This window comes from Streptomyces sp. NBC_00887 (genome assembly GCF_045207585.1).
In genome coordinates, this window is record NZ_CP108788.1 from 2,916,947 (window position 1) to 3,144,899 (window position 227,953).

Genomic DNA, 227,953 nt, shown 5'->3' on the forward strand with positions numbered 1-227,953 from the left:
CCCTGGTGCTCGGCGCCGGAAACGTCGCCGCGATCACCGCGCTGGACATCCTGCACAAGCTCTACGCCGAGGGCCAGGTCGTCATCGCCAAGATGAACCCGGTCAACGCCTATCTGCGCCCCCACTTCGAGTACGTGTTCGCCGAGTTCGTCGAACGGGGCTGGCTGGCCTTCGTCGACGGCGGCGCGGCCGAGGGCGGCTATCTGTCCCGCCACGAAAGCGTCGACGCCATTCATGTCACCGGCAGCGACCGTACCCACGACGCCATCGTCTGGGGCACCGACGAGGACTCCGGACAACGCCGCCGTGACGACCTCCCGTTGATCACCAAGCCCTTCAGCAGTGAGCTGGGCGGCGTGAGTCCCTGCATCGTGGTGCCGGGGCCATGGAGCGACGCCGACTTCCGCTTCCAGGCCGAACACATCGTCACCAGCAAGATGAACAACTCCGGCCACAACTGCATCGCCAGCCAGATCCTGGTCCTGCCGCGCGACTGGGACGGCACGGAGCGACTGCTCGACGAGGTCCGGCGAATACTGCGCGAACTGCCTCCGCGCACCGACTACTACCCGGGCGCCGCCGACCGTCTCGCCTCCGTACGAGCGGCCCATCCGACGGCGGAGGCACACGGCGACGACTGCCGGCTGCTCGTAACCGACATCACCGACCACGACGACCCCCTCGTCACCGACGAGGTCTTCGGAAGCGCCCTGGGGGTCGTGCGCCTGCCCGGCGCGACTCCGGCCGAATTCCTACGTCACGCCGTCGACTTCGCCAACGCCACCCTCCCCGGCACTCTCGGCGCAACCTTGATCGTCCACCCGAGGACCGAGAAGGCCGAACAGGAGGCCATGCGCACCGCCGTCGTCGAACTGCGCTACGGCACAGTGGGCATCAACTGCTGGTCGGCGGTCGGCTTCCTGCTCGGCTTCACCCCCTGGGGTGCTTTTCCCGGCCACACCCGCCAGAACATCGGCAGCGGCATCGGCTTCGTGCACAACGCGTTCATGCTCGAGGACGTCGAGAAGACCGTGCTGCGCGCCCCGTTCACACCGGCCCCGCGTGGGCTGGTCACGGGCGACCCGTCGCTGTCACCGCGCCCCCCGTACTTCGTCACGCACCGCACGGCGCTGACCACGGTGGAGCGCCTCACCGACTTCACGGCGGCGCCGAGCCTGACGAAACTGCCCGCACTCTTCGCTGCCGCGTTGCGGGGCTGACCCCGGCCATCGGCGGCCCACACACCCGTACCGCCCGCCCGCAGCGACATCCCCTACGGAGACCTCATGCTCAATCTCGCCACCCTGCTGGAGAACAGCGCCCGTACCGTGCCCGACCGTGCGGCGGTCGTGCTGGGCGTGCAGCGACTGACCTACGCGGAGTTGGACGCGGCCGCCCGCCGCGTGGCCAATCTGCTGCACTCGCGCGGTATCGGACCGGGCGACAAGGTCGCCCTGTCCTGCCCCAACCTCCCGTATTTCCCGATCGTCTACTACGGCATCCTCAAGGCCGGAGCGGTGGTCGTCCCGCTCAACGTACTGCTCAAGGGCCGCGAGATCGCCTACCATCTGGCCGATTCCGAAGCCAAGGCCTACTTCTGCTTCGAGGGCAGCGCGGACCTTCCGATGGGCCAGGAGGGCTGGTCCGGTTTCGGTGAAACCCCCGGCTGCGAGAACTTCTTCCTGATGACCGCCGCCCCCACCGAGCACTCCCCCATAGCGGGCACCGAGACCCTCACCGCGGCACTGACCGACCGGAGCACGGACTTCGAGACGGTGGCCACCGAGCCCGGTGACACGGCGGTCATCCTGTACACCTCCGGCACCACGGGCAAGCCCAAGGGCGCCGAGCTCAGCCACTCCAACCTGATGCTCAATGTGCTGACCTGCCACAAGTTGTTCGGCGAGGTGGAACACGACGTGCACTTGATCGCCCTGCCGCTCTTCCACTCCTTCGGCCAAGTCGTGCAGATGAACGCCGGCCTCGCCTCGCAGGCGACGCTGGTACTGCTGCCCCGCTTCGACGCCCAGTCGGCCCTGGCCCTGATGCAGCGTCATGCGGTCACCTTCTTCGCGGGTGTTCCCACGATGTACTGGGCTCTGCTCGAAACGGAGGCGCCCGACGTGGACCTGTCCCGGATCGCCGGGAACCTGCGGATGGCCGGGTCGGGGGGCTCCGCGCTGCCGGTCGAGATCCACCGCCGGTTCAGCGAGCGCTTCGGGGTCACCATCCTGGAGGGCTACGGCCTCTCGGAGACCAGCCCGGTCGCCACCTTCGCCCCGCGCGGCGAGAAAGTTCGCCCGGGCTCCATCGGACGCCCGGTCTGGGGCGTGGAGGTGGACCTGGTCGACAAGGACTGGGCACCGGTACAGGAAGCCGACGCGATCGGCGAGATCGTCATCCGCGGCCACAACGTCATGAAGAGGTACCACAACCGGCCCGAGGCGACCGCCGAGGTGATGCGCAACGGCTGGTTCCGTACCGGCGACCTGGCCCGCCGCGACTCCGACGGATGGTTCTACATCGTGGACCGGGCCAAGGACATGATCCTGCGTGGTGGCTTCAACGTGTACCCGCGGGAGATCGAGGAAGTTCTGCTCACCCACCCGTCCGTGAGCATGGTGGCCGTCATCGGCGTACCGCACGACCGCCACGGCGAGGAGGTCAAGGCATGCGTGGTACGTGCGCCGGGAGCGACGCTCACCGAGGATGAGCTGATCACGTGGTGCAAGGAGCAGATGGCCGGCTACAAGTACCCCCGCATCGTGGAGTTCCGCACGGCCCTGCCCACCAACGCCACCGGCAAGATCCTCAAGCGCGAACTCAGGGACGCGGACCATGCGACCGAAGCAGGTCGATGAGCACGCCGTCCGGCAGCGCCGACTGCATCGACAACGAGCCCGCCATCTGACGGAGGGGCGGGCCGAGGGCCGTTCCGGGGGTACGCAACCCCCGGAACGGCCCTGGCCCACGTCTCCTTCGGCCTCGAAGCACCCGCCGGTGAAGACCACGTGTCAAAGCACCGGAAGCGCGTCCGCGCCGAGTTCGGCATTCCTAATTGTCAGGTGCACGCCATTCATCGGGAGGCTGGGCAACTGGGCCGGAACTCACCGCAGTCAGGCACGCGCGCAGCGATCCTCCCGGCGAGTTCCTGGCGTTCGCCGTCACGTTCACCGGGCCGACAAGTGAGCCTTGCCCGTATACAGGCCGATTTTGTCTGGCAAGTCATTGCCATGGCAACGACTTGCCGCCATCAAGCCTTCACACCGGACGTCGCCGCCGGATAAACCCATGGCATGTCCTCCCCCTCTCAGCCTTCCGCCTTCCGGCGCAGGCGCTGGCAACTGATCTCGGTTGCCACCGCGGTGCCGCTGCTGGCGTCGGGGCTTGCCGTTCTGCAAGCACCCGCACAGGCCGCTCCGAGCAAGCCCTCCGTTCCCGCCAAGCCCTCGGCGACCCACAAGGTCACCCTGGTCACCGGCGACGTCGTCACGGTCACCACGATGGCCGACGGCAAGCAGACCGCAGACGTCGACCGGCCGGACAGCGCCGTCGGCGGCGTGAAGATCCAGAAGATCAAGGGCGACCTGTTCGTCATCCCGGACGAGGCCGCGCCGCTCCTCGGCACGGACAAGCTGGACAGGCGGCTGTTCAACGTCACCGACCTGATCGAGATGGGCTACGACGACGCGAAGTCGGCCGCGGTGCCGCTGATCGCGACGTACGACCGGTCGAAGTCCCGCTCGTCGGTCGAGCCGACCGCTCCCCGGGGCAGCAAGCTGACCCGCAAGCTCAAGGGCATCAGCGGTGCCGTGCTCAGCACCGAGAAGCGGCAGACCCGCACCTTCTGGAGCAACGTCGCGCCGCAGGGCAGTGCGAAGTTGGGCGCCGGTGTGGCGAAGCTGTGGCTCGACGGTCGGGTGAAGGCCAACCTCAAGGAGAGCGTGCCGCTGATCGGCGCGCCCGAGGCCTGGGCCGCCGGGTACAACGGCAAGGGCGTCAAGGTGGCGGTGCTCGACACCGGTATCGACGCCGGCCACCCCGATTTCGCCGGCCAGATCGACGACACGGCCAGCTTCGTGCCGGGTGAGGGCGTCACCGACGTCAACGGGCACGGCACGCATGTGGCCGGCACGATCGTCGGTTCCGGAGCCGCCTCCGGTGGCGACAACAAGGGCGTCGCCCCGGGCGCCGACCTGTACGTCGGCAAGGTGCTCGGCGGCGTGGAGGGCTACGGCCAGGACTCCTGGATCATCGCCGGCATGCAGTGGGCCGCCGAGACCGGTGCGGACGTCGTCAACATGAGCCTCGGCGACTCCTACCCGACGGACGGCAGCGACCCGATGTCGCAGACGGTCGACGCGCTGTCCGCGCAGTACGGCACACTGTTCGTCATAGCCGCCGGCAACTCGGGCCCGGAGAGCATCTCCGCCCCGGGCGCGGCCGCCTCGGCGCTGACCGTGGCCGCCACGGACAAGCAGGACCAGCTCGCGAACTTCTCCAGCACCGGCCCGCTGAGCTACTCCGGCGCCATGAAGCCGGACATCGCGGCACCCGGCGTGGACATCACCGCAGCCCGCTCCCAGGACATGACCGACGGTGGTGAGGGCCTCTACCGCACCATCAGCGGTACCTCGATGGCCACCCCGCACGTGGTCGGTGCGGCGGCGATCCTGGCCCAGCAGCACCCGGACTGGACCGGCGCGCAGCTCAAGGAACACCTGATGAGCACCGCGAAGGGCCTGGACGCCGGGTACTCCCCGTACGAGGTCGGCACCGGCCGCCTCGACGTGGCCGCCGCGGTGCGCACCACGGTCCGTGGCACCGGATCGCTCTTCTTCGGCAACTACACCTGGCCGCACAAGCCGGAGGACGTCGCCGTCACGAAGGACCTGACGTACACCAACACCGGTTCCGCCGAGGTCACACTGGACCTGGCTCTGACCAACGAGGGCGGACCGTTCGCGCTGGGAGCCACCACGGTGACCGTCCCCGCGGGCGGCACCGCCGCCGTCCCGGTGACCGGTGACCCGCAAGCCGCTTCGGCGGGCCGGCACGTCGGCTTTGTGACAGCCACCGACGCGGCCACCGGGAAGCCCGTGACCCGCACGTCCGTCGCGCTGCTCAAGGAGGAGGAGCGCTACGACCTGAACATCGAGCTGGTCGGCCGGGACGGCAAGCCCGCCAGCGGCTGGGTCGGAATCAACCTGGCCGGCGACTCCTGGCCGTGGAACGTGTACGTCGAGGGCTCGACCACGATGCGCATGGCACCCGGCCAGTACACCGTCGCGGGGTACCTCGACGTGGCCGGCGAGAAGGCGGACCGCTCGGGCGTGGCCGTGCTGGTCGACCCGGAGACCGTGCTCAAGGACAGCCCCGCGAATGTGGTGCTGGACGCGAGCAAGGCGAACCTGCTGCAGACCGAGGCGCCGCAGCGCACCGAGGACCGCCAGCGCAAGGTCGACTTCAACGTCCACTACAAGGGCCTCGACCCGTACATGGACTACCGCAGCGCCTACGTGGTGCCGCCGACGTACGACGACGTCTACGTCGCCCCGACGGAGCCCATGAAGCAGGGCGAGTTCATGCTGATCACCCGCTGGCGCAAGGGGGAGCCGCAGCTCGGCCTGAGCACCTTGGGCGGCCGGCTCCGCTTCGACGCCATGGTGCAGGCGGGCAGCTCCCTGGGCACCGCCACGGACACGCTGACCGCCGTCCACGCGGGCAACGGCGCGGCGACCGCGTACGAGAAGGTCGACGCCAAGGGCAAGGTCGTCGTCATCACGCGCAGCGACGAGGTCTCGCCGCAGGAGCGCACCGAGGCAGCGGTCGCGGCCGGTGCGAAGGCACTGATCGTGGTCAACGACGGTGTGGGGGGCCTGACGGAGTACGTCGGCGAGTCGCCGATCCCCGTCGCCACCGTGCACCGCGACGCGGGCAAGGCCCTCATCGCGACGGCCAAGGCCGGCATCTTCAAGCTGACGGTGAAGCAGACCGAGCACACGCCGTTCGTCTACGACCTGACCCGGGACTACCCCGGCCAGGTCCCGGACCGGGATCTCGTCTACAAGCCGTCCCAGCGGGACCTCGCCCGGATCGACGCCCGCTACTACTCAGCCACGAAGGGCAAGTTGTCGGAGGGCTACCGGTCCGACTTCACCCTCAACCCGTCGTTCAACATGCCCGAGCTCGAGTGGCACCCGGGAACCCGCACCGAATGGGTGACCCCGGGCCAGGTCTGGAGGGAGTTCCACGCACAGGGTGTCGACGGCCCTCTGCCGTGGGTGATGGTGTCGGGCGACAACACGTACGCCAAGGGCAGCACCAGCCGTCTGAACTGGTTCGCTCCGTTGACCCGCCCCGCCCAGAGCGAGTCCTTCGGTGTGTACAACTCCCGTTGGCAGAACTACATGACCTGGAACGTGCAGGCATGGGCCTCCGCCAGCGACAACATGCGGCTGGGCGGCTACCTGCCCTGGGGGGAGACGCCGTCCCACCTGCAGGTGTTCCAGGGCGACAAGCTGATCCACGACAACCCGGTCAGCGGGGACATGCAGTGGGTGGAGGTGCCGGCGGGCAACCTTCCCTACCGCACCGTCCTCGACGTGGAGCGTCCCGGTGACGTCTTCCGACTGTCGACGCGCACCCACTCCGAGTGGACGTTCATGTCCGACACCGTCGACTCGGACTACTTCGAGCCGTTCTCGGTGCTGAACCTGGACTACGAGCTGGAGTCGGACCTGCACGGCGACGTCAAGGCCAACTCCACGCAGCGGATCGCGCTCGAGCCGGTGTCGATGAACCTCGACACGGTGCCGGGCAAGGTCACCACGGTGAAGCTGGACGTCTCGTACGACGACGGCGTCACCTGGCAGAAGGTGACACTGTCCAAGGGCTCCGGCGGCTACTGGAACGGTTCGTTCAAGACGGCCAAGAAGCCCGGCGGCTTCGTGTCGGTCCGCGCGAGCGCCGCGACGGACCGCGGCTACAGCGTCAAGAACGAGATCATCCGGGCGTACGGCCTGCGATGAGCCGCACTGTCGGGCCCCGGGGAGGCGACTCCCCGGGGCCCTTCCCCTCGCACCTGCTCCCAGCTGGGACTATTCAGGGACTGCCACCATGGCGCATACTCTCCCCGCTGCGGCAAGCAAGGGAGAGTCGGTCGCCGATGCTGGATGTTCTGGGCCTCGAACCCGATGACGAGCGCGTCTACCGGGCGGTGCTCGGACGGCCGAACTCCACCACGGTGCTGCTGTCGGATGAGCTCGACATGCCGCAGGCCCGCATCGACAAGGCCTTGTGTCATCTGGTCGGGTGGGGACTGGTGATCAGGTCGGCGGACGAGCTGTTCACCGCCGCGCCGCCTGCCATGGCCCTCGGCGCTCTCATCAGCCAGCGCCAGGACGGCCTGCGCATGGCCGAGCAGGCACTGGTGACCTTCGCCGAGGAACACCGGGCGGCGATGACCGGGAACAGCATCAGCGATCTGATCGAGGTCGTCACGGGCGTCGACGCCATCCGGCATCGCTTCCTCCAGGTGCAGCAGGCAGCCCGCACGCAGGTCCGCACCTTCATCACCGCACCGTTCGTGGCCGTGCCGCCCGGCGAGAACTCGGCCGAACCCATGGCCATCGGCCGCGGCGTGCACTTCCGTGCGGTCCTGGACAGGGCCGTGCTGGCCGAACCGGGCATCATCGCCGATGCGGTCGATTCCATGCGCCAGGGCGTGCAACTGCGGGTCGCCGACCAATTGCCGATGAAGCTCGTACTGGCCGACGCCGACCTCGGCCTCGTTCCCCTCGCGGTCACGCCGGCCGGGGAACCCGGCGCCGTGCTGCTGCACCGCAGCGGCCTGCTGGATGCGCTGGACGCGCTGTTCGAGACGGTATGGCGCACCGCGCACCCGCTCGAACTGTCGGGAACCGGCGGAGAATCCGAACCCGCCGTCGGACTCGGGCCGGAAGGCCCGACCGATCTCGACCGGAAGATCCTTGCCCTGCTGCTGGCCGGCCTGACCGATCCGACGGCCGCGACTCAGCTCGGTCTGTCACCACGCACCCTGCACCGCCGCCTGCGCCACCTCATGGACATGGCCGGGGTCCGGACCCGGATGCAGCTCGGCGGCCATGCCGTCCGGCACGGCTGGGTGGAGCCGAACTGAGCGGGCGCTCGGGCCCGGCGTGAGCGGACCCCCACCAGCTATCCACTAGGCCGGGACCGGCCGCCCACGCCCTGGCTGTCGGCCGTCTGTCCAGCGACACGGCGGGCCGCATCGGGGAAGGCCCGTTCCACCGATTCTCGCAGGAGATCCCCCTCCACTCGGACTGCCGGATGGTGGGTGGGCGGCAGGCTGTCGAGCAACCCGTCGAACAGGGCGCGCAGCCTTCGGCAGACCTGCATGGACGTCGCCCCGTAGTCGCGGATCTCGGAAACGGAGAGCTGGAGGTAGTCCTCCCACGTCCTCCCCCGCAGCACGAGTCGCGGCCTGCCGTCGTCACCGGCCAGCACATGCCGGTCGGACAGCGGCGACTGACCGATCCGGGTGAGGAACGACTCGATGTGATTGAGGACCTGTACGGCGGTGGTGGGGTCGTTCACGGCGGGCGACAGGGCGCGGATGGCGATGTCCACGAGCACGCGCACGGCGAAGGCCGGGTCCTGCTCGATCGTCCGCTCGGGACCGAGCGCGATGAGACCGGTCACGCGCTCGTCGTCGGGGGTGGACGTGCCACCGTGGACTTCGACGAGGACGGCGCCCCGGGGGACGTAGTCACCGATCAGGTGGGGCACGGTGAACACGCAGTCGTGGCGCGTGGCGAGTGCCAAGAGGCCGTCGGCGTGGAGGGCCTGGAGGGCCCCGCCGGAAGTTGCGCGGACGGCGGTCATCCGTACGTCCCGCACCGGAGTTTCACCACTGTGCGGGGCTGAGGCCCTGACCGCCTCCGCCCCGTGCTCGAAGACGTCCTCCCCCATGCGGCCGACGAGATCGGCGATGGCGACCGGCCTGAGGTTGTGCGTGAAGCGGTTGAGATAGATGAGCAGCAGCAACAGGCTGACGGCCACGGCCGCGCCGGCGAGGGTGACCCCGAGGTCCGGCACCGAATTCGACTCGATACTGCGCAGCAGGGAGAAGGAGAACGCGAACGTACCGGTGAAGGTGGCCAGCACGGTCTTCTGCAGCCGGTCCCTGTACCAGAGGCGCATGTACCGTGGGGACAACGTTCCGGTGGCCTGCTGAATGACGAGAACACCGATGGTCACGACGAATCCCAGAAGGGCGATCATCGCCCCGACGATGGAGCTCAGTACTCCGCTCGCCGTCGTCGCCGAATAGCGCCAGCCACTCGGTGGCCAGTCCGCACTGTCAGCGGTGACGGCCAGTTCGGCCAGGACAACTCCCAGAACGAGACCGAACATCGGCGCGATCCACAGGTTCGCCTTCACGTATTGCCGCAGCCGGAACGCGGACGCCCAGGACATCACGATGCGCCTCACTTCCCGGTGCCGGAGGTCAGCAGCACAACGCTGTCGCTTTCCCCGGGAGTCACCCGCCGCTTCTCGGTAACGGGTTCCAGCTTCAGGTCCTCACGCACCACGAAGAGGGTTTCGCTCCCGGGCGGCATCGGATCGGAAGCCGGCTGAACCAGGAACCGCGCGCCGGCTTCGTACCGCGCGGCCAGGTTGTGGCGAACGAGCGGTCTGCCGAAGAGGATGTCCCCGCCGGTGTAGGGAGCCACGACTCCGAGGCTGTCGTGAGGAGGCCCGACCCGGTAGACGGGTCCTTCGACGCTGTCCTGCATCACGACCGAAGCGAGCGCGTTGAAGTCGTCGTCGTTCGTCGCCAGGTAGACCGCGGTCACCCCCTCCAGCCGGGCACCCGGGTTGGTGGCCGTTGCGAGCAGGTCACCCTCGGCGAGTTGGATACCGGCGTCCGTGATCACTTGGCGCTCCTGGGCGCGGCCTGCCCACATCAGCAGGTCGAGGCCGGCGGAACGCAGACTCCTCCCGAGGTCCACCACCCACGGCTCACCGCCCACGAGCAGGATCCGTGTCCCGGTGGGTTTGACGATGCCCAGCCTTCTGGCCACCGGTGCCGCACTGAGGGCGTACAGGAGGACCGTGCCGACGATCACGAGGAACGTGACGGGAAGGATTCTGGCTGCCCCGTCCACTCCCCTGTCGACGAGGCTCGCGGAGAACGCCGTGGCTGTGGCTGCCGCGACGATGCCGCGAGGGGCCATCCACCCTACGAAGGCCCGCTCGCCGGCCGTCAGTCCCGAGCCCGCGGTCGAAACGTACGCGACGAGGGGGCGCACCACGAGGACCAGGATGGCGATGAGGGCGAGTGCGGGCAGGAGCACCGGCACCAGGGAGGCAGGCGTGACCGTGGCGGAGATCGAGACGAACAGGAGACCGATGATCAGCTGGACCAGCGTCTCGAAGAAGGGGCGCCGTGCGGGCATGTCGAACCCGTTGATGTTGGTGACGGCGAGCCCGATGACGATGGCGGCGATGAGTCCCGTGTCGTCCCTGATGATGTCGGCGACGGCGGACACCGCGATGACGGTGGCCAGCTGAGCCAGCGTCCCGAGCGTCTCGCCGAGCCGCAAGGTGCGCAGCGTCAGCCAGAGCAGCGCGGTCCCGACCGCCCCGCCGATCAGCCCGACGGCCATGCTGATGGCGAACTGACCGATCTGGTAGCCGCGGCCGATGTCGACCTGGTGGGTGGTGGCGATGGCGTGGAAGACCAGTGCGCCCAGGATGCCGCCGATCGGGTCGGTCAGGGTCCCTTCCCAGATGAGGATGCGGCGCACCTTGTCCGTCGGCCGTACGAAGTCGAGGAGGGGGCCCACGACCGTGGGACCTGAGACGACCAGAATCACGCCGAGCATGCAGGCGACTCGGAGAGGCATGTCGAACATCGCCGGCGCCACGGCGGACGTGACGAGGAACGTGACGAGCACTCCGAGCAGCAGCAGTCGTCCGACGATCCACCGTGTGCGGCCGGTCAGTTTGCGCAGGTTGAGCCCGAGACCGGCGTCGTAGAGGATCACCGCCACCGACATCGACACGAGGACGCCGAAGTTCTGCCCCATCAGCTGGTCGGGGTGGACGACGTCCGTCAGGGCGCCGGCTGCAAACCCTGCCGGCAGCAGGATGATCAGAGCGGGCACGCGCAGTCTGCTCGCCAGGATCTGTGAGCCGGTGGCGAGGACCACGGTCAGTGCGATCCCGAGCAGGATCTCGTCGTCGGTCACAGCAACCCCCTTCGGTGGAGTCCTGACGCAGGAGAAGTTCGGCCGTACCGACGGTCAGGTGGTTCCGGCCCTGCCGCCTTGAGATTCGCCGCCTCTCCGCAGGTCGGCCTCGGACAGTTCTTCCAGATCACCTCTGGTGTCGAGCCAGTACAGGAAGACGACGGCCGGTACCACGATCACCAGCGCGACAAGGGTGACGAACGCCAGCCACGTCAGCGTGGCCGACGCGCCCGCGCCTTCGGCGACGGTCAACGATGTCGGGAGGAGGTAGGGACGCTGAGCCATGCCCCAGGCCAGAACCGCGCACGCGATGGCGCCGACGGCAGAGGCACGGGCCCAGCCGCCCGGTCTCCGCACGAGCAGCCACGCCGTGATGAGAGCAGCCACCGCACCGGCGATACCGAAGGCCAGCCCCACCCCGCGGGTGAGCCCGTGCCACACGTGCGGGGCGTCCTCACGGGTGACGAACAGGGTGATCACCACCAGCACGACGAGCACGGCAAAGCTCACCAGCCCGCGCCGCCGGAAGTAGCCGATCAGGTCGGGTGCGTCGAAGCGGCGGGCGTCCCCCGTCAGGAAGACGGCGCCCAGGAAGGCAGTCGCGGCGACGGCGATGAGGCCGAACATGACCGAGGTGGGGTTGGACCAGGCGTCTGCCGACGCCTCCGTACCCAGTTTCACCCGGCCTGAGGCGACACCGCCCACGGCGGCGCCGAGGAAGAACGGCGTCACGAGCGAGGCGCAGGCGAACACGGCACCGTAGAGACGCCGTTCCGCGAGCCGGCGGGCGACCTTGCGGAAGGCGAAACCGGCGCCGCGCAGGACGAGGCCCACCGCGGCCAGGGCCAGAGGCAGCCACATCGCGGAGAACACGGCCTGGAACAGGGTGGGGAAGCCGGTCCACATGATGACGAAGACGAAGATCAACCAGACGTTGTTGACCTCCCACACGGGTGCCATCGCGTGATCGATGAGCCATCGCGGGCGCTTGCCGCGTTCGGCGTCTCCCGCGGTCAGGTCCCAGAAGCCCGCCCCGTAGTCGGTACCGCCCGCGCAGGTGTACGCGGTGACGGCCAGCAGCAGCACCACTGCCATCAGGTCGGCCATCACCGCCCGTCACCCCGGGACCTGGTGGAGCCACCGGCGGCGCTGTCACCTGCGGGGACAGCCGACCGGGGGCCGTACGGACTGTCTGTCTCCGGCTCGTCCGCCGGATGCCCTGCGGCCTGCTGTGCGTCGGCGAGCCGCCATCGGGTGCGCAGCTTGAGGAGAACGGCCAGGAGCGAGCCGAAGATGAACACGTACACGACGATCACCAGACCGAGCATGATCCACAAAGTGGACGATCGCGTCGCCGTCACTGCCTCGGCCACGCGCATGTTCTGGTAGACGATCCAGGGCTGGCGTCCCACCTCGGTCGCGATCCAGCCGCATTCCACAGCCACCACCGAGGCCACACCCGCGCAGGCCGCGCTGCGGTAGAACCACTTGGACTCGGGAAGCCTGCGGTGCCGCAGCCACACCAGGCCGTACCAGAGCGCGAGGAGGACCAGGGCGGAGCCGATGAGGACCATGATGTCGAAGGCCCAGTGCGCGATCGTCGCCTGAACCACGGTCGGCCGTTCGTCCGGCGGCACGGAGGTCAGCCCGACGACTTTGGTGTCCGGGCTGAATCCGGCCAGAACGGAGTCGAGGAGCGGAACCTTGATGCCGCCCGAGACGGAACCGTCGGAGTGCAGGCGACCGAACAGGTACTCCGGTACGCGGGTGTCGGTCTTCCAGACGATCTCCATGGCCGCGAACTTCACCGGCTGCTTGTGGAACACCGACCGGGCGATCGAGTCGCCGAGGACGAACTGCACCGGGGTCGCCACCGCGGCGATGGTGAAGGGAATGGTGAAGCCGAGCCGGTGGTAGCGGTCACGACGTCCCCTCAGCCGGCCGACCGCGTAGACGCCGGCCACCATGTAGCCCGCGGTCAGCAGCATGGCCACGACGAAGTGCCAGTACTGCGGCCCGAACATAGGCGTGAAGATCGCCTTCCAGATGTTCACGTCCGTCGGCTTGCCTGCGGAGTCGAGGGAGAAGCCCTGCGGTGTGTTCATCCAGGAGTTGGCCGCAAGGATGCCGAATGCCCCGAGCAGCGCGGTGGCCGGGAGCGGCAGCCCGAGCAGGAAGTGTGTCCGGGGCTTCAGCCTCCGCCATCCGTAGAGATAGATGGCGATGAGCACCGCTTCGAGGAAGAACGCCCAGGCCTCGACCCCGAAACCGATTCCGAAGACGTCGCCCCACCGGCCCATCAGCCCCGGCCAGAGCAGACCGAACTCGAAGGAGAGCACGGTGCCGGTGACGACACCGACGGCGAACTGCACCGCCATGACCGCCGACCAGCGTCGCGCCAGCAGGAGCGCTGTCGCGTCCTTGTGGCGCAGCCCGCGGTAGTGCATGACCAGGGTGATCAGGGGAAGGGCCACGCCCAAGGGGACCAGGATGATGTGGGAGGCCAGGGTGAAGGCCATGAGTTCTCTGGCCGGCAGGAGCTGATCCGGTGTGCCGGCCAGCAGGTGGACCGAGGTGTGCATAACCGCCTTCGCTGTTCGGGACCTGCGAAAGAGGTCAGCCGCCGGTTGCGAACCCGGGGAAGAGCGTCATCCCGCCGTCGACGTAGAGGGTCGTCCCCACGACGTAGTCCATGAGGTCCGAGGCGAGAAGGACAGCCGCGTGGGCGATGTCCTCGGGTTCCCCGATGCGGTCGTAGGGGATCAGACGCAGGAGGTCCTCCTGGGCCGCCGGTGTCTCCCAGGCACTGCGATTGATGGGGGTCTTGATCGCTCCGGGGGCGACGGCGTTCACCCGGATCTTCTCCGGTGCGAGCTCCTGGGCCAGGGTCTGCATCATCATCTGCACGCCTCCCTTGGAGGAGGCGTAGTTGACGTGCCCTGCCCAGGGGATGATCTGGTGGACCGAGCTCATGCAGATGATCTTCCCGGCCGCCCGGGAGACCTCCGGCATCACTCCGCGCCGACGGAACTCCTTGGCCGCCTCCCGCGCGCACAGGAACTGGCCCGTGAGGTTGACGTCGAGGACCTTCTGCCACTGGGCGAGCGTCATGTCGGTGAATTTGGCGTCACGCTGCAGACCGGCATTGGCGACCAGGATGTCCAGTGTCCCGAATTCCTGGACCGCCCGGTCCAGCATCGCGGTCACCTGGTTCTCCTGCGACACATCGGCCTCGTGGGCCACCGCGCGGACCCCGAGCGAGGTGATCTCCTCGACCACTTGCTCGGCGGCGTCGCGCCCGCTCACGTAGTTGACCACCACGTTGGCACCGGCCCGGCCGAGTCCGATGGCGGTGGCCTTGCCGATGCCCGAGTTGGCGCCGGTCACCAGTGCCGTCTGGCCGCCGAGCAGGTTGGCCGGCAGAGCACCCCGCGATGTCTGGACGTGGGAATCCATGATGCCCTGTCTCCTCGCTGCGCCGCTCCTGGGTCTGCCGGGCCGCTGCCCGGCAGGCGGGATCAGGCAATCACCGGACGAGCGCGGCGGCAGCCCTGGCGTGCTGCGGTTGGGCCATCGGACGGAGCGGCTTCCCCCGGTCGGCTCAGCCGCGGAGCCCGCACTCGGCTCATGGGCTCAGGAGGGTGGCCGCCGCCAAGCCTCGAGGCCCCATCGGAGCACATGGGTGTCGCCCCGCTGCAGTACGTCGGCGCCGAAGCCGCTTCGAAAGGCATCCGGAGGGCAGGACATGGGCTCCACCGCGACGCCCCGACGGCGTTCGGTCTCCGGCAGCGTGTCGCCCGTGTAGATCTGCACGTACCGAACGCCTTCGCCGAGCCTGACAGCCACTCCGTGATCGCCTGAAGGGTGGGCCAGCCGTACGACGGCCACGTCGCCGTCGACGCGGTCGAGGCCGAAGGCGGTGTCCAGCTGCAGGGAGCCGATGGGGCGAGCCGTACGGAAGTCGAAGTCCGATCCTGCGACAGGCTCCTGGCCGATGGGCAGGCCCCGGTCGTCGGTGAGGATGCGGTCCCGTGCGGGCACGGTCAGCACAACCGTGTCGACCGGGCCTGTGCCGAGTGTCAGATACGGATGCTGGCCCACGCCGTAGGGAGCGGGCCCGTCCTCCACATTGGTCGCGGAGACCACGACATCGAGGCCGGCGGGCCCCAGCCGGTACTCGGCGGTCACGTCCAGCAGAAAGGGATAGCCCGGCTGCGGACGGAGTACGGTACCCAGCCGCAGCGACTCCTCGCTCCGGGCCTGCAACTGCCACGGGACCCAGCGGAGGAGGCCGTGGATCGCGTTTCCCTTTTCGGGCTCGGTGAGCGGGAGTTGCAGGTCAGCGCCTTCGAAGTGGTAGCGGCCGCCGCCGATGCGGTTGGGCCAGGGGACGAGCAGTTGCCCCCTGCCACCGGTGATGGGGGCGTCGGACGCGAAGCCGTCCAGCAGGGCCCGGCCGTCCGCCTCGTAGTGGCGCAGGGCGGCGCCCAGTTGGACCACGACGGCTTTCTGTCCCTTCCACGACAGGGTCCACTGTTCACCTGTCGGGCTGACAGGGGTCCCTGCGGTCGGGGCAACGGGTTCCGCGGCGCCCCCGTGGGGTGCCCCGCCGGGTGCGGGGGCGTGGTGCAGCAGCGAGGTCAGCGCGGCGACGATCTCCGGCGGCGGCTGATCGATCTCCACCACCAGTGGACGCTCGTCCGGTTGCGGTTCTTCGAAGTCGGCGATCTGACTCTCCAGCAGGCTCGCCGGGAAGAAGTGGCCTCGCCTGCCGGACAGCCGGGAGCGGATCAGCTCCGGTGTGCCATGCAGGTACACCAGGCGCACTTCGGGCCTCCCGGACAGAAGCCGGTCGCGGTAGGCACGCTTGAGACCGGAGCAGGTGACGACCGCCGGCTGGTCCGCGGCGATCTCGTGGTCCAGCCATGCGGAGATGGCATCCAGCCAGGGCTCGCGATCGGCGTCCGTGAGCGCCTGACCGGCTGCCATCCGGGCTCGGGCGGTCGCGGAGTGGAAGTCGTCCGCGTCCCGGTAGGACCAGCCGAGCCGCTCGGCGAGCAGCCGGCCCACGGTGCTCTTGCCGGAGCCCGACATGCCGACGACCAGGACCAGGGAGGTCGACGGTCCGCGGTCCTCGTCGTGGGCGGCGGCCGCCGGCGTCTCTCTCGTCATGGAGGATCCTCCGCGTCACGGACGTCCCTCGAGGGGACCTGTGCCTCCAATCTCGGCCACCCGGCCAGGAGGCGCATCTCGGGTGGGAGGAGACGGAATGGCCCCTGGGGGAAGACGTTCCGCTACACCTGGGCAGGTGGTGCCGACGGGGGCATCTCCTGCTCGGTCCAGATCGTCTTGCCCTCGCTCGTGAATCGTGCGCCCCACCGCTGTGCGAGTTCGGCACAGATGAACAGTCCGCGGCCCCCCTCGTCCGTGGCCTGTGCGTGGCGCAGGTGCGGCGCGACGAGGCTTGAGTCGCTCACTTCGCACGTCAGGGTCGGGCCGTTGATGAGGCGCAGTTCGAGCGGGGGCCTGCCGTAGCGGATGGCGTTGGTGGCGAGTTCACTCACGATGAGTTCCGTACCGAAGGTGAGTTCGTCGAGGCTCCAGCCGGCCAGCCGCCGACGGGCCCATTCACGTGCGGTGGCCACGGCAGCGGGATCCGCCGCCAGTTCCCACGTGGCCACCCGGTCGGCCTCGAGGGCCTGAGCGCGGACGAGCAGCAGGATGGCGTCGGTGTCGTACCCCTCGGGAGCGGCTTTCCGGACCATCTCTTCGCACAGCGTGTCCAGTGAGCGGCCGGTGTCGGCGAGGATCTCCTGGAGTTCCTCCCGCCGGGCAACGGCACGGGGATCTTCCTGCGGCAGGAAGGCTTCGGTGTGGAGCCCGATGATGCTCCCCTCGCTCAGGTCGAACGAGGTGGAGGCAAACACCGCGCCGTCCGTGCCTGTGCCGAGAGGCGGAGCTTGGGGAATATCAGGGATGACCGTGTCCTCGGCACCGGGGTGGGCGATCAGCGGGGGCGGGTGACCCGCGAGGGCGATCGTGCATCTGAGAGTCAGTGGGTCGTAGATGCCGTACAGGCACCCAGCGGTCAACTCCTCTTCGCACGAGGCGTGTACGGGGCCGGGGGCGGATCGCTCGGCGGCAAGGCGCGCGACCGTGTCGTTCAGCCGGGCCAGCAACTCGTCGCATTCGAGATCCAGCGAGGACAGGGTCTGGATGGCCGTCCGAATCTGCCCCATGGCTATGGTCGCCTGGATTCCCGCCCCCGAGACACGGCCGACCGTGAAGGCAACACGCGCGCCGGAGAGCGGGATGACGTCGAACCAACCGCCGCCCACCGCTCCCGGCCTGAGGAAGTGGGCCGTTTCCAGGGCGACACGGCCTGGAGGGCCTTGCGGGAGTAGATGACGCTGCAGCGTGAGGGCGATGGTGTGCTCACGGGTGTAGCGCCTGGCGTTGTCGATGTGCAGTGCCATGCGTACGGCCAGGTCCAGAGCCAGGTCGAGATCCTTCTGCTCGAAGACCGAACGCCCTGTGGACCGGTGGAGACTCAGCGTCCCGAGCACTCCACCCCTCAGCGCCAGCGGAGTGATGATGGCGGAATGGGCCTCGGACGGACGGGTGGCAGGGGCCGGGGGGTGGACGATGAGTCGGGGCCGCAGGTCGGTGAGTGACTGCGACCAGGCCGTCGGGAAGCGGAGCGGCTCCAGGTCCGGGTCCTCCGACGAAGGAACGGGCGCCACGGCGGCGAAGGCCATGCGCCGTAGAGGCACCTCAGGGGACACCGGCGCGACCGGTGGCTCGTTCCCGCGGATGACCGGGTCGAGAAGGTGTACCTCGGCGTTGTCCGCGAAGGCGGGTACCAGGACGCGAACGAGTTCCGCACAGGTGGTGTCCATGTCCAGGGTGCGGCCCACGTCTTCGCGTACAGCGTTGAGGATCTGAGTGCGCGACAGGGCCTGTTCACGTTCGGTGACGTCGAGCACGGAGCTCGCGACGCCGAGCACCTGTCCGTCGGGGTCCTGGAGCGGAAACACCGAAACCTCGTACAGATGCTCCCGGTCCGGGTCACTGGGCGGGTTGACTCCCAGGATCCTGTCGATCGCGGGCTCTCCGGTGGTCAGTACGGCTCGCACCATCGCCACCGTCGCTTCCGGGCTCGACAGGCGGAATACCTCGTCCAGCCGACGCCCGACCAGACGGTGGGCGGGGATCCCACTGACACCACTGCCTGCCGTGTTCACCCGGAGAATCCGCAAGTGCGGGTCCGCGATCTGCATCCCTACGGGGGACAAAGTGAACAGCGCCTTCAGCAGAGCCTTTCCGAGCGGGTCTTCGTCCTCTCCGAGCTCTGCCCGGTAGACACCCCAGGCGTGGGAGCCGTCCTCGCGGACCACGGGCCGGATCAGCAGCCCGTCCACCCCCGCACGGCTGACGATCGACCACGGATTCTCGTCGGCCGACCCCGCCGTGGCGGGGAGCAGCTCCCAGACGGGCCGGCCCACCGCTTCCGGCGTCGCACGGCCGAATGCCTCTTCGGCCTCCTGGGTCCACTCGAGTACGGTTCCCGACACGTCCACGACCAGCAGCGCGTCGTCGGATGCCATTGGACGGATCGCCTCCGGTTCTCCCCCGACGGTCCCGCCCGGCCACAGGTCTGTGCCGGCACGCTCACTTTCCCTCCCAGGTTGCGTCCCTCCCAGTAAATCCGCACGTCGGCATGGCATGGGGCCCCGGGCCACGCCGAATACCGCCCCCGTCAGCCCAGCCGGGCGGCGATGTGGTCGCCGACCCGCAGAGCGTTGGCGATGGCGGTCAGTGACGGGTTCACCGCGCCGATGCTGGGGAAGAAGCTGGTGTCCACGACGTAGAGGTTGTCGAGGTCGTGGGCCTTGCAATTGATGTCGAGGGCCGAGCTCCGCGGGTCGTCGCCGAACCGCACGGTGCCGGCCTGGTGCGCGGTGGCGCCGATGGGCATGCCCTTGTGCAGGTAGATGCTGTGGTCCAGCAGATGGTGCTCGTGCATGCCCAGGTGCCCGAGCATGCCCCGCAGCTTGTGCTGGAGGCGCTTCAGCCCGGCGATGTTGTTCTTCTCGTCGAGGGCCAGGTGAATGGCGTCGTCCTTGTCGAGGGTCACCCTGCTCTCGGGCAGGGGGAGGTCCTCCCCGCACAGCCAGAAGTCGACGGCGTGGTGCGCCAGCACCTCGAAGGGCATGTCGGGCATGACCGCGCCGGCCCAGCGCGGTGCCTCGCCGTGGATCTGGTCGGCGTCGGACTTGCCGAGCATCTGGATGCCGCCGAGCGGATACTCCCAGTCGTCCGCGCCCAGGTACCAGTCGTTCAGCGCCAGTGTCTTCTGGAACTTGGTGGGGTTCGGTTCCTTCGACACCGCCATCAGCGCCAGGTTGTTGTGCCGCATGTAGTGGCGCCCGACCACGCCCGAACTGTTGGCCAGGCCCGCAGGGTGCTTGTCGTTGGCCGAACGCAGCAGCAGGACGGCGGAGTTGACCGCGCCCGCGGCGACCACCACGATGTCGGCGCTGAATTCCTCGGTCGTACCGTCCTTGAGTTCGGCGACGACTCCGGTGACCGTGCGTCCGGTCGGGTCGGTCTCCAGGCGCCGGACATCGGCATGGGTCACCATCGTGACGTTGTCGTACGTGAGCGCCGGGTCCACGCAGATCACCTGCGCGTCGGACTTCGCGCCCACCAGGCAGGGGAAGCCGTCGACCCTGTCACAGCGGATGCAGACGCTGTCGTGGGCGGCCCGGCCGTTCTCGTCCTGGGTGAGGTTCACGCCGATGGGCAGGTGGAAGGGGTGCAGGCCGACCCTCTCCAGATCGTCGCTGAGCTGCTGGATGCGGGCCTCGTGCTCCACCGGCGGGTACGCGTACTGGGCACTGGCGGGGCCTGCGGTGGGGTCCTCGCCGTGGCGGCCGTGCACGAGGTAGAGGTGCTCGGCCTCGGTGTAGTACGGCTCCAGGTCCTCGTAACGGATCGGCCAGGCCGGAGAGATGCCGTCGTGGTGACGCAGCTCCCCGAAGTCCTCGGGCCTGAGCCGGAAGAGTGCGGCGCCGTAGAACTTGGTGTTGCCCCCGACGTAGTAGTTGACCTCCGGCGGGAACTGCTTGCCGTGCTTGTCGTACCAGAACTCGGGCGCACGGTACTTGCCCTTGACGAAGACGGCGGTGGAGTCCCAGTTGTCCCGCTCCCGGGGGAGGTAGCCGCCGCGCTCAAGGATCAGGACCCGCTTGCCGGTGGGCGCCAGCCGGTGCGCGAGCGTACCGCCACCCGCTCCCGTACCGATGATGATGACGTCGTAGTGCTGATCGTCGGCCATGAGAGGGTCCCGTTCTAGGAGTCATCGGCTGTCCTGGCCGTAGCGCCGCGCCCGTCCCGGGGTCTCTGGACCATGCCGCACTGGACAGGAATTCCCGCAATGGGGATATTCACCACCACATCAGAAACTATCGGGTGGGTCAGGTGGCGGCGACCCGAGGAGCTTTCAGAGGACTGCGATCGGGTTCACCGGTGAGCCGGTCGCATGCGGCAGCCTCAGCGGGGCGATCACGCAGAGGAACGACCAGCGTCCCTCCGCCTCGCAGACCGGTGCCAGGTCCTCGAACTGCAGGTAGTCCAGCAGATGAATGCCCATGGCGTGGATCGCCAGCACATGCACCGGGAAGTCGACCCCCTCGGTGGAACTCGGGGCGGTGTCGTTGTTCCCGTCACCGCCGAGCACGGCCACCTTGCGGTCCGCAAGGAACTGCATCGCGGTCGGATGGAGGCCGGCGCGTCCATGTGCCGCGTCCCACGGTCCGAGCTCGGCGCGGCGTCGGCGGTGCCCGACCCGGACGAACAGGAGGTCGCCCTCGCCCACGCGGACGTCCTGTGCGGTCTCGGCCGTGGTGAGGTCGTCGGCGGTCACGTGATCACCCGGTTCGAGCCACGGCACGCCGCGCAGACGCGGGATGTCCAGGAGCACGCCGCGACCGACGATCCCGTCGCGGGCCGCCGCGATGGAGAGGGCCGTCGCCCCGCTCGCCGTGACGCTGCTCGCGGCCACGCCGCCGTGCAGTGTGCCGTCGTAGATCACGTGGCAGAGGGCGTCGATGTGGCTGTCGGCGTCGCCGTGCACGTTCATCGCGAAGCTGTCCCTCGCGAAGTGGAGACCGCGCGAAGTGTCTTCCTCCTGCGGCCCGCTCATCCGGTGCTTCGCGGGTTCCGGGTTGTCCGGGCCCGGCAGGGTGTCCACCGGCGCGGCGAGCGTGACCGTTTGGCCGCTCCGTACCTCCCGCGTGGCCGCCACCACCAGGGCAGGAGTCACGGCGTCCAGAGCGCCTCTGCCACCCGCGGCCCAGGAGGCGCGGGAGCGCAGGCGCCGGTACAGCACGCCGAACTCGTCCTCGGTCAGCCGTGGCGGTCCGTCCGGGCGGTCGCCCATCGGGCCGGGGTCGGCGTCGGGAGGACGGCGATTCATGGCTGCTCCGGAGTCTCGGCGGACAGGGCCGTACTCAACTGCGGTACGCCTCCAGCAGGCGCAGCCAGATCTCACTGATCGTCGGGTAGGCGGGGACCGCGTGCCACAGCCGGTCGATGGGAACCTCGCCGGCGACGGCGATCGTCGCGGAGTGCAGGAGCTCACCGATGCCCGGTCCGACGAAGGTGACCCCGAGCAGGATCTCGCGGTCCAGATCGACGACCATCCGCGCGCGGCCCTTGTACCCCGTGGCGTACAGGCCCGAACCGGCGACCGCGGCCAGGTCGTGGTCGACGGCCCGTACCCGGTGGCCGGCCGCTTCCGCCTCCGCGAGGGTGAGGCCGACCGAGGAGGCCTCCGGGTCGGTGAAGACGACCTGGGGGACCGCGGCGTGGTCGGCGGTCGCCGCGTGCGCACCCCACCGGTCCGTCTCCAGCAGCGGTGTCCTCTGTGCGCGGGCCGCGATCGCGGCTCCCGCGATACGGGCCTGGTACTTGCCCTGGTGCGTCAGCAGCGCGCGGTGGTTGACGTCGCCGACCGCGTACAGCCAGTCGCTGCCCTCGACCAGGCAGCTGTCGTCAACGGCGAGCCAGGAGCCGGGCTTCTGACCCACCGTGTCCAGGCCGAGGTCGTCGGTGCGCGGGGCCCGGCCGGTGGCGAACAGGATCTCGTCGGTCTCCAGTTCTTCCCCGTTGTCCAGTTCGACGGTCACGGGGCCGTCCTTGCCCGCCCTCCGCGCGGCGGTGGCCGACACTCCGGTGAGGATCCGGGCGCCTGCTTCGGTCAGCGCCTCGGCGACCAGTTCACCCGCGAACGGCTCCATCTTGGGGAGCAGCCTCCGGCCGCGGATCAGCATCGTCACCTGGGAGCCGAGCCCCTGCCAGACGGTGGCCATCTCGACGCCGACCACTCCGCCTCCGACGACCACGAGGCGGCCGGGCACCTCCTTGGCGCTGGTCGCCTCGCGGCTGGTCCAGGGGCGGACGTCCGCGATGCCGGGCAGCGCGGGAACCACGGCCCTGCTGCCGGTGCACACGGCGACGGCGTGCCGGGCTGTGAGCTGCTTCTGCGTACCGTCGGGGGCGGTCACGGAAACGGTCCGGGTTCCGGTCAGCCGGCCCTTGCCCCGGTAGATGTGCGCGCCGATGCCCTCCAGCCACGCGACCTGGCCGTCGTCCTTCCAGTGGGAGGTCATCCCGTCTCGGTGGGCGAGGACGGCGTCCGCGTCGAGCGGACCCTCCACAGCGGCGCTGAGCCCCGGGACGCGGCGCGCGTCCGCGCGGGCGACGACCGGGCGGAGCAGCGCCTTGCTCGGCATACAGGCCCAGTAGGAACATTCACCGCCGATGAGTTCGGACTCGACAACGGCCGTGCTCAGCCCGGCGGCCCGGGTGCGGTCGGCCACGTTCTCCCCCACGGGACCGGCTCCGATCACCACGACGTCGTACTCGGTGTTCTCCCCAGCATCAGTCATGAGGACAGTCTGGTCGTGGGTGTGCGCCGCTGCCACATGGGCAGGCGGAATAGGGAAAGCGACGTCACCGTTGTGCCGGACAGGTCCGAACGGGCAGAGGAAGAGGTAGCAGAGTATGAGCACCGTAGAGCTCACCAAGGAAAACTTCGATCAGGTCGTGACCGACAACGACTTCCTACTGATCGACTTCTGGGCTTCCTGGTGCGGTCCGTGCAAGCAGTTCGCTCCGGTCTACGACTCGGCGTCCGAGCGCCACCCCGACCTGGTCTTCGCCAAGGTCGACACGGAGGCGCAGCAGGAACTGGCAGCGGCCTTCGAGATCCGGTCCATTCCCACTCTGATGATCGTCCGGGACAACGTGGCGGTCTTCTCCCAGCCCGGAGCACTCCCCGAGGCCGCCCTCGAGGACGTCATCGGGCAGGCGCGGAAGCTGGACATGGACGAGGTACGCAAGTCCGTCGAGGAGCAGAAGCAGGCCCAGCAGGAGCAGCCGTAGTCCCTGCGGCCCTGCGGCGGACGTGATGAGGGCCCGGCCGGTGCGGCCGGGCCCTCACGCATGGGCGGGCCCGCGGGCTCCTAGGGGGACTGCGGGCCGGGCCGTCCTGGGGGCCGCGGCGCGGCGAGCAGCTGCTCAGCGGTCCCCGGTCTCGTCCGTGGGCTCGGCGGTCCCCTCCCCCGTCCCGGCCTCCTCCGTACGTTCGGCGGTCTCCGCCGCCGTCTCCCCCGTCCCCGTTGCGCCCCTCCGTTCCGCGATCCGGACCGTGAGGCCGTAGTCCAGTTCCGCTCCGTCCACCAGCAGGGCCTCCACGGTGCGCGTCGCCGGGTCGATGTCCGCCTCCATGCCGTCCCCCGCGTAGCGCGGATAGCCCGACGCCCCCGTGTCCCCCGTGGCCGCCACGACCGCGGAGCGAATGGCGGCACCGGGCGTGGGGGCGCCGGCGGACTCCTTGAATTCCGGGACCAGCAGGATCTCGTAGCTCTGCGGATGGCTCATGCCGAAGACGCTAGACATCTGCCGTCGGCTGCGCACGTCGTGACACCGCTCACGACCCGTTCAGCTGGAATCACGTGGCACGGAGCGGGCCCGCAGCAGGTCGTGACGCTCGCGCGCACCGCCGGGGTGCTGGACGAGGCGGTCGATCATCTCCGCGAGCGGCTGTGCGGTCGCCAGTTCCATCCTGACGCTGCTGAGACGGGGCCGCAGGAGCCTGCCGAGCATCAGGTCGTCTGCACCGATGACGGCCGTCTCCGAGGGCACCTGGACTCCGGCGTCCTGCAACGCCCTCATCAGGAGCATGGCGTATTCGTCGTTGTACGCGAAGACGGCGTCCAGGCCGAGTGTCCGCCACCGTTCGGCCAGCTCCCCGGCCGACTCCTCCTCGTACCGCAGCGGCAGCGGCTGGATCCGGGCATCGGTCCCGGACTCCTCCACGGCACGGAGCGCGCCGGCCAGCCGTGGTTCGGAGAACACCGCGAGACCGGGGTCCTGGGGCATGACCACCCCGATCCGGCGGCGGCCGCGGGACAGCAGGTGCGTGGCCGCGCAGCCGCCGACCTGGCGCTGGTCCATGACGAGTGCGTGGGCGCCGTCCACGGGCTGCGGTCCGAGCGTGATCACCGCCTTGGCGCCGGAACGGGTGAGCACCCCTATGCCCTGCGGGGTGAGGGTGATGCCGCCCGGCGAGACGACCGCGACGGGGCGGAGCTCCGCCCACGCCCTGACCGCCTCGTCGGCGTCGAGGCCGACGCTGCCGTACTGCACGACGGTGTAGTCGAGGCGGCGCAGATCCGTCTGGAGATCCTGGTAGAAGCGCTGGTGGAGTGGTCCGGCAGGCACGTGCGCGGCGGCCAGCAGGACCATCCTGGTGTGTCCGGCGCGCAGGCTGCGGGCAGCCGCGTGCGGGACGTAGCCGAGGTCTGAGGCCGCTTCCCTGACCCGTCGGCGGGTGGGTTCGCTGATCCGTACGGTCGAGTTGTTGTTCAGTACGTAGGACACGGTGGCCCGGGAGACTCCGGCGAGGCGCGCCACATCGGCGCTGGTCGGTACGGAGGTGTCGGCGGGCGCTTCGGGTAACTGGCTCATGGCGTCGGGCAGTCTTCCAGACCCGCCTGTCCCGCCGGTGGACCGGGGGCACCCGGGCCACCGGCGGGGCGGGGCGGCCGGGTTCACCCGCCGGCGAGTACCGGCCACAGCTCGGGGTCCTCGAAATTGAGTGCCCACAGCACGGTGTTCGTGACGAGGTGCCGCCGCAGCACCGGCAGATGCGTGGCGACGCCGCGGGCGTCCTGGTACCAGACCTCACGGCGCTCCGAGCCGTCCTCGTAGGTGAAGTACGGCGTTCCCGAGACCTCGTCGAGCCGGTAGGGCGCGCCCTGTTGCTTGCGCAGCGCCTCGGCCTCCTTCCAGGTGACGTGCCTCGTCGCGGACGTGCTGTCGCTGTCCGCGGGCCAGTCCCAGCCGTAGGCGGGGAGCCCCATCTCGAGTTTGGCCACCGGGACGAGGGCGGTGGCGCGGGTGAGGATGTCCTCGTACCAGCGTGTGTCGGCGAGCGGGCCGGGGTCGCCGCCCGACCAGTGGAGGTTGTAGCCCATGATCCGGATCCGGTCGGCGACGCGTCCGAGGGCCGCGTAGTCCCAGATGCGGCCGGTGGTCGCGGTCTTGGGGAACACGGTGATCACACATTGCTTGCCGAGGTCCTGGAGCCGCCGGCAGAGATCGGTCGCGAGCGCGGTGAATCCGTCGCGTACGGCGGCGTACGTGGCGTCGCCCGTGGCGGCGATGGATTCGTAGTCCAGGTCGAGGCCGTCGTAGTCGCGGGTGGCGACGGTGCGCATCAGCGCGTCGGCGTGCTCGGTGCGCCGGGCGGGGCTGGTGAGGATCGCCGCGAGGACGCCGGACTCCATCGTCTCCATGACCGTGGGGACGACCTTCGCTCCGGCGCGGTGCAGTCCGTCGATGATCCGCCGTTCGCCCGCGCCGGGGTGCGCGTCGATCCGGCCCGCCGATACGGCCTCGTACCAGAACGGGCTCACCGTGTGCAGTTGGTCGGCGTGGAGGAGGGCGTCCTGGTACGCGCCTTCCTGGTCCCAGTAGGGCAGCCACGCAGAGACCGTGCGGGGAAGCGGTGCCGCGGGGCCGCCTGACAACCCCTCGGCCGCGGTCGGTGGCGGATCGGGGACCGGGGCTGACGCCGTGGCAGAAGTCGTGGGCAGCAGGGTCGCTGCGAGGAGCCCGGCGACCGCGACGGCGCGGGCCAGGCGTGCGGTGAGGACGGAGGCGATCATGAGGTCGAGCCTGAACCCGGTTTCACGGACCCGCTCCACGGATTGGGCCGTTCAGGTTCTACGGTGTTGCGATGACGTTCCAGCACACCAACTACAGCAGTGACAGTTCCTCCGACTTCCCCGGACGCAGTGGCCCGGCCGCCACTGCGGAGGCCGACCCACGCGACGTGGGACCGGTCCGCACCTCCTACGCGCCGAACCGTGACGGCGATCCCGACCCCGGAGAGATCGTCTGGACGTGGGTGCCGTTCGAGGAGAACGACGGGCGGGGCAAGGACCGGCCGGTTCTGGTCGTGGCCCGGGAGCAGGAGGGCACGCTGCTCGCCGTGCAGTTGTCCAGCAAGCAGCACGACAGGGATCACGAGTGGGTCGCCCTGGGCGCCGGCCCGTGGGACAGCTCGGGACGGCCGTCCTGGGTCGATCTGGACCGGGTGCTGAGGGTCGACGAGGACGGCATGCGCCGTGAGGCGTGCGCTCTGGACCGGGCCAGGTTCGACCTGGTCGTGGTGCGGCTGCGGGAGCGCTACGGCTGGAGCTGACCGGCGAACACCCGGGTGAAGGCCGCCCGGATCCGGGATTCGGGACTGCGGTCCAGGATGCCGAAGACGATCTGTTCGAAGTGGCCCGCGAACCGTCCGCCGTCGGCGAGAAGGGCGCGGAAGGCGCCCGCCACCTCGGCCGGGTCGTTCTGGAAGACCCCACACCCCCAGGCCCCGAGGACCAGCCTGCGGTAGCCGCGGACGGCGGCCACTTCGAGCACCCGTTCGGCGCGGCTCGCTAGCGCGGCCGGGATGCGGTGGGCCTCCGCGGGAGTCTGCCTGCGGATCACTCCGGCGTTGGGTGCGGGTGAGGTCAGGAAGCCCACGGTGTAGGGGGTGTCGAGGAGCCTCCCCCGGTCGTCACGGAAGACCGGCACGCCCGGTGAGTGAATGACCCGGTCGGTGTAGAAGGCGCTGCGTTCCTCGCGGTGGTGGGCGTAGTACTCGGGGGCGCGCAGCAGCGTGGCATGGAGCGCGGAGCCACGGCACAGGGCCTCTTCCTGGGCCTGTGCCCCGTTCAGGTAGCCGCCCCCCGGATTGCGGGCGGAGGCGTAGTTCAGGACGGCGACCCTGGCCGTCGATCCGGCGGTCATCCTGTGGGCCGCCTGCAGACTGCTCTCGTCGGTGACCTCGAAGGACGGGGTGCGGTCGGTGTCCAGGACGGCGACCGGCACCGGCTCCGGGCCGTACAGCCTGGTGCCGGACAGTGCGGCCGTCAAGGCACGCTCGATGCTCACCGCGCGCCCGTCGGGCGCGCGGTAGCGCCCGGCCGTGACAATGGCCTCGGTATCTCGCGCGATGCCGCGCAGTCGTGCGCTCATGGGCGCGCCCCCGTGTGGTGCATACGGGGCATGCTGGACGCCCGGGCGGCATGGACGCAACCGGTTTTCCGTCCCACAGGGGCACCCTTGTGCGAACTCTCGGTAAGGGTTTGGGTAGTAGGGAAGCATCCCAGGAGGAGGCCAAGCATGCCCCCGGACACACCCGGCGATCGCAGTTCGCCCGTTGACGCGGAGCTCCTCGGCGAGGACGAGGCCGAGGATCTGCTGCGCGGCATATGTTTCAAGACAGGTCCGCCCCGGACGGTCGGTGTGGAACTCGAATGGCTCATTCACGACCGTGAGCATCCCGAAGTCCCCGTCTCCCACGACCGGCTCGTCGCCGCCGCGGACGCCGTGCGCGGCACTCCGCTCGACGCGGCCCTGACCTTCGAACCCGGCGGTCAGCTGGAGCTCAGCTCGCAGCCCGCCGCCTCCCTCATGGCGTGCATCGACCGGACCGCCGCCGACATGAGGACCGTGCGCGAGACACTCGGCCGGGCCGGTCTCGCACCGGTCGGACTCGGCGTGGATCCGTGGCATCCCCCACGCCGCCTGTTGCAGGAGCCCCGCTACGCGGCCATGGAAACCGCCCTCGACCGGTCCGGGACCGCCGGTCGCGCCATGATGTGCACGTCCGCGTCCATCCAGGTCTGCCTGGACGCCGGTGAGGAGGAGCCGGGGCCCCTGGGCTACGGGCGGCGCTGGCAGCTCGGGCACCTGCTGGGCGCGGTCCTCGTTGCCGCCTTCGCCAATTCGCCCTTCCGGGAAGGGCGGCGTTCGGGCTGGCGCTCGACACGGCAGTCGCTGTGGGCGGACCTCGATCCGGCGCGGACGCTTGCACCGAGCAGCCGTCTCGCGCCCCGCGACGCCTGGGCTGCGCATGCCCTGGACACGCCCGTGATGTGCATCCGCGACGGCGACGCCCCGTGGGCCGTACCGGACGGGCTGACGCTCAGGGACTGGATCCGGGGTGCCGGGCCACGGCCTGCGGTGCGTGCCGACCTCGACTACCACATCACGACGCTCTTCCCACCGGTACGCCCGCGCGGACACCTGGAACTGCGCATGATCGACGCCCAGTCCGGCACCGACGGCTGGCTGGTACCGCTGGCCGTGACGACCGCCATGTTCGACGACCCGGAGGCAGCCGAAACCGTGTACCGCACCGTCAAGCCCCTCGCCGAGACCGCCGGCTCGCTGGCCGCACCCCGCAACCCCCTCTGGACAGCCGCCGCCCGTGACGGGCTGAGAGATCCGGAACTGGCCTCGGCGGCCGCCGCCTGTTTCGCGGCCGCACTGGAGGCGCTGCCCAGGATCGGGGCGAGCGACCACGTGCAGAACACCGTCGCCGCCTTCCACGACCGCTACGTGGCCCGGGGCCGATGTCCGGCCGACGACCTGCTCGCCCCCGCGGCGGCGCGGTCCGGCACCGGGACCGCCCCGCGGCACGGAAGGGGGCCGGCCCGATGACCGACACACCTGCGTCTCCCACCGAACCCGTCCTCGACCCCGAGGCCCTGCGCAAGCGCGCCCTGGCCGCGCTCCTCACCGCCCGCGAGCGCACCGCGCTGCTCACCGACAGCGTCGACGACCACGAACTCACCGCCCAGCACTCGCCGCTGATGTCGCCCCTGGTCTGGGACCTGGCCCACATCGGGAATCAGGAGGAACTGTGGCTGCTGCGCGCCGTGGGCGGCCGTGAGGCGATGCGCCCGGAGATCGACGGCCTGTACGACGCCTTCGAGCACTCCCGCGCGAGCAGGCCCTCACTGCCCCTGCTGGCGCCCGCGGAGGCGAGGACCTATGCCGCCGACGTACGCGGGCGGGCTCTGGACATCCTGGACGGTGCGGCGTTGCACGACGGCGGCCGGCGGCTCGAGCGGGCGGGCTTCGCCTTCGGCATGATCGCCCAGCACGAACAGCAGCATGACGAGACGATGCTGATCACCCATCAGCTGCGGTCGGGGCCGGCGGTGCTCAGCGCGCCGGAGCCGCCCGAGCCCACCGACGCGGTGTCCCGGCCGGCCGAAGTCCTCGTCCCCGGAGGCCCCTTCACCATGGGCACCTCCACCGAGCCCTGGGCACTCGACAACGAACGGCCCGCCCACCGGCGCGAGGTGGCGGCCTTCTTCATCGACACCGCTCCGGTCACCTGCGGCGCCTACCGGCGCTTCATCGACGACGGCGGGTACACGGACGTGCGCTGGTGGGACCCTCGTGGCTGGGCCATGGTCCGGGAACACGGGCTCACCGCACCCCTGTTCTGGCACCGGGACGCCGGGCAGTGGCTGCGCCGGCGCTTCGGGGTGACCGAGCCGGTGGCACCGGACGAGCCGGTTCTCCACGTCAGTTGGTACGAGGCGGACGCGTACGCCCGCTGGGCGGGCCGACGGCTGCCGACGGAGCCCGAGTGGGAGAAGGCGGCCCGTCACGATCCCGTCTCCGGACGTTCGCTGCGCTATCCCTGGGGCGACGAGGACCCGACACCCGAGCGGGCGAATCTGGGCCAGCGCCACCTGCGCCCCGCCGCCGCGGGTGCGTACGCGGCCGGCCGGTCCCCGTCGGGCGCGGGGCAGCTGATGGGCGACGTGTGGGAGTGGACGTCGAGCGACTTCCTGCCCTATCCGGGCTTCGCGCCGTTCCCGTACCGGGAGTACTCGGAGGTGTTCTTCGGCCCCGATCACAAGGTGCTGCGCGGCGGTTCGTTCGCCGTGGACCAGGTGGCCTGCCGCGGTACGTTCCGCAACTGGGACCTCCCGGTGCGACGCCAGATCTTCTCCGGCTTCCGGACCGCGAGGGATGCCTGATGTGCCGTCATATCGCCTGCCTGGGGCCGCCTATGACCCTGGGCGAGGTGCTCGTGTCCCCGGCACACTCGCTCGTGCGCCAGTCCTGGGAGCCGCGCCGCCAGAAGTACGGCACGGTCAACGCCGACGGTTTCGGGGTCGGCTGGTACGCGGACGGCGATCCCGCTCCGGGGCGCTACCGCCGCCGGGGGCCCATCTGGGGCGACGAGACATTCGCCGATCTGGCCCGCGTGGTGCGCAGTACGGCTGTTCTCGCCGCGGTCCGTGACGCGACATGGGCGGGCGCGGACGGCGAGGCGGCCGCCGCACCCTTCGCCGCCGGCCGCCTGCTGTTCAGTCACAACGGGGCGGTGAAGGGCTGGCCGGCCTCCCTGGCACCGCTGGCCGGCGCCCTGCCGCCCGTGGAGCTGCTCGCGCTGGAGGCACGGACGGACTCGGCACTGATCTGGGCGCTGATCCTCCACCGGATAGCCGCGGGCGACGCGATACCGCAGGCGGTCGCCGACACCGTTGTCGACATCGCCTCGGCCGCCCCCGGTTCGCGCCTCAACCTGCTGCTCACCGACGGCTCCACGATCGTGGCGACCGCGTGGGGCGACTCGCTCTGGTATCTCGACCAACCGGGCCGCCGCATGGTGGTGGCCTCGGAGCCGTACGACGACGATCCGTACTGGCGCGAGGTTCCCGACCGCACTCTGCTGGCCGCGACCCGCACCGACGTTCTACTCACCCCGCTCAAGGAGCCCACTGAGTGAGTCCCTTTCTGCTGACCCGCACCCTGCCGCTGGACGCGACGGACGCGGCGCTACGCGCCGACGTGCTGAGCGGCCTGACCCGGCACCCGAAGACGCTGCCACCCAAATGGTTCTACGACGCGCACGGCAGCGACCTGTTCGAGGAGATCACCCGGCTGGCCGAGTACTACCCGACCCGTGCGGAACGGGAGATCCTGATCGCGCACTCCGCGGACATCGCGGCGGCGTCCGGGGCGCGGACCCTGATCGAGCTGGGATCCGGTTCCTCGGAGAAGACCAGGCATCTGCTGGACGCACTGCCCGGGCTGCACACCTACGTACCCGTCGATGTCAGCGAGAGCGCCCTGAAGGGCGCGGCCGAGGCGCTGCTGGCCGAGCGTCCCGGACTCTCCGTGCACGCCCTCATCGCCGACTTCACCCACGCCCTGGACCTGCCCGACAGCCCGGGGCCGCGGCTGGTGGCCTTCCTGGGCGGCACGCTGGGCAATCTGCTGCCCCAGGAGCGCGCGGAGTTCCTGAAGTCCGTACGGGCACGCCTGGTGCCCGGCGACAGCCTGCTGCTCGGCACGGACCTGGTCAAGGACGAGGCGACGCTCGTCGCGGCGTACGACGACGCGGCCGGGGTGACGGCCGCGTTCAACAAGAACGTCCTGACGGTGGTGGACCGCGAGCTGGGAGCGGACTTCCAGCTCGACGACTTCGACCATGTGGCCGTGTGGGACCCGGAGCACGAGTGGATCGAGATGCGGCTGCGCTCCCGGCGGGCCCAGACCGTGAAGATCCGGGAGCTGGATCTGGAGGTGTCGTTCGAGGAGGGTGAGGAGCTGCGCACGGAGGTCTCGGCGAAGTTCCGCAAGGAGGGGGTACGGGACGAACTGGCCGCGGCGGGACTGCGGCTGGCTCAGTGGTGGACGGATTCCGCGGGCCGGTTCGCGCTGTCCCTGGCGACGGCCGACTGAGCGGCCCGCGCGAGTGAACGTCTGTCGGGCTCACTGCCGGCCGGGATCGGTGCGAGGACGCTGATCTCGGCCGTGAGCCCGGCGGCCGTCACCACCCTCCAGAGGGAGGCGGCGAGCGGATCGTCCCCGACGAAGGCCGCGGCACCCGCGGTGCTCAGGTCCGCGGTCCGGTACCGGATGCGCACCGGCCGGACCGCGGCGCCCGCGTCGATCGCCGCCTGGAAAGCGGCGGGCCGGAAGCGGCCGCCGGTGCTGCGGCCGCACCAGGTGCTGCCCTGCGGGAAGACGGCGACCCGCGCTCCTGAGCCCAATGCCTGGGCAACGGTCCGTACCGCGCCCGGCAGGGCCCGCAGCCGGTCCCGTTCGATGAACAGCGTGCCGCCGAGGGCGGCCAGCGGTCCGAGCAGCGGCCAGGTCCGGATCTCGCTCTTGGCGACCATCCGGGCCGGGAAGACGGCGGCGACGAGCGGGATGTCCAGCCAGGAGACGTGGTTGGCGACCACGAGCTCCCCCGCCGGAGCGCGTGGCGCGGTCTCCGGCAGGCCGGTGACGCGTACGCGTACGCCGAAGGCCCGCACCACCGTGTACGCCCACCCGCGCACCAGCCGGTCCCGGCCCGCCCCGCCCAGGAGGAGCACGCCCGGTACGCAGAGCACCCCGAGCAGCGTGAGCGTGCACCCGGCGAACAGCAGGGCGGCGGCGGACAGCGGTGCACGACGCTCGCCCCGGTGTCCCGCGCAGTCGTGCGGGGTGCACGGGGCCATGGGCAGCCAGGCACTCATCGCAGTGGGGCGAGCGAGAGGAAGTGGCGCAGGTAGCGCGGGTCGGTGCGGCGCATGGAGAGCAGGACGTAGAGGTCGGCGACGTCGAAGTCCGGGTCGTGGGCGGGGGCTCCGCAGACCCAGGCGCCGAGGCGCAGATAGCCGCGCAGCAGGGGCGGCAGCGCGGCCCGGCCTCCCGGGCCCCCCGCGGGGTGCCCTGAGGCGTCCCAGAGGCGGTGGGGAGTGACCCAGTACTTCTCGGGGGCCAGGTTGTGGGTGCGTACGGTGTCCCAGCTCCTGGCCGCCAGCGCGCCGCCGTCGGCGAGGGGTACGGAGCAGCAGCCGGCCAGCCAGGTGTGGCCCGTGCGCTCCATGTAGCGGGCGAGGCCGGCCCAGATCAGCGCGATCACCGCGCCGTCGCGGTGGGCCGGGTGGACACACGAACGGCCGACCTCGACCAGGTCGTCGCGTATCGGTCCGAGCCGGCTGAGGTCGAACTCGCCCTCCGCGTACAGCCCGCCGGCCCGCGCGGCCCCTTCGGGCGGCAGGAGCCGGTAGGTGGCGACGACGTCTCCGGTGGCCACTTCGCGTACCAGCAGGTGATCGCAGTGGACGTCGAAGGCGTCGCTGTCCAGGCCCGGTTCGGGGCCGTCGAGCCGGGCGCCGAGTTCACCGGCGAAGACCTGGTGGCGCAGGCGCTGGGCGGCGCGTACGTCCTCCTCGCAGGTGGCGAGCGAGACCCGGTACTCCGAGGGGGCGGTGGGGGCCCCGCCCTGCGGAGGGACCGCCGGGGCAGGGACGGGAACGGGCGAGGTGAGGGGCAGGGGCAGCACGGTCATGGCAGTCTCCGGGGACGGATCAGCAGGGCGGCTGCCGGGCTTCCGCTGGAGTGCGACAGCCCGGCCCCCTACTTCTTCCGTGACCGACTGGACTTGGCATGACCGCTACGGAGAGCGGGGATGTGCGACGGCTGAATCCCGGGGGCCGGATCCGGCCGTCTCTCCGGGCCGTCAGCCCGTGGTGAGCTTCGTGGTGATGCGTTTTGACGCCGCCTCCGCCTCCCTCGCCGGATCGCCGCCCTGCAGCACGGCCGTCATGTACGGCTTGATGGGGTTCTCGGCCTCGACGGCGGCCCAGTGGGGGGAGTTGGGTGTGGCACGGCCCTGGGTGGCCCCCTCGGCCATCGCGGCCGTTCCTTCCTGGCCCTCGATGACTCGGGCGAGAGCGGGCTTGTTGGGCACGTAGCTCATCGTCCTGGCAAGGTCCGTCTGCCACTTCTCGCTCGCCAGGGCCGTGATGACGTCGATGCCCGCGGCCCGCTCGTCGGCCTTGTTCGGCACGATCAGGTCCGACCCGCCGGTGAAGACGGCGCCCGGGTTCTCCGCGGTCTTGCCCGGTATGGGGAAGTAGCCGAGCTTGCCCTTGAGGTCCGGATTCGCCTGCTCGATGAGGGCGGCGCTGCCCGGCACGGAGATGATCTGGGCGACATCACCCTTGGCGAACACGTCCGTCTGCGGGGGTGTCTGCTCGTCCGCGTCCTTGGGGCCGTCGCCGAGCGCCTGGAGCTCCTTGTAGAAGTCCATCCCCCTCAGGGCGGCGGGTGAGCCGAGCGCCCCCTGCCAGTCCCCGCCGTTCTCGTCGGCGAGTTCACCGCCCTCGTCCCAGATGAATCCGGCGAGGACGTACCAGTTCTGGCCCGCGAGGTAGATGCCCTGGCGGCCGTCGCTGTCGAGCTTCTCGCTGGTCTCGATCCACTCCTCACGCGTCCTGGGCAGCGCCGTGACCCCCGCCTGGGCGAAGAGGTCCTTGTTGTAGATGACGACACGGTTGGCCGCGTACCAGGGGATTCCGTACTGCTGACCGCTGATGCTGCCCGGCTGCGCCAGGCCCGGAAGCCAGTCCTCGCTGCCCAGGTCACGCATGGACTCGAGGGTGAGGTCGCGCAGTCCACCGCTCTCCGCGTACTGCGCGACCTGGGTGTTGCCGACCTCGATGACGTCCGGGGCGTCGTCGCTGTCGAGTGCTTCCAGGACCTTGGGGCCGATACCGCCCCATTCCTGGATGACAAACTCCAGTTCGATGTCGGGGTTCTCCTTCTCGTACGACTCCGTGAAGCGGTCCAGGAAGCCCTGGGAAGCGCTGTCCTGCATCAGCCAGACGGTCACCGTGCGGCTGTCGGGACCCCCGCCGGGCAGGTAGCCGCAGCCACCCAGCGCGACGGAGGAAACGAGCGCGACGGCTCCGGCCAGTTTGCGGAATTTCACGAGGGTCACCTTCTGCGGAACGGCACGAGGAACAGGACCCGGGTGGGGGGACTGCGGGCGGCGCTCGCACGGGTTGTGGCTCGGAGTTTGGTATGGACCAATCGGCAGGTCAAGGGCCCTGCCGTCGGGAGTGCGAGAACCGCGATCCCTCGCGCGCCGACGCGGAGTGAGGCACCGTGGAATCAGGAAAGGAGACATTAGATGTCTAATCACACCTATCGGGTCACCGAGATCGTAGGAACCTCCGAGGAGGGCCTCGACGCGGCGATCCGTAACGGCGTCGCAAGAGCTTCCGAAACGTTGCACAATCTCGACTGGTTCGAGATGACACAGGTGCGGGGGCATATCGAGAACGGCCGGATCGCCCACTACCAGGTGGGCCTCAAGGTCGGCTTCCGTCTCGACGGGAAGGCCTGATCAGGTACGGCCCTCGCGCTCCTGCGCGTCCTTGAGCGACGACGACGGCACGGCCCAACGGGCACGTACCACCGCGAATCCCGCCAGTTCGGCCGCATCGCAGACCAGTTCGTCGTCGTCGACGAGGACCCGCACCTCACGCTCCCGGCCCAGCCGCTTCAGGATCTCCACCTTGGTGCGGCGGGCCGGCCGCCTGTCGTCGTTGCGCCGCATGTGCACGTGGCCACGCGGCAGCCCTTGCTGCTCCAGCCACGCCAGGGTGTCCCGGCGGCACCGCTCGGGGCGGCCGGTGAGGTACACGATCTCGCACTCCTCGGCGCTCGACAGGGCCAGGCTCACTCCCTCCTCCAGCGGGGGGTCGTCGACCGCCGCGGCGAAGAACCCTCCCCAGTCGCGCCGGGCGCCTTCGAGGAAGTGCTGTCGGTGGCCGCTGTCCGCGAGCGTCCCGTCCAGGTCGAACACGGCCAGCGGCCGGGCATCGTCATTCACCCGCTCACCCTAGAAGACATGGCGAAAGGACAGGCGTATGACGGGCAATGACCTCAGCGGACGCCGAGTGCTCGTGATCGTGACCAACTACGGCGTCGAACAGGACGAACTCGTGCTGCCCGCGCGGCATCTCCGCGGCCGCGGAGCCGCCGTGGACATCGCCGCCGAGTCCCTGGACGTCGTGCGGACGCTCGTCGGCGACAGGGACCCCGGCGAGAACGTGCGGCCGTCCCTGACGCTGACCGATGCCGGTCCGGCCGGCTACGACCTGCTGCTCGTCCCCGGCGGAACACTCAACGCCGACTCGCTGCGGCTGCAGGAGCCCGCCATGGACCTCGTCCGCTCGTTCACGTCGTCGGGCCGCCCGGTGGCGGCCATCTGTCACGGGCCATGGGTGCTGGTCGAGGCGGGAGTCGTCGAGAACAAGACCCTCACCTCGTACGCCTCACTGCGGACGGACATCCGCAACGCGGGCGGCAACTGGGTCGACGAGCCGGTCGTCAGCGACGACACCGGCGGCTGGCTCCTGGTCACCTCGCGCACACCGGACGACCTTCCGGACTTCCTCCACGAGGTCGACAAGGAACTCGCAGCAGTGGGTTCCTGAGCCGGGACCCGTACGCGGCTGCTCCTCGTTCCTCCAGGAGCAGCCGACGCCGTCGAAGGGAAGCGGGCCCGGTCCCGAGATGCAGGTTCGGCGATGCGCTGATTCGCTGATGCTGTCCGCTCCCCCACCGATTCAGGAGTGATCATGAGCGTTGCAGGTGAACCCGGCGGCCGTGCCCGGCAGCTGCGTGCCAAGGCGCAGGAACTGAAGGAGGCCGCAGAGCGCGCCTCCGACCCCGAGCAGCGCCGGCGGCTCCAGGACAAGGCCCGCCGCCTGCAGGAGCAGAGCGAGCAGGAGAGCAGCATGCGGGACCGCGGAATGGACCCGATGGTGTAGAGCCTCGCTCCACACTGCCGGTGGTCCTCCCCTGTTCGGCATCGACGGGGAGGACCACCGGCAGAGCTGTGTACCGGGGTCAGCGGGGTCAGCGGGGTCAGCGGGGTCAGCGGCGTACCTTGCGGGTGGCCCGCAGCCACTCCTTGTTCATGGCCGCGATCGAGGGCAGCGGGATGCCCTTGGGGCAGGCCGTGGCGCACTCGCCGGTCAGGGTGCAGCCGCCGAAGCCTTCTTCATCCATGGTGGCGACCATGTCGAGCACCCTTGTCTCGCGCTCGGGTGCGCCCTGCGGGAGCACGTTGAGATGGTTGATCTTCGCCGAGGTGAAGAGCATCGCTGATCCGTTGGGGCAGGCCGCGACGCAGGCTCCGCAGCCGATGCACTCGGCGTGCTCGAAGGCGAAATCGGCATCCGGCTTGGGCACGGGGGTGGCGTGCGCGTCGGGCGCCGTGCCGGTCGGGGCGGAGATGTATCCGCCGGACCGGATGATGCGGTCGAAGGCCGAACGGTCCACGACGAGGTCCTTGACGACCGGGAAGGCGGAGGCGCGCCACGGCTCGATGTCGATCGTGTCGCCGTCCTGGAAGGAGCGCATGTGGAGCTGGCAGGTGGTGGTACGTTCCGGGCCGTGGGCATCGCCGTTGATGACGAGGCTGCATGCGCCGCAGATGCCTTCGCGGCAGTCGTGGTCGAAGGCGACGGGCTCGTCCCCGCCGAGGATGAGTTCCTCGTTGAGGGTGTCGAGCATCTCCAGGAACGACATGTCCTGCGAGATGCCGTCGACTTCGTAGGTGGCCATGGCGCCGGGCGCCTCGGCGTTCTGCTGGCGCCAGACGCGCAGGGTGAGCTTCATGCGTAGCTCCGCTGGGTGGGGTGGACGTACTCGAAGACGAGGTCTTCCTTGTGCAGGACGGGGGCGTCGCCGGTGGCGTCGAACTCCCAGGCGGCGGCGTAGGAGAACTCCTCGTCCCGGCGGGCGGCTTCGCCGTCCTGGGTCTGCGACTCCTCGCGGAAGTGGCCGCCGCAGGATTCGGCGCGGTGCAGGGCGTCGAGGCACATGAGCTCGGCGAGCTCCAGGTAGTCGACGATCCGGTTGGCCTTCTCCAGGGACTGGTTGAACTGTTCGCCGGTACCGGGCACCTTGATGCGGCGCCAGAACTCCTCCCGGATCTCCGGGATCCGGTCCAGTGCCTTGCGTAGCCCTTCCTCGGTACGGGCCATGCCGCAGAACTCCCACATGAGTGCGCCGATCTCACGGTGGAAGGAGTCGGGGGTGCGGTCGCCGTCGACGGCGAGGAGCAGATTCAGCCTGTCCTCGGTCTCCGCGAGGGCTTCGGTGACCGCCGGGTGGTCGGCGTCGATCTCCTCGGCGTGCGGGTGGCGGGCCAGGTAGTCGTTGATGGTCGACGGCAGGACGAAGTAGCCGTCGGCGAGGCCCTGCATCAGCGCGGACGCCCCGAGCCGGTTGGCCCCGTGGTCGGAGAAGTTGGCCTCGCCGATCGCGAAGAGGCCGGGGATCGTGGTCTGCAGGTCGTAGTCGACCCAGAGCCCGCCCATCGTGTAGTGCACGGCAGGGTAGATCCGCATCGGGGTCTCGTACGGGTTCTCCGCGGTGATCTGCGCGTACATGTCGAAGAGGTTGCCGTACTTCTCCTCGACCTTGTCCCTGCCGAGCCGCTGGATGGCCTCGGCGAAGTCGAGGTAGACGCCCTGCCCGCCGGGGCCGACTCCGCGGCCCTCGTCGCAGACGTTCTTCGCGGCGCGTGAGGCGATGTCGCGGGGTACGAGGTTACCGAAGGCCGGGTAGATGCGCTCCAGGTAGTAGTCCCGCTCGTCCTCCGGGATCCGGTTGGCGGGGCGGTCGTCGCCCTTGGCCCTGGGGACCCAGATGCGCCCGTCGTTGCGCAGTGACTCGCTCATCAGCGTCAGCTTGGACTGGTGGTCACCGGTGCGCGGGATGCAGGTGGGGTGGATCTGGGTGAAGCACGGGTTGGCGAAGTACGCGCCGCGCCGGTGGGCCCGCCAGACGGCGGTGGCGTTGGAGTTCATGGCGTTCGTCGACAGGTAGAACACGTTGCCGTAGCCGCCGCTGGCCAGGACGACCGCGTCGGCGAAATGCGTGTCGATCCTCCCGGTGACCAGGTCGCGGGCGACGATGCCGCGGGCCTTCCCGTCGACGACGATCAGATCGAGCATCTCGGTACGGGCGTGCAGTTCGACGTTGCCTGCGGCGATCTGGCGGGACAGCGCCTGGTAGGCCCCGAGGAGGAGCTGCTGTCCCGTCTGTCCGCGGGCGTAGAAGGTACGGGAGACCTGGACGCCGCCGAATGAGCGGTTGTCCAGGAGGCCGCCGTACTCGCGCGCGAAGGGAACACCCTGGGCCACGCACTGGTCGATGATCTCGACGGAGATCTGGGCGAGCCGGTGGACGTTGGACTCGCGGGCGCGGAAGTCGCCGCCCTTGACCGTGTCGTAGAAGAGCCGGTGGACGGAGTCGCCGTCGTTGCGGTAGTTTTTCGCGGCGTTGATTCCGCCCTGCGCGGCTACGGAGTGGGCGCGCCGCGGTGAGTCCTGGAAGCAGAACTGGACGACGTGGTAACCCTGTTCGGCGAGGGTCGCACCTGCCGAGCCGCCGGCCAGTCCGGTGCCGACGACGATGACGGTGTGCTTGCGGCGGTTGGCCGGGTTGACCAGTCTCGCCTGGAAGCGGCGGGTGTCCCAGCGCTCGGCGACGGGTCCTTCGGGCGCCTTGGTGTCGACGACGGGTTCGCCGGTCGCGTAGTTCGTGTAGTCCCTCATGTCAGCTCACCACTCCGGTCATGACCGCCAGGGGAACGGAGACGAAGCCCACCGTCAGCACCACGGCGAAGATGTCGGCCAAGGTCTTCAGCACCCTGTCGCGGGTCGCGTTGCCCACGCCGAGGGTTTGCGCCGCGCTCCAGAATCCGTGCTGGACGTGCAGGCCCATGGCGAGCACCGCGACGATGTAGACGGCGTTGCCGTACCAGGTGGAGAAGGTGTCGAGCACGTTCTGGTACGGGTGTCCGGACTGGAATCCGCCGGTGTGCACGGTGCCGGTCGTCAGGTCGAGGATGTGCCAGACGATGAACAGCGCCAGGATGATGCCGCCCCAGCGCATGGTGCGGGTGGCGTAACTCGCGCGCGCCTTCTTGTGGACGTACGCGATCGGGCGCGCCCTGATGTCGCGGCGGCTCAGCTGGTACGCGGACACGGCGTGCAGTACGACGGCCGCGACGAGCACCACGCGGATGATCCACAGGGCCCACTCGTAGTGCAGGAAGGGTTCACCGAGGGTCCGGAGCCAGTGGGCGTAGTGGTCGAACTCGTCGGACCCGAAGAAGATCTTCAGGTTGCCGAGCATGTGGACGCTCAGATATCCGAGCATGATCAGGCCACTCACAGCCATGATCATCTTCTTGCCGACGGACGAGCCCCAGAGCGTACGCGTCATGGACGGCCGTCGGTCCGTCCGCGTTGCCAATGCCATGGACACGACGCTAGGGCCGAAGGGCACCATCGGTCCAAGACATGAAACTACTCATGTCCATAGGCATTCACTATGCAGGCCGCTATCGTCGGTTCCATGCACTTCCAACAGCTCACCTATTTCGTGGCGGTCGCCGAGGCGAAGCACTTCACCCGGGCCGCCGAGGAGGTGCACGTCTCGCAGCCGTCGCTCTCGCAGCAGATCAAGGCGCTGGAGAACGAGCTGGGCGCCGAGCTGTTCAGCCGCGCCCGGGGCAACATCGCGCTCACCGACGCGGGCGAGGCACTGTTGCCACTGGCCCGCCGGATCCTGGCGGACGCCGAGACGGCACGGCACGAGGTGCAGGAACTGGTGCAGCTGCGCCGGGGGCGGATCAGGCTGGGCGCCACCCCGAGCATCTGCACGGGTCTGCTGCCCGACATGCTGCGCGCCTTCCACGATCTGCATCCGGGGGTCCAGCTCCTGATCGAGGAGGGCGGCTCCCACGACCTCGTACGGGGGCTGGCCCGGGGCGCGCTGGATCTCGCGTTCCTCGTGCTGCCGCTGCCCGCCGCGTCGCCCGCGCTGACCACGGTGGAGCTGCTGCAGGAGGACCTGGTGGTGCTGTCGTCGCCCGCCCGGCCGGCTCCCGGCCACGAGGGGCGCGTCCGCATCGCGGATCTCGCGGACGAGCCGATGGTGATGTTCCGGCACGGCTACGACCTGCGGGAGCTGACGGTGGCCGCCTGCCGCGCGGAGGGCTTCGAGCCGTCGTTCACGGTGGAGGGCGGCGAGATGGACGCCGTGCTGGGCTTCGTACGGGCGGGGCTCGGGATCGCCGTTGTCCCCCGCATGGTCGCCGTACGGGCCGGCCACGACCTGCGAACGACACCGCTGGCCCCGCCCGGCCTGCGGCGCACCATCGCGCTCGCGCACCGCAGCGACGTCGCGCCGCCGCGGGCGGCGCGGGAACTGCGGCGGGTACTCCTGGCCATGGGCGCCGACGGGCCCGGAGCCGCGGACGGACCGGACACGGCAGTGCCGCCCACCGCGTCCCCAACCGCCGGCCGGTCCGGCCCGTCCGGCGGCTGAGGACGAAGCGCCTTACCGAGTACGGCGGTTGAGGACGAGTCCCTCAGACCGCGTCCGCCAGGAGCAGGGAATGAATGCGGTCCGGCGCCCCCGGTCGCGCGTAGTACCAGCCCTGAGCCGTGTCGCAGCCCAGCCGGCGCAACTGCTCGGCCTGGGCGCCGGTCTCCACGCCCTCCACGGTGACCGCGAGGTCCAGGCTGTGGGCGAGCGAGACGATCCCCTCGACGATCTTCAGGTCGACCGGGTCGGCCGGATGGTGTTGCATGCCCTGCGTGAAGGAACGATCCAGCTTCAGCACGCTCACGGGCAGACGGCGCAGGTTCGCCAGGTTCGAGTAGCCGGTCCCGAAGTCGTCCAGAGCGATGTCGACGCCCATCTCCGCCAACTGCCGCAGCGGCTTGAGGAGATCGTCGTCGGCACCGATCAGCGCCGACTCGGTCACCTCCAGGCACAGAGCGCCCGGATCCAGTCCGTATCGTTCCAGGACGTCGACGGTCTCGGCGACAAGCCTCGGGTGGTGCAGCTGCGTCGGCGAGAGGTTGACGTTGATCCGGAGCGGACCGCCGTCGGTGTGACGCTCCGTCCAGTACTTGGCCTGGCGGACGGACTCCTCCAGCACCCAGCGGCCGAGCGGCACGATCAGCCCGGTGTGCTCGGCGAGCGCAATGAACCGGTCGGGGCCCAGCACACCGTGCTGCGGGTGACACCAGCGCACGAGCGCCTCCGCACCGTGCACGCTGCCGTCGCCCAGGTGCACCAACGGCTGGTACTCGATGAAGAACTCGCCGCGGTCCAGGGCAGCGGGCAGAGCCGTCGTCAGCCCGTGCCGGGTGATGGCACGGGCGTCGGCCTCGGCGTCGGCGATGGCGAACCGGTTGCCACCCGCCGACTTGGCGCGGTACATGGTGATGTCGGCGCTGCGCAGTACCTCGGCGGCGGTACGTTCGCCCGACGGCCCCTCGACGACGCCGATGGACCCCCGTACCGTCAGTTCCCGGCCGTCGAGCCGGATGGGCGTGGCGAGCGCCGAGAGGATCCGTCCGGCGAGCTCGTCGACCTCGTCCTCGGTACGCGGACCGGTCGTCAGGGCGACGAACTCGTCCCCGCCCAGGCGTGCGACCATCTCGCCCCGGGCCGTCGCGCAGCTCTGCAACCGGTCGGCGACCTCGACCAGGAGCCGGTCGCCCGCCGCGTGGCCGAGGCTGTCGTTGATCGCCTTGAACCCGTCGAGGTCGAGATAGCAGAGGCCGAAGCGCATGCCGTCCTGGGCGGCGAGCGCCTTCTCCAGACGCTCGAAGAACAGGGTCCGGTTGGGCAGCCCCGTGAGCGCGTCGTGCGTGGCCTCGTAGCGCAGCCTCAGGTTGAGCAGCCGCCGCTCGGTGGTGTCCTCCATGAGGGCGAGCTGGTACTCCGGCCTGCCCTCGGTGTCGCGCAGCAGCGAGACCGTGAGGTTGGTCCACAGCACGGTGCCGTCGTTGCGGTAGTAGGCCTTCTCCACGCGGTAGTGCTCACGTTCTCCGCGCACCAGCTCGTTGTAGTACCTCCATACCTGCGGCGAGTCCTCGGGGTGGACCCACTCGTTCACCTTGTGGCTGCGGACGTGGTTCTCCAGGCCCCCGAACATCCGGGTGAGCGTGTCGTTGATCTCCAGGATGTTGCCTTCGAGGTCGGCGATTCCGATCCCGATGGCCGCGTCCTTGAACACGGCACGGAACCGCGCCTCCGTCGCGTGCAGCGCCTGCTCGGCGTGCGAGCGGGCGGTGAGCGCCGAGCGGGCGATGGCTTCCTGCTCGACGAGCGTCCGCTCGCGCAGAGCCTGGGTGAATCCGCCGGCGAGCGCGTGCTGCATCCGCGCACAACGGGCCCGGCCGTCCTCGGTCGACAGCTCCGCTGGGCCGTTGTTGCCGCAGTAGAGCACCAGGTACGAGTCGACGACGCCGAGTGTGGAGCTGAGGGCGTCGGGATCCGTGCAGTGGGCGGCCACCAGTGCGGCCCCCACCCGATGTGCGGAGGCCGCGTCGAAGGGCCGTGCGTGAAGGATCTGGCTGAGCTCCCGGGCGAGCGGCAGCAGATGCTGCTCGAACTCCGGACGGGTCATGGACGTGGCCGTGGACGGAAAGATCGCCCGGCTCCAGATGGTGGCGAATCTCCGGAGCCGGCCCTCGGGGCCGTCCGGTTCCGCGTCCGGTGCGCCGGACGCCTGGGCGGGAATGCTCACGCCTTGCGTCCAACCCCGGCGAAGCCCGAGAAGGCGAACGGGTCTTCCTGCGCCCGCGCCTCGGGGTTCTCGGGACGCCAGTCGGGCATCGAGACGAGGCCGGGCTCGACCATCTCGTATCCGTCGAAGAAGCGGCTGACCTCTTCGCGGGACCGCATGATCAGCGGATTGCGGATGTTGCGGTAGACGCCGACCGTGCCGCCAGCGTCCTCCTGGGAAAGCGGAATCCCCTCGTACGAGGCGTGGGTCAGGACGAGCAGGCTGCCGGGAGCCAGCGACTCGCGCAGCTCGGCGACCGCCTCGTACGGGGAGTCGGCGTCCTCGACGAAGTGGAGCACCGCCACGAGCAGCAGGGCCACCGGCTTGTCGAAGTCGAGCAGTCCGCGGATCTCCGGGCTCTCCAGGATCTCCGCGGGCTTGCGCAGATCCGCCGCGGCGACCACGGTCCGCTCGTTGCCCTCCAGCACCGCCTGGCTGTGTGCGACCGCGACCGGATCGTGGTCGACGTACGCGATCCGGGCCTCCGGGTCGGCCGCCTGGGCGACTTCATGGACGTTCCCGAACGTCGGTATGCCCGATCCGATGTCCAGGAACTGGCTGATACCCGAAGTGGTGGCGTAGTGGACGGCCCGGCGCATAAATGCGCGATTCGCCTGCATGATCTTGGGAAGGCCCGGCATGAACTCCATGGCCTTACGGGCCGCTTCCCGGTCCACCTCGAAATTGTGCGAACCGCCCAGATAGAAGTCGTACATGCGAGACACGCTCGGCACCGAGATGTCAATGCCCTGCGGTGCCCAGGCGGGACGCTCCATCGATGTCTCCAACAAGTCGCCACGGCGATCCGGCCATGTTCATGGTCAGTGTTGACCAGAGGCTACTGATCGACCGCCAAGAGAGCGAGTGGAAACGGAAATTAGAGATCCGTTATTGGTCACACACCGGTGGCATGTGCAACCGGTCCGTCGCTGCGCGTAAACACCCAGCGACGGACCGGCACTGCAAGGCCTCTTCGGTACTACTTGGAAGCGCCGACGAGCTTCGAGTCGGGCGCCACCGCGTACCATGTGCCCCCGACACCTTGGCCGTTGGTGTCTCCGGGCTCGAGGTCACCGGAGAAGGTGTAGATCGGCCAGCAGTCGAGGGTCTGCTGCTTGATGCCGTCGGGACGGTCGAAGGTGGTGAATCCCTTGGTGGTGACGCCCTCGACATCATTCTTCGACACGGGACTGACGACGGGCCACTTCTTGAGGCACTCTCCCGTGCACGCGGTCTTCATCGGCCATGCCGAGTCCTTCTTGAAGCGGTAAACCGTCATGCCTCGCTTGTCGACGACGATCTCTCCGAGTTTCGGGTCCTTACGAACCGAAAGTCCGGCGAGATCGGCGGGTTCCGCACCGGCGGGGCCATCCGCGTTCACCGCGGCCTTCTTCCCGTCCGGAGCCGAGGCGAACCACGTACCTCCGACGCCCTGCCCGTTCGCTTCTCCGGGCCCGGTGTCCTTCGCGTACCGGTACATCGGCCAGCCGTCGACGGTCAGCTGCTTGGTGCCGTCGGCCCGTGCGACCTCACCCATCAGTGCGGCATCGGTCCCCGCCGCGGCCTTGGCGTCACCCGCGAGCACCACCGGCCAGGTCTTCGCACAGTCGCCCTCGCAATTCGACTTCGGTGGGCTCGCGGTGTCCTTGTCGAAGCGGTAGAGCGTGAAGCCCTCGCTGTCGGTCAGCACCTTGCCCAGTTCCTTGCTGTCCCACACCGCGAGCTGCCCGGCCTTCTTCGGTCCCGCCGCGTCAGCACCCGTGTCGGAGCCGTAGCCCCCGTCCGAGCCGTATCCACTGTCGGCCGGCTGCTGCGCGGGGGCCGCGTTGCCCACGGCCTGGCCGTTGGGGGTCGCGGTGCCCTTCTCCTGACCGCACGCCGTCGTCAGCGCCAACAGGGCCACCGTCGTCACCGCGAGCGAGGCGTTCCGCCAGGTATTCATGTCGACTCCCGTTGTCCTTCTGCCGGTTGCGACGCGAGTCCGCGTCGTTCATGGCTCTAGGTACGGGCGAGTGGTCCCCGTCCGTTCAACGGGTCACCGAAAAAGTTTCTCCGGCCGCAAACGCGAATCGACGAATGTCCCCACCATCAGGCGAATCGACTTCCCGCTCCGCGTGCCGCGGGGCAACGGGGAACATGATCCCCGGCGTGTACGGATCACGCATCGTGCGGCTCATAGCCGCCACCTCCCTGCTCTGGCTGTCCGCCGTCCCGGCGCCCGCGGTCGGTGACAACTGCGCGGTGGCCTCCATCGGTCAGGGGGACGGCAGTTCGTCGGTCGCCGTGTCGGGTGACGGGCAGTGCGAGGCGGTCATCGCCGAGCCCGAACCGGCCCCGCCTCCGCCCCCTCCGCCCGCTCCACCACCGCCTCCCCCGCCCCCTCCACCGCCGCCCCCTCCACCACCGCCACCTCCACCCCCTCCGGCCCCCGCGCCGCCCGAACCGGAACCGGAACCCACGCCGCCACCGCCGTCGCCCACGGCACGTCCCGCACCGCCCTCCCCCAGGCCTGTGGCACTCCCCGCCTACCGGAAACCGGCCCGCAAAACGCCCCGGGCCGGCCCTTCGCTGGTCTCGCTCACCCTGGTGATCACAGCTCCCGCCGTCTTCGCGGTGGCCGTACTGCGGCCCCGCTCGTCCCGATGACCGATGACCGATGAAGACCCAGAAGACCGATGAAGGAAGCCCATGTCGGAATGGCTTGTTCTGACCATTGCCATGGCCTCGGCCTGCGCCGTCGTCCTGACCATCGCAGTCCTCAACAACCGCCGTATCGGCGAGGACGACGATCCGTCAGAGACGCCCGACGTCATCGAGTACATGACCATGATGATCGGCGTGGTGTACGCGATCGTGCTCGGCCTGGCCATCGCGGGCGTCTGGGAGGGCCGCAGTGCCGCCCAGGAATCGGTACGCCTGGAGGCCCAGGCGCTGCACGAGGTCAGCGCGCGGGCAGCCGTGTACCCGGTCGAGGTACGCGACCGGATCCGCGGCGATGTCGACGCCTACGTCTCGTACGTCGTCGACGAGGAGTGGAGGGCGATGACGGAGCACAGCAGCCTCACCGAGGAGGGAACACGGCTCCTGGACCGGCTGCGGGCCGACGTCACGGAGTACAGGCCGCGTACGGACCACGAGGGGCAGGCGTACCAACCGCTGGTGGACCAGGTGGCCGCCGTCGACGACGCGCGGGGCTCCCGGGGCCAGAACGCGGGCGCGACCATGCCGGGAGTCGTATGGTTCGGCCTGATCACGGGGGCGCTGGTCACGGTCGGGCTGATCTTCACGCTCCAGATCCGCAGAACGTTCCGCGAACTGCTGCTCGCCGGTCTCTTCAGCGTCTTGATCGCCTTCCTGCTCTTCCTGATCTGGGATTTCGACGCCCCCTTCGGCCGGGGCATCTCCGCCACCCCTGCCCCGTTCACCGATCTGTTCCCGCACGCCACGGGCGGATAGGACGGCCTGCGGGTGCGCCGGCCGAGGGACAAGGCTGCCCCATTTGCCGGACCCCGATCGCGGGTGATATGTACCACTTCTAGCGTTTCGGGCATCGAGGTGCATTTCTCATGCCTTGCGGAAATCCGTTCCGCAGCTGCTCCTCGGGGACCCGGAGGATCCACCATGCGCGCGATACGTGTCGCACCCGCCGCCCTACTGGGCGCGGCCGCCTGCTTCCTGATGGCACCGGCCGCATCGGCCCACGTGCTCACAGGCAGCACGTCCTCGTTCACGCCGACCATCACACCGTCGACGGTCGCGCCGGGGGGCCAGGTCACCCTCGGCGCGATGGGGTGCACCAGTGACGCGACCGCGTTCTCGGGTGTGTTCGACACGACCACCATCCCGCGAGGCAGGTCGGCCACCGTCACGGTGGACTGGGACGCCAGGCGCGGGGCTGTCTACGAGGTGACCTTCCGCTGCGGCAACTCGACGCGGACGGCCGACCTCTCCATCACGAGCGGTGCCACGAGTTCCCCCACGAACACCCCCACCACCGCTCCCACCACCAGCTCCACCGCGTCTCCCAGCGGTGTACTGGGCGGGCTCGGCGGCAGTGTCGACACCATGGACCCCGGCGAGATCGCAGCCGGGGCCGCATTGGTGACGGTCGCCGCAGCCGGGGCCACGTACGTCCTGCGCAAGCGGCGCACCGGCCGTCAGCACTGACGCTTCCACACAATTCCACGGCGCACGACAGTCGCCCCGGGTCCTGGTCCAGGACTCGGGGCGACGGGCGTATCGGGCCGGGCGGGAGGTTCGACGCCTTACATTGCCGCATGGCTCATCCGGCGGCGAACGATGAAGACGGCACCGCCGACAGCCGCCGCGGCGACAAGACCGCCTCCGATCTGCATCTCGATCGAGCTCGGCCCCATGGAGCCACCGAGGCCGCCCTGCGCACCCCGGCTGGGGAGCACGGTGAAGCGGGCGGTCGCGACGGACGCGTCGTTGTCGCCACGGCCACCGCGCTCATCGCCGTTGCCGCCCTGACCGCCCTGGCCGCCGTTGCCGCCCTGACCGCCGTCGCCACCGTTACCGCCGGTGCCGTTGCCGAAGTTGTTGTCGCTCTCGTTGCACTTCACGGACAGGCTGTACTGCCCGGGTGTCGCGTTGTCCCGGATGCGGGGGGTGGCGTAGCCGACGCGCCCGGGCGAGAGGTTCACCGTCGGGAAGGCGTTCGACCACACCTTGCCGCCGGCTCGGCCGCATCCCTCTGCACTGACCTGCAGGGTGGCGCCCTGGTGGACGGAGGACGGGTTGACGGTGACGTTGGTCGGGGCGGTGCTCGGGTTGCCGCCAGGGCCGCCGCCGGCGATCGCCATCGGAGCAGCGAGCCCGACCGCGGCGAATGCGGTCGCGGTCACCGCGAGAGTGCGTGAAGCACGCATCTTTGAACCTCCAGCGGGAAGCGCCCCGGAGTCCTGATCCCCGGGATGAATCGACGAGAACGCGTCCCATGACGAACCCTCACCAGATACCGCAAATGTTGCACTTCGGCGCTGCTCCACATCGGTGATCCGACACGCCGTGCGACTGCCCCGAAATCTGACGGACCCGCAGGTCACGGACCGTCAGAACTTTTATCTGCTGATTACTCCGAAGTAGAGGGCGCCCCCGTGGCCGCCACCCGTTCGCTCTTCCCTGATCGCCGCCGCACCGCCCCGCGCCTAGCGTTTGCGATGTCGCGACGAAGGGAGAACCATGGGCCGGGACCACTGGGGCGCCGAGCGGAGCAGACGCACACCTTGGGGCGCGATCGCCCTGGTGATGCTCACCGGGCTCGCCCTCATGCGTAATGGCGTCGAGACCTCCCCCGGACCACCGCAGCCCGCCGCAGCGGCCTCCGTGGCGGGCCCCCGGGACGTGGCGGCCGCCGCACCGGACGAGGGCGAACCGGTACAACCGCTGCCGTACGCGCCCGCCGCCCGGGTACAGATCCCGTCGATCCAGGTGGACGCCCCCGTGATCGACGTGAACCTGGATCCGGCCGGCTGGATCGAGGCGCCGCCCGCGCAGGACCCGAACCTCGCGGGCTGGTACCAGAACGGCATCGCGCCGGGACAGCGCGGCACGGCCGTCATGGTCGGCCACGTGGACAACCTGTCGGGCCCCGCGGTCTTCTACGGCCTGGGCTCCCTCCAGAAGGGCCTGCGCGTCGAAGTGGCCCGCTACGACGACCGGGTCGCGGTGTTCGAGGTGTACGGGGTCGAGGTGTTCTCCAAGAACGACTTCCCCGGAGCCCGGGTCTACGGCGACACCGGGTACTCCGAGCTCCGGGTCATCACGTGCGGCGGCGGCTATTCGAAGGCCGGCGGGTACGACGGGAACGTGGTGGTCTTCGCCCGGCTGGTCGAGACGCGCTGACCTTCGGGAAGGCGCGCCGCGGCCGTCAGGTGCGGTGCGGGACGGTCAGTCGGTAGCCGTCCTCGATCAGCGCGGGCAGATACCGGCGCAGGGCGGCGACGCTCTGGGACCGGTCGCCGCCCGCGTCGTGCGACAGCACCACGACGCCCGGTGCCGCGCCCTTCCGGATCCGGCGCACGATGGTGGATGTACCCGGTGTGGTCCAGTCCAGCGAGTCGACGGTCCAGGCCATCGGTTCCATGCCCATCGAGGCGCCGATCTCGAAGGAATTACGGTTCCAGGCTCCGTACGGGGCCCGGTACCAGAGCGGCGCTGCCCCCAGGGTCCTCTCGATCACGTCGCTGGTCCTGCCGAGCTCGGCACGGATCGCGCGCCTGGGGAGCGCCGGGATCAGGGGGTGCGACCAGGAATGGTTGCAGACCACGTGCCCGTCCGCCGCCATCTCACGCAGCAGGTCCTGGTTGCCCTCCGCCATCTCCCCGCAGACGAAGAACATCGCCCGGACCCCGTACCTGCGCAGGGTGGCCAGGATGTCCGGTGTGTACGAGGGGTCCGGGCCGTCGTCGAAGCTGAGCACCATGGCGTCGTGCCCCAGGTCCGGCAGCTCCTCGAACGGCCGGGTGCGCACCGGTGGCGCTTCGGGCCGGAACCGGGGCGGGGCGTGGGAGGTCATGGGCCGCAGGCGGTACCCGGCCGGGGGCGTCCGCGCGCCCCCCGGAGAGCCGGCGGCACCCGTGGGCGGCTCTCCCCCCGGACGCGGAGGCGTACCCGCCGGGTCTGCGGCGATCATGTGTACGACGGTGGCGGCCCCGAGCCCGAGGGCGAGGCGCAGGAGCGTGCGGCGTCCTGCCGGGATCTGATCATGTTTCATGGCCAACTGCTCGCACGCTGTACGGCCCTGACCTGTCGGCGACACCAGGTGCGCGGCAATGTGCACCCGATGGGGGGAGTGCGCCGACAGGGGCGGACGGGGACGTCTCGGTCCGCACGCCGGCCGGCTCGGGTTCCCCGCCGGAGTGCGGATAACCTCACTGCCGTGACAGACCAGCGACACGACCGGTTCGAACGCGGCACGGACGGCCCCAAGGTGATCGTCGCGGGCATCGACGGGACCGACTCGTCGATGCGGGCCGCGGCCTACGCCGCCGGCCTTGCACGCCGTCAGAACGCCATGCTCGCCCTCGTCTACGTCCAGCCCGTGATCCCGGCCGGCGCAGCACTGGGCGCACCGGTCTCCGGAGCGACGGAGGAGATCGCCGAGGAGCTGGTGAGCGAGATCAGGACGGCGACCGAGCGGCTCAAGGACATATGGAATGTCCGCTGGGAGTTCCACACCTTCCGCGGCGATCCCTACAACGGGCTCGTGACGGCTGCGGACGAGCTGAAGGCGGACGCCGTGGTGGTGGGTGCGTCGGAGTCCGCCGGGCACCGGTTCGTGGGTTCGGTGGCGGTCCGGCTGGTGAAGGCCGGGCGCTGGCCGGTCACGGTCGTCCCGTGACCCCGCGGTCGTATCGACGTCGTTCCGGACACCCGGACGTCCGGACGCCTCGACCCCGCCGGCAGGCTACTTCCCCATCACGAGTCCGTCCTGGCCGGCTCCACGGCTGAGGACGACGTCGCGAATCCGGTCACGGGCTTCCCTCCGGTGGTCCGCTCCGCCCTCCACGGCCGCGTCGAGGTTCCACGCGCGCCCGGTGACGGGGTCGAACCGGTGGGCAATGAATTCGGCCTTGCTGACCGTCCAGCGCTCCCCGGGTTTCGCCGGCGGCGCGAAGGTGAAGCGGCCCATCGAACTCTCGTTGCCGCGCGGATCCTGGGCGCCGTCGTGATTGACCATCGCACCGGAGACGTGGTCACCCATGCCGTAGACGATCCAGGTGCCGTTGACGTTCTCGTACGCCTGCGGGACATGGGCGTGGGTGCCGAGGATCAGGTCGATGTCGGGGCGGCCACCTGTCACGGAGGCCGTGAGTTCCCGGCCCAGCGCGAGCTGGTCCTCGTCGGGTTCGTCCTGCCACTCCGTACCCCAGTGCAGGGAGAGGACGACGACGTCGGCGCCGGCGCGGCGGGCCGCCCGCGCGTCCGCGACGATGCGGTCCCGGTCGATCAGGTTGACCGCCCAGGGCTGGCCCGCGGGCAGTGGCATGTCGTTGGTTCCGTAGGTGTACGCGAGGTGCGCGACCTTCGGGGCCTGCTTGCCCCGACCGGCCTTGAGCAGGGTGGGGCGGCCCGCCTCGGCCGAGGAGCGGGCGGATCCGGCGTGCGCGATGCCGGCCTTGTCCAGGGCGTCGAGGGTGCGCCCGATTCCCGGCGCCCCGTCGTCCAGGGTGTGGTTGGACGCCGTGGAGCAGGAGTCGTAGCCGGTGGAGCGCAGTGCCTGTGCCACCTCGGGCGGCGACTTGAAGGTGGGGTAGCCCGTGTAGGGGCCGCCGTGCTCCCCGTACACCGTCTCCATGTGACAGATGGCCAGATCCGCACCCGAGACGGCGGGAACGGAGTCCCTGAGCATCGGGCGGAAGTCGTAGCCCCGGCCACCCGCGTCCGCCGCGGCCCGGTCGATGACGGACGAGTGCGGCAGGATGTCGCCCGAGGCCAGGAGCGTGAAGGTGCGCGCGCTGTCCGCTCCTCCGCCGCCCGCCCCGCTGCCGCCCCCGTCCGCGGACAGCTGGCGCCCGGCGAAACCCGGGGGCGTGGACTGCTGGCCGGTACAGGCCGTCGCGGCGGCGAGCATTCCCGCGACGGCGATCACCGCGCCTTGTCGGATGCGCTTCGTCATCGGCACGACTCCCAGTTCGGATGATTTCGGCCCTATGAATACACATATATTCATACTGGCGAGTCAAGAACATAGGTGGCGAAGTACCTGAATCGGCCGTATCGCCCTCTGCCGACCGTTCACCGCACCACTCGCCGCTCCGTGCGACCGCTCGGCGCACATCTCGGTGTGCTGCCTGTTCCCCCGGGCCGCGATGCGTTCGTATACGCCAGGCGGGAGCGAGGCGGCAGGGGCCTCTTCGGGAAAGGACGTCACGATGACCACGGCGACAACCGATGAGCGGACCCTCGCGGAGTTGCAGCGGGAACACGGGCCGGCCCTGTTCCACTTCCTGCTCGGGCTGACGTTCGGCGACCGGCAGCGCGCGGAGGACCTGCTGCAGGAGACGCTGGTCCGCGCCTGGCAGCATCCGGAGGCGTTCGACGCCCCGTACGACTCGATGCGCCCCTGGCTCTTCACCGTCGCCCGGCGTCTGGCCATCGACGCCCGCAGGTCCCGCCAGGCCCGGCCCGCCGAGGTCAGCGACGTGGTCCTGGAGAGCGCCCCCGCCCGGGAGAACACCGCGGACTCGGCGGTCCGCGCGCTCGATGTGCGCGAGGCGGTCAGGACCCTCAGCCCCGAGCACCGCGCCGTGCTGGTACAGATCTACTTCCGCGGGCTGAGCGTGGGCGAGACGGCGCAGGCGCTCGGCATACCGGCGGGCACCGTCAAGTCCCGTTCGTACTACGCGCTGCGGCTGCTGTCCCGCAACCTTCCCGGCTACTCCAGCAGGTCGTCCTCGCTGAGCAGCGCGAGCAGGGACACCGTGTCCGCGACCTCCACGTAGGCCGCGGCGCACGCGTCGCACCGCTGGAGGTGCCAGGCGACCGGACCGCTCTCGTCGGCGGCCAGCGCGTCGAGCACATACGCACCCAGCAGCTCCCGCACATGCGGGTCGTCGCCGCGCTCGGCGGTCATCGCACCTCGTATCTCCCGACGGATCCTGCCCTTCTGCCCACGCGGGGCACGCGCCCCCGGTTCAATGCTGCGTGAAGCCCGGTACCGAGTCGAAGAAAGAGGCGAGACGGGATGCGTCCCGAACGGCACGATGGAACCAGTGGGGGCGGGCTGCTGGTCCCGATGGACTGGATGTACGCCGAGTACATCGCGGACGAACTGCTGCTGACCGGCGACCTGATGGAGCCGACGACTCTGGAGTACCGGGCGGGCCGGGATGCGCTCGCCCTGACGATCTTCCTCTCCGAGGGGGCGGTGGCCGACGCCCTGCCCGCGGCCCGGGTGGACGAACTGCGGCTGCTCACCGCGTACGGAGCGCCCTGGAGACGGTGGGTGTGCGCGCGGCTGGACGCCCAGGACCACCCGGCGGCCGAGGGTGGGCCGGCCGACCCCGACCTCGCGCTGGCGCGCGCGGCCTGGCGCTGGCTGGAGGAGACCGAACTGCTGGCGGCGGACCTCGACGCGATCGGGCCGACCCTCTGGGAGCCGGCGGGGAGCGAGGAGGAGCGGGAGGCGCAGGTGTGGACACCCGCGTGGCAGCTCGGGCTGCCGCTCGGGCATCTGGCGATCCATCTCTACTGAGCGGCCGCACCACGGGTCGTCATGAACCGTGGACTCCCGCACGGTACTTGGGCAGTCGCAGGGTGATCTTCATGCCGGCGCCCGCACCGGTCTCGATGACCAGCCCGTAGTCGTCGCCGTACACCTGCCGCAGCCTCTCGTCGACGTTGAGCAGCCCGATCCCGGTGGACGTGCCGCCCTCGCCGCGCAGGATCTGACGCAGCCGGTCCGGGTCCATGCCGATGCCGTCGTCCTCGATGACCACCTCCGCCTCGGCGCCCGCGTCCAGTGCGCTGATCGTGATGCGGCTCCGGGTGACGGCGCCCTCCAGGCCGTGCTTGACGGCGTTCTCGACCAGCGGCTGGAGACAGAGGAACGGCAGGGCGACGGGCAGCACCTCCGGGGCGACCTGCAGGGTCACCGAGAGCCGCTCCCCGAATCGGGCCCGCACCAGCGCCAAGTACTGGTCGATGGAGTGCAGTTCGTCGGCCAGGGTGGTGAACTCCCCGTGCCTGCGGAAGGAGTATCGGGTGAAGTCGGCGAACTCCAGCAGCAGTTCGCGCGCCTGCTCCGGGTCGGTGCGGACGAACGAGGCGATCGCCGCCAGCGAGTTGAAGATGAAGTGCGGGGAGATCTGCGCCCGCAGCGCCTTGATCTCGGCCTCTATCAACTGCGTGCGGGAGCGGTCGAGCTCGGCGAGTTCCAGCTGTACGCAGACCCAGCGGGCGACCTCTCCCGCGGCCCTCGCCAGGACGGCGGATTCGCGGGGCGCGTAGGCGACGAGCGTGCCGAGCACCCGGTGGTCGACGGTCAGCGGGACGGCGACGGCCCAGCGGAGCGGGCAGTCGAGGTCGCCGCAGTCGCTGTGGAAGGCGGTGTCCCGGCCGCTGGCGAGGAGCCCCTGAACGTGGTGCATCACGTCCTTGCCGTGATGGTCCCCCTCTCCGTCCCACACGAGCACCTGGTCCCGGTCGGTGAGGCAGAGGGCGTCGGTGCCCAGCAGCGAGCGCAGCCGGCGTGCCGATCTGCGGGCGCTCTCCTCGGTGAGTCCGGCGCGCAGGGGCGGCGCGGCGAGGGAAGCGGTGTGCAGGGTCTCGAAGGTGGCGTGCTCGACGGGCGTACCCACGTCACTGGTGCGTACGGGCCGAGCGGTGCGTCCGAGGAGGAAGCCCGTGCCGAACAGCAGCAGGGTGAGCACGGCTATGACGGCGATCCCGGCCCCGGTCACCGGTTCTCCTTGCAGGGGCTCATCGCCCTCTCCCCGAGGTCAGGGCTTCCGGCAGATGGAAGCGGGTCATGGCCGCGTTGGTGCCCGGCGGGATCCGTCCCGGAGTGGCCAGGGACACCAGGATCATCGCGAGGAAGCCGACCGGCACGGACCAGACGGCGGGCCAGGCGAGCAGGGCGTGCGGCCAGCCCGGCGGGCGCACCGCGCCGCTCACGGTGATCGCCACGGACAGGAGCGCGGAGCCGCCGCCGAGCAGCAGTCCGGCGATCGCGCCCGGCGGGGTGAGCCGCCGCCACCAGATGCCGAGGACGAGCAGCGGGCAGAAGGAGGAGGCGGAGACCGCGAAGGCCATGCCCACGGCGTCGGCCACCGGCACCCGGCTGACGAGCAGTGATCCGGCCAGCGGCACGGCGATGGCGAGGACGGTGGCCAGCCGGAAGTGCCGTACGCCGCGCGAGGGCAGGACGTCCTGCGTGATCACCCCCGCGACGGCCATGGTGAGCCCGGACGCCGTGGAGAGGAACGCGGCGAACGCACCTCCCGCGACGAGCGCGCCGAGGAGGTCACCGCCGAGGCCGCCGATCACGCGGGCGGGCAGCAGCAGTACGGCGGCGTCGGCGTCTCCGCCGTGCATGAGCTCGGGTGCGTACAGCCTGCCCAGGGCCCCGTAGACCGGCGGCAGGAGATAGAACATGCCGATGAGGGCGAGGACGGCGACGGTGGTACGGCGGGCGTCGCGGCCGTTGGGGCTGGTGTAGAAGCGGACGACGACGTGGGGCAGGCCCATGGTCCCGAGGAAGGTCGCCACGATCAGCCCGTACGTCGCGTAGAGCGGGTGCTCCGCGCGGAGGACGGAGACCTGCTCGTCGAAGCTGACAGGGGGCCGTCCATCGCCCTGCCAGGCCAGCACCAGGAAGATCGCCGGGACGAGGAGCGCGGTGAGCTTGAGCCAGTACTGGAACACCTGCACGAAGGTGATCGAGCGCATGCCGCCCGCCGCGACGGCGAGCACGACGACGGAGGCCACGAGCACGTCGCCGAGCCAGCCGGGCGCTCCGGTGAGGATCTTCAGCGTGAGCCCGGCGCCCTGCAGCTGCGGTACGAGGTACACCCAGCCCGCGCCGACGACGAACACGCTGACCAGCCTGCGCACCTGGCGGGATTCCAGGCGCCCTTCGGCGAAGTCGGGCAGGGTGTACGCCCCGGAGCGGCGCAGCGGCGCAGCGACGAACACCAGCAGCACGAGGTATCCGGCGGTGTAGCCGACCGGGTACCAGAGCATGTCGGGGCCGTGCACCAGCACCAGGCCCGCGATGCCCAGGAAGGACGCGGCGGAGAGGTACTCGCCGCTGATCGCCGCGGCGTTGAGGCGTGGCCGCACGGTGCGGGAGGCGACGTAGAAGTCGGACGTGGTCCGAGAGATCCGCAGCCCGAAACCGCCGACGAGCACGGTGGCCAGGACGACGAGGGCGACCGCCACCATCGATGCCGGATGGCCGGGGGCGGTCACGGTGCGGGGCGGCCTTCCACGAGTCGGGCGAAGTCGCGCTCGTTGCGCTCGGCCCTGCGTACGTACCACCAGGCGGCCAGGGTGAGCGGCGGATAGGTGGCGAAGCCGAGGACCGCCCAGACGAGGGTGTTGCTGTGGAGGGCCTCGAAGGCCAGCGGCAGGGTGCCGGCGACCAGGGCGAGTACGCCGAAGGCGGTGAGTCCGGCGCGGAGCTGGCTGCGCATCAGCGAGCGGACGTAGGCGCCGCCGAGGGCGGTCTGCTCGTCGATCTCCGACTGGGCACGGTAGCGGGGCAGCGGACGCACCCGCCGCGGCTCGCCCGTGACCACTTCGCGCCGGGGCGTGCTCTCTGCGGACATGGGCCCGGAGTCTAGGCGGCACGGGCCTCGGCTGGGAAGGGGCGAGCCCGGGGTAGGCGCAGGTCAGCGGCCGGTCTGGCGCATCAGGAGATCGCGCAGGGCCCGGGTGTGACGACGGCTGACCGCGAGCTCCGCTTCCCCGATGCGCACGCTCATGCTGCCGGCGTCGAGGCGGAGTTCGTCGATACGGCTCAGCGCGACGAGATGGCGCCGGTGTATGCGCACGAAGCCGCGGGACCGCCAGCGTTCCTCGAGGGTGGTCAGCGGGATCCGGACGAGGTGGCTGCCCGTGGCGGTGTGCAGCCGGGCGTAGTCGCCCTGCGCCTCGGCGTACGCGATGTCCTCGACGGGCACGAACCGGATCACCCCGCCCAGTTCGACCGGGATCTGGTCGGCGGCGGCGTCGTGGACGGGCGCGGAGCGCTCGCCGACCTGTTCGGCGACGCGGCGGACGGCCTCGGCCAGGCGCTCGCGGCGGACGGGCTTGAGCACGTAGTCGACGGCCTTGAGGTCGAAGGCGTGCACGGCGAAGCCCTCGTGGGCGGTGACGAAGACGATGAGGGGGGGCGCGGCGAACCCCGCCAGGAGCTGGGCCACGTCGAGTCCGGTGAGGCCCGCCATGTGGATGTCCAGGAAGACGACGTCGATGGCCGAGGGGTCCTCGGGCCCGGCATCGACGGCACTGCCGATGCGGCGCAGCGCCTCGGTCGCACCCGTGGCACCCTCGGCGCTCCGGATGCGCGGGTCGGCGCGCAGGAGGTAGAGGAGTTCCTCCAGGGCGGGTGCTTCGTCGTCGACGGCGAGTACGCGCAGCATGAGGCCGGAGTTTAGACCGACCGGCACCTGGGGGGCGGCGTCGCGGGGGCTCCTTCTTCCACCCCCCGTGTGCCGGCCGCTCGCGGACCGGTCGGTCGCTGGGTGTGTACCTGCGTTGTGGCATGAGTGATTTACGGGTCCGCTGCGTACGTGTGGGCATGCGCATCCTCGAACCCCATCGCGACGTCGGAGCCTACGTGCTCGGCGTGCTCGGTGCTGCCGATGCCTTCCGTTTCGAGGAGCACCTGACGGAGTGTTCCGCCTGCGGGGTCCAGGTGCGCGAGTTCGGGGAGGTGGCGGCTCAGCTCGCGGTGTACGTGCGCCGGACACCGGCCGGGGTCGCTCCGGTGGCCGATGCCGGCCCGGAACTCCTGCACCGGATCGTCGCCGTGGCGAGGGCCGGACGCCGCACGTCCCGAAGACGGCGCCTCGCCCTCGTGGCGGCGGCCGTGGTCCTCGGCGTCGGCGGGCCGGCAGCCGTGGCGGGCCTGTACGACGGCTCACCGTCCCGTCCTGCGACGGCCGAACGGTGGGCGGGCGGGGACCGGGGCTCCGGTGTGAGCGCGGTGGTGACGACCGGTGAGAGGGAGTGGGGCTCGGACGTCGGACTGGAGGTGGCGCGAGCCCCGGCGGCGGGGTCGTGCGCACTGGTCGCGGTGGGGCGGGACGGCAGCAAACAGACGGTGAGCACCTGGTCGGGTACGGGTACCGGGCCGGGCGAGGAGCCGGCAGTGGTCCGAGGCGGCGCCGCGCTGCGGCCCGCCGAGATCGATCACTTCGAGGTCTGGTCGTCGGACGGGCAGTGGCTGGCGACGGTGACCCGCTGACGTCCCGCTATTTGAGCAGGCGGGACAGGCGCCGGTCGGCGAGGGGCTTGCCGCCGGTCTGACAGGTGGGGCAGTACTGCAGCGAGGAGTCGCTGAACGACACCTCCAGCACGGTGTCACCGCAGACGGGGCACGGCTGACCCGCACGCCCGTGGACGCGCATGTTGCTCTTCTTCTCGGCTTTGAGCCTCCCGGCGGCGACGCCCCGGGAACGTTCGACGGCTTCCTGGAGGGTGGTTCGCATCGCCGTGTACAGATGGCTGATGTCGGCGTCGCCGAGGCTCGTGGTGAGTTTGAACGGGGACATCTTCGCGACGTGCAGGATCTCGTCGCTGTAGGCGTTGCCGATGCCCGCGATCAGGGACTGGTCGCGCAGGGCTCCCTTGATCTGCCGCCGTTCCCCGCCGAGCAGCCGGGCGAACGCGTCCCGGTCGAAGGAGTCGGCCAGCGGATCGGGTCCGAGGCGTGCGACACCCGGCACGTCCGCCGGGTCGCGTACCAGGTGGACCGCGAGGCGCTTGGTCGTCCCCATCTCCGTGAGGTCGAACCCGTCGCCACCGGCGAGGATCAGGCGCAGGGCCAGAGGGCCTTTCCCCGGCCGGGGCGGTGCGGCGGGGAAGCTGTCCTTCCACTGCAGCCAGCCGGCCCGGGCGAGGTGGGTCAGCAGATGGAGCGGTCCTGCCGTGATGTCCAGGAATTTGCCGTGCCTGGCCACGGAGGTGACGGTCGCGCCCTCCAGGGCGGTGATCGGCGGGTCGTACGTCTTGAGAACACTGATCGCGAGAGGCAGGACGCGGGCGATCTCCTTGCCGACCAGGTGGTCGACGAGGAAGTCCCGCAGTGCTTCGACTTCGGGCAGTTCGGGCATGACACCAGCCTGCCGCAGCGGACCGGACGACGCCCGCGCAGTGGCGCGGCGCACCTTCAGCCGGCAGCTTCCGCCAGGCCGTAGACACGGTGTGCGGTGGCGGCGAAGACCGACCGCTGCTCGTCGTCGCCGAGACCGCCGGTCAGTACCCGGGCCGCGTCGACGACATCGGCGTACGACGCGGCGAGCCGGCACACGGGCCAGTCGGATCCGAACATCAGCCGGTCGGGTCCGAACGCGCCGATGACGGTGTCGGCATAGGGGCGCAGGTCCTCGACCGTCCAGGAGCGCGGGTCCGCCTCGGTGACCAGGCCGGAGAGTTTGCACACGGTGTTGGGCAACGCGGCCAGATCCCGGAGCCCGTCGGCCCACGGGTGCGTACGCCCCTGTGCCACGGGCGGTTTGCCTGCGTGGTCGAGTACGAAGGTGAGTCCGGGCAGCAGGGCGGCGGCCCGGACGGCGGCGGGCAGTTGGTGCGGCAGGACGATCAGGTCGTAGACGAGTCCGGCCTCCGCGACGGCCCCGAGTCCGCGAAGGACGTCGGGGCGCAGCAGCCACTCGGGGTCGGGTTCGCCCTGGACCTGGTGGCGGATTCCGACGAGCAGGTCGCCGCCGGGCAGGGCGCGCAGGGCGGCGAGCGTCTCGTCGACGTCCGGTGCGGTGAGGTCGGTCCACCCGACGACGCCCGCGACGAGACCGCTGCCTGCTGCGAGTCCGAGGAACTCGGGGGTCTCCTCCGCGACGGTGACGGTCTGGACGAGGACGGTGGCCCGCACACCCGCGGCGCGTGCCTCCGGCTCCAGGTCGGCGAGGGTGAAAGTGCGGCGGATCGGGGCGAGTTCCTCACCCGTGATCCAGTTCTGGTCCCGTACGGCGAGGTCCCAGACGTGATGGTGGGCGTCGATGATCCCCATGGGCGGTGTCGTGTCCGGTCCGAGCCCGATGCGCCGCATGCCTCTGCCGTCCTCGCCGATGATCGCCGGTGCACTGCACTGCGAATATTCATCGGATCACTTGCATGCGTCAACTCCCGTGACGGCTCCGACGCACTGCTTTCCCTTCAAGTTGTCCGATCTATCCACGGCGAACCGGTTGGCGGTCCTCGGAAGTTCGCCCTAGGACGGGGCAGGCACGACGGGCACGACCAGCGACTGCAGCTCCGCCAGCTCGTCCTGGACGGCCACCGCCAGCCGGTCGAGGTCGGGCAGCGCCTTGCCGTCGGCCACCAGCCCGACCTGCACCCGCCCGCCGTACGTGGACAGGGCGACGGCGAGTGACTGCCCGCGGGCCAGGGGGGCCATCGGGTAGACCGCGCTGAGCGGGCAGCCGCCGAGCGAGAGCGCCGAGCGAGGCAGGGGAACGCTGGTGACCAGGACGTCGAAGAGCATCCGTGCCGCGTTCCCGGCCAGCGGAGCACCGAACCGGTGGGCCAGGGCGGGCAGCTGATCGGCGAGCACGGCCACCGCGCCCGCACCGCGCATCGGGCCCGCGGCCTTGTTCCGGTCCATACCGCTGCGGACCAGACGCAGCCGCTCGCGGCCGCGCGGTTCCCCGACCGGGAGGCCGAGCAGGTAGGCGGAGAGACGGTTGCCGGTGGCCGCACCGTGCGGTCGGCGCCGGGAGACGGGGACCAGCGCGCGCGGGTCGGCGCCGGGGAGCTGCTCGCCGCGTTCGAGCATCCAGCGGCGCAGCGCACCGGCGACCACGGCGAGCAGGACGTCGTTGGCCGTGCCGCCCTCGGCCCTGCGGATCCGCTGGACCGTCTCGGCGTCGAGTTCGGCGGTGGCCAGGCGTCGGGTGCCGCTGGAGCTCGCGGTCAGAACGGTCGAGCCGCGCATGTCGAGTCGGCTGGCCCGGACGACCGAGGCACCGACCCCCAGCGCCCGGCCGACGTCCCCGATGCGGTCCAGTGCCGCGCCCGCCACCTTGTGCGGGCCGGGCAACCAGGAGCGCGGGGGCACCGGTGTCCTGCGCCGCGCGGCGCCGCGCCCCGATCCGGCGGCGGCGATCTGGTCGAAGATCCCGGCCCCGATGGCCACGGCGCGCATCCCGTCGGCGAGCGCGTGGTGCAGCTTCACCAGCACGGCGAACGGGCCGCCGCCGGCACCGCTCAGGAGGTACATCTGCCAGGGCGGCAGGCCGCGTTCGAGCGGCTGCTCCATGAGCTCGCCCGCCAGCCGGGTCGCCTCCGCCATGAAGTCGCCCTCCCCCAGGACCACCCGGCGGACGTGCCGGTGCACATCGAAGTCCTTGTCGGTGAACCAGGCGGCCCCGCCCACGGGCAGCAGGACGTCCCGCACCCTCATGCGGAGCCGCGGAATCGCGGCAGCGCGCTCCCCCAGCAGAGCCAGCAGGTCCTGCGGACCCACTCCGGGCGCCGGGGAGAAGACGGCGAGCGCGCCCAGGTGCATCGGGTGGGCGTCGGATTCGAGGTGCCAGAAAGCCAGATCAAGCGGTGCAAGGAGCTCGGTACTCAACGGGGCCTCGTGTCATCGACAGCAGAACTGCAGGATCGCAGTCAATCGCTGGTGATCGGTTACGGTCAAGCATGGACGTGTTACGTGCTGTTACATCCTCGCGTCGCGGCGGCCCTCCCGCGACCCGCGCTCCGGGATGACGAACTCGCACCACACGCATTTGCCGTTGCCGCGGGACTCCACGCCCCACACGTCGGACAGTCGGTCGACGAGCATCAGCCCACGGCCCGAGACCCCGGACTCCCCCGCGTCCCTGCGCCGCGGCAGTGCGCTGGACCGGTCCTCCACATCGACCCGGAGGCGGCGTTCCGGGCCGGTGAGCACCCGGATGGTGACGATCGCGCCGCCGTCGGTGTGCATCAGCGCGTTGGTGATCAGCTCGTCCGCGGCCAGCTCGACCTCGTCCGCCCGGTCCTTCGCCCCCCAGGCGCGCACCGCAGCCCGGATCATGTGGCGGGAGGAACTCAACGCCTCAGGGTCGTTCTGCGCGACGTGCTGCTGGAGCCTTCCGCCCGGGTGGGGTGCGTGCGCGGCCCTGCGGCGCAGCAGCAGCATCGCCACGTCGTCCTCGCCGCCCCGCTCGTCGACGACGTCGCAGAGCCGGTCGGCCAGCTGCTGGATGTCCTGCGGGCCGTTGTGCACCGTGGAGGTCAGCAGCTGCATGCCCTCGTCGAGGTCGGCCCCGGGCAGCTCGACCAGGCCGTCGGTGTACAGCAGCAGCGTCTGGCCCGGGTCGAGCTCGACGGTGCTGACCGGGTATTCGAGACGTCCGAACTCCGCCGAGAGTCCCAGCGGCAGGCCGCCCTCGACGGGCAGCCTGCGGCAGCTGCCGTCGACGTCGCGTACGAGCGGGTCGACATGGCCCGCCCGGACCAGCTGCACCACCCCGGAGCTCAGGTCGATCTCGGCGTACGTGCACGTCGCGAAGCGGTCGGTGTCGAGCTCGTGGAGGAAGACGGAGGCCCGCGCCATCACCGTGGCGGGGCTGTGCCCCTCGGCCGCGTAGGCGCGCAGCACGATCCGGAGCTGCCCCATGACCGCGGCGGCATGCGTGTCGTGCCCCTGTACGTCTCCGATGACGGCACCGACCCGCCCGCCGGGCAGCGAGATGACGTCGTACCAGTCGCCGCCGATGTCCCGGCCGAGCCGCGCGGAGCGGTAGCGGACGGCGACCTGCGCTCCGGGGACCTCGGGGATTTGACGCGGAAGCATCGCCTGCTGGAGACCCTCGGCGAGATCGTGTTCCTGCTCGTAGAGCATCGCCCGCTGCAGGCTCTGGGCGATCGAGCTGCCGAGCGCCACGAGCAGGTTCCGCTCATCGGCCGTGAAGCCCGCCTTGTTGCCGTAGAGGAGGCCGAGTGCGCCGATCGGGCGGGCCTGGGCGATGAGCGGCAGGTAGGCGGCGGCGGTGATGCCGAGGTGGCTGATGTGGGGCCAGAGGATCGGGTACGTGGTCGCGAAGTCCTCGGCGGACTCGATGAATCGGGGCGCGAGTGTGCGGATCACCTCGCTCATCGGGTAGGGCTCGTCCGTCCGGGTGTAACGGGTTCCCGGCACATAGGCCCCCTCGGGCCCGTCGGCCACGAGGTGGATGCGGCCGGACTCCAGCAGACCCATGACCAGGCTGGTGGCGCCGAGGTTGGCCAGGCCCTGGGAGTTCTTCAGGACGTCGGTGACGTCCTTGACGGTGCGGGCGTGGGCCAGCGCGGCCGTGGTGCCCTCCACCAGACTGGTCCGGCGCCGCCGCTCCTGGTCCACTTCCCGGCGGGCGGTGGAATCGGCCAGCTCCTGGGTGGCGTCGCGCACGATGCCGATGATGCGCCGCGGTCTGCCGGTGCCGTCCCGGCGGATGAAGCCCTGGGTATGGGTCCAGCGCAGCGTGCCGTCGCGCCGCATGACGCGGAAGTAGGCACCGTAGTTGCTGCGCCCGCTCTTGAGAGCCTGCGAGACCATGCCGTCGAGCCTGATCGCCTCGTCGGTGGGAACGCGTTGGCCGAGGGAGGCGGGACGGTCGTCGTACTCGTCGGGGCGCAGGTCGAACACGTCGAGAGCGGGCTGGTCCATGTGCATGAGGCCGCTGTCCAGGTCCCAGTCGAAGCTGCCCATTCGGTTCAGGGCGAGGCTGAGGTCCGGGTGGGCGGGCCAGTCGTCCGGGAGTGACAGGGCACCCGCTACCCGATCATCCATGTGCGCCACTCTGCCATTATTTGTCCGATTCCTCGACCGATCCGTCCACCTTGAACGCGTTCAAGAAAAAGCATATTCTCAGTACGACAGCAATTGAACACGTTCAAGGTGGCGTGAAATCGGGGGTGGGCGCGATGTCCGTGCTGGTCGGTCTCATCGTCATGCTGGGCATGCTGGTCATCGTGCCGACGGGCCTGGGGCTCGTCGGTGACCCGGCATTCGACCGGATACGGCGTCCGTGGCCGCTCTTCGCGGTACCCGGCGCCGTGGCCATGTGGCTGCCGCGCGGAGCCACGGCCACCGTGCTCGCCTGCTGCTACGCCCTGGGGGCGCTTGTCCTCGCGGCACACGCCCCGTGGCGCCTGGCCCGGACCCGCAGCATCCGCCCCGCGGAGATCGCCCTGCTCACCGCTCTGGTCACCCCGTCGGTCGCCGCGCTCGCCCTCGTCGCGGAGCGTGCGGGCCACGAACTGTTCGGCTTCGGGCTCGGCATCCTGGCACTGACCGTGCCGCACTTCCACTTCGCCGGCTTCGCCGCGGCCCTGGTCGCGGGTCTCGTCTGCCGGGGCGCCGACGGGGCGGCCGGCCGCTTCGCCGCCCTGAGCGTGCCCCTGGGCACCCTGCTCGTCCTCGTCGGCTACTTCGTCGGCGACTGGGCGGAGCTGGCCGGTGCCGTGGTGCTGACCGCCGGGATGTGGACGGTCGCCCTTCTGACGTGGCGCACCGCTCGCGGCGGGCGGGACCGTGCGACCCGCGTCCTTCTCGCCACCTCGGCCGCCGTACTCGTGGCGACCATGGTGCTCGCGCTGAGCTGGGCACTCGGCGAGGCAACGGGACTGCCCCACCCCACTCTGACGTGGATGGCCGCCACCCATGGACTGGGCAACGCACTGGGCTTCACCCTCTGCTCGCTGCTCGCCTGGCGCCGCATCCAGGACCGCACCCACCCGGAAGGCAGGACCGCATGACCACTCTGACGTACCCAGAGGTCGGAGCCACCCGCCTGGGGCCGCTCCCGCAGGGCTACCACCACCTGCACCACCGGACCGCCGTGGGCCGCGGCCGCTCCGACTTCGAGGCCGCGGGCGCCGCCGTCACCGAATGGCGGATGCACCGCGGGGCAGGAACCCGGGTGAACGCCTCCGCCGAGCGGGCGGCCGAAGGAGAGTCCGTCGCGATGTCGCTGGGCATGGGGCCGTTCCGTGTGACCGCGCACTGCGAGGTCGTCTGGACCGCGTACGAGCCGGGGCGCATCGGCTTCGGCTACGGCACCACGGCCCGGCACCCGGAACTGGGCGAGGAGTGCTTCGTGGTGGACCTGGCGGACGACGGCACGGTGTGGTTCACCGTCATGGCCTTCTCCCGACCCGCCTCCTGGTACGCCCGGCTCGCCGGCCCCCTCGTGCCGGTGTTCCAGCGGCTGTACGCGCGCCGGCTGGGCAACACGCTGCGCCGGAGCGTGCTCGCGGGCCGATGAGCCGATACTGGAAGCGATGGAGTGGTTCACCGCAGACGGGTACTGGCTCAGCCGGCTGGTCTTCCAGCGGGCTCTCGCCGCCGTGTACCTGGTCGCGTTCCTGTCGGCGGTCCTCCAGTTCCGGGCGCTGATCGGGTCACGGGGCATGCTCCCCGTGCCCGAGCTGCTGCGGCGCACCCCCTGGCGGGCCGCGCCCGGCCTGTTCCGCCTCCACTACTCCGACCGCTTCTTCGCGCTCGTCGCCTGGACGGGCTGCGCGGTCTCGCTCGCCCTCCTCGCGGGCCTGGACGCGTTCCTTCCGCTGTGGGCGGCCATGGTGCTGTGGGCGGTGCCCTGGGTGCTGTACCTGTCGATCGTCCAGGTCGGGCAGGTCTGGTACGGCTTCGGCTGGGAGTCCCTCCTGCTGGAGACGGGCTTCCTCGCCGTGTTCCTCGGGAACGCCGACCATGCGGCCCCGGTCCTGCTGCTGTGGCTGCTGCGCTGGCTGCTCTTCAGGGTCGAATTCGGCGCCGGCCTCATCAAGATCCGGGGCGACTCGTGCTGGAGACGTCTGACCTGTCTGGATTTCCACCACGAGACGCAGCCGATGCCGGGGCCGCTGAGCTGGTTCTTCCACCACTTGCCGAAGCCCGCCCACCGGGTCGAGGTGGCCGCCAACCATGTCACCCAGCTCGTGGTGCCCTTCCTGCTGTTCACCCCGCAGCCCGTGGCGAGCATCGCGGGGAGCCTCATGGTGGTCACCCAGCTGTGGCTGGTGCTGTCGGGGAACTTCGCCTGGCTGAACTGGCTGACCATCACCCTCGCCCTCGCCGCGATCGACTGGTCCCCGCTCGCCGGCCCGCCACCCGAGCAGTCCGCGCCACCCCTCTGGTACGAGGTCGTGGTCATGGCGGTGACGGTCCTCGTGCTGGTGCTCAGCTACCGTCCGGCACGCAATCTCCTCTCCCGCCGCCAGGTCATGAACCGGTCCTTCGACCCGCTCCACCTGGTCAACACCTACGGAGCCTTCGGGAGCATCAGCAGGATGCGGCTCGAGGTCATGGTCGAGGGGACCGACGAGGCGGTGATCCACGAAGGCACTCACTGGCAGGAGTACGGCTTCCGCGGGAAGCCGGGCGACCCGCACCGGATGCCCCGCCAGTTCGCCCCGTACCATCTGCGCCTCGACTGGATGATGTGGTTCGCGGCGCTCTCCCCCGCGTACGCCCGGTCCTGGTTCGGGCCGTTCGTCGAACGGCTGCTGCAGGGCGACCGGGACACCCTGCGGCTGCTGCGGCACAACCCCTTCCCCGGCACCCCGCCCGCCCATGTCCGCGCCCGGGTCTTCTACTACCGGTACACGGACCTGCGGGAGTTGCGCGCCACGGGCTGCTGGTGGGAGCGGACCTACGTACGGGACTTCATGCGCCCGGTGGCCAGGCCCGTTCCGCTGCGGCCCCGGGGGCGGACATGAGAATGCCCCGGCCCCCGCGGGTTCCGATGCGGGGGCCGGGGCTCAGCTCTGTACGACGCTGTGGCGCGAGCGGTCAGTCGATGCCGGGCAGGATGTGCGGCTCGGCGAGATCGTCCTCGTAACCGGCCAGCCTGATCGGCGCCGACCTGGCCCAGACCTCGATGTTCCGGAGCTTCTCGGGCCGATGGGCCCGCGCTCCGGTCCGTTCGGCGGGGCGCTGCTCGCTCTTCGTCATTTCAGGTGTCACCGCGGACTCCTTTGTGTCGCGTAACCCCGGGCGGTGGCGACGCTGCGGTGTGAGAACCGTGTATCGACCGCCCTCTGCGGGGCAGGGGCAGAAACAGTTCGGTCGCGGTGGCGCCGGTACGGGGCGGGACGGCGGCCTGCTTACAGACCTGTCCCAGGACGGCCGAGGAAGTTTTGTGGATCCCTTGGTGGCGTCCGTTCAATTCAGAGTAACCAAATGAGCGAGATCCCGCTCGACAGAACGTGTGGCCTGGGTCACTTTCAGCCAGCGGGGGTCACCACTTGTTCCTCAGGAATCACACAGCGGGACAAAAGCGGCGGCGGCCCATGGGTGTGGGCCGCCGCCGTTCTCGCTCTGTCCTGCCTGATCCGCGCGCGAAGGGTGGGTGCGGTCACCAGCCCGCGGGCGCGTAGTCCTTCAGGAAGCAGCCGTAGAGCTCCTCGCCCTCTTCGCCGCGCACGATCGGGTCGTAGACCCGGGCGGCGCCGTCGATGAGGTCGAGCGGGGCGTGGAAGCCCTCCTCGGCGAGGCGGATCTTGTCGGGGTGCGGGCGCTCGTCGGTGATCCAGCCCGTGTCGACGGCCGTCATGAGGATGCGGTCCTTCTCGAACATCTCCTGGGCGCTGGTGCGCGTGAGCATGTTCAGGGCGGCCTTGGCCATGTTGGTGTGCGGGTGGCCCGCACCCTTGTACCCACGGCTGAAGACGCCCTCCATCGCGGACACGTTCACCACGTAGGCGCGCTTCGTCGCCGCGGCCATCGCCGGGCGGAGCCGGCTGATCAGGATGAACGGCGCCGTCGAGTTGCAGAGCTGGACCTCGAGGAGCTCGATCGGCTCGACCTCCTCGACCGTCTGGATCCAGCTGTTGGTGTCGTGCAGGTCGGGCACGAGACCGCCCGCGTCGATCGCCGTGCCTGCGGCGATGCGGGCAGGAGAGGCGGATCCGGTGACCAGGGCGAGATCGGTGACGTCCTGGGCGCTCAGGCCCTCGGCCTGCTTGCGGGCGGCGGGGAGCGCGGCGACACGGTCGACCGAGCCGCTGCCGAAGGTGCCGATGACCTGCGCCGCGGGAAGCTCGCCCGCGGGCAGCGGAGCGGACTCGGCACTCAGCAGCTCGCTGTAGGCCTGCGGGGAGCGGCGCACCGTCTGCGCGGCGTTGTTGATCAGGATGTCCAGCGGGCCCTCGGCGGCGACGGAGTCGGCGAGCGCGACGACCTGCGCCGGGTCGCGCAGGTCGATCCCGACGATCTTCAGGCGGTGGATCCACTCGTCGCTGTCCGGCATCGCCTTGAAGCGGCGGATCGCGTCGTTGGGGAAGCGGGTGGTGATGGTGGTGTGGGCGCCGTCGCGCAGCAGCCGCAGCGCGATGTACATGCCGATCTTGGCCCGGCCGCCGGTGAGCAGCGCCCGTCGCCCGGTGAGGTCGGTGCGGGCGTCGCGCCGGGCCCGGTTCTCCGCGGCGCACGTCTGGCAGAGCTGGTGGTAGAAGGCGTCCACCTCGACGTAACGGGTCTTGCAGATGTAGCAGGACCGGGGGCGCTGGAGTATGCCCGCGATCTCGGCGGTGGCCGAGGACGACGGGAGCACGCCCTGCGTCTCGTCGTCGATGCGCTCGGCGGAGCCGGTCGCGGTGGCCTCGGTGACGGCCTTGTCGTGCGCGGTCTTGGCGGCCCGGCGCTCCTGGCGGCGGCGCTGCTTCACGGTGCGGTAGACGCCGGCGGTGGCCCGGCGTACGGCGATGGCGTCCGGGTGGTCGACCTCGATGGTGTCCAGCTCGTCGAGCACGCTCAGGCAGACGGCCAGCCGCTCCGGGTCGATACCGGGACCGAACTCGTCGATACCGGGAGCGAACTCCTGGCTGTCCTGTGTCACCGTCATTGCCGTTCCTCTGTTGCTCGTCACTCGTGCCGCTGCCGGGCTTCGGTGGGGAGGAGGTCCGGCCGGGAGCCGGCGGGGGCCGGCGCGCTACGGGCCGAATGCCCCGGTCAAGTCTGCCATGAGTCGGGCGCTGCTCCGTTCGGGTCGCCCCCCCGCCTCTACCTCTCCTCGGCGGAGAGCGGGGTGGCGATGTCCTCGAGGGACTTCTGCGCGGCGGGGACCGCGAAGAAGAGCGCGACCAGGCCGGCGGCCACCATCAGCCCGGCGCCGATGGAGAAGGCCAGGGCCGTGTCGCCGACCACGCCGCTGGACGTGAGGTTCGCGAAGACCAAGGGCCCCGTGATCCCGCCGGCAGCCGTGCCCACGGCGTAGAAGAAGGCGATGGCCATGGCCCTCGTCTCCATCGGGAAGATCTCGCTGACGGTCAGGTAGGCGGAGCTGGCACCCGCGGAGGCGAAGAAGAGGACCAGGCACCAGCAGCCCGTCATGGTGACGGCGTTGAGCGAGCCCGCGTCGAAGAGCCAGGCGGTGGCGAAGAGCAGCAACCCGGAGAGGATGTAGGTCCCTGCGATCATCGGCTTGCGCCCCAACGTGTCGAACAGCCGGCCGAGGAAGAGCGGCCCCAGGAAGTTGCAGAACGCGATGACGGCGAAGAAGTAGCCGGTGGACCCGCTGGAGACGTCGAAGAACGTCACCAGGATCGAGCCGAATCCGAAGGTGATGGCGTTGTAGAGGAATGCCTGCCCGATGAAGAGTGCCAGCCCGAGAACCGCCCGTTGGGGATAGGAGCGGAAGACGGTGCGGGCGATCAGGCCGAAACCGACGCTCTGGTGCCGGCGCACGGTGATGGTCCGGTCGGCGCGCGGCAGAGGGCGTCCGGTCTCCTCCTCGACCTCCCGCTCCACCCCGTCGACGAGCCGTTCCGCCTCCTCGTCGCGCCCGTGGATGAACATCCAGCGCGGGCTCTCCGGTACGTGGCGGCGGACCAGCAGGATGACGAGCCCGAGGACCACGCCCAAGGCGAACGTGAGCCGCCAGCCGATGTCCTGGGGAAAGATGTCGGTGTTCAGCGCGAGGACGGAGAGCAGGGATCCGGCCACGGCCCCGAGCCAGAAGCTGCCGTTGATGATGAGGTCGACACGGCCCCGGTACTTGCTGGGGATCAGCTCGTCGATGGCCGAGTTGATCGCCGCGTACTCCCCGCCGATCCCGAAGCCGGTCAGGAATCGGAAGAGGAAGAACCACCACGCCGAGAAGGAGATCGCGGTGAGCGCGGTGGCGCCCAGGTAGACGGCGAGAGTGATCATGAAGAGCTTCTTGCGCCCGAAGCGGTCGGTCAGCCACCCGAAGACCAGTGCACCGGAGCATGCGCCCGCCACGTACAGCGCGGCGGCGATGCCGGTGACCTGGGCGTCGGTGACGGCCAGTCCGCTGCCGTCCTCGGACAGCCGGCTGGCGATGCTGCCGACCACCGTGACCTCGAGACCGTCGAGGATCCAGACGGTCCCGAGGCCGATCACGATCATCCAGTGCCACCGTGACCAGGGGAGCCGGTCCAGCCTGGCCGGGATCCTGGTCGTGACGGTCGTCCCACCAGCCGCGCCGGTGTCGCTCATGGGCCCCTCCTCTGTTTCCGGAACACCACAGGTGCCCGGAATGAGGCGCGGCTCACACACCGGTTCAGAATGCGCTTGCCAAATCCCCCTGAAACGACACATATCGTTCCATCTGATGGCGTCAAGCACCTCGGCCCGCCGCCGACGAAGAAAAAACTCGGGACCGGGTGGCATCAATTCCGGATACCGGGGCAAGCGCTCGTCACCACACCGGATCCAGGGGAGGGCGACACCATGACGGCCATGTCAGTGCGAAACACCGAGGCAGTCGGCACAGCCACGGCGCAGTACGACGAGGCCGGTTCGGGGTCCGCGGAGTCCTCACTGCCGCAGATCAAGGACACGGGAAAGGTCGCGCCCCAGGACGCGCGGGCCATGTCGAAGATCTTCTTCGACCGGCTCCAGGTCCTCGAGGAAGGCACACACGAGTACCAGTACGCGCGCAACACGCTGATCGAGATGAATCTCTCGCTGGTGCGCTTCGCCGCCTCGCGGTTCCGTAACCGGGGCGGCGACGACACCGAGGACATCGTCCAGGTGGGCACGATCGGCCTGATCAAGGCGATCGACCGGTTCGACCTCTCCCGCGAGGTGGAGTTCGCCACCTTCGCGGTGCCGTACATCGTCGGTGAGATCAAGCGGTTCTTCCGCGACACGACCTGGTCGGTCCACGTCCCGCGCCGGCTCCAGGAACTGCGCGTCGAACTCGCCAAGGCCAAGGAGCACCTGTCCGCCGAGCTCGACCGCGACCCCACGGTGCGGGAGCTCGCCGCTCATCTGGATCTCCCCGAGGAGGAGATCATCGAAGGGCTGGTCGCGGCGAACGGCTACTCGGCCGGCTCGTTGGACACCCCGAGCGCCGACAGCGACTCCGGCAACGACCAGCGTTCGTACGCCGATCTCCTCGGTGAGGACGACCCCGCCATGGAGAGTGTCGAGAACCTGCATACGCTGGCCCCGCTCCTCGAGCAACTGGACGAGCGGGAGCGGAAGATCGTCCAGATGCGCTTCGGCCAGGAAATGACGCAGTCCCAGATCGGTGCGGAGCTCGGCGTCTCCCAGATGCACGTCTCACGCCTGCTCAGCAGGATCGTGCAGCGACTGCGTACGGGTATGTGCATCGAGGCGTGAAAACGAGCACACTCTGTGACCGATGCCCGGCTGACCAGCCGGGCATCGGTCACATATGCTTCCAGGCGTTACGGCACGGGTTGCCCCGTGCCGTCCGTCGAGGGGGTGGAGCGTGGCCGAGATGCCGTTGGGCACCTCTGTACGTGCGATGGAGCCCACCGGGCTCCCCGCGCAGCAGGGCTTTGCCACCGCCGCCGCGTCCGCCTGGGACGTCGGCGCGGCCGCGATTCTTCTGGTCGAGGACGACTCCGGGGACGCTCTGCTCGTCGAGGAACTGCTGGCCGACAGTGAGCTGGACTCCTCGCTCACCTGGTGCAAGTCGCTGGCCGAGGCGCGGCGCTTCCTGCAGTCCTGCCGCACCCCGGTCTGTGTCCTGCTGGATCTGCATCTGCCCGATGTGCACGGCCTCGATGCCGTCAGACAACTCGTCGAGTCCGCACCTGATGCCGCCATCGTCGTCACGACGGGTCTGGCCGAGGCGGAGACCGGGCTGTCCGCCGTGGCGCACGGCGCCCAGGACTACCTCGTCAAGGGCAGGATCGATCCCGAGGCGCTGGGCCGCGCGGTCCGCTACGCACTCCAGCGCAAGCAGGCCGAGCGGTCGGCGTCCGCGATGCGGGCGAGCCAGCTGATAGCGCAAGAGAACGCCCGGCTGGAACGGGCGCTGCTGCCCATCCCCCTGCTGAGCGACGACAGTTTCTGTGTGGCCGCACGCTACGAGGCGGGGCGCGCCCACGGGCTGCTGAGCGGCGACTTCTACGACGTGATTCAGACGGCCGACGGTGCGGTGCACGCCGTGATCGGCGATGTGTCGGGGCACGGTGCCGCGGAGGCCGCGCTGGGTGTCTGTCTGCGGGTGGCCTGGCGCACCGCCGTGCTGACCGGGGTCACCCAGCTCGAGAAGATCGGGCTCCTGGAGCAGATACTGGTCGCCGAGCGGTCCGACCCCCATGTCTTCGCCACCGTCACCGCACTCGTCTTCCCGCCGGGCCGGGACCGGGTGCGGATCGCGCGAGCCGGTCACCCCGGCCTGCTGCTGCGCCGCGGTACGGACGTCAGCTGGGTGGAACCCCAGGCCGGCATGGCGTTGGGACTCCTGCCCGGGGTCGGCCGCTGGACCGTCACGGAGCTGGACCTCTTCCCGGACAGCGAACTCGTCCTGTTCACCGACGGCCTGTTCGAGGGACGCACGGGGCCGCAGTCCCGGCTCGGCGAGGAAGGGCTGCTGGCCATGGCCCGTCGGCACGGGGCGCTGCCGCCCCGGGCCTTCGTCGACGCCCTGGTCGCCGAGGCCACCGAGAGCGCCTCGCCCTACGGGGGGCTGGCCGACGACGTCGCCGTCCTGCATCTGGGCTGGCGAGCGGACTCGTGACGAAGGGCGGCAGCACGGCCGGGACGGACGAGCGGCCGGGTCTGCTCGCACGGCCGTCGGTGCAGCACTGGGTCCATCTGATCCTGGCCGGCTTCGTGCTGATGGTCTGCGGGGGCCTGGTCGTCGGCGGCCTCGTCCTCTCGCGCATATCCGACCGGACCACGGAGCTGGTGGACCGCATCCAGCCCGCCCGCACCTGGTCGTACCAGTTGCAGAACTCCCTTCTGGAACAGGAGACCGGGGTGCGCGGCTTCGCGCTCACCGGAGACGCGTCGTTCCTGGAGCCCTACGAGGCGGGCGTGCGGGCCGAGCGGAACAGGCTGGACCGGCTCCGTGCCCTCGTCGGCGACGAACAGCCCTTCGCCGGGGACCTGGACCGGATCGAGAAGGCGTCCCGGCAGTGGCGCCTGCTCCGGGCCGAGCCGCTGATCGCCCGTGTCCGCGGGGCCGGGCCCGCGGGTGCGTCCTCGGATCCGATCCGGCAGAGCAAGGCGGAGTTCGACACGTTGCGACAGCTGTACACGGCGCAGCAGTCCCATCTGGACGTCGCGCGCGATCAGGCCCGTGCCGATCTCGGTGCGGCGCGCACGACCCGGGACCGGGTGCTCTTCGCGCTGTTGATCAGCTTCGTGCTGGCCGTCGTGTCGTTCAGTCTGCTGCTGCACCGGATGGTGGGCCGGCCTCTCAACGCGCTGACCGCGGCGTCGAACACGGTCCGGTCGGGCACGTTCGCCGGGAGGATCGAGGTCCGCGGTCCGTCCGACGTACGAGCAGTGGCTGCCGCGGTGGAGGACATGCGCCGCCGCCTGGTGACGGAGCTCGCCGAGTCGCGGGAGCGGGAGACCCTGCTGGCCGAACAGGCCGAGGAGCTGCGCCGGTCCAACTCCGAGCTGGAGCAGTTCGCCTACGTCGCCTCGCACGACCTGCAGGAACCCTTGCGCAAGGTGGCCTCCTTCTGCCGGCTGCTGGAGCAGCGGTACGGCACGGAACTGGACGAACGCGGCAAGCAGTACATCGACTTCGCGGTCGACGGCGCCGTGCGGATGCGGGTGCTCATCGAGGATCTGCTCACCTTCTCCCGGGTGGGACGGGTCCACGACGGCTGGGCGCCCGTCGATCTCGACCGCTCCCTGGACCGGGCCCTCGCCAATCTGGCCCTGGCGGTCGAGGAGTCGGGGGCCACCGTCGTGCGCGAGGACCGGCTGCCGGCCCTGCTCGGCGACGCGACGTCGCTGACCATGGTCTGGCAGAACCTCATCGGCAACGCGGTCAAGTTCCGTCGTCCGGACGTGCCGTGCCGGATCACCGTCGGATGTGTGCGGGAGGGCGAGGACTGGCATCTGACGGTCGCGGACACCGGCATCGGGATCGCCCCGGAGTTCTCGGACAAGGTGTTCGTCATCTTCCAGCGCCTGCACGACCGTGACGCGTACGAGGGCACGGGGATCGGGCTCGCCCTCTGCCGCAAGATCGTCGAGTTCCACGGTGGCCGGATCTGGCTGGACCCGGGCCCGGACGAAGGCACGCTCATCCACTTCACGCTGCCGGTCGCCCCCGAAGCGCCCACGCACACCACGGCGGAACTGCTCGCGCCCGCCCTGATCAGCCCGCAGTCGGGAGAAGCACCGTGAATCGTCGGCTCGGCGCGGCAGATCGACAACTTCTCCATGAGCGTGGTACGGACGCCCCGTCGCGCGTAAGATCTGAGAGATCTCCCGGAGTGGGATCTCTCGACGCGGGTAGACGAACGGCGAGAAGAGGTCTTCGACCTCCCCTGCGGCGCCCTGGCTGGAGCACATGAACGAACAGGCCACCTCACGGTCGGACGACCCCGTTCAGGGGGCGCCGGTCACGGAGGTTCTGCTCGCTGCCGAGGTGTTCGACGGCGAACCGGGATGCATCGCGCAGGCCCGAGCCCTGGCCGACCGTTTCCTGGCGCGGCTCGCGGCGGAGTGGCTCGCGGTCCTCGGTGAGCACACCCGCAGCGACCTGATGCTGGCGGTGAGCGAACTCGTCACCAACGCGGACCGCTACAGCCACGGCCCCTACCTGCTGGAGCTCGAGGGGAACGCGGACCGCATCAGCGTCACGGTGTACGACAGCAGTACGGCACTTCCCGTCCTCTACGCCCCCGATCCTGCCCGTCTCGGCGGTCACGGCATGGAGATCGTGGTGGCGCTCTGCGACCGTGTGACGGCCGAGCGGGTCCCTGTGGGCAAGCGCATCCGGGCCGAATTCCAGCTCAGCACCTGAACCTGTCGCGGCGCCCCGCCCCGGACCGTGTGGTCCGGGGCGGGGCGCCGCCTTCGTTCAGCGCAGGGCAGGCGGGGCGTCGGCGGGAGCCGTGCCCCACGCGGAGGGCTCGCTGCCCACCTCGAAGGAGAGCGAGCGTGCCGAGCGGATGTCCTCGGTGGTGAGGTATGTCCTGAACTGCTCCGCCCCGTCGAGCCGGGCCGACTGGATGTAGCGGTCGGTGTCCGAGGCGCAGCGGCATGAAAACACGGCGCCGGGCCGCTGTCCAGGTTCACGGCACACAGAACTCGGCGACAGCGCCTGCCCGAACCTGTTTTCTCCCATTCCTTCGGGTTTCGGGCACTCACCGCATCGGACCGTCAGCGCTCTGTGCGACTCGCGGCCCAACTTCTGAGGCTTGGGGCGAGGAGGACTACCGTCGAGAGGAGGACGTAGGAGTGATGTACGTACTACTGGAGCAGTACGCCGAATCGCCGCCTCAAGGACGACGACTGAGCGACTCCGACAGGACATCGTGGTGTACATGAGTTCCCTTGCGCTGTCCGTGCTGCTGTCACTGATCTCCGCGGTCGCCTATGCGGCCGGGGCGATCGTCCAGGAGCGCGTGGCCGCGGGCGGTGACGACCGCCCGTACGCACCCGTGCGCAACGTCGTCTGGTGGGCGGCCGTGGCGCTCAACGGTGTGGGTGCGGTGCTGCACGTGGTGGCACTGGCCTACGGACCCCTCAGCCTCGTCCAGCCGCTCGGTGCCCTGACCATCGTCTTCGCGCTGCCGATGGCGGCGCTCTTCGTCCGGCGCAGGGCGGGGAAGACTGCCTGGCGCGGTGCGATCATGGCCACGGTGGGTCTGGCCGGCCTGCTGGCCCTCACGGGGAACGCGGGCTCACACTCTCTGGCGGGACCCGAGCAGCTGGTGCTGGCGGCCGGGACGTTCGGTGCGGTGGCCGTCGTGACCGTTCTCGCCAAGGGGCTGCACCGCCCCATGGCGCGCAGCGTGGTGCTGGCCACGGGCGCCGGAGTGGCCTTCGGCATGGCCTCGGTGTTCACCAAGACCGTGGCGATGGAATGGACGTCCGGCTCGGTGGGGTCGGGGCTGCCGACGCTGCTGGTGATCGCGGGCCTGGCCGCCTCGGGGCTGCTCCTCTCCCAGGCCGCGTACCGCGGCGCCGGGCTGGCCGCCCCGCTCGCCACGGTCACCGTGGTCAATCCGGTGGTCGCCGCCGCGGTGGGTCTCACGCTCTTCGGGGAGCAGTTCCGCTACGGCATCACCGGCACGGTACTGGCGCTCGGCTGCGGTGCGGTGGCGGCGGGCGGGCTGGTTCTGCTGACCACCCAGAGGCTGACCGCGGAGCGCACGGGGGCCCCGCATCCGGCGTCGCGGCGGTCCGCATCCGATACGGACTGTGAGGCGCCACAGGCCCATGGGAGCCGGCCCTTGGTGGTCCCCGAGCCGCCGAAGCCGCTGCCCTCCCCCGCCAGGGCGGCACCGGACCCGTTTCCGGCACCGACCGCCCTGCCGCTGAACCACGCGGCGGGGCGTGTGGAGTTCAAGGGGCAGCGGGAACGGCCGTTGGCAGGCCCTGCCCGCCGCGGTGACTTAGCCCGCCCGGAGTCGGGCGCCCCGGGCCGTACAGCGGTGTTCAGATGCTGACGCCGCCTGCCCTGAGATAGGCGAGCGGGTCGACGTCCGAGCCGTAGCCGGGGCCGGTCCGGACCTCGAAGTGCAGATGCGGGCCGGTGCTGTTGCCGGTGGATCCCGAGCGCGCGATCCGCTGGCCGCTGCCCACCTGCTGACCCTCGCGCACGTGGAGCGAGGACAGGTGCGCGTACTGGCTGTACCTGCCGTCGCCGTGGCGGATGACGATCTCGTAGCCGTACGCTCCCGCCCAGCCGGCCGAGACGACCTTCCCGGACGCCACGGCCTTCACCGAGGTACCGGTGGGCACGGGGAAGTCGACACCCGTGTGATAGCCGCTGGACCATGAACCCGCCTGGTGGTACGGGGTTCCGGTCCGGGCCGCCACGGGTGCGGTGAGGCCGGAGTTCTGCTTGGCCGACTGCTTGGGCTTGGCGGCGGGCTTCGCCGCCTGCTCGGGCGCGGCCTTCTGAGTCGCTTTCGGTGCGGCGGCCTTCTGTGTGGCCCGCTGTTTCGGCGTGACCTGCTTCGAGTCGTCCCGCTCCGGGCTCGCCGAACCGGCACGCTCCCGCCAGGACTCGTTCGTCGCCGCGGGCTCGGCGGTCCTGGGTGTCTCCGCCACCTCGAGGCTCAGCCGCTGTCCCGGCAGGATGAGGTCGGGGTCGTCTCCGACGACGGCGCGGTTCGCCGAGTAGAGGCGCTGCCAGCCGCCCTGCACCCGTTCGGCCTCGGCTATGCCGGAGAGGGAGTCGCCACGGGCCACGGTGTACGACTCCCGCTTGCCCGGCACGGCGGTCGGCGATGCGGACGCCTTGTCTGCCCGGGCGTCCGGGACGGCCTTCGCCGAGCCGGACTGCGTCCTGGCCTTCGGTGCGGCCTTCACACCCGCCTTCGCCGCGTCGACGGCTGTGCGTTTCGTCTGCGGGGCGATGTCGGGGGCGTCGCCGCCCCGCGTCAGTCCGGCCCGTACCGAGCAGGTCGGCCAGGCGCCGGGCCCCTGCCCCTCCAGCACCTTCTCGGCGACGGCGATCTGCTGGTCCTTGGTGGCCAGGTCGGCGCGCGCGGCGTAGGCCGTGCCGCCGAAGGCCGCCCAGGTCGATCGGGTGAACTGCAGGCCGCCGTAGTAGCCGTTACCGGTGTTGATGTGCCAGTTGCTCGTCGACTCGCACGCGGCGACCTTCTCCCACACATCGGTCGAGGCGGCTCCTGCCGAAGCGGCCGTGAGGAGCGGTAGCGCGATGCCCGCGCCGCCCGCCGTGACCGTGAGCGAGGCACGGTTGATCCGGCTGGGCTGATATCTGCGGTGCCGTCCGTTCGCGGCCATGACTTGGCTCCCCCACTGGCAGTAGGACACGTCGCAAGCGGCCAACTTAGGTGCAGACAAGGGGTGGTGACAAGTGAGTGGCCATTGTGCCGTCGCCCGCGCCCTCCGCCGCCGGACCCCATTGACAGAGCCGACACCGGCCAGCGACGCTGTGCCGAGCACACGGGGAGAGCGCTCTCCAACGAGGCGCGGGTGAGGGGCAGGGCCGCATGACGGATGAAGAGATCGACCGCCTGCTGGAAAAGCTGGACCTCGGACAGAAGGTGCGCCTGCTGACGGGCGCCACGACCTGGCGGACACACGGGGAACCGGCCGTCGGTCTGCGCCCGTTGACGTTCTCCGACGGCCCCGCAGGGGTGCGGGGCGAGGCCTGGGACGAACGTGAGACCTCGCTCGTCCTGCCCTCGCCGACCGCGCTCGCCGCCGCTTGGGACGAGCGGCTGGTGACCGAGCTGGGTGCGCTGCTCGCGGCCGAGGCCCGCGGGAAGGGCGTCGACGTCCTCCTCGCCCCCACCCTCAACCTGCACCGGTCACCCCTGGGCGGGCGGCACTTCGAGTGCTTCTCGGAGGACCCGCTGCTCACCGGGCGCACGGGGGTCGCACTGATCAGGGGCATCCAGTCGGGCGGCGTGGCCGCCACCGCCAAGCACTTCGTCGGCAACGACTCCGAGACCGACCGGCTGACCGTCGACGTCCGGATCGACGAGCAGACCCTGCGCGAGGTCTACCTCGCCCCGTTTGAGGCGGCCGTCGAGGCAGGCGTCTGGGCGGTCATGTCCGCGTACAACCAGGTCAACGGCTGCACCATGGCCGCGTCGCCGCTGCTGGACCGGCCCCTGAAGAGCGAGTGGGGGTTCGACGGGCCCGTGATCTCCGACTGGGGCGCCGTCCGCACGCTGCTCGACACCGCGGGGTCGGCACAGGACCTGGCCATGCCGGGTCCGCACGGGCCGTGGGCGGCCGGCCTGCTCGCCGCCGTGGAACAAGGGATCGTGGAGCGGCAGTTGCTGGACGACAAGGTCCGGAGGCTGCTGCGGCTGGCCGACCGGGTGGGTGCGCTGGGCCACCCCGAGCTCGTGTGGCGTCCCGCGGTCTCCCCAGTGACCCGTCGCGCTCTGCTGCGCAGGGCCGCCGCGGCAGGGGCCGTCCTGCTGCGCAACGAGGGCGGGCTCCTGCCGCTGGATCCGGCGGGGCTGCGCAGCATCGCCGTGATCGGGGCGCCTGCCCGCGAGGTGCGGATCCAGGGCGGGGGCAGCGCGGAGGTGTTCCCGGCCTCCGTCGTGTCGCCGCTGGAGGGGATCCAACGGGCGGTGGGCGGCGGCACACGGGTGACGTACGCCCCGGGTCAGGCGCCCTCCTCCCTGCCGCGCCCCCTGGACCGGTCCTGGTCCCGTGATCCACGCAGCGGCGAACCCGGGGTGCTCGTCCGGCTGCTGGATGCGGCGGGTGCCGAACTGCACGCGGAGCACCGGCTGTCCGGCCGGATCGTGGAGCCGTCGGTGAGGGTGGACGGGGCCGAGACGGTGGAGATCCGGACGCTGGTCAAGCCGGACACCGGCGGCAGGTGGACCTGGGCGGTCGGCGGCTGGGGGCCCCTGTCGCTGAGCGTCGACGGCCGGGAGGTGCTCGGCGGGACGTTCCCGCTCGACAGCGACGATCCGACGCGTGTCCATGTCGCCCCTCCCTACCGGCTGGCGGAGGCGGTGCTGAGGGCGGACACCGAGGTCGAGGTCGTCGTCCGGCGCGGCCTGGCGCCGGGGACGGGTGTGGCGACGGTTCTGGCGGCGGCTCCCCCGCCGGGTGACGACGCCGCGGCGCTCGCGGCCGCCGTGGCCGCGGCGCGGTCCTCGGATGTCGCGGTGGTGGTCGTGGGCACCACCGAGGAGAGCGAGTCGGAGGGCCACGACCGCGAGGGCCTCAGCCTGCCGGACGGCCGCGACGAGCTCGTCCGGGCGGTCGTGCGGGCCAACCCGCGCACAGTGGTGATCGTGAACTCCGGCGGCCCGGTGGCCCTTCCGTGGCACACCCTGGTCCCCTCCCTGCTGCTGGCCTGGTTCCCCGGCCAGGAAGCCGGCGACGGACTCGCGGACGTCCTGTTCGGCCGTACCGAGCCGGGTGGCCGACTGCCGACCACGTGGGGAGTCGCCCAGGAGGACGTACCGGTGCTCACGACCTGGCCGGACGCGGGGGTGCTGCGCTACGAGGAGGGGCCGGACATCGGCCACCGTGCCTGGCTGCGGTCGGGTACGGCGCCGGCCTACTGGTTCGGGCACGGACTCGGCTACACGCGGTGGGAGTACGAGGAGTTGTCGCCGCCGGAATCGGTGCGGGCAGGGGATGCCTTCGACGTACGGGTACGGCTGCGCAACACGGGAGGGCGGCGCGGGCGTGAGGTCGTTCAGGTCTATCTGTCCCGGCCCGCCTCCGGGACGGAACGGCCGGTGCGCAAGCTGATCGGTTACGCGGCGGTCGAGGCGGACCCGGGGCAGAGCGCCGTCGCGGTGGTCCGGGTCTCGGGCCGGGCGGCGGCCCACTGGTCGACGGTCCGGTCGCGGTGGGAGACGGATCCCGGCGAAGTCCGGCTGCTCGCCGGCCGGTCGGCCGGCGACCTGCCGCTGGAGGCGGGGCTCGCCTTGGGCGAGCCGTCGTCCGGGCGTGAAACCCTCGAGAAGGGAGAGCGCTCTCCTCAGCTGCTCCACTGATGCTATAAATGCGCTCATGACGGATGACCAGCGATCGGCCGGTGCGGCACCCACCCTGGAGGACGTGGCGAGGGCGGCCGGCGTTTCGCGCGCCACCGTCTCGCGGGTCATCAACGGGGTGCGCAATGTCGATCCCGGGATCCAGGAGGCCGTGCGTCAGGCCGTCTCCGTCACCGGATACGCGCCCAACCGCGCGGCACGCTCCCTGGTCACGCGGCGGGCGGACTCCATCGTCCTGGTCGTTTCGGGTGCGGGCGTGGAGACGGACGAAGAGGACGGAGCGGGGGCGGCCGACGGGGGCTCCTTCACCGCCCGCGTCTTCGCCGACCCGTTCTTCGGCCGGGTGGTGACAGGAGTCGTCAACTACCTGCGGCCGCGCGGGATGCACCCGGTCCTGATGTTCGCCGAGACACCGCGGGCCCGGGACGAGGTGGTGTCCTACCTGCGGCAGGGCAGCGCCGACGGGGCGCTGATCGTGTCGACCCACGCCGAGGACCCGTTGCCGGGAATGATCACGGATGCGGGACTGCCAGCGGTCCTGTACGCGCGTCCCGCCCGGCCGGTACGGATCAGCTATGTCGACCTGGCCCACAGGGAGGGGGCCGGACTCGCCGCCGAGCATCTGCTGGCGCGCGGCTGCCGTCGGATCGCCACGATCACCGGCCCGCTGGACGTGCCCGCGGGACAGGAGCGTCTGGCCGGCTTCCGGGAAACGATGGCGCGGCGCGGACACCCGTACATCCCGATCGCCGAGGGGCAGTTCACCCAGGAGAGCGGCGAGGCCGCGATGGAACGACTGCTGACGGAACACCCCGATCTGGACGGGGTGTTCGCGGGGAACGACCTGATGGCCATGGGCGCCTGCCACGTCCTGCGGGAGCACGGCAGGCGGGTGCCCGCGGACGTGGCCGTGATCGGCTTCGACGACAGCAGCGCGGCCTCCGCCTGCCGGCCGCCGCTCACGACGGTGCGACAGCCGGTGGAGGACATGGCGGCGGAGATGGCGCGACTGCTTCTGGACCGCCTCGCGTCACCGGACAGCCCGGCGACATCGGTGATCCACGAACCGGCCCTCGTGGTGCGGGACTCCGCCTGATGCTCCGGCCGGGCTTCCGGGGCGGTCCTGACCGACGGTCCGGCGGTTGCGCGTACGGGATGGTGCGCGGCGTCGCTTCGAAGGGCCTACGATCCTGGCCCTGACCGATCGTCGAATCCTGAGGAGCACCAGCACTCATGCGCATGACCCGTCTCACCACCGCCGTCCTGGCCACCGCGCTCGGCTTCACCGGCGCGCTCGTCACCGGCTCGAGCGCCGGCGCCTCGGCCCAGTTCGGATGCCAGTACAAGGTCGTGTGGCCGACCGCCGGGGTGTACGAGAACCCGAACCCGAACAGTGTGGTCGTCAAGACCAAGCACGCGGGTGACATAGTCGGCGCTTCGACCTGCGAGGGCGCCGCGTACAACGAGTACAGCTACGCGATGGTCACCACCGATGCGGCGGCCGACGGCCGGGGCTGGATGCGCGTGGAGGCGCTCGTCCAGCTCTGACGACCGCTGGCGGACTCCACGCACGTCTGAGTCGCGCCCGGGCGGATCCAGGCCGCCCGGGCGTCTCATCGGCAGCCCTCGGCCCCCTCGCACGACAGGGTCCCGGACCGCTTCGCCCCGCGTCGGTGCTTCCGTGCGCCGCCGTCGGCTCCGGCTCAGCCCGCCGGAGTACGGCTGCGCAGGGCGGTCGAGGCCGGCCGAACCGGACCGGGCGCGTTGGCCGGATCCGGAGCCGTCGAGGGCCGGCTGCCACCGCGGGCCAGGAAGTCGGACAGGGGCAGGGTCGCGGCGCCCACCGTGACCGCGTCCGGACCGAGGTGCCCCATCTCGATCGTGGTGCGGGCCACCGCGTGCCTCAGCGCGTACTCCTGGGCGTACCGCCGGATGTCCGGGAGCAGATGGGGGCCGATCAGCAGCCCGGCCCACCCGCCGAGCAGGATCCGGTCGGGCAGGAACAGGTTGACGAGATCGGCCAGGGCGGCACCCAGGTACTCGGCCGTCTCGTCCAGGATGGCGACCGCCACCGGGTCCGGGGCGGTGCTGCCCGGTCCCGGGTAGGCGGCGGCGAGGAGCGCGGCGAGGGCGGCCTCGTCGTCGGTGTCCGCGGGCAGCGGGCCGCCGGCCTCGTGCCAGCGCTCACGCATGGCCTCCGCACCGGCGTACGCCTCCAGGCAGCCGATCGAACCGCAGCGGCAGCGGCGGCCCCGCACCTGAACGGTGGTGTGGCCCCACTCCAGGGCCGCGTTCGACAGGTCCTCGTCGAGGATCTCTCCTCGGTTCACGCTGGCACCCACGCCTGAGCCGATGAGGGCGATGGCGGCGACTTCGGCGCCCCGGCCGCCGCCGAACCACATCTCTGCCTGCCCCAGCGTCTTGGCTCCGTTCTCGATGAAGAACGGCACCTCCGGCGGTACGTCGACGGCGTCGCGGAGCATCCGCTCGAAGGGGACCGCGCTCCAGCCGATGGTCTGGCCGTGCACGACCGTGCCCCGGCCGTCGGCGGCTCCGGATGCCTCGCGTTCGACGATTCCCGGCACGCCGATGCCGATCCCGAGCAGCCTGCCCGGGTCGGCACCCGCGTCGCGCAGAACATCGGCCACCCCGGTACGGACGTGCCTGACGATGCGGTCGACGTCGTAGCCGTGCTGGGCGAGCAGGCGTTCGGTGCGGGCCAGTTCCGTGAGCGACAGGTCGAAGAGCTCGACGCGGACCCGGGTCTCCCCGATGTCGATGCCCACGAGCAGGCCGCCACCGGGGGCGATCCGCAGCAGGGTACGGGGGCGCCCTCCGTCGGAATCGACGATTCCGGCCTCCTCCAGGAGGCCCTCCGCGGCCAGCTCGGCGACCACGTTGCTGATGGAGCCCGAACTCAGCCCCGTCGCGGGGCCGAGCTCCTGACGGCTCAGCGGGCCGTCGAAATACAACCGTTGCAATACCCTCGCCCGATTGCCCCTTCGCAGGTCACGCACGGTCCGTCTGCTGCGCTCAGCCATGTTGCTCCCTTCGTTCCGGAAACATACCCCGCCCGCACCCCTTGACGCACACTTCCTTCACCTCTTAAATCACGTCATAAATTAAGTGATGGACGGCCGTTCGGGTCCCGAACGATGCCATCCCCGGAAAGGGGCCACCTTTCATGCGTCACCTCAGAGCCGCAGCAGCTGTCACCCTCGCCATGTCCGTCGCGGCCGGAGTCACCGGCTGCGGAGGCGGCACGTCGTCGTCCGGCGGCAGCAACGAGTCACCCAAGACCCTCACGTACTGGGCGTCCAACCAGGGCCCGAGCATCGAGGCCGACAAGAAGATCCTCACTCCCGAGCTGAAGAAGTTCGAGAAGGAGACCGGGATCAAGGTGAAGCTGGAGGTCGTCCCCTGGGCCGACCTGCTGAACCGGATCCTCGCCGCCACCACGTCCGGTCAGGGCCCCGACGTGCTGAACATCGGCAACACCTGGTCGGCCTCGCTCCAGGCCTCCGGAGCGCTGCTCCCGTGGGACGACAAGAACTTCGAGGCGATCGGCGGCCGTGACCGCTTCATCGACTCGGCCGTCGCGTCGGCCGGCAAGGAGGGCGAGCCGCCCGCCGCGGTGCCGCTGTACTCGCTGGCGTACGCGCTCTACTACAACAAGGCGATGTTCGCCGAGGCCGGCATCACCGCGCCGCCGACCACCTGGGACGAACTGGTCGCCACCGGCAAGAAGCTGTCGAAGGACGGCAAGTGGGGGCTGGGCGCCGAGGGTGCGAACCTCTCGAACAACATCCACCAGGCCTTCGTCCTCGGCCAGCAGCACGGAGCCGACTTCTTCGACGCGTCCGGCAAGGCGACCTTCACCTCCGACGGTGCGGTCGCCGCCGTGAAGCAGTACATCGACCTGATGGCCAAGGACAAGATCATCGCCCCGGGCAACGCGGAGTACGCCCAGAACCAGTCACTCACGGACTTCGCCAAGGGCAAGACGGCGATGGTGCTGTGGCAGGCCGCCGCGACCACCTTCGCCGCCCAGGGCATGAAGCCCGAGGACTGGGGTGTCGCCCCCGTCCCCGTGGAGTCGGGCGTCCCCGGCACGGGCAAGAACACCAACTCGATGGTCGCCGGCATCAACATGGCCGTGTTCAAGAACTCCAAGAACATCGACGGTGCCAAGAAGTTCGTGAAGTTCATGACGAGCGACGAGGAGCAGAAGCTCCTCAACAAGACCTACGGCGCGATTCCCCCGGTCAAGGCGGCCCAGGCCGACGCGGCGTTCTCGGCCCCCGACCTGAAGGTCCTGCGCGACACGCTCGCCACCAGCGCCGCCCCGCTCCCCCAGGTCCCCAACGAGTCACAGTTCGAGACCGCCGTGGGTACGGCGATCAAGGAGCTGTGGGCCGAGGCCGCAGCAGGCAAGCCGATCACCACCGAGACCGTCAAGGCGCGCCTGGACAAGGCCCAGCAGACGATGCAGCAGTGAGGCACTCTTCATGACCGCCGTGACCACCGATCCCCAGGTCGACAAGTCGGACAGGGTGACGAGCACGGGCACCGGGGATGCGCGCAGGAGACTGCCGCGCATCCCCGACCGGATCCGCCGCGGCGGACTGCCCTATCTCCTCCTGCTCCCGGCCGTCCTGCTGGAACTCCTGATCCACATCATCCCGATGGCCATCGGGATGATGATGAGCTTCCGCCAGTTCACGCAGTTCTACATCAACAACTGGGCCGGGGCGCCCTGGACCGGACTCGACAACTACAGCATCGCCGTCGACTTCAACGCCCCGATCGGCGAGGCACTGCTCCACTCGTTCCTCGTCACCTGTGTCTTCACCTTCTTCGCCGTCGGTCTGGCCTGGCTGTTCGGAATCGCCGCAGCGATCATGCTGCAGGAGAACTTCCGCGGCCGGGGCTTCCTGCGGGCGGTGTTCCTCGTCCCGTACGCACTGCCGGTCTACGCGGCCGTCATCACGTGGGCCTTCATGTTCCAGCGGGACAACGGGCTGGTGAACCACGTACTCCACGACCAGCTCGGGCTGACGGACGAGCCGTCGTTCTGGCTGATCGGCGACAACAGCATCTACGCGCTGATCATCGTCTCGGTCTGGAAGGGCTGGCCGTTCGCCTTCCTCATGCTCATGGCCGGGCTGCAGAACATCCCGCGCGAGCTGTACGAGGCGGCCTCGATCGACGGCGCCGGCATCTGGCAGCAGATCCGCAAGATTACGCTTCCCTCACTGCGGCCCGTCAACCAGGTCCTGGTGCTCGTCCTGTTCCTGTGGACGTTCAACGACTTCAACACGCCGTACGTGCTGTTCGGGAAATCAGCGCCGGAGAACGCCGACCTGATCTCGATCCACATCTACCAGTCGTCGTTCGTCACCTGGAACTTCGGCAGCGGCTCGGCGATGTCCGTCCTGCTGCTCCTCTTCCTGCTGGTCGTCACGGCCGTCTACCTGTTCTTCACCTCACGCGGAAGGAAGGGCTCCCATGGCTAGCCACGCCCGGTCCCCCATGGCCGCACCGCAGTCCTTCCTCTGGACCCGCCGCATCGTCCTGACCGTCCTCGCGGGCTTCGTCCTGCTGCCCGTGTACGTCATGGTCAGCAGCTCGCTGAAACCGCTCCAGGACGTGTCGGGGAAGTTCCAGTGGATCCCGTCCGAGCTCACCGTCCGGCCGTACTTCGACATCTGGGAGACCGTCCCGCTCGCCAAGTACTTCGTGAACTCGCTGATCGTCGCAGCTTCCGCGACGGTGCTCTCGGTGACGATCGCGGTGTTCTCGGCGTACGCGGTGAGCCGCTACAGCTTCCGCGGCAAGCGGGTGTTCACCGTCACGGTGCTCTCCACGCAGATGTTCCCGGGGATCCTCTTCCTGCTGCCCCTGTTCCTGATCTTCGTCAACATCGGCAACAGCACCGGTCTCGCCCTCTACGGCTCGCGCGGCGGACTGATCCTCACCTACCTGACCTTCTCGCTCCCCTTCTCCATCTGGATGCTGATCGGCTACTTCGACTCCATCCCGAAGGACCTGGACGAGGCGGCCCTGGTGGACGGATGCGGCCCGATCAGGGCCCTGTTCCAGGTCGTCGTGCCGGCCGCGGTGCCCGGGATCGTCGCCGTGTCGGTGTACTCGTTCATGACGGCCTGGGGCGAGGTGCTCTTCGCCTCCGTGATGACCAACGACGAAACCCGCACCCTGGCCGTGGGACTCCAGGGATACGCCACCTTGAACGACGTCTACTGGAACCAGGTCATGGCGGCGTCGCTGGTGGTCAGCGTGCCCGTCGTCGTGGGATTCCTGCTCCTGCAGCGCTACCTCGTCGCCGGACTCACCGCGGGCGCCGTCAAGTGACCGAAACGGAAAGGCAGTCAGTGAACAACCTCAACGCCCTCCCGGCCGACTTCACCTGGGGCGTCGCCACGGCCGCGTACCAGATCGAGGGAGCGGTGGCGGAGGACGGCCGCTCCCCCTCGATCTGGGACACCTTCTCCCACCTCCCCGGCACCATCGACAACGGGGACACCGGCGACGTGGCATGCGACCACTACCACCGTGTCCCCGAGGACATCGGCCTGATCAAGCAGCTCGGGGCGGACGCCTACCGCTTCTCGCTCGCCTGGCCGCGGATCGTGCCGGGCGGCGACGGACCGGTGAACAAGGCGGGTCTCGACTTCTACGACCGGCTGGTCGACGGTCTCCTGGAAGCCGGGATCGCTCCGTTCGCCACGCTCTACCACTGGGACCTGCCGCAGGCACTGCAGGACCGCGGCGGCTGGACCGTCCGGGAGACCTCCGAGCACTTCGCGGCGTACACCTCCGCCGTCGTCGAGCGCCTCGGCGACCGGGTGAAGGACTGGGCGACCCTCAACGAACCGCTCTGCTCCGCGTGGGTCGGCCACCTGGAAGGCCGGATGGCACCCGGTCTGACCGATCTGACGGCCGCCGTCCGCGCCTCGTACCACCTCCACCTCGGCCACGGTCTGGCCGTGCAGGCGATCCGCGCACAGTCCCCGGACGCCCGTGTCGGCATCGTCAACAACCTCAGCCCGATCGAGCCGGCGAGCGGCAGCGAGGCCGACCGCGCCGCCGCCGTCCGTGCCGACGGCCACGTCAACCGCTGGTGGCTCGACCCCATCCACGGCCGCGGCTACCCGCAGGACATGGTCGACCTGTACGGGGTGGAGCTCCCCGTGCGGCCGGGCGATCTGGAGACCATCGCGGCGCCGCTGGACTGGCTGGGCCTGAACTACTACTTCCGCCAGGTCGTCACCGCCGACGAGAACGGACCCGTACCCAACGCCAAACAGATCTACCTGCCCGGCTCTCGGCACACCCATATGGACTGGGAGGTCCACTCCGACGGGCTGGAGCAGCTCCTGCTGCGCCTCACCGAGGAGTACGGCGCACAGCGCATCTACGTCACCGAGAACGGCGCGGCCTATCAGGACGTCGTCCGGGCCGACGGCTCGGTGCACGACCCGGAGCGCACCCAGTATCTGGAGGAACACCTGGAGGCCTGTGCCCGCGCCGTGCGCAAGGGCGCACCGCTGGCGGGCTACTTCGCCTGGTCGCTGCTGGACAACTTCGAATGGGCCTACGGCTACGACAAGCGCTTCGGCCTGGTCCACGTCGACTACGCCACCCAGCGCCGCACGGTCAAGAGCAGCGGCCGGCGCTATGCGGAGCTGATCCGCGAGGCCTCGGGCGGCAGGCCCCGCAAGGCGGCCTGAGCCCGGCGCCCGAGGACGGCCGGAGCCCCCGGACACGGCATCCACGGATGCACGTGTCCGGGGGCTCCGGCCGTTCGGCACACCGTCGGGCGGCAATCATGCGGACGGTCCCCGACGCATATGCTCACCGTATGGAGCAGAGTGAAGTCCTCAAGCGAGTGATCGGCATCCTCACGGAGGCGGGCGAGATGCAGCGCCACGCCGAGGAGGACACGAACGGGCACGACCCGGACGCGGGCGGAAGCATCGTGACGACTCTCCTCAACGAGACGATGCCCCACATCGCCATTCCCGGGGACGCGACCGTCGAGGAGATGGCCCTTCTGGTGGGCAGGGAAGTCGGCGGCGCCGTCGAGCAACTGGTCGGCGCATTCACCCTGGCCTTCATCGCACTCGCCCAGGTCCACGACTCCGGCCAGGGAGAAGTGACGTCCGCCGACGTCCTGCAGGACCTCGCCCTGCGCGCCGAGGAGCTGAGCTCCGACGACGACGGCCCCGAGGATTCCCCCTAGGACTTCTCGTTCGGACCGTACCGGGGCCACAGCGCCCCGCAGTCCGGGCAAGGACCCCGCGAAAACGGCAAGAGTCCGCGGCGGGCCACGGATCTCCGTGGCCCGCCGCGGACTTCCCTGCCGCACCGACAGCGGGGAGAGAGACGGCGCGGCAGGTCCTACGAGCGGTCAGCTCCGGTAGACGCCGAACTCGTAGAGCGAGTAACCCCAAGGGGTGCCGCGTACCGAGGTGTTCACGCGTACGTAGCGCGCGTCGCCCGCGACGTCGATGTCATCGATGCCGCCGTTCCCCTCGGTGACGGTGTGCACGGTGGTCCAGTCCTGGCCGTTGTCCGAGGTCTGCAGCGTGTACCCCTTGGCGTATGCCGCCTCCCAGGCCAGCTGCACGTGGTTGAACGAGGTCTTCGCCCCGAGGTCCACCTGCAGCCACTGCTGGTCGGCCCAGTCGCTCGCCCAGCGGGTGTCGAAGGAACCGTCGACGGCGTTGCCCGCGGGGCAGGGGCACCCGACGCTGTCGGGCTGGAAGGTGGAGGCGGTGGCCGGCTTGCCCGCCGCCACGTTCGTACCGCCGACCTCCGGGGGCACGACCGCGAAGGACTTCGTCTCGATGCCGACGTTGCCCTTGCCGTCCGACGTCTTGATGTAGACCTTCCACACGCCGAGCCGGTCGGGCGCGGTGACCTCGAAGGTGCCGTTGCCCTTGTCCGTGAACCGGGCGTCCGTCAGCTGACCGTTGTCGTCGACGTACTTGCTGCCGAACAGCACCTGGTGCGTGAGCGCGTCACCGTCCGGGTCGGAGACGGACGCCTTCACGGTGAACGGCTTGCCCGCCTGGATCGCCGAGGCGTTGTCGACCGTCATTCCGGTGATCACGGGCGGTGTGTTGTCGCCCGAGGTGTCCGCCCCGTACGCCTCCTTGACCGCGTAGTACGAGAGCCTCTTCTGGCCGGCCGGGAGCAGGTTGAACCAGACGCCGCCGAAGTCGTACTCCGTGCCGTAGTGGAAGAGCGTCGCGCCCAGCGCCACTCCGCCGTGCCCCGTGATGCACTGCCAGGCCCTGCCGTAGCCCTCGGCCTTGGCCACGTCTGTCGGCTCGTCCGGTACGCCGTGGGCGTCGTCCGGTACCTCCCACTCACCGGCAGGACCGCCCTCGGTGACGATGTAGGGCTTGTCGAAGCCCTCGTTCTCCCAGGTCTGGCGGATGTCACAGACGGCGCCGTAGGAGTTCACGGCGTACAGGTCGAGGTCGGGCGCGTTCTTCTTGTAGTACGCCCAGGCGCCGGTCCACGCGTCCGTCGAGGTGACGGGGTGGTCGGGGTCGACTGCGTGGATCTTCTTGGTGATGTCGTTGACGAACGTCGTGTACGCGTCGCGCTGCTGTTCCAGGGCGTCACCGCTGTAGCAGTTCTGCAGACCGAGCACCGACTCGTTGCCGACGTTCCACATCAGGACACCCGCGTGGTCCTTGTAGGTCTCCACCCACTTGGGGAACTCGGCGAGCATGTTGTTCTTGTACGCGGTGTCCGTCAGGTAGTTGACGCACCCACCGCTTCCCGGGCCGCCGCCCGGCTGGAGCCAGAACCCGGCGATGACCTTGATCCCGTTGTCGGCGGCGCTGTCCAGGAGCGGTCTCGTCGTGGCGTCCGTGCCCCAGGTTCGAATGGTGTTGACGCCCATGGACTTGACGTCGGGCATGTACTTTCCGGCGTCGGCGACCGCGGGGCCCCAGGTGAGGCCCTTGACCGTGTACGGCGAGCCGTCGACGGTGAGCCGCCATGCGCCCTGCGATCCCTCGACTTTCACCACGCTTCCGGCCGCCTGCGCTGCGGGCACAGGCATGACGGCCGCTCCGGCGGCGACGAGGACGGCCACGGTGAGGCGGGCCGTCGTACGCCTGCGGCCGTGGGCCGACAGGTTGAGATGTGGCAACTGCATGGGGGGAGACACTTCCTTGCGGGAGTCGTAAGCATTGGAGAGCGCTCTCCCCGATGGGCACACTGCACCCATCGGGGAGAGCGCGGTCGGGTCAGGGCAGTTCGTAGTTCTCGTCCAGGACAGCACCGTCACCGGGGCGGTTCTGGTCGTAGCCCCGGGCGTCGCACTGGAGACCGCCGACGACACAGTGGCTGACCATGGCCTTCAGCGTGGCGTCGTCCCAGGCGTTGAAGAAGTCGTAGTGGAAGGAGTGGCCCGTACCGCTGGCCAGCCTCACCTGCGACATGTCACCGTTGACCGGCCACGCCATCTTGAACTCGATCATCGGCAGAGCGACGGGATGCGAGGTCGGGCAGACGTTCTGGTTGGCACCCTGGGCGCCCGGATAGGCCATGTGGGCCTTGTGGTCCGGGGTGTCGAGGTGCCTCCCGTCCCAGCAACTGGGCGCCTGCATACGGAGGTTCAGCTGCACGTCCGGACGCGACGGGCAGGTGGCCGGGAAGTCGAAGTTGTTGTAGCTCTCCCCGCACTCCCAGCCCTCCACCCTGCCCGGATGATTGCGGAACTCCTGCAGCGTCTGTGTCGGACTGCCGACGACGAACCGCAGCCCCTTCGGGAAGGGCCTGACGCTCCGGTAGTCGGTCACCCCGGACTTGTAGTAGATGGTCTGCGGACCGACCGGGCGCACCTCCTGGTTGCCCTTGTAGAGCGTCGGCATCCAGTACGCGGACAGGTCACCGGGCGCCTTGCAGGCGGTTCCGCCCCCGCCGAGCGAGGCGGTGGTGCTGTTCTCGTCCGTGGTGTCGTTGCCCATGAAGGTGTGGTTGTGGGACTTTCCGGTCTGCCCCGGGTAGACGATCGGGTCCACGGAACCGGTGTGGTTGACCGAACAGTTCGCCTGGAACTCGTGGAAGTACCGGACCGGAGGGATCTCGGCGGACGGCTGCACCCCGGTGACCGGCGGATTCGCCGGAATGTATCCGTCGCCGTCCGGATCGTCGCCCGACGGAACAGGATCGGCTGCCGCCATGACGTGTCCCTGCACGACGTGCGACGCCGCGGCGGGCACGCCGGCCGTCTGCGGGGCCGCACCGGTGGTTCCGGCACCGGCGCTCGTGATCGCGTTGAGCCCCAGGGCCACCAGGGCCAGGGCCGTGGCGACGATGAGTGCGGACACCAGAGTGGTTCTGCTGAATCTTTCGGCCATGCGGACCTCCATGCCGCTCTTCATCCGCGCACATCGGGTGCGCAGTGGGGGGAGAGTGGAGCTGGATCGGGCACCCGGGAGGGGCCCACCCAGTGCGGCTCGAGGCCGGGACCCCTTGCGGAGACCCCTGGGAGAGCGCTCTCCAAAGCGGTGCCAGTGTTACGTCGCCGCTGAGAGCATGTCAATAGTCTGTGAACGATGCGCCATGTAAGGGCAGTTGGCGCGGACCCGGCCGGCAACGGTGTGCGGCAGCGACAAATCCGGCGCCGGGCGAGGGGCGGCAGCGCGCGACAGCGGGCCGGAGGAACGCGTTACCCGGCAGGGTGCCTGACGGGCAGGCCCGGCACACCGGGTGCGGCCCGCGGCCGGGGCGCACGGCGTTCGGGCGAGGCCGGTCGCGCGAGGGAACGAGCGGGCGCACAGAAAACGGGCAGCCGCCCCGGTCAACGCACGAACGGCCCGCTACGACAGGGGGCCACCCTGCTGCCGTAACGGACCGTCGTCTTGCCGCCGGATCGCCGGGAAACCGGCGACGGCGTGGGGCGGGGCCGGGCAGGCCCCGCGGATCGTCAGGCCGTGTGGAGCCTCAGCCCGTACCGGTTGAGGATCTCGTTGATCGGCTGGTGCCAGGTCTCACCGCCGCTGCTGCAGTTGCCCCATCCGCCCGAGGTGACACCCTGCGCCTGGTCGCCGCTGATGAACGAGCCGCCGGAGTCACCCGGTTCGGCGCATACGCTGGTCTTGGTCATCTGACGGACGGCGCCCTGGCTGTAGTTCACCGTCTCGTTCTTGGCCAGGACTCTTCCGCAGTGCCAGTGCGTGGTGGAGCCGGAACGGCAGATCGAGGCGCCTATGGGCGCCTCGTTGGAGCCGCGGACCAGCTGGTCGGAGACGGTGCCCCAGCCGAGGACCACCGGGACGGTCCACCAGCCGCTGCCCACGTTCACCCAGGCGTAGTCGTTCTCCGGGAAGGACGATCCCTGGAAGTTGCCGATGGCCGAGCCGTCCCAGCCCCTGACGGCTCCGCCGACGCCGCCGCAGTGCCCGGCCGTGACGAAGCCGCCGTGCACCGAGAAGCCGATGGAACAGCGGACGTTGCCCGTGTAGTACGGGTCTCCGCCGACCGTTCCCGCGGCGAAGGTCTGCGGGGCCGCGGCGGTCTGCTTCACCGTGACCGGCCCGGCCTTCCGCGCTTTGGCGACAAAGGCGCGGACATCGTTGTCACCCTGGTGGGAGGCGACGACGTTCACCACGACGCTGTTCGCCTCGGGATCGACGTGCCAACTGCTGACCCCGCTGGGCGCGGAGAGTGCGTCCAGCCGGCTCTTGGCAGCGTCCAGCTCCTTCGCGGTGTGGTCGACGAGGCGGACGTCGGCGCCGGTCGCCCGGACGGAGCGGGCCGTCCCGCTGTCGGTGACGGCCACCGTCAGCCTGCCGCTGTCCGCGTCGAACCAGGAACCGCCGAACGACGCTCCCGCTGCGCGCTGCGCAGTGCCCTGCAGGGCCGTTGCCGACTTCTCGGCGGTGAGTCGCGCCTCGGCCTGACTTCTCGTCAGGCCCAGGTCCTTCTGCATGGCCGCCATCAGGGCGGCGCCGGCCCGGGGTTCGGCGGCGGAGGGGGAGTCCGCCGCGCTCGCCTGGGTGAGGCCGGCGGTTGCCCAGGTGCCGATGATGAGCAGCGCGGACAGACCGGTCCGCACCATCGTGGTGTGTCTCAAGGGAGTACCCCTTCGTGTTGTTCCAGCATCGTGGGGGTGGAACAGGAAGCATCCGAGAGTGTTCTGAGAGCGCTCTCAGAAGTGCCGCAACGGACTGTAGTCCAGATCGATAGACAGGTCCATGCCAATGACTGCCCGGTTGAGTCGATGTACTCATCCGGTGAACCCTCGGCAGTCCTGCTGTCACAGGAAACGGACGACCCGGAGACCGCGAGGAGCAGGCAATGGCCGGATCACGTCGCAGGCGGCCGAGAGCCGGAATCACCGGCGCCCCGGCCGTCCCGTTCGCGCTCCTCCTGGACGCCTGCGGCGTTCTCCGGACCGAGGACGCCCGTCACCTCGGGGAGCTGCGGATGGTGCATGGCATCCGCGAAGGCGGAGGAACGCTCAGGCTCCCTCCGCTGCAGCGGAGGCCCGGGGTACCTGTCAGGGCGTAGGCAGCGGGAGTCCGGCTTCGCGCCACCCCGTACGGAACAGCTCCCACGCGCCGCCTGAGTCACCGGCGGCGGTGGCCCAGATCCGCACCGCGTCCGTGGAACCGCCGACCGGCGGCCAGCCCGGATCGCCGGACGCGGCGAAGCCGGCCCACGCGCGCATCATGCGCACCGAAAGGTCGTGATCGGCGGGGTCCGGAGGGCCGCCCACGAGGAAGTGGACGCTCTCCTCGTCGAGGTTGCCGAAGGCGAACGGGATGTCCGCGCAGTGCCAGGCCCGGACGGGTTCGCCCGGGCGGCCCCGCTGCCGGGCGAAGCGGGACAGGAAGGCCCGGCCGCCTGCCCGCGCATGGGATTCGGCGAGTCTGCTGCTGTACTCGCCGAACAGCATGTCTCCGTACACGGCGAGGAAGACATCGAGTACGGGAGCACCGGGCATGAGTGCGCGGTAGCGGTCCAGCAGCGCTGCGGGCAGCTGGAAGTCTTCGGCGAATGCGGCGAGTTGTCTCTCTGTGGTGATCTTCGCGCTGCTGCCGACGGCGTCCAGCAGCCAGTACTCCTCGGTCGTGTGGCAGACCAGCAGGTCGACATCGGACGCGCCGCCGGCGGCGAACGCCGCCAAGGGCTCCAGCGGAAGCGTGTCGCCGCCCGCCACCGGCCCGTAGATGGCGGGGTCGTAGTGGCGCTGCCCTGATGCCGGGTCGAGGCGGTAGCCGTCGGCCACCGCGTCCGAGGCGTCGACGAGGGCGGCCGGGGAAGTGGATACGAGGCCGTCGTACGTGGCCGGCACGCCTGCCGCGGCGGCCACCTCCTGTGTGGTGCGGGCAGCGGATTCCGGGGAGGCGCAGGAGTTCACGGCGCTGTGCGCGACGGCACGGCGGAACAGTCCGCGCGCCCGGACCATCGCCATCAGGCAGGCCACGGATGTCGCTCCGGAGGACTGTCCTGCCACGGTGACGTTGTCGGCGGCGCCGCCGAACGCGGCGATGTGGTCCCGCACCCATTCCAGGGCGGCGACCTGGTCGAGCAGACCCCGGTTGTCCGGGCAGGACTCCCCGCCGGCGACGGGCGGGACGTGACCGAACCCCTCGAAGCCGAGACGGTAGTTGAGCGTGACCACGACGAGTCCGTGTCCGGCGAGGGGCGTGCCGTCGAAGTCGGGCTGCGCTGAGGAGCCGAAGACGTAGGCGCCGCCGTGGATCCAGACGAGCACCGGAAGCGCGTCGCCGACGCCGCCCGGGGTCCAGATGTTGAGGCTGAGGACGTCCTCGTCGCCGGGTGACCAGCCGGGCGCTCCGGGCAGTCGTGCGGACTGCGGGGCGACGGGTCCGAACGCCGCGCAGTCCCTGATGCCGTCCCAGGCGGCGGCGGGGCGCGGGGCCCGGAACCGGTCGACGCCGAACGGCGGTGCGGCGTAAGGGATTCCGCGCAGTACGACGACTCCGGGGTCGCGCGCGGTCCGCCGACCGCGGACCGCTCCCGACCTCGTCCTGAACACCGTCATCCGCGCTCCCCCGTCGTGTCTTCCGCCTCCCGCAGACGGCACGGTGCCAGCCTTTCATCAGGCGGGCGGTGCGGGCCAACGCCGAGATCGCGTCCGCCGACGCACTTCCGATGTGCATCGGGGCTCGGTCCGGTGGAGCCGGGCGGGCGCATCCCGCCGGACCCTGCCGACGGACGTGGGCGGACCTACAGCGGGGCCTGCTGCAGGACGATTTCGCGCACGGTGGCCATGTCGCTGAACGGGATCAGTTCGTCGCCGACGGTCTGGTGGGGCTCGCTCCCCTTGCCGGCGATCAGCACGATGTCGTCCGGGCCCGCGGCGGACAGGGCGAACTCGATGGCGCCACGGCGGTCGGCGCGGCGTTCGAACGGGGTGCCGGTGGCCTCGATGCCGGGTGCGACCTGGTCGAGGATCGCCTCGGGGTCCTCGTGGCGCGGGTTGTCCGAGGTGAGGACGCACAGGTCGGAGTGGGTACCGGCGATCGTTCCCATCTCGGCCCGCTTGGTGGTGTCCCTGTCGCCGCCGCAGCCGAAGACGGTGATGACCTTGGCCCGGGCGAAGCCGCGGATGGTGCCGAGGACCTTGTTCAGCGAGTCCGGCGAGTGCGCGTAGTCCACGATCACCGAGGTTCCCCGGGGTGTCGTGAAGCGCTCGAACCGGCCCGGGATCTGCGGCATCCGTTCGAGTGCGGCGACCAGGCCGGCGAGGTCGTGTCCCAGGAGGTGGCAGGCGGCCACCGTGGCCAGCGCGTTCGCCACCGAGAACCGGCCGGGTGAGGGGATCGCCGCCGGGTACTTGCGGCCGTCGTGGTGCAGCGTGAACCGGGTGCCCGAGGCGTCCACGGAGAGGTCGGTCGCCCGGTAGTCCGCGTCGGTGTCGAGGGCGTACGTGGTGACGGCGCCGGGCATCATCGCCTGGATGCCTGCTCCCACCGGGTCGTCCGCGTTCACCACGGCACGCCGGCACAGCCCCTGGAAGAGGCGCAGCTTCGCGTCCCGGTAGTTCTCCATCGTTCCGTGGTCGTCCAGGTGGTCCTGGCTCAGATTGGTGAAGACACCCACGTCGATGAAGGTGCGGTCCACCCGGTGCGTGAGCAGGCCCATCGACGTGGCCTCCAGCACCACGCTGCCCACTCCCCTGTCGCGCATGCAGCCCAGCAGGTACTGCAGGTCGGGTGATTCCGGAGTGGTCAGCACGGAGTGCGGCATCGGGATCAGCTCGTCGCCGATACGGCTGCCGGCGGTGCCGATGACGCCGCTCCGCACGCCCTCGGAGATCCGCAGCACGGACTCGACCATGTACGAGACGGAGGTCTTCCCGTTGGTGCCTGTGATCGCCACCAGGTCCATCTGCTTCCCCGGCTCGCCGAAGTAGCGCGACGCGACGACCGCGGCCGCGACACGGGTGTCCGGCACCCGTACGACGCAGACGTCGGCCGCTGCGGCGGGCAGCACGCAGCTGTCGTCCACGATGACCGCCACCGCGCCCCGGGCGAGGGCGGGGGCCACGGATTCCGGGCCGCCCTCCACGTGTCCGGGCACCGCGATGAACAGGGATCCCGGTGCCACCCGGTCCGCGTCGAGGGCCGTTCCCGCGGTGATCCAGGTCTCCTCCGGGTCACCCTGGAGTAGGTCGTGGTCCTGCCCGGCGAGCAGCGCGCTCAGCTTCAAGATGTTCCCTTCGAGGGTGGCTGTGGCCGTGGTGGGGCCGTCGCCGGGGCGCAGCGACGGCGGTGCGCCGATGCTGCGGTGGTGAAGTGGGGCTCGTACGCCGTGCGGGGAGCACTGTGCGTCGAGCGGTGTGCGATGAGCGAGGTGCGACGGGTGATAGGCGCGGTGGAGCAGCGGGACGGGGCAGAGACCCGGTCAGGAACCGCTGAAGATCGCTAGCCGTGTCCGTGCAGGACGGTGCGGCAGCTCGCGGACGCGTCGAGGGCGGCCTGGTGCAGGCACTTCCCCATGACACTGATGCGACCCATGAGCCGAGTGTACGTCCGGACAGGTGATCCGGATTCCGCTTCGCCGCCGTGAGGCGGCCCTACGGCGTGGACAGGGGCGTACGGCCCGGTCAGGGGCGTACGGCCGCCCCCCGGCGCGTTGACGCACCGAGGAGCGCCACGGTGAACGGGTGGCTCGGTGCGGTCAGGATCTGTTCCCCGGTGCCCTCCTCGACCACCTGGCCGCCGTCCAGTACGGCGAGGCGCGCCGCCTGGGCCGCTGTGTCCAGGTCGTGGGTGATGAGGACGACGCCGAGGCCGTCCCCCCGCCGGACCAGTGCGGCGAGCAGGTCCAGCAGGGAGCGCCGGGCGACCGGGTCGAGGCCCGAGGTGATCTCGTCGCACACCAGTACGCGGGGCCGCGCGAGCAGTGCCCTGGCGAGCGCCACGCGCTGGAGTTCGCCGCCGGACAGCCGCCCCGGAAGCCTTCGTACGAGGTCGTCGCCCAGCCCCAGGTCCGCGAGGGTCTGCCGGGCCTGCCGCGCCGCCTCCTCTCGGCCGGCTCCCCGCAGCCGTACCGCCGTGCGTGCGACCTGGTCCAGAACGGGCCGGTGTTCGTCGAAAGCCGCCCGCGCGTCCTGGAAGACGTACTGGACGGCGGCGAGCTGCTCACGGCTCCGGGCCCGCAGGCTCCGGGGCAGGGCCTCCCCGTCGAGGGACACGACCCCTTCGTGGTCGCGGTGCAGACCGGCGAGACAACGCGCAAGAGTGGTCTTGCCGCTGCCCGAGCGGCCCACGACGGCGAGGAGTTCACCGGTGCTGAGGGCCATTCCGGCCACACTCAGCACCCGGACGGGGGAACCCCCGGCGCGGTGGTGGGCGACGAGACGGTCGACCCGCAACACCTCCGCACCGGAGGCGACGGGGGTACCGGGGATCCCTGCTTCCGTGCGACCCCTGGTCCCCGGTCCGGCCAGGAGCTCCCGCGTCCACGGATGCGCGGGGGCCGAGAGCACGCGGTGCGCCGGTCCGTGTTCCACCACGCGTCCTCCCCGCATCACCAGCACCTCGTCCGCGAGTTCGCGTACGACGTCCATGTCGTGGCTGAGCAGCACGACGGCGATACCCCGGCGGGCCACCGCTGCCAGCCGGCCGACGATGCGGCGCCTGGTCAGGGCGTCCTGCCCGGTGGTGGGCTCGTCCGCGACGACGACACGGGCGCCGAGCAGCAGTGCCTGGGCGATGACGACACGCTGCTGCTGTCCGCCGGACAGCTGGTGCGGATAGCGGCGCAAGAGCGCTTCGGCGTCGGTGAGGTGGGCGTGACCGAGCGCCTCGATCACGCGCTGAGCCGCTGCCGTACGACGCCGGGCCCGGGGCAGGTCGCGCACCTGCTGCCGGGCCATGTCGTGCAGCAGGGCACCGATGCGGCGGGCCGGGTTGAGGACGGCCGCGGGATGCTGGGGGACGTAGCCGACCCGGGTGTCGTGCACGCGTACCTCGCCCGTCACACGGGCGCCCCCGGGGTACGCGCCGAGGAGGGCGAGGCCGGTCGTCGTCTTTCCGCTGCCGGACGCGCCGACCAGAGCGGTGACCTTACCGGCCCGGACCTGGAGGCTGACGCGGTCGACGAGGGCGCGTCCGTCGACCTCGACACTCAGGCGGCTGATCTCGGCGAGCACAGGGTGCTGGTTCATGGGCGTCGGCCCTTCCGGGGCGTGGTGCGGTTCTCCATGGCCGCGTCGACGAGCAGGTTGCCGCCCATGGTCAGCGCGACGATGAGCAGGGCGGGTACGACGACCGCCCACGGCTGGACGAGCAGTCCGGTCCGGTTGCGGTCCACCATCACGGCCCAGTCCGTAGTGTCCGGGGCGACCCCGATGCCCAGGAAGGCAGCTGTGGCGACGAGGTAGAGCACTCCCGTCAGCCGGATCCCGGCGTCGGCTGCCAGGGTCCGCAGGATGGACCGTCCGACGTAGCCGACGGCGATGCGCCACCAGCGCTCGCCCTGCATCCGCAGCGCCTCCACGGCAGGCCGGGAGGCGGCTTCCGCGGCGGCCGCGCGCACGATGCGGGCGGCGTCCGGGACGGAGACGAAGGCGACCAGCAGGGCGAGTCCGGCGGCACCTGGCGGAAAGGCGGCCGCCACCAGCAGGATCATGAGGAGCGAGGGCACGGCGAGCAGTACGTCCAGCGGACGCATCAGCAGTTCCTCCAGCCAACCGCGGTGGGTGAGGGCGCTGATCAGCCCGAGGGGCAGGGCGACCAGGTAGGCGAGGGCCGTCGCGACGAGCGCGACCAGGACCACGGACCGTCCGCCGAGCAGCACCTGGTCCAGGACGTCACGGCCGACGAAGTCGGTGCCGAGCCAGTGGCCACCGCCGAGTGTGAAGGAGGCTGCTCGGGCCGGGGGTTCGCCCGCGAGGAGCGGTCCGAGGACGGCGAGGCCGAGCGGAACTCCGGCGACGGCGGCGCCGGGCCCGTACCTCCCGAGCCGCGTCACGCCGCCACCCCCGACCGTGGCGCGAAACGGTGGGTGACGAGGTCGGCGCCGAGGTTGATGACGACCGTGGCGAGGCCGAAGACCACGGCGAGCCCCTGCACCACGGGGATGTCGCGGTCGGCCACCGCGTTCATGAGTACGGTGCCGAGTCCGGGGATCACGAACAGCGCCTCCACGACGACGACGCCGCACAGCAGCCAGTCGACGGTGCGGGCGAGCTGCTGGGTGGCGGGAGCGAGGGCGTTGGGCAGGGCGTGCCCGTACCGGATGCGTGCGCCGGAGATTCCGTAGCGGCGCGCCTGGACGGCGTACGGGGCGGCGAGCGCCTCGATCATTCCTGCCCGGACCAGCCGGGACAGCGAGCAGACGGGCCGCGCGAGCAGCACCAGGACGGGCAGGACGAGGGCGGCCGGATGCGTGAGCAGTTCGGTGCCGTAGCCCACGGCGGTCGGCGGGAACCAGCCGAGCCGGAGGGCGAACACGCTCACCAGCAGGACTCCCAGGGCGAATTCGGGGACGGCGTAGACGCCGAGGGTCGCCGAGCTGATGAGCCGGTCCGTGAGCCGGCCCTCGCGGCGGGCGGCAAGCACACCGAGGCCGACTCCGACGGGGACCAGGAGGAGCAGGGTGAGGGCCGCGAGGAGCAGGGTCGGTCCGAAGCCGTCCGCGAGGAAGGCTGCCACGGGCCGGCCGGAGGTGAGCGAGGTCCCGAAGTCGCCGTGCAGCAGGCCCGTAGCCCAGTCGGCCAGCCGGATGTGCGCGGGTTTGTCGAGCTCCATCGCCTCGCGCACGGCCGCGATGCGTGCCGGGTCGGGCTGGTCACCGGCGAAGGCCACGGCGGCGTCACCCGGCATCGCCTCGGTGAGTGCGAAGACCAGCAGCACGACGGCCCCGGTCTGGGCCACGCCGAGGAGCAGCCGCCGTGCGATCCAGGAACGCGGTCCGTTCACGCCAGCGAGACCTTGTCGAAGCGCGCCCAGTCCAGGGTGTTGGCGGGTGCCTCGCGCGCGACGCCCCGTACGGAGCGTGCGGTGCCGATGATCCAGTCCCCGAATCCCCAGACGAGGAACCCGCCCCGGGTGTGCAGTTGTCGCTGCATGCGGCCGTAGAGGGCATCGCGTCCTGCCTCGTCCTTGGTGGACTGGGCCTGCTGGTAGAGCGTGTCGAAGCTCTTGTCCTGCCACTTGGTCGCGTTGGTGGTGGAGCCGGTGAGCAGCCGCTGGGAGATGTGCGACTCGATGGGCATGGCCCCGGACCGGTAGCAGCACAGGGTGCCGGAGTCGAGGATGTCCTTCCAGTAGGAGTCCTTGCTGCCCATCCGGACGGAGACGGTGACCCCGGCGCGGGCCGCCTGGTCGCGGAAGATTCCGGCGGCTTCGGTGAACCCCGCGGCGACGGCCGATGTGTCGAGGGTGACCTTCAGGTTCTCCGCGCCTGCCTTCTTGAGGAGGTGGCGGGCGCGGTCGATGTCCTGTACGCGTTGCGGGAGTTCGTCCGCGTAGTACTCGTACCCCTTGCCGAAGAGGTCGTTGCCGATCTCGCCCGCGCCGGAGAGCGCACCGTCCACGAGTTCCTTGCGGCCTGCGATGTGGAAGAACGCCTCGCGGACGCGGGGGTCGTCGAAGGGCGGCCGGTCGGTCTTCATGGCGAAGGCCTGCATGGCGCTGTTCCGCAGGCGGACGATCTCGATGCTGCCGGCCTTCTCGTGTGCGCGGCCGGTGGCCGGGTTGAGCTCGTGCGCGTACTCGACCTGGCCGCCGAGGAGCGCGTTGACGCGGGCGGACTCCTCGTTGGCGACGACGAATTCGAGCTCGTCGAGGTACGGGGCACCGTCCCAGTAGTCGTCGTTGCGGCGCAGGACGGTGGAGCGCCCTGGTGCGAAGGAGACGAACCGGAAGGGGCCCGAGCCGACCGGCTTCCGGTCGAATCCGGTGGCGCCGTCCGGGACGATGTACGTGCCGAACGCGGCGAGCACGTTGGGGAATTCGGCCGTCGGCCGTTTGAGTACGAACTCGACGGTCCGCTCCCCCGTGGCGCGGCTCGCCTCCAGGTCGATGGGCTCCAGGGAGGCCCGTGCCCGGTACGCCTTCTCCGGGTCGGCGATGCGGCGGTAGCTGTACAGGACGTCGGCGGCGGTCACCGGCTTCCCGTTGTGGAAGTCGGCCTGCCGCAGGGTGACGGTCCAGCGGTCGAGCCCTTCGTTCGGCTCCCACTTCTCGGCGAGTCGCGGCTGGGCGGACAGGTCCGCGCCGTAGTCGGCGAGCTTGTCGAAGAGTGCCTTCGCGCGGGCCGCGTCGGCGAAGAGGTTACCCAGGTGGGGATCGAGCGTCTCGCTCGCACCGCCGCCGGCGAATGCGGCGCGCAGCCGTCCGCCGCGTCGTGGGGCGCCCGCTCCCCCGGCGGCGGCGCTGTCGGTGGTGCCGCTGCCGGAGCATCCGGCGAGAGCGAGTGCGCCGAGGCCGGCCGCTCCCCCGGCTGCGGCCAGGAAGCCGCGCCTGCGCAGGCGGGGGTAATTTTCGTGCGTACTGGGCGAATTGGGCATGGCTGATCTCCTGTTGTCGAGGGTTGCGGGGTGGTTATCGGGCGGTGCGGCGGGCCACGACGTGGAGGCGGTCACCGTCGGCGGTGCGGCCTGGGCCGTCGCCCGGCCGCCAGGCCGGTTCGGTGCGCGGCCCAGGGCCGTCGTGCAGCGCGAGGACCTCGAAGCCGTGGGCGGTGAGGAGGTGGCGCAGTTCCTGGGGGAACAGCAGCCGCCAGGCGGAGCGCTCCTCGACGGGCGGTGTGCCGTCGTCCGTGCTCCAGGTGCGGGTACGCCGCAGGAGTTGGGCCGTACGGTCCACGTCCAGGACGGTGGTCGAGCGGTAGGTGGTGCCGTGCCAGGTGAATTGCGCGACGGCGGGACCGGCGGGTGGTTCGTTCCGGCCGAGGAAGTACGCACCGTTGCGCATCTCCGCGACCAGCAGGCCGCCTTGGGCCAGGGCGCGGCGGCAGGAGGCCAGGAAGCCGTCGAGCTGTTCGTTCGTGTGGCAGTACAGCAGCGAACTGTCCAGGCACACCGCGGCGTCGAAGGCCCGCCGGCCGAGAGCGAATCCGCTCAGGTCCGCGCGTGTGTACACCGGTCCGGGGTGGTGGACACGGGCGTGGTCGAGCATCGAGGCGGAGAGGTCGACCGCAGTGACGCGGCGTCCTGCACGGTGGAGGTGGGCGGCGTCGCGTCCGGTGCCGCAGCCCAGGTCCAGGACCGTCGGGCCCGCCCCGTACCGTCGCAGGCAGTCCTCGGCCCATCGGCCGGCGAGCCGGCCGGGGTCCGGGAACCGGGCCTCGTACAGCGCGGGCCGGTCGGTGAGCAGGTTCCGCGTCCCCTCGGTTCCCGTGTGCTTCATGCCGTCACCGGCACGGGTGACGGGTGCGCCGCGGGAAGGGCGCCCATGCGGTGGAGCCACGCCACGCCACCTGCGGATACGAGGCCGAGCACGAGACAGCAGACCCAGGGCAGCAGGCCGGCGGCGCTGCCCGTCCCACCGCGCCCGGCCGCGTCCATCGCCCAGCCGACGGCGGTGTTGCCCACCGCCGCGGCGATGCCGGAGACCGCGTAGAAGATCCCGAAGTACGTTCCCGTCAGTTCGGGCCGCCCGAAGCCGGGGATGAGTTCCATGACGAACGGCTGCGCGGTCATGATCCCGAGATGGAGCAGGAAGGCTCCGGCCAGTACGGGCAGGGCGCGCAGGACGGTGTCCGCGGGACCGCCGGGCGGTGCGCCGGTCCCGGCCAGTGTCATGGGCGGTATGAAGGCGAGCGCCATGAGGGCGAGACCGGTGGCTATCCAGCGGCCCCTGCTGCCGCGTCGCTTCAGTACACGGGTGATCCGGAGCTGCAGGGCGAGGCCGGCGAGCGTACCGACGAGGAAGACGAGTCCGGCCGCACCGTCCCAGCCGGTGGCCCGGCGGGCACTGTCGGGCAGCAGCAGGTAGAGCTGGTTCTCCAGGGTGAACATGCCGACCATGACCAGTGCGAAGGCAAGGAAGGCGCGGTTGCCGACGGCTTCCCGCCAGTCGGCGGTGACGCTGTTCGTGGCCGGTGGCACGTCGCGGGCGGGGAGGACCACGGCCTGGGCGACCGTGAGCAGGGCGAAGATCGCGGCGGCGGTGAGCGCGGAGGCCCGGAAGTCGACGAGGAGCAGGGCGCTGCCCAGGAGCGGGCCGATGAGGGCGCCGGTGGTCGCGAAGACGTTGAAGAGCGCGAAGGCCTCGGCCCTGCGCTCTCCCACCTCCTGGGCGAGACAGGCACGGACGGCCGGGTTGAACAGGGCCCCTGCCACTCCGCTGAGCACCGAGGCGGCGAGCAGGACGGGCAGTCCGTCGCCGAGGGCGAACAGGGCGAAGCCGACGGTGCGTATCGCGCAGCCGGCGATGATGACGCCGCGCGCGCCCAGCCGGTCGGCGGCCGATCCGCCGATGAGGAAGAGGCCCTGCTGGCTGAGGTTGCGGACTCCGAGGACGATGCCGACGACGGCTGCGGACATCCCCAGGTTGTCGCCGAGGTGGACGGCCAGGAAGGGGATGAGCAGGTAGAAGCCCGTGTTGACCCCGAGTTGGTTGACCAGGAGGAGCCTGATGGCGAGCGGGAGACCGCGGATCTCGTGCAAGGTCCTCATGACGCCGCCTCCTCCGACGTCCCGTGCTCCACCGCAGTGCGCTGACGCACGCCGAGTCCCGGCCGCCCGGTCGTTCCCACGAAGCCGTCGGCGCCGCCGATGCCGGTCCAGGGGTCGTGGGCGAGCAGCAGGTGCCCGTCGAGGTCGATCCAGCGGGCACGGTCGGCGATGTGGACCGCCGGGGCGATACCTAGGGTGCTGGCGGTCAGACAGCCGAGCATCAGGTCCGTCCCGCTGCCCTCGATGAGGGCGGCGATCCGCAGTGCGGCGTGGACTCCGCCGCACTTGGCGAGTTTGACGTTGATTCCGTGGACGCGTCCGGCGAGCCGCCGGGCGTCCTCGTAGGTGACCGCGTCCTCGTCCGCGATGACGGGCAGCGGGGACCGGGCCGCGAGTCGTGCCAGGGCCTCCGGGTCGCCGGGGGCGAGCGGCTGTTCCACGGCCTCGACGCCGAGTTCGGCGAACCGGGGCAGGAGCCTGCGGGCCCGGCCCGCGGACCAGGCCCCGTTCGGGTCGAGGAGGAGCCGGGCGCCGGGGGCTGCCGCGCGGACGGCCCGTACGCGGTCCAGATCGGTTTCCTGGTCCCGGTCGCCCGCCTTGATCTTGATGACGGAGAACCCGGCGTCGGCGAGCAGGCGCGCCCTGGCTGCCGCCCGGCCCGGAGAGGTGAGGGAGATCGTACGGGCGGTGGCGGCCCTCGGTGCTTCGGGGGAACCGAGGAACGCGTGTACGGAGGTGGCGGTGCGTTTGCCGACCAGGTCGAGGAGCGCCGCTTCCGTGGCGGCGGTCACGGCGGCGGGGGTGTCCGGGGCGGTGAGCTCGCCGACGCGCAGTGCGTGCAGTGCACTCTCCGGCCCGGCGAAGCGGGTGAGCCGCCCTGCGACGTCGGCCAACAGCCTCTGCAGTGCCGAGGTGCCGAGGCCGTAGAAGACGCTCGTGACGGCCTCGCCGTGACCGCGCAGCCCTTCGTGTTCGACGGTCAGCCGTACGGCGTCGCGCGCGGACATGGTCGAGCGCGAGATGCGCAACGGTTCCGCGAGGACGAGCCGGCCGGTGTGCTGGGTGACGTTCACCGTTGCCTCTCCAGGTGTTCGGCGAGCGGGTCGGTGACGGTGGTGCACCTGGCCCATCCGGCGTTCTGGGCGGCGCGCGGGTGCGGGATCTCGACGGGTTCGGTGGCCGCGCGGTCCGGGGCGATTCCGTGGGCGGTCGTGAAGTCGTCGTCGTAGACGCTTCCGAGGTAGCGGTGCGGTCCGTCGGGGAAGACGGTGGCGACGGCCGCGCCCGGCCGGGTGCGGGCGGCCCACGCGGCGACGCGTGCGACGGCACCGGTGCTCCAGCCGCCGCTGACGAAGTTGCCCCGGGCGAGGCGCCGGCAGGCGTCGGCGGCCTCGGCCGGACCGACCCAGTGGACCTCGTCGAAGACGTCGTACGCCACGTTGCGCGGATGGATGCTGCTGCCGAGCCCGCGCATCAGGCGTGGTGCCGCGGACTGCCCGAAGATGGTGGATCCGGTGGAGTCGACGGCGATCATGCGCAGCGCGGGCCAGTGCCTGCGCAGCGGTCCGGCGATCCCGGCACTGTGCCCGCCGGTGCCGACGCTGCACACGAGGATGTCCAAGTGGTCGAGCTGAGTAGCCAGTTCGGCGGCGAGCGAGGCGTAACCGGCTGTGTTGTCGGGGTTGTTGTACTGGTCGGGCCAGTACGCGCCGGGCAGCCGGCCGAGCAGGTCGTGCAGCCGTTCCAGGCGGGCGCCCTGCCAGCCGCCCCGTGCGGCCGGGCGGTCGACGAGCTCGAGCCTGGCTCCGTAGGCGCGCAGCAACTGCCGCATGGACGGTTCGAGTTCACTGTCGCCGACGAGGACGACGGGGTGGCCGAGCGCCTGTCCCGCGAAGGCCAGACCTATGCCGAGGGTGCCGGAGGTGGACTCCACCACGGGTGCTCCGGGGCGCAGTTCGCCGCGTTCCTCGGCTCCGAGGAGCATCGACACCGCGGCCCGTGCCTTCATTCCGCCGACGGCGTGCCCTTCGAGCTTGGCCCAGAAGCCGGGGTGGGGTGCCGGGAGCCCTGTCGTGATCCTGGCCAGCGGGGTGCGGCCGATCAGTGCGAGGAGTTCGCGGTGGGGTGCGAGGGTCTGTGGTGCTGCCGCTGTGGTCACAGGGTGCCTCCGTCGTCCGCCGGGTGGTCGTGTTCGGTACCGGGTCCGCCGTCGCCCGCCCGGTAGCGGTGGACGGTGCCGGGTCCGCCGTCGAGCCAGAAGAAGGGGTACGGCTCCGCGCAGACCGCGGTCACTCCGGCGCCGAGGAAGCGGGGCAGCACCGCGCTCCCTGTCTGGGCGAACATGACGAGGGGCTTGCCGTGGTCCAGGGCGCGACGGCGCAGCGGATCGAAGGTTCCGTTGCCGAGCGTCATGCCGGAGGCGAGCACGGCGTCGCAGTGCGCGACGGCGTCCAGGGCGTCGGTGGCGATGGGTTCGCCCCATTCGGTGGTGCCGCCCTTCAGGTCGCACGGCAGGCCGGTGATGCCCCGTGTGCGCAGTTCGGCGAGCAGGGAGTTGACGACTCCGACGACCAGGACCGTGCCGCCTGGTGCGACGGCCAGCAGATCGACGACGGCCTTCGCCCGCGCACGGGAGCGCTCGATCGACGTCCCGGCGGGTACGGACACGGCTTGCGCCCGGTCCGCCCGGCCGTGTGGCAGGACGTCCATCAGGTAGGCGTCCAGCGCCGCGACCCGTACCGGCAGCAGCGGATGGGCGAGGAGGCCGGCCACGTCCGCACCGGCGCAGTCGTCGACCGTCCCGGCAGGGAGGGCGCCTGGTTCGACGGAGCACGAGCCGACGGCCCGGCCGAGGCGGAGGCTCAGCACCTCGTTGCGGTACCCGCCGCGCCGCCCGTCGTGCCGTACGGCCTGGGACGTCGTGAAGGCCACGGCGATCCGGCGGGCACGGGGATCCGGACCCAGCTCCCCGGCCAGTGCGCGGCGCAGGAGCACGTCGAGGGTGAGGGTCCCGGCGTCGGTGGGAGTGGTCGTCGTCATGACCGCACCAGCCGGGGGCGCAGGCCTGCGAGCAGCGACTCGACGCGGTCACGGGCACCGAGCCCCGCGGCGTCGCCCGCCATGACGTGGCCCAGGTAGGCGTTGTTGCTGTCGGCCGCCACGACCGTACGTCCCGGTTCGGCGAGCTGGATGTCGAGCACTCCGTCGGCGTCGCGCAACCCGGCGGAGCCCTCGACGGAGGCCAGCGTGCCCGTGGTGTCCGGGACCAGGAATCCGATGGCTGCACTGCGCAGTCCGGTGTCGCGCCGCCGGAGATCCGGCCGGCGGCCGAGCGCCACGTCGACACACGCGGCAGCGAGGTCGATGCCGGTGACGTGCCGTACGAGTTCGGTGATGCGGTTTCCCGCGGGGCGCGGGTTGACCTCCACGACGCGGGGTCCCTCGGCGGTCAGCTTGATCTCGGTGTGCGCCACGACGTCGTCGAGTCCGAGTGCGGTTCCGGCGCGTACGGCGGTGTCCGCGGCGGCGGCGATCCCGTCGGGCGTGAGGTCGGCGGGGAACATGTGACCGGTCTCGACGAAGGCCGGCGCACCGCCGACGCTCTTGTCGGTCACCCCGACGACGTGGACGGTGCCTTCGTACGTCACGGTCTCGACGCTGACCTCGGGGCCCCGCAGGAACTCCTCGAGGAGGATGTGGGCCGTGCGGCGCTGTCCACGGGCGTTGACGGGGAACGCCTCCAGGGCACGGCAGGCCGCGGCCAGTTGTGCCGCGTCGTCGACACGCCGGACGAGCATGCCCGCGCACAGGTCCACCGGCTTGACCACCAGCGGATAGCCGATGTCCTGCGCGGCCTCCGCCGCGGCGACCGCGTCCTCGCAGACCGCGAACCGAGGGCCCGGGAGGCCCGCGGCGGCCAGGATCCGGCGGGTGGCGTCCTTGCGGCAGGCGTTCTCCATCGCGTCGGGTGCCGGGCCCCGCAGACCGAGCCGGGCGGCGATACGGGCGGCCGCGGGCAGGTAGTAGTCGCAGGAGGTGATCACCCCGTCGAAGGGAAGGGCTCCGTGCAGCCGCTCGGTCAGCGGAAGCAGCGCTTCGAGGTCATTGGTCGGTGCCGTGACGACGTTCCGTGCGGTGAGCAGCGGATGGGCCGTGCCCTCCGGTGCGGTGCGGAGGTAGTGCTGCAGGTCGCGGGTGAGGAAGGTGAAGTGATGCCCGCCCTCACCCAGTGCCCGCGGCAGCAGTCTGCTCATCGATCCGACCCAGCTCTCGACGACCAACAGGTGAGCCACGAGCTCCCCCTTCTCACAGTGCCGTTGGGAATGGCGGGCAGGCAGAGCTCACCCCTGTACGGGGGCTGTCCTGCCCGACGGCTCACACGCTATCGATAATCGTTTTCATTGTCATCTAAAGCTTCGTCATGCCCTTTCGTGCACCGCTTCCGTTGCGGTGCCCGCTGGACCGGAGTGGAATTGCGTACAGGGACCCGGAACGGGCGCGACGATCCCCGGCGCCCCGCGGACGCGGCGGCAGCCCCACCCACCCCCGGATCGAAAGGAAGACACCATGAGCGACACCGACCGGGGGGACGACGTCTACCAGCCCCAGGAACCGGAAGCCTCCGACCCCGACGACCTGCTCGATGTGGAGGACACCCTGGACACCACAGGGGTCACCGACGTCCTCGACGAGGGGTACTCACCGCCCGATCGGCCGTGGGCGGTGAACGACGAAGGCACCACCGCGACGGAAGGACACACGGGCCAGTCCCTCGACACCCGTCTGACCAGGGAGATTCCCGAAGTCTCGGAAGACGGCGACGGGCCGGGAGATCTGGCCGACGGTGACGGCGAGCTCTACGACACGGAAGTGGGCACCGACCGCGCCGGACGCCTCACCCAGGGTGGCGACGGCCACGTTCCGGCCACACTCACCGCCCAGGACGTCGGCATCGACGGTGCGGCGGCATCGGCCGAGGAAGCGGCGATGCACCTGATTCCCGAGGAGGAGGACCTCCTGGGCGAGGAGACCGCCCGCTGAACGCCCACTCGTCGAAACCCGTACCCCTGACCGGCATCCCCGAACAGATTGCAGGAGCACCCATATGAGCGGCACTGCGCAGATCGGCGTCACAGGACTCGCGGTGATGGGCCGCAACCTCGCCCGGAACTTCGCCCGGAACGGCTTCACCGTAGCCGTGCACAACCGCACCACCGCGAGGACCGACGCCCTCGTCGAGGAGTTCGGCCAGGAGGGCACATTCGTCGCCGCGCACACCCCGCAGGAGTTCGTCGCCGCTCTGGAGCGCCCCCGCCGTCTGGTGATCATGGTCAAGGCGGGTGAGCCGACGGACGCCGTGATCAAGGAGTTCGCACCGCTCCTGGAGGACGGCGACGTCATCATCGACGGCGGCAACGCCCACTTCGAGGACACCCGTCGCCGCGAGAAGGAGTTGCGTGAACGCGGGATCCACTTCGTCGGCGTGGGCATTTCCGGCGGCGAGGAGGGCGCGCTGAACGGGCCGAGCATCATGCCGGGCGGTTCCGAGGAGTCCTACGCGTCGCTGGGGCCGATGCTGGAGAAGATCGCCGCCAGGGCGAAGGACGGCTCACCGTGCACCACCCACATCGGGCCGGACGCCGCCGGGCACTTCGTGAAAATGGTCCACAACGGCATCGAGTACGCGGACATGCAGCTCATCGCGGAGGCGTACGACCTGCTGCGGGCCGTCGCGGGCTACTCCCCCGCCCGGATCGCCGAGACCTTCCGCAGCTGGAACACCGGGCGCCTCGACTCCTACCTGATCGAGATCACGGCCGAGGTGCTCGCCCACACGGACGAGGCGACGGGCAGGCCGTTCGTCGACATCGTGCAGGACCGGGCGGAACAGAAGGGCACCGGCCGCTGGACCGTGCAGATCGCGCTCGACCTGGGTGTGCCGGTGTCCGGGATCGCTGAGGCCGTCTTCGCCCGCTCCCTGTCGGGACACGCCGATCTGCGCGAGGCTGCCCGTGACCTGCCGGGGCCTTCCGCCTCCGCACCGGACGAGGCGGACGCGGCTGCCTTCGCCGACCGGGTCGAGCAGGCGCTGTACGCATCGAAGATCGTCTCGTACACCCAGGGGTTCCACCAGATCAGGGCAGGTAGCGACGCCTACGGCTGGGACATCGATCTCGGGGCGGTGTCGGCGATCTGGCGGGCCGGCTGCATCATCCGCGCCGCGTTCCTGGACCGGATCCGGGCGGCGTACGACACCCGCCCCGACCTGCTGAGCCTGCTCTCCGACAAGCAGTTCGCCGAGGAGATCGGCGCGGCGCAGGACGACTGGCGCTCGGTGATCGGCGAGGCCGTGCGCCAGGGTGTGCCGACTCCCGGTTTCGCAGCGGCGCTCTCGTACTACGACGGGCTGCGCGCCGACCGGCTGCCGGCGGCGCTCACACAGGGCCAGCGGGACTTCTTCGGGGCGCACACCTACCGGCGCACGGACCGTGAGGGCTCGTTCCACACGCTCTGGGGCGGCGACAGGTCGGAGACCGCCACCGGCTGACAGCGGCGGCTCCTTCGCCCGGCCGGACCGCCCGGAGTGCGGCCGGGACGGGGCTGTGGATTAGTGGCAGGGAGCCCTGCCACCACCCACGGAGTGCGCGCATGCCCGAGGCCGTCCCGGATCCCGTCGTCGTCCAGCCCGTTGTCACGCCGCTGACCGGCGCCGCGTTGGTCCTGGTCGCCACGATCGAGCCGGGGGGCGAATCCGCGGTCCGCGAGGTGCTGCCCGATCTCGCCGCGTTCGCCCGCTCGATCGGCTTCCGGGTGCCTGACGCCGGACTGGCGTGCGTGACGGGTTTCGGCTCGGACGCCTGGGACCGGCTGTTCTCGGGTCCCAGGCCGGCCGCTCTGCATCCGTTCCAGGAGTTGCGAGGTCCTCTGCATCATGCTCCCGCCACCCCGGGCGATCTGCTGTTCCATGTCCGGGCGGAACAGATGGACGTCTGCTACGAGTGGGCGTCCCAGCTGCTCAGCAGGCTGGTCGGCGCGGTGAACGTCGTCGACGAGGTCCACGGATTCCGCTATTTCGACCACCGGGACCTGCTCGGCTTCGTCGACGGTACGGAGAACCCCGTGGGCGAGGACGCCCTGGCGGCGGCCCTGGTCGGCGAGGACGATCCCGCCTTCGCGGGCGGAAGCTACGTCATCGTGCAGAAGTACCTCCACGACCTGACCGGCTGGAACGCTCTCAGCACCGAGCAGCAGGAACGGATCATCGGCCGCACCAAGTTCAGCGACGTCGAACTCGCCGACGACGTCAAGCCCGCCGATTCCCATCTCGCACTGAACACCGTCACCGGCCCGGACGGCACCGAACAGGACATCCTGCGCGCCAACATGCCGTTCGGAAGCTTCGAACGGGGCGAGTTCGGCACGTACTTCATCGGATACGCCGCTGACCCCGGAGTGACCGAGCAGATGCTGCGCAACATGTTCCTCGGCAGCCCGCCCGGCTCTCACGACCGCATTCTCGACTTCTCCACGGCGGTCACCGGCACCCTCTTCCACGCCCCCAGCGCCGATTTCCTCGACGCCCCTCCGCCGTTGCCCGCTCCCGCCGGTTCCGGGGCCCTGCCGGAGCCGGTGTCCGCGCCTGTGCCGCAGTCCCCGTCCGCCGCCGCGGTCCGTGACGGTTCGCTGCGCATCGGCAGCCTGCAAGAAAGCGCCCAATGATGAACAACCTCCACCGCGAACTGGCCCCCGTCACCGGCGCCGCCTGGGAACAGATCGAAGAGGAAGCCCGGCGCACCTTCAGCCGCCACGTGGCCGGCCGACGTGTGGTGGACGTCCATGACCCGGAAGGTCCGGGCCTGGCCGCCATCGGCGACGGGCACCTGCGCGACATCGACCCGCCCACCCCCGACGTGATCGCCCGCGCCCGCACGTCCACGCCCGTCATCGAGTGGCGGGTGCCGTTCACGGTGACACGGGCGGCCGTCGACGACGTGGAACGCGGCTCCGAGGACAGCGACTGGCAGCCCGTCAAGGACGCGGCCCGCACCTGTGCGTTCGCCGAGGACATGGCCGTCATCGACGGGTACGCGGCGGCCGGCATCACGGGCCTGCGGGACGGTTCCTCACACACCCCTCTCGCGCTTCCCGCCGACGCCCGGGACTATCCGGCCGCCGTGAGCCAGGCGCTGACCCGGCTGCGGCTGGCCGGTGTCGACGGACCGTACCGGCTGCTCCTCGGTGCCGACGCGTTCACCGAGGCCACCGAGACCTCCGACCACGGCTATCCGGTGGCCACCCATCTGGCACGGGTGCTCGACGAACCGATCCTGTGGGCGCCCGCCGTCAAGGGCGGTGTGCTGCTGTCCACCCGCGGCGGCGACTTCGAACTGTGTCTGGGCCAGGACCTGTCCATCGGCTACCTCGACCACGACGCCACGGACATCCGGCTCTACTTCCATCAGGCCTTCACCTTCCGGATGCTGACGCCCGAGGCCGTGATCGGGCTCATCGCCTGACCTCGCGTGCCCGTACGTAGCCGGCGGTCAGGAGCAATCGCGCGCCCCGGGCCTGCGCAGGACCGACACTGGCCGTATGACGTCGACAACTCCCGTGAGCGAAACGGATCCCCTGCGCACCCCGTCCTCCACCAGGTTCACCGAGACGATCCGCCGGGCGGTCGCGGACGGTCTGCTCAGCGAGGAACAGCCCGTCGCCGGCTTCCTCGACGCGGACGGCGTGCGCGACTCCGTCGCCGCGCTGCACGACGCGTTCGCCGCCGTCCCCGGGGCGCCCGTGCTGCACACCTTCGCGGCCAAGGCCGCGTCCCTGGTCCCCGTACTGCGGTTGCTCGCCGACTGCGGCATGGGGTGCGAGGTGGCGAGCCCCGGCGAACTGCGGCTCGCCGTCGAGGCGGGATTCGCCCCGGCGAAGATCGTCCTCGACTCGCCCGCCAAGACCCGCGACGAGCTCCGGCTGGCCCTGTACCTCGGCGTCGCCGTGAACGCCGACAGCTTCTCCGAGCTCCGCCGTATCGGGGAACTGCGTTCGACCGGATCGGTGTCCGTGATCGGACTGCGGATCAACCCGCAGGTGGGAGGCGGTTCCATCGGGGCGATGAGCACGGCCACGGCCACATCGAAGTTCGGTGTCGCCCTGGGTGATCCCGGCGTCCGCAAGCAGGTCGTACAGGCCTTTGTCGAGCGCCCCTGGCTGACCCGCCTGCATGCCCATGTCGGCTCGCAGGGCTGTCCGCTCGAACTGATCGCGGAGGGCATCGCCGAGACCTACCGGCTGGCCGAGGAGATCAACGAGTCGGTGGGAACCCAGCAGATCACCGGCATCGACATCGGCGGCGGGCTGCCCGTCAACTTCGACGACGACACGGTCCGCCCGTCCTTCGCCGACTACGTCGCGGTGCTCCGTGCGGAGGTTCCGGGCCTGTTCGACGGCCGGTACGCACTGGTCACCGAGTTCGGCCGGTCCCTGCTCGCCAAGAACGGTTTCATCGGGGCGCGCGTCGAGTACACGAAGGACGCGGGCGGACGCCGTATCGCGCTCACCCACGCGGGGGCGCAGATCGCCACGCGCACGGTCTTCATGCCTGAGGCCTGGCCCCTTCGGGTCGGCGCCTTCGACGCCGAGGGCCTCCCCCGGACCGGGCCGCCGATGGTCCAGGACGTCGCGGGGCCCTGCTGCTTCGCCGGAGACGTCGTGGCTCACGCCCGGGAGTTGCCCGAACTGCGGGAAGGCGACTTCGTGGTCCTCTACGACACCGGGGCGTACTACTTCTCGACCCCCTGGGCCTACAACAGCCTGCCCCGTCCCGCCGTGTACGGCTTCGTCGACGACCCCGGCGGAGGCGGTGTGCGCTTCGCTCCGGTCCGGGACGCACAGTCACTGGACTCGGTGGCGGCGGAGAGCGGGCTGGGCCACGCCGCCGCACTGGTGGGCCTGAGTACCGGTGCCCGCGAAAAATAGTAGCCATGTACATAATATCCATGTACCTTATTTCTCATGAGCAGCACTCCCCCGAGCAGCACACCCTCCAGCGAATCTCCCTCCAGCAGCGCCCCCGAAGGGCCGACACCCGGGTTCCTCGTCTGGCGTCTCTCCATGAAGTGGCGCGTCGCCGTCGACAGGGCGCTGGTTCCCCTGGGTCTCACGCACGCGCAGTACTCGCTGATGGGGTCGCTCCACGGCATGCAGCGCTCCGGTGAACGCCCCAGCCAGCGCCGCCTCGCGGACCACACGGGCCTCGAACCCCTGTACGTGTCCAAACTGGCCCGCTCCCTGGAGACGGCCGGCCTGGTGGAGCGGACGCCCGACCCGGCCGACACCCGGGCGGTCCAGCTGGCTCTCACGGACGAGGGCAGAGCGGTCGCCACGCGAGCGGTCGAGGTCGTCCAGGAGCTCATGGACCGGCTGCTGGCACCGCTGGGCGGACTGGGCGGGCCGGAGGCCGAGGCGTTCACCCGGACGCTGACAGTGCTGCTGAACGAGCCATCCACTCCCAAGGAGCAGTCATGACCAGCACCATCACCGTCAACGGCCAGATCATCGGCAGGGCCCACTACGCCACGCGAGCCGTGCTCGAGAATGTGCTGGCCCGGTCCGGAATCACGTTCCACCAGGCGGTGGCCCTCAACGCGACCGCCGACGAGGGCGGCGCGACGGAGCGGGACCGGCTCACCGACCGCATGACGAGCACCCTCAAGGTCGACGCGGACACGGCCACGGCCACGATCGACACGCTCATCGCGTCCGGACTCCTCGGGGACAGCGGATCCCGCCTGGCACTCACGACGAGCGGCAGCGCCCTCCAGCACGACATCCGGACCGGGACCGCCGAGATCACCGCCGGTCTCTACGCGGATCTGCCCGCCGAGGACCTGGCCACGGCCGGACGCGTCCTGGCCACGGTCACGGAGCGGGCGAACGCGGTACTGGCCGCCGGGTGACGCGGCGCCCGCGGCTCATCCCGCGGGCTGCGGCGAGGGTTCCGGCTCGGGTACGGGCTCCGGGTTCGGGCTCGGCGGCGTCGGAATCGGGTCCGGGGCCGGACCGGGCGGCACGGGACCCGGCGGCACGGGCGGCGGTGACGGCACAGGCGTCGGCGGTCCCGGCACGGGCGGCGGCGTCGGCGCGGGCGGTACGGGGTCGGGGTACGGGTGGGTCATCTCGTGCCTCCAAACAGCAGCGAAAGGCGGAGTGGATCTCATCTCCACCGTCTCCCCGTGCGGCTGCCCGCGCCCGCCGAGTCCATACGTACGAACCGTGCGACCCGTGGGTCACAGGGCTCAGAGCAGCTCGGGATGCGACTCGAGCTGCCTCCGCGCCCCTTGCACCAGCTCTTCGGGGGCCTCGGGCGCCTGCTCGGGATGGCGCTGGGCCCACTTGGCGACATACGGACAGAGCGGAACGACGGGAACACCCTGGCGCGCCGCCATGGCGTAGAACTCGGTGGCCAGGGCGCCCGCGACGCCCTTGCCCGCGTGTTCCGGCTCCACGACGGTGTGCACGGCGACGAGGGCCCCGGGCTCGGGATACATCACGAAGTAGGCGATGACCCCGGCGGCCTTTCCGTCCTCGTACGCCACCAGCTTGCCGTGGTCCCGGTCGTCCCGGATCTCGACTGCGGTGTCTCCTGCTGCCATGGCGGGTACTCCCTCGAACCGGTACGACGCGGCGGGGCGGGCGGCGTCAGCCGCGCGCGGGAACCGCGTGCGGGCTGCGCTCGGTGCGGGTGCCCGGCACCGGTGCCGAGGCGTCCGTGCCCAGAGCGACCACGCGGTTGTCCGCGTCGACGTGCACGATGCTCGGCGTGAGCGCACGGGCTTCGGCGTCGTCGACCTGGGCGTAGCTGATGAGAATGACCAGATCGCCGGGGTGCACGAGGTGGGCGGCCGCACCGTTGATCCCGATGACGCCGGAACCGCGTTCACCCTCGATGACGTACGTCTCCAGCCTGGCACCGTTGTCGATATCCACAATATGAACAAGTTCGCCGGGAAGCAGATCTGCGGCGTCCATCAGATCGGCGTCAACCGTCACTGATCCGACGTAGTGCAGGTCAGCCTGGGTCACCGTGGCCCTGTGGATCTTCGACTTGAACATGGTACGGAACATGGAAAAACTCCCGGATTGTCTGCTCCCTGCCTGCTTCCCGCAGGTCAAGGGCTATCTCCGGAGCGTACAACGATTCGCGTGTTCGGTCAGCTGTCCCCAGGTGTTGCAGGGCTCACGCTGACCCATTGCTGACTTTGATGACGCGTTATCAGGCGGGCCGCGTCGGCTGCGGGTGGACCACGGCCGCAAGGGCCGGCCTCGACCTGGCCCTCGGCGACGACAACGCCCCAGCCACGGTGCCCGTGTTCGATGCCTTCATCCGCTCCGAACCGCCTTGCAGACCACGGCCCCAGCACCGGGGTCCTGAAGCCCTCACGTCCCATGCCGGGCTGCCGGCCTCCCCGACGGCGATCCGTCCATGCCGCAGACCGGCACGAGATCGGGACTGCGTCGCCGAGGAGTCGGTAGCACGGGTGTCGCGGTCCGACGGAAGGCCCTGCACGCGCCGAGCGCGGTATGACGGGAAGCGGACTGCGACTGGGGCCGTTGATGCAAGCCAACACCTCCGCCGAAGCAACGCCCGAAACCGACCCCCGCACGTCGGCAAGCCGCATCCGGTCATGGTCTGCGGGACCATGGGTGACGCCGCCCCTTCGAGTATCGCGACCGCCTGCTTCTCCTGTGCCCGGACTGCGTCTGCCGAGGCCGCAGGAGCAGGTCGGTAGACGCATCTGGCATGAGTGTGACCTCTGTTGATGGCGGCTCCGGGATTCTGCTTCGAAAGCAGCCCGGCGTCGGCCGGCTGAGGCGCGGGCTCCCTTGCGCTTTGGGCCCGATGCTCCCCGAGCGCTTCGTCACGACGCCTGTTCGGGGATCCCCCGAAGAACCCTCTCGGCAATACCGAGGAGGGCGCTGTCGTCCGGGAGTGCTCCGGACGTGCTCCACACGGTGATGTCGTAGTAGCCGCCCCGGTCTTTCCCGTCGAGGGCCACGGACAGCGTTCTGGCCAGGGGGCCTTGCTCGACGGGTGCACCGGATCCACCGCTCCCGAGATCAATCTCGATCTTCATGGTGTGGTCCGAGGAGAGGACCGCGGGCCGGCCGAGGACCGAGAGCGTCTTGACGTCCGTCTCCTCCCCGAACTCCATCAGTTTCACGTACTGGGCGATCGACAGCTTGTTGTACGTGGCCGAGACGTTCACGGTGTAGGTGTCGAACTGGACCTCAGCCTCCGGTCGGGCGACCTTCCCGTCGGTCAGCGGAGCGGTGTTGCTGGTGCCGGATGCCACGGTCGCGGTCTCCGCGGGCGTTCCGAGGAGCTGAGCCAGGTCGGACCTGTTGAGCGCCTTGCACAGCTCCTCGCCGGTGACGGCCTGGGACGACTTCTTGTAAGCGCTCGGCAACTCTTCGCCCTCCCCGCTCGAACACGAGGCGGCGTGCGGCGTGCTGTCGTTGTCGGAGGGCAGCAGAAGCGGGCCCAGCCACACCGCGGCCCCGAGTGCCGCGAACACGGCCACGGCCGCGACGGCCTGGCCCCACGCGTTGGGTTCCCTCTCCGGAGCAGCCGGGCCGGGACGCTGCCCCACTGGGCTCTGCAGCTGCGGCTGGACCGCAGCGTCGGACACCGCCCCGTCCGAGGAGGCCGCCGGGCTCGGGTTCCGGCGTGCGCGCAGGGCCCGGACCACCGTGAGGACGCTCACCCCGGTACCCACCAGAAACGCCACGCCGATCCCGGCCGCCACCCATTCGCCGTCGCGGAGGGCGAGATACATGATGCGTACGCCGAAAACGGACCCGACCACGATGAACAGGGGCTCACGGACCCAGAAGGGCAGGAGACGGAAGAGGAAACCGAGCATCCGGCGATCCCACCAGGACAAGATCGCGTTGGCTGTGACGGAAGCCACAATTCCGCTCAGGGCTCAACCGTGACGGAACGGGGGCGTGCGGTGCCCTCGAGCCTCGTGAGCCGGAGACTTCCCACCGCCGCAACCGCCACCGCAGTGTCCTGACGAGACGGAACAACGAGACGCTTGCCCGGTCAGCTCCCCCAAGTGTTCCGTGACTCACGGCAATGGAACCGCAGCCGTCCTGACGCCTCGTCAGGCACGTTCCGGCTCCTCGTCACGCGCGGTCTGCCGGACGCACGAGACGACCACCACCAGGGGCCAGAACGACTGCGCGAACGTCAGGACGCGTTCAGCGGCTCCAGCGGTGTCGTGCACGAACAGCGCCATCAAGAACCAGCCACCGCCGAGCCACATCAGCCCGCTCGCCATCAGCGACGGTCCGGGACGCAGACCCCACGGCGCGCTCCGGTCCAGTGGCACGGCCTCCGGACGCTGCTCGCTCACGCCGCCCCGGCCTGAGGCCCTGCGCCGCACGGCCAGAACCGGCCACATCGCGAGAAGCGAGAAGCCGACCGTCACCACGGCGCCATGATCCAGCGAGCCCCCGCTGCTCGGCGCCGGGAACAGCACCAGCATCATCGCGGCCGCTCCGCCGCCGCCCAGCGCCACACGTCCGGGGAACGCTGCGGAACGCAGGCCACAGGCAGTGATCACATGGCAGGCACCCAAGGCGATCAGGGCCGAGGTCATCACCCAGTACCCGTCGGCGCCCTTGGTACCGAGGATGCTGATCGTTCGCGAGGCGGGATCGTATTCGGGGCCCTGGAGCACTGCGGAGATCGCCCAGCCGCCGACCAGCACAATCGGAGCGCAAACGGAGGAGAACAGGACCCACCGAGGGACAGACCGGCGCATCAGATCACCGTAGAACATCCGGTCCGTCGGTTCTCGGCGCACACGCGGCCCCACGGATCGTTCAGCAATGTGGCCTCGTAGCGCCCGCCCGCCTCACCGACCGAGGAGTCGCGTGCCTGGGCAGGAACGAGACGTACCGCCGACGGCCCGCGCCGTCACGCCGCGGCCTCGCACGCGGCGACCCGGGCGAGGAGTTCGTCCCGGCCGATGGGGTCGGCCCGCGTCGCCGGAACGGTACACGCGTGGGCTCCGGCGACCGCGCCGTAGAGGGCGCACCGCCGGGGCGGCTCGCCGGTCAGATGACCGAGGAGGTAGCCGGCCGCGAAGGCGTCGCCGGCGCCGTTGGAGTCCACCACCGGCCCGGGGGGTGTGACGGTCGGAATGTGACTCAGTTCCCCGTCGACGAGCAGGTACGCGCCCTCGGCCGCGGCGGTCGCGACGACCGCGCCGGCCCGGCCGCGCTCCGATATCCGGCGCATGGTCCGTTCCGTGTCCGTCAGGGCGGTGGTGGACAGGAAGACGATGTCCGCCTCGTACGCGAAGGCCTCGTGGTAGGCGTTGGCACCGTCCCAGTTGTGCAGGTCGGTCGAGATGGTCACGCCGGCCTTCCTCAGCTCGGGGAGGGCGAAGGCGCACGGGTAGGTGAGGGAGACGTGGGCGTGGCGGCTCGTCGCGGCCAGGGCCCGGACCGTCGCCGGCGGCAGTCGGTCCTCCTCCCGTGAGCGGCTGTCGTCGTAGAGGGACAGACGCCGCCCGTCGGGGCCGACGAGGTTGACCGCCCGCTTGGTGCCGCCGGGCAGGGGTACTTCGGTCAGTGCGATGCCGCGGTCCCGGTGCAGGGCGCGTACCAGGTCGCCCGCGTGGTCGTCGCCGATCATGTCGAGGTGATGGGTGCGCAGACCGAGCGCGCTCACCCCCAGGGCGACGAAGTCCCCGGTCTGTCCCGCCCGCGTCTCGATCCCCGGCCGCACCATGTAGCTGTCGGCGTAGGGCAGCGGCAGCTCGGGGACGTACACGATCGTGTCCACGCCCGCGCCTCCCAGGACGAGCACGTCGGTCTCCGTGTTCATGGCGTTCCTCTCGAACCTGACGCGGCGCGAGGGTGAGGCGTCGACGTCCCTCACGGTCGACCGGACGCGCCGTCAACTGCGGTCACCGACGGGTGAGTCAAGCAGGCCGCGACAGTTCGAGCAAGAACTTGCAGAGAATTTCCGCAACTTGTTGCAGGAGTGCGGGATCAGTCCCGGTCCTCCCTGATCATGTCCGCGCACTTCTCCCCGATCATCATCGTCGTGATGCACGGGTTGACCGCGGGCAGGAACGGCATCACGGATGCGTCGGCCACCCGCAGACCCCGCACACCCTTCACACGCAGCCGCGGATCGAGGACGGCCCGAGGGTCGCCGGTGGCACCCATCCGTACCGTGCCCGCCGGGTGGTAGACCGTGTTGTGGGTCCGGCGAATGTAGTCGAGCAGCTCCTCGTCGGTCCGGGCGTCGGCCCCGGGCGCCAGTTCCGTGCCTGCCCAGGAGGCCATCGGCGCCCGGGAGACGATGTCCCGGGCGAGCCGCAGCCCATGCGTCATCACCCGTACGTCGTGCTCGTCGGTGAAGTAGCGCGGGTCGACCCGCGGCTTGTCCCGGAAGTCGCGGGTGCGCAGCCGGACCGTGCCCATGGAACGGGCGCGGGTGACGTTGGGCGTGAGACAGAAGGCGTTCTCGGAGGTCGGGTAGCCGCGCCGGTAGGTGTTCATGTCGAAGGGCACGGAGCCGTAGTGGAACATCAGGTCCGGGCGGTCGAGGCCGGATTCGGTGTCGGCGAAGATGCCGATCTCCCACCACTGGGTGGACGTGGTGACCATGGGCTGCAGCGCCTCCCACATGATCACGCCCTCGGGGTGGTCCTGGAGGTGTGCGCCGACCGCGGGCGAGTCGACGCGTACCTCCACCCCGGTCTCGCGCAGGTGCTCGGCCGGGCCGATCCCGGACAGCATCAGCAGCTTCGGCGCGTCGATGGAGCCGCAGCACACGACGACTTCACGCCGGGCGCCGACGGTACGTGTGTGGATGAGGTCGGGCGCCAGGTACTCGACGCCGGTGCAACGCTGTTCGGCGTCCAGAATCAGGCGCTTGGCCTGCAGTCCGGTGCGTACTTCCAGGTTGGGACGCCGGCCGAGAATCGGGTGCAGGTAGGAGACGGAGGCGGACGAACGCGTCCCGTCGGGGCGGGCGTTGATCTGGAACCAGTGCGCCCCGCGGACGACCGTCGTACCGGTGTTGAACGGCGTGGTGGGGATTCCGGCCGCGGCGCAGGCCTCCAACAGGGCCGTTCCGCAAGGGTCGTTCGGCTGGATCGTGCGGATGGTCACCGGGCCGTTGCGCCCGTGGTGGTCGCCGGGCGCGTCGTTGGTCTCCAGCCGCTGATAGAGCGGGAAGCAGTCCGCGGCGCTCCAGCCCGTGCACCCGAGGGCGGCCCATTCGTCGAGGTCCTCGGCCGGCGCCCAGAAGGCGATGCAGGAGTTGTGGGACGAGCAGCCGCCGAGGACCTTGGCGCGGGCGTGCCGCATGAAGCTGTTGCCGTTGTCCTGCGGCTCCACCGGGTAGTCCCAGTCGTAGCCGGATTCCAGCAGCCCCATCCACCGGTCGAGCCGCAGGATGTTGTCGTCACCGACGTCGGAGGGACCGGCCTCCAGTACGCAGACGGTGACGGACGGGTCCTCGGACAGCCGGGCCGCGACCACCGCACCGGCCGTGCCCCCGCCGACCACCACGTAGTCGAACTCGTCCTGCGGTCGGCTCTCAGCCGGCATCTGTGTCTCCAGAGGTCGTGGGGCGCGGGCTAACCGCGCGGGGGTTCGGGCGCCGTCGGGTCCTGCACCTCGGTGCGGTGGCCCTCGAGTACGCCCGTCTTGTGCCGCTGCACGAACCAGTAGTAGGCGAAGCCGCCGAGCGCGACGACGCCGATGAAGAGGAACGCGCCCCAGCGCAGGTACCAGTGCTGCGCCCCCGTCGCGTTGTAGACCTCCGCGCGCGGCCAGGCGAGGTTGAGCGACATGGCCGCGCCCCACAGGACGGCGACGATGTTGATCGGCAGCCCGAATCTGCCGAGCGAGAAGTGGCCTTCGACGGGCTTCCAGGTGCCCCGCAGCCGGCGGATCAGCATGGGGGTCGTGACCATCAGATAGGCCAGATAGATCATGATGATCGCGATGCTCGTGATCACCGAGAAGATCTGCGGCTGGTTGACGTTGATCACCAGGATGACGACACCCACCACGCCGATGACGACGGCAGGCACCACCGGGGTCTGGAAGCGCGGGCTGACCCGGGCGAGGACCGAACCTGCGGGAAGGTTGTTGTCGCGTGCCATGGCGAACATCAGCCGGATGCCGGCGGCCTGCACGGCCAGCACGCAGACCGTGATCGCGACGACCACGCACCACAGGAAGATCTCGCCGATGGTCGAACCGAGCGTCTCCAGTACCACGTACTGCAGGCCGCCCGTCGACAGCTCCTTCGCGGCCAGGTCCGGTACCGACAGCAGCGCGAAGAGCAGGATCAGACCGCCGATGATGAACGACGCGATGAGCGCACGCAGGATGGCGCGGGGCGCGTTGTGGGTCGGGTTGTGCGACTCCTCGCCGAGCGACGACGCCGTGTCGAAGCCGTACATGACGTACGCGGACGCGAGCGAAGCGGTGAGGAACGCGCCGAAGTAGCCGAGGGTCTGTCCCTCGCCGAGCCCGTACGTGTCCGTCAGGGCCGTGCTGGGGCCGCGGGTGATGTGGGCCGCCAGGAAGATGATCAGGGCGACTGCGGCGATCAGCTCGATGAACACGCCCGCGGAGTTGATCCGGGCCATCAACTGGACGCCGAAGGCGTTGACCAGGGTGGAGAAGAGGATCAGTACCGTGCCGAGGAGAACGGCGTTGGCCGCCGCGTCGTTCTTGCCGCTGCCGTCGCCCACGAACTGGAACCCGCTGTCGATCTGCGGCAGCGTGATCTGGTAGGCGAGCGCCACAGCCGAGAGCGTGACCATCGTGGCGGTCATCATCATCCAGCCGCCGAGCCAGCCGATGTGCGGGCCGCCCATGCTCTTGGCCCAGTTGTAGACCGAGCCGGCCACCGGGTAGCGGGCGGCGAGCTCGCAGAAGCACAGGGCGACCATCAGCTGGCCGGCGAAGACCATGGGCCAGGACCACCAGTAGGCCGGGCCGCCGAAGCTGACGCCGAAGTAGAACAGCTGGAAGGTGCCGGTCAGGATCGAGATGTAGCTGATGCCCGCGGCGAAGGTGTGGAAGTTGCCGAGGGTTCGCTTGAGTTCGGGCTTGTAGCCGAGTTCGTGGATCGAGTCGTCGTCGTGGGTGCCGTCGGCCCGGGTGCCGGGGGGCGGCGTGCTGGTCGCGCCGGGACCTGTCGGGTCGGGGCCTGTCGGACTGGAATGACTCACTCGAACCACCTCTGCGGCCGGGCTGCGGTGTTGCGCCAGATGTGCTTGGCCTCCTGGTACTCCGCGAGACCGGCGGGGCCCAGCTCTCGGCCGACGCCGGACTGCTTCATTCCGCCCCACTCGGCCTGCGGTACGTACGGATGGAAGTCGTTGATCCAGACGGTCCCCGCGCGCAGACCTGCGGCCACCCGGTGGGCGCGCTCGCCGTCCTGCGTCCAGACGGCCCCGGCCAGTCCGTAGACGGTGTCGTTGGCCAGGGCGACGGCCTCGCTCTCGTCCCGGAACCGCTCCACGGTCAGGACCGGGCCGAACGACTCGTCCCGTACCACCGTCATGTCCGGCGTGCACTCGTCGAGCACGGTCGGCAGGTAGTAGAAGCCGCTCTGCAGCGACGGGTCGTCCGGGCGGGCGCCTCCGCAGCGCAGTACGGCGCCCTCCGCCAGCCCCGCGGCCACGTACGCCTCCACCTTGTCGCGATGCGCGGCCGAGATCAGCGGCCCGCTGCGGGCGTCCTCGTCGAACGGTCCGCCGAGCCGGATGGCCCTGGCGCGCCGTACCAGCTCGTCGACGAACGTGTCGTGCAGCTCGTCCTGTACGAGCAGCCGCGCACCGGCCGAGCAGACCTGCCCGGCGTGCAGGAACACCGCCATCAGCGCGTAGTCGACCGCGGTGTCGAACTCGGCGTCGGCGAACACGATGTTGGGGTTCTTGCCGCCCAGTTCGAGCGCGATCTTCTTCACGGTGGGCGCGGCCGCCGCCATGATGAGCCGGCCGGTGACCAGACCGCCGGTGAAGGAGACCATGTCCACGCGCGGGTCCTCGCTCAGCGGCGCGCCCGCGGAGGCCCCGGCGCCGAGCACCAGGTTCGCGACACCGGGCGGCAGTCCGGCCTCGGTGAGCGCCTTCATCAGGAGGATCGCGGTGTGCGGCGTCAGTTCGCTGGGCTTGAGTACGAAGGTGTTGCCCGCGGCGAGCGCGGGGGCCACCTTCCAGGCCGTTTGCAGCAACGGATAGTTCCACGGCGTGATCAGTGAGCAGACGCCCACCGGTTCGTGGACCACCCTGCTGTCGATCCCCCGGTCACCGGTGTCGACGACGCGGTCGGTGCCGCCGGAAGCGGCCAGGTTTCCGAAGTAGCGGAAACAGTTCGCGATGTCGTCCATGTCGTACTCGCTCTCCACGAGCCGCTTCCCGGTGTCCAGGGTCTCGGCTCTGGCGAAGGCGTCCTTGTCCCGTTCCACCAGATCGGCGACGCGGAGCAGCAGTCGGCCGCGCTCGGCGGCCGGCGTACTCGGCCACGGCCCCCGGTCGAACGCCTCGCGCGCCGCGGCCACCGCCGCGGCGGCGTCCTGCGGCCCCGCCTCGTCGACGGTGGCGACCGACGTGCCGTCGGCAGGGCAGCGGATCTCACGCGTTCCGCCCTCGATCGCGGCGCTCCATCGTCCACCGATGAACAGATCGGGCATGCGTCCCTCCGGGCCCGCACGAGGAAGGGGAAGGAGGTGTAGCCGACCGTGCTGAGCCAGACACCCAAAGTAGGTCCTGCCCGGCGTACTCGCGCGCCGAGCGACGCCGTACCGGGGGCAGGACACCCGGCCCTGTTCCGCACCGGCTCGTCCTGATCAATGATGAAGGGCCGACTGCCGTCCTCGGTACGGCACCGGCTCACCCAGGAAGGGGTTCCGCGTGCGGGAAACGAAGCCGGACCGATCGGGCGATCGCGCCGTCCACGGCTCGGGCGAAGAAGCCGACGTGATCGTGGTGGGGGCCGGCCCGGCGGGCTCGTCCGCAGCCTTCCACCTCGCCCGGGCGGGCGTCGACGTCCTGCTCCTGGAGAAGGCCGACTTCCCCCGGGAGAAGGTGTGCGGGGACGGCCTGACCCCGCGGGCGGTGCACCAGCTCATCCGCATGGGCGTCGACATCAGGGCTCCGGGATGGACGCGCTCACGCGGTATGCGCTGGGTGGCCGGGGACCATCAGGTGCACATCGACTGGCCCGCCCTGGGGCGCTATCCGGACTTCGGCCTCTCGCGCAGTCGTCATGACTTCGACGACATACTGGCCCGGCATGCCGTTGCCGCCGGTGCACGGCTGCGCAACGGGGTGAAGGTGACGCGGCCCGTGACCGACAGGGCCGGCCGCACCACCGGCGTCGGCGCCACGGCCCGGGACGAGCAGCCGGTGGTCTTCCGCGCGCCGATCGTCATCGCCGCCGACGGCGCCTCCGCCCGCCTCGCTCTCGGTATGGGCCTGCAGCGGGACATGAACAGGCAGATCGCGACAGCTGCCCGCCGCTACTACCGCAGCCCTGAACGGTCCCAGGAGCAGTACCTGGAACTGTGGGCGGATCTCCGCTTCCCGGGCAGCCGTCACTACCTGCCCGGGTACGGCTGGATCTTTCCCATGGGCGACGGCCGGGTGAACGTCGGGCTGGGTGCGCTGCCCCACCGACGGCACGGGACCGCGGACCTGCGGGCCACGCTGGACGAATGGCTGGCCCGCACTCCGCCCGACTGGGGGCTGAGTGAGGAGAACGCCGAGGGCCCGGTCCGGAGCGCCGCGCTGCCCCTGGGGTTCAACCGCCACCCCCTGTACACCCGCGGCCTCCTCCTCGTCGGCGACTCCGGAGGCATGATCAGCCCTTGGAACGGGGAGGGCATCGGCCAGGCCATGGAGGCCGGCGAAGTCGCGGCCGAGAGCGCCGCGCTGGCCCTCGCCCGCCCCCCGGGCCCGGGGCGGGAACGGGTGCTGCACGGCTACCCGGTCGAGATGAACCGCCGCTGGGGTCGCTCCTACCGTCTCGGCAACGCGGCCGCCGACATCGTCTTCAGCCGTTCGGGCTTCCAGCCGATCCTCAACCGCTACGTCATGGGATCACCGTTCCTGCTCAACACCCTGGCCCGGATGCTCACCAACCTCACGGACAAGCCCTCGCACGACGTGATCGACCATGTGCTCAACACCGTCGTCCGCCTGGTCCCGGCACCAAGGGTGCGCAGACGCTGACCTCGCGCCCCGCGCTGCCGACGGTCGCCGGCGGCCGATCAGGCCGGGCCGGCGAAGGCCGCGCGCAGACGGAGCGCAGTGCGTACGTCATCGCCGCCGTGCGGAGGCGGTCGACGTGCGGGTCGCGTCGTACGGATGCCTGGGCGGCCCTCAGTGTGCCGCCGCAGGAAGGGGCCGCGCGCGCTGCCGCGGAGCCGGCGATCGCGCGGACCAGGCCGACGTCGACGCGGTTGATCTCCTCGCGCACCTCTGCGAGGTCCGGGCGGTCCGTCGGTGCGTCGGCCGGGTTCTCGTCCCAACTGCGGTGCAGAGCGCGTTGCACGAGCTTGTTCGCCTCGATCTGGTCCCGGAAGATCCGTACCGTCGCACCGGGATCGGCTCCCGCTTCGCGGGCCTGCCCCGCGGCCGTGTCGAGGACCTGTCCCTCGCGGACCGGGTCGTCGACGGGTCTGCCCGTCCCCCATTTGGCGGCGGCGACGAGCCCGGCCGTGGCCAGACGCCGGGCCGAGAGGTCGACGAGCGGGCGGAGCCGGGCGAGGGCGTCCCCGCCGTGGCGCGCGTCGGCTCCGGGAGCGGCCGGGGCAGCGGCGGCCGGGCCGGCGCAGACGGCGGCCGCGACCGCCCCGGCGAACAGTAAGCGCCTCGCGTACGCGGTCGGTTGCATGCGCGGATCGTACGGTCCCGCCCCGGCCCGCCCGGCGTCACACGCCGGGCGGGCCGGGCTCGCGGGGCGGACGCCCCCACGCCGAGCGGACGGCTGACACGTCGTCGGTGTCCTGGGCGGAGCCGGTCGCCCGTCACTCCCACGCCGGTCTCAGGGCGCGCTGCGGTCGGCCTTCTCCTCCGGTTCCCGGCTCAGTGCGCCCGGCCACCACGCCACGCGTCCGATGTCCCTGACCAGGGCGGGCACCAGGAGCGAGCGGACGACCAGGGTGTCGAGCAGCACGCCGAAGGCGACGATGAACGCGATCTGGACCAGGAACGCGAGTGGGATCACGCCAAGGGCGGCGAAGGTGGCCGCCAGGACGACGCCGGCCGAGGTGATGACCCCGCCGGTGGTCGTCAGCCCGCGCAGCACGCCCTGCCGCGTGCCGTGGATCAGGGACTCCTCGCGGACCCGGGACATCAGGAAGATGTTGTAGTCGACCCCGAGGGCGACCAGGAAGACGAATCCGTACAGCGGTACGGAGGAGTCCGTGCCGCTGAATCCGAACACGTGCTGGAAGACCAGTGACGAGATCCCGAGGGTGGCCAGGAAGTTGAGTGCCACCGTCGCGACGAGGAGGAGCGGCATGAGCAGGGAGCGGAGGAGCCCGATCAGGATCACGAGGATGATCACGAGTACGACCGGCACGATGAGGGCGCGGTCCTGCTCGGCGGTCTTCTGGGTGTCGTACTGCTGCGCGGTGTAGCCGCCGACCAGCGCATCCGCGCCGGGCACCGCGTGCACCGCGTCGCGCAGGCGCGTCACGGTCTCCTTGGCGGCGTCGCTGTCGGCCGCGCTCTTCAGAGTGGCGTCGATACGGACCCGGCCGTCCACGACGAGCGGCTCACCCACTCCCGGGCGCCCGGAGACGGTCATCACGGAGACGTCCGCGACACCGGCGACCTGATCGGCGGCCTCGGTGACCTCCGCCGCCCTGTCGGCCTCCGCGATCACCACCGCGGGATTGCCCGATCCACCGGGGAAGTGCTTGCTCAGCGTCTGCTGGGCGGCGACGGAAGGTGCGTCGTTGACGAAGATCTCCTCGAGGGGCACCCCCTTCGAGTTGAGCGTCGGCATGAAGGCGGCGCAGGCGAGAAGGACGACCAGGGTGACGCCCCACACCTTGCGCGGGGCCCGGTCGACCAGGGCCGCGATCCGCGACCAGATGCCCGCCGAACCCGACTCGGTGTCGCCCTTCTTGGGCCGGGCGGGCCAGTACGCGGTCCTGCCGAGCAGCACCAGGACTGCGGGCAGGAAGGTGAGCGTGCTCAGGACGGCGCAGACGATGCCGATGGCACCCACCGGCCCGAGCGCGCGGTTGTTGGTCAGGTCGCTGAGCAGGAGGGCGAGCAGCCCCAGGGCGACGGTGGCGGCGCTGGCGACGATCGGTCCGGCGGACTCGCGCAGGGCGGCGCGCATCGCGGTCCACCGGTCCGAGTGGCGGCCCAGTTCCTCCCGGAACCGTGCGGTGAGGAGGAGGGCGTAGTCGGTGGCGGCGCCGATGACGAGGATCGAGAGGATCCCCTGGACCTGGCCGTCGACCCGTACGAGGTCGTGGTCGGCGAGTACGTACACGATCGCGCAGGCCACACCGAGCGAGAAGACGGCTCCGATGATGATGACCAGCGGCAGCAGGACGCTCCGGTAGACCAGCAGCAGGATGACCAGCACGGTCACGAGGGCGACACCGAGCAGCAGTCCGTCGATTCCGGCGAAGGCTTCGGAGAGGTCCGCCTGGCTGGCCGCGGGGCCGGCGACCTGCGCACGTGTTCCGGGTACCCCGTCGGCCGCCTTCTGGATCTGCTCGACCGTGTCGGGGAGCTCGTCCCCCAGGCCGGAATCCAGTTGGACGATGCCTCGGAGCGCCTGGCCGTCCTCGGACGGCAGCGCCGGGGTCACCTCACCCGCCACCCCCGGAACGCCGTTGAGCGAGTCCAGGGCGGCCGTTGCCGCCTGCCGCTTCTCCGGGCCGAGGTCCGCGCCGTCCTTCTCCGACGTCCACACGACGATGGCCGGGACGGTCTCCTGCCGGCTGAACGCCTTCTGCTCCTCGACCACCCGGGTGGACTCGGCGCTCTGCGGGAGGAACGAGGCCTGGTCGTTCGTGGCCACCTCGCCGAGCTTTCCGGCGTACGAGCCGAACGCGCCGCCGACGGCGAGCCAGACGACGACGAGGAATACGGGGATAAGCCAGCGAACCGGCCTCGATGCGACGGACATGGTGCTCCCGGGTCGGGGGAAACTCTTTCAATCATCGAGTATCTCAATTATTGAAACATATGGTTGCCCCGCTCCTGCCCGACGGTCGAAGGCAGTCCGGCGGACACCTGGCCGGGTGGCTCAGCGCTGGGGGGCCTGCATACGGGCGAGTTCCGCGTTCATGCGGGCGAGGAAGCGGAGTGTGGCCGCCAGTTCCTCCGGATCGGACGAACTGCGTGCCCCGGACGCCGCTTCGGCGAGCGGCATGAAGAACGAGCGAGCGGCCGCCTTGGCCGTGGGCTCGTAGTGCAGGTGCACGACGCGCCGGTCGGTGGTGTCCCGCGAGCGCCGGATGTGACCGACGCGCTCCAGGCGGTCCAGGCACGCCGTCACCGCACCGGAGGTCAGACCGAGATGATCGCGCAGCCGGCCGGGAGTCAGCGGAACATCCGCGTCCAGGATCGCCGCGAGTGCCTGGACATCCGTGGCGTGCAGGCCCTGGGTGTGCGCGAAGGCGTGCACCAGACGGTTGATCTCGCCGTTCATACGGCGCAACTGCATCGCGAGAGCCTGCAGCTCCGGGACGGCCGACGCTCCCGTGCGTGGTCCCTCGCGAGCGTCGTCTGCACTGTCCACCGCACCATACTAGGGCGCTCCGGACCCGTACCCCTTCGCCGCTTCCCCCCGTTGTGCAGGCACGGGACCGGACACGTCGGCCCGACGGCGCCCCGGTGCTACCGGCCGGCCACCGACAAGCGGAACGGGCTGTGGGGGGACACCGTGGAAGAAGTACATCCGAGCCGGATCGGAGAGGTCATGGAGAGCAGGGACGACGACGGACTGCGGTGCCTGGTGACCGGCGCGACGGGGTACATCGGGGGCCGCCTCGTGCCCGAGCTCCTGGACGCGGGCCACACGGTCCGCTGCCTCGCGCGAAGCCCGGAGAAGCTGCGGGACTACCCGTGGGCGGGTGACGTGGAGGTGTCCAAGGGCGATGTGACCGACGCGGAGTCCGTGGCCGCCGCCATGGAGGGCATGGAGGTCGCCTACTACCTGGTGCACGCCCTGAGCAGCGGGGCGGATTTCGAGGAGACGGACAGGAAGGCCGCGCGGATCTTCGGTGAGCAGGCGCGCGCCGCGGGCATCCGGCGCATCGTGTACCTGGGCGGGCTCACCCCGGCCGACGTCCCCGAGCCGGAGCTGTCGCCGCATCTGCGCTCGCGTGCCGAGGTCGGCCGCATCCTGCTCGACTCCGGTGTGCCGACGGCCGCGCTGCGCGCCGCGGTCATCATCGGCGCCGGTTCCGCCTCCTTCGAGATGCTGCGCTACCTGACCGAGCGACTGCCCGTGATGGTCACACCGAGCTGGGTGTCGACCCGGATCCAGCCGATCGGGGTCCGGGACGTGCTGCGCTATCTCGTCGGCAGTGCGCGCATGCCCTCCGAAGTCAACCGCACCTTCGACATCTGCGGGCCCGACGTCATGACGTACCGGGCGATGATGGAGAAGTACGCCGAGGTGGCCGGCCTGCCGCACCGGCTGATCCTTCCCGTCCCGATGCTGACGCCGCGACTGTCCAGTCACTGGATCGGACTCGTCACCCCGGTCCCCGCCTCCATCGCCCGCCCGCTCGCGGAGTCCCTGCGGTACGAGGTCGTGTGCCACGAGCACGACATCGCAGACCATGTGCCGGACGGCGCCGGGCAGCCCTTCTCCTTCGCCACGGCTCTCGGCCTGGCCCTGCAGAGGGTTCGCGAGGCCAGGGTGACGACCCGGTGGTCCTCCGCGTCCACCCCGGGCATCCCCAGCGACCCGCTGCCCACCGACCCCGACTGGGCCGGCGGCAGTCTGTACACGGATGTGCGGGAACACGATGTGGACGCCTCGCCCGAGGCGCTCTGGCGGGTCGTCGAGGGCATCGGCGGTGACAACGGCTGGTACTCCTTCCCCCTGGCCTGGGCCGTGCGGGGCTGGATGGACCGGCTGACGGGCGGTGTGGGACTGCGCCGGGGCCGACGCGACGCCCAACGGCTCCGCGTCGGGGACTCGCTGGACTTCTGGCGGGTGGAGGAGATCGAGCCCGGCCGGCTGCTCCGGCTGCGCGCCGAGATGCGGCTGCCCGGTCTGGCCTGGCTGGAGATGCACGTGGAGGAGGGCGAGGGCGGCCGGTCCCACTACCGGCAGCGAGCCATCTTCCACCCGTCCGGACTGCTGGGACACGCGTACTGGTGGAGCGTCTCGCCGTTCCACGCGATCGTCTTCGGCGGGATGTCGCGCAATATCGCGCGGGCGGCGGGCAAGGGCACGGGCGGTGGGCCGCGTTGAGCGTGTCGGTGGTCCTGTTCACCTCGGATCTGCGTCTCCACGACCATCCGCCCCTGCAAGCGGCCCTCGCGTCGGCCGACGAGGTGCTTCCGCTGTTCGTCCTGGACGACGGCATCGAGGAGGCGGGGTTCGGTGTCCCGAACCGGCGTGCGTTCCTCGCCGACTGTCTCCGGGACCTGGACTCGGGGCTCCGCGCCCGGGGCGGACGGCTGGTGATCCGGTCGGGCGAGCCGGCCGAGGAGGTCTGCCGGATCGTCACGGAGACGGGTGCGCGCGACGTTCACGTCGCGGCGGGCGTCAGCGCCTTCGCGCAGCGTCGCGAGGAGCGGCTGCGGACGGCTCTCGGATCCCAGGGCTGCCGGCTGCACGTCCATGACGCGGTGATCACGGCGGTGGCGCCGGGCGCGGTGGTTCCCTCCGGTGGGGGCAGGGACCACTTCGCGGTCTTCACGCCGTACTTCCGCCGCTGGTCCGGGGCGCAGGTGCGGTCCCCCTTCGGGGCACCGCGCACCGTTCGCGTACCGGAGGCTCCCGCGTCCGGAGCGGTGCCCTCACGTGCCGGTCTCACTGGGGTCTCGGCCGGACTGGCGGAGGGCGGGGAGACCGAGGGCCGCAAGCGCTTCGCCGGGTGGCGCCGCCACGGACTCGAACGGTACGAGACGCGCCACGACGATCTCGCGGGCGACGGCACCTCACGGCTCTCCCCGCACCTGCACTTCGGCACCCTGTCCCCCACCGAGCTGGCCCACCGGGCCCGCTCGGCGGGCGGTCCGGGTGCGGACGCCTTCGTACGGCAGGTGTGCTGGCGGGACTTCCACCACCAGGTCCTGGCCGCCCGGCCCTCCGCGGCCCGCTCCGACTACCGTTCGCAGCACGACCGTTGGCGCACCGAGCGGTCTGCCGCGGACGAGATCGCCGCCTGGCAGGAGGGCCGCACCGGCTATCCGGTGGTCGATGCCGCGATGCGCCAGCTGCGCCACGAGGGCTGGATGCACAACCGTGGGCGGCTGCTGACCGCGAGTTTCCTCGTCAAGACTCTGTACGTGGACTGGCGGATCGGCGCGCGCCACTTCCTGGACCTGCTGGTGGACGGGGACATCGCCAACAATCAGCTCAACTGGCAGTGGATGGCGGGCACGGGCACGGACAGCCGGCCCAACCGGGTGCTGAACCCGGTGCTGCAGGCCAAACGGTACGACCCGGACGGCGCCTACGTCCGCCGCTGGCTGCCCGAGCTGGCGGGGATCGACGGCGGTGCCGTCCACGAGCCGTGGAAGCTGCGGGCTGCGGAGCGCGCCCGGTACGACTACCCGGAGCCGGTCGTCGGCCTGGCCGATGGACTGGCCCGGTTCAGGGAGGCCAGGGGACTCGGCTGAGGGCCGTTCCACCAGGGATCATGGACGGCCCTCAGGGCGTTTCACACCTTGCGCCAGCGGGCGTTGGCCCAGGAGAAGGCGCCGAAGGCGGCCAGGCCGAGCGCGACCAGTGCGAGCAGCCAGGGGCCTGCCGGGGTTTCGGTGAAGGACCGCAGGGTGTCGTCCATGCCCTTGGCCCGGCCGGGCTCGTGGCGGACCGCGGCGGCCACGGCGAACCCGCCGGCCGTCGCGAAGACGATGCCGCGGACCGCGCCGCCGAACATGCCGGAGAAGTCGACGGCCCGGCGGACCTTCTGCGTCATCTCGGACATCTTCAGGTGCTTGCGATACTTGCGGGTCACGGCCCGGAAGGCGATCCAGAGCCCCGTTCCGACGACGGCGGCACCCGCGATCCCGACGATCCACTGGCCGCCCGTCCATTCCAGGGCCTTCGCCGTGATGTCGTCGGTCTGCCGGTCGCTCGATCCGCTGCCGCTGCCCTGGTCGCCGGCGGCGTAGGAGAGCACGGAGTACGACAGGAAGCCGTAGAAGAGGAAGCGGACGGCGGCCATGGCCCGCTTGCCCGGCTTGTCGCCGTCGGGGCCCGCCTGCCCGAAGAGCGCCTCGGACAGGCGCCACAGGGCCATTCCGGCCAGCGCCACGCCGAGCACCCAGAGCAGGACGTTCCCGAAGGGCTTCTCCGCTATCTCGGCGATGGCGCCGCCGCGGTCGGCCTGCTTCCCGCCGCTGTCGGAGAAGGCGATGCGCAGCGCGAGCAGTCCGACCAGGAGGTAGATCACCCCGCGCGCGGCGAACCCCGCCCGGGCGCCCGCGGCCACGGCCTTGCTGTTCGCGGCTCTTCTGGCAGTACGACGTCCGTCCGCCGACAACGCGTTTGTATTCATGAACTGCCGGTTGCCCCCGAAGCGCCGATCAATGCCCGTCCGTCGCTGCGGACACGCCCCTATTCCTCCTCCGCGGGCGCCGCCACCTGCCCCTTCGCGCGTCGGCCCACGACGGCGGCTGCGCCCAGGGCGCTGCCGGCGAAGGCGAGGGCGAGCGTCCAGGGCCGGTCGAGCACATGGTCGGTGGCGTGGTCCAGGGAGTAGCGTCCGGCACCCGTCAGGCCGATCGCGGCGGCGGTGAAGCCGAGGAACGCCGGGTACTCGTAGCCGCCGCCCATCGCGAAGAAGCCCGCGGGGGCGTGGACGGCGACCGCACCGGCCATCGTGCCGGCCGCGGCGGCTCCGGCCGCCGGGGTGGCGAGGCCGAGGGCCAGCAGGACCCCTCCCCCGGCCTCGCCGAGGCCGGCGGCCACGGCGCTGTACTTGGGCGGGTGGAAGCCCATGGCCTCCATTCCCGCGGTGGTGCCCTCGATTCCGCCGCCGCCGAACCAGCCGGCGAGCTTCTGGCTGCCGTGGGCGGCCAGCACGGCGCCCGTGCCGACCCTGAGTATGAGAAGTCCTAGGTCACGCCGGTTGATGCAGGTCATGGGGGTCTCCCGTCGACACGGAACGAGCGGACGTACGAAACCGTACGAATCCACTGTCGTCGGGCCCGGGTGGCGAGGTGCGGCAGTGCTGGGCCGTTCGGGGTCCGCCTGTGCGGGGACTGCGCCCCGGGAGTCACCGAGTGCGACGTACGTCATTGTGCAACTAGTTGCACAATGACGTTCCCCTCGTCTACAACTGGCACGACGACACTGTGCGAGGAGACCCGGATGAGCCCGTACCCCCACCTGCTGAGCCCGCTCGACCTCGGATTCACCACCCTGCCCAACCGGGTGCTGATGGGATCGATGCACATCGGCCTGGAGGAGGTCGAGCGCGGTTTCGAGCGGATGGCGGCCTTCTACGCGGCCCGTGCGCGCGGCGGAGTGGGCCTCATGGTCACCGGCGGTATCGCGCCCAGCGCCCGCGCCTGCTCCTTCCCCGGGGGCGCCAAGATGACGAACGAGGCGGAGGCGGCGCAGCACGCGGAGGTCACCGCGGCGGTGCACGCGGCGGGCGGCCGGATCGCGATGCAGATCCTGCACTTCGGGCGTTACGCACACCACCCGGACCTGGTCGCACCGAGCGCTCTCAAGGCTCCGATCAGCGGTTTCACCCCGCACGCGCTGACCGACGACGAGGTCGAGGAGACCATCGAGGACTTCGTGCGGGCCGCGGAACTGGCACAGCGCGCTGGTTACGACGGTGTCGAGATCATGGGCTCCGAGGGCTATCTGATCAACGAGTTCATCGTGGCCGCCACCAATCACCGCGAGGACCGCTGGGGCGGCAGCTACGAGAACCGCATCCGGTTCCCCGTCGAGATCGTGCGCCGGGTACGCGAGCGGGTCGGCACCGACTTCATCCTCATCTACCGGCTCTCCATGCTGGACCTGGTGCCCGGCGGCTCCACCCTGGAGGAAGTCGTCCAGCTCGCCCGGGAGATCGAAGCGGCCGGTGCGACGATCATCAACACCGGCATCGGCTGGCACGAGGCACGCATTCCCACCATCGCGACGTCCGTGCCGCGCGGCGCCTTCACCTGGGTGACCGAGAAGGTGCGCGGTGCCGTCTCCGTACCGCTGGTGACCAGCAACCGCATCAACACCCCCGAGCTGGCCGAGGAGATCCTCGCCTCGGGACGTGCGGACATGGTGTCGATGGCGCGGCCGTTCCTCGCCGACCCGGACTTCGTCGCCAAGGCGGCCGAGGGGCGTGCCGACGCCATCAACACCTGCATCGGCTGCAACCAGGCCTGCCTGGACCACATCTTCAGCCTCCAGATCACCTCCTGCCTGGTCAATCCGCGTGCCTGCCACGAGACCGAGCTGGTGCTCTCACCCACCCGTACCCGCAAGCGCGTCGCCGTGGTCGGCGCGGGTCCCGCCGGTCTGGCGTGTGCGGTCACGTCCGCCGAGCGCGGGCACGCGGTGACGCTGTTCGACGCGGCCGACGAGATAGGCGGCCAGCTCAACGTGGCCCGCCGGGTGCCCGGCAAGGAGGAGTTCAACGAGACGCTGCGCTACTTCCGTACCCGGCTGGCCGAGGAGGGCGTCGAGCTCCGGCTCGGCACGCGTGCCACGTCCGCCGAGCTCGACGGCTACGACGAGATCGTCCTGGCGACCGGGGTCGAGCCCCGCTCCCCCGCGATCCCGGGCGTCGAGCACCCGAGTGTCGTCAGCTACCTGGACGTCCTGCGCGACGGGGCGCCGGTCGGCGACCGGGTCGCGGTCGTCGGGGCCGGCGGCATCGGCTTCGACGTCGCCGAGTTCCTCACGGACGGCGGTGACGCGGCAAGCCTGGACCCGGAGGTGTTCTTCCGGCAGTGGGGCGTGGACACCGACTACGCGGACCGCGGCGGACTGCGTGCCCCCGAGCGTCCGAAGTCGCCCCGCACGGTGCATCTGATCCAGCGCAAGGCGAGCAAGGTCGGGGCCGGACTCGGCAAGACGACCGGCTGGATCCACCGCACCGAACTGCGCCACCGCGGCGTCACGATGATCGCGGGCGCCTCGTACGACCTCATCGACGACGAGGGCCTGCACCTCACCGTCGACGGCGAGCAGCACCTGCTCCCGGTCGACACCGTGGTCCTGTGCGCGGGCCAGGAACCGCGCCGCGAGCTGTACGAGGAGCTGCGTGCCGCAGGCCGTCCGGTGCATCTGATCGGCGGCGCCGACGTGGCCGCCGAACTGGACGCCAAGCGCGCGATCCGTCAGGGCACGGAGCTCGCCGCAGCGCTGTGACGGCTCCGCTCCGCCCCTCCCTAGGATGCACTCCATGTCCCTCCCGCACGCGATCCTCACCGCCCTGCTCGAGAAGCCGTCGTCGGGGCTGGAGCTGACCCGCAGGTTCGACCGGTCGATCGGGTACTTCTGGCCGTCGACGCATCAGCAGATCTATCGCGAGCTGGGGAAACTGGAGCAGGCGGGCCACATCCGGGTCCTGCCGTCGCCGCAGCCGGCCCGCGGGCAGAAGAAGGAGTACGAGGTCCTGCCCGCGGGCCGCGACGAGCTCACGGCCTGGGTGGCGGTGTCCGAGGACCCGCGCCCGGTCCGCGATCCGCTGCTGCTGAGGATGCGGGCGGCGGCGGTGGTCGGGGCCCCTGGACTGGCCGGCGAGCTGCGCCGGCATCTCGCCCTGCACGAGCGGCAGCTGCGGGAGTACCTGGACATCGAGGAGCGGGACTTCCCGCCGGAGCGGACCGCCGGCGAGGACACCCTGCGGCATCTGGTGCTGCGCGGGGGCATCGATCTGGAGACCTTCTGGACCGGGTGGCTTACCAGGGCCATCGGCGATCTGGACGCGCTCGGGCCGGACGAGCACCCGGCTGCCTGAAGCCGGGTCCTACGGGCCGCAGACCGATGTCCTGACCGGTTCGGGCCTCAGCCCGAGCGGTTCGGCGGCCCGGGGAGTGCCGATGACCTGACCGCCCACGCCGACCGGGCTGCTGCCGCCGGGGCTGCTCGTCACCGGACTGCTGTTCGCCGGGCTCGTGCCGACCGGGCTCGTCACGGGCCGACGGCTCGCGAGCGACGCGCTGCTGACGACGACCCGCGACGGCGCGTCCGCGGCCGGGCCGGTCGCGGTCCGCTGCTGGGCGCGGCTGAGCAGAATCACGCCCCGTACCGCGGCGGCCGCGCCGAGGAGCGCCGGGAGCAGACCGGTCACGCCGCCCTGCAGGCGTTCGCCCAGCAGAGCCAGACCGATCACGGCGGCGGCGATCGGGTTGGCGAGGGTGACCACGGCGAGCGGGGCACCGAGTCCGCCCCGGTAAGCGGTCTGGGACAACAGTAGGCCGCCCATGGCGAACACCGAGACGAGCAGGGCCACCGTCACCAGCCGCCAGCTGAGCAGCGGACCGGTGTGGTCGGTGGCCGCGACCGTGAGCGTCTGGGTGAGCGCGGAGGCCACGCCCGAGGTGATGCCGGAAGCCGCGGCGTGCCGGAGGCCCGGGCGGGCGCCCGGACGGCTGAGACCGGCGACCAGCGCCATCGTCACGGCTGAGACACCGAGGGCCTCGGGCAGGCTGAGCGTGTCGTGCGGGCCGGCGCCTCCCGCGGCCATCAGCAGGGCGCCGAGACCGAGCAGGGTGAGGAGCGTGCCGCGCCACTCCGTGCGGCTGACCTTGCGACCGGCGGCACGGGCTCCGAGTGGAACGGCCGCGACGAGGGTGAGCGCGCCGAGCGGCTGGACGAGGGTGAGGGGGCCGTACTTGAGCGCGGCGACATGCAGCAGGGCCCCTCCGGCGTTGAGGCCGACCGCCGACCACCAGGCACCCCGGCCCATCAGGCGCAGCACTCCGGCAGACGGTTCGGCACGGCCGGCGAGCCGTGCCTGAGCCACCGCGGCCGCGGCGTAGGCGGCTGCGGAGACGAGCGACAGGGCGACAGCGACGAGTGTGGCGTTCATCGCGGTGCTCCGGATCGTGCGTACGGCCCGGACGCGGATGCGTACGCGGAGCTCGGGACGGGTGAGGGCAGGTACGGCCCCTCCGCCGGGATCCCGGCGGACTGCCACGGCAGATGCGCGTGAAGGGGTCCGGGGCGGGGCAGCCGGATCGCCGCGAGGACCACGGCCAGCAGCGCCGAGACCACGATCGCGTCGAGCCAGTAGTGGTTGGCCGTGCCCACGATGACGAGCAGGGTGACGAGCGGGTGGAGCAGCCACAGCAAGCGCCACCGGGAGCGGGTGGCGACGATCAGTCCGACGGCGACCGTCAGCGCCCAGCCGAAGTGCAGGGAGGGCATCGCGGCGAACTGGTTGGCCATCGAGTCGGTCGAGGGCGTGGCCCCGTACACCGTCGGGCCGTACACCTGTCCGGTGTCGACGAGAGCGGCGGCTCCCAGCATCCGCGGCGGCGCGAGCGGGAAGAACACGTGCAGGACGAGCGCGGCACCGGTGAGTACGGCGAGTATGCGGCGGGACCACACGTAGTGGCGCGGCCGCCGCCAGTACAGCCAGACCAGGAACAGCAGCGTGACGGGGAAGTGCACGGTCACGTAATAGGTGTTCGCCGCCTGCACGAGCGTCTGGCTGTGGAGCAGAACGCCCTGCACGGCCCCTTCACCGGGGAGGTGCAGTGCTCGCTCCAGGTCCCAGACGTTCCCGGCGTTTCGGTAGGCCTCCTCGACATGTCCGTTCGCGGCCTGCCGGCCGAGTTTGTAGACGAGGAAGAGTCCCGCGACCAGAAGGAGCTCGCGGACGAGGGGCGGTCGGGCAGAGGTGTCCGGCTCCCGGTCCGCAGGCTCGCTGCGGGTGTGCATCACCCGTGCCCCCTTGCTGACGAAGCGCTGTTACGGCGGCGTGGTCGAGTCCATGCCGTATCGATACGCCAGTGTACCGATACGTTCGCGTATCGGTACACTGGCGTATCGATACACTGGAGTGCAGAGGGTCCTCGTCGCAGAGCCGCAGAGAAGGAAAAGCGCATGTCGTCGCCCGGTTCCACACAGCCGGCCGGTTCCGCACAGGAGTCGGCCCCCACGTCGCGCCGGTCGAAGATCACACCGGAACGGGCGCACGAGCTCTACACGGCCGTACTGGACCTGCTCCGGGAGAGCGGCTACGAGTCACTGACCATGGAGGGGGTCGCCTCGCGCACACGGTGCGGCAAGTCGACCCTGTACCGGCAGTGGGGATCCAAGCCGGAGCTGGTCGTCGCAGCGCTGCACAGCACCCGCAGGCCGGTGCTCGCGGACATCGACACCGGCACCCTGAGCGGCGACCTGCACGCGGCCGCCGAGGCCGTCTGCACGGCGTCCGACCGCGACTCCACCCTCGTCCACGCACTCGGCCACGCCGCACTCCAGAGCCCCGACCTGCTGCTGGCCCTGCGTGAGGCACTGATCGCACCGTCGATCGCCGCGATCGACGGCATGGTCCGGCGCGCCGTCGACCGCGGCGAGATCGAGGCGGACAATCCCGCGGCCGAGTACGTCGCCGCACAGATCCTGGGGATCATGCGCGCCCGGCCACTGCTGGAGGGGCGGTACGCGGACGACTCGTTCGTCACCCGCTTCATCGAGTGCGCCGTCCTTCCCGCACTCAGGCCCCGGGCGACCCCGCCCGGGGCCTGATGAACGTGGGCCGTCGTCCGAGCGGATGACGACGGCCCGCCCGCGCCGCACCGTGGGGACGGGGGTGGCGCGCAAACCGGCCGGTCGGCGGCTTCCACGGAAGCCGCCGACCGGCCGCTTCGTTCCCCGCCCGCACCTGGCCGCCCGCTGACGCCTCCTCAGTTCTCGTCTTCTTGACGATATGACGCCGCTCCATTAGCGTCGCCATGACGAGAAAGAGGGGGTCCACCATGGCCGACATCACCCGGCGCTTCGGCTGGCGGCACCTGCGCTCCGCGCCCACCGCCCACATCCGCCACCACAAGCGGGGCGAGCTCTGCCACGACGGTCCCGGGCTGAGCTTCTGGTACCGGTCGCTCTCCGCCGCGCTCTCCGAAGTCCCGGTGAACGACCGGGAGCTGGCGATGGCCTTCCACGCGCGTACGGCCGACTTCCAGGACGTCACCGTGCAGGCGACCGTCACCTACCGCATCAGCGACCCGGCCGAGGCCGCCGCCCGCCTCGACTTCTCCGTGGACCCCGACACCGGAGTCTGGCGGAGCGCACCGCTGGAGCAGATCGCCACCCTTCTCACCGAGACCGCACAGCAGCACACCCTGGACGTCCTGGCCCGGACACCTCTCGCCACCGCGCTGGTGGACGGGGTCGCATCGGTACGCGAACGGGTCGCCTCCGGTCTCGCCGCCGAACCGAGGCTGCCCGCCACCGGCATCGACGTGGTGGCTGTGCGTGTCGTCGCCATCCGCCCGGAGGCGGAGGTAGAGCGCGCCCTGCGCACGCCGGCCAGGGAGCAGATCCAGCAGGAGGCGGACCGGGCCACCTACGAACGCCGGGCCGTCGCGGTCGAGCGGGAACGCACCATCGCCGAGAACGAACTCGCCAGCCAGATCGAGCTGGCGCGCCGCGAGGAGCAGTTGGTGGACCAGCGAGGCATCAACGCCCGACGCGAGGCCGAGGAGAAGTCCGCGGCCGACGGCGTGCGCACGGAGGCCGAGGCCGACCGCAAGGTGCGTCTCGCCCGCGCGGAGGCCGAGGCCGCCCGCGAAATCGGCTCCGCCCGCGCCGAGGCCCAGGCGGCCTGGCTCCGGGCGCACGCGGAAGTGGACGCCGGCACCCTGCACGCACTGGCCGCGACCCGGCTGGCGGAGAACCTGCCCCGGATCGACAGCCTCACCCTCTCCCCCGACGTGCTCACGGGCCTGCTCGCCCGCCTCGGCAGGACGGACCCGGAGGCGCGGGCGTGAGCCTGGCCCCGCGTGCGGTCCTCGTGCACCGCACCACCGAGTACGAGGAACTGCTCGCCCGGCACGGGACCCACGGCCAGGCGGCGTTCTTCCTCTCGACCCGCGGCCGGTCCATCGACGAGGTGGCCGGGCGGCATCACCGTACGCAGCAGGCCCTCACCGAGGTGGCTGCCGCCGTGCCCCTGCAGTGGCGCCGTTCGCGGGTGGAGCGTGCGGACCTCGACCGCTTCCTCTTCGGCCCCGAGGACGTGGTCCTCGTGGTCGGGCAGGACGGGCTGGTCGCCAATGCGGCCAAGTACCTGTCCGGCCAGCCGGTCCTGGGCATCGACACCGATCCGGGCCGCAACCCGGGCGTCCTCGTACGCCATCGCGTGCAGGACGCGGCGGCGCTGTGCCGGGCCGCCGTCGCACCGGGTGACCGGGTGGAGTCGCTCACCATGGTCGAGGCCGTCGCCGACGACACCCAGCGGCTGCTCGCCCTGAACGAGGTCTTCTGCGGACCGCCCGGCCACCAGACGGCGCGCTACCGCATCGGCCCGGACGGCGTCCCGGCCGCCGGGGAGTCCCAGGCGTCCTCGGGCGTCCTGGTCGGTACCGGTACGGGCGCGACGGGCTGGCTGCGCTCCCTCTGGGGCGAACGCGGCAGCGCGCTGCGACTGCCGGGCCCGTCCGATCCGCGGCTGCTCTGGTTCGTGCGCGAGGCATGGCCCTCGCCAGCGACCGGTACGTCGCTGGTCTCGGGCGAACTGGGCCGGGGCGAGGGGCTGGCCCTCACCGTCGAGTCGGACCGCATCGTGGTGTTCGGTGACGGAATGGAGGCCGACGCGCTGGAGCTGACCTGGGGTCAGTCAGTCCGGCTCGGGATCTCCGCCACCTCGTTGAATCTGGTGGTGTGACCCCTCGGAAGAGCCCTCGCACCGTGGCCGGATTTGTAACTGATATCTACATGTATCTTCCGTGTGTCCGACGGGCTTGATACTGATCGAACACCGCACACCGAGCCGTCGTGCTCGTGACGCCTTCCACGGCTGAGCGGAACGCTCGACCCGAGAGGACCACTGTGCTGGGTGCGATAGGCCTCGATGCCGTCCAGGAGATCACCTACCGCGAACTGGTCGGGCACGGGGCGGCGGACGCGGCACACTTGGCGGGCCGTCTCGCCCTGCCGGAGAAGGATGTCCTCCAGGCGCTGTACGGGCTGGAGCACCAGGGGCTGATCACCCGGTCCGCCGAACGGCCCGACTGCTGGGTGAGTGCTCCCCCGGCAGTGGCCCTGGCACCCCTGCTCTCCCAGCAGCGCCATGAGCTGGAGTGCGCGGAGCTGGCCGCGGCGAGACTGGCCGACGAGTACCGGCCCGAGGCCGTCGCGCCCGGCGTGCGCGACCTGATCGAGGTCGTGACCGGCGCCCAGGCGGTCTCCCAGCGCTTCTCCCAACTCCAACTGGGGGCCGAGCGGGAACTCTGCCTGCTCATCCGCAGCCAGCCGCTCGCGGTCTCGGCCGAGGAGAACACGGCCGAGGTACTGGCCATGGCGCGGGGCGTGAAGTACCGGGTCGTCATCGGCCGGGAGATGTTTCCCGGACACGAGGGCGGGACCGTCGATCTGGCCGGCCTCGCCGAGTCGCTGGGCCGGGGCATGGAAGTGCGCGTGGTCGACGAGGTTCCGACCAAGCTGGTCATCGCCGACGGCTCGCTCGGCATGCTTCCGCTGAGCGACCCCGCCACGGAACCGGCGGCCCTGGTGGCCCGGTCGAGCGGTCTGCTGGTGTCGCTGGTGGCGCTCTTCGAGCAGGTGTGGAGCCAGGGCCTGCCCCTGACGCTCGGTGGGGGCGACGAGATCGAGGAGGCGCCGCTGCCCGGGCCCGAGCCCATCGATCTCCAGATCCTCTCCCTGCTGCTGGCCGGTCTCACGGATGTGGGCGTCGCCAAGGAACTCGACCTGGGCGCACGGACCGTACAGCGACGGATCAAGCGGCTGATGGACCTCAGCGGGGCGTCGAGCCGGCTGCGTCTGGGCTGGTACGCGAGCGAGCACGGCTGGATCACGCGTACGCACGGCTGAGAGGCTGCCCTGTGAACCCCAGGGCTAAAGGGAGCAGAGAACATGACAGCCGACTCCGGGAACAGTCCCACGCGCAACACGCGTCCGCCCAAGGCGCAGGCGGGATTCGGCGTGGGCGTCGTCGTTCAGGACGAGCAGGGCAGGATCCTGCTCGGCAGGCACCGCGAGGGCACCTGGGAACTGCCCGGCGGCAAAGTCGATCCGACCCATGAGTCGGTCGCCGCAGCGGCGGTGCGTGAGCTGCGCGAGGAGACGGGGCTGATGGTCGCCGAAGAAGCGGTGACGGTCTTCGCGATGCTTCACGACGTGGTGGCCGGGACCATCAGGATCACCATGGCGGCCACGGTGTCCGTCGAGGCAGCGGTCGCCGATGTGACCGAGCCGCATCTGATCAGCGCCTGGCGGTGGACGCGCCCCGATGAGCTGCCGGACCTGCTGTTCGACCCGTCGGCCCAGATCCTGGCGACCTGGCGGCCGGATCTCGCCGTCACGCACCCCCCGGTGCACCGTCTGCGGATCGCCGCGGACGGGCCGCGGCAAGGACCGTGAACCTATAGCAAATATCGATTTACCTAAGGGTCATAGGCACGCTTAGCGTCGTCGCCATGAGAGCCGTCAGTGAGCAGGACATCCGGACATCGTTCGTCAACTGCTCCAAGGGCGAGGCGAAGCGGCTGCCGCTGCCCCGCGACCTCGACGACCGCCCCTGGGACGATCTGGACTTCCTGGGGTGGCGTGATCTGTCCGCACCGGACCGGAGCTACCTCGTCACCGACGTGGACGGCGAGCTCACGGGCATCACGCTCCGCTTCCCGTCCCAGCAGCGCGGCTTCCTGCACCGCAGCATGTGTTCGGTCTGTCTGACCACGCACCCGGGCAGCGGCGTCTCCCTGATGACCGCGCGCAAGACGGGGCAGGCGGGCAGGGACGGGAACTCGGTGGGCATCTACCTCTGCACCGACCTCGACTGCTCCCTGTACGTGCGGGGCAAGAAGCTCCCGGCGCCCGGCGGGCGCTTCGAGGAGTCACTGACCGTGGACCAGCAGATCGAGCGGACCAGGGCGAAGCTCTTCGCCTTCATGGGCACGCTCTCCGCCTGAACTTCCAGGCGCGTCCGGGTGCCTGCGGATGCGGTTCAGTGGGAGCGGATGTACGAATAAGTAACCATTCGTGCGATCGGAGAAGACCCGTGGACGACTATCCGCTCCTCAATCTCTTCCTGACCATGATGTTCATCTTCCTCTGGGTCCTGTGGTTCTTCCTGCTCTTCAAGGTGATCACGGACGTCTTCCGTGACCAGTCACTGAACGGCTGGGCCAAGGCCGCCTGGTTGATCTTCGTCATCGTCCTGCCCTACATCGGCGTCCTCATCTACCTGATCGTCCGCGGCCGGAGCATGGGCCAGCGGGACGTGAAGCAGGCGAAGGACCAGGATGCGGCCTTCCGGAAGTACGTACAGGAGGCCGCCGGGACCGAGGGCGGCTCCGGAACCGGCAAGAGCCATGTCACCGAACTCGCCAAGCTCGCCGAGCTCAAGGACAGCGGTCACATCGATCAGCAGGAGTACGAGAAGGCCAAGGCGAAGCTGCTCGCCTGATCCGCCCAGTGCCGTCCATGTCTTCCCGCCCGGTCCTCTCACGGTCGGGAAGACATGGACGTCGGCATGTCCGCGCGGCACCACCACCGGTGAGGCTGCTGCGGCCGGGGCGACGGCCGGTGTCGGCGCGGCAGTTGCGCCTGACGGCCGACCGCCGGGGTGAGCGGCCCCACGAACACCGGAACGGGTTCCGGGAGTTGCCGCCGCTCCGTCACGCCCGCACGCGGGGGCGGCAGTCCGCCGCACCTGGAATGGTCAGCCACCCCACCAGGTACGTGTCGAACGGCTAGCTGGGTGACCGGGAGGTCCCGACATGGCCAGTAAGTTCACCGAGCTGGCGATCGACTGCGCCGATCCCGGCGGTCTCGCCCGGTTCTGGTGCTCGGTCCTCGACTACGAGGTGCAGGACGAGGACGACGACATCGTCACCATCGGCTCTCCCGGGGTTCCCGAGGGCAGGAACCGTCCCGGCCCGGCACCCCCGACGCTGACCTTCGCGCGCGTGCCCGAGGGGAAGACCATCAAGAACAGGCTTCACCTCGACGTCAACGCGACGGACAGGGAGCAGGACGAAGAGGTCCGCCGCCTGCTCGGCCTGGGCGCCCGGCACGCGGATGTGGGCCGGACCGGCGATGAGAGCTGGGTCACACTCGCCGACCCGGAGGGGAACGAGTTCTGCGTGCTGGCGGGCCGTTACCCCTGATCTGAGGCCGCGCACCGCGCGGGGCCAACGAGTCAGGGCCCTGCCTCACCGAAGTGAGGCAGGGCCCTGACCTGGGCTCGAAGCCCTCCTGCACCGTCGGGACGACAGGATTTGAACCTGCGACCCCTTGACCCCCAGTCAAGTGCGCTACCAAGCTGCGCCACGTCCCGGTGCGTTTCCTCCCGGTTGTTCCGGGTGGCCGCGCAGGGCAAACATTACCTCACTCCGAGGACCGGATCGACGTCCGCGCCTGCTGGGCGCGGGTTGCCAGGGCTTCGGCGCCGCACGTGACAGCCAGCTTCTGCGCCCGGGCGAGCTCCCGCGGGGAGCGGATCGCGATTCCGTACTCGAGACGGGCCAGCGCGTGCTCGTACGCGGACGACGATGCCTCGAGACGGTGTACGGCCTCGGCCAGCAGGTGCTCGGCCTCCTCCGCGGGTGCGAAGAGCGCGACGCATCGCAGCGCTTCCCCGATCGCGGTGTCCGTGCCGAAGCGCTCGGCGTGGACGCGGGCACGGGTGGCGAGCTGGGCGGCGCGGGCCGGGTCGTCGTCGGCCAGGGCGCGGGCGAGGTCGCCTGCCCACGGTGCCCAGATGCCGTTGAAACGACCGCGGGGCTCCAGGGCGGCGCCGGCCGCCTCGAGTTCGGCGACGGCGTCCTTCGTACGGCCTTCGGCCAGCAGCAGCCGGCCGCGGACGCACGGGGCGTCCGGCAGGACCATGGCGCTGGGGTAGGGCGGCCCGAAGTCGTACCGGTCGGCGACCAGACGCGCCTCCGCCGTGCGGCCGCGTGCGAGAAGGGTGTCTATGAGCAGGCAGGCTGCGTCCCAGTGGACCGGAAGCCCGCTGCCGACACGGTCGGCGAGACGCAGTCCCTCACGCAGGAAGCCCTCGGCCTCGGCGAGCCTGCCGCGCCGGCGGTGGACGAGACCCAGCAGGGTGTGGGCGAACGCGAGGTGCGCCCCGCTCCAGCCGGAGATCTCGAAGGCGCGCACGGCTTCGCCGAAGAGTTCCTCCGCCCGGTCGAGCCGGTCGGTGAAGGCGTAGGTGATGCCGACCATCGTGGGGAGTTCGAAGCCCCATTCGGAGTCGGTCCAGCCGAGACCGCGGGCCGGCCTCCCGTCGACGAGCGCGCGTTCGCAGAGGTCGACGACCAGTTGGGCGTTCTCGCCGCGGAGCATGGCGTCGAAGGCACGCAGCGTGAGAAGAACGCGCTCGGCGTTGTCGCGGCCCTTGAGGTGGTCGGCGTTGCGGGCGAGGCGTGCCGACCGGGCGGGCCCGTCGTTCTCGGTGGCCTGCATGCCCTCCCACAGGAAGTGCGCGGCCTGGAGCCGCATCAGGCCGGGGCCCGGGGCCGTACGGGACGCCTCGGCGGCGAGGGAGAGCGCCGCGTCCTTGAGCTGGTTGTTGTGGGCCAGAGCGGCGGCGAGCCGGAACGTGGCGTCGACCCGCAGTGTCTCGTCGAGGCCCGGCGTATCGAGGGCTGCCCGCAGTTGCTGGACCGTGGTGGCAGGGGAACTGAGGAGTGTGGCGCAGCCCAGTTCGTACAGCAGGGCGGCCCGGTCGTGGGGCCGCGGCGGCTCCTGGAGGGCCCGTTCGAGGCAGCGCCTGGCCGCTTGCGGGGCGCCGACGGCCAGGTGCTGGCCGGCTGCTTCGCGGAGCTGGGCGACCAGCTCCTGGTCGTCGTCCGGGTGGACCTCGAGGAGATGGCGCGATGCCGCCGCGGCACCGAGCCCGGCCTGGGTGATGGCCCAGGCCGCCCGTCCGTGCATGGCGGTGCGGGTGGCCGGCGGGATGGACCGGTAGACCGCGGTGGCGATGAGGGGATGGACGAACTCCAGCGGGTCGAAGCCGCTGACGATACGGGCGTCGCGCAGCCGCGCCGTGCAGTCGGCGGCCTCGGCCGAGCTCATGCCGGCGAGGGTCGCCGCGAGTTCCTGGGAGATGTCGGTGCCCAGCACGGCGGCGGCCCAGGCGAAGCGGTTGGCGTTGGTGCCCAGGCGTTCCAGGCGGGCGACGAGACCGCTGCCGCGGGCCGACGCACCGAGCTCGCGCAGCAACCCGGCGGACTCCTCCACCGGTGGCAGGTCACGGTCCTGCGCCTTGGCGACGAGCTCGACCGCCTCGTACGGGTTGCCACCGGTGACGGCCCACACCTCGCGGCAGAAGGGGTCGTCGGCATGGTCGCCCAGCCCTGCCCTGACAAGCTCCGCCGTGGCGTCGGGGGTGAGTGCTCGAAGGGCCACGCGGATCAGTGCCGTAGGGCCCTCGCGGCGACTGCCGTCGGGTGTACGGGCCATGGCCCAGTCGGAGTTGCGGTCGGCGAGCTCCTGCGGGCGGTGGGCCTGGACGACCAGCACCGGCAGTTCGGTCAGCCTGGCGGTGAAGCCGGAGAGCCACGCGAGGGATTCACCGTCGGCCCAGTGCGCGTCGTCCACTATCAGGAGCAGCGGCCGGTGGCTGAGCCTGGAGGCGAGCCGGGCGACGACGAAGTCGAGGCCGTCCCTGACACCTTGCGGGTCGGGCTGCGGGCCGGTCGGTTCCGCGAGGCCCAGCGCGGGCGCCGCGATCTCGAACCAGTCGCCGAACAGGGCCCTGGTCTCGTCGGCGGGCAACTGGTCGAGCGCGGGCTGCAGGAGCTGGCGTACGACGTGGAACGGCACCGACGTCACGGTCTCACCGCCGCGTGCCTGCCAGACGGTGCAGCGGTCTTGCGCCATCACACGGATCTCGCCGAGCAGCGCGGTCTTGCCGATGCCGGCTTCACCGCTGAAGACGAGCAGACCGCCGGCTGACTGCGCGCCACAGAGTGCGTCCACCGCCTGTGCGGCGGCGGCGAGTTCCGGTTCGCGCTCGTACAACGGCCGGGACGGCTTCATGCCTCCCCTTCCCAAGGTGGTTGCGGAGGTTGTGAGCCTAGTCGTGCGCGGGTGCCCACGGACAGGGTTCCCACGGTCGACCGCAGGTGCGGGGCACAATCAGGACATGGACGAACCTCGCAGGGACCGTGACGCCGAAGGCCGGGCGCGCAATGCGCGCCCCCGGGACGGGCTGGGGCGCCCCCTGCCGTACGGCACTCCGGGGGTGGAGCGACAGCCGGAGGGGGTGGTCCGCTCCCCCGACGAGACCGTGCGGGAGGCGCAGCGGCTCCTGGACGCGGGGATGCCGTTCCATGCGCACGAGGTGTTCGAGGACGCGTGGAAGTCGGGTCCCGAGGCGGAGCGGGAGCTGTGGCGCGGACTTGCCCAGATGGCCGTGGGTCTGACGCATTCCGCCCGGGGCAACGCCGCGGGCGGAGCACGGCTGTTGAGGCGGGGCGCCGCCGCGGTCGCGGGTTTCCGGGACGCGGAGCCGTACGGGATCGGCGTGGACGGACTGGTCGTCTGGGCGCTGGAGCTGGCCGGTCGGGTGGATCCGCCCGGCCCGGAGTCGGGGTCGGCGGACACAGGAGCGGGGGACGCCGGGACCGGGGGCGTGCCAGTGGTGGACGCGGCGGCGGAGACGCCTCGGCTGCGGTCGGGGGGCCGGGCCGGTGGGTGACAACCCGTGCGATAGGTTTTGCTCTTTCTTGACGGCGTGTTGATCACTCGGACAACACGGACGCCCTTCGACCGCTTGCTCAGGAGACGGACGCCCCGATGACCGACATCATCAACGGCCTCGGCCGTGCCACTGCTTACGGCGCCCTCGGCGTCGTACTGCTCGTTCTCGGCATATTCCTCATCGACGCCCTGACGCCCGGAAAGCTGGGTCGCCAGATTTGGGAGGAGCGCAACCGCAACGCGGCATTGCTCCTCAGCTCGGCTCTGCTGGGCATCGGCGGCATCGTGTTCACGTCGATCTGGACGACGTACGACGACTTCGGCAAGGGTCTGGCGTCGACGGCCGCGTTCGGGCTGCTCGGCCTGATCATGATGGCCGCCGCGTTCCTCGTGGTCGACCTGGTCACGCCCGGGAAGCTGGGGGCCACACTGGTCGAGCGGGAGCCGCACCCGGCGGTCTGGGTGACGGCGTCCTGCAACCTGGCGGTGTCGGCCATCGTGTCGGCTTCCATTGCCTGATCGCGCCGGTGTTGCCCCGGTCCCGCGAACACAGCCCTGCTCAGCCATTACGATCCGGCGTCATGAGCACTTCTGACCAGGACCAGCAACAGGCCCCGCAGCCCGATGAGCGGCAGGACGAGCACACCGACGGAGGCGACGGGCACGACGGGAGCACGGACGAGGGCATAGCCGCGTCCGCTCCCGGTGAGCGGAGACTGACACCACGTCAGGCACGACAGCTGCGCATCGTTGTCTCCTCGGTCGGCATGGCCGCGATGGCCGTCGTCCTCGCCCTGCGCATCGCGAGCCGCTCCTCCGTCCTGGTGGTCGGGGTGTACGGGCTGGCGCTCATCCTGTGCGGCGTGGTGATCGAGCTCAGCAGGAACGGACGCACCCGTCTCGGCAGCTGGCTGCTGGGCATCGGCCTGGCAGCGGCGATCGGCGCGGACTGGTTGCTCATTCCCTGACGCCGGGCCCGTGCCTCACAGCGCGGTGATCCGTACCGGCGAACCGTGCGGGTCGACCCGTTCCAGCCAGTCGGCGGCCAGATGGAACGGCCGCCCGGGGACTGCGGGCAACAGCAGCCGCTGCCGGTGGAGTTCGCGCCCGTCCTGGCTGACGGCCAGCAGCGGCCGGGACAGCCGTCGTGCCGTGCGCAGGACGAACCGGTCCTTGAGCGGGCGCACCCCGCCGGGGCCTGTCAGGTTGGGTGCGACCCATCGCAGCGGCGCGTCCACCACCAGGGGGCGCCGCCCGCCCCCGGAGGGCTCATCGGTACCGGACAGACGGTGCAGGACGGACACGGCAACGGCCCTGCCCTCGTCCGCCGCGACTCCCGCGCGCTCCACCGCGTGCAGGAGGTTCCCGACGGCGAACACGCCCGGCCGCGAGGTACGGTACGCCGCGTCGTACGCAGGTCCGCGCGTGCCGGGGTCGAGGGTGATCCCGCCGCGCCGGGCGAGCTCGTGGTCCGGGACGAAGTCACCGGTGAACACGACGGTGTCGCAGCGCAGGATCGTGGTGCGGCCGTCGTCGTGACGCAGTGACACCCCGGACAGCCTGGTCCTGCCCGTGAGGCCGGTGACGGTGGCCCCGGTGAGAAGCGGCGTGCGCTGCCGGAAACGGAGGGGTGCGGCGGGCCGGTCCGTGACCACGGCGACGACATGGACCCCGGCCGCACGCAGGGTGTCGACAGCAGCGTGCGCGACGGGCTCGTCGCCGATGACGACCGCCCGTGTGCCGATCCGCTGCCCGTACAGGTGGACCGCCTGCTGGAGTTCGCCGGTGGTGTGGACGCCGGGAGGGCGGCTGCCGGGGACGAGGCGCGCGGACCGGGGACGTTCGCGGGCGCCGGTGGCGAGGACGACGGCCCCGGCGGTGATCCGTTCGAGCCCGCCGGGTCCGGTGGTCTCGACGGTACGTGGTCCCGCCCAGCCCGTGACGGTCACTCCGGTGCGCAGGCCCGCACCCGCGCTCACCGCCGCGGCCACGCTCTGCCGGGCGTACGCGGGTCCGTTCACTCCTCCCCGGGTGAGGCGCCCGCCGAATCCCCCGTGGTGGCAGTGTCGGGGGATCCCGCCCGCTTCCTGCTCACGCTCCAGGATCTCGATCCGGCCCGCGCCGGCTGCGGCCAGTTCGGCCCCGGCTGCCAGACCGGCGGGGCCCGCCCCCACGATCAGGACGTCAACGGCCCGTTCGCTCCGGGTCACGCCTGTGCCTCCTCGAACAGAGCGCGGACGGCTGCGCCGCAGTAGAAGCCCTGGCACCGGCCGCCACGTGCCCGGGTGCGGCGCCGCAGACCGTCCAGGGACCGCGGTGGGACGGTGGAGGACAGCGCGTCGCGGATCTCACCGAGGGTGACGTGCTCGCAGTGGCAGACGAGTGTGCCGTACGCCGGGTCCTTCGCGATCAGGTCTGCCCGGCGGTAGGGGCGGGGGAAGGCCTCGCCGAGGTTGGGCACGGTGACCGGCGGGAGCCGGCGCATTGCGCCGAGTCCGAGTCCGGTCCGGGCGAGGAGCCCGGTGACATGGGCGGCGATCGCCATGGACGCGGTGAGTCCGGTGGACCGGATGCCGCCGACCGCGACGTACCGCTGAGTGGGGTACTCCTGGATCCGGTAGTCCTCCTGTCCGGTGGCCGCCCGCAGTCCCGCGTAGACGACGGTGATCTCCTCGTCGATGAGCTCGGGCAGGATCCGGCGGCCCTTCTCGCGCAGGAGGTGCAGGCCGTCCGCGGTGGATCCGGTGGCCGTCTTGTCGTCGAGCTCCTCGGAGGTGGGGCCCAGGAGCACGTTGCCGAACACCGTCGGTGCCACCAGTACGCCCTTTCCGGCCGCGGTCGGCACGGGCAGGAGGATGTGGCCGACGAGGTCGCGGGCGAGCTTGTCGAAGACGATGAGCTGGCCGCGGCGCGGGGTCACGGTGAAGACCTCGTGCCCGAGGAGCCGGTCGATCTCGTCGGCGTACAGCCCGGCGGCGTTGACCAGGTACCGGGTGCGCAGCGTTCCGCGCGAGGTGGTGAGGGCGTGGGCGCCCGGCTCGACGGCGATGTCCAGCACCCGGCAGTTCAGATGCAGGTGGACCCCTGCCCGGACGGCCTGGGTGGCGAAGGCGAGCGGTGTCGTCCAGGGGCAGATGATGCTCTCGTCGGGGACGTCGAGCGCGCCGAGCGCGCCCGGCCCCAGATGTGGTTCGCGATCCCTGAGTTCCTCCGCGCCGATGATGCGTGCCGCGTGGTAGCCGTTGCGGCCGGCCTTGGCCAGCAGTCGGGGCAGCAGGGCGAGTTGCTCCTTGTCCCAGGCGACGAGCAGGGCGCCGACGCGCTCGACGGGAATGCCCGTCTCCGCCGCGTACGCGGTGAGCCGGTGACGGCCCTCCCGTACGAGGCGGGCTTCCAGCGAGTCGGGCACGGCGTCGAAACCGGTGTGCAGGATTGCCGTGTTGGCCTTCGAGGTGCCGTTGCCGATGTCGTCGGAGGCGTCCACCAGGGCGGTGCGCAGGTGATATCCGGCCAGCTCGCGTGCGATGGCCGTGCCGACGACACCGGCTCCGACGACGGTGACGTCGTACGTCCCGTCCCCGCCACCGGCCGGGGCCGGCTCCCCCTCCGTCGTGATCGTGACCGTCATGGGCGCTCCAGCAGGGTGTCCACCGCCGCACGGAATCCGTCGAGGCGTGCGGCCGCCTCGTCCGGGCCGATGCGCGGTTCGTACACGGCGGACGGCTTCCACTCCGGGACCGCCTCCCGCAGCGGCAGGCGCGGGTCGAGTCCGAGCCGGGCCACCGCACCCGCACCGAGCGCGGTGAGGTCGGGCAGCGCCGAGACCTCGACGGGCCGTTGCAGGAGGTCCGCCTGGGTCTGCATGAGCAGGGTGGAGCGGGTCAGACCGCCGTCGACCCGCAGGGCGGTCAGCGGTGCGCCCAGATCGGCTGCCGCGGCATCGGCCAGGGCGACGACCTGGGCCGCGATGCCTTCGCACAGGGCACGCACCAGGTGGCCCGCCGTGGTGTCGAGGCCGAGTCCCGTCACGGAGCCGCGCAGGTCACCGCGCCACCACGGGGCGGCGAGGCCGGCGAGCGCGGGCACGAAGGTGACACCGCCGGTACCGGGTACGGAGGACCCCACCGGGTCGAGGTCCGCGGCGCCCGAGATCACGCCCAGGTCGGTGAGCCAGCGCACGGCGGACGCGGCCGTGTAGACCTGCCCGTCGAGGCAGTAGTCCGTACGCCCCCCGAGGCGCCAGGCCACACAGCTGACCAGGCCGCTGGAGCTGGTGCGCGGCCTGGAGCCGGTCTGCGCGAGGAGGAAAGCCCCCGTGCCGTAGGTGCACTTGGCGTTGCCCGGCTCCAGGGCGTTCTGGGCCAGCAGGGCCGCCTGCTGGTCGACGACGAGTCCGGTCAGGGGGATATCGCCGCCGAAGCGGGTGGTCGTACCGACCGGCCCCGCACAGTCGACGACGGTGGGGAGCCGCTCGTCGGACAGGCCGAAGATCTCCAGGGCGGCGGGTGACCAGCCGACGTCGTGGAGGTCGAGCAGCTGGGTGCGTCCGGCGGTGGCGGCGTCCGTCACGAAGGCCCCCGTCAGCCGGTGGACGAGCCAGGAGTCACTGGTGGTGACGACCCCTTCGCAGGTCAGCTCACGGCGTATCCAGGCCATCTTGGGCGCGGCGAAGTACGGGTCGAGGGGCAGGCCGGTGAGCTGCCTCAACTCCTCGTCGTGCGCGGCGAGTCCGGCGCACAGGTCCGCCGCGCGCCGGTCCTGCCACACGACGGCGTCGGTGAGCGGCCGGCCGGTGCCGGGGTCCCAGGCGAGGACCGTCTCGCCCTGGTTCGCCAGGCCCACGGCTGCCACGGGTTCGCCGGCCTCGTCCACCGCCTGCCTGCCCGCGTCGAGGACCGACCCGAGCAGTTCGGCGGGATCGGCCTCGACGGCTCCGCCTGCCCCGTACCGCGGCCGGACCGGGGCGGAACCGGAACCGATCACGCCCCGCTCGGGGCAGATCACCAGCGCCTTCGTTCCGGAGGTTCCCTGGTCGATGGCGAGTACCGGACCTGTCATCGACACTCCAGTCGTGCGGGCCGCCCGGAACCGGGCGGGAGCGTGATCATCCGTTCGTTCCGCCCACAGTTGTGCAGACCACGGCGCGCGTCAAGCGCGTCAGAACATCCCGTCCGCACAAGCCGATTGCGATCAACGTCCTGTGCCGAGGCGCTACTTGCGTAAGATCCGCAGAGTCGCCGGAAGATCGGTACGGCGCACTCTAAACTCACCGCCGAGCACCCGACCGGACGCTTCGCGGCAGTTCATGACCAGAGCTGCCCAACCCCCCACGTCCTTGAGGATTCATGACGAGCAGACCATGCCCCGTGCCGATGTGCCCGGCACCCCGCCTCGCTCCCACAGGCCGTACCGGGGCGGGGCGAGCAGATGGGACCCAGTGAGTTCCGGCCCGTTTACCACCCCGCGGGACATGACCACGAACTGCGCGCGGCGTTACAGGACCTGCGTACGGGACGCTGGCTGTCCATGCGCAATCTGCTGGAGAGCACGCCGGACTGGGCGTTGTGGACCCAGCGCACCCAGGTTCTCGCGACCGTTGCAGCAGGCTCCGACGCTGTCGACGCCTGGCTGACCGAGGAGCCGCGGAGTGTGGCGGCGACCGTGATGCACGCCCGGGTGATCGTGGAACGTGCGGTGCGCGCGCACCGGGATAAGCACCCGCGCGCACAGGAGTTGTGGCAGGAGGCCTGGGAGGGCTGCCGCTCGGCGGCGCGCGCCTCACCGGCGGACCCGGTGCCATGGGTCTGCCTGCTGGCGCTGTCCCAGCTCGACGAACGCCAGCGCCTCGACGAGCACCGGATGCCTCCGCCGGGGCCCATGCTGTTCCCGGGGCCCTGGGGCATGCTCGCCGAGGCGGACAAGCGGGACCCGTTCAATCGCGAGGCATATCACCGGATGCTCCAGTTCGTATACGCCCGGCAGTCCGGCGGCACACTCTCGGAGGCCGTCAACTTCGTTCAGTGGGCCGCGTCTTCGGCGCCGGACGGCTCACCTCTCCATGCCCTCCCGCTGTACGTGCGGGTGGAGCGCTACCGGCGCGAGCACGGCAACGAGAAGGCCCTGGACCTGCACTGGGTCACCGAGGACGGCGAACGCGACGCACGCCGCGCGCTGCAGATCTGGTTCGCACGGACCGACCCGGCCGTGCAGTCCCTGCTCGACCTGAACCATCTGGCCCACGCACTGTGGGGTTCGCTCCAGTTCGCCGACGCGGCACCGGTGTTCCGCGCGCTGGGGCCGTACTACACGTCGACCCCGTGGGCGTACCGCACCCGGACGCCCGACGGTCCGGCCGGGGCGCAGGACGTGTTCCTGCGGGCCCGTGGCCGGTGTCTCGCCGCCGAGGGCGAGCCCGGACGAAGACCGCACAGCTGACCGCGGCCACCCGGTCCCCTCCCCCTTCTCTCCTCTCCCGTCACCCACCGTCCCCTCACGGAGGTTCTTTCCCATGTCCATATCCGCGTCCGCCCCCTCGACCCCGGAGGCTCCGCAGAAGGACGAGGAGCAGCGGCTCCGCGAGCTCGGCTATCAACCGGTCCTGGCCCGCCGCATGGGCGGCTTCGGCAACTTCGCCATCAGCTTCTCCGTCATCTCGATCCTGTCCGGCTGCATGACCCTGTACGGCTTCGGCATGTCGACGGGCGGCCCGTCGGTGATGCTCTGGGGCTGGGCCGGTGTCGGCCTGTTCGTCCTCTGCGTGGGCATGGCCCTGGCCGAGGTCACCAGCGCGTATCCGACGTCGGGAGCGCTGTACTACATGGCCGACCGGCTCGGTGGCCGCAAGTGGGGCTGGTACACCGGCTGGCTGAATCTTCTCGGTCTGCTGGGGGCGATCGCCGGCATCGACTACGGCGCCGCGCTGTTCACGGGGGCGCTGTTCCATCTGCAGTGGGGATTCGATCCCACTCCCGGATCCACGATGGTGATCTTCCTCTGCATCCTGCTGCTGCACGCCGTACTGAACCTCTTCGGTGTCCGCCTGGTCAGTGTGCTCAACTCGATCAGCGTGTGGTGGCACCTGGGCGGTGTGGCCGTCATCGTGACGGTGCTGGCGATCGTGCCCTCCCACCACCAGTCGCCGTCGTTCGTCTTCACCGAGTTCGTCAATGACACCGGCTGGGAGAACCCGCTCTACGTCGCGGCGATCGGTCTGCTTCTGGCCCAGTACACCTTCTGCGGCTACGACGCCTCCGCCCATCTCTCCGAGGAGACGTCCAACGCGTCCGTGACGGCGGCCAGGGGCATCGTCCGGGCGATCTGGGTCTCCTGGGTCGCCGGTTTCGTGCTGCTGGCCGGTCTGACCTTCGCCATCCAGGACTACGCGGGCACCCGGAACAGTGCCACCGGGGTGCCGCCCGCGCAGATCCTGATCGACGCGCTGGGTACCGCGGGCGCCACCGCCATGCTGCTGATCGTGATCGCGGCGCAGCTGTTCTGCGGCAACGCCGAGGTCGCCGCCGCGAGCCGGATGGTCTTCGCGTTCAGCCGGGACAACGCGCTGCCGGGCTCGGCCCTGTGGCGCAAGGTGAGCTCCCGCACCCAGACGCCGGTGCCCGCGGTGTGGCTGTCGGTGTGCGTCGCCGCTCTTCTCGCGGTGCCCTCGCTGTACTCGACGACCGCGTACGGTGCGGTGACCGCCATCAACGTCATCGGCATCACTCCCGCGTACGCCATCCCGATCTACCTCAAGCTGCGCGCCGGCGACAGGTTCGAGCGCGGACCGTGGCATCTGGGCCGCTGGTCGAAGCCGATCGGCTGGATCGCCGTGGTGTGGGTCGCCATCGTGAGCGTGCTGTTCCTGTTGCCGCAGTCCTCGCCGGTGACCGTCGACTCGATGAACTACGCGTCGATCGCCCTCGTCGCCGTGCTGGTGCTGGCGACCGTGTGGTGGTTCGTCGCGCGCCGCTCGTACAGCACCCCCGCCGCGTACGGAAACGCCCGCGAGCAGGCGGAGATCGCCGAGAGCATCGTCTGACCGCGTCGTCCACCGCCGGGCGGCCTTCAGCGCAGCAGCAACTGGAGGCCGCCCAGCACGGTGGCGCCGATCACGATCTGCTCGAAGAGCTTCTGGTTGATCCGGCCCACGCATGCCCGGCCGAGGTACGCGCCGGGGATGACGAACAGGACCAGGGCGGCGTCGAGCAGCAGGGACTGCGCGTCGATGAGTCCGAGCCCCACGCTGAACGGCACCTTGGACGTGTTGACGATCAGGAAGAACGACGCCGAGGTTCCCAGGAAGCCGAGCTTCCGGAAACCGGCGGACAGCAGGTAGAGCGACATCACGGGGCCGCCCGCATTGGCGACCATGGTCGTGAAGCCGCCGAGCACCCCGTAGGACCGGGCCTTGGCCCGCCCGGCAAGCGACGGCTTCTCCTCGTCCGGCTGTTCTGTGGCCAGCCGTTCCGTTGCCCGCCGTTCCGTGGCCTGCTGTTCCGTGGCCTGCTGTTCGGGCGCCTCTTCGGACCGGGCCGCGGTGTGCCTGCGCCAGAGGGTGACACCGGCCATGAAGAGCAGGATCGCGCCGATCGATCTGGCCACGGCGTCGTCATCGGCCCACAGCATGAAGACGGTGCCTGCCACCACGCCCACGGCGACGGCCGGGAAGAGCCGCAGCAGCGTGGGCCAGTGTGCGTGCCGACGGTAGATCACCACGGCGAGGATGTCGCCCGCGATGAGGATCGGGAGCAGCACTCCGGTCGATTCGCGGGCCGGGAGTACGGCCGCGAAGACCGCGAGGCTGATCGTGTTGGCACCGCTGACGGCTGTCTTGGAGAAGCCGACGAGCATGGATGCCGCCGCGAGCACGGCCAGTTGCCACAGAGTGATGGTGTCCATTCCGGATCAGATGATAGATACACCCGGCTTTCATTCGGATCATCGGTCCATCCCGTGAACCACCGGGACGGCGGATCCCTCGCTATGCTGCCAGCGAAGTGCTCACGGAAACGCTCAAACGAACAACGCGCAGCAGTACGACAAGGGGGCCAGCAGCATGCGGGAGCCGGTTGAACTGAGGCGGAAGCGCATACTCGCGGTGGTGCACGCACGGGGTGCCGTCAAGGTGACCACGCTCGCCGCCGAGTTGGACGTCTCGGTGGTCACGCTCCGGCGGGACGTGGAGGAGCTGGCCCGGGCGGGCAGGCTGCGGCGCGGCCACGGGGTGGCCCGCCCGGTGGGGGACGCCGCCGAGACGACGGCGCTCCCGGTCGCACGGACCGGTGAGCCTGCCGCGGAGGGCGGTCCGATCGCCCTGGTGGTGCCCGAGCGGCATTCGTACCTGTACGAGACCCTGCACGGTGCCCGCACCGCCCTGGAGGCGGCGGGGATGCGGATCGCCCTGCATATCGCGCCGCAGTCGGCCGGGGCCGAACGGCCGCAGGTGGAACGGGCCCTGGCGGGCGGGGCGCGCGGGCTGCTGATCGCCCCTCGGTGGCGCAGCGCCGTCGGTGAGGAGGCGGACTACGGCTGGCTTGCCGACGTGGGCGTGCCGACCGTTCTGATGGAGCGGCGGCCGCGGCCGGGCAGCGCGTTGCACGCCCTGGACTCGGTCTGTTCCGATCACTGGTACGGGGTGCATCTCGCCATCGACCACCTGGTCTCGCTGGGCCATCGCCGGATCGTCCTGGCCGCCCGGAACGACAGCCCCACCGCTCGCTCGATCCGGGCGGCGTTCGCCGAGATCGCGGCCGCCCGCCCGGAGGTGGACGACTGGTCGGTGGTGCTCAGTTCCTCGAACGCGGGTCCTGGCCCCGGGATTCGGACCGACTCCCCGTCCCCCGCCGCGCCGGAGGAGCCGGCTCCGGACCTGGCCGCGCTGCTGCGGGAGCGCGGGGTCACGGGCGCCGTCCTGCACGGCGACGAGGACGCGCTGATGCTGGTGCAGCGGCTGGCGGAGAGCGGCGTACGGGTGCCGCAGGACTGTTCGGTCGTGGCGTACGACGATGTGGTCTCCTCACTGGGCAGCACGCCGCTGACCGCGGTGGCCCCGCCCAGGGCCGACATCGGACGGGCGGCGGCCGAACTGCTGCTGCACCGGCTGGCGCACCCGGAGGGTACGACGGGTCCGGTGCGCAGGGTGGAGCTGCTCCCCGCACTCAAAGTACGCGGATCGGCACAAGCGCTCCCCGCCTCGAAGCAGTGAGCGTTTGACCGCTTCAAGCTCCTTCTGATCGATCTATTGACCGCTAATGATCAGGCGATCAGTATTCCCCGTGTCTTGAATCAGGAGCCGCGGGAGGCACCCATGCCTGATCGACAGAGCCGTCGATCCGTACTCGCCACGATCGCCGCGCTGCCCCTGACAGGTGCGCTCAGCGCCTGCAGCGGCGGCGAGGAGCCACGATCGGGCGGCACGAACAGTACCGGCAGGACCGTAAGCAGCAGGACCGGCAGGAAGAAGCGGATCACCTTCTGGTCCGCGCTGCGGGGCAGTCAGGAGGTCGTGGACGCGTTCAACCGCGGGCACGACACCCTTCAGGTCGATTTCCAGCAGGTCCCCTCGGGGGCCCAGGGCGGTTACGCCAAGCTCAGCAACGCGGCCCGGGCCGGCAACGCCCCGGACGTCGCCACCATCGAATACCCCCAGGTCCCCGGCTTCGCCATCGACGGTGTCTGCCGCGACATCACGGACCTGGTGAGCGACGGGCTGCGCGCCGAACTGCTGCCGCAGGCGCTGGGGCTGACCACCTTCGAGAAGCGGGTCTTCAGCGTTCCGCTCGACATAGAGCCGATGGTGCTGCATTACCGCACCGACCTCTTCGAGCGGTACGGGCTGACCGCCCCGCGCACCTGGGAGGACTTCGAGGACGCGGCAAGGACCGTACGCCGCAAGGGCGGTGACCGCAGGATGGCGCTCTTCCCGACCGACGGTGACACCCATCTCGCCGCCTTCGCGTGGCAGGCGGGCGCCCAGTGGTTCGACACGGCGGGCGGCGCCTGGAACGTCTCACTGGCCGACGCACCCACTCGTCGCGTGGCCGCCTTCTGGCAGCGGCTGACCGACCAGGACCTGGTCTTCATGAACGCGGTGGAGAGCCGGCACAGCGACGTCCAGATCGCCAACGGCCTGGTGCTCAGCCGACTGAGCGGTGCGTGGGACGCCGGTGCCCAGATGAAGGCCCGCCCTGGCCAGAAGGGCCGGTGGACGCTGGCGCCGATCCCCCAGTGGGATCCGGCCGACCCCGGTGTCGGGACCCATGGCGGCTCGACCTTCGCGATCACCAAGGACAGCGCGGACCCCGAGGCCGCGATGGAGTTCATCGAGTGGCAGGTCTCGCACCCGGACGCCCTGCGTGCCCGGCTCTCCAGCGGGGCCAGCAGCCAGTACCCCGCCGCGCCCGGCCTGGTCGAGGTGGGCCGCAAGGCCTTCGACCGCACCTACTACGGCGGCCAGGACATCTACACCCTCTTCGAGCAGGAGGCCCACAAGATTCGCGGGGGCTGGGTCTGGGGCCCCCGGATGACAGCCACCGGCAAGATCATGAAGGACGGGCTGGCGCGGGCGAGCGGAGGCCAGGGCTCCATCCTCGGAGCGGTCAGGGCGGCACAGGAGGGCACCATGCCGGACCTGAAGGCACTCGGCCTCTCCACCACCCTGCACTCCACCTGACCGGCGATCCGCAACCCCCGTTCCCAGCAGCAGAGAGGCAGGTGACACCCATGGCCAGCACCACCCCCGTATCCGTCCCGGCGGACACCACCGCCCGGCCCTCACCGAAGAGCCCCGCCGCCGCCCCGGCGCCCATGGCCCGCAGGTCCGCCCGACGGCGTGAACTCGGTGCCTGCGGAGCCCTGATGGCGCCGTTCTTCGTCCTTCTGGTGACCGTCTTCCTGATCCCGGTCGCCACGGCCCTGTATCTGAGCTTCTTCAGCGACGACCAGCCCGGACTCGGCTTCGGCCCGGAACGCACGGTCTTCGCCGGGCTCCGCAACTACATGGCCGTCATCACCGACCCGACGTTCCTCGGCGGTCTCGGCATCGTCGCCCTGTACTGCCTGGTCTACATCCCGCTCATGGTGATCGGGGCCCTCGCCCTGGCACTGCTGCTGGACTCCGGCGTGGTGCGCCTGCGGGGCACGGCCCAGCTCGCGCTGTTCCTGCCGCACGCAGTGCCCGGCATCATCGCCGCGCTGATCTGGCTGTACCTGTACACCCCCGGCATCAGTCCGGTGATCGAACTCCTCGGCAAGGCCGACATCACCGTCGACTTCCTCGGGGTGCACACCGTGCTCCCGTCCATCGTGAACATCGCGCTGTGGAGCAACCTCGGCTACAACATGGTCGTGTTCTACGCGGCGCTGCAGGCCGTCCCCCGCGAGGTGATCGAGGCGTCGGTCGTCGACGGCGCGGGCCCGGTCCGCACGGCTCTCCAGGTCAAGGCTCCGCTGGTGCGTTCGTCGGTCGTGATGGTGGCGATGTTCACCCTCATCTTCGCGCTGCAGCTCTTCACCGAGCCGATGCTGCTCAGCCAGTCGACACCGATGATCAACTCACGCTTCTCGCCCAGCATGTACATCTACGACGCCGCCTTCACCCGCAACAACTACGGGCTCGCGGCAGCCGCCTCCGTCGTCCTGCTCGTGTGCACGATCGCCCTCTCCTACGGCGTCACCCGCTGGACCAACCGCTCCGACGCCGCAGAGGAGAACACCCGATGAGCGCGTCCACCGCACCTCGCACTGCCGCACCCCTGCGGCCCAGGCTCCTCGGGCGTTCCGTCGTCAACCTCGTGGTCGGCATCTCGGTGGCGTACACCCTGCTGCCGGTGCTGTGGCTGGTGCTCGCGTCGACCAAGGACCGCAACGCGCTGTTCAGCAGCAACATCCTTTCGCTGGGCAACTTCTCCTTCGTGCAGAACGTCAAGGACCTGTTCGCCATGGACGGCGGGCTGTACGGGCGCTGGTACGGCAACAGCCTGCTCTACGCGGTCCTGGGCGCGGCCCTCGGCGCACTCGTGAGCGTCGCCTGCGGGTACGCCTTCGACAAGTACCGCTTCGCGCACAAGGAGAAGCTGTTCGGGCTCGTGCTCGCCGCGGTGATGGTGCCTCAGACCGTGCTCGCCCTGCCGCTCTACCTGATGGCGTCCGGCACGGGGCTGGTCAACACGTACTGGGCGGTCTTCATCCCGGTCCTCTTCAACCCGTTCGGTGTCTACCTCGGCCGGATCTTCAGCCAGGGGTACGTGCCCGACGAGGTGCTGGAAGCGGCGCGGATGGACGGCGCCGGCGAACTGACCGCGTACGTCCGGGTGGCGCTGCGCATGCTGGGGCCTGGGCTGGTGACCGTCTTCCTCTTCCAGCTCACGGCGATCTGGAACAACTTCTTCCTGCCCATGGTGATGCTCTCCGACCAGGATCTGTATCCGGTCAGTCTCGGCCTGTACACCTGGAACAGTTCCGCGTCCGTCTCCCCCGAGTACTACCCGGTCGTCATCATGGGTTCGCTGCTCGCGGTGCTGCCGCTGATCCTCGCCTTCGCCCTGCTCCAGCGCTTCTGGCGGTCCGGTCTGACGGCGGGCGCCGTCAAGTAGCCGTGCCGCCCCGACCGGACCACCGCACAGGAGAACCATGCCCAGCACCTCCCCCGCCCACCGCCGGCCGCGCGCCGCGCTCGCCATGAGTCCGTCGGCCGCGGCCGCCGTGCTCTCCCCGAGCTCCATGGCGGCGCTCTCCGCGGTGAGCACGCTCGCCCCGCTGCCCGTCATCGACGACTTCGCCACCGCCCCGGCGCGCGCCGCGCTCGCGGATGCGGAGATCCTGGTCACCGGCTGGGGCTGCCCGCCCATCGACGCGGACGTCCTGGCGGCGGCGCCCGCACTCCGGGCCGTCGTGCACACGGCGGGCACCGTCCGGGGTCATGTCACCGAGGCCTGCTGGGACCGGGGCATCGAGGTGTCGTCGGCCGCGGCGGCCAACGCGCTGCCGGTCGCGGAGTACACCCTCGCGATGATCCTGCTCTCCGGGAAGCGGGTGCTGGAGCGGGCCCGGGACTTCCGGGCCTCCCGTCGCCGCGACGCATGGCTCGCCACCCCGCCCGACGTGGGCAACTACGGCCGTACGGTGGGCATCCTGTCCGCCTCCCTGATCGGCCGCCGGGTGATCGAACTGCTGCGCCCCTACGACCTGCGGGTGCTGCTCCACGATCCGTACGTCTCCGGCGGCGAGGCGGCCGAGCTCGGGGTCCGCCCCGTCACGCTCGCCGGACTCTTCGCCGAGAGCGACGTGGTCAGCGTCCACACCCCGCTGCTGCCCGCGACCACCGGGCTCGTCAGCCGCGAACTCCTCACCTCGATGCGGCCCGACGGCGTCCTGATCAACACCTCCCGGGGTGCGGTCGTCGACCAGGACGCGCTCGTCGACGTACTGGGTACGGGCCGGATCCGCGCGGTGCTCGACGTCACCGATCCCGACCCGCTGCCGGCCGGTCATCCGCTGTGGGACCTCGGCAACGCGACCATCACCCCTCATCTCGCCGGTTCCCAGGGCAACGAGCTGCGCCGACTAGCGGATCTGGCCGTCGGTGAGGTCGCGCGCTGGGCCGCGGGCGACGGATTCGCCCATCCCGTACGACGCGAAAGGCTGGCCTTCCTCGCATGACCTCCACCTCGTCCCCGTACCCCTTCGAACTCCCCGCCGAGGACCGCGGGTCGAGCCCGTACACCGGCTACACCCGGGCGCACTGGGAAGCGGCGGCCGACGGCCTGCTGCACGCCGCCTGGAAGTGGGCCACCCCCGGCCGGGCCCTGCTCGACCTGCCGGGGCGCCCGTCCCGCTCCGGTGTGCGCTCCGACGGCCTGGAGGGCTATGCCCGTACGTTCCTGGCCGCCGCGTTCCGGGTCGCCGGGGCGGAAGGCAAGGATCCGCACCACTGGCTGGAGCGGTACGCCGACGGCCTCGGTGCCGGTACGCGTACGGCGGGGCGCGACGACGCCGAGTCCTGGCCGCTGATTCTCGACCACACGGTCTTCGGCCAGCCGATGGTCGAGTCCGCGTCCGTGGCGATCGGGCTGCGGCTGACCCGGCCGTGGCTGTGGGACCGGCTCGACCCGGGAACCCAGGACCGGACGGAGGAGTGGCTGCGCGGCGCCCTGCGCCACACACCCGCCCCCAACAACTGGTACCTGTTCCCCTACTCCGTCGCCGGTTTCCTGGAGTCCGTCGGCCGGGGCGACGCCGAAACGGCACGGGCACGGCAGCGTGCCCTGGACCTGCTGGAGGTCTGGTACCGCGGCGAGGGCTGGTACGCCGACGGGGACGGGCGGGCCTTCGACCACTACAACGGCTGGGCGCTGCACCTGTATCCGGTACTGGACGCGTATCTGTCGGGCGACACGGAGCTCGCCACGCGCTACGGCGCACGGCTGAGCGAGCATCTGGAGAGCTTCTCACTGATGTTCGGCGCGGACGGTGCGCCGCTGCACTTCGGACGCTCCCTCACCTACCGCTTCGCGGCGGGTGCGGCCGTCGGGATGGGCGCGGTGTCCGGGCACACCCCCCTGGCTCCGGGCGTCTCGCGGCGGCTGATCAGCGGCTCGCTGCGGTACTTCCTGGAGCGGGGCGCGGCGGCGGACGACGGTCTGCTGAGCCTGGGCTGGCACGGTCCGCACGACGCGACGCTCCAGGTGTACTCGGGTCCCGCGTCGCCTTACTGGGCGTCGAAGGCGTTCGTCGCGCTGCTCGCCCCGGCGGAGCATCCGCTGTGGGCGGCGACCGAGGAGCCCGCCCCGAGCGAGGGCGTCGACCGGGTGCTGTCGTTGCCGTCGCCGGGGCTGCTGGTCCAGTCGACGCAGGCGGACGGCATCGTCCGGCTGCACAACCACGGCAGCGACCATGTCCGGCCGCACGAGGGCGAGACGGCGGATCTGTCGGACCCGCTCTACGCGCGCCTCGCGTATTCGACGGCCACCGGTCCCACCGCGTCCGCGAACACCGCGGACAATCATCTGTCGGTACGGGTCGAGGGCTCCCGCAGCAGCCGGGTAAGGATCCACCCGCTGGGCGCGGGTCACGGCGACGGCTGGGGCTGGGCCGCGTCCTGGCACTGCCCGGTCTTCCCGGAGGGCGCGCCGACGATGCCGGGGCTGCGGGTGGAGAGCGTCACGGTCGTGAAGGGCCGGTACGAACTACGGGTGCACCGAATCCTGGGGGCACCCGCCGGGTCGCGGGCCGAGCAGACGGGCTGGGCGACGGATCCCGAGGAAGCGGTGCGTTCCGCGTTGCACGGGTTGCACGGCTGGGCGGAGCAGGAGGAGGTACGTGCTCCGCAGGGCACGGCGTTCACCCGGTGGGCCGTACTGCCCAGGCTCGGTGCCGATGTGGAGGGGACAGAGGTGCTGGTGGCGCTCGCCTCGCTCACCGCGGGGCCGGACGGCAGTCCTCTCGCCTCGGCGGTGAACGGGGTGGACGTGAACGAGGAGACGGTCGCTGTGCGCTGGGCCGACGACGGTACGACGACCCGTATCGGCTTCGCGCCGCTGGAGGTCACCCACGGTCTCTGATGTCCGCCACGACCGGGCACGTCCGGCCTCCGACGCGCGAGGGTCACGCGCGGAGGGCCCGTCGTGTCCGGTTCAGTGGCGACAGGCGGGTGAACCCGGCGCGCTCGACGCGAGATTCAGCTGGTTCACGCACAAGAGCCCGTTGAGCAGTAGTTCGTCCTCGATGACCTGGGCGCCTGACGTACGGCCGACACCCTGGTGTCCGCGAGGGACGCGGGCACCAGGACGGGAGCCCCGACACGGTGCGTGCGGGTGCTCGCTCGTGGTTCCAGGGCGATCTGGACCCGAACCCCGTTGACGGGAAACGCAGATGGTGGCCGAAACCTCAACCAGCCACAACTGAAACGCAGTTGTCGTCGATCTTCCTTGTTGCCAGACTCTTCCCGCAGCTGACGGAACACCTCGTCGGCGTAGCGGAAATCGTCTTCCCAGGGGGGAACACACACATGAGACTCACCATGCCCGGACGCGCTCTGGCCAGAAGTGCGGCCGTGCTCGCGCTGGCCCTCACCATGGCGACCGGTACGACCGGCCTGCTGTCCGGACCTCAGGCCCATGCCCAGCCGGTCACCGACGGATCCCTGGCCTTCAGCGGGGACGAGGGCGACTGGATCAGCGGTGGCGGGTCCTACGCCTACTCGACGGATTCCCAGGACAAGGTGTCGGTGACCGGGTCGAGCGACAACCGGGTGATCTCGCTGTCCGTGGACGGCGCCAACGGGGACTGGTGGTACCTGGACCTCGCAGCGCCGGAGGGCACCACCCTGGCACCCGGTACCTATGCCGGGGCCACCCGGTACCCGTTCAACGAGGCGACCGAACCGGGGCTGTCCCTCGGCGGGAACGGGCGCGGCTGCAACACGCTCACCGGCAGCTTCACGATCACGGCCGTGGAGTTCGGCCCGCAGGGGTACGTGAAGGAGCTCGTCGCCTCCTTCGAGCAGCACTGCGAGGGGGGCGACCCCGCCGCGCGCGGCGAGGTGGACATCGACAACCCGGCCCCGCCCGCCGAGCTCGGTCTCGGTCTCGCCGTGGCGCTCGACGGCACGGCGAGCACCCTGAACGGCAAGGCCACCCTGCACGGCACGGTGAGCTGCAACAAGCCGGTGGAGGTGGCGGTGGCGGGCGACGTCACGCAGGTGAAGCGGCGGCAGCTCATCCGGGGTTCCTACTCCGCGTCGGTGAAGTGTGTCCCGGGCGCGCCGGTCGCCTGGACCGCGACGGCCGTTCCCACCGGGTCGGTGCCGTTCCAGCGTGGTGACGTCGAGGTCGAGGCGCGGGCTACGGCGACGGACCCGGACTTCGAGCGGCCGGTGACTGTCAGCGAGACGGTGGCCGTTCACCTGAGCCGGGGCTGAGACCCACTCGGTGCCCCGTCCGTCGGCCCGGCCTCCGCGAGGGCGCCGGGCCGACGGGCGGGGCGCCGTCCTGTGCTCCCGGTCAGGAATGCAAGGTGGGCCGGGCTTGAGCCGCACCTGCCGACGGCAGGGAACAGGGTGGACCCTCGGCCGGACACGTCCTAGACGTCGGTGCGGATCACCACCGCGAGGGTGCGGGGGCCGTGGACGCCCTCCACCCGCTCCAGCTCGATGTCGGAGGTGGCCGACGGACCGCTGATCAGGGTCGTCGGCCGCTCCGGCACCAGCCGGGCCACCGCCTCGGGGACGCCCACGACGACCGAGGACAGGTCGACGACGCACACATGCAGATCGGGGACCAGGGACAGGGCGCGCCGGCCCTGGTCGGCCGAACCGTCCAGGAAGATGGTGCCCGTCTCCGCGCAGGTGACGGCCGAGGCGGTCACCACACCGTCCAGTGCGTCGAGGCTCGGCGCCGGGATGTCGGCGGAGTCCTGCCGCACCTCGCCGTCGTAGGCGGTGAGCCACTGCTCGTCGAGCCCGGCCGGCACTCCGATCCGCCGGGCTCCGCGCTCCCGCAGCACTTCGGCGATCACTTCGGCGGTGCGGTCGCCGGTACTGGGGTACACCTTCGCCTTGTAGTCGACGAGCCGGTGGGTCAGCAGGGCGAGGCGTTCCTCGTCCGGGAGGGTGCGGCCGGTGCGGTAGCCGCGGGGAACCGTGGTGTCGGGCACGGGTGCGAGGGCCAGTGCGTCCCTGATCCGGCCGAGCACCGTGTCGCGGGCGGTCGTCGTCACCGGTCCTCCTCGTGGTCGTGGGCGGTGTGCCGGGCGCCCTCTTCGGCGGCGGCGCCCATCGTTGCCGCGCCCTCGGCCGATGCCATCCAGGAGCGGAAGGTCTGCTTGGGCGGTGCCGGGGTGTCGCGGCTGTCGCTCCAGCCGCTGAGCGGGGCGGGCAGGTGCGAGATCGTGCCGTCGCGTCCGCCGGCGATCCGGCCGAGAGCGGCGGCCTTCTGCGCGGCGGTGAAGAGCATCGGCCGTTTCATCACGCCGGCGGCGGCCTTCATGGCCAGCTTCTCCGCGGTGGTGCCGGACTGTTCGGTGTGCTGGTGGCGCAGCTCGACGAGCATCGACGGGATGTCGATCTTGACGGGGCAGGCGTCGAAGCAGGCGCCGCAGAGGCTGGAGGCGTACGGCAGCGAGCTGTTGGGGTCGCCCTTGGCCGCGTCCATCCCGGCGAGCTGCGGGGTGAGGACCGCGCCGATCGGTCCGGGGTACGTCGATCCGTAGGCATGGCCGCCGGTGCGCTCGTACACGGGACAGACGTTGAGACAGGCCGAGCAGCGGATGCAGTTGAGGGCCTCGCGGCCGATCCTGTCGGCGAGCGCGGCGGTGCGGCCGTTGTCGAGGAGGACCAGGTGGAAGTCCTGCGGCCCGTCGCCGGGTGTGACGCCGGTCCACATCGACGTGTACGGGTTCATGCGCTCGCCCGTCGAGGAGCGCGGCAGCAACTGCAGGAAGACTTCCAGGTCCTGGTAGCGCGGCAGGACCTTCTCGATGCCCATCACGGTGATGAGGGTGTCGGGCAGCGTCAGGCACATCCGGCCGTTGCCCTCCGACTCGACGACGGACAGGGTGCCGGTCTCGGCGATGCCGAAGTTGGCTCCGGAGACGGCCACCTTGGTCGTCATGAACTTCTCGCGCAGATAGGCGCGGGCTGCGGCGGCGAGATGCGCGGGGACGTTGTCGAGGTCCGGGTCGACTCCGGGGATCTCGTCGAGGAAGATCTGCCGGATCTCGTCGCGGTTGCGGTGGATCGCGGGCACCAGGATGTGCGAGGGCTTGTCGTCGGCGAGCTGCACGATGAGCTCGGCCAGGTCGGTCTCGTACGGGGTGATGCCGATGGATTCGAGGTGCTCGTTGAGGCCGATCTCCTGGGTGGCCATCGACTTGACCTTGATGACGTCGCTGCTGCCCGTCGCCCGGACCAGCCGGGCGACGATCTCGTTGGCCTCGGCTCCGTCGCGCGCCCAGTGGACGGTTCCGCCGTGCTCGGTGACCTTCTGCTCCAGCTGCTCCAGGAGTTCGGGGAGCCGGTTCATCGTGTCGGTCTTGATGGCGGATCCGGCGTCGCGCAACTGCTCCCAGTCGGGGAGTTCAGCGGTGACGCCGAGCCGCTTCGTACGGATGGTGCGGGTTGCCTTGCCGAGATTGCGGCGCAGCTGTTCGTCGAGGAGCTCGTCGTGGGCGGCCTCGGGGAACGTGCGGTCGCCGCGCAGGTTTCCCGTTCCGTACGGGGACCGGGGCGGCGTGGCGGGCATGCCGAGGAACGTGCTCATCGGGCGGCCTCCGTCAGGGCGTACGGCGCGGTACGGGTGGATCCGAGGATCTGGGCGAGATGCAGGGTGCGCGTACCGGACCGGATGCGGGAGAGTCCGCCGCCGATGTGCATCAGGCAGGAGGAGTCTCCGGCGGTGCACACGGCGGCGTCCGTGGTGGCGATGTTGCGCATCTTGTCCCGGAGCATCGCGGTGGACGTCTCGGCGTTCTTGACGGCGAAGGTGCCGCCGAAGCCGCAGCAGGAGTCGGCTTCGGGGAGTTCGACCAGATCGATCCCCTCGACGGCGCGCAGGAGCTTCAGCGGCTTGTCGCCGACCCGGAGCATCCGAAGGGAGTGGCAGGTGGGGTGGTACGTCACGCGGTGCGGGAAGTACGCGCCTACCCCGGAGAGGTCGAGGACGTCGACGAGGAACTCCGACAGCTCGTACGTCTTGGACGTGACGGTGCCGACTCCGGCGCGCAGCGAGGCGTCCCCGTACCGCTCGGCGATGATCTCGTGCTGGTGCCTTACGGAACCGGCGCACGATCCGGACGGCATGACGACCGCGTCGATGGACGGGTCCCCGAACTGCTCGGCGAATCTGCGCACCAGCGGGACGGGTTCGCGCTGGTAGCCGGTGTTGACGTGCATCTGGCCGCAGCACGTCTGGCCCGGCGGGAACACCACGTCGTGGCCCAGTCGGGCGAGCAGTACCGCGGTGGATTTCACCGCCTCGGGGAAGAGCGTGTCTCCCAGACAGGTGGCGAAGAGTCCGATGCGCATGGGGCCTCCCCGGTCGTTTATGGTCCGACCATACTAGCCTCGGTCCAAGTGGGGAACCTGGGGCGCGTGGGATACAACGAGCGGGAGAGCCCTCGGGCGGGAGGGCGCGCCGGGAAGGGGCCAGGGCCCGTTTGACGCGTCCACGACCCACTGAACGGACCTGGCCGTCCGTCCTGACCAGGCAAAACGGGCTCAGGAGGTGAGGTTGCGGGGATGTGGGGCAGGAGGTTCGGCAGCCGAATTGGGAGGTTGCTGTGGAGGGCACAGATCTGGAACTGGGCGAACTGCTGGCCGCTGCCGAGGCCGCGCCGCCCGGTGAGTCCGTCGAGGTGGTGGCGCTCGACCTGCAGAAGCGGTTCGGCGCGGAGTGCGTGTCCTTCCTGTTCGTCGACCTCATCGGCGAGCGGCTGGTACGACTGGCCGCGGCCGGCGATGCCGCCGAGGGCCCCGGCGAGCCGGTCAAGTTGCAGGGAAGCGTCTACGACCGTGTCCTGCGGAGCCAGCGCCAGCACGTGGAAACGGACGGGCAGGGCGGCCGGCGCGTCATCACGCCTGTCACCAACCGGGGCGACCGCATCGGCGTCCTGGAGGTGACGTTGCAGGCCGGCGACGACACCGTGCTCCGGCAGGTCCACGACGCGGCCCACGCGCTGGCCTACATCATCGTCACGGACCGCCGTTTCACCGATCTGTACCACCTGGGCCGGCGCACCACCCGGACCAGTCTGGCAGCGGAGATCCAGCATCAGCTGCTTCCCTCCGCCCCCTGCTGCGAGGCGGCAGAGTTCACGCTCGCCGCCGGACTGGTACCGGCCGACGACATCGGTGGCGACACCTACGACTACACCCTCGACCGCGACACCCTGCACCTGTCCATCACCGACGCGATGGGCCACGACACCAATTCCGCCCTGCTGGCCACCTTGCTGGTCGGAGCGCTGCGACAGGCGCGCCGCAGCGGCTGTGACGCCCTCAAGCAGGCCCATCACGCCCACCAGGCCCTGCTCAGTCACAGCAGGGGCCTGGCCACCGGGCAGTTGCTCTGCGTCGATCTCGAAACGGGCCTGTGCGAACTGGTCAACGCCGGCCATCCCCGCCCCCTGCGGATGCGCGACGGCACCGTCGAAGAGGTCGAACTCGCCGTCGACATGCCCTTCGGCGTGGCGGCCCCCACCGGGTATCGCCTCCAGCAGTTCCCTCTGCGTCCAGGAGACCGCCTGGTCCTGCTCACCGACGGCATGCAGGACCGCAGTGCGGCCGCCGTCGACCTGCCCTCGGTCGTCCACGACACCGGCGCGCTGCACCCGCGAGAGGTCGTCCGGAGCCTGACCTGCGCGGTGCTGGACGCCTGCTACGGCAACCTCAAGGACGACGCCACGGTCCTGGTACTGGACTGGCACGGCAATCGCCGCCGAACGGACCGGACCAGACCGGCCCCGCACCGCTGACCCGCAACGGCCCGCTCATCAGGCAGACATCACACAGGAGCGGGGACGGTGCTCGTGCGCACCGTCCCCGCTCCCCCGCTCCCCGTGTCGGGCTATGTCTCGTCCACCAGCGTCCCGTGCAGGCCACGGATGTGTTCCTCGACCAGGTCCGCCGCCTCGCTGCCCCGCCCCTCGCGCACCAGCGCGAGCAGCCGCGTGTGCTGGGCGTTGAGTGCGCCGGCGGTGGCCGGCCAGTCCTCGGTCTCCTCCAGCGCCCGCAGGATCAGCGGACGCACGGACTCGCGCACCGCGGAGGTGAGCGTCGAGGTCAGCGCGTTGCCCGAACTCCCGGCGATCAGCACATGGAAGCGGGTGTCGAGGTCGTTGAACTCGGACACACCCACGTCCGGATCGCCCATGCGTACGAGGAGCTGCTCGACCTCGTCGAGATCCTCGGCCGGCGCGTACCGTGCGGCGGCTTCCCAGCTGGAGCGCTCCAGTACGACGCGCGCCTCGAGCACGTCGTGCAGGCTGTAGCTGCCGAGGGCGAAGTGCAGGCGCAGCAGACGCCCCAGGGCGTCGTCCGGGTTCCGCACGATCCGGGCCCCCGAATCCGGACCCCGGCCCGGCTGCGCGACCAGTACGCCGATGGTCTCCAGCACCCGGAGCGCCTCACGCAGAGCGGAACGGCTGACTCCGAGCACCGGTGCCAGCTCCCGCTCGGGCGGGAGACGGTCGCCCGCCTTGAGCTCTCCGGCGAAGACACGCTCCTCGATGCTCTGGAGCACGAGTTCGTGGGTGCGGGACTGCCGTACGGGTTGCCACTCGACGGGCATCCGCTACTCCCTGCTCCGGTCGATACGCATGATCCGACTATGTCACACAGGGCGTGTGGTCGGACCAAAGACCGAGCGTCGGCGGGAACGCCTCACGCGGCTCCAACGACCTGTTGCGGCAGTGCGTCCGTACCCCGGGCGGGGGTAGGGCGCACTGCCGTCACGTACGTCCGTGAACGGTCAGGCCGTCGCGGGACGCAGCACCACGGGAAGCTCCCGGTAGCCGTTGGCGATGAACGACGCCTGGGGGGCGAGCTGGTCCTCGGGCACGGCGAGCGCGATGTCCGGGAACGCGGCGAACAGCGCCCGGAGCGCGATGTCCGCCTCCATCCGGCCGAGCGGGGCTCCCAGGCAGTAGTGGACACCGTGGCCGAAGGCGAGGTGGTCGGAGGACTCCCGCGCGGCGTCGAACTCGCAGGCGCTGTCTCCGTGGAGAGCGGGGTCACGGCCCGCGGCGCCGAAAGCCAGCAGGATCGCGTCGCCCTTGGCGATCCGGACGTCCCCGAGGTCGATGTCCTCGACGGCGTACCGCAACGGCATGTGCATGATCGGCGATTCGAGGCGGAGGGTCTCCTCCACCACGTCCTCCCAGCCGACCGCGCCGGACCGCAGCAGAGCGAGCTGCTCCGGGTGCGCCACCAGGGCGATGGTGGCCTTGGATATGAGGTTGACCGCCGTCTCCGAGCCGGCGCCGATCATGAGGATCAGGGTGGAGACGAGCTGTTCCTCGTCGAGCTTCGCCTCTCCGTCGCGGGCAGCGATCAGGTCGCTCGTCATGTCCTCGCCCGGCTCGGCGCGCTTGGCCGCGATCAGGGCAGCCATGCAGCCGAACAGGTCACCGTAGTCCGCAGCCGCCTGCTCGGGCGTCGCGGCCGTGTTGAGTGCCGCGTCGATGACCCGGCGCATCCAGGGCCGCATGTCGGCCGGGACGCCGAACAGGTCACAGATGACCTCGGTGGGGATGACGTAGGCGAACCGGGCGCGGAGGTCGACGGTCTCCCCCGGGGCCGTTTCGCTCAGGTCCTTGACCAGCCGGTCGACGAGGTCCTGCACCCGGGGGCGGAGTGCCTCGGTACGGCGCGGGGTGAACGCCGTGGCGATGAGGTTGCGCAGCCGGCGGTGGTCGGAGCCGTAGGAGGTGAAGGCGCTCACCACCCGTACCCAGACGTTCAGGGCCCAGTCCTGGGGTACGCCGTCGAGGGCGGGCCAGTGCAGGCGGGGGTCGCGCGAGACCCTGCGGTCGGCGGCCAGTTCCTTGATGGTGTCGTGCCGCGTCACCGACCAGGCCGTGACCCCACCAGGGAGTTCCACCAGCGTCGCAGACCCCTGGGTGCGGAGACGGGCGGCTTCCGCGTGGAGGTCCGATCCGGTCGGGTCGAGGACGGGGCAGGTTCGGGATTCCATGTCGGTTCTCCTACTGCAGCGACGGGCGGTTGGGGGGAGGTCGCACGGACGGCGTCGAAGCGCACCGGCAGAGCGGTCAGCGAGCGGTGGAACGGGCCGGGACGCCAGGTGAGTTCGCCGGAGCCCACTTCGAGGACCATGTCGGGAAGCCGGTCCAGAAGCATCTCCACGGCGACTTCGGCGATGACACCGGCCGTGTCCCTGGCGGGACAGGCGTGCGGTCCGGCGCCGAAGGCGAGGTGCGAGGTGTTGGCAGCCCGCTGCCCCTCCTCGATGTCCAGCACCGGGTCGGTGTTCGCGGCGGCGTGGCTGATCAGTACGGGGACCCCGGCCCGGATCGCGGTCTCGGCACCGGTGCTCCGGTCGCGGAGCGTGTGGTCGTGGACCGCGTAGACGAAGGAGAAGTTGGACAGCGGCGAGTGGAGCCACAGCACTTCGTTGAGCGCGTCGGCGACGGTGAGGCTGCCGCCCGTCAGGTCGCTGGCGAAGCGGTCGTCGGCGAGCAGCATCATCGTGCCCGTCGCGATCCACGCGGACTGGGGCACCGTTCCCGCCCCGATCAGGACGACGAGCTGGTGGATCATCTCCTCGTCCGAGAGGGCGGAGGGGTGGTCCAGCAGCCAGGTGGTCACGTCCGCACCCGGGCTGGCTCGCTTCATCGCGATCAACTCGCCCAGACACATCGCGAGTTCGCCGCCGCCTGCCTGGGCGACGGCGGGTTCCGCGTCCATCATCCGCACGCAGGCCGCCGCCATCCTGCTGGTGAGCTCGTCGGGGCAGCCGAACAGCTGGGCGAAGACGAGTGCGGGGATCGGATCGGCGTACTGGGAGACGAGGTCGGCCCTGCCCTCGTGCTCGAACCGGTCGATGAGCTGTCCGGCGCTGCGCTGCACGTAGGCCCGCAGCTGATGGGGGTTGACCCTGCCCAGTGCGTCGTCGACCGAGGCCCGCAACCGCAGATGGCGCTCCCCGTCGGCGAACCAGAGGCTGGGCCGCCAGCCCATCATCGGTACGACCTGGTTGTCGGCCGGGACCTTTCCCTCGGCGAGCGCGGTCCAGCGGCGGGCGTCCTTGCTGAAGTACGGGCTGCGCAGCACCTCGAGTGCGGTCTCGTAGCCGGTGATGAGAACGGCTTCGACGCCGGGGGCCAGCTCGACCGGGTGCGCGACGCCTTCCTTCCTCAGCCTTTCGTACGTGGCGTGCGGATCGGCGGCGAACTCCGCCCCGTGGAGGACGGGCAGTCCGGACGCGGGGTCCTGACCGGGTACGGCCTGGTGGGCAGGACAGCCCGGCGGCGGTGATCCCGGGCCGGTGGGCAGCGTTGTCACGACATCTCCTGGTGGCGGGCGAACAGGTACCGGACGAGCTCGATGAGCGCGTTCTTCGCGGATTCGCGGTCTCGGGCGTCGCACATGATGAGGGGCGTCCCGGGATCCAGGTCGAGGGCTTCGCGCAGCTCCTCCTCCGGATACGCCGGGGTGTCGGGGAACCGGTTGAGCGCGACAACGTACGGCAGCCGGTAGCTCTCCACCAGGGCCAGCGCCTCGAAGGACTGGTCGAGGTACCGGGAGTCCCCGAGGACGAGCGCGCCGTAGGCGCCGCGGGCGAGGTCCTGCCAGATCTGGGCGAAGCGCTGCTGCCCCGGCGTGCCGAAGAGGTACAGGGCGAGATCGTCCGCGAGCGTCACCCTGCCGAAGTCCAGGGCGACGGTGGTGGTGGTCTTCTGCGGGACACCGCTGTTGTCGTCGACCGTCGCACCGGCCTGCGTCATGAGTTCCTCGGTGCGCAACGGCTCGATCTCGCTGACGGCACCGATCAGGGTGGTCTTGCCCACGCCGAAGGGGCCGACGACCATGAGTTTGGCCGTCAGCTGCACCGTGTCGCGGACGTAGATGCCGTCAAAGAGCCTGGAGGCCATGCAGCAACTTCTCCAAGATGTGTGCGGTGGTGGGAGCCGCCGCTTCGCCGGATTCCGGGGACTGCGCGTCGGCGGTCTGGGCGGTACGGGTGACGACGTGCCCGGAGTCGAGCAGGTCGCCGAGGACGATGCGGGTGATGGTGAGCGGCTGGCCCAGATGGCCGGCGACCTCGATGACGGACAGGTAGCCGCCGCGACACAGCTCGACCACTGCCAGCTGTTCCGGCAGCAGGCCTGCGACCGACCTGCCCGGGACGGTGGTCACCATCGTGATCACGTCCAGGACATGGGTGTTGCGGGTGGGGCGCGCCCGTCCCTGGGTGAGGACGAACGAGCGCACCAGATCGCGCCTGCGCCGCGGGGTCACGTCGGGCTGCCGACGTCCTGGCGCGGTGAACTGCCCATCTCACGGCCGAGCTGGTCGACCACCTCGTGCATCCGGTAGGCGACCTGTCCGACGTCGGCGGCGCCCGAGGTCGCCACCGACAGATAGGTCGAGTCCCCCGCGTGGATGGTGATGACGAAGCCCCCGTCGAACTCGACGAGGCTCTGCCGCCAGGAGTCGGCGGGGGCGCGGCAGAACATCGCGGTGGCGCTGCTGGTGGCCTGCACACCGGAGAGCGCGGCGGCTATGCGGTCGGCCTGGTCCCGGCCGAGTCCCGGTGAGAAGGCCATCACGAGGCCGTCGGCGGCGACCAGGATCGCGTCGTACACCTCGGGCTGGTCGAGTACTTGCTTGAGCATCCAGGCATCGCGGTTCTGGGTCATGCCTCGGGGGTCCCCTCGCTGGTCGGGCGGTGGTCGTGGGCTGCGGCGTGGCTGCCGCGGAGGAAGGCGTCGAGCGGGGCGGCGGCCTCGCGCGGGCTGCGGCGGGCGGTCGCCCGGGCTGGATCGGCGGGCGCCGGCGCCGGAGTTGCCGCCTGGGCTGCGGGCTGCCTGGTCCGTTTGGGCAGGCCACCGGCCGTGGTCGCCCTCATGGGCGCCGCCACCGCCGGCTCACCGGCCTGCCGGGGCAGGACCGGCGCAGGGACGGGCCGGGCCGGAGCGGGCCTCGATGCGGACGGGGCGTCGGTGAGCAGCGCGGACGGGATGTTGACGACGGCCCGTACCCCGCCGAAGGCCGACGCGGAGTCCACGGACACCGCGAAGCCGTAGCGCCGCGCCAGGGAGCCGCAGGCGGCCAGACCGAAACGCGGCGGGCTGCCGAGACCGGCGACGCCGAGCGCGTCGTCGTGCAGCAGACGGGACGCCTTCTCACGTTCGGCCGCGTTCAGTCCGACACCGGCGTCCTCGATCACGACGGCGACTCCGCCGTGGGTGAGCTGGACGTGGACCTGGACGGGGGTGCTCGGGTTCGACGAACGCGTCGCGTTCTCCAACAGTTCGGCGAGCGTCACGACGAGCGCCTCGACGGCTCGGCCCGACACGGCACGGGAGTCCTCGATCCGCACGATGTGCACACGCCGGTAGTCCAGGATCCGCCCGACGGCTCCGCGTACGACGTCGTGCAGCGGTGTCGCGTTGTGCTGGCGTCCCGGCCAGGCCTTGCAGATCACGGCCATGCCCACGGCGCGGCGCAGGATCTGGGCGTTGGTGTGGTCGATGTCCATCAGATCCTGGAGGAACTCCGGCGCGTCGTGGCGCTGGTTCATCTCAGTGATCTTCATCTGCTGGTTGTTGGCCAGCCCCTGGAGCTTGCGGGCCACCGCCAGCAGGAGTCCCTGGGAGGACTGCTCGGCGTCGGCCGCCACGTCGCGGTAGACGGCGAGCACCCCGTCGTGGGCGCGGGCGAACGGCGAACCGGCCAGTTCGGGGTGCAGGAGCCCGGGTATCTCCCCCGGCCTGCCCTGCGACAGAACGTCCTTCAGAGCGGGCAGTCGCCGTTCGAGCAGATGCCGGGTCTCTTCCTCATGGGCACGCAGGGTGCGTTCGAGGAAGGCGATGCGCTCGGCGCGAAGGGCGGCGGAGTTGCGGTAACGCAGCGCCAGGATCCCGGTGGCCATCATGGCCGCGGCCAGAAGCCAGGCGGTCACGGCAGGCAGAGACAGTGTCATCAGTTCCTCGGGCGGAGGCGGGTGGATGGGGTAAGAGGCCGTCTCCCGCGCCCTGCGCGATGGCGAATACTGCGGCGCTGCAGGGCAGTTCTCGGGCGTCGGCACCAACGGCGCAGGGGCCGGGGAGAGATCCCGCCGGGTCGTTCCGGCGATGCCCGTGCGGGGGCAAGCGGAATACCTCGGGGCGGGCCATCACGGCATCTTCCTGGGCGGCGTGTCCAACGGGCGGTGGGTGCGACGCAGGGTCGCCAGCCACTCGGAGCAACGCGTCCGGAACGCTTCGTGACTACGTCCAAGGATGCTCACCCCACGGCATCGACCGCAACACGACTGGGCAAAAACATCAAAGAAATGATCACAGTAGGGGTTCAACTCGCCACACTGCGCCACATGTCGGACGGGTCGATGAGACGCCGTTCCGCTCGCAGCCGAAGCCGCCCGGCGGTGAGCGGTGCCGCGGGCGCGCTCATCGGACACGTCGGCCGCGAGAAGTGACCACGGCCACCCTGTGGGTTTCATACGATTCTCACCCGGTGCGCCTACGGTGCTCCTCGTGACCCAGACGACCCCGCCCGGCTGGCATCCAGACCCCGGGTACTCAGGAATCGGCCCCCGCCAGGAACGCTGGTGGGACGGAAGCCGGTGGACCGACCAGCTCCGCATACCGCCCGCGGCCGTCCGGCGCCGCCGGATACGCATCGGCGCCGGCATCGCCGCCGGTGTCGTCGTGCTCGCCGCTGTCGGCGGCGGCGCCTATCTGCTGGGGGACGACTCCGGCGACCGGTCCGACAGCTCCGCCGCGTCCCCCGCGCCCGCACCGTCGGACAGCCCCGACCGTCCTGGCGCACCCGGTGGCGGCGAGGACGGCGGCAGCGGGCAGAACCCCGGCGAGCAGGTCCCGACCGAGGAGGGCTACGCGACCGACCTGGCCAGCGGAATCAGCATCCCCGTGCCCGACGGCTGGACCGGCCAGTCCGGTCCGGTCGGTGCCGGAGTGACCACCGGGGCGTACACCTGCCCCGGCGACGAGAGCCAGAAGTGCGTGCGCGGCGGCGTGTTCTCCGCCCCCGCACAGGCCCTGAAGAACGAGGCGACGACGGCGAAGGCCGCAGCGGAGAAGGACATCACGGCCAACTCCGAGGAGTCGTACGGCGAGGAGATCTACGGAGGGATCACCTCGCACCAGCAGCTCAGGTCCGAGGCGGTCACGGTGGCCGGCCAGAAGGGCTACCTGGTGCGCTGGAAGGTGGTGACGAAGAACGGCGACGACGGGTACGTCCAGTCCCTCGCGTTCCCCTCCCCCAACATCAAGGACATGATCGTCCTGGTCCGCTCCGGTTTCGACGTCAACGCCAAGGCGCCGAAGCTCTCCGTCATGGACGACATCTCCAAGGGCATCAAGGCCGCGACGGGAACGGGTTCCGGCTCCGGTCAGGGGGCCTGAGACCGGTCCCGAACAGCGCGGAGGCCGTACCGGTAGGCCCCGGTACGGCCTCCGCGCTCCTGTGCGCGCCCCGGGCCGTACGGCTCCGTCCGCCCGCCCGGGTTCACCGGATCCACCAGATGACCGTGCCGCCGACGACGAGGGCGAGACAGATGCCGAGGTTGGTGCGCCGGTAGGCGAGAAAGATCGCGACGAACTCACGGATCATCGCGCTGGGCCAGAAGTACGAGGCTGTCGGAGAGCCCACCACGTGGCCTCTCACACCGACCTGCCGCGATGTCATCGCCGCACGGAACACGTGGTAGTTGTTCGTGACGATCACGCAGCGGTAGTCCGGATTCGCCTTCTCCATGATCGATTTGCTGAACCTGAGGTTCTCCTCGGTCGATGCCGAGCGGTCCTCACGTTCGATCAGTTCCGCCGGAAACCCGCGCTCCACAAGGTAGTCGCCCATCGCGTGCGCCTCCGGCAGTTCCTCGTCCGGCCCCTGACCGCCCGAGGTGAGAAGCACCGGCCGCCTCCCTCGCACGGAGAGCCTGGCGTGGACGTCACGGGCCCGTTCGAGACGGCTTGCCAGGAGCGGGGGCACCGAGGAGCCGCCCACGAGTCCCGAGCCGAGGACCACCACGTAGTCGGCCTTGCGGCGAACGTGCAGACGCCCGTACAGGAACGCGTAGGAGATGAAGCAGAGGAAGAGGAACGCGACGTATCCCGCCAGGGCGACGGCCGTCCCCGCCACGGCCAGCAAGGTGCGGGTGCGGAGGACCCACGCGACAACCAGTAGCGCGAGCAGCCCCACCAGCGCGACCCCTCCCATCAGCGACAGGAGGTTCGCCGGGCTTCGCCCTTCCTTGCGGATCATGGTCACACCGTTGGACACCAGGAATCCGGCCAGGACGATGATGCCCAACACCGCGAGGACCAGGAGCCCGACGATGACCGATCTACCCAACCGGGCATCGTCCCGGGTGAGTTCGACCAGCCAGGCGGCCAGCGCGAACACGCCTGCGAGGCCCAGGAACACGGCGTTGCTGAACCGGCGGCGATCCCGCAACACGCCGACGCAGAAAGCAAGGAAGAACAGGACAGCGGGAGCGTAGACCACCATGCGCACATGGTAAGCCGGGGGGAAGGCGTCAACGGGGTCGGCCGGCCCGCAAAGGTGCTGGTCCGCGCGGGTGGGAACGGTATCTGCGGTGAGGGGCGGCCGAGTTGGCCCGGCAGGTGGAAACGATGCCGGCGCAGGTGATCACGGCAGGGGCCGACGTGGCCGGGCCGGCACTGCGGGGCCGGCGGACGGACATCTCCGCCGGCCCCGGTCCGGGCATGAGGTGGCTCTTAGAAGTAGTGCTTACGCCTGCCGACCGAGCGTCCGCTCGCGCCGAGGATCCACAGGACCGCACCGACCACCACGAGGATGCCACCGACCGTCGTCAGCAACGAGACACCGACCAGCATGCCGATGAGGAGCAATATGACGCCAAGTATGATCATTTCGATTCCGATCTTCATGTCTGCTTCGGTGCGTACGGGCTCCGTGCTCGACAGGCCCGCAGCACCCTGTTCTTGTCAGCCGCACAACCGGCGCCACGTGGCATCTCGGCCGTCGCGCGATCGGCGGTTGCAGGACGTTTGTCGTGCTCCCCCCGTGTGCCCTGCTCCCCGCCTCCCATGCACGCACAGTTCGCCGGCCCGGTGCGGTACCGTCCCGGGCCTGTTTCCGGGTGGGCGTCCCGCACCACTCGGCCGGGAGCCGACCGGGCACCCGCCGGGGAGGGGTGCGGAGGAGTAGGGGCACGTCGCTCCAGCGGGGAGGGGTGCGGAGGAGTAGGGGCACGTCGCTCCAGCGGGGAGGGGTGCGGAGGAGCAGGGGCACGTCGCTCCAGCGGGGAGGGGTGCGGAGGAGCAGGGGTACGTCGCTCTAGCGGTGAGGAAGCTCGGCGGAGTGGGGCCCCGCCTCGGCCACTGCTTCGCAGAACGCGGCCAGCCCCGTGGCCAGGGCGTCGCGCGTGTCGGGTGTCATGCGGCTCATCGTCAGGCGCAGGGCCCGCTCGCGGCGGCGCCGGATCTCGCGCAGGTGCGCGGTGCCGGCGTCGGTGAGCTCCAACCCCGTCTCACGGCGGTCGTCGGGGCGAGGGGTCCTGCGCAGGAACCCGGCGGCCTGCAGCCGGTCGCAGAGGCGGGTGGCCGAGGGAGCGCCCACGGCGAGATGACGCCGGAGCGTGCTCAGGTTGATCCCGGGCTCACGCTCGATGATGTACATCACCCGGATCTGCGCAGTGGATACGGGTGCGGTGCTCAGGATGTCGCGGCTCTGCTCCCAGGCGCTTTCGAGGAGTTCCAGTACGTGGCTGATCTCAGGCACGCCCATGGGCGTCTGCGGCTGGAGGCGAACGGGGTCCTCGCGCATGTGACACTCCCGGTGGAGCACCGTGTGCTCGTTGCGGCTGGTCGTTGTGGGCAGGCGCACGAAGAAGACTAGGTCAAGGAAAGCAGGTCCGGAACCGGTGGAGAGACCCTGGGCGGTCGAGCGCGTCCTGCGTGAGGCCGCGCCGCACGAGATCTTCGACGCACTCCGCGCTCTCATCGAACGTCGGCACCGTGCGGTGTCGGTGGAACTCCTGATGGCCGACTACGCCATGACCGAGCTGCAGCTGGTGCGTGTCCTGCCTCACACCGCTCCTCCGATCCCGCTGCGCGGCACGGCTGCGGGCCACGCTTTCACGGCCCAGGAGCCTCACTGTGCCATTGGCCCCTCGTCCACGGTAACGGTCTTCGTGCCCGTCAGCGTTCGCGGTGACCGGCTCGGGGTGCTGAGCGTCTGCCTGCCGGCCGATGACGCACGCATCCGCGAAGACGTACGGCAAGAGCTGCAGGAGAGCGCCGACGCCCTCGCACACGAGATCGTGGTCGCCGAGCGCGACACGGATCTTTTCCTCCGGGCCCGCCGGACCGAACGTCTGACCCTGGCCGCGGAGATGCAGTGGCAACTGCTCCCGGGACGCTCGTGCTCCCGGCCGGAGTACAGCATCGGCGCCCAGCTCGAGCCCGCCTACGCCATCTTCGGCGACAGCTTCGACTGGTCGACCTCCGCCGACGACCTCGTCCTCACCGTCAGCAACGGCATGGGCGAGGGGATCGACGCCGCCCTGCTCACCAATCTCGCGGTGAACGCGCTGCGCAACGCCCGACGGGCGGGCCTGGACCTGGTCGGCCAAGCCCTTCTCGCCGACCAGGCGGTCTACGGCCGGCACCAGGGGCACCAGTACCTTTCCACCCTGCTGCTCCGCTTCCACCTCCCGACCGGGAACGTGGAGATCATCGACGCCGGATCGCCGCGCATCTGGCGGCTTCGCGCAGGCGTGGTCGAGCCGGTCGAGTTGGACCCGCAGATCCCCCTGGGGATGTTCGAGGACTCCGTCTACGCCCCTGAGCACTTCGCCGTCGAGCCCGGCGACCGGCTGCTGTTCATCAGCGACGGGGTCTACGACGCCCTGTCCCCCGCAGGTGAGAAATACAGCCTCCACGCCCTGGCGAGGGCGATCACTCGCACGGGTCGACTGCCCGCTTCACAAGTCCCCCGGGCGATGTTGGAGGAGTTGCTCGGACACCGGGGGCCCGGCCCGGTAGCGGACGACTCCCTTGTGGTGTGTCTGGATTGGCACGGTCGACCGGAAGCTGTCTGACGGACGCCGGCTTGAGCTGCTTCCCCATGAAGGACAGATGACACTCCCTCCGTGGCCCTCCTGTGAAGGTTCGGGCACCGTGGCGTGAATTGCGTGCGCGACATGGCACTTTCGGGCGATGACGGGCGGAGGTCAGGTTGCCATGCGGGAGAGGCGTGCGAGATGGTTGCCGTAAGGTAATTGTTTTTTCGTCCAGTTGGAAGGTGGTGCGGCCCACCGTAGGCGGGCTCCCCTTCATGGCTTCTACCGAGGGAAACTCCGTTACGAAAGCTGAGCAGCGCCCCTTGTCCGGAATCTGGGACCTGGCCCCCTACCCCGTGATCGTGGCCGACCAGGTCGGCGCCGTCGCCATGGTGAATCCGGCCGCGGTCGGCCTCCTGGGCGACGTGCTGCCGGGGACACGCATGGAGGAGGCAGTTCCGGACTGGCTGGCGCGGGCCCATCATGAGGCCGTGGTGCGCGCTCGGTTGCCTGCGCAGAGCTCTCAGGGAGCAGTGGCTCCTCCCCCGGTTTCCGGACGGATCGCGGCGCAGAGCTTCGAGGCCCGTCCCGCTTGGGGCCAGGACGGGAACGTGGTGTGGTGGCTGGTCGACGACACCGACCGGCGGCTCGCCGAGGAAGCGCTCACCGCTGAGCGGGAGCGCACCGCGTTCCTCGCGGAGGCTTCCAATGTGCTGCTGGCTTCGCTGAACACGGACCGGTGCATGCGCGCCACCGCTCGACTCGCCGCGGAGTATCTGGCCGACGTCGCGGTGGTCGTGGCCCCCGCATCCGGGCAGAAGCTGCCCGTCGCGCACGCCGTCCCGGGCCACGAGGTCACCCGCGCCCTCATCGCCGCGGACGCTGCGCAGGTGCCGGGTCTCAGCGAAGCGCTGCAAGGGTTTCCGCCCGTACCGTCCCGGTGGATCGACCCCGCCACTCTGCCCGACTGGGTGCTTCCCGCGGACTTCACCGGGACGATCGGGTCGGTCGTGGTCACTCCGCTGCCCGGCCACGGTGTGCCCGCCGGGGCCCTGATCCTGCTGCGCGGCACGGCGCAGAGCGGATTCACGGAGACGGAGGAGGTCTTCGCCCGGCTCTTCGCCGCCCGGGCCGGCGCCGCTCTCTCGGCGGCCCGGCTCTATGCCGAGCAGAACGACATCACGCAGACGCTCATGCGGGACCTGCTGCCGCCCCAGCTCCACCGCATGAACGGCGTCGAGTTCGCCGGCGCCTACCAGCCCGCCGGCGACAGGGAACGGGTGGGCGGCGACTTCTACGACGTCCACCCCGGCAGCAGCCACTCCGAAGCCTCCCTCGTCATTCTCGGCGACGTCTGCGGCAAGGGCCTGGACGCGGCCGTCCTGACCGGCAAGATCCGCAACACCATGCAGGCGCTCATGCCGATGGCGGAGGATCACGAACGGATGCTGCAGCTCCTCAACGGCGCACTCCTCAACTCCCACCACACGCGCTTCGCGACCATGGTCATGGCCTCCGTCCAGCGCACGGACAACCAGGTCCGGCTGCGTCTCACGTCGGCCGGCCATCCTGCCCCGCTGCTGGTGCGGACCGACGGCAGCGTCGAGGAGATCCAGACCCGCGGCACCCTGATCGGCGCCCTCCCGCACATCGAGGCCGAATCCGTCGAGGCGGTCCTCCTCCCCGGGGAGACGTGCCTGCTCTACACCGACGGCATCACCGAGGCCCGGGGCGGACCGCTCGGCGACGAGATGTTCGGCGAAGCGCGCCTGAAGCGGGCGCTGTCGCAGTGCGCCGACATGCCCGGCGAGGCCGTCGTCGAGCACATTCAGATGCTGGCCGCACAGTGGCTGCGCAGCGGCCGCCACGACGACATGGCGGTCGTGGCGATCACCGCACCCCGCACCACGCACCTGAGCGCGGTGAACGGCCACACTCGGGGCAGGTACACCGCATGAACGTGATGACCGAGCAGAGCCGCGAACTCCGGACGATACGGGACGAACTGTGGGCGGCCGTGACCCGCCGCGACGAGCACAGGGCCGTGGAGATCGTGTTCGCCGCCCTGGACAACGGGTGGGAGACCGAGAAGGCCCTGCTGGACCTCATCGCACCGGTGCAGGCAAAGGTCGGCTCCGAGTGGGCGGCCAACCGGCTCACCGTCGCGCAGGAACACGCCGCGAGCGCCATCACCGAGCGCGTCATCGCCGCCCTCGCCCACCGCCCCGCGGCCCGGACCTCGCCCGGACTCGGCCGTGTCACGGTCGCTTGCGTGGACCAGGAATGGCACGTCCTCCCCGCCCGCCTCCTCGCCGAGGTCCTCACTCTCCGGGGCTGGCAGGTCGACTTCCTCGGCGCCCAGGTGCCCACCCCGCACCTCATCGCCCACCTGCACAGCAGCGGAGCCGACGCCGTGGCCCTCTCCTCCACCCTGCCCACCCGGTTGCCCGCGGCTCACGCCGCGATCAGCGCGTGCAAGGCGGTCGGCGTACCTGTCCTGGCCGGCGGTGCCGCCTTCGGACCCGACGGCCGCTACGCCCGCAGACTGGGCGCCAACGCCTGGGCCGCCGACGCGCGGGGCGGAGCGCAGCAGCTCGCGGACGGGATCCCCATGCACAGCCTCACCGAGGGCCGCCAGCAGTTCGACGACCTTCCGCACCTCGCCGACCAGGAGTACACCATGGTCGCCCGCGCGCAGGGCCGGCTCGTCAAGCAGGTGCTGGCGCACCTGGAGGAGCGCGTTCCCGCCATGGTGACCTACACCGATCAGCAACGTGAACGAACCGCCGAGGACGTCGCCCACATCGTCGAGTTCCTGGCCGGGTCCCTCTACGTCGACGACGACGACCTGTTCACCACCTTCATGACCTGGACCGCGGGCATCCTCTCCGCCCGCAAGGTCCCCGCCCGGTCCCTGGGTCCCGCCCTGGACGCCCTTGCCGCCGAGCTCAAGGACTTCCCCCGTGCCACGCGGCTGCTGAACCAGGCACAACTCGCCCTCGACGGCGCCGTCACCACCACCGGCCGACATTCCGGAGCCCTCGCATGACCGCACAGCCCAGCCGGCCCTTCACCCTCATCGTTGAAGCAGGGACGGGCACCGCACGGCTCCATCTCGTCGGCGACCTCGACTACGACACCAGTGGCGAGCTCACCCGTCAGGCCGACGCCTGCCTGACCGAGTTCCCCGACCTGCGCGAACTGCACCTCGACTGCGCAGGGCTCCGGCTGTGCGACTCCATGGGCGTCTCCGCTCTCCTGATGGTCCACCGCCGAACCAGCGCCCGGAATGTAGCCCTCCATCTTCACAACCCGCCGCCCTTCCTGGAACGCGTCCTCGACCTCACGGGCATCCGAAAGCTCTTCGTGCAGGCGCCCCCGTCCCAGCAGGACGAGCAGACACACACGAACGAAGCCGCGCCCACCTCACGTCCGCCAACCTCTCCCTCGCACAGACCCACTGTCTGACCGGACATCGTCCTGCCGGCTGCCGCCTGCGCTCCTCCCGGGACGGCACCGGATGAGTTAGCCACCGCCCTATCAGGGCAGGAGCAGTTCACCGGAGCAAAGCTTCACGGCGAAGGGGATTCAGAACATGAGTCAGCCGCACACCACGAGGGAACGGCGGACCGGGCACGCCCGGCGCACCACATGTCCGGCCACGGCTGCGCAGGCACGCGACGACCTGCGCGAGTTCTTCTCGGAGCTGTCGCCCGCCCCCACCGGGGAGTGCGTCGACAACGCGGTTCTGGTGACCTCCGAGCTGGTCACGAACGCGCTGCGGCACGCGGGGGGTCTCACCGCGATGAGCCTGGCCGCAGACCGGATGACGCTGGAGATCGTCGTGCGGGACCCCAGCGAGGAACCACCGCGCGAGCGCCCGCCGGACCTGAGCGGGGGCGGGGGCGGGTTCGGCTGGCCCTTGGTCCGCCTTCTCGCCCGCACGGTCACGGTCAACCCCTCCGGGCAAGGCGGCAAGTGTGTACGCGCCGTCCTCAGTCGTTGACGCGACCCGCCAAGCGTTGCGGGGCGCGGGACAGCGAACCCGACGAGGTGCGTAACCGAGGTACGGTCCGCCAACGGCCCCCAGGAAATCAAAAGACCGCACCGGAGTCACTCCGATACGGCCTCTGACCTGCGACTCTTACGAGTCGGGACGACAGGATTTGAACCTGCGACCCCTTGACCCCCAGTCAAGTGCGCTACCAAGCTGCGCCACGTCCCGTTGCCCGTCTGACCTGGTCTTTTCCCCTGGCCGAACGCGCATGAGAACAATACCGCACTTGGAAGGGTGGTCACGAACCCGTTTCCGGTCCTTGACCTCAACCATGCTTGATGTTCAACGCGGGGCGGTATGACGAACACGACTCCGCCGCGCCGGTCCACGGGTACGGCGACCTGAACCGGTTGATGGGCCTGATGACGGGCGACGAGAAGAACGGGCCCGCCGCGACCTCCACCCTGGACGCCCTCCGGGTGCTGTACGACCGGGTGCTGCGGGTCTCGCCCGCCCGCCACCGTCGACGCCCCCGACCGCGACCGGCTCCTGCTCTCGAAGGGCCAGGGGCCGATGGCGTACTACGCCGTGCTGGCCGCACGCGGCTTCTTCGGCGAGGAGCTCCTGCCCGGCTTCGGGTCGTACGACTCACCGCTCGGGCACCACCCCGACCGGCTGCTGGTACCGGGGGCCGAGATCGGCAGCGGGTCCCTCAGGCACGGGCTCCCCCTGGCCGTGGGCAGCGTGCTGGGCCTCCGCGCGCAAGGGCTGACCGACCGGCGCGTATGGGTCCTGACCGGGGATGCAGAGCTGGACGAGGGCAGCGATCACGAGGCGATCGCCTACGTGGGCCCCGCCGGCCTGGAGCAGCTCCCCACCCTGGTGATCGACAACGCCTCCGCGTCCCACGCCAGACCTGGGGGCATCGCCGCACGGTTCGAGGCCACCGGCTGGTCGGTCCTGGCCCTGGACGGCCGGGACCACGAGGCGCTGTACGACGCCTTCACCGCGCCGCACCCCGGCAGGCCCCACTCCGCGATCGCCCGTGCGGCACCCAAGCGCTGAACGGCGGCCTTCGAAGCAGGGCGACCGAAACAGGACAACGGAGACCTATCCCATGGACACCATGGGTGACCGGTTCATCGCCACCACCTCGCGGCTGCTGGACGAGGACCCCCGCCTCGCCCTGGTACTCGCCGAAATCAGCCGGGACGGCTTCGACCGGGCCGAGCGGACGCACCCGGACCGGGTGGTCAACGTGGGGATCAGGGAACAGCTCCTCATCGGGGCGGGAGCCGGAATGGCCCTGACCGGGATGCGGCCGCTCATGCGCACCTTCGCCGGCTTTCTGGTGGAGCGACCCTTCGAGCAGGTGAAGCCGGACCTGGGGCACCGGGGGGTCGGTGGTGTGCTGATCAGCGCCGGGGCCGCGTACGACTGGCCGGCCGGGGGCTTCACCCACATGTCGCCGGGCGACGTCGCCCTCCTGGACACGCTCGACGGCTGGACGGTGCACGTGCCGGGCCACCCGGACGAGGCCGAGGTGCTCGTGCGGCAGGCAGTCGCGGCGGACGGCCGCGTGTACGTACACCTCTCCCTCCAGTCCGACGGGAAGGGCCGCCCCGTCGGCGGGACCGGCTTCGGCACGGTCCGGGAGGAACGGGCGGCGTGATGATCGCCGTGGGACCGTTGCTCGACAACGTGCCGGCGGCGACGCAGGACCTGGATGTGACCGTGCTGTACGCGACCACGGTGCGGCCCTTCGACGCGGCGGGACTGCCCCGGGCGGCAGGCGCGGGCCCCGCCGCCGGTGTCGTGGTCGTCGAGCCCTACCTGGCGGGTACGTCCGTCCACGGCTGCGGCGGGCGACGCACTCCTCGACCTGCTCCACCGCGTCCTCGGGCTCGGGGTGGGCCGGGCCGAGCTGCGCACATACGGACAGCCGGCGGAACACCTGGTGTCGCACGGCCTGGATCCTCGCGGCCTGCGGCAGCGGATCACGGCGTTCCTGAGGCCCTGAGTGACCCTCAGCCGCCGGGAACGGGCGGCACGCTCAGCTCCGGGTGGGCGTCGAGCAGCTTGCGCGGGGCGGCCTGCCGCCAGGAGTCGGTGAGGACGGCGGTCAGCTCGGCCGCGTCCTCCAGCGCGGCGAGGCGCACCCGCAGCCAGGCGTAGTTGTCGTCGTGGCCCTCGCGGACGAAGAACTTCTCCGGCTCGGAGGCGATCAGCTCGGCCCGGTCCTCGACCGGGCACTTCACACCCATGGTCGTGTCGTCGTCGCCCAGCGCGGCGAAGATCTTGCCCGCCACTCTGAAGGTGGGCTGGCCCCAGGCGAGCTTCTCGGCCGTGTCGGGCAGGGTCAGTGCGATGGTGCGTACATCGTCGGCGGTGGTGGTCATCGACGGTCCCCGTTCCGGTGAGCTCCAGCGGCTGCGGTCCGTCCGACCGTAGCGCCCGGCACCGACAACCACGGGACGTCCCACCGGGCGCTGTCGACCCATTGACCCCGCCGAAGACGTGAACCTAATCTGAACAACGCACTCCAGAAAGCGCTTTCTACACCCCACAGTCGGCTTCAACCGCACAGGGAGCGCCCAATGAGCAGCCGCCCGTTATTACGGAGCAGTCCCGCGTCCCGCGCCCTCCCCCCGCCCGTCATCGCCCTCACCGCGCTTCTGACGCTGATCCTCGGTCTGCTCGTGGCCTCGCCGCCAAGAGCCCAGGCAGCGCCGTTCCGCGTGCTGGTGTACTCCGAGGTCACGAACATCACCCACGACTCGATTCCCGCCGGGATCGAAGCGGTGAGGAGACTCGGCGCCGAGAACGGATTCGAGGTCGAGGCGACGGGTGACTCGGCCGTCTTCAACGACACCGATCTGGGCCGCTTCGAGGCGGTCGTGTTCAACAACACCAACTCCACACCGGAGAAAGGTGACTTGCTGACCGCCGATGAGCGCGCCGCACTGCAGAAGTACATCCGGGCGGGTGGCGGCTGGGTCGGTCTGCACGCCGCGTCCGCCAGTGAGCGCGACTGGGACTGGTACGAGGGTCTCGTCGGCGCCGTCTTCGACCGGCACCCGGCGGTGCAGACCGGCCGCGTCAAGGTCCTCGACCACGCGCACCCCTCCACCCAGGACCTTCCCGACCTCTGGGAACGTACCGAGGAGTGGTACAACTGGCGCACCAATCCGACCTCGAAGGTGCACACACTCGCGCAGATCAAGGTGCGCGACGGCATCGACGGCCTCGACGAGGGTGTGGACCATCCGTGGTCCTGGTGCCAGAACTACGACGGCGGCCGTTCCTGGTTCACCGCGGGCGGCCATGCGGCCTCGGCCTTCCAGGAGGAGGGCTTCGTCAAGCACCTGCTGGGCGGCATCGAATGGGCCGCGGGCGCCAAGGAGGGTGACTGCACGGCCACCCGGACGGGCTCGTTCCAGCGCACTTCGCTGGCCACCGGCGATCTCGCCGACCCCTTCGAACTGGCCGTGGCCCCCGACCGACGGGTGTTCTTCGCCCAGCGCACCGGAAAGCTCAAGGTCATCGACCAGGAGACCATGAAGGTGTCCACGGCGCTGGACTTCGCGTACACACCGGAGATGACCAGTCAGTCGGACGGACTCATCGGCCTCACGCTCGACCCCGGGTTCGCCGAGAACGACTGGCTCTACCTGCTGCATTCCGACAGGACGGAGAAGCGGCTGAACCTCTCCCGCTTCACCGTCTCGGGGAACACCGTCGATCCGTCGTCCGAGAAGCGTCTGCTGACCATTCCGACCTTGCGGGGCGAAGGCAGGGCCAACTCCCACCTGGCCGGTTCGCTGACCTTCGACAAGGCCGGCAATCTTTACGCGGCGACGGGCGACAACACCGACCCGTTCGCTTCCGACGGCTTCGCGCCCATCGACGAGGGCCAAGGCCGCCGCGCCTGGGACGCACAGGGCACCTCCGGCAACACGAACGACCTGCGGGGCAAGGTTCTCCGGATCACCCCCCAGGACGACGGCACGTACACCGTGCCCGAGGGCAATCTCTTCGCACCGGGCACGGAGAGGACCCGCCCGGAGATCTACGCGATGGGCATGCGCAATCCGTTCCGGATCACGACGGACCCGCTGAGCGGCGCGCTGATGGTTGCGGACCACGGTCCCGACGCCCGGCAGGCCGTCGCGGGACGCGGGCCCGAGGGGACGGTCGAGTACACCCGGATCACCGAGGCGGGGAACTTCGGCTGGCCGTACTGCACGGGCGACAACGCCCCTTTCAATGACTACGACTTCACGACGAAGACCTCGGGTCCGGCCTTCGACTGCGACGCGCTCGTCAACGACTCGCCGAACAACACGGGTCTGCGCGAACTGCCGCCCGCCCAGCCGGCCACCGTCTCGTACGGCTACTCCGCCTCCCCCGAGTTCCCGGATCTCGGCACCGGCGGCGGAGGCCCGATGAGCGGTCCCGTCTACGACTTCGACCCGAAGAACACCTACCGCACCAAGTTCCCCACGTACTTCGAGGGGAAGTGGCTCACCTACGAGCTGACCCGCCGCTGGTTCAAGACGTTCTCCTTCCAGCGGGAGGGGCAGACCTTCTCGGATCCGAGGTTCGCTCCCGTCGCGGCCGGCGATCTCCAGTCCATCAACGGTGTCTTCGCGGACATGGAGTGGAACCAGCCGTTCGACGCCGACTTCGGCCCCGACGGGGCGCTGTACGTCATCGACTTCGGGCGCGGCAGCGGTACGGGCCGTGGGGGCAGCAACGAGGGTGCGGGCATCTACCGCATCGACTATGTCGGTGACGGCCGGCTGCCCGAAGCGAAGGTCACCACCGACCGTGACAACGGCTCCGCGCCCCTGACCGTCGCGTTCTCCAGCGCCGGATCCGGACTCCCGGGGGAGCAACCGGTCACGTACGCCTGGGACTTCGACGGCAACGGCAGCACCGACTCGACGGAAGCGAACCCCTCGTACACCTACCGGACCAAGGGCCTGTTCACGGCGCGCCTCACGGTCACCGGCCCGGGCGGTCTGACGGCGCTCGTGGTCCAGGACATCACCGTAGGCAACAGCAGACCGCAGGTGACGATCCAACAGCCGCCGGACGGGGGGATGTTCACCTTCGGCGACACCATTCCCTTCACCGTGAAGGTGAAGGACGAGGAGGACGACCGGGACGCGCCGATCGACTGCTCACGGGTCGTGGTGCGGTCCCAGCTCGGCCACGACACGCATCTGCACCCTCTCGACAACTACACGGGGTGCACGGGTGAGATCGTCACGGATGCCGGTGACAGCCACGGTCCGGGACGGAACCTCTACTACGGGATCACCGCGCAGTACACGGACAAGGGTGCCGCGGACTCCCCCGCGCTCACCGGCTCGACATCACTGACGCTGCGCACCGCGTTCCGGGAGGCCGAGCACGTCACCTCGACCGGAGGCACGCACGACGGTGCGGTCGTCGCCGACCGGACGGACGCCTCGGGCGGCAAGCGGCTGACGGAGATCGAGGACGGCGACTGGGTCGCCTTCGATCCGGTGAACCTCAGGAACATCACGTCGGTGACGGTCGGTGCGGCTTCCGGCGGCCTCGGCGGGACGGTCGAATTCCGGGCCGGTTCACCGGACGGCCGGATGCTCGGCTCCGTGACCGTCCCGAACACCGGCGGCTGGGGCACGGTCGTGTCGCCGACGACCGCCCTCGAGAACCCCGGCAGCAGCACGAAGCTGTACGCCGTGTTCACCAACTCCGGGTGGAGCAGTGAGAAGGCCGATCTGTTCGCGGTCGACTGGCTGCATTTCAACGGCTCCGGCGTGGAGAAGAGGCCCGGTACGAAGGTCGGCGTGAAGGCTGCCCCGGCCGACGGTGGCGCGCCCCTCGCGGTGTCGCTGAGCAGTGTGGTCCAGCCGGTGAGCGGGCGCACGATCGCCTCGTACCACTGGCACTTCGGTGACAACACGGATCCGGCAGCCCCGGAGGGCGCGACCGCCACGCACACCTATGCCCGGGCGGGTGAATACACCGCGCACCTGACGGTGACCGACGACAAGGGCGACGCCAGCACCGGATCGGTCCGGATCGACGTGAGTGGAGGGGAGTGACGGCATGAACGGCACACGAAGAGCGTTTCTCGGTCCGTCCCCGGGCGTCGCCGCGGCCGCAGCAGTGGGTACGGGAACGGCGTCGGCCGCTCCGGCCGGCTGCCGCAGGCGCCTCCCCCCGTCCGGCATCGGCATGCACCTGTACACGATGCGCACGCCGCCGGCCACGGACTTCGGGGGCACCCTGGAACAGCTCGCTCGCCGAGATCGGCTACGCCACGGTCGGGGTGAGCGGTCGTCACGGGAACCGTTCGCGTGCGGTCCGCGTCGAGGGCGAGGTCGTCCTGCGCGCCGGTACGGGCAGGCCGCCGGCGGGATGACCGGCAGGTTCAGCCGCGGGGCCCGTCCCGGCGGTCGATCTGCCCGACGAGTTCGCGCGCCAGGAGCTTGATGGTGTCCAGCCCCGCCCGGCCCCAGGGGCGCGGCACGGTGTCGACGGCGCAGACCGTACCGAGCGCTACACCCGTGCTGTCGATCAGCGGAGCTCCGAGGTAGGAGCGGATTCCCATGTCGTCGACGACCGGATTGCCCGCGAAGCGCGGGTAGTCGCAGACGTCCTCCAGCACAAGGGCCTTGCGCCGCACGAGGACATGCGGGCAGTAGCCGTGGTCTCTGGCGAGATGACGGATCCCGCGGCCGCTGCCCGCTGCGACCGCGCCGAGGCCGGACCCCTTCCGGGTGCCGGCCGGGGTGTGCAGCCCGGCGAAGAACTGCCGGTTCTCATCGATGAAGTTGACCATCGAGAACGGCGTCGCGGTCACTTCGGCCACCTTGTCGGCGAAGGCGTCGAAGCTGTCGAACGACGTGTCGGTGCGCTCTCCCAGCCCGAGTCTGCGCAGCCGCGCGCCCCTGGCGGGCCCGTCCCGGTCGACAGGTGTGAGCAGGGGCCGTTCCGTCCCGTAAGGGATCACGAACGGGCCCCGAAGCCGGAGAGCGGTGCCGGGGCGGTCGCGTTGATGAGGTGCTGGACCAGGGTGACGAGCGCCCCGGTGCCCGAACTGGCGATCCTGGCGTCGCAGAGCACGACCGGTACCTCGGGTCCGAGGTCGAGGGCGGCCCGCACCTCGTCGGATTCGTAGCGGTAGGCGCCGTCGAACTCGTTGACCGCGACGACGAATCCGATGCCCCGCCGCTCGAAGAAGTCGACGGCCGCGAAGCACTCCGCGAGCCGGCGTGTGTCGGCCAGCACGACAGCTCCCAGCGCACCCTTGGAGAGTTCGTCCCACATGAACCAGAACCGCTCCTGCCCGGGCGTGCCGAAGAGGTAGAGCACATGCTGGTCGGAAAGCGTGATCCGGCCGAAGTCCATGGCCACGGTGGTGGCCGTCTTGGACTCGATGCCCTCGAGGTTGTCGGTCCCCACGCTGACCTGGGTCAGCAACTCCTCGGTGCTCAGCGGCGCGATCTCGCTGACGGCGCCCACGAACGTGGTTTTGCCGACGCCGAATCCCCCCGCGACCAGGACCTTGAGGGCCACGGGAAAGTATTCGGAGCCTCGGGTGCTGTCAGAGCTGTCGTCGTAGACCATCGAGCACTGCCTCCAGCAGAGATCGGTCGGTGGGCATGTCATGGAATGCGGGGGCGTGCGCAGTGACCGCGCCGCAGTCGACCAGGTCGGACAGGAGCACCTTGGTGATGACAGCGGGCAACCGGAGATGCGCGGCGATCTCGGCCACGGAGGTCGGGCAGCCGCACAGCTCCAGCGCCACCGTGTGCTCGGGGCCGAGGTGTACCTGTGGCTCGCTCCCCGTCGCCATCACCAGCGACAGCAGATCGAGCACGGTGGTCGGCCGGGTGCGGCCGTTGCTCACGGTGTACGGGCGGATGAGCCGGCCGGCCGCGTCGTCGAGCAACGGCCCGTCCTGCGGGGCCGGCACTCTCACAGCCCCGTATTGAACGGTGCTCCGGCGGCTTGCCGGAGCGGGGTAGTCAGGTACGGGCGGACGCTCTTGACCAGCATGGCCATCTCGTAGCCGAGCACTGCTGCATCCGCCTCACGGCCGGACAGGACGGCGAGACAGGTACCGGATCCGGCGGTCGAGACGAACAGGAGCGTCGAGTCGAGCTCCACCACTACCTGCCGCACGTCGCCGTTGTCTCCGAACCGGGCGCCGGCGCTGCGGCCGAGGGAGTACAGACCCGCGGCCAGGGCCGCCATGTGGTCGGCGCTGTCGGCGTCCATGCCGTGGACGGATTTCACCAGGCCGTCGGCCGAGAGCAGGACCGCGCTGCGCGTGTACGGCACGCGCTGGACCAGCCCGCTCAGCAGCCAGTCGAGGTCCGAGACCTGACCGGACGGCATATCGCTCGTCATGGTGACTCCTTGAAGGTGTTCTCGGTTCGTGGATCCGATTCGGGCAGCCGGTGGCCCGGGAAGTCCTCCTCGGGCGGCTCCGCACCGGCCTGCGCCGCCGTGAGGCCGCGGACGGGCAACGGGGCCGGGGCGTGGGTCCGCTGCGCACCGACGGAGGGGAAGTGACCTGGCGTCGCCACGGGCCGGGCGTCCGGCATCGCACGCTGCGGAGAGCCGTCGGCGGGGTCGTAGGAGGGTGAGGGCTCCGGGTCCTCGGCCGACTGGGCCTCTGCGAGGTCGACCCCGCGCCGGAAGGCGGCCATCAGGCCCGGGTCGTGCAGGGCGTCCTCGTCCTCCGTACGGGGGACGGGGGCTTCCCTCAGTTGCGGAACCAGGTGCTCCTGGTTGCTGCGCCTGGGGAGCTGGGGACGGCCCGGGGCATCTGCGACGGCACCGGGGGCACTCGTGGCCGCCACCGCGCCGTCCAGGGGCGGGGCAGCCCGTCCGGTACGGGCATCGCTGTCCCGGAAGGAGCTCGCGCCGGGCGGGGACGCGGCAGGGTTCGGGCCGTCGACCCGCTCGGCACGGAGCGGCAGCGGGGGCCCCTCTCCCGTACGCCGTGTCTGCCTGGGAGGCTGGTCCAACCGGGGTGGTCCCTGAGCCGCCTGCGGAAGTGGGGTCGCGGCGGCCTGCGGCAGTGGGGGCGGGGCGGCCTGCGGCAGTGGGGGCTGGGCCGCCGCCGGAGGCAGGGGGGCCGCGTCCTGGGCGGGGGGCCGGTGGACGGCTCCGAGCGGCGGAACCGGCGCGGCGCCTGCCCGCGCCGCGGTCTCGTCGTCGATGCCCAGGAGTCCCTGCGGCAACACGAGTACCGCCTGCGTGCCGCCGTAGATGTTGCTCTGCAGCCGTACGGCGATTCCGTGTCTGCGTGCCAGGGACGCGACGACGAACAGCCCGATCCGGCCGTCCTGGAGCAGGTGGGCGACATTGACCTGGTCGGGGTCGGCGAGCAGTGCGTTCATCCGCTTCTGCTCGGGGCCCGGCATGCCCAGCCCACGGTCCTCGACCTCCAGGGCGAGTCCGGCGGTGACGCGCTGGGCGCGGAGCAGGACCTGGGTGTGCGGGGCGGAGAACACCGTGGCGTTCTCCACGAGTTCGGCCAGCAGGTGGATCACGTCGGCTACGGCGTGCCCACGCAGGGTGCCGTCGATCGGCGGCACCAGCTTGACCCGTGGGTACTGCTCGACCTCCGCGATCGCCGAGCGCAGTACCTCGGTCATGGTCACCGGGTTGCTCCACTGCCGCCGCGAAACGGCGCCGCCGAGCACCGCGAGGTTCTCGGCGTGCCTGCGGATCCGTGTGGCGAGGTGGTCGACGTGGAAGAGGCCCTTGAGAAGGTCGGGGTCCTCGACCTCGTGCTCCAGCTCGTCGAGGATCTGGATCTCGCGGTGCACGAGGGACTGCAACCGTCTGGCCAGGTTGACGAAGACCTCTACCTTCTGTTCGTCCCCGGTGCTGTTGAAGAGCTGGGACGCCTGGACGACGGCCGCGACGGCCCCCTCCTGCGAGCGGCCCAGTTCCTGGGCGAGCAGGTCGAAGGCGTCGGCATCGGGGGCAGCGGGCGTCGGGGTCCGCCGGGCGGGCACGGGTTCGCCGTTGCGGAGCTGCTCCACCAGCCGCTGCAGATCGGCGTCGCTCTGCGCGCTGGCGCGCCGGAGTGCGATGCAGCGGTCGAGGACCCCGGTGACGACGCGGTTCGCGCCGAGGAAGGCCGCCGCCACGGCGGCGACGGCCAGCGCCCCGGATCCGCCGAGAGCCGCCAGGAGACTGCCGGACGGGCGCACACCGGAGGACCGGACGGTGAAGATGACGGCCGCGGCCCCGCTCAGCACTGCGGCGACGGCCGGCAGGACGGCCGTCCGCAGCAGCTGTGGTCGCATTCGGGCGTCGGGGGCGGGCTGCGCGGCGCGCGGCCTGCTCGCGGCCGGGTGCGATCGGCTACCCGAACGGCCACCCGGACGGCCGTGCCGTCCGCCCTCGCGGCGTTCCGGTCGCGCGGTGGGTGCGCGAAGTTGAGACATCATCGTCCTCGGTACGTGGGGCACCAGGAATCGGCATTCGTGTGGTGACACCTACGGTGGTCGGTCAGGCCCGGGTCAACGGCTGGACAGGCCCGACCGATATGAGCCCACCGTTGATCACCGGCAACACACGGTAGTCGTGTATCGCCCATGCCTGCCGCGCAGTTGTCGAACTTGCCCACCTGGCGTCCCGCTCTGGTATGAGGGTTCGCATGGGCGGCCGAATATGTCCGGCGCCGTAACCGACCGGTCATGCCGCAGTCGAACTGACACGCCATGGAGGGAATGGCGCCCTAACCGTCCGCCTGCCACCCTTCGAATTCCGTGGGCCCTCAGGGGACGATCCGGCCGTGGGCCCGCCCCCCTTCGGCGTCCGAAGGCGCCGATGCTGTGACGGCAGGAAAGCCGAAGAGGACCGCCTTGCAAAAGGCGGTCCTCCGGGGTCGTGTTCGGTGGATCAGGTCAGTCCGGTCTTCTCGCTCGCGCAGCGAAGTGGACCGGTTCGAGGGAGAATCCGGCTTGCCCGTCGACGAATTCGGACACTCCGACCGCCACCTTCGAGCAGACGACCCAGCTCACGGCGTCCTCACTGCGCAGCGCGAGCGCCAGCAGCGGATTCGGTCGCGGCAGGAGGTAGCCCGTGGCCGCGATCTCCTCCAGAAGGGCGTCGTCGGCCGACTGCAGGCTGAGACCACGAAACGTGCGGCCGATGTTCATCCGCTCCACCGCCTCGAACCGGATACCGATCGGCTCCGCGTCCTGACCCTGGCCCGACAGGCTACGGATGAGCAGTTGGGAGTGCCCGATGCCGTAGAGCCACAGCTGGAATGTCAGCGGACTCGACCAGAGGACGTTCTTCCCGGAATCCTGTGCCTCACTCAAACGGGTTCCCCACCATTTTCCCTTGCGGTACCAGGTCACCCTGCTCCGTGCGCCGGACGATGGCGCGGACGACTGGCTGAGCTGGTACCTCTCCGACCGTGTCGTCCCCTGCATCTCGGGCGCCGGCTTGAGCGAACTGCCCGGTTCGGCATGCATGACGGGATCCTCGACCCCGTCGAGGAGGACGTGGAAGTTCGTCTTGCCGACCTTCAGGAACTTCATCACTTGCTCGTACCGCCAGGAACTGTCGTCCCATTCCTTGTTGGTGGTGGCCCCGCTCCATGGCGAAGATGTCCGGAGCCATTTCGTCACCGTCGACGGTCTGCTGGCCCAGCGCGCTTTCGTCGCAGTTGCGCACGAGGACGGAAGTCGTACCCGCGCCGCGTAGGAGGCGTGCCCACCGGCGATGGTGAGGTCGTGGGTGCGCTGCCGCTCGTCGAAGAAGCGCCGCCCCGTCAGCTGGACTCTGTCACCCGCGGGAATGAGCAGCTCCGAAGCTCGCTCTCAGCACGCCTCACGACATCGTCCGGGCCCGATGTCACCGCTCGCCGGCCAGGTCGACCGCACCCTGCTGCACGGGTGCGGTGCTGGTCTCTCCGATGACGCGCCACGGGTGCGCGACGGGGGCGGACACCGAGCGCCACCAGCGGTCCGCGGGAAGCTTCCCCGCCGGCTCGAAGGGTTCGCCGGGCCGTGGGAAGGCGACCGCCTGCCCCAGCTCCTCCGCGGCGTCCTTCGTCCACTCGGCGGGCTCGGACCACGGGTGCGGGGCGAGGTTGAAGGTGGCCCAGTGGATCGGCAGCAGGGTGCCTGCCGGCCCGCCGCCCTGGAGGTCCAGATGGGCCTGCACGGCCTCGGCGGGTGTCATGTGGATGTCCGGCCAGTACTCCGAGTAGGCACCGAGCTGGATCATGGTCGCGTCGAAGGGTCCGTGCTCGGCGCCGATGTCCCGGAAGCCGGAGAAATAGCCGGTGTCACCGCTGTGGTAGATCCGGTGCTCCGGTCCCGCGACGACCCACGACGCCCACAGCGTGTGCTGCTGGTTGCGCAGCCCGCGCCCGCAGAAGTGACGCGCGGGTGTGGCGGTCAGGCTGATCCCGGCGATCCGTACGGTCTCGTTCCAGTCGAGCTCGTGAATCCGGTCGAGGGGCACACCCCAGCGCTCCAGATGGGCGCCGACGCCGAGAGGGACCGCGAAGACCGTGTCGGTCCCGGCCAGGGTCCGGATGGTGGGCAGGTCGAGGTGGTCGTAGTGGTCGTGCGAGATCACCACGACGTCCACGGGGCCGAGCGCGGCGAGCGGGAGAGGCACGGGGTGCAGCCGCTTCGGCCCCGCGAAGGCGAACGGAGAACAGCGCTCGCCCCAGACCGGGTCGAAGAGCACGCGCCGCCCGTCGATCTCGGCGAGAACACTGGAGTGGCCCATCCAGGTCAGCCGCAGTCCCGTGGCCGGCGGCCCGGCCAGATCGGCGAGCGTGGTCGCGTGGACGGGCACGGTGCCGTTCGGTGACCTGCGGACCCGCTCCTCCTTGCGGAAGTAGACCTTGGCGAATTCGAGCATGGAACCCGACGGCCGGGTCCGTGCCCCCTCCGGGTTCTGGAAGACTCCGTCGGCGAAATTGGGCGAGCGCGTGATGCGCTCCATACGGGCTCCGGCCGGGTCCGCTCCGAAGGCGTCGGGCCGCAGCGAGCGGAGTCTCATGCGGAGCGAAGGCTGATTGTCGGCGCCGGTCACAACATCTCCTGAGGGAGTCGGTGTCGTCCCATTATCGTCGGGGGGTACGACGGGGCAAGAAAGAGGCGGTGAACGGAGCAACACCAACGGCATCGCCGCCGGACAAGGCAGCGTCAGGCACGCGGCTGCCCGTACGCATGCCCGATCCTCAGCGTCAGGACGACCCTGCGGTCCCGGACCATCGCCTGCCGGTAGTCGTCCCAGTCCGGGTGCTCGCCCCGGACGTCCCGGTAGAGCGTGATCAGCTGCTCCACGGTCGCGTCGTGCGGATCGGCGGCGAACGGGGTCAGCTCGGCGGTGGCGTCGACGACGGTCCACGCCCAGCGGTCCTCGCTGGTCACGTGGTAGCTCGCACGCGGATCCCGGCGGAGGTTCCGGGTCTTCGCACGGCCCTCGGTGATGGAGACCCGGATCACGCCCTCGTCGGGGTAGTAGGCGTGGTTCACATTGGACAGCTGGGGCCTGCCGTCCTGCTTGAGGGTGACCAGCACCCCGCCGTCGTGCTCGCCGACGAGTCGGAGCAGCGCTTCGCGCCCGGGTTCGATGTCCGTCATGCAGGCTCCAACGTCCGCATCCGCCCCAGGATTCCGCAATTCGGTGCCTGCGATCTCACATCCGGCGCCCCGCCGCGACGAGAGCATCGTGACAGCCCGGGTCGGATCCTCTTTGACAGGGTCGCCGCCGCGTCCCAATACTGAATGACCATTCAGTACGACCAACCTACGACCGACCGAGGAGCCGCCGGATGACACCCCACTCCCCCGCCCCGCTCATCTCCCTGACCTGGACGGATCACGTGACGGGCCGCAAGGGGTACCTGGTCGTCGACCGGCTGGTGCGCGGAGTCTCCAGCGGTGGGCTGCGGATGCGGAAGGGGTGCACCCTCGACGAGGTGGCAGGCCTCGCCCGTGGCATGACCATGAAGGAAGCGCTGCACTTCGACGCCGACGACGGACAGGCGCGCTACGTCCCCCTGGGCGGCGCCAAGGGCGGCATCGACTGCGATCCGCGCGAGCCCGAGGCGTACGGCGTGCTGGTCCGCTATATGCGGGCGCTGCGCCCCTACGTCGAGAGTGTCTGGACGACCGGCGAGGATCTCGGACTCACCCAGGACCTCGTGGACCGGGCCGCGGCCGAGGCAGGGCTCGTCTCCTCGGTCCAGGCGGTCTTCCCACTGCTCGACGACGAGGCTGCGGCCCGCAGGCGGCTGGCGGACGCGTTCGCCGTCACGGTGGACGGGATCGGGCTGGACGAGCTGGTGGGCGGGTGCGGGGTGGCCGAGTCCGCGCTCGCCGCGCTGGACCGTGCGGGCATGGCCCACCGCGATGCCCGGGTGTCCGTGCAGGGGCTCGGCACCATGGGCGGCGCGACGGCACGCTTCCTCTCCCGGGCCGGACTCAGGGTCGTGGCGGTCGCCGACGTCAAGGGCACGATCGCCAATCCGGCGGGCCTGGACGTCGAAGCCCTGCTGACCGCCCGGGACGCCTACGGGACGGTGAACCGGAGCGCCCTGCGGGAGGAGGACCACGAACTGCCTGCCGACGCCTGGCTGACCACCGACGCGGAGGTTCTGGTCCCGGCGGCCGTCTCGTACGCCGTGGACGGGGTGAACCAGGCCTCGATCCGGGCCCGTTGGGTGGTCGAGGCGGCGAACATGCCGGTACTGCCGGAGGCGGAGGCGCTGCTCGCCGCGCGCGGGATCACGGTCCTGCCCGACGTGGTCGTCAACTCCGGTACGAACGCCTGGTGGTGGTGGACCCTGTTCGGCGACATCGGGGCCGACGCGGAGGAGGCGTTCGCGCACACCCGCCGCTCGATGCGCGCCCTGATCGACCTGATGCTGGCCCGCGCCGAGGCCGACGGCTGCACCCCGCGCGAGGCCGCCCACGCGATCGTCGCGGACCGGCTCCCGGTCATGGCCGAGCGGTTCGGCTGGTACGCGCGGTTGGGGTTGTGAGGCGCGCCCCTCCGGGCCCGCCGTCGGCGGCCGCGGCGATTTGACACCATGGCAGCTACCCGCCACCTCCGACCCCTTCCACTTGCCAATATCCTGCCCCTCTCAGCTCACCGCCCCCTGAGAACACACGAGTTCACGAGGTGGCCGCCGGACCGGAAACCGGCTGAAGCCCATCCGCTCCCTTCAACCCCGCCCTCGGGGAGAGGGCCGGCTCCCCGCAGATCACCAGGACCGGCGACCAGCTGAATGTGGGCCTGCCCATGTTCTCCGACGCCGCAGGCCACCGCGGGGCGACAGCACCAGGCGCGGACAGCGGCAGCACCGTGCTCGCCGCCGACGACGGCACCGTCCTGGCGAGCAACTCGGCGCCCGGCCAAGCCGTCTTCGATCCGGACCGGCGCGACCGCTGGTACCGGCTCACCGTGGACGTCACCCGTACCTCGCCGGATCCGGTGACCTGGATGCTCGGTTCGCGGGTCACCAGCGAGTGGCGGTTCCGTCCCGGCCACGAGTCCAGGAAGACCGCGGCAGCCGCCCGGCTGCTCGATCCGGACTACCGGCTGTCGCTCACCGGGGTCAACGCCACCGAGGCCGACAAGCCCCTCGGCTGCACGGTCGGTCTCACCGCGCAAGGCAGCCGGAGCACGGTTCCGGTCGCCTCGTCGAAAGTCTGGTACGCCACTGACGGCACCGACGGGAAGCCGGCCGCGGCGTCCCGTGGAGCGGATGGCAGGCGGAAGGTGACCGTACCGGCCGTCGGCACCGCCAAGGTCGACCTCCGGACGACGGTGACGGACACGTGGGGTGCGTCCCTGACGGAGACACTGACCGACGCGTACCGCTCGGGCTGCGCCGACATCTGGAGCTGGCCGGCGCCGGCTGACCGCGCATCGGCCGCACTGCGGCCGCACTGCGGCCGCACTGCGAGAAAGGGGGACGTGCCCGTGCGGGGCCCGCCCCATCCCCGTCATGATCAGGGCGTTGGTTAGGGTGACGGTGTGGCAAGAGTGCGGCTGAGCGTGTCGGAGCGACGTGAGGACCTCCTGCGCGCTGCCGTGGAGCAGATCGAGGTCCGGGGCGTGTCCGCGGTGCGGATCGCCGATGTGGCGTCGGTCCTCGGAGTGAGCAACGCGCTCGTGCTGTACCACTTCTCGTCCAAGGAGAAGCTCGTGGCGGCCGCGTTCGCGTACGCGGCAGAAGCCGATCTCGCCCATCTGCGCGGGCTGCTGTCACGCCGCACCACCGCGGTCCGGCGCCTGCGGGCCGCGGTTCGCTGGTACGCGCCGACCGGTCAGGCCAAGGGCTGGCGCCTGTGGATCGAGGGCTGGGCCGCCTCCCTGCGCGATCCGGTGCTGCGCGAGGTGGCCGGCGATCTCGACCAGCAGTGGAAGGCGGAGCTGGCCGAGGTCATCGAGGAGGGCGCCGCAGCCGGCGAGTTCGACTGCGACGATCCGATGTCGGTGGCCTGGCGGCTGACCGCGCTCCTGGACGGGCTGGCCGTCCAGATGACGTCGTACGCGGGTCCGCTCTCCCGGACCACCATGCTGCGGTGGACCGAGGAGGCGCTCGCCCGTGAACTCGGCATCGACCACGAGCTCCTGACGGCCTGACCCCTCTCCTGACAGGCCGACCCCCTCTCCGGACCGGCTCCCGAGCCCGGTCGGGTCAGGTCTGGCGCAGCGGGGCGTAGTCGTCGCCGTCGAGCCCGAACGTCCAGGCGACGCCCTCCTTCGCGGTCCTGGTCCGGGGCGGCACCCGCAGCCAGTACGTGCGGTGGCTCCCGTCCGGTTCGGGCGTGGAGTTGACGACTTCGACCATCACGACGTTCTCGTCGCCCTCCAGCGCGATCTGCCAGAGGATGCCGGTCTCGTCGCGGTGCACGGGCTCGGCCCCCGACTCGGTGAGGTAGCGGTCGTAGCCGTAGTACTCGAGCATCACGCGCCGCAGTTCCGCGTTCTCCTCGCTCCGGATCCGATCGGGGGTCAGGGCGGCCAGTCCGTCCAGGAATTCGGCCGGCACCGGCATGCCGCGCCAGGCATGGAGTGCGAAGCCGTCGCGATAGGCGAGCGCCGGACCGTCGCCGCGGTCGAGCCGGCCCGCCTCGTCGCGGTGGAGCGCTACCGGCCGCTCGCTGATCACCACGGCACGCTCGTAGGGCCACCACCAGCCGGCGTGCCTCGCGACCTCCGCCAGTCCTGTCAGGCGCTCCCCCCGGCCGTCGAAGGCGGCGAGCCAGGCGGCGTCGTGCTGGCCGAGCACCGCGTCGAGCAGTACCAGGCGTACGGCGGACTCGTCCTCGGGCCGCGTGGCAAGGTCCGTGACGATCCCGGTCCGTATCCGCTCGGCCAACGCGGCCGTGGTCTCCCAGAGCTGAGCCCCGGTGGCGGACCACAGGGCGGACCAGCCGGCCGGGCCCAGCTCGTCGTACATCCGGCGCCGTTCGTCCGCCCAGGGGCGGGTGCGGACCTCTTCGCGCACCGAACGCCCCGCGTCCACGAGCTTCTCGACCGCCTCGACGGCCGCCCTGGGCGATGCCACCCAGATGATGTGCTCGGGTTCGGCAAGTCCCGCGCTGCGGTAGGCGAGCCGCACACCGTCCTCGGCGGCGCCGCGGTCCGCCCCGCCCGTCGCCGCTGCCACGGCCCGCCAAGAATTCACGTAACTCATCGGTCTTCCCCGTCCCCTGTCCCTGTTTCCCGGCTGTCCCATGTCACCCGTCACCCCCGTGCACCGCCGCGCGGCTCAGTCCGCGACGACTCGGACGGCACCCGGTGCGTACTCGCGCTGACGCACGACGCGGAACCAGCCCTTCGGCAGCGCGATCACGGCGTGCTCCTCGTGCACCACGCGTCCCCCGTCGGGGAGATGGAGCAGCATCGGGCCGAAGGGTCCCGCCTCCCGGATGAGCCGGCCGGGTCCCTGCACCGCGTGCGCGTGACCGGTGACTTCACCCAGCGCGAGGACCAGCCGCCCCCGCCCGTCGCGCAGTTCACCCGGTGCGTCGACGAAGCGTGCGGGCACCGCGGACTCGTCCAGTGCCACGATCAGTACATCGCCCTGCCGGTACACAGAAGTCTCCCCTCCGTGACGGCACCCGCTGTGCCGGCCACGGTGAAAACGCTACGGCGGGGGTCTGACATTGATACTCGTAGCGGGTTCCGGTGATGGCTCAGGGTTTGACTGACGTCCTGCTGGGCCGTCCTGCGACTGTTCTGTCCGACCGCCGTTTCCATGGCTCCGGCCGGAAACGGGCCGATGCAAGCCGCCACACGCCCCCATCCTGCGTAGGCAACACCTACCGTCCCAGCCCTCACACCCCAGACTGCGCCCACATGGCAGCCGAACGCCTCCGCCAGGACAAACGGTCTGTGAGCTTGCCGTTCAACGTCCGGCGGCCGGCACCAGCAGCCTGGGAATCCGTGCAACCGTCACTGTGGCTCGGCAGCGAGCGTCAGGTCATGGATGATGAAGTGGAGTTGCACGTCGTCCATCGACTCCGCCCACAGTCCCTCGGCGTCGAGCACGGAGGCCGCGACCATCCGAGCCTCAGCAACGAGTTCGGGGTCGTACGTGAAGCCTGGCCAGGGAAGGACGGGGTAGTCGTTCTCCTCGCCGAACTGCCGCACCCTCTCCATGTCGCCCAGAGCGGCGTGCGGGAGTGACTCGTTCGCCCAGGACCACAGCCAGGTCTCCTGTGCAAGGCTGACGCTGCCGATCACTGTGAGTCGGCCTGTGAGGAACACCTTGCCGTCGCGCGACCACGTGATCTGGGCGTCGTCCATCGACCAGTCGTATTGCACGTCTCCTGACAGGCCGAAGCGCTCGACCATGAGTGCCTGTCGCGAGCGCGCACGCTCCCGAGCCGCGAGCACGACCGCCTCCCAGCCGGAGTGGTCATGCTTCGAGCGGTCGTCCACGTTGTCTCCTCGTGCAGAACTGTCGGCAAGATCCTGCCACCCCGGCCTGTGGTCAGGATGACCGGGCCTGGGCTTGCCGGTGTCCGGATGGACCACATGTCTCTCATCCTGTCCGTCGGGGCTCGGTTCCCTTCTGGTGATGCGCGGGCGGGCGTATGCCTCAGAGGAGCTTCAGTCGACTGCCGCCCGAGAGCGCGGCGGGCCCGCTCGCGCCGCTGTCAGTGGGGCTTGATACACCTTGGCGGACATCAACCGTCCGTCCTCAGTTTCAGGAGCTCAGCACCATGTCCCAGGTGAGCTATCTGCCCGAACTGCTCGGCCTACCGGCCGTCGATTTCCAGCACGAGAACGACGCCGCCGTGCTGCCGGCGGCCGATGAGGCGGCCTGGCGCATCAGCGTCAACCCGTTCGACCCGGACGAGACCCACACCTGGGAGCAGGAGTTCACGGCGTTCCTCGACGCCGTCGATCCGGCCGGGGTCAAGGCACTGATCATCGGACAGTGGGGCGAGACGTACGAGGAGGACTCCTCCTACCCCGTCGGACTCGTCGTCGCCGCGGCCGACCGGCTGACGTCGCTCGAAGCCGTCTTCGTCGGTGACCTGGAGATGGAGGACGCCGAGATCTCCTGGATCGAGCAGTCGGACGTCACCGCTCTCCTCACGGCCTTTCCCGCCCTGACCGGGCTGGGTGTGCGCGGTGGCACCGGCCTGGTGTTCCCGCCGGTCAAGCACGAGTGCCTGCGGGCGCTCACCATCGAGACTGGCGGCCTGCCCGCGGATGCGCTCCGCGGTGTGCTGGACAGCGAACTGCCCGCGCTGGAGCGCCTCGACCTGTGGCTGGGTGTCTCCGCGTACGGGGGTGACGCGGACGTGGCGGATCTGGCGCCGCTGCTCACCGGCACCCGTTTCCCCCGGATGCACCACCTCGGCCTGCGCAACAGCGAGCTGCAGAACGAGATCGCGGCCGCGGTCGCCTCGGCCCCGGTCGTGGCCCGGCTGCGCACGCTCGACCTGTCCTGCGGCACACTCGGGGACGAGGGCGCGGCCGCGCTGCTCGAAGGGCAGCCGCTCACCCATCTCACCGCCCTCGATCTGCACCATCACTTCCTGACGGAGCCGATGGAGCGCCGCGTCGCCGAAGCCCTCGAACCGCACGGTGTGCGGGTCGATCTGACGGAGCGCAACGAGCCGTGGGGCGACCGGGGCGCCGCGGGCCGCTATACCGCGGTCGCGGAGTGATGGCGCGATGAGCGATATCGAGCACCCCGACGCCTTCCACGGCCTCCCCGTCCTCACCCTGCCCCGTCCCGACGAGCCGCGTGCGGAGGTGCTGCCGCCGGCGGACTCCGTGGCCTGGCGGCTGGACTGCGGCTGGGAGGGACTGACGTTCCCGGAGCTCTGGAAGCACTTCCTCGACACGGTGGACACGTCCCGGATCCGGGCGCTGGTCATCGGCCCCTGGTGGCCGGACGAATACATCTCCCTCGCCCCGGTGGTGGAGCGGATCACCGCGGACGCGGGTCGTTTCACGGCCCTGCGCGCGGTGTTCCTCGCCGATGTCGTCGGCGAGGAGTGCGAGGTGTCCTGGCTGGAGATGTCCGACATCACGCCGCTGATCGATGCTTTCCCCCTCCTGGAGGAGCTGACCGTCCGCGGCGGTGGCGATTCCGTCCCCGAGCAGGAGAAGCTGCGGCTGCGGCCGGTTCGGCACCAGGCCCTCAAGTCGCTGAGGTTCGAGTCGGGCGGCCTGCCCGGCCACGTCGTGCGAGCGGTCGGCGCCTCCGAACTGCCCGCCCTGGAGCGGCTGGAGTTCTGGTTCGGCGCCGCCTGGTACGGCGGCGACGCCACGGTCGAGGACATGCGGCCCGTGCTGTCCGGCGGCGCGTACCCCCGGTTGCGCCATCTGGGCCTGCAGAACAGCGAGATCCAGGACGAGATCGCCGCGGCGGTCGCCTCCGCTCCGGTCGTCGCCCAGCTGGAGTCGCTCTCGCTCGCGATGGGCACCCTCAGTGACGTGGGAGCGCAGGCCCTCCTCGACGGTCAGCCGCTGACCCATCTGTCCTCGATCGACCTGCACCACCACTACCTCACCGAGCCGATGGTCTCCCGCATCCGCGAACTGTGCGCCCGCTCCGGCGTCCAGGTCCATCTCGACGAGGCGGAGGAATGGGATCCGGAGGACGAGGACGAGCCCCGCTATGTCGCGGTCAGTGAATAGCGTGCCGCCGCGCCTCGCGGTCGTCGGCAATCCGGGCAACCGCAGGGTCGGCCTCTTCCAGGACGCCGTGCGCGCCGCCGGACTGCCCCGAGCGCGCACGGTGTCCTGGCTGGAGGTGCTGGGGAAGGATGCGGTCTTCCTGCCCGGCGAGACCGTGCGCATCGATTCGCCCGGTGAGGACACCGAGGTCGAGCGGTTGCTGCGTGGGGTCGACGACCCGACGAGGGTCGAGGGTTCGGCCCGCTGGTACGCCGGGTTCACCTCCGCCGTACGGGACGTGGCCCGCGCGGCGACAGGGGCGGGCGCCGTTCTGCTGGACGATCCCGAGGACATCGCGGTGATGTTCGACAAGCGCCTCTGTCACGGTGTGCTGGAGGCTGCCGGGGTGCCGGTGCCGGATTCGCCGACGTCCGGGCACGCGGCACCTGCCGTGCGCGGCTGGGCGGATGTACGTGACCTGATGGCCGGGCACCGTATGCCGCGCGTCTTCGTGAAGCCCGCGCACGGGTCCTCCGCGTCGGGGGTACTGGCCCTGGAGACGGCGGGCCCCGGCCGGGTGCGGGCGACGACCTCCGTCGAGCGGGACGAGGAGGGACGGCTCTTCAACTCGCTGCGGGTGCGGCGTTTCACGACGGAGCGCGAGGTGGCGGCGATCATCGACACGCTCGCGCCCGACGGGCTGCACATCGAGCGCTGGCTGCCCAAGGCGTCTTTGCGGGGGCGGGTGGCCGATCTCCGGGTCGTGGTCGTGGCCGGCCGGGCGACGCACGCCGTCGTACGGACCAGCCGCTCCCCGATGACCAATCTGCATCTGGGCGGCGCACGCGGCGATCTCGACGAGGCGCGGGCCGCGACGGAAGCGGCCGGCGCCGACTGGGGCGAGGCCCTCGCGGTGTGCGAGCGCGCCGCAGCCTGCTTCCCGGACACGCTGTGCGTGGGCGTCGATCTGCTGCCCGCCACCGGCTGGCGGCGCTTCGCCGTCGGCGAGGTCAACGCCTTCGGGGATCTCCTGCCACGCCTCACCGGTCTGCCGGGAAGCGGCGCCGAAGGCCTGGACACCTATGCGGCGCAGGTCGCCGCCGTACTGGACCGAGCAAGGAACGACCGTGCCCTCACCACCCCCTGAACCCGCCTTCGCCGTCGACATGAACGAGATCGTGGGCAGCCACGATCTGCTGCTCGTCACCCTGGACACCCTGAGGTACGACGTCGCCGAGGAGCTCGCAGCCGCCGGCCGCATCCCGAATCTGGTCCGGCACCTGCCCGGGGGCGCATGGGAGAAGAGGCACGCACCGGGCAGCTTCACCTACGCCTCCCACCAGGCGATCTTCGCCGGTTTCCTGCCGACGCCCGCATCCCCGGGCCCGCACCCCCGGCTGTTCGCGGCGCGTTTCGCCGGCAGCGAGTCCACGGCGGACGGCACGTTCGTCCATGACACCCCCGACCTGCTCTCCGGCCTCACCGCCGTCGGCTACCGCACGGTGTGCATCGGCGGAGTCGGCTTCTTCAACCGCCGTCCGCCCCTCGGGTCGGTGCTGCCCGGGATGTTCCGGGAGAGCCACTGGGAGCCGGAGTTCGGTGTCGCCTCACCCACCTCCTTCGAGGCCCAGGTGGCACGCGCCGAACAGGTCGTCGCTGAACTCCCCGAGGACCAGCGGCTGTTCCTCTTCGTCAATGTGTCGGCCCTGCACCAGCCGAACTGGTTCCACCTCCCCGGGGCGACCGCCGACGCCGGTGACTCCCGGGCCACCCATGCTGCGGCACTGGAGTACGTGGACCGGCACATCGGGCGTCTCTTCGCCGCCGCGAGCAGCCGCCGCCGGTGTTTCGCGATCGTCTGTTCCGACCACGGCACGGCCTACGGCGACGACGGGTACACCGGTCACCGGCTCGGTCACGAAGCGGTCTGGACCGTGCCGTACGCCCACTTCTTCCTCGATCCGGGGGCATCTCGATGACCGTCACAGCCAGCACCGGGCCCTACCGGAGCTACGTCTACGCCTACCCGCACAAGACGGCATACCGCCCGCTCGCCGGCCATCCCGCCGGGCGGCCCCTGCTGCGCGAGCTGTGGGCGGCCGAGCCGAAGGACGCGCTCTCCCTCTATGTGCACATACCGTTCTGCGAGGTCCGCTGCGGCTTCTGCAACCTGTTCACCCGGATCGGCGCCCCCGATGAGCTGACGACGCGCTACCTCGACGCCCTGGACCGGCAGGCCACCGCGGTCCGGGACGCGCTGGGCGACGAGGAGCGGGTACGTTTCGCCGCCGCCGCGTTCGGCGGTGGCACCCCCACCTTCCTCACCGCGGGCGAGCTGGAGCGGCTCTGCGACATCGCGGAGAAGCGGATGGGCGCCGACCTGCGGTCCGTACCGTTGGCGGTCGAGACCTCGCCGGCGACGGCGACGGCGGACCGCCTCGGCGTCCTCGCCGACCGCGGGACCACCCGGATCAGCATCGGTGTGCAGAGCTTCGTCGACGCGGAGGCCCGCGCCGCGGTCCGCCCGCAGCACAGGTCGGACGTGGAGGCCGCCCTCGGCCGGATCCGCGACGCCGGCATCCCGGTCCTCAACATCGATCTCATCTACGGCATCGACGGGCAGACCGAGGAGAGCTGGCGCACCTCGCTGGACGCAGCCCTGGCCTGGCGTCCCGAGGAGCTCTACCTCTACCCGCTGTACGTGCGCGCGCTCACCGGCCTCGGGCGGCAGGGGGCTGCCGGGGCAGTGGACGGGGCGGACCCCGCCTGGGACGAGCAGCGGCTGCGCCTCTACCGCGCCGGCCGCGACCACCTCCTGGCCCACGGCTACGAGCAGGTGTCGATGAGGATGTTCCGTCGCACGGGCGCGCACCGGGCGGGCCCGGACGACTACGCCTGCCAGACCGACGGCATGATCGGGCTCGGCTGCGGCGCACGCTCCTACACCTCCTCGCTGCACTACTCCTTCGACTACGCGGTGGAGATGCGCGAGATCCGGGGCATCATCGACGGGTTCACGGCCACCGAGGACTTCTCGCGGGCCGAGGTCGGACGGTACGTCGACGGTGACGAGGCCCGCAGGCGCCACCTCCTGCAGTCGTTGCTCCAGGCCGAGGGCATGCCCCACGACGGGTACCGCGAGCGCTTCGGCACCGATCCCTTCGGGGACTTCCCGGGCGAACTGGGCGCCTTCGAGGAGCGCGGCTGGCTGGACGGGACCGCCGGCCCCGGCCTGCTGCGGCTCTCCCCCGAGGGCCTCGCCCACTCCGACGCGCTCGGCCCGGAACTGTTCTCCCCCGCCGTACGGGCCGCGATGGCCGCGTACGAGGTGAAGTGAGCACCGTGACGCCGACGCCTGCGGACCTGACGATTCTCTACCGGGGCCCGCTGGCGTCGTGCGACTACGACTGCCCCTACTGCCCGTTCGCCAAGCGGCGGGACAGCGGGGAGCAGCTGCGGGCCGACCGTGCGGCTCTGGAGCGGTTCACGGCGTGGGCCGCCGCGCAGACCGGCGAGCGGTTGTCGGTGCTCTTCACACCGTGGGGCGAGGGGCTGGTCCGGTCCTGGTACCGGCACGCTCTCGTCGAGCTGTCCCGGCTCCCGCACATCGGCCGGGTCGCCATCCAGACCAATCTCAGCGGGCGCACCGGCTGGCTGGCCGACGCGGCGCGGGACAAGGTCGCCCTGTGGTGCACGTACCACCCCGGCCAGACGCCGTACGAGCGGTTCCTCGGCAGGTGCCGGGAGCTGACCGCTCTGGGGGTCCGCCACAGCGTCGGAGTCGTGGGGCTGGACGCCCATCTCGACGAGGCGCGGAGGCTGCGCGAGGCGCTGCCCGCTGAGGTGTACCTCTGGGTCAACGCCGCCGAGGGGCACACGTATACGGACGAGGAGGCGGACCGTTGGACGGCCCTGGACCCTCTGTTCCCGTACAGCCGGCATCCGCACCGCTCGGCCGGGATGCCCTGTCGGACGGGTGAGTCGGTCGTCTCGGTGGACGGCGACGGCACGGTGCGCCGCTGTCACTTCGTCCCCGCCGAACTCGGCAACCTCTACGACGGCAGCTTCCGGCGCTCGTCGGGTCCGCGAGGCTGTCCGCTCGACGTGTGCGACTGCCACATCGGCTATGTGCACCTGGAGACGCTGCCGTTGTACGACGTCTTCGCCGGCGGCGTGCTGGAGCGGATACCCGCCGGCCCGGTACGGGTGCCGACCGCGGACGCGCCGCGTGGAGCGGTGCCGCGGCGCTCCCTCCCCGTCATCACTCGCTGAGCGCACTGACCGCACTGATCACCCGCGTCGGGTACGCGTGTGATCAGTGCGCTCGGAGGTGCTCAGAGCGGGAGCAGGTCGGGGCGTTTGGCCTCGACGTGGTCGCCGGAGGACTCGCCGCGCAGGCGCCGGCCGATCCACGGGACGAGGTACTCGCGGGCCCAGGCCATGTCGTCGCGGCGCACCTCGAGTGCCCCGCGCTGTACCTGCGGAGGCCACACCTGGTCGGGGTCGGCCGGCACGTCGAGGCCGAGGACCTGGGCGGCGCGCAGCGCGACCCGGGTGTGTCCCTCCGCCGAGAGGTGCAGCCGGTCGTTGTCCCAGGCGCGCCTGTCCTGCACGGACCGCAGCGACCACAGGTCCAGGACCGGGCAGTCGTAGCGGTCGGCGATGGACCGCACATGGGCGGTGTACGTGGCGATCTTGCCCCGCAGGTGCCGGAGCACCGGAACGCCTCGGGTGTCGAAGCCGGTGGTGATCATGACGGTGCCGACCGAACGGGTCAGGTCGGCGACCGCGCGCTCGAAGCGTTCGGCCACGTCGTCCGGGTCGGAGCCGGGCCGGATGATGTCGTTGCCGCCCGCGCAGAAGCTCACCAGATCCGGTGCGAGCTCCTTGGCGCGGGGGACCTGCTCCTCGACTATCTGGTCGAGGAGGCGTCCGCGTACGGCGAGATTGGCGTACCGGAAGTTCCCGTGCGGGCCGTCCGCGGGGCCGGCCGCTGCAGCGGGGAGTGGGAGCTGGTCCGCCAGGATGACCGCGAAACGGTCCGCCCAGCCGATGAGCGTCCCGTCGGGGCCGGGGTCTCCGACGCCCTCGGTGAAGCTGTCGCCAATCGCTGCGTACGACCCGATGGTGCCTCGTTGTTTGTTTCTCGAATCGTCTGCCACAAGCGCATATCCTGCACCTTCGAATGTGACCTACGCGACCGTAATAAGGGGTTGACGGGTGGTGAGATAGACCACCCGGTCAGGTTTTGGTAAAGCCGGAATAAGCAGAGGGGCGGTGCGCCGCCGCGCACCGCCCCTCTTGGGCTCACCGAGCCGCCCGATTGCGTCAGATGGAGACGCCGTGCGAGCGCAGGTAGGCGATCGGGTCGACGTCCGAGCCGTAGCTCGGGCCGGTGCGGACCTCGAAGTGGAGGTGCGGGCCGGTGGAGTTGCCGGTGGAACCGGAGAGGCCGATCTGCTGGCCGCCGGTGACGGTCTGGCCGGCCGAGACGCCGAGCGACGACAGGTGGGCGTACTGGGAGTACATGCCGTCGTCGTGCTTGATGACGACCTCGTTGCCGTACGCACCGCTCCAGCCCGCGGAGACCACGGTGCCCGGGCCGATGGACCGGACGCTGGTGCCGGAGGCGGCCTGGAAGTCGGCGCCGGTGTGGTAACCGCTGGACCAGCTGGCACCGGCGACGCGGTACTGGGTGGAGACGCCACCGTCGGCCACCGGGGTGGTGTAGCCGGAGCTGTCGCTCTCCGAAGCACCGGTGGTGTCGGCGGCGTTGGTGGCCGTCGACGCCTTCTCGGCCGGCGCGGCGGCCTTCGGGGCCGACTCCGCCTTCGAGGGGGCAGCCTTCGACGGGGCGGCCTTCGACGGGGCGGCCTTCGACGGGGCGGCCTTGGAGGGCGCGGACTCCGTGGTGGAACCGGATGCCTTGACGCCGAGGGTCAGCTTCATGCCCGGGAAGATCAGGCTCGGGTTGTCGCCGACGACCTCACGGTTGTCCTTGTACAGCTTCTCCCAGCCGCCCTTGACCTTCTTGTCGGCCGCGATCTTCGCCAGATAGTCACCGGCGACCACGGAGTAGGTCCTGGGGGCGCCCTGCTTCTTCGCCACGGAGGCGGCCGGCGCGTGGTGCGCCGCACTGGCGGCCGCGGGCTTGGCTGCGGGCGCGGACTGCTCGGCGGCGAACGCGCCGGTGGCGCCGATCAGCGGAAGGGCGAGGACGGCGCCGCCGGTCCCTGCGGCGAGGACGCCGCGGGAGATCGGGCTGGCCTTCGTACGACGGTGCTTACCCTTTGCGGGCATGGGGAATTCCTCTCCGGCGCCTGCGAGGTGAGCTGTCGGGTTCGGACTGGAGATGCCCGGCCGCGCTGAGCGCGTCTTGACCCCAAGCCGTTCCGGATCACTCCGGTCGGCGGCTTACCTGGTTCCCCCGCTCCTGCCACACGTGAGTCGGTGCGGATTCCGGGCGGCGGCAGGATGAGGCGTTCCGTCCGGATTGACGGTGACCGTAAGCGAGTCAGGACGCCGGGAACAAGCCACCGGTTGCGTACCGGAATGAGCGGTTCAATTCCGTTACGGAATTCCGGTCACACTCCGTGGATTACGGATCTTGGCTTTCCGCGCGGCGTAAGGATTACCTCTCGGCAGTTTCGCCACACACCGTCACGGATATGATCCCGCTCACCTGCCGAGCCCCATCTCCCATGCAAGCGGGGCATGTTCTGCTAAATACACCAATACGGACATGTCATGCTCGCGGGCCGCCGGTCACCCCGGCAGGAAAGGCGCCGAAGGGCGAAACGATTGCCCGATGAATCCATGTCGTATCGTCGCGGGCGTGCCCCCGTCGGCGAGCGGCGCCGACGCCAGACACTCCAGGAGTCCTTGTGACGCAGCAGCTGCCAGAGGTTCCGTCGACAGACGCCGAGCTGACCGGGGTCCGCAACTTCCGCGACGTGGGCGGCCTGCCGACCACGGACGGCGGCAGGGTGCGCTACCGGCGCCTCTACCGCAGCGGCCACCTGGCGCACGCCACCGAGACGGACACGGCATTCCTGGCCGGACTCGGCCTGCACACCGTCTTCGACTTCCGCAACGCCGCCGACCACAAGCTCGACGGCCTCGATGTGGAACTGCCAGGCGTCCGGAATGTCAGCATTCCGCTCTCCGACCCGGCCGACGGCGCCGAGTTCTGGCGACTGGTGCGCGACGGCGACATCCAGCAGCTGCGCTCGATCCTCGCCGACGGCAAGGGGACGGCCCGCATGATCGCGTCGTACCGGTCGATCATCACGGACCGCACCGCGGAGCACAGCAGGGTGCTGCACGCGCTGGCCGAGGACAGCGTGCCGGCGCTGATGCACTGCGCGGCGGGCAAGGACCGGGCCGGCCTGTCGATCGCGATCTCGCTGCTGGCCGTCGGCGTCGAGAAGGAGGCCGTCGAGGCCGACTACCTCAAGTCCAACGACGCGCACCGCCGCTACAAGGTGCGGCGCAGCGACACGTCGTCGGCAGGGATGTCGGACGAGGTGATGGAGCTACTCAACCCGCTCTTCGGTGCGCATTCCGACTACCTCGCCGCCGCCTTCGCCGCGATCGAGGAGACCTGGGGCGGCACGGACCGCTACCTCAGCGAGGGGCTGAAGCTCGCGCCCGAAACCCGCGAGAGGCTGCGCGAGCGTCTCGTCGAGGAGGCGTAGCGCAGGCGGTCAGCCTTTGCCCGCCACGGTGAACAGGAGAAAGAGGAAGGCCGCGACGACGTGGCCGGCCACCAGGTAGGCGACGAGCCGGATGACCACGCCGCGGGGCATCTTCCGCTCCTGCGTGTCCTTGCTCCCCCGCGGGCGCGGGGTGAGCGGGTCGTAGTGCTCCGAATCGGACATGGCAGTCCTCTCTTTCGGGTCTCGGGCCGAGTTGACCGGTGTGCGGCAGGGGCGGTGGGGCGTGCGAGGTCAGCGAAGGTGCGTCCCACTGCCCAGGCACAGCTCCGCCGAGGGGCTCTGCAGCAGGGTGTGGACGAAGAGCAGCTCGGCGCCCCCGCGGTCGAGCGCCGCGATCCGGTGCGGGGTGAGCGAGTCGAAGTGCGCGCTGTCCCCCGGCCCGAGGTCGTGCACGGTCTCCCCCAGACTCACCCGCAGCCGCCCGTCGAGGACGTACAGCCATTCCTCGCCCGGGTGGACGCGTACGAGATCGCTCTGGGCCCCGTAGGGGACCCGGACCCGCAACGCCTGCATCGCCCGGCCCGAGCCACCGGCCTGCTGGTAGATCCAGCCGTCGGCTTCGGCACCACCCGAGGCACCACCCGAAGCGCCACCCGGGCCGGCGCCCGGAGCGCTGCCCGCGGTCCCGCCGAGCGCGCCGCCCGGAGCGCCCGCGAACGGGCCGCCGCGGACGATCGCGTCACGCTCGGGCGGCATCTCGCCGAGGAGCTCGGAGACCGTCGTACCGTAGATGCGGGCGAGCCCGAGCAGCATCGGCAGTGACGGCTGCCTGCGGCCCGTCTCGAGCCGGGAGAGGTGTGCCGGGGAGAGATCGGCCCGCCGGGCGGCGGCCTCCAGGGTGAGCCCCCGGTGGAGGCGCAGGTCGCGCAGGCGCGGAGCGATTCCGGGCAGCTCGTCGGCCACCCCTCCGTCAGGAGGATTCATGGCTCCATTGGGCCAGGAGCTTTCCTCGGAGGCAAATTTCTTGCCTCCGAGGCAAAGTGTCAGCGGTTGGCGACGGCCTGCTTGACCAGCGTCCTGCCGAAGTCCCACATCAGCCCGCCCCCGCTGTGCGCGTCGTCCATGACGGCCGTGAAGGCGGCCACGAAGCGGTCCACCTCGCGCTCACCGATGACCAGTGGGGGGATCAGCTTGATCACTTCCAGGTGGTCGCCGGAGACCTGGGTGAGGATCCGGTGCTTCTGCAGCAGGGGCACGACCACCATCTGGGCGAAGAGGCCCTTCCTGGCCGCCTGCAGCATGGTCCAGCGGCTGCGGAGTTTCAGCGAGGAGGGCCGGCCGAACTCGATCCCGATCATCAGCCCGCGTCCGCGCACCTCGTGCAGCAGCTCGTAGCGGCCGACGAGCGCGGCGAGCCGCTCCCGCAGCAGGTCACCCGTGCGACGGGCGTGCGCGACCGTCTCCTCGTCCTCCATCACCGCGAGGACCGCGAGCCCGGCCGCCATGGCCTGGGCGTTCGAGCCGAAGCTCGCCGAGTGCACGAGCACCCGGTCCATGGAGGAGTAGACGCGTTTGAAGATCCAGTCCTTGCCGAGCGTCGCGCCGACGGGCACGTATCCGCCGGAGAGCGCCTTCGCCACACAGACGAGATCGGGTTCGACACCCTCCTCGTGCTGGTACGCGTAGAAGTCGCCGGTCCTGCCCAGACCGGTCTGCACCTCGTCGACGATGAGCACCGCCTTGTGCCGGTGCAGCAGCTCCTGCGCGGACCGCAGGAACCCCGGCGGCGAGGCGTGCACCCCCTTGCCCTGGATCGGCTCCACCACCAGGCCGGCCACGTCTCCGCGCGTGAGCTCGCGGCGCAGGGCATCCAGATCACCGAGGGCGATCGCCGTGTCGGGAAGCAGGGGCGCGAAGCCGTCCCGGAACCCCGCTTCGCCGTTGACCGAGAGCGAGCCGGTCGTCAGGCCGTGGAAGGCATGGCTGCAGTAGAGGATCCGGGGCTTTCCGGTGGCGTACCGGGCGAATTTCAGTGCGGTCTCGACGGCCTCGGTGCCGCTGTTGCCGAAGAACACCCGGTCCAGATGGGGGCTGTGCGCCAGCAGCCGCTCGGCCAGGAGTCCGGGCAGCGGCTGGCAGTCGAAACGGGTGAGGTCGGCGAGCGAGGCGTCGAGGACGTCGTGCAGGGCCTTGCGTACGACGGGATGGTGCCGGCCGAGCCCCATCACGCCGAAGCCGGCGAGCATGTCGAGGTAGTCGTTGCCTTCCGCGTCCCAGAAGTACGCGCCCTCGGCCCGCTCGTAGACCTTGTCGAAGCCGATGGTGCGGAGCATGCGCGGCAGCTGGTGGTTCAGATGCCTGCCATGCAGCTCGTAGCGCTCGGCGCCGCGTTCCGCGAGGAGCCGCGCCAGATCGAAGCCCTTGGGCCCGTCGTCCTTCATGGCCTGTTCTCCCTCGGCACCACGTGCTCCGACCCTGGTTTCCGGCCGGCGAGCGCCGCACCGATCCGTCCGGCGATCTCCACGGGAGTGAGCCCGACATCGGCCAGCACCTCACCGCGCTTGGCGTGCGCCAGGAACTGCTCGGGGATGCCGAACGTCCGCAGCGGTACGTCGATTCCCGCATCACGGAATGCCTGCCCGACGGCAGAACCGACGCCGCCCGCCCGGCTGTTGTCCTCCACCACGGCCACCAGCCGGTGCTGCGCGGCCAGCGCGGGCAGCTGTGCGTCGACCGGTTTGACCCAGCGCGGATCGACGACCGTGCAGCGGATTCCGGCTCCCGCGAGCAGGTCGGCCGCGCGCAGACAGACCTGGGCGAGCACACCGACCGCCACCAGCAGGACGTCGGGGTTCTCGGCCCGGTGCAGGACGTCCATGCCGCCGATCCGGCCGATGGCCACGACCGGCTCCCCCACCGACTCCTTCGGGAAGCGGATCACGGTCGGCGCGTCATCCACGTCGAGGGCCTCGCGCAGTTCCTCGCGCAGCCGGTCCGCATCGCGCGGTGCCGCGATCCGCAGGCCGGGAACCACCTGCAGCAGGGACATGTCCCACATGCCGTTGTGCGAGGGTCCGTCGACGCCGGTCACACCCGCCCGGTCGAGCACGAAGGTGACCCCGCACCTGTGCAGGGCCACATCCATCAGCAACTGGTCGAAGGCCCTGTTGAGGAAGGTGGCGTAGACGGCGACGACCGGGTGCAGGCCGCCGGTGGCCAGTCCCGCGGCGGAAACGGCCGCGTGCTGCTCGGCGATCCCGACGTCCCACACCCGGTCGGGGAACTTCTGGGCGAAGCGGGTCAGGCCGACGGGGTCCAGCATCGCCGCGGTGATCGCGACGACGTCCGGGCGTTCGGCCCCGATCCGTGCGATCTCCTCACCGAACACCGAGGTCCAGGAAGGCGCAGCGGGCACCACGAGCGGCTCGCAGGTCGGCGGGGCCATCGCGCCGACGGTATGGAAGCGGTCGGCGTCGTCGGCCAGCGCGGGCGGGTAGCCGCGGCCCTTCTCGGTGATGCAGTGCACCAGGACCGGCCCGTGGAAGCGCTTCGCCCGGTTCAACGCGGACTCGACCGCCGCGGTGTCGTGTCCGTCGACCGGGCCCACGTACTTGAGCCCCAGGTCCTCGAACATGCCCTGCGGGGCGAAGGTGTCCTTGAACCCCTTCTTCGCACCGTGCAGCGACCCGTACAGCGGCTGCCCGATGACCGGTGTCTGCTGGAGCACTCCCTTGCCCCAGCTCAGGAAACGCTCGTACCCGTCGGTCGTACGGAGGACGGCGAGGTGATTGGCGAGGCCGCCGATGGTCGGGGCGTACGAGCGTTCGTTGTCGTTCACCACGATGATCAGCGGACGGTCCTTGGCCGCGGCGATGTTGTTGAGCGCCTCCCAGGCCATGCCGCCGGTGAGTGCGCCGTCGCCGATGACCGCGACCACGTGGCCGTGGCTGCCGCGTACCTCGTTGGCCTTGGCCAGTCCGTCGGCCCAGCCCAGCACGGTGGAGGCGTGGGAGTTCTCGATGACGTCGTGCTCGGACTCCTCCCGGGAGGGATAGCCGGACAGGCCGCCCTTGCTCCGCAGCGTGGAGAAGTCCTGACGCCCCGTCAGGAGCTTGTGCACATAACTCTGGTGCCCGGTGTCCCACAGGATGCGGTCGACAGGTGAGTCGAAGGCCCGGTGCAGGGCGATGGTGAGCTCGACCACCCCCAGGTTGGGCCCCAGATGGCCGCCCGTCCTCGTGACGGACCGGATCAGGAACGCCCTGATGTCACCGGCGAGTTCGTCGAGTTCCGGTCCGCTCAAGTCCTTGAGATCCTGCGGCCCCTTGATGGATTCCAGCATCGTCACGCTCGGGCCCCCTCTCTGGTCCTGTTTCAGCTCACGGTCACGGCCGGAGCCCCTGAGGGGACTCCCGCCTCCTCCATACCGTGGGCGATCTTCATGGCTTCCTCGATGAGGGTCTCCACGATCTTCGACTCCGGGACGGTCTTGATGACCTCGCCCTTCACGAAGATCTGCCCCTTGCCGTTGCCGGACGCCACACCCAGATCCGCCTCACGCGCCTCACCAGGACCGTTCACCACACAGCCCATCACCGCGACACGCAGCGGAACCTCCATACCCTCCAGCCCCGCACTCACCTGGTCCGCCAGCTTGTACACATCCACCTGCGCACGCCCGCACGACGGACACGACACGATCTCCAGCCGCCGCTGCTTCAGATTCAGCGCCTCGAGAATCTGCAGACCGACCTTGACCTCCTCCGCCGGCGGAGCCGACAGAGAAACCCGGATCGTGTCCCCGATCCCCTCCGACAACAGCGCACCGAACGCCACCGCCGACTTGATCGTCCCCTGGAACGCCGGACCCGCCTCCGTCACACCCAGATGCAACGGATAGTCCGACCGCGCCGCCAGCAGACGATAGGCATTCACCATCACGACCGGGTCGTTGTGCTTCACCGAGATCTTGATGTCCCGGAACCCGTGCTCCTCGAACAGCGACGCCTCCCACAGCGCCGACTCCACCAGAGCCTCCGGCGTCGCCTTCCCGTACTTCTTCAGCAGCCGCGCGTCCAGCGAACCCGCGTTGACACCGATCCGGATCGGCGTACCGGCATCACCGGCCGCCTTCGCGATCTCCTTGACCTTGTCGTCGAACTGCTTGATGTTCCCCGGATTCACCCGCACCGCCGCACAACCCGCGTCGATCGCCGCGAACACGTACTTCGGCTGGAAATGAATATCCGCGATCACCGGAATCTGCGACTTCCGCGCGATCGTCGACAGCGCGTCCGCGTCATCCTGCGTCGGACACGCCACCCGCACGATCTGACAACCCGACGCCGTCAGCTCCGCGATCTGCTGCAACGTCGCACCGATGTCCGACGTACGCGTCGTCGTCATCGACTGCACCGACACCGGTGCGTCCCCACCGACCGCCACCGACCCGACCTGGATGCGCCGCGAAGGGCGGCGCACCGCGAGCGGCCGGGCCGGCAGCTCGGGGAGACCCAGTGCGACTGGCTCTCCATTGGTCATGACGTCACCGGTTCCCGCCGACGGTCTCCCGCATCGCTCGCAGGGATTCCTTCAAGGACCCCATCGTGGCGAGGACGGCGGTGGGCTCGTAGCCGCAGTGCGCCATGCAGTTGGCGCAGCGCGGGTCCTTGCCCCGGCCGTACTTGTCCCAGTCGGTGTCCTCGATGAGCTCGCGGTACGTCGGGACGTACCCGTCGCTCATCAGATAGCAGGGCCGCTGCCACCCGAAGAGCGAGTAGTTGGGAATGGCCCAGGCCGTGCACGGGAAGTCCGCCTTGCCCTCCAGGAAGTCGAGGAAGAGCGGCGAGTGGTTCAGCCTCCAGCGGTTCCGGTTGCCGCCGGCGAAGGCCTTCTTGAAGAGCTGGCGGGTCTGCTCGACGCCCAGGAAGTGCTCCTGGTCGGGCGCCTTCTCATAGGCGTAGGCGGGCGAGATCATCATCTCGTCGACCTTCAGCTCGTCATTGAGGTAGTTGAGGACCTCGATGACGGTCTGCGGGGTGTCGGTGTTGAAGAAGGTGGAGTTGGTGGTGACCCGGAAGCCGAGCCGCTTGGCCTCCTTCATCGCCTCCACCGCCTCGTCGAACACGCCTTCCTTGGCGACCGACTCGTCGTGCCGCTCACGCAGTCCGTCGATGTGCACGGCGAAGGCGAAGTACGGCGACGGCGTGAACTTCTCGAGCTTCTTGCGCATCAGCAGGGCGTTGGTGCAGAGGAACACGTACTTCTTCTTCGCCACCAACTGGCGCACGATCTCGTCGATCTGCGGGTGCATCAGCGGCTCGCCGCCGGCGATGGACACCATCGGGGCACCTGATTCGAGCACTGCCCCGACCGCCTGGGCGACGGGCATGCGCTGCTTGAGCACCCCGGCCGGGTGCTGGATCTTGCCACATCCCTCGCATGCCAGATTGCAGGCGAACAAGGGTTCCAGCTCGACAATCAGCGGGAATTTGTCCCGCTTGCGGATCTTCTGTTCGATGAGATACGTCGCAACCTTGATGGACTGACGGAGCGGCATGGCCATCTGGGCTCACCTCCTGGGGAGCAGCAAAGATCGGTGCCATTCATGGAAAGCCGGAAGGACAGCACGAAGAACGCGGAAAGCCGATATTCCACCGCGCACTGTGCCGATGCGGACGAGCTCATGCTCCGGAGCGTCCACGACCACCCGTACGGCCGCAACCGGGCGTGGCCCGCTCCGTACAGCCGTGCGGAGCGTGGCGGCGGATTCCATGTCCACCGCGATGGCGCCGGTGGCCCGGAGCGCGGCGCGCTCCGGGCCCCGGACCACATGGTCGGAGCCGGTCAGCGGGCCCGTGTGAACCTTGCGTCCCGGCACGGCCTTGGCCAGGGCATCGACCAGCAGACCGACGCCCGTGCAGGCAGTGGTACCGCCGGGGTCCCGGGTCTCCTCGGCCACCACGAGGTCCCCGGGGTGCATTCCGGGGGCCAGGCCGGCACAGAAGCCGGAGGCGATGACCGCGGCGCCCCCGGCTCCGTCCCGGCCCAGCGCACGCAGGACGGCGCTCTCGGCGGCCTTGGGGCCCATTCCCGTCCTGATGACGGTCACGGGCCCGGCGCCGCCGCCCCTGCCGCTGCGCAGGGCGAGGTGCTCGATGCCCAGTGCGCAGGCGATCAGCAGCGGCGTGACGGGGCCGGGCGACCCCTGGGCGTCGCCCATCAGGCCCCCTTGCCCGTATCGGCGCCGCCGATGGTGCCGTTCGCGAACGGGTCTCCGTACACGTACCGCCCGAGTGCGGTGAGGGGGAAGACCTGCCGGTAGAGGTGGTAGTTGATGGAGAAGTCCCAGGGGAAGCCGGTCCCGGTGAAGTACGGCTCGTCCCACGAACCGTCCGCCTGCTGGGTCTCGGCCAGCCAGGCGATGCCGCGCTCCACGGACCTGCTGTCACGCTCCCCGGCGGCGAGGAGCGCCAGGAGTGCCCAGGCCGTCTGGGAGGCGGTCGAGGTGCCGTGGCCGATCCACTTCTCCTCCTGGTAGGAGCGCAGGTCCTCGCCCCAGCCGCCGTCGTCGTTCTGGACCGACTCCAGCCACCCGACCGCCCTGCGGACCGAGGGGTGGGCGGCCGGCAGCCCCGCCGCGACGAGGGCGGGCACCACGGACCCGGTGCCGTAGATGTAGTTGACGCCCCACCGGCCGAACCACGCACCGCTCGCCTCCTGTTCGGCGAGGAGCCACTCGATGCCGCGCCGGGTGCGGGGGTGGTCGGAGCGGCCCTCGACGGCGAGCATCTCCACGACGTGCCCGGTGACGTCGGCGGACGGGGGGTCGATGACCTCACCGAAGTCGCAGAACGGAAGCCGGTTCGGGAAGGGGCTGGTGTTGTCCGCGTCGAAGGCGCCCCAGGCTCCGTTGCGGGACTGCATGCCGAGGCTCCAGCGCACCCCGCGTTCGATGGCGCCTTCGAGCCTGGCGGGGTCCGGGTGCCTGACGCGGCGCAGCGCCAGCACGACCTCGGCGGTGTCGTCGATGTCGGGGTAGTTGTCGTTGTGGAACTCGAACGCCCAGCCCCCGGGAGCGAGTTCGGGCTTGCGTACGGACCAGTCGCCGGGTCGTACGATCTCCTCGCCGAGCATCCAGTCGGCCGCCCTCACGAGCGCCGGATGGTCGGCGGGCAACCCGGCGTCGGCGAGCGCGATGGTGGCGAGGCAGGTGTCCCAGACCGGCGACTGGCAGGCCTCGATCATGCGGGCGCCGTCCTCGCGCCACACGGTGAACCGGTCGAGCGAGGCGAGTCCCGCCTTCATCACCGGGTGGTCGAGGTCGTAGCCCAGCAGATGCAGGGCGATGACGGAGTACACGGCGGGCGGCTGGATGCCACCCCAGCAGCCGTCGTTCTCCTGGCGCTCGATGATCCAGCGGGCCGCGGCGTTCATGGCGACGCGGCGCAGCCTGCGCGGGGCGACCCGGTGATAGGCGTGCAGCGCCTTGTCGAGCCGCTGGAAGACACCGTCCCAGCTGGCCACCGGCGCCATGCGCCCCGGCGGATTCGGGTGCTCCGGGTCGGTGTGCAGCTCGTCGAGGGTGAACGGGGCGGGACGTACCGGCCGTTTCGCGGAGACGATGGTGAGCGGGACGATGGTCTGGCGGGCCCAGCAGCCGAAGTCGTAGATGTTGAGCGGGACCCACTTCGGGAAGAACATCAGCTCGGGCGGAAGCTCCGGCAGGTCGTCCCACTTCCACCAGCCGAAGAGGGCGAGCCAGATGCGCGTGAAGACCCGGGCCGCCGCGATGCCGCCCTGTTCCCGGACGAAGCGTGCCGCCCGGACCATGTGCGGGTCGTCGGTCCGGTCTCCGGCCAGCCTGAGTGCGACGTACCCCTCGATGGTGGCCGAGAGGTCGCCGGGGCCGCCGTGGAAAGTGGCCCAGGTTCCGTCGCCGAGCTGTTCGCCGCGGATGAAGCGGGCTGCCGCCTGCACCGTGGCCGGGTCCTGGATACCCAGGAACTGACGGAGCAGCAGGTCCTCGGCGTCCATCGTGACGTTGGTGGCGAGGTCCCCCTTCCACCAGCCCTGCTCGTCCTGCCTGCCGAGGAGGTGCTCCACCGAGCGTTCCGCGGCCCGCCGCGCGGCGGCCAGACCGTCGTCCGCGCCAGTGGTTGTGTCGGTCGGATCGCTGGCCGAGGCTGCGCGGAGGTTCGCGGCCCCGGTGCTTCCGTCGGTCGTCGCTGTCATGGCTTCCCCTTCGTGCAGTTGGTCCTCTGCTGTGCTGGGGTCTCCGTCGGCGGGCGTCCCGTTCGGGCGCCCGCCGGCGACTGCGATTCATATGAGGATGGTGATCATCTCTTTCGGACGACAACGAAGTCGGCGAGCGCGGTGAGCTGCGCCCGCACACGTTCCGGCATGTCGACACCATGCAGTGCCTCGATGGCTACCGCATGCTGACGTCGGGCTTCCTGAGCGGTCCATTCGCGACCGCCCGCCTCCTCGATGAGTGCCGCTCGCGCGGCGAACTCCTCTTCGGAGAAGCTGTCGAAGTCGCTGCTCTTGGCGTCGGCGGCGAGGAGGTCGCCCAGCCGGGCGGACGCGGGTCCGCCCGCGGCGAGCGCGGCGACGACGGGCAGGGACTTCTTGCGCTGGCGCAGATCGCTCCACGTCTGCTTTCCGGTGGCCTCCGGGTCGCCCCAGATCCCGAGCAGGTCGTCGACCGCCTGGAAGGCGAGGCCGAGGTGGTAGCCGTACGCCTCCAGGGTGTCGGCGGTGCGGTCGTCCGCGCCGCCGAGCACGGCGCCGATGGAGACGGCGCAGGCGAGCAGGGCGCCCGTCTTGTTGCCCTCCATCTCCAGGCACTCCTCGACGGTGACCCGTTCGCGGTGCTCGTAGGAGATGTCCTGGGCCTGCCCGTCGATGAGCTTGCGGGAGGCGGTGGTCAGGCGGCGGGCAGCGCGGCCCGCCTCGACGGTACCGAGCTCCAGCAGGACCTCGTTGGCCAGGGCGAAGAGCGCGTCGCCGACGAGGATCGCCTGGGCCGGGCCGTACACCTTCCAGACGGTGTCCCGGTGGCGGCGCTGCTCGTCGCCGTCCATCAGGTCGTCGTGCAGCAGCGAGAAGTTGTGCACGAGTTCGACGGCGACCGCGCCGGGGATCCCGGCTTCGGCCGGGGCGCCGGCCGCTTCGGCGGACAGCAGGGCGAGCGCGGGGCGCACGGCCTTCCCGCCGTCACCGTCGGCGGGCAGGCCGTGGGCGTCGATCCAGCCGAAGTGGTAGGCCGCGACGGTGTCCATGGGCGGCGCCAGCCGGTCCACGGCAGCTCGCAGCACCGGCGCTGACAGGGCCCTTCCGCGCTCCAGAAGCGCGGTGACGTCCGTGGTTTCCGCCACGGTGTCGTAAGCCGGATTCGCCGGGGTCACAGACTCTCCTCTTGTTCCGGTGGTACTGCTCATGCCGCCTCCTGCAGCGGATGTTCGTGGGGCCGCCCGAGAGCCTGGAGTACGCCGTCCGCGGC

The 227,953-nt window shown here is 70.6% G+C and carries 201 protein-coding genes, 2 tRNA genes, 4 pseudogenes and 1 riboswitch (2 of these 208 cut by a window edge); of the genes and pseudogenes, 90 read left to right on the top strand and 117 right to left on the bottom strand.

Annotation, left to right across the window (positions count from 1 at the left end):
• The 4 genes from OG844_RS13310 to OG844_RS13325 all read left to right on the top strand — a co-directional run.
• Positions 1-1,220: the 3' portion of an aldehyde dehydrogenase family protein gene (locus OG844_RS13310; RefSeq protein WP_406390137.1), read on the top strand. The gene continues 487 nt to the left of window position 1, outside the view; only the last 1,220 of its 1,707 coding nucleotides appear in the window; the start codon falls outside the window, past its left edge; the stop codon is at positions 1,218-1,220.
• 66 nt (positions 1,221-1,286) lie between these two features.
• On the top strand, positions 1,287-2,861 hold the full coding sequence (locus tag OG844_RS13315; RefSeq protein ID WP_406390139.1) for a long-chain-fatty-acid--CoA ligase: 1,575 nt from the start codon (positions 1,287-1,289) through the stop codon (positions 2,859-2,861).
• A gap of 435 nt (positions 2,862-3,296) precedes the next feature.
• Positions 3,297-7,031 (top strand): S8 family serine peptidase, encoded by a 3,735-nt coding sequence (locus OG844_RS13320; protein ID WP_406390141.1) that lies wholly within the window; start codon positions 3,297-3,299, stop codon positions 7,029-7,031.
• A 137-nt stretch (positions 7,032-7,168) separates the two neighbouring features.
• Positions 7,169-8,161, top strand: coding sequence for a helix-turn-helix domain-containing protein (locus OG844_RS13325; RefSeq protein ID WP_406390143.1), 993 nt, complete (start codon positions 7,169-7,171; stop codon positions 8,159-8,161).
• Positions 8,162-8,199: 38 nt separating this feature from the next.
• On the opposite strand, the gene OG844_RS13330 is transcribed toward OG844_RS13325, so the two are convergent.
• The 10 genes from OG844_RS13330 to OG844_RS13375 form a co-directional block, all read right to left on the bottom strand.
• The gene (locus tag OG844_RS13330; RefSeq protein ID WP_406390145.1) at positions 8,200-9,480 is read right to left on the bottom strand and encodes a DUF2254 domain-containing protein; all 1,281 of its coding nucleotides are present in this window, start codon (positions 9,478-9,480) and stop codon (positions 8,200-8,202) included.
• Positions 9,481-9,491: 11 nt separating this feature from the next.
• A complete protein-coding gene (locus tag OG844_RS13335; protein ID WP_406390147.1) occupies positions 9,492-11,258 on the bottom strand; it encodes a cation:proton antiporter in 1,767 nt (588 codons plus the stop codon).
• 54 nt (positions 11,259-11,312) lie between these two features.
• Positions 11,313-12,365, bottom strand: coding sequence for a cytochrome d ubiquinol oxidase subunit II (locus OG844_RS13340; protein ID WP_406390149.1), 1,053 nt, complete (start codon positions 12,363-12,365; stop codon positions 11,313-11,315).
• Entirely contained in the window at positions 12,365-13,840 is a 1,476-nt protein-coding gene (locus OG844_RS13345) for a cytochrome ubiquinol oxidase subunit I (RefSeq protein ID WP_406390151.1), read from the bottom strand. Before OG844_RS13345 ends, OG844_RS13340 begins: the two co-directional genes overlap by 1 nt.
• 34 nt (positions 13,841-13,874) lie before the next feature.
• Positions 13,875-14,714, bottom strand: a complete 840-nt coding sequence (locus OG844_RS13350) for an SDR family oxidoreductase (protein ID WP_406390153.1) — start codon at positions 14,712-14,714, stop codon at positions 13,875-13,877.
• A 177-nt stretch (positions 14,715-14,891) separates the two neighbouring features.
• On the bottom strand, positions 14,892-16,430 hold the full coding sequence (locus tag OG844_RS13355; protein WP_406390155.1) for a gluconokinase, GntK/IdnK-type: 1,539 nt from the start codon (positions 16,428-16,430) through the stop codon (positions 14,892-14,894).
• Between the two features lie 122 nt (positions 16,431-16,552).
• Positions 16,553-18,865 (bottom strand): SpoIIE family protein phosphatase, encoded by a 2,313-nt coding sequence (locus OG844_RS13360; RefSeq protein WP_406390157.1) that lies wholly within the window; start codon positions 18,863-18,865, stop codon positions 16,553-16,555.
• 152 nt (positions 18,866-19,017) lie between these two features.
• Positions 19,018-20,598, bottom strand: coding sequence for a GMC oxidoreductase (locus tag OG844_RS13365; RefSeq protein WP_406390159.1), 1,581 nt, complete (start codon positions 20,596-20,598; stop codon positions 19,018-19,020).
• A 165-nt stretch (positions 20,599-20,763) separates the two neighbouring features.
• Positions 20,764-21,702: a cyclase family protein gene (locus OG844_RS13370; protein WP_406396110.1), complete on the bottom strand. Its 939-nt coding sequence runs from the start codon at positions 21,700-21,702 to the stop codon at positions 20,764-20,766.
• A 70-nt stretch (positions 21,703-21,772) separates the two neighbouring features.
• Positions 21,773-23,212: a dihydrolipoyl dehydrogenase family protein gene (locus OG844_RS13375; protein ID WP_406390161.1), complete on the bottom strand. Its 1,440-nt coding sequence runs from the start codon at positions 23,210-23,212 to the stop codon at positions 21,773-21,775.
• 115 nt (positions 23,213-23,327) lie between these two features.
• On the opposite strand from OG844_RS13375, the gene trxA reads away from it, so the two are divergent.
• Positions 23,328-23,708, top strand: coding sequence for a thioredoxin (trxA, locus tag OG844_RS13380; protein ID WP_329204989.1), 381 nt, complete (start codon positions 23,328-23,330; stop codon positions 23,706-23,708).
• A 135-nt stretch (positions 23,709-23,843) separates the two neighbouring features.
• Here the strand turns inward: trxA and OG844_RS13385 are convergent, their stop codons facing one another.
• From OG844_RS13385 to OG844_RS13395, 3 genes are all read right to left on the bottom strand, one after another.
• Entirely contained in the window at positions 23,844-24,206 is a 363-nt protein-coding gene (locus tag OG844_RS13385) for a hypothetical protein (protein ID WP_406390163.1), read from the bottom strand.
• A 60-nt stretch (positions 24,207-24,266) separates the two neighbouring features.
• Complete coding sequence (locus OG844_RS13390; RefSeq protein ID WP_406390165.1) at positions 24,267-25,295, bottom strand: LacI family DNA-binding transcriptional regulator; 1,029 nt, start codon at positions 25,293-25,295, stop codon at positions 24,267-24,269.
• 83 nt (positions 25,296-25,378) lie between these two features.
• Positions 25,379-26,497 (bottom strand): glycosyl hydrolase family 18 protein, encoded by a 1,119-nt coding sequence (locus OG844_RS13395; protein ID WP_406390167.1) that lies wholly within the window; start codon positions 26,495-26,497, stop codon positions 25,379-25,381.
• Between the two features lie 71 nt (positions 26,498-26,568).
• Here OG844_RS13395 and OG844_RS13400 point away from each other — a divergent pair, with 71 nt between their 5' ends.
• The gene (locus OG844_RS13400; protein WP_406390170.1) at positions 26,569-27,036 is read left to right on the top strand and encodes a type II toxin-antitoxin system PemK/MazF family toxin; all 468 of its coding nucleotides are present in this window, start codon (positions 26,569-26,571) and stop codon (positions 27,034-27,036) included.
• On the opposite strand, the gene OG844_RS13405 is transcribed toward OG844_RS13400, so the two are convergent.
• Entirely contained in the window at positions 27,021-27,857 is an 837-nt protein-coding gene (locus OG844_RS13405) for a TIGR02452 family protein (RefSeq protein WP_406390172.1), read from the bottom strand. The two genes, OG844_RS13400 and OG844_RS13405, sit on opposite strands and share 16 nt — an antisense overlap.
• 147 nt (positions 27,858-28,004) lie before the next feature.
• Here OG844_RS13405 and egtA point away from each other — a divergent pair, with 147 nt between their 5' ends.
• From egtA to egtD, 4 genes are read left to right on the top strand one after another with little or no spacing between them, the layout of a single operon-like run.
• The gene (egtA, locus tag OG844_RS13410) at positions 28,005-29,327 is read left to right on the top strand and encodes an ergothioneine biosynthesis glutamate--cysteine ligase EgtA (protein ID WP_406390174.1); all 1,323 of its coding nucleotides are present in this window, start codon (positions 28,005-28,007) and stop codon (positions 29,325-29,327) included.
• Positions 29,324-30,664, top strand: a complete 1,341-nt coding sequence (gene egtB, locus OG844_RS13415; RefSeq protein WP_406390176.1) for an ergothioneine biosynthesis protein EgtB — start codon at positions 29,324-29,326, stop codon at positions 30,662-30,664. The genes egtA and egtB overlap by 4 nt, the downstream gene beginning before the upstream one ends.
• Complete coding sequence (gene egtC / locus OG844_RS13420; protein WP_406390178.1) at positions 30,664-31,419, top strand: ergothioneine biosynthesis protein EgtC; 756 nt, start codon at positions 30,664-30,666, stop codon at positions 31,417-31,419. The genes egtB and egtC overlap by 1 nt, the downstream gene beginning before the upstream one ends.
• Positions 31,416-32,378 (top strand): L-histidine N(alpha)-methyltransferase, encoded by a 963-nt coding sequence (egtD, locus tag OG844_RS13425; RefSeq protein ID WP_406390180.1) that lies wholly within the window; start codon positions 31,416-31,418, stop codon positions 32,376-32,378. The genes egtC and egtD overlap by 4 nt, the downstream gene beginning before the upstream one ends.
• On the opposite strand, the gene OG844_RS13430 is transcribed toward egtD, so the two are convergent.
• The 3 genes from OG844_RS13430 to OG844_RS13440 all read right to left on the bottom strand — a co-directional run bounded on the left by OG844_RS13430 (position 32,321) and on the right by OG844_RS13440 (position 35,403).
• Entirely contained in the window at positions 32,321-33,160 is an 840-nt protein-coding gene (locus OG844_RS13430) for a lysophospholipid acyltransferase family protein (protein WP_406390182.1), read from the bottom strand. The genes egtD and OG844_RS13430 overlap by 58 nt on opposite strands.
• Entirely contained in the window at positions 33,157-33,978 is an 822-nt protein-coding gene (locus tag OG844_RS13435) for a GNAT family N-acetyltransferase (RefSeq protein WP_406390184.1), read from the bottom strand. The genes OG844_RS13430 and OG844_RS13435 overlap by 4 nt, the downstream gene beginning before the upstream one ends.
• 171 nt (positions 33,979-34,149) lie before the next feature.
• On the bottom strand, positions 34,150-35,403 hold the full coding sequence (locus tag OG844_RS13440) for an extracellular solute-binding protein (protein WP_406390186.1): 1,254 nt from the start codon (positions 35,401-35,403) through the stop codon (positions 34,150-34,152).
• A gap of 201 nt (positions 35,404-35,604) precedes the next feature.
• Here OG844_RS13440 and OG844_RS13445 point away from each other — a divergent pair, with 201 nt between their 5' ends.
• Positions 35,605-35,820 carry a dodecin gene (locus OG844_RS13445; RefSeq protein ID WP_356421674.1) on the top strand — a complete coding sequence of 72 codons (216 nt, stop codon included), beginning with the start codon at positions 35,605-35,607 and terminating at the stop codon, positions 35,818-35,820.
• Here OG844_RS13445 and OG844_RS13450 read toward each other — a convergent pair whose 3' ends face one another.
• Complete coding sequence (locus OG844_RS13450; RefSeq protein WP_406390189.1) at positions 35,821-36,309, bottom strand: hypothetical protein; 489 nt, start codon at positions 36,307-36,309, stop codon at positions 35,821-35,823.
• Positions 36,310-36,346: 37 nt separating this feature from the next.
• Between OG844_RS13450 and OG844_RS13455 the strand changes: the two genes are divergently transcribed.
• Together OG844_RS13455 and OG844_RS13460 are read left to right on the top strand one after the other, a co-directional pair.
• Positions 36,347-36,916, top strand: coding sequence for a type 1 glutamine amidotransferase domain-containing protein (locus OG844_RS13455; protein ID WP_406390191.1), 570 nt, complete (start codon positions 36,347-36,349; stop codon positions 36,914-36,916).
• A 144-nt stretch (positions 36,917-37,060) separates the two neighbouring features.
• On the top strand, positions 37,061-37,252 hold the full coding sequence (locus OG844_RS13460) for a DUF6381 family protein (protein WP_406390193.1): 192 nt from the start codon (positions 37,061-37,063) through the stop codon (positions 37,250-37,252).
• 106 nt (positions 37,253-37,358) lie between these two features.
• Here the strand turns inward: OG844_RS13460 and OG844_RS13465 are convergent, their stop codons facing one another.
• The 3 genes from OG844_RS13465 to OG844_RS13475 are packed head-to-tail and all read right to left on the bottom strand — an operon-like array spanning position 37,359 to position 40,760.
• Entirely contained in the window at positions 37,359-38,105 is a 747-nt protein-coding gene (locus tag OG844_RS13465; RefSeq protein WP_406390195.1) for a succinate dehydrogenase/fumarate reductase iron-sulfur subunit, read from the bottom strand.
• Positions 38,102-40,051: a fumarate reductase/succinate dehydrogenase flavoprotein subunit gene (locus OG844_RS13470; protein ID WP_406390197.1), complete on the bottom strand. Its 1,950-nt coding sequence runs from the start codon at positions 40,049-40,051 to the stop codon at positions 38,102-38,104. Before OG844_RS13470 ends, OG844_RS13465 begins: the two co-directional genes overlap by 4 nt.
• A 1-nt stretch (position 40,052) precedes the next feature.
• Positions 40,053-40,760 (bottom strand): succinate dehydrogenase, encoded by a 708-nt coding sequence (locus OG844_RS13475; protein WP_406390199.1) that lies wholly within the window; start codon positions 40,758-40,760, stop codon positions 40,053-40,055.
• A gap of 96 nt (positions 40,761-40,856) precedes the next feature.
• On the opposite strand from OG844_RS13475, the gene OG844_RS13480 reads away from it, so the two are divergent.
• The gene (locus OG844_RS13480) at positions 40,857-41,831 is read left to right on the top strand and encodes a LysR family transcriptional regulator (protein ID WP_406390201.1); all 975 of its coding nucleotides are present in this window, start codon (positions 40,857-40,859) and stop codon (positions 41,829-41,831) included.
• Between the two features lie 43 nt (positions 41,832-41,874).
• Here the strand turns inward: OG844_RS13480 and OG844_RS13485 are convergent, their stop codons facing one another.
• The 3 genes from OG844_RS13485 to OG844_RS13495 all read right to left on the bottom strand — a co-directional run bounded on the left by OG844_RS13485 (position 41,875) and on the right by OG844_RS13495 (position 46,030).
• Positions 41,875-44,049 (bottom strand): putative bifunctional diguanylate cyclase/phosphodiesterase, encoded by a 2,175-nt coding sequence (locus tag OG844_RS13485; protein WP_406390203.1) that lies wholly within the window; start codon positions 44,047-44,049, stop codon positions 41,875-41,877.
• Positions 44,046-44,864 carry an SAM-dependent methyltransferase gene (locus OG844_RS13490; protein WP_406390206.1) on the bottom strand — a complete coding sequence of 273 codons (819 nt, stop codon included), beginning with the start codon at positions 44,862-44,864 and terminating at the stop codon, positions 44,046-44,048. Before OG844_RS13490 ends, OG844_RS13485 begins: the two co-directional genes overlap by 4 nt.
• Before the next feature lie 203 nt (positions 44,865-45,067).
• Entirely contained in the window at positions 45,068-46,030 is a 963-nt protein-coding gene (locus tag OG844_RS13495; protein ID WP_406390208.1) for an SCO0930 family lipoprotein, read from the bottom strand.
• A gap of 746 nt (positions 46,031-46,776) precedes the next feature.
• Here OG844_RS13495 and OG844_RS13500 point away from each other — a divergent pair.
• Both OG844_RS13500 and OG844_RS13505 read left to right on the top strand, forming a co-directional pair.
• Positions 46,777-47,544, top strand: coding sequence for a hypothetical protein (locus tag OG844_RS13500; protein ID WP_406390210.1), 768 nt, complete (start codon positions 46,777-46,779; stop codon positions 47,542-47,544).
• 165 nt (positions 47,545-47,709) lie between these two features.
• The gene (locus OG844_RS13505; RefSeq protein ID WP_406390212.1) at positions 47,710-48,255 is read left to right on the top strand and encodes a hypothetical protein; all 546 of its coding nucleotides are present in this window, start codon (positions 47,710-47,712) and stop codon (positions 48,253-48,255) included.
• A 98-nt stretch (positions 48,256-48,353) separates the two neighbouring features.
• Here OG844_RS13505 and OG844_RS13510 read toward each other — a convergent pair whose 3' ends face one another.
• Positions 48,354-48,977, bottom strand: coding sequence for a hypothetical protein (locus OG844_RS13510; RefSeq protein ID WP_406390214.1), 624 nt, complete (start codon positions 48,975-48,977; stop codon positions 48,354-48,356).
• Between the two features lie 313 nt (positions 48,978-49,290).
• Between OG844_RS13510 and OG844_RS13515 the strand changes: the two genes are divergently transcribed.
• On the top strand, positions 49,291-49,953 hold the full coding sequence (locus tag OG844_RS13515) for a class F sortase (RefSeq protein WP_406390216.1): 663 nt from the start codon (positions 49,291-49,293) through the stop codon (positions 49,951-49,953).
• A 25-nt stretch (positions 49,954-49,978) separates the two neighbouring features.
• Here the strand turns inward: OG844_RS13515 and OG844_RS13520 are convergent, their stop codons facing one another.
• The gene (locus OG844_RS13520) at positions 49,979-50,824 is read right to left on the bottom strand and encodes a polysaccharide deacetylase family protein (RefSeq protein ID WP_406390218.1); all 846 of its coding nucleotides are present in this window, start codon (positions 50,822-50,824) and stop codon (positions 49,979-49,981) included.
• A gap of 165 nt (positions 50,825-50,989) precedes the next feature.
• Between OG844_RS13520 and OG844_RS13525 the strand changes: the two genes are divergently transcribed.
• A complete protein-coding gene (locus tag OG844_RS13525) occupies positions 50,990-51,451 on the top strand; it encodes a universal stress protein (RefSeq protein ID WP_406390219.1) in 462 nt (153 codons plus the stop codon).
• A gap of 66 nt (positions 51,452-51,517) precedes the next feature.
• Here the strand turns inward: OG844_RS13525 and OG844_RS13530 are convergent, their stop codons facing one another.
• Positions 51,518-52,729 carry a CapA family protein gene (locus tag OG844_RS13530; RefSeq protein ID WP_406390220.1) on the bottom strand — a complete coding sequence of 404 codons (1,212 nt, stop codon included), beginning with the start codon at positions 52,727-52,729 and terminating at the stop codon, positions 51,518-51,520.
• A 256-nt stretch (positions 52,730-52,985) separates the two neighbouring features.
• Here OG844_RS13530 and OG844_RS13535 point away from each other — a divergent pair, with 256 nt between their 5' ends.
• Entirely contained in the window at positions 52,986-53,555 is a 570-nt protein-coding gene (locus OG844_RS13535; RefSeq protein ID WP_329205034.1) for a sigma-70 family RNA polymerase sigma factor, read from the top strand.
• Here the strand turns inward: OG844_RS13535 and OG844_RS13540 are convergent.
• On the bottom strand, positions 53,489-53,686 hold the full coding sequence (locus OG844_RS13540; protein WP_406390221.1) for a zf-HC2 domain-containing protein: 198 nt from the start codon (positions 53,684-53,686) through the stop codon (positions 53,489-53,491). The genes OG844_RS13535 and OG844_RS13540 overlap by 67 nt on opposite strands.
• 111 nt (positions 53,687-53,797) lie before the next feature.
• Between OG844_RS13540 and OG844_RS13545 the strand changes: the two genes are divergently transcribed.
• Positions 53,798-54,307, top strand: coding sequence for a hypothetical protein (locus OG844_RS13545; protein WP_406390223.1), 510 nt, complete (start codon positions 53,798-53,800; stop codon positions 54,305-54,307).
• A 19-nt stretch (positions 54,308-54,326) separates the two neighbouring features.
• Here OG844_RS13545 and OG844_RS13550 read toward each other — a convergent pair whose 3' ends face one another.
• The 4 genes from OG844_RS13550 to OG844_RS13565 form a co-directional block, all read right to left on the bottom strand.
• A complete protein-coding gene (locus OG844_RS13550) occupies positions 54,327-55,514 on the bottom strand; it encodes a histidine kinase (RefSeq protein WP_351176809.1) in 1,188 nt (395 codons plus the stop codon).
• Positions 55,515-55,533: 19 nt separating this feature from the next.
• Positions 55,534-56,997: a cation acetate symporter gene (locus OG844_RS13555; protein WP_406396112.1), complete on the bottom strand. Its 1,464-nt coding sequence runs from the start codon at positions 56,995-56,997 to the stop codon at positions 55,534-55,536.
• A 23-nt stretch (positions 56,998-57,020) separates the two neighbouring features.
• Complete coding sequence (locus OG844_RS13560) at positions 57,021-57,383, bottom strand: hypothetical protein (protein WP_406390225.1); 363 nt, start codon at positions 57,381-57,383, stop codon at positions 57,021-57,023.
• Between the two features lie 63 nt (positions 57,384-57,446).
• Positions 57,447-58,199, bottom strand: a complete 753-nt coding sequence (locus OG844_RS13565) for a LytR/AlgR family response regulator transcription factor (protein ID WP_406390226.1) — start codon at positions 58,197-58,199, stop codon at positions 57,447-57,449.
• Between the two features lie 158 nt (positions 58,200-58,357).
• Here OG844_RS13565 and OG844_RS13570 point away from each other — a divergent pair, with 158 nt between their 5' ends.
• Positions 58,358-59,026 carry a zf-HC2 domain-containing protein gene (locus OG844_RS13570; protein ID WP_406396113.1) on the top strand — a complete coding sequence of 223 codons (669 nt, stop codon included), beginning with the start codon at positions 58,358-58,360 and terminating at the stop codon, positions 59,024-59,026.
• Positions 59,027-59,033: 7 nt separating this feature from the next.
• On the opposite strand, the gene OG844_RS13575 is transcribed toward OG844_RS13570, so the two are convergent.
• From OG844_RS13575 to OG844_RS13590, 4 genes are all read right to left on the bottom strand, one after another.
• Positions 59,034-59,894, bottom strand: coding sequence for an Fpg/Nei family DNA glycosylase (locus OG844_RS13575; RefSeq protein ID WP_406390227.1), 861 nt, complete (start codon positions 59,892-59,894; stop codon positions 59,034-59,036).
• A gap of 56 nt (positions 59,895-59,950) precedes the next feature.
• On the bottom strand, positions 59,951-60,847 hold the full coding sequence (locus OG844_RS13580) for an amidohydrolase family protein (RefSeq protein ID WP_406390229.1): 897 nt from the start codon (positions 60,845-60,847) through the stop codon (positions 59,951-59,953).
• A gap of 162 nt (positions 60,848-61,009) precedes the next feature.
• Positions 61,010-62,371 (bottom strand): wax ester/triacylglycerol synthase family O-acyltransferase, encoded by a 1,362-nt coding sequence (locus OG844_RS13585; protein ID WP_406390230.1) that lies wholly within the window; start codon positions 62,369-62,371, stop codon positions 61,010-61,012.
• Between the two features lie 90 nt (positions 62,372-62,461).
• The gene (locus OG844_RS13590) at positions 62,462-64,558 is read right to left on the bottom strand and encodes a SpoIIE family protein phosphatase (protein ID WP_406390232.1); all 2,097 of its coding nucleotides are present in this window, start codon (positions 64,556-64,558) and stop codon (positions 62,462-62,464) included.
• Between the two features lie 134 nt (positions 64,559-64,692).
• Here OG844_RS13590 and OG844_RS13595 point away from each other — a divergent pair, with 134 nt between their 5' ends.
• Genes OG844_RS13595 through OG844_RS13605 form a run of 3 tightly spaced genes read left to right on the top strand, consistent with a single transcriptional unit; the run spans position 64,693 to position 67,488 of the window.
• Positions 64,693-65,526, top strand: coding sequence for a YndJ family protein (locus OG844_RS13595; protein ID WP_406396114.1), 834 nt, complete (start codon positions 64,693-64,695; stop codon positions 65,524-65,526).
• Positions 65,523-66,035, top strand: a complete 513-nt coding sequence (locus OG844_RS13600) for a DUF1990 family protein (protein ID WP_406390233.1) — start codon at positions 65,523-65,525, stop codon at positions 66,033-66,035. The genes OG844_RS13595 and OG844_RS13600 overlap by 4 nt, the downstream gene beginning before the upstream one ends.
• A gap of 16 nt (positions 66,036-66,051) precedes the next feature.
• On the top strand, positions 66,052-67,488 hold the full coding sequence (locus tag OG844_RS13605; protein ID WP_406390234.1) for a lipase maturation factor family protein: 1,437 nt from the start codon (positions 66,052-66,054) through the stop codon (positions 67,486-67,488).
• 73 nt (positions 67,489-67,561) lie between these two features.
• Here OG844_RS13605 and OG844_RS13610 read toward each other — a convergent pair whose 3' ends face one another.
• The 3 genes from OG844_RS13610 to OG844_RS13620 all read right to left on the bottom strand — a co-directional run bounded on the left by OG844_RS13610 (position 67,562) and on the right by OG844_RS13620 (position 71,230).
• Positions 67,562-67,735, bottom strand: a complete 174-nt coding sequence (locus OG844_RS13610; protein WP_329215559.1) for a hypothetical protein — start codon at positions 67,733-67,735, stop codon at positions 67,562-67,564.
• Positions 67,736-68,126: 391 nt separating this feature from the next.
• On the bottom strand, positions 68,127-69,614 hold the full coding sequence (locus OG844_RS13615; RefSeq protein ID WP_406390235.1) for an SDR family NAD(P)-dependent oxidoreductase: 1,488 nt from the start codon (positions 69,612-69,614) through the stop codon (positions 68,127-68,129).
• 158 nt (positions 69,615-69,772) lie between these two features.
• Positions 69,773-71,230 (bottom strand): MFS transporter, encoded by a 1,458-nt coding sequence (locus tag OG844_RS13620; protein WP_406390237.1) that lies wholly within the window; start codon positions 71,228-71,230, stop codon positions 69,773-69,775.
• Between the two features lie 234 nt (positions 71,231-71,464).
• Between OG844_RS13620 and OG844_RS13625 the strand changes: the two genes are divergently transcribed.
• The 4 genes from OG844_RS13625 (at position 71,465) to OG844_RS13640 (ending at position 75,986) form a co-directional block, all read left to right on the top strand.
• On the top strand, positions 71,465-72,361 hold the full coding sequence (locus tag OG844_RS13625; RefSeq protein ID WP_406390238.1) for an RNA polymerase sigma factor SigF: 897 nt from the start codon (positions 71,465-71,467) through the stop codon (positions 72,359-72,361).
• Between the two features lie 148 nt (positions 72,362-72,509).
• Positions 72,510-73,733 carry a PP2C family protein-serine/threonine phosphatase gene (locus OG844_RS13630; RefSeq protein WP_406396116.1) on the top strand — a complete coding sequence of 408 codons (1,224 nt, stop codon included), beginning with the start codon at positions 72,510-72,512 and terminating at the stop codon, positions 73,731-73,733.
• 59 nt (positions 73,734-73,792) lie between these two features.
• Positions 73,793-75,364 (top strand): CHASE3 domain-containing protein, encoded by a 1,572-nt coding sequence (locus tag OG844_RS13635; protein WP_406396118.1) that lies wholly within the window; start codon positions 73,793-73,795, stop codon positions 75,362-75,364.
• A gap of 166 nt (positions 75,365-75,530) precedes the next feature.
• Positions 75,531-75,986 carry an ATP-binding protein gene (locus OG844_RS13640; RefSeq protein ID WP_406390240.1) on the top strand — a complete coding sequence of 152 codons (456 nt, stop codon included), beginning with the start codon at positions 75,531-75,533 and terminating at the stop codon, positions 75,984-75,986.
• 57 nt (positions 75,987-76,043) lie between these two features.
• On the opposite strand, the gene OG844_RS13645 is transcribed toward OG844_RS13640, so the two are convergent.
• Positions 76,044-76,235 carry a hypothetical protein gene (locus OG844_RS13645; RefSeq protein ID WP_406396402.1) on the bottom strand — a complete coding sequence of 64 codons (192 nt, stop codon included), beginning with the start codon at positions 76,233-76,235 and terminating at the stop codon, positions 76,044-76,046.
• Between the two features lie 265 nt (positions 76,236-76,500).
• Between OG844_RS13645 and OG844_RS13650 the strand changes: the two are divergent.
• Positions 76,501-77,657: pseudogene (locus OG844_RS13650) on the top strand (DMT family transporter).
• On the opposite strand, the gene OG844_RS13655 reads toward OG844_RS13650, so the two are convergent.
• On the bottom strand, positions 77,627-78,946 hold the full coding sequence (locus tag OG844_RS13655; protein WP_406390241.1) for a peptidoglycan DD-metalloendopeptidase family protein: 1,320 nt from the start codon (positions 78,944-78,946) through the stop codon (positions 77,627-77,629). The pseudogene OG844_RS13650 and the gene OG844_RS13655 sit on opposite strands and share 31 nt — an antisense overlap.
• A gap of 209 nt (positions 78,947-79,155) precedes the next feature.
• Here OG844_RS13655 and OG844_RS13660 point away from each other — a divergent pair, with 209 nt between their 5' ends.
• The 3 genes from OG844_RS13660 (at position 79,156) to OG844_RS13670 (ending at position 83,196) form a co-directional block, all read left to right on the top strand.
• Positions 79,156-81,648 carry a glycoside hydrolase family 3 C-terminal domain-containing protein gene (locus OG844_RS13660; protein WP_406390243.1) on the top strand — a complete coding sequence of 831 codons (2,493 nt, stop codon included), beginning with the start codon at positions 79,156-79,158 and terminating at the stop codon, positions 81,646-81,648.
• Positions 81,649-81,664: 16 nt separating this feature from the next.
• On the top strand, positions 81,665-82,744 hold the full coding sequence (locus OG844_RS13665) for a LacI family DNA-binding transcriptional regulator (RefSeq protein WP_406390245.1): 1,080 nt from the start codon (positions 81,665-81,667) through the stop codon (positions 82,742-82,744).
• A 137-nt stretch (positions 82,745-82,881) separates the two neighbouring features.
• Positions 82,882-83,196 carry a glycosyltransferase gene (locus tag OG844_RS13670; protein WP_406390246.1) on the top strand — a complete coding sequence of 105 codons (315 nt, stop codon included), beginning with the start codon at positions 82,882-82,884 and terminating at the stop codon, positions 83,194-83,196.
• A 155-nt stretch (positions 83,197-83,351) separates the two neighbouring features.
• Here OG844_RS13670 and OG844_RS13675 read toward each other — a convergent pair whose 3' ends face one another.
• Entirely contained in the window at positions 83,352-84,689 is a 1,338-nt protein-coding gene (locus OG844_RS13675; protein WP_406390248.1) for an ROK family protein, read from the bottom strand.
• A gap of 143 nt (positions 84,690-84,832) precedes the next feature.
• Between OG844_RS13675 and OG844_RS13680 the strand changes: the two genes are divergently transcribed.
• The 5 genes from OG844_RS13680 to OG844_RS13700 all read left to right on the top strand — a co-directional run bounded on the left by OG844_RS13680 (position 84,833) and on the right by OG844_RS13700 (position 89,911).
• Positions 84,833-86,146 (top strand): ABC transporter substrate-binding protein, encoded by a 1,314-nt coding sequence (locus OG844_RS13680; RefSeq protein WP_406390249.1) that lies wholly within the window; start codon positions 84,833-84,835, stop codon positions 86,144-86,146.
• A gap of 10 nt (positions 86,147-86,156) precedes the next feature.
• The gene (locus tag OG844_RS13685; protein WP_406390250.1) at positions 86,157-87,164 is read left to right on the top strand and encodes a carbohydrate ABC transporter permease; all 1,008 of its coding nucleotides are present in this window, start codon (positions 86,157-86,159) and stop codon (positions 87,162-87,164) included.
• Positions 87,157-88,020: a carbohydrate ABC transporter permease gene (locus tag OG844_RS13690; RefSeq protein ID WP_384613622.1), complete on the top strand. Its 864-nt coding sequence runs from the start codon at positions 87,157-87,159 to the stop codon at positions 88,018-88,020. The genes OG844_RS13685 and OG844_RS13690 overlap by 8 nt, the downstream gene beginning before the upstream one ends.
• 20 nt (positions 88,021-88,040) lie before the next feature.
• The gene (locus OG844_RS13695) at positions 88,041-89,399 is read left to right on the top strand and encodes a GH1 family beta-glucosidase (protein WP_406390252.1); all 1,359 of its coding nucleotides are present in this window, start codon (positions 88,041-88,043) and stop codon (positions 89,397-89,399) included.
• A gap of 131 nt (positions 89,400-89,530) precedes the next feature.
• Positions 89,531-89,911, top strand: coding sequence for a hypothetical protein (locus OG844_RS13700; protein ID WP_406390254.1), 381 nt, complete (start codon positions 89,531-89,533; stop codon positions 89,909-89,911).
• A gap of 168 nt (positions 89,912-90,079) precedes the next feature.
• Here the strand turns inward: OG844_RS13700 and OG844_RS13705 are convergent, their stop codons facing one another.
• From OG844_RS13705 to OG844_RS13780, 16 genes are all read right to left on the bottom strand, one after another.
• Positions 90,080-91,846 carry a discoidin domain-containing protein gene (locus tag OG844_RS13705; RefSeq protein WP_406390256.1) on the bottom strand — a complete coding sequence of 589 codons (1,767 nt, stop codon included), beginning with the start codon at positions 91,844-91,846 and terminating at the stop codon, positions 90,080-90,082.
• A gap of 91 nt (positions 91,847-91,937) precedes the next feature.
• Positions 91,938-93,053 carry a DUF1996 domain-containing protein gene (locus OG844_RS13710; protein WP_406390258.1) on the bottom strand — a complete coding sequence of 372 codons (1,116 nt, stop codon included), beginning with the start codon at positions 93,051-93,053 and terminating at the stop codon, positions 91,938-91,940.
• A 569-nt stretch (positions 93,054-93,622) separates the two neighbouring features.
• Entirely contained in the window at positions 93,623-94,756 is a 1,134-nt protein-coding gene (locus OG844_RS13715) for a S1 family peptidase (protein WP_406396119.1), read from the bottom strand.
• Positions 94,757-95,004: 248 nt separating this feature from the next.
• A complete protein-coding gene (locus OG844_RS13720; protein WP_406390259.1) occupies positions 95,005-95,133 on the bottom strand; it encodes a hypothetical protein in 129 nt (42 codons plus the stop codon).
• 64 nt (positions 95,134-95,197) lie between these two features.
• On the bottom strand, positions 95,198-96,709 hold the full coding sequence (locus tag OG844_RS13725) for a carboxylesterase/lipase family protein (protein WP_406390260.1): 1,512 nt from the start codon (positions 96,707-96,709) through the stop codon (positions 95,198-95,200).
• A gap of 185 nt (positions 96,710-96,894) precedes the next feature.
• On the bottom strand, positions 96,895-98,379 hold the full coding sequence (locus tag OG844_RS13730) for a UDP-N-acetylmuramoyl-L-alanyl-D-glutamate--2,6-diaminopimelate ligase (protein WP_406390262.1): 1,485 nt from the start codon (positions 98,377-98,379) through the stop codon (positions 96,895-96,897).
• Between the two features lie 397 nt (positions 98,380-98,776).
• Positions 98,777-100,342 carry an ABC transporter ATP-binding protein gene (locus OG844_RS13735; RefSeq protein WP_406390264.1) on the bottom strand — a complete coding sequence of 522 codons (1,566 nt, stop codon included), beginning with the start codon at positions 100,340-100,342 and terminating at the stop codon, positions 98,777-98,779.
• Positions 100,339-101,148, bottom strand: a complete 810-nt coding sequence (locus tag OG844_RS13740; protein WP_406390266.1) for an ABC transporter permease — start codon at positions 101,146-101,148, stop codon at positions 100,339-100,341. The genes OG844_RS13735 and OG844_RS13740 overlap by 4 nt, the downstream gene beginning before the upstream one ends.
• A complete protein-coding gene (locus OG844_RS13745) occupies positions 101,145-102,098 on the bottom strand; it encodes an ABC transporter permease (RefSeq protein WP_406390268.1) in 954 nt (317 codons plus the stop codon). The genes OG844_RS13740 and OG844_RS13745 overlap by 4 nt, the downstream gene beginning before the upstream one ends.
• On the bottom strand, positions 102,095-103,690 hold the full coding sequence (locus OG844_RS13750; RefSeq protein WP_406390270.1) for an ABC transporter substrate-binding protein: 1,596 nt from the start codon (positions 103,688-103,690) through the stop codon (positions 102,095-102,097). The genes OG844_RS13745 and OG844_RS13750 overlap by 4 nt, the downstream gene beginning before the upstream one ends.
• A gap of 34 nt (positions 103,691-103,724) precedes the next feature.
• Positions 103,725-104,531, bottom strand: a complete 807-nt coding sequence (locus tag OG844_RS13755; protein ID WP_406390271.1) for a class I SAM-dependent DNA methyltransferase — start codon at positions 104,529-104,531, stop codon at positions 103,725-103,727.
• Entirely contained in the window at positions 104,528-105,802 is a 1,275-nt protein-coding gene (locus OG844_RS13760) for an MFS transporter (RefSeq protein ID WP_406390273.1), read from the bottom strand. The genes OG844_RS13755 and OG844_RS13760 overlap by 4 nt, the downstream gene beginning before the upstream one ends.
• Positions 105,799-106,875, bottom strand: coding sequence for an enolase C-terminal domain-like protein (locus OG844_RS13765; RefSeq protein ID WP_406390274.1), 1,077 nt, complete (start codon positions 106,873-106,875; stop codon positions 105,799-105,801). Before OG844_RS13765 ends, OG844_RS13760 begins: the two co-directional genes overlap by 4 nt.
• On the bottom strand, positions 106,872-107,960 hold the full coding sequence (locus OG844_RS13770) for a PLP-dependent cysteine synthase family protein (protein ID WP_406390275.1): 1,089 nt from the start codon (positions 107,958-107,960) through the stop codon (positions 106,872-106,874). The genes OG844_RS13765 and OG844_RS13770 overlap by 4 nt, the downstream gene beginning before the upstream one ends.
• Positions 107,957-108,841 carry a Rossmann-like domain-containing protein gene (locus OG844_RS13775; protein ID WP_406390276.1) on the bottom strand — a complete coding sequence of 295 codons (885 nt, stop codon included), beginning with the start codon at positions 108,839-108,841 and terminating at the stop codon, positions 107,957-107,959. The genes OG844_RS13770 and OG844_RS13775 overlap by 4 nt, the downstream gene beginning before the upstream one ends.
• On the bottom strand, positions 108,838-110,094 hold the full coding sequence (locus OG844_RS13780) for an ATP-grasp domain-containing protein (RefSeq protein WP_406390278.1): 1,257 nt from the start codon (positions 110,092-110,094) through the stop codon (positions 108,838-108,840). The genes OG844_RS13775 and OG844_RS13780 overlap by 4 nt, the downstream gene beginning before the upstream one ends.
• Positions 110,095-110,368: 274 nt before the next feature.
• Between OG844_RS13780 and OG844_RS13785 the strand changes: the two genes are divergently transcribed.
• The 7 genes from OG844_RS13785 to OG844_RS13815 all read left to right on the top strand — a co-directional run bounded on the left by OG844_RS13785 (position 110,369) and on the right by OG844_RS13815 (position 116,760).
• A complete protein-coding gene (locus tag OG844_RS13785; protein WP_406390279.1) occupies positions 110,369-110,842 on the top strand; it encodes a DUF5709 domain-containing protein in 474 nt (157 codons plus the stop codon).
• Between the two features lie 64 nt (positions 110,843-110,906).
• Positions 110,907-112,349, top strand: a complete 1,443-nt coding sequence (gndA, locus tag OG844_RS13790) for an NADP-dependent phosphogluconate dehydrogenase (protein WP_406390280.1) — start codon at positions 110,907-110,909, stop codon at positions 112,347-112,349.
• A 101-nt stretch (positions 112,350-112,450) separates the two neighbouring features.
• A complete protein-coding gene (locus OG844_RS13795; RefSeq protein WP_406390281.1) occupies positions 112,451-113,521 on the top strand; it encodes a Dyp-type peroxidase in 1,071 nt (356 codons plus the stop codon).
• On the top strand, positions 113,521-114,318 hold the full coding sequence (locus tag OG844_RS13800; protein WP_406396121.1) for a family 1 encapsulin nanocompartment shell protein: 798 nt from the start codon (positions 113,521-113,523) through the stop codon (positions 114,316-114,318). Before OG844_RS13795 ends, OG844_RS13800 begins: the two co-directional genes overlap by 1 nt.
• A gap of 76 nt (positions 114,319-114,394) precedes the next feature.
• Entirely contained in the window at positions 114,395-115,780 is a 1,386-nt protein-coding gene (locus OG844_RS13805; protein ID WP_406390282.1) for a diaminopimelate decarboxylase, read from the top strand.
• Between the two features lie 36 nt (positions 115,781-115,816).
• On the top strand, positions 115,817-116,329 hold the full coding sequence (locus OG844_RS13810; protein WP_406390283.1) for a MarR family winged helix-turn-helix transcriptional regulator: 513 nt from the start codon (positions 115,817-115,819) through the stop codon (positions 116,327-116,329).
• Complete coding sequence (locus OG844_RS13815) at positions 116,326-116,760, top strand: hypothetical protein (RefSeq protein WP_406390285.1); 435 nt, start codon at positions 116,326-116,328, stop codon at positions 116,758-116,760. The genes OG844_RS13810 and OG844_RS13815 overlap by 4 nt, the downstream gene beginning before the upstream one ends.
• A 339-nt stretch (positions 116,761-117,099) precedes the next feature.
• Here OG844_RS13815 and OG844_RS13820 read toward each other — a convergent pair whose 3' ends face one another.
• The 8 genes from OG844_RS13820 to OG844_RS13855 all read right to left on the bottom strand — a co-directional run bounded on the left by OG844_RS13820 (position 117,100) and on the right by OG844_RS13855 (position 126,548).
• Entirely contained in the window at positions 117,100-117,456 is a 357-nt protein-coding gene (locus OG844_RS13820; RefSeq protein ID WP_406390287.1) for a GNAT family N-acetyltransferase, read from the bottom strand.
• Between the two features lie 46 nt (positions 117,457-117,502).
• Positions 117,503-117,928 (bottom strand): aspartate 1-decarboxylase, encoded by a 426-nt coding sequence (gene panD, locus OG844_RS13825; RefSeq protein WP_406390288.1) that lies wholly within the window; start codon positions 117,926-117,928, stop codon positions 117,503-117,505.
• Positions 117,929-118,722: 794 nt separating this feature from the next.
• Entirely contained in the window at positions 118,723-119,727 is a 1,005-nt protein-coding gene (locus tag OG844_RS13830) for a DUF6215 domain-containing protein (RefSeq protein WP_406390290.1), read from the bottom strand.
• Between the two features lie 243 nt (positions 119,728-119,970).
• Positions 119,971-120,633, bottom strand: coding sequence for a DUF998 domain-containing protein (locus tag OG844_RS13835; protein WP_406390291.1), 663 nt, complete (start codon positions 120,631-120,633; stop codon positions 119,971-119,973).
• A 155-nt stretch (positions 120,634-120,788) separates the two neighbouring features.
• On the bottom strand, positions 120,789-121,703 hold the full coding sequence (locus tag OG844_RS13840) for an adenosine kinase (protein WP_406390293.1): 915 nt from the start codon (positions 121,701-121,703) through the stop codon (positions 120,789-120,791).
• A gap of 167 nt (positions 121,704-121,870) precedes the next feature.
• Positions 121,871-123,442 carry a GMC family oxidoreductase gene (locus OG844_RS13845; protein ID WP_406390295.1) on the bottom strand — a complete coding sequence of 524 codons (1,572 nt, stop codon included), beginning with the start codon at positions 123,440-123,442 and terminating at the stop codon, positions 121,871-121,873.
• A 29-nt stretch (positions 123,443-123,471) separates the two neighbouring features.
• On the bottom strand, positions 123,472-125,082 hold the full coding sequence (locus OG844_RS13850) for an APC family permease (RefSeq protein WP_406390297.1): 1,611 nt from the start codon (positions 125,080-125,082) through the stop codon (positions 123,472-123,474).
• Complete coding sequence (locus tag OG844_RS13855) at positions 125,079-126,548, bottom strand: aldehyde dehydrogenase family protein (RefSeq protein ID WP_406390298.1); 1,470 nt, start codon at positions 126,546-126,548, stop codon at positions 125,079-125,081. The genes OG844_RS13850 and OG844_RS13855 overlap by 4 nt, the downstream gene beginning before the upstream one ends.
• Positions 126,549-126,768: 220 nt before the next feature.
• Between OG844_RS13855 and OG844_RS13860 the strand changes: the two genes are divergently transcribed.
• A complete protein-coding gene (locus tag OG844_RS13860) occupies positions 126,769-128,088 on the top strand; it encodes a geranylgeranyl reductase family protein (RefSeq protein ID WP_406390300.1) in 1,320 nt (439 codons plus the stop codon).
• Here OG844_RS13860 and aroQ read toward each other — a convergent pair.
• The 3 genes from aroQ to OG844_RS13875 all read right to left on the bottom strand — a co-directional run bounded on the left by aroQ (position 128,039) and on the right by OG844_RS13875 (position 131,629).
• Positions 128,039-128,752, bottom strand: coding sequence for a gamma subclass chorismate mutase AroQ (aroQ, locus tag OG844_RS13865; RefSeq protein WP_406390302.1), 714 nt, complete (start codon positions 128,750-128,752; stop codon positions 128,039-128,041). The two genes, OG844_RS13860 and aroQ, sit on opposite strands and share 50 nt — an antisense overlap.
• A gap of 150 nt (positions 128,753-128,902) precedes the next feature.
• On the bottom strand, positions 128,903-131,014 hold the full coding sequence (locus OG844_RS13870) for an MMPL family transporter (protein ID WP_406390304.1): 2,112 nt from the start codon (positions 131,012-131,014) through the stop codon (positions 128,903-128,905).
• A gap of 120 nt (positions 131,015-131,134) precedes the next feature.
• Positions 131,135-131,629, bottom strand: coding sequence for a MarR family winged helix-turn-helix transcriptional regulator (locus tag OG844_RS13875; RefSeq protein WP_406390306.1), 495 nt, complete (start codon positions 131,627-131,629; stop codon positions 131,135-131,137).
• Positions 131,630-131,809: 180 nt separating this feature from the next.
• Between OG844_RS13875 and OG844_RS13880 the strand changes: the two genes are divergently transcribed.
• Together OG844_RS13880 and OG844_RS13885 are read left to right on the top strand one after the other, a co-directional pair.
• On the top strand, positions 131,810-133,318 hold the full coding sequence (locus OG844_RS13880; RefSeq protein WP_406390307.1) for an SDR family oxidoreductase: 1,509 nt from the start codon (positions 131,810-131,812) through the stop codon (positions 133,316-133,318).
• Positions 133,315-134,694: a cryptochrome/photolyase family protein gene (locus OG844_RS13885; RefSeq protein WP_406390309.1), complete on the top strand. Its 1,380-nt coding sequence runs from the start codon at positions 133,315-133,317 to the stop codon at positions 134,692-134,694. The genes OG844_RS13880 and OG844_RS13885 overlap by 4 nt, the downstream gene beginning before the upstream one ends.
• Before the next feature lie 41 nt (positions 134,695-134,735).
• Here the strand turns inward: OG844_RS13885 and OG844_RS13890 are convergent, their stop codons facing one another.
• Entirely contained in the window at positions 134,736-135,578 is an 843-nt protein-coding gene (locus tag OG844_RS13890; RefSeq protein ID WP_406390311.1) for a DUF1206 domain-containing protein, read from the bottom strand.
• A 59-nt stretch (positions 135,579-135,637) separates the two neighbouring features.
• A complete protein-coding gene (locus OG844_RS13895; RefSeq protein ID WP_406390313.1) occupies positions 135,638-136,165 on the bottom strand; it encodes a DoxX family protein in 528 nt (175 codons plus the stop codon).
• Between the two features lie 228 nt (positions 136,166-136,393).
• On the opposite strand from OG844_RS13895, the gene OG844_RS13900 reads away from it, so the two are divergent.
• Together OG844_RS13900 and OG844_RS13905 are read left to right on the top strand one after the other, a co-directional pair.
• Positions 136,394-138,409, top strand: a complete 2,016-nt coding sequence (locus tag OG844_RS13900; RefSeq protein WP_406390314.1) for an FAD-dependent oxidoreductase — start codon at positions 136,394-136,396, stop codon at positions 138,407-138,409.
• A gap of 34 nt (positions 138,410-138,443) precedes the next feature.
• Positions 138,444-139,001, top strand: coding sequence for a PadR family transcriptional regulator (locus tag OG844_RS13905; RefSeq protein ID WP_406390315.1), 558 nt, complete (start codon positions 138,444-138,446; stop codon positions 138,999-139,001).
• Between the two features lie 9 nt (positions 139,002-139,010).
• Here the strand turns inward: OG844_RS13905 and OG844_RS13910 are convergent, their stop codons facing one another.
• Positions 139,011-140,075 (bottom strand): hypothetical protein, encoded by a 1,065-nt coding sequence (locus OG844_RS13910; protein ID WP_406390318.1) that lies wholly within the window; start codon positions 140,073-140,075, stop codon positions 139,011-139,013.
• Entirely contained in the window at positions 140,072-140,929 is an 858-nt protein-coding gene (locus OG844_RS13915) for a phosphatase PAP2 family protein (protein WP_406390320.1), read from the bottom strand. The genes OG844_RS13910 and OG844_RS13915 overlap by 4 nt, the downstream gene beginning before the upstream one ends.
• Positions 140,930-141,094: 165 nt before the next feature.
• Between OG844_RS13915 and OG844_RS13920 the strand changes: the two genes are divergently transcribed.
• From OG844_RS13920 to OG844_RS13955, 8 genes are all read left to right on the top strand, one after another.
• Positions 141,095-141,742 (top strand): TetR/AcrR family transcriptional regulator, encoded by a 648-nt coding sequence (locus OG844_RS13920; protein WP_406390322.1) that lies wholly within the window; start codon positions 141,095-141,097, stop codon positions 141,740-141,742.
• A gap of 230 nt (positions 141,743-141,972) precedes the next feature.
• Positions 141,973-142,986 carry an SPFH domain-containing protein gene (locus OG844_RS13925; RefSeq protein ID WP_406390324.1) on the top strand — a complete coding sequence of 338 codons (1,014 nt, stop codon included), beginning with the start codon at positions 141,973-141,975 and terminating at the stop codon, positions 142,984-142,986.
• The gene (locus tag OG844_RS13930; RefSeq protein WP_406390326.1) at positions 142,983-143,882 is read left to right on the top strand and encodes a hypothetical protein; all 900 of its coding nucleotides are present in this window, start codon (positions 142,983-142,985) and stop codon (positions 143,880-143,882) included. The genes OG844_RS13925 and OG844_RS13930 overlap by 4 nt, the downstream gene beginning before the upstream one ends.
• Before the next feature lie 164 nt (positions 143,883-144,046).
• The gene (locus tag OG844_RS13935) at positions 144,047-145,048 is read left to right on the top strand and encodes a helix-turn-helix transcriptional regulator (protein WP_406390328.1); all 1,002 of its coding nucleotides are present in this window, start codon (positions 144,047-144,049) and stop codon (positions 145,046-145,048) included.
• 42 nt (positions 145,049-145,090) lie between these two features.
• Positions 145,091-145,597: an NUDIX hydrolase gene (locus tag OG844_RS13940; RefSeq protein WP_406390330.1), complete on the top strand. Its 507-nt coding sequence runs from the start codon at positions 145,091-145,093 to the stop codon at positions 145,595-145,597.
• A gap of 56 nt (positions 145,598-145,653) precedes the next feature.
• Complete coding sequence (locus tag OG844_RS13945) at positions 145,654-146,148, top strand: FBP domain-containing protein (RefSeq protein ID WP_406390331.1); 495 nt, start codon at positions 145,654-145,656, stop codon at positions 146,146-146,148.
• Between the two features lie 89 nt (positions 146,149-146,237).
• Entirely contained in the window at positions 146,238-146,645 is a 408-nt protein-coding gene (locus tag OG844_RS13950) for an SHOCT domain-containing protein (RefSeq protein ID WP_406390332.1), read from the top strand.
• Positions 146,646-146,958: 313 nt separating this feature from the next.
• Positions 146,959-147,348, top strand: a complete 390-nt coding sequence (locus tag OG844_RS13955; RefSeq protein ID WP_406390333.1) for a VOC family protein — start codon at positions 146,959-146,961, stop codon at positions 147,346-147,348.
• Positions 147,349-147,444: 96 nt separating this feature from the next.
• On the opposite strand, the gene OG844_RS13960 is transcribed toward OG844_RS13955, so the two are convergent.
• A tRNA-Pro gene (locus OG844_RS13960) sits at positions 147,445-147,518 on the bottom strand.
• Positions 147,519-147,568: 50 nt separating this feature from the next.
• Entirely contained in the window at positions 147,569-150,226 is a 2,658-nt protein-coding gene (locus OG844_RS13965; RefSeq protein ID WP_406390335.1) for an ATP-binding protein, read from the bottom strand.
• A gap of 106 nt (positions 150,227-150,332) precedes the next feature.
• Between OG844_RS13965 and OG844_RS13970 the strand changes: the two genes are divergently transcribed.
• From OG844_RS13970 to OG844_RS13980, 3 genes are all read left to right on the top strand, one after another.
• The gene (locus OG844_RS13970) at positions 150,333-150,887 is read left to right on the top strand and encodes a DUF309 domain-containing protein (protein WP_406390337.1); all 555 of its coding nucleotides are present in this window, start codon (positions 150,333-150,335) and stop codon (positions 150,885-150,887) included.
• A 98-nt stretch (positions 150,888-150,985) separates the two neighbouring features.
• Positions 150,986-151,408: a DUF350 domain-containing protein gene (locus tag OG844_RS13975; protein ID WP_329205196.1), complete on the top strand. Its 423-nt coding sequence runs from the start codon at positions 150,986-150,988 to the stop codon at positions 151,406-151,408.
• Positions 151,409-151,470: 62 nt separating this feature from the next.
• On the top strand, positions 151,471-151,857 hold the full coding sequence (locus OG844_RS13980) for a hypothetical protein (RefSeq protein WP_406390339.1): 387 nt from the start codon (positions 151,471-151,473) through the stop codon (positions 151,855-151,857).
• Positions 151,858-151,872: 15 nt separating this feature from the next.
• On the opposite strand, the gene OG844_RS13985 is transcribed toward OG844_RS13980, so the two are convergent.
• The 3 genes from OG844_RS13985 to OG844_RS13995 are packed head-to-tail and all read right to left on the bottom strand — an operon-like array spanning position 151,873 to position 155,947.
• Positions 151,873-153,099 carry an FAD-dependent oxidoreductase gene (locus tag OG844_RS13985; RefSeq protein ID WP_406390341.1) on the bottom strand — a complete coding sequence of 409 codons (1,227 nt, stop codon included), beginning with the start codon at positions 153,097-153,099 and terminating at the stop codon, positions 151,873-151,875.
• Positions 153,096-154,517, bottom strand: a complete 1,422-nt coding sequence (locus OG844_RS13990; RefSeq protein ID WP_406390342.1) for an FAD-dependent oxidoreductase — start codon at positions 154,515-154,517, stop codon at positions 153,096-153,098. The genes OG844_RS13985 and OG844_RS13990 overlap by 4 nt, the downstream gene beginning before the upstream one ends.
• Positions 154,514-155,947 carry an FGGY family carbohydrate kinase gene (locus OG844_RS13995; protein ID WP_406390343.1) on the bottom strand — a complete coding sequence of 478 codons (1,434 nt, stop codon included), beginning with the start codon at positions 155,945-155,947 and terminating at the stop codon, positions 154,514-154,516. Before OG844_RS13995 ends, OG844_RS13990 begins: the two co-directional genes overlap by 4 nt.
• Positions 155,948-156,316: 369 nt before the next feature.
• On the opposite strand from OG844_RS13995, the gene OG844_RS14000 reads away from it, so the two are divergent.
• Both OG844_RS14000 and OG844_RS14005 read left to right on the top strand, forming a co-directional pair.
• Complete coding sequence (locus OG844_RS14000; protein WP_406390344.1) at positions 156,317-157,324, top strand: hypothetical protein; 1,008 nt, start codon at positions 156,317-156,319, stop codon at positions 157,322-157,324.
• Between the two features lie 73 nt (positions 157,325-157,397).
• Positions 157,398-158,924 (top strand): amino acid permease, encoded by a 1,527-nt coding sequence (locus OG844_RS14005; RefSeq protein WP_406390345.1) that lies wholly within the window; start codon positions 157,398-157,400, stop codon positions 158,922-158,924.
• Positions 158,925-158,950: 26 nt separating this feature from the next.
• Here the strand turns inward: OG844_RS14005 and OG844_RS14010 are convergent, their stop codons facing one another.
• Positions 158,951-159,784, bottom strand: coding sequence for a sulfite exporter TauE/SafE family protein (locus OG844_RS14010; protein WP_406390347.1), 834 nt, complete (start codon positions 159,782-159,784; stop codon positions 158,951-158,953).
• 157 nt (positions 159,785-159,941) lie between these two features.
• Here OG844_RS14010 and OG844_RS14015 point away from each other — a divergent pair, with 157 nt between their 5' ends.
• The 7 genes from OG844_RS14015 (at position 159,942) to OG844_RS14045 (ending at position 168,803) form a co-directional block, all read left to right on the top strand.
• Positions 159,942-161,090, top strand: a complete 1,149-nt coding sequence (locus OG844_RS14015; RefSeq protein ID WP_406390348.1) for a substrate-binding domain-containing protein — start codon at positions 159,942-159,944, stop codon at positions 161,088-161,090.
• 102 nt (positions 161,091-161,192) lie between these two features.
• Positions 161,193-162,557, top strand: coding sequence for an ABC transporter substrate-binding protein (locus OG844_RS14020; RefSeq protein ID WP_406390350.1), 1,365 nt, complete (start codon positions 161,193-161,195; stop codon positions 162,555-162,557).
• A 50-nt stretch (positions 162,558-162,607) separates the two neighbouring features.
• Positions 162,608-163,606, top strand: coding sequence for a carbohydrate ABC transporter permease (locus OG844_RS14025; protein WP_406390351.1), 999 nt, complete (start codon positions 162,608-162,610; stop codon positions 163,604-163,606).
• Positions 163,603-164,478 carry a carbohydrate ABC transporter permease gene (locus tag OG844_RS14030; RefSeq protein WP_406390352.1) on the top strand — a complete coding sequence of 292 codons (876 nt, stop codon included), beginning with the start codon at positions 163,603-163,605 and terminating at the stop codon, positions 164,476-164,478. The genes OG844_RS14025 and OG844_RS14030 overlap by 4 nt, the downstream gene beginning before the upstream one ends.
• Positions 164,479-164,515: 37 nt before the next feature.
• Positions 164,516-165,544: a hydroxyacid dehydrogenase gene (locus tag OG844_RS14035; protein WP_406390354.1), complete on the top strand. Its 1,029-nt coding sequence runs from the start codon at positions 164,516-164,518 to the stop codon at positions 165,542-165,544.
• Positions 165,541-167,445: a DUF2264 domain-containing protein gene (locus OG844_RS14040; RefSeq protein WP_406390355.1), complete on the top strand. Its 1,905-nt coding sequence runs from the start codon at positions 165,541-165,543 to the stop codon at positions 167,443-167,445. The genes OG844_RS14035 and OG844_RS14040 overlap by 4 nt, the downstream gene beginning before the upstream one ends.
• Before the next feature lie 446 nt (positions 167,446-167,891).
• Positions 167,892-168,803: a hypothetical protein gene (locus OG844_RS14045; protein WP_406390356.1), complete on the top strand. Its 912-nt coding sequence runs from the start codon at positions 167,892-167,894 to the stop codon at positions 168,801-168,803.
• Positions 168,804-168,964: 161 nt separating this feature from the next.
• On the opposite strand, the gene OG844_RS14050 is transcribed toward OG844_RS14045, so the two are convergent.
• From OG844_RS14050 to OG844_RS14060, 3 genes are read right to left on the bottom strand one after another with little or no spacing between them, the layout of a single operon-like run.
• A complete protein-coding gene (locus OG844_RS14050; protein ID WP_406390357.1) occupies positions 168,965-169,600 on the bottom strand; it encodes a lactate utilization protein C in 636 nt (211 codons plus the stop codon).
• Entirely contained in the window at positions 169,597-171,141 is a 1,545-nt protein-coding gene (locus OG844_RS14055) for a lactate utilization protein B (protein WP_406390359.1), read from the bottom strand. Before OG844_RS14055 ends, OG844_RS14050 begins: the two co-directional genes overlap by 4 nt.
• Positions 171,138-171,905, bottom strand: a complete 768-nt coding sequence (locus tag OG844_RS14060) for a (Fe-S)-binding protein (protein ID WP_406390360.1) — start codon at positions 171,903-171,905, stop codon at positions 171,138-171,140. The genes OG844_RS14055 and OG844_RS14060 overlap by 4 nt, the downstream gene beginning before the upstream one ends.
• A 254-nt stretch (positions 171,906-172,159) precedes the next feature.
• Here OG844_RS14060 and OG844_RS14065 point away from each other — a divergent pair, with 254 nt between their 5' ends.
• Positions 172,160-173,353: a PP2C family protein-serine/threonine phosphatase gene (locus OG844_RS14065; protein WP_406390362.1), complete on the top strand. Its 1,194-nt coding sequence runs from the start codon at positions 172,160-172,162 to the stop codon at positions 173,351-173,353.
• A gap of 92 nt (positions 173,354-173,445) precedes the next feature.
• Here OG844_RS14065 and OG844_RS14070 read toward each other — a convergent pair whose 3' ends face one another.
• The 7 genes from OG844_RS14070 to OG844_RS14100 all read right to left on the bottom strand — a co-directional run bounded on the left by OG844_RS14070 (position 173,446) and on the right by OG844_RS14100 (position 179,544).
• Positions 173,446-174,168, bottom strand: a complete 723-nt coding sequence (locus OG844_RS14070) for a FadR/GntR family transcriptional regulator (protein WP_406390364.1) — start codon at positions 174,166-174,168, stop codon at positions 173,446-173,448.
• 180 nt (positions 174,169-174,348) lie between these two features.
• Positions 174,349-175,446 carry a cytochrome P450 gene (locus tag OG844_RS14075; RefSeq protein ID WP_406390366.1) on the bottom strand — a complete coding sequence of 366 codons (1,098 nt, stop codon included), beginning with the start codon at positions 175,444-175,446 and terminating at the stop codon, positions 174,349-174,351.
• Positions 175,443-176,900: a cytochrome P450 gene (locus OG844_RS14080; RefSeq protein ID WP_406390367.1), complete on the bottom strand. Its 1,458-nt coding sequence runs from the start codon at positions 176,898-176,900 to the stop codon at positions 175,443-175,445. The genes OG844_RS14075 and OG844_RS14080 overlap by 4 nt, the downstream gene beginning before the upstream one ends.
• On the bottom strand, positions 176,897-177,490 hold the full coding sequence (locus tag OG844_RS14085) for a GTP-binding protein (protein WP_406390368.1): 594 nt from the start codon (positions 177,488-177,490) through the stop codon (positions 176,897-176,899). The genes OG844_RS14080 and OG844_RS14085 overlap by 4 nt, the downstream gene beginning before the upstream one ends.
• Positions 177,471-177,857 carry a DUF742 domain-containing protein gene (locus tag OG844_RS14090; protein ID WP_406390369.1) on the bottom strand — a complete coding sequence of 129 codons (387 nt, stop codon included), beginning with the start codon at positions 177,855-177,857 and terminating at the stop codon, positions 177,471-177,473. Before OG844_RS14090 ends, OG844_RS14085 begins: the two co-directional genes overlap by 20 nt.
• Positions 177,854-178,258 (bottom strand): roadblock/LC7 domain-containing protein, encoded by a 405-nt coding sequence (locus OG844_RS14095; protein WP_351181611.1) that lies wholly within the window; start codon positions 178,256-178,258, stop codon positions 177,854-177,856. The genes OG844_RS14090 and OG844_RS14095 overlap by 4 nt, the downstream gene beginning before the upstream one ends.
• Positions 178,255-179,544, bottom strand: a complete 1,290-nt coding sequence (locus OG844_RS14100; RefSeq protein ID WP_406390371.1) for an ATP-binding protein — start codon at positions 179,542-179,544, stop codon at positions 178,255-178,257. Before OG844_RS14100 ends, OG844_RS14095 begins: the two co-directional genes overlap by 4 nt.
• A 553-nt stretch (positions 179,545-180,097) precedes the next feature.
• Between OG844_RS14100 and OG844_RS14105 the strand changes: the two genes are divergently transcribed.
• A complete protein-coding gene (locus OG844_RS14105; protein ID WP_406390372.1) occupies positions 180,098-180,988 on the top strand; it encodes a DUF2510 domain-containing protein in 891 nt (296 codons plus the stop codon).
• Positions 180,989-181,091: 103 nt separating this feature from the next.
• On the opposite strand, the gene OG844_RS14110 is transcribed toward OG844_RS14105, so the two are convergent.
• The 3 genes from OG844_RS14110 to OG844_RS14120 all read right to left on the bottom strand — a co-directional run bounded on the left by OG844_RS14110 (position 181,092) and on the right by OG844_RS14120 (position 183,398).
• Entirely contained in the window at positions 181,092-182,096 is a 1,005-nt protein-coding gene (locus OG844_RS14110) for a YdcF family protein (RefSeq protein ID WP_406390374.1), read from the bottom strand.
• Between the two features lie 230 nt (positions 182,097-182,326).
• Positions 182,327-182,482: a hypothetical protein gene (locus OG844_RS14115; protein ID WP_406390376.1), complete on the bottom strand. Its 156-nt coding sequence runs from the start codon at positions 182,480-182,482 to the stop codon at positions 182,327-182,329.
• 427 nt (positions 182,483-182,909) lie between these two features.
• The gene (locus OG844_RS14120) at positions 182,910-183,398 is read right to left on the bottom strand and encodes a MarR family winged helix-turn-helix transcriptional regulator (RefSeq protein ID WP_406390377.1); all 489 of its coding nucleotides are present in this window, start codon (positions 183,396-183,398) and stop codon (positions 182,910-182,912) included.
• A 97-nt stretch (positions 183,399-183,495) separates the two neighbouring features.
• Here OG844_RS14120 and OG844_RS14125 point away from each other — a divergent pair, with 97 nt between their 5' ends.
• From OG844_RS14125 to OG844_RS14145, 5 genes are all read left to right on the top strand, one after another.
• Entirely contained in the window at positions 183,496-184,674 is a 1,179-nt protein-coding gene (locus OG844_RS14125; protein WP_406390378.1) for a PP2C family protein-serine/threonine phosphatase, read from the top strand.
• A 236-nt stretch (positions 184,675-184,910) separates the two neighbouring features.
• Positions 184,911-186,593: a SpoIIE family protein phosphatase gene (locus OG844_RS14130; RefSeq protein WP_406390379.1), complete on the top strand. Its 1,683-nt coding sequence runs from the start codon at positions 184,911-184,913 to the stop codon at positions 186,591-186,593.
• A gap of 5 nt (positions 186,594-186,598) precedes the next feature.
• Positions 186,599-187,684: a B12-binding domain-containing protein gene (locus OG844_RS14135; protein WP_406396123.1), complete on the top strand. Its 1,086-nt coding sequence runs from the start codon at positions 186,599-186,601 to the stop codon at positions 187,682-187,684.
• Positions 187,681-188,103, top strand: coding sequence for an STAS domain-containing protein (locus tag OG844_RS14140; protein ID WP_406390381.1), 423 nt, complete (start codon positions 187,681-187,683; stop codon positions 188,101-188,103). Before OG844_RS14135 ends, OG844_RS14140 begins: the two co-directional genes overlap by 4 nt.
• 127 nt (positions 188,104-188,230) lie before the next feature.
• On the top strand, positions 188,231-188,641 hold the full coding sequence (locus tag OG844_RS14145) for an ATP-binding protein (RefSeq protein WP_406390383.1): 411 nt from the start codon (positions 188,231-188,233) through the stop codon (positions 188,639-188,641).
• Positions 188,642-188,786: 145 nt separating this feature from the next.
• Here the strand turns inward: OG844_RS14145 and OG844_RS14150 are convergent.
• Positions 188,787-188,860 (bottom strand) — tRNA-Pro (locus OG844_RS14150).
• Positions 188,861-188,989: 129 nt separating this feature from the next.
• Here OG844_RS14150 and OG844_RS14155 point away from each other — a divergent pair.
• Both OG844_RS14155 and OG844_RS14160 read left to right on the top strand, forming a co-directional pair.
• Positions 188,990-189,697: pseudogene (locus tag OG844_RS14155) on the top strand (transketolase).
• 52 nt (positions 189,698-189,749) lie between these two features.
• Positions 189,750-190,652 (top strand): annotated as a pseudogene (locus tag OG844_RS14160) (transketolase).
• Positions 190,653-190,659: 7 nt separating this feature from the next.
• On the opposite strand, the gene OG844_RS14165 reads toward OG844_RS14160, so the two are convergent.
• Positions 190,660-191,031, bottom strand: coding sequence for an MmcQ/YjbR family DNA-binding protein (locus OG844_RS14165; protein WP_406390385.1), 372 nt, complete (start codon positions 191,029-191,031; stop codon positions 190,660-190,662).
• Between the two features lie 198 nt (positions 191,032-191,229).
• On the opposite strand from OG844_RS14165, the gene OG844_RS14170 reads away from it, so the two are divergent.
• Positions 191,230-194,730 carry a ThuA domain-containing protein gene (locus OG844_RS14170; RefSeq protein WP_406390387.1) on the top strand — a complete coding sequence of 1,167 codons (3,501 nt, stop codon included), beginning with the start codon at positions 191,230-191,232 and terminating at the stop codon, positions 194,728-194,730.
• A gap of 4 nt (positions 194,731-194,734) precedes the next feature.
• Positions 194,735-194,996, top strand: a pseudogene (locus OG844_RS14175) (sugar phosphate isomerase/epimerase); the annotation flags it as partial.
• A gap of 63 nt (positions 194,997-195,059) precedes the next feature.
• On the opposite strand, the gene OG844_RS14180 reads toward OG844_RS14175, so the two are convergent.
• The 8 genes from OG844_RS14180 to OG844_RS14215 form a co-directional block, all read right to left on the bottom strand.
• Positions 195,060-195,641, bottom strand: coding sequence for a GAF domain-containing protein (locus OG844_RS14180; protein WP_406390389.1), 582 nt, complete (start codon positions 195,639-195,641; stop codon positions 195,060-195,062).
• Positions 195,638-196,258 (bottom strand): GTP-binding protein, encoded by a 621-nt coding sequence (locus OG844_RS14185; protein ID WP_406390391.1) that lies wholly within the window; start codon positions 196,256-196,258, stop codon positions 195,638-195,640. Before OG844_RS14185 ends, OG844_RS14180 begins: the two co-directional genes overlap by 4 nt.
• Entirely contained in the window at positions 196,236-196,607 is a 372-nt protein-coding gene (locus tag OG844_RS14190; RefSeq protein WP_406396125.1) for a DUF742 domain-containing protein, read from the bottom strand. Before OG844_RS14190 ends, OG844_RS14185 begins: the two co-directional genes overlap by 23 nt.
• Positions 196,608-196,609: 2 nt before the next feature.
• The gene (locus tag OG844_RS14195) at positions 196,610-197,044 is read right to left on the bottom strand and encodes a roadblock/LC7 domain-containing protein (RefSeq protein ID WP_406390392.1); all 435 of its coding nucleotides are present in this window, start codon (positions 197,042-197,044) and stop codon (positions 196,610-196,612) included.
• Entirely contained in the window at positions 197,041-199,101 is a 2,061-nt protein-coding gene (locus OG844_RS14200; protein WP_406390394.1) for an ATP-binding protein, read from the bottom strand. Before OG844_RS14200 ends, OG844_RS14195 begins: the two co-directional genes overlap by 4 nt.
• Positions 199,102-199,563: 462 nt before the next feature.
• Positions 199,564-200,295, bottom strand: coding sequence for a hypothetical protein (locus OG844_RS14205; protein ID WP_406390395.1), 732 nt, complete (start codon positions 200,293-200,295; stop codon positions 199,564-199,566).
• Positions 200,296-200,521: 226 nt separating this feature from the next.
• Positions 200,522-201,718 carry an MBL fold metallo-hydrolase gene (locus OG844_RS14210; RefSeq protein ID WP_406390397.1) on the bottom strand — a complete coding sequence of 399 codons (1,197 nt, stop codon included), beginning with the start codon at positions 201,716-201,718 and terminating at the stop codon, positions 200,522-200,524.
• A 113-nt stretch (positions 201,719-201,831) separates the two neighbouring features.
• Complete coding sequence (locus OG844_RS14215) at positions 201,832-202,272, bottom strand: PPOX class F420-dependent oxidoreductase (RefSeq protein WP_406390399.1); 441 nt, start codon at positions 202,270-202,272, stop codon at positions 201,832-201,834.
• A 191-nt stretch (positions 202,273-202,463) separates the two neighbouring features.
• On the opposite strand from OG844_RS14215, the gene OG844_RS14220 reads away from it, so the two are divergent.
• From OG844_RS14220 to OG844_RS14230, 3 genes are all read left to right on the top strand, one after another.
• Positions 202,464-203,675, top strand: a complete 1,212-nt coding sequence (locus OG844_RS14220; protein ID WP_406390401.1) for a Glu/Leu/Phe/Val dehydrogenase dimerization domain-containing protein — start codon at positions 202,464-202,466, stop codon at positions 203,673-203,675.
• A 260-nt stretch (positions 203,676-203,935) separates the two neighbouring features.
• Positions 203,936-204,664, top strand: coding sequence for a hypothetical protein (locus OG844_RS14225; RefSeq protein ID WP_406390403.1), 729 nt, complete (start codon positions 203,936-203,938; stop codon positions 204,662-204,664).
• Positions 204,665-204,694: 30 nt separating this feature from the next.
• Entirely contained in the window at positions 204,695-205,285 is a 591-nt protein-coding gene (locus tag OG844_RS14230) for a TetR/AcrR family transcriptional regulator (RefSeq protein WP_406390405.1), read from the top strand.
• 55 nt (positions 205,286-205,340) lie between these two features.
• Here the strand turns inward: OG844_RS14230 and OG844_RS14235 are convergent, their stop codons facing one another.
• The 3 genes from OG844_RS14235 to OG844_RS14245 all read right to left on the bottom strand — a co-directional run bounded on the left by OG844_RS14235 (position 205,341) and on the right by OG844_RS14245 (position 207,592).
• Positions 205,341-206,342 carry a DUF6745 domain-containing protein gene (locus tag OG844_RS14235; protein ID WP_406390407.1) on the bottom strand — a complete coding sequence of 334 codons (1,002 nt, stop codon included), beginning with the start codon at positions 206,340-206,342 and terminating at the stop codon, positions 205,341-205,343.
• Between the two features lie 75 nt (positions 206,343-206,417).
• On the bottom strand, positions 206,418-206,744 hold the full coding sequence (locus tag OG844_RS14240) for a hypothetical protein (protein WP_329205288.1): 327 nt from the start codon (positions 206,742-206,744) through the stop codon (positions 206,418-206,420).
• A gap of 359 nt (positions 206,745-207,103) precedes the next feature.
• Positions 207,104-207,592 (bottom strand): DUF6882 domain-containing protein, encoded by a 489-nt coding sequence (locus OG844_RS14245; RefSeq protein ID WP_406390409.1) that lies wholly within the window; start codon positions 207,590-207,592, stop codon positions 207,104-207,106.
• Positions 207,593-207,876: 284 nt separating this feature from the next.
• Between OG844_RS14245 and OG844_RS14250 the strand changes: the two genes are divergently transcribed.
• Genes OG844_RS14250 through OG844_RS14275 form a run of 6 tightly spaced genes read left to right on the top strand, consistent with a single transcriptional unit; the run spans position 207,877 to position 214,063 of the window.
• Complete coding sequence (locus tag OG844_RS14250) at positions 207,877-208,833, top strand: STM4015 family protein (protein ID WP_406390410.1); 957 nt, start codon at positions 207,877-207,879, stop codon at positions 208,831-208,833.
• A gap of 7 nt (positions 208,834-208,840) precedes the next feature.
• Positions 208,841-209,812, top strand: coding sequence for an STM4015 family protein (locus tag OG844_RS14255; RefSeq protein WP_406390412.1), 972 nt, complete (start codon positions 208,841-208,843; stop codon positions 209,810-209,812).
• The gene (locus tag OG844_RS14260; RefSeq protein WP_406390414.1) at positions 209,793-210,938 is read left to right on the top strand and encodes an STM4014 family protein; all 1,146 of its coding nucleotides are present in this window, start codon (positions 209,793-209,795) and stop codon (positions 210,936-210,938) included. The genes OG844_RS14255 and OG844_RS14260 overlap by 20 nt, the downstream gene beginning before the upstream one ends.
• 19 nt (positions 210,939-210,957) lie before the next feature.
• A complete protein-coding gene (locus OG844_RS14265) occupies positions 210,958-211,770 on the top strand; it encodes an STM4013/SEN3800 family hydrolase (RefSeq protein WP_406396127.1) in 813 nt (270 codons plus the stop codon).
• Positions 211,767-213,128, top strand: coding sequence for an STM4012 family radical SAM protein (locus OG844_RS14270; RefSeq protein ID WP_406390415.1), 1,362 nt, complete (start codon positions 211,767-211,769; stop codon positions 213,126-213,128). Before OG844_RS14265 ends, OG844_RS14270 begins: the two co-directional genes overlap by 4 nt.
• Before the next feature lie 5 nt (positions 213,129-213,133).
• A complete protein-coding gene (locus OG844_RS14275) occupies positions 213,134-214,063 on the top strand; it encodes an STM4011 family radical SAM protein (RefSeq protein WP_406390416.1) in 930 nt (309 codons plus the stop codon).
• Between the two features lie 62 nt (positions 214,064-214,125).
• Here OG844_RS14275 and OG844_RS14280 read toward each other — a convergent pair whose 3' ends face one another.
• A complete protein-coding gene (locus OG844_RS14280; protein WP_406390417.1) occupies positions 214,126-214,953 on the bottom strand; it encodes an SGNH/GDSL hydrolase family protein in 828 nt (275 codons plus the stop codon).
• Positions 214,954-215,119: 166 nt separating this feature from the next.
• Positions 215,120-216,091, bottom strand: a complete 972-nt coding sequence (locus OG844_RS14285) for a peptidoglycan DD-metalloendopeptidase family protein (protein WP_406390419.1) — start codon at positions 216,089-216,091, stop codon at positions 215,120-215,122.
• 4 nt (positions 216,092-216,095) lie between these two features.
• Positions 216,096-216,254, bottom strand: a riboswitch (cyclic di-AMP (ydaO/yuaA leader).
• 421 nt (positions 216,255-216,675) lie between these two features.
• Here OG844_RS14285 and OG844_RS14290 point away from each other — a divergent pair.
• Positions 216,676-217,488 (top strand): tyrosine-protein phosphatase, encoded by an 813-nt coding sequence (locus OG844_RS14290; RefSeq protein WP_406390420.1) that lies wholly within the window; start codon positions 216,676-216,678, stop codon positions 217,486-217,488.
• 9 nt (positions 217,489-217,497) lie between these two features.
• Here the strand turns inward: OG844_RS14290 and OG844_RS14295 are convergent, their stop codons facing one another.
• From OG844_RS14295 to hpnE, 10 genes are all read right to left on the bottom strand, one after another.
• Positions 217,498-217,671, bottom strand: a complete 174-nt coding sequence (locus tag OG844_RS14295) for a DUF6126 family protein (RefSeq protein ID WP_406390421.1) — start codon at positions 217,669-217,671, stop codon at positions 217,498-217,500.
• A 69-nt stretch (positions 217,672-217,740) separates the two neighbouring features.
• Positions 217,741-218,433, bottom strand: a complete 693-nt coding sequence (locus OG844_RS14300; protein WP_406390422.1) for a helix-turn-helix domain-containing protein — start codon at positions 218,431-218,433, stop codon at positions 217,741-217,743.
• A 59-nt stretch (positions 218,434-218,492) separates the two neighbouring features.
• A complete protein-coding gene (locus OG844_RS14305) occupies positions 218,493-219,890 on the bottom strand; it encodes an aspartate aminotransferase family protein (RefSeq protein WP_406390423.1) in 1,398 nt (465 codons plus the stop codon).
• Positions 219,887-221,797, bottom strand: a complete 1,911-nt coding sequence (gene dxs, locus OG844_RS14310) for a 1-deoxy-D-xylulose-5-phosphate synthase (RefSeq protein ID WP_406390425.1) — start codon at positions 221,795-221,797, stop codon at positions 219,887-219,889. The genes OG844_RS14305 and dxs overlap by 4 nt, the downstream gene beginning before the upstream one ends.
• 26 nt (positions 221,798-221,823) lie before the next feature.
• Positions 221,824-222,990, bottom strand: a complete 1,167-nt coding sequence (gene ispG, locus OG844_RS14315) for a flavodoxin-dependent (E)-4-hydroxy-3-methylbut-2-enyl-diphosphate synthase (RefSeq protein ID WP_406390427.1) — start codon at positions 222,988-222,990, stop codon at positions 221,824-221,826.
• Positions 222,991-222,994: 4 nt separating this feature from the next.
• Positions 222,995-224,014: an adenosyl-hopene transferase HpnH gene (gene hpnH, locus OG844_RS14320; protein WP_406390429.1), complete on the bottom strand. Its 1,020-nt coding sequence runs from the start codon at positions 224,012-224,014 to the stop codon at positions 222,995-222,997.
• Between the two features lie 6 nt (positions 224,015-224,020).
• A complete protein-coding gene (locus OG844_RS14325; protein ID WP_406390431.1) occupies positions 224,021-224,671 on the bottom strand; it encodes a 1-hydroxy-2-methyl-2-butenyl 4-diphosphate reductase in 651 nt (216 codons plus the stop codon).
• Positions 224,671-226,683: a squalene--hopene cyclase gene (gene shc / locus OG844_RS14330; RefSeq protein ID WP_406390433.1), complete on the bottom strand. Its 2,013-nt coding sequence runs from the start codon at positions 226,681-226,683 to the stop codon at positions 224,671-224,673. Before shc ends, OG844_RS14325 begins: the two co-directional genes overlap by 1 nt.
• 104 nt (positions 226,684-226,787) lie before the next feature.
• Positions 226,788-227,891, bottom strand: coding sequence for a polyprenyl synthetase family protein (locus OG844_RS14335; protein ID WP_406390435.1), 1,104 nt, complete (start codon positions 227,889-227,891; stop codon positions 226,788-226,790).
• Positions 227,888-227,953 carry the 3' end of a hydroxysqualene dehydroxylase HpnE gene (gene hpnE, locus OG844_RS14340; protein ID WP_406390437.1) on the bottom strand. Its footprint extends 1,317 nt past the window's final position, so the window shows 66 of its 1,383 coding nt (coding positions 1,318-1,383); the start codon falls outside the window, past its right edge; its stop codon occupies positions 227,888-227,890. The genes OG844_RS14335 and hpnE overlap by 4 nt, the downstream gene beginning before the upstream one ends.

Excerpts from the sequence above, each read along its gene's own strand:
- OG844_RS13315 (WP_406390139.1), top strand. The coding sequence starts at position 1,287 with ATGCTCAATCTCGCCACCCTGCTGGAGAACAGCGCCCGTACCGTGCCC.
- OG844_RS13320 (WP_406390141.1), top strand. The coding sequence starts at position 3,297 with ATGTCCTCCCCCTCTCAGCCTTCCGCCTTCCGGCGCAGGCGCTGGCAA.
- OG844_RS13325 (WP_406390143.1), top strand. The coding sequence starts at position 7,169 with ATGCTGGATGTTCTGGGCCTCGAACCCGATGACGAGCGCGTCTACCGG.
- OG844_RS13330 (WP_406390145.1), bottom strand. The coding sequence starts at position 9,480 with ATGTCCTGGGCGTCCGCGTTCCGGCTGCGGCAATACGTGAAGGCGAAC.
- OG844_RS13340 (WP_406390149.1), bottom strand. The coding sequence starts at position 12,365 with ATGGCCGACCTGATGGCAGTGGTGCTGCTGCTGGCCGTCACCGCGTAC.
- OG844_RS13345 (WP_406390151.1), bottom strand. The coding sequence starts at position 13,840 with ATGCACACCTCGGTCCACCTGCTGGCCGGCACACCGGATCAGCTCCTG.
- OG844_RS13350 (WP_406390153.1), bottom strand. The coding sequence starts at position 14,714 with ATGGATTCCCACGTCCAGACATCGCGGGGTGCTCTGCCGGCCAACCTG.
- OG844_RS13355 (WP_406390155.1), bottom strand. The coding sequence starts at position 16,430 with ATGACGAGAGAGACGCCGGCGGCCGCCGCCCACGACGAGGACCGCGGA.
- OG844_RS13360 (WP_406390157.1), bottom strand. The coding sequence starts at position 18,865 with ATGGCATCCGACGACGCGCTGCTGGTCGTGGACGTGTCGGGAACCGTA.
- OG844_RS13365 (WP_406390159.1), bottom strand. The coding sequence starts at position 20,598 with ATGGCCGACGATCAGCACTACGACGTCATCATCATCGGTACGGGAGCG.
- OG844_RS13370 (WP_406396110.1), bottom strand. The coding sequence starts at position 21,702 with ATGGGCGACCGCCCGGACGGACCGCCACGGCTGACCGAGGACGAGTTC.
- OG844_RS13375 (WP_406390161.1), bottom strand. The coding sequence starts at position 23,212 with ATGACTGATGCTGGGGAGAACACCGAGTACGACGTCGTGGTGATCGGA.
- trxA (WP_329204989.1), top strand. The coding sequence starts at position 23,328 with ATGAGCACCGTAGAGCTCACCAAGGAAAACTTCGATCAGGTCGTGACC.
- OG844_RS13385 (WP_406390163.1), bottom strand. The coding sequence starts at position 24,206 with ATGAGCCATCCGCAGAGCTACGAGATCCTGCTGGTCCCGGAATTCAAG.
- OG844_RS13390 (WP_406390165.1), bottom strand. The coding sequence starts at position 25,295 with ATGAGCCAGTTACCCGAAGCGCCCGCCGACACCTCCGTACCGACCAGC.
- OG844_RS13395 (WP_406390167.1), bottom strand. The coding sequence starts at position 26,497 with ATGATCGCCTCCGTCCTCACCGCACGCCTGGCCCGCGCCGTCGCGGTC.
- OG844_RS13400 (WP_406390170.1), top strand. The coding sequence starts at position 26,569 with ATGACGTTCCAGCACACCAACTACAGCAGTGACAGTTCCTCCGACTTC.
- OG844_RS13405 (WP_406390172.1), bottom strand. The coding sequence starts at position 27,857 with ATGAGCGCACGACTGCGCGGCATCGCGCGAGATACCGAGGCCATTGTC.
- egtA (WP_406390174.1), top strand. The coding sequence starts at position 28,005 with ATGCCCCCGGACACACCCGGCGATCGCAGTTCGCCCGTTGACGCGGAG.
- egtB (WP_406390176.1), top strand. The coding sequence starts at position 29,324 with ATGACCGACACACCTGCGTCTCCCACCGAACCCGTCCTCGACCCCGAG.
- egtC (WP_406390178.1), top strand. The coding sequence starts at position 30,664 with ATGTGCCGTCATATCGCCTGCCTGGGGCCGCCTATGACCCTGGGCGAG.
- OG844_RS13430 (WP_406390182.1), bottom strand. The coding sequence starts at position 33,160 with ATGAGTGCCTGGCTGCCCATGGCCCCGTGCACCCCGCACGACTGCGCG.
- OG844_RS13435 (WP_406390184.1), bottom strand. The coding sequence starts at position 33,978 with ATGACCGTGCTGCCCCTGCCCCTCACCTCGCCCGTTCCCGTCCCTGCC.
- OG844_RS13445 (WP_356421674.1), top strand. The coding sequence starts at position 35,605 with ATGTCTAATCACACCTATCGGGTCACCGAGATCGTAGGAACCTCCGAG.
- OG844_RS13455 (WP_406390191.1), top strand. The coding sequence starts at position 36,347 with ATGACGGGCAATGACCTCAGCGGACGCCGAGTGCTCGTGATCGTGACC.
- OG844_RS13460 (WP_406390193.1), top strand. The coding sequence starts at position 37,061 with ATGAGCGTTGCAGGTGAACCCGGCGGCCGTGCCCGGCAGCTGCGTGCC.
- OG844_RS13465 (WP_406390195.1), bottom strand. The coding sequence starts at position 38,105 with ATGAAGCTCACCCTGCGCGTCTGGCGCCAGCAGAACGCCGAGGCGCCC.
- OG844_RS13470 (WP_406390197.1), bottom strand. The coding sequence starts at position 40,051 with ATGAGGGACTACACGAACTACGCGACCGGCGAACCCGTCGTCGACACC.
- OG844_RS13475 (WP_406390199.1), bottom strand. The coding sequence starts at position 40,760 with ATGGCATTGGCAACGCGGACGGACCGACGGCCGTCCATGACGCGTACG.
- OG844_RS13480 (WP_406390201.1), top strand. The coding sequence starts at position 40,857 with ATGCACTTCCAACAGCTCACCTATTTCGTGGCGGTCGCCGAGGCGAAG.
- OG844_RS13490 (WP_406390206.1), bottom strand. The coding sequence starts at position 44,864 with ATGGAGCGTCCCGCCTGGGCACCGCAGGGCATTGACATCTCGGTGCCG.
- OG844_RS13495 (WP_406390208.1), bottom strand. The coding sequence starts at position 46,030 with ATGAATACCTGGCGGAACGCCTCGCTCGCGGTGACGACGGTGGCCCTG.
- OG844_RS13500 (WP_406390210.1), top strand. The coding sequence starts at position 46,777 with ATGTCGGAATGGCTTGTTCTGACCATTGCCATGGCCTCGGCCTGCGCC.
- OG844_RS13505 (WP_406390212.1), top strand. The coding sequence starts at position 47,710 with ATGCGCGCGATACGTGTCGCACCCGCCGCCCTACTGGGCGCGGCCGCC.
- OG844_RS13510 (WP_406390214.1), bottom strand. The coding sequence starts at position 48,977 with ATGCGTGCTTCACGCACTCTCGCGGTGACCGCGACCGCATTCGCCGCG.
- OG844_RS13515 (WP_406390216.1), top strand. The coding sequence starts at position 49,291 with ATGGGCCGGGACCACTGGGGCGCCGAGCGGAGCAGACGCACACCTTGG.
- OG844_RS13520 (WP_406390218.1), bottom strand. The coding sequence starts at position 50,824 with ATGAAACATGATCAGATCCCGGCAGGACGCCGCACGCTCCTGCGCCTC.
- OG844_RS13530 (WP_406390220.1), bottom strand. The coding sequence starts at position 52,729 with ATGACGAAGCGCATCCGACAAGGCGCGGTGATCGCCGTCGCGGGAATG.
- OG844_RS13535 (WP_329205034.1), top strand. The coding sequence starts at position 52,986 with ATGACCACGGCGACAACCGATGAGCGGACCCTCGCGGAGTTGCAGCGG.
- OG844_RS13540 (WP_406390221.1), bottom strand. The coding sequence starts at position 53,686 with ATGACCGCCGAGCGCGGCGACGACCCGCATGTGCGGGAGCTGCTGGGT.
- OG844_RS13545 (WP_406390223.1), top strand. The coding sequence starts at position 53,798 with ATGCGTCCCGAACGGCACGATGGAACCAGTGGGGGCGGGCTGCTGGTC.
- OG844_RS13555 (WP_406396112.1), bottom strand. The coding sequence starts at position 56,997 with ATGGTGGCGGTCGCCCTCGTCGTCCTGGCCACCGTGCTCGTCGGCGGT.
- OG844_RS13560 (WP_406390225.1), bottom strand. The coding sequence starts at position 57,383 with ATGTCCGCAGAGAGCACGCCCCGGCGCGAAGTGGTCACGGGCGAGCCG.
- OG844_RS13565 (WP_406390226.1), bottom strand. The coding sequence starts at position 58,199 with ATGCTGCGCGTACTCGCCGTCGACGACGAAGCACCCGCCCTGGAGGAA.
- OG844_RS13570 (WP_406396113.1), top strand. The coding sequence starts at position 58,358 with ATGCGCATCCTCGAACCCCATCGCGACGTCGGAGCCTACGTGCTCGGC.
- OG844_RS13575 (WP_406390227.1), bottom strand. The coding sequence starts at position 59,894 with ATGCCCGAACTGCCCGAAGTCGAAGCACTGCGGGACTTCCTCGTCGAC.
- OG844_RS13580 (WP_406390229.1), bottom strand. The coding sequence starts at position 60,847 with ATGCGGCGCATCGGGCTCGGACCGGACACGACACCGCCCATGGGGATC.
- OG844_RS13590 (WP_406390232.1), bottom strand. The coding sequence starts at position 64,558 with ATGGATGATCGGGTAGCGGGTGCCCTGTCACTCCCGGACGACTGGCCC.
- OG844_RS13595 (WP_406396114.1), top strand. The coding sequence starts at position 64,693 with ATGTCCGTGCTGGTCGGTCTCATCGTCATGCTGGGCATGCTGGTCATC.
- OG844_RS13600 (WP_406390233.1), top strand. The coding sequence starts at position 65,523 with ATGACCACTCTGACGTACCCAGAGGTCGGAGCCACCCGCCTGGGGCCG.
- OG844_RS13605 (WP_406390234.1), top strand. The coding sequence starts at position 66,052 with ATGGAGTGGTTCACCGCAGACGGGTACTGGCTCAGCCGGCTGGTCTTC.
- OG844_RS13615 (WP_406390235.1), bottom strand. The coding sequence starts at position 69,614 with ATGACGGTGACACAGGACAGCCAGGAGTTCGCTCCCGGTATCGACGAG.
- OG844_RS13620 (WP_406390237.1), bottom strand. The coding sequence starts at position 71,230 with ATGAGCGACACCGGCGCGGCTGGTGGGACGACCGTCACGACCAGGATC.
- OG844_RS13625 (WP_406390238.1), top strand. The coding sequence starts at position 71,465 with ATGACGGCCATGTCAGTGCGAAACACCGAGGCAGTCGGCACAGCCACG.
- OG844_RS13630 (WP_406396116.1), top strand. The coding sequence starts at position 72,510 with ATGGAGCCCACCGGGCTCCCCGCGCAGCAGGGCTTTGCCACCGCCGCC.
- OG844_RS13640 (WP_406390240.1), top strand. The coding sequence starts at position 75,531 with ATGAACGAACAGGCCACCTCACGGTCGGACGACCCCGTTCAGGGGGCG.
- OG844_RS13655 (WP_406390241.1), bottom strand. The coding sequence starts at position 78,946 with ATGGCCGCGAACGGACGGCACCGCAGATATCAGCCCAGCCGGATCAAC.
- OG844_RS13660 (WP_406390243.1), top strand. The coding sequence starts at position 79,156 with ATGACGGATGAAGAGATCGACCGCCTGCTGGAAAAGCTGGACCTCGGA.
- OG844_RS13665 (WP_406390245.1), top strand. The coding sequence starts at position 81,665 with ATGACGGATGACCAGCGATCGGCCGGTGCGGCACCCACCCTGGAGGAC.
- OG844_RS13670 (WP_406390246.1), top strand. The coding sequence starts at position 82,882 with ATGCGCATGACCCGTCTCACCACCGCCGTCCTGGCCACCGCGCTCGGC.
- OG844_RS13675 (WP_406390248.1), bottom strand. The coding sequence starts at position 84,689 with ATGGCTGAGCGCAGCAGACGGACCGTGCGTGACCTGCGAAGGGGCAAT.
- OG844_RS13680 (WP_406390249.1), top strand. The coding sequence starts at position 84,833 with ATGCGTCACCTCAGAGCCGCAGCAGCTGTCACCCTCGCCATGTCCGTC.
- OG844_RS13685 (WP_406390250.1), top strand. The coding sequence starts at position 86,157 with ATGACCGCCGTGACCACCGATCCCCAGGTCGACAAGTCGGACAGGGTG.
- OG844_RS13690 (WP_384613622.1), top strand. The coding sequence starts at position 87,157 with ATGGCTAGCCACGCCCGGTCCCCCATGGCCGCACCGCAGTCCTTCCTC.
- OG844_RS13700 (WP_406390254.1), top strand. The coding sequence starts at position 89,531 with ATGGAGCAGAGTGAAGTCCTCAAGCGAGTGATCGGCATCCTCACGGAG.
- OG844_RS13705 (WP_406390256.1), bottom strand. The coding sequence starts at position 91,846 with ATGCAGTTGCCACATCTCAACCTGTCGGCCCACGGCCGCAGGCGTACG.
- OG844_RS13710 (WP_406390258.1), bottom strand. The coding sequence starts at position 93,053 with ATGGCCGAAAGATTCAGCAGAACCACTCTGGTGTCCGCACTCATCGTC.
- OG844_RS13715 (WP_406396119.1), bottom strand. The coding sequence starts at position 94,756 with ATGGTGCGGACCGGTCTGTCCGCGCTGCTCATCATCGGCACCTGGGCA.
- OG844_RS13720 (WP_406390259.1), bottom strand. The coding sequence starts at position 95,133 with ATGCACCATCCGCAGCTCCCCGAGGTGACGGGCGTCCTCGGTCCGGAG.
- OG844_RS13725 (WP_406390260.1), bottom strand. The coding sequence starts at position 96,709 with ATGACGGTGTTCAGGACGAGGTCGGGAGCGGTCCGCGGTCGGCGGACC.
- OG844_RS13735 (WP_406390264.1), bottom strand. The coding sequence starts at position 100,342 with ATGAACCAGCACCCTGTGCTCGCCGAGATCAGCCGCCTGAGTGTCGAG.
- OG844_RS13750 (WP_406390270.1), bottom strand. The coding sequence starts at position 103,690 with ATGCCCAATTCGCCCAGTACGCACGAAAATTACCCCCGCCTGCGCAGG.
- OG844_RS13755 (WP_406390271.1), bottom strand. The coding sequence starts at position 104,531 with ATGAAGCACACGGGAACCGAGGGGACGCGGAACCTGCTCACCGACCGG.
- OG844_RS13760 (WP_406390273.1), bottom strand. The coding sequence starts at position 105,802 with ATGAGGACCTTGCACGAGATCCGCGGTCTCCCGCTCGCCATCAGGCTC.
- OG844_RS13775 (WP_406390276.1), bottom strand. The coding sequence starts at position 108,841 with ATGACGACGACCACTCCCACCGACGCCGGGACCCTCACCCTCGACGTG.
- OG844_RS13785 (WP_406390279.1), top strand. The coding sequence starts at position 110,369 with ATGAGCGACACCGACCGGGGGGACGACGTCTACCAGCCCCAGGAACCG.
- gndA (WP_406390280.1), top strand. The coding sequence starts at position 110,907 with ATGAGCGGCACTGCGCAGATCGGCGTCACAGGACTCGCGGTGATGGGC.
- OG844_RS13795 (WP_406390281.1), top strand. The coding sequence starts at position 112,451 with ATGCCCGAGGCCGTCCCGGATCCCGTCGTCGTCCAGCCCGTTGTCACG.
- OG844_RS13800 (WP_406396121.1), top strand. The coding sequence starts at position 113,521 with ATGAACAACCTCCACCGCGAACTGGCCCCCGTCACCGGCGCCGCCTGG.
- OG844_RS13805 (WP_406390282.1), top strand. The coding sequence starts at position 114,395 with ATGACGTCGACAACTCCCGTGAGCGAAACGGATCCCCTGCGCACCCCG.
- OG844_RS13810 (WP_406390283.1), top strand. The coding sequence starts at position 115,817 with ATGAGCAGCACTCCCCCGAGCAGCACACCCTCCAGCGAATCTCCCTCC.
- OG844_RS13815 (WP_406390285.1), top strand. The coding sequence starts at position 116,326 with ATGACCAGCACCATCACCGTCAACGGCCAGATCATCGGCAGGGCCCAC.
- OG844_RS13820 (WP_406390287.1), bottom strand. The coding sequence starts at position 117,456 with ATGGCAGCAGGAGACACCGCAGTCGAGATCCGGGACGACCGGGACCAC.
- panD (WP_406390288.1), bottom strand. The coding sequence starts at position 117,928 with ATGTTCCGTACCATGTTCAAGTCGAAGATCCACAGGGCCACGGTGACC.
- OG844_RS13830 (WP_406390290.1), bottom strand. The coding sequence starts at position 119,727 with ATGCTCGGTTTCCTCTTCCGTCTCCTGCCCTTCTGGGTCCGTGAGCCC.
- OG844_RS13835 (WP_406390291.1), bottom strand. The coding sequence starts at position 120,633 with ATGCGCCGGTCTGTCCCTCGGTGGGTCCTGTTCTCCTCCGTTTGCGCT.
- OG844_RS13840 (WP_406390293.1), bottom strand. The coding sequence starts at position 121,703 with ATGAACACGGAGACCGACGTGCTCGTCCTGGGAGGCGCGGGCGTGGAC.
- OG844_RS13845 (WP_406390295.1), bottom strand. The coding sequence starts at position 123,442 with ATGCCGGCTGAGAGCCGACCGCAGGACGAGTTCGACTACGTGGTGGTC.
- OG844_RS13855 (WP_406390298.1), bottom strand. The coding sequence starts at position 126,548 with ATGCCCGATCTGTTCATCGGTGGACGATGGAGCGCCGCGATCGAGGGC.
- aroQ (WP_406390302.1), bottom strand. The coding sequence starts at position 128,752 with ATGCAACCGACCGCGTACGCGAGGCGCTTACTGTTCGCCGGGGCGGTC.
- OG844_RS13870 (WP_406390304.1), bottom strand. The coding sequence starts at position 131,014 with ATGTCCGTCGCATCGAGGCCGGTTCGCTGGCTTATCCCCGTATTCCTC.
- OG844_RS13880 (WP_406390307.1), top strand. The coding sequence starts at position 131,810 with ATGGAGAGCAGGGACGACGACGGACTGCGGTGCCTGGTGACCGGCGCG.
- OG844_RS13890 (WP_406390311.1), bottom strand. The coding sequence starts at position 135,578 with ATGAATACAAACGCGTTGTCGGCGGACGGACGTCGTACTGCCAGAAGA.
- OG844_RS13895 (WP_406390313.1), bottom strand. The coding sequence starts at position 136,165 with ATGACCTGCATCAACCGGCGTGACCTAGGACTTCTCATACTCAGGGTC.
- OG844_RS13900 (WP_406390314.1), top strand. The coding sequence starts at position 136,394 with ATGAGCCCGTACCCCCACCTGCTGAGCCCGCTCGACCTCGGATTCACC.
- OG844_RS13905 (WP_406390315.1), top strand. The coding sequence starts at position 138,444 with ATGTCCCTCCCGCACGCGATCCTCACCGCCCTGCTCGAGAAGCCGTCG.
- OG844_RS13910 (WP_406390318.1), bottom strand. The coding sequence starts at position 140,075 with ATGAACGCCACACTCGTCGCTGTCGCCCTGTCGCTCGTCTCCGCAGCC.
- OG844_RS13915 (WP_406390320.1), bottom strand. The coding sequence starts at position 140,929 with ATGCACACCCGCAGCGAGCCTGCGGACCGGGAGCCGGACACCTCTGCC.
- OG844_RS13920 (WP_406390322.1), top strand. The coding sequence starts at position 141,095 with ATGTCGTCGCCCGGTTCCACACAGCCGGCCGGTTCCGCACAGGAGTCG.
- OG844_RS13925 (WP_406390324.1), top strand. The coding sequence starts at position 141,973 with ATGGCCGACATCACCCGGCGCTTCGGCTGGCGGCACCTGCGCTCCGCG.
- OG844_RS13940 (WP_406390330.1), top strand. The coding sequence starts at position 145,091 with ATGACAGCCGACTCCGGGAACAGTCCCACGCGCAACACGCGTCCGCCC.
- OG844_RS13945 (WP_406390331.1), top strand. The coding sequence starts at position 145,654 with ATGAGAGCCGTCAGTGAGCAGGACATCCGGACATCGTTCGTCAACTGC.
- OG844_RS13955 (WP_406390333.1), top strand. The coding sequence starts at position 146,959 with ATGGCCAGTAAGTTCACCGAGCTGGCGATCGACTGCGCCGATCCCGGC.
- OG844_RS13965 (WP_406390335.1), bottom strand. The coding sequence starts at position 150,226 with ATGAAGCCGTCCCGGCCGTTGTACGAGCGCGAACCGGAACTCGCCGCC.
- OG844_RS13970 (WP_406390337.1), top strand. The coding sequence starts at position 150,333 with ATGGACGAACCTCGCAGGGACCGTGACGCCGAAGGCCGGGCGCGCAAT.
- OG844_RS13975 (WP_329205196.1), top strand. The coding sequence starts at position 150,986 with ATGACCGACATCATCAACGGCCTCGGCCGTGCCACTGCTTACGGCGCC.
- OG844_RS13980 (WP_406390339.1), top strand. The coding sequence starts at position 151,471 with ATGAGCACTTCTGACCAGGACCAGCAACAGGCCCCGCAGCCCGATGAG.
- OG844_RS13990 (WP_406390342.1), bottom strand. The coding sequence starts at position 154,517 with ATGACGGTCACGATCACGACGGAGGGGGAGCCGGCCCCGGCCGGTGGC.
- OG844_RS13995 (WP_406390343.1), bottom strand. The coding sequence starts at position 155,947 with ATGACAGGTCCGGTACTCGCCATCGACCAGGGAACCTCCGGAACGAAG.
- OG844_RS14000 (WP_406390344.1), top strand. The coding sequence starts at position 156,317 with ATGGGACCCAGTGAGTTCCGGCCCGTTTACCACCCCGCGGGACATGAC.
- OG844_RS14005 (WP_406390345.1), top strand. The coding sequence starts at position 157,398 with ATGTCCATATCCGCGTCCGCCCCCTCGACCCCGGAGGCTCCGCAGAAG.
- OG844_RS14010 (WP_406390347.1), bottom strand. The coding sequence starts at position 159,784 with ATGGACACCATCACTCTGTGGCAACTGGCCGTGCTCGCGGCGGCATCC.
- OG844_RS14015 (WP_406390348.1), top strand. The coding sequence starts at position 159,942 with ATGCGGGAGCCGGTTGAACTGAGGCGGAAGCGCATACTCGCGGTGGTG.
- OG844_RS14020 (WP_406390350.1), top strand. The coding sequence starts at position 161,193 with ATGCCTGATCGACAGAGCCGTCGATCCGTACTCGCCACGATCGCCGCG.
- OG844_RS14025 (WP_406390351.1), top strand. The coding sequence starts at position 162,608 with ATGGCCAGCACCACCCCCGTATCCGTCCCGGCGGACACCACCGCCCGG.
- OG844_RS14030 (WP_406390352.1), top strand. The coding sequence starts at position 163,603 with ATGAGCGCGTCCACCGCACCTCGCACTGCCGCACCCCTGCGGCCCAGG.
- OG844_RS14035 (WP_406390354.1), top strand. The coding sequence starts at position 164,516 with ATGCCCAGCACCTCCCCCGCCCACCGCCGGCCGCGCGCCGCGCTCGCC.
- OG844_RS14040 (WP_406390355.1), top strand. The coding sequence starts at position 165,541 with ATGACCTCCACCTCGTCCCCGTACCCCTTCGAACTCCCCGCCGAGGAC.
- OG844_RS14045 (WP_406390356.1), top strand. The coding sequence starts at position 167,892 with ATGAGACTCACCATGCCCGGACGCGCTCTGGCCAGAAGTGCGGCCGTG.
- OG844_RS14055 (WP_406390359.1), bottom strand. The coding sequence starts at position 171,141 with ATGAGCACGTTCCTCGGCATGCCCGCCACGCCGCCCCGGTCCCCGTAC.
- OG844_RS14060 (WP_406390360.1), bottom strand. The coding sequence starts at position 171,905 with ATGCGCATCGGACTCTTCGCCACCTGTCTGGGAGACACGCTCTTCCCC.
- OG844_RS14070 (WP_406390364.1), bottom strand. The coding sequence starts at position 174,168 with ATGCCCGTCGAGTGGCAACCCGTACGGCAGTCCCGCACCCACGAACTC.
- OG844_RS14085 (WP_406390368.1), bottom strand. The coding sequence starts at position 177,490 with ATGGCCTCCAGGCTCTTTGACGGCATCTACGTCCGCGACACGGTGCAG.
- OG844_RS14095 (WP_351181611.1), bottom strand. The coding sequence starts at position 178,258 with ATGACCCAGAACCGCGATGCCTGGATGCTCAAGCAAGTACTCGACCAG.
- OG844_RS14100 (WP_406390371.1), bottom strand. The coding sequence starts at position 179,544 with ATGACACTGTCTCTGCCTGCCGTGACCGCCTGGCTTCTGGCCGCGGCC.
- OG844_RS14110 (WP_406390374.1), bottom strand. The coding sequence starts at position 182,096 with ATGGTGGTCTACGCTCCCGCTGTCCTGTTCTTCCTTGCTTTCTGCGTC.
- OG844_RS14115 (WP_406390376.1), bottom strand. The coding sequence starts at position 182,482 with ATGATCATACTTGGCGTCATATTGCTCCTCATCGGCATGCTGGTCGGT.
- OG844_RS14120 (WP_406390377.1), bottom strand. The coding sequence starts at position 183,398 with ATGCGCGAGGACCCCGTTCGCCTCCAGCCGCAGACGCCCATGGGCGTG.
- OG844_RS14130 (WP_406390379.1), top strand. The coding sequence starts at position 184,911 with ATGGCTTCTACCGAGGGAAACTCCGTTACGAAAGCTGAGCAGCGCCCC.
- OG844_RS14135 (WP_406396123.1), top strand. The coding sequence starts at position 186,599 with ATGACCGAGCAGAGCCGCGAACTCCGGACGATACGGGACGAACTGTGG.
- OG844_RS14140 (WP_406390381.1), top strand. The coding sequence starts at position 187,681 with ATGACCGCACAGCCCAGCCGGCCCTTCACCCTCATCGTTGAAGCAGGG.
- OG844_RS14145 (WP_406390383.1), top strand. The coding sequence starts at position 188,231 with ATGAGTCAGCCGCACACCACGAGGGAACGGCGGACCGGGCACGCCCGG.
- OG844_RS14165 (WP_406390385.1), bottom strand. The coding sequence starts at position 191,031 with ATGACCACCACCGCCGACGATGTACGCACCATCGCACTGACCCTGCCC.
- OG844_RS14170 (WP_406390387.1), top strand. The coding sequence starts at position 191,230 with ATGAGCAGCCGCCCGTTATTACGGAGCAGTCCCGCGTCCCGCGCCCTC.
- OG844_RS14185 (WP_406390391.1), bottom strand. The coding sequence starts at position 196,258 with ATGGTCTACGACGACAGCTCTGACAGCACCCGAGGCTCCGAATACTTT.
- OG844_RS14195 (WP_406390392.1), bottom strand. The coding sequence starts at position 197,044 with ATGACGAGCGATATGCCGTCCGGTCAGGTCTCGGACCTCGACTGGCTG.
- OG844_RS14200 (WP_406390394.1), bottom strand. The coding sequence starts at position 199,101 with ATGTCTCAACTTCGCGCACCCACCGCGCGACCGGAACGCCGCGAGGGC.
- OG844_RS14215 (WP_406390399.1), bottom strand. The coding sequence starts at position 202,272 with ATGACGGACATCGAACCCGGGCGCGAAGCGCTGCTCCGACTCGTCGGC.
- OG844_RS14220 (WP_406390401.1), top strand. The coding sequence starts at position 202,464 with ATGACACCCCACTCCCCCGCCCCGCTCATCTCCCTGACCTGGACGGAT.
- OG844_RS14225 (WP_406390403.1), top strand. The coding sequence starts at position 203,936 with ATGTTCTCCGACGCCGCAGGCCACCGCGGGGCGACAGCACCAGGCGCG.
- OG844_RS14235 (WP_406390407.1), bottom strand. The coding sequence starts at position 206,342 with ATGAGTTACGTGAATTCTTGGCGGGCCGTGGCAGCGGCGACGGGCGGG.
- OG844_RS14250 (WP_406390410.1), top strand. The coding sequence starts at position 207,877 with ATGTCCCAGGTGAGCTATCTGCCCGAACTGCTCGGCCTACCGGCCGTC.
- OG844_RS14255 (WP_406390412.1), top strand. The coding sequence starts at position 208,841 with ATGAGCGATATCGAGCACCCCGACGCCTTCCACGGCCTCCCCGTCCTC.
- OG844_RS14260 (WP_406390414.1), top strand. The coding sequence starts at position 209,793 with ATGTCGCGGTCAGTGAATAGCGTGCCGCCGCGCCTCGCGGTCGTCGGC.
- OG844_RS14265 (WP_406396127.1), top strand. The coding sequence starts at position 210,958 with ATGAACGAGATCGTGGGCAGCCACGATCTGCTGCTCGTCACCCTGGAC.
- OG844_RS14270 (WP_406390415.1), top strand. The coding sequence starts at position 211,767 with ATGACCGTCACAGCCAGCACCGGGCCCTACCGGAGCTACGTCTACGCC.
- OG844_RS14285 (WP_406390419.1), bottom strand. The coding sequence starts at position 216,091 with ATGCCCGCAAAGGGTAAGCACCGTCGTACGAAGGCCAGCCCGATCTCC.
- OG844_RS14295 (WP_406390421.1), bottom strand. The coding sequence starts at position 217,671 with ATGTCCGATTCGGAGCACTACGACCCGCTCACCCCGCGCCCGCGGGGG.
- OG844_RS14300 (WP_406390422.1), bottom strand. The coding sequence starts at position 218,433 with ATGAATCCTCCTGACGGAGGGGTGGCCGACGAGCTGCCCGGAATCGCT.
- OG844_RS14305 (WP_406390423.1), bottom strand. The coding sequence starts at position 219,890 with ATGAAGGACGACGGGCCCAAGGGCTTCGATCTGGCGCGGCTCCTCGCG.
- ispG (WP_406390427.1), bottom strand. The coding sequence starts at position 222,990 with ATGACCAATGGAGAGCCAGTCGCACTGGGTCTCCCCGAGCTGCCGGCC.
- hpnH (WP_406390429.1), bottom strand. The coding sequence starts at position 224,014 with ATGGCCATGCCGCTCCGTCAGTCCATCAAGGTTGCGACGTATCTCATC.
- OG844_RS14325 (WP_406390431.1), bottom strand. The coding sequence starts at position 224,671 with ATGGGCGACGCCCAGGGGTCGCCCGGCCCCGTCACGCCGCTGCTGATC.
- shc (WP_406390433.1), bottom strand. The coding sequence starts at position 226,683 with ATGACAGCGACGACCGACGGAAGCACCGGGGCCGCGAACCTCCGCGCA.
- OG844_RS14335 (WP_406390435.1), bottom strand. The coding sequence starts at position 227,891 with ATGAGCAGTACCACCGGAACAAGAGGAGAGTCTGTGACCCCGGCGAAT.